Annotated in this window: 180 protein-coding genes, 1 tRNA gene and 14 pseudogenes (2 of these 195 only partly in view); 69 read left to right on the top strand and 126 right to left on the bottom strand. The window is 58.4% G+C overall.

What is annotated here, in order from left to right; translation table 11 throughout:
- Together GPL20_RS12225 and GPL20_RS12220 are read right to left on the bottom strand one after the other, a co-directional pair.
- Positions 1-430: the start of a hypothetical protein gene (locus GPL20_RS12225; protein WP_157329705.1), read on the bottom strand. Its footprint begins 5,417 nt before the window's first position; the window shows 430 of its 5,847 coding nt (coding positions 1-430); the start codon lies at positions 428-430; its stop codon lies beyond the left edge, outside the window.
- A complete protein-coding gene (locus GPL20_RS12220) occupies positions 427-9,498 on the bottom strand; it encodes a hypothetical protein (protein ID WP_157329704.1) in 9,072 nt (3,023 codons plus the stop codon). The genes GPL20_RS12225 and GPL20_RS12220 overlap by 4 nt, the downstream gene beginning before the upstream one ends.
- 1,247 nt (positions 9,499-10,745) lie before the next feature.
- Between GPL20_RS12220 and GPL20_RS12215 the strand changes: the two genes are divergently transcribed.
- The 6 genes from GPL20_RS12215 to GPL20_RS12190 all read left to right on the top strand — a co-directional run bounded on the left by GPL20_RS12215 (position 10,746) and on the right by GPL20_RS12190 (position 26,454).
- On the top strand, positions 10,746-13,598 hold the full coding sequence (locus tag GPL20_RS12215; protein WP_347340029.1) for a TrlF family AAA-like ATPase: 2,853 nt from the start codon (positions 10,746-10,748) through the stop codon (positions 13,596-13,598).
- 876 nt (positions 13,599-14,474) lie between these two features.
- The gene (locus GPL20_RS12210) at positions 14,475-16,304 is read left to right on the top strand and encodes an AAA family ATPase (RefSeq protein WP_254124931.1); all 1,830 of its coding nucleotides are present in this window, start codon (positions 14,475-14,477) and stop codon (positions 16,302-16,304) included.
- Positions 16,301-16,951, top strand: a complete 651-nt coding sequence (locus GPL20_RS12205; protein ID WP_157329702.1) for a 4Fe-4S single cluster domain-containing protein — start codon at positions 16,301-16,303, stop codon at positions 16,949-16,951. The genes GPL20_RS12210 and GPL20_RS12205 overlap by 4 nt, the downstream gene beginning before the upstream one ends.
- Positions 16,952-17,282: 331 nt before the next feature.
- A complete protein-coding gene (locus GPL20_RS12200) occupies positions 17,283-23,234 on the top strand; it encodes an AAA domain-containing protein (RefSeq protein ID WP_254124929.1) in 5,952 nt (1,983 codons plus the stop codon).
- Positions 23,231-24,598 (top strand): hypothetical protein, encoded by a 1,368-nt coding sequence (locus tag GPL20_RS12195; protein ID WP_157329701.1) that lies wholly within the window; start codon positions 23,231-23,233, stop codon positions 24,596-24,598. The genes GPL20_RS12200 and GPL20_RS12195 overlap by 4 nt, the downstream gene beginning before the upstream one ends.
- Before the next feature lie 512 nt (positions 24,599-25,110).
- On the top strand, positions 25,111-26,454 hold the full coding sequence (locus tag GPL20_RS12190) for an IS5 family transposase (protein WP_157329734.1): 1,344 nt from the start codon (positions 25,111-25,113) through the stop codon (positions 26,452-26,454).
- 79 nt (positions 26,455-26,533) lie between these two features.
- Here the strand turns inward: GPL20_RS12190 and GPL20_RS12185 are convergent, their stop codons facing one another.
- Both GPL20_RS12185 and GPL20_RS12180 read right to left on the bottom strand, forming a co-directional pair.
- Entirely contained in the window at positions 26,534-26,788 is a 255-nt protein-coding gene (locus tag GPL20_RS12185; protein WP_146006711.1) for a hypothetical protein, read from the bottom strand.
- 36 nt (positions 26,789-26,824) lie between these two features.
- Positions 26,825-27,625, bottom strand: coding sequence for a hypothetical protein (locus tag GPL20_RS12180; RefSeq protein ID WP_245452515.1), 801 nt, complete (start codon positions 27,623-27,625; stop codon positions 26,825-26,827).
- A gap of 1,725 nt (positions 27,626-29,350) precedes the next feature.
- Here GPL20_RS12180 and GPL20_RS12175 point away from each other — a divergent pair.
- Positions 29,351-29,737, top strand: coding sequence for a hypothetical protein (locus GPL20_RS12175; protein WP_100236347.1), 387 nt, complete (start codon positions 29,351-29,353; stop codon positions 29,735-29,737).
- Positions 29,738-30,130: 393 nt separating this feature from the next.
- Here the strand turns inward: GPL20_RS12175 and GPL20_RS39510 are convergent, their stop codons facing one another.
- Positions 30,131-30,316 carry a hypothetical protein gene (locus GPL20_RS39510; RefSeq protein ID WP_246250397.1) on the bottom strand — a complete coding sequence of 62 codons (186 nt, stop codon included), beginning with the start codon at positions 30,314-30,316 and terminating at the stop codon, positions 30,131-30,133.
- A gap of 494 nt (positions 30,317-30,810) precedes the next feature.
- Here GPL20_RS39510 and GPL20_RS12165 point away from each other — a divergent pair, with 494 nt between their 5' ends.
- Entirely contained in the window at positions 30,811-31,635 is an 825-nt protein-coding gene (locus tag GPL20_RS12165) for a gasdermin (RefSeq protein WP_157329700.1), read from the top strand.
- 889 nt (positions 31,636-32,524) lie between these two features.
- On the opposite strand, the pseudogene rplU reads toward GPL20_RS12165, so the two are convergent.
- The 6 genes and pseudogenes from rplU to GPL20_RS39505 form a co-directional block, all read right to left on the bottom strand.
- Positions 32,525-32,869, bottom strand: a pseudogene (gene rplU, locus GPL20_RS12160) (50S ribosomal protein L21); the annotation flags it as partial.
- Positions 32,870-33,029: 160 nt separating this feature from the next.
- Complete coding sequence (locus tag GPL20_RS12155) at positions 33,030-34,229, bottom strand: hypothetical protein (protein ID WP_100233413.1); 1,200 nt, start codon at positions 34,227-34,229, stop codon at positions 33,030-33,032.
- A gap of 22 nt (positions 34,230-34,251) precedes the next feature.
- Positions 34,252-35,478, bottom strand: a complete 1,227-nt coding sequence (locus tag GPL20_RS12150; RefSeq protein WP_157329699.1) for a hypothetical protein — start codon at positions 35,476-35,478, stop codon at positions 34,252-34,254.
- Between the two features lie 730 nt (positions 35,479-36,208).
- Complete coding sequence (locus tag GPL20_RS12145; RefSeq protein WP_167532990.1) at positions 36,209-36,400, bottom strand: hypothetical protein; 192 nt, start codon at positions 36,398-36,400, stop codon at positions 36,209-36,211.
- Between the two features lie 641 nt (positions 36,401-37,041).
- Entirely contained in the window at positions 37,042-37,638 is a 597-nt protein-coding gene (locus GPL20_RS12140; RefSeq protein WP_309143197.1) for an Lrp/AsnC family transcriptional regulator, read from the bottom strand.
- Positions 37,639-37,990: 352 nt separating this feature from the next.
- Positions 37,991-38,623 (bottom strand): Tm-1-like ATP-binding domain-containing protein, encoded by a 633-nt coding sequence (locus GPL20_RS39505; RefSeq protein ID WP_254124927.1) that lies wholly within the window; start codon positions 38,621-38,623, stop codon positions 37,991-37,993.
- Between the two features lie 571 nt (positions 38,624-39,194).
- Between GPL20_RS39505 and GPL20_RS12130 the strand changes: the two are divergent.
- A pseudogene (locus GPL20_RS12130) lies at positions 39,195-39,607 on the top strand (IS5/IS1182 family transposase); the annotation flags it as partial.
- Positions 39,608-39,815: 208 nt separating this feature from the next.
- Positions 39,816-40,112: an IS110 family transposase gene (locus GPL20_RS39500; RefSeq protein ID WP_373568189.1), complete on the top strand. Its 297-nt coding sequence runs from the start codon at positions 39,816-39,818 to the stop codon at positions 40,110-40,112.
- 529 nt (positions 40,113-40,641) lie between these two features.
- Here GPL20_RS39500 and GPL20_RS12125 read toward each other — a convergent pair.
- A complete protein-coding gene (locus tag GPL20_RS12125; RefSeq protein ID WP_146006620.1) occupies positions 40,642-40,914 on the bottom strand; it encodes a hypothetical protein in 273 nt (90 codons plus the stop codon).
- 163 nt (positions 40,915-41,077) lie between these two features.
- Positions 41,078-41,317, bottom strand: a complete 240-nt coding sequence (locus tag GPL20_RS12120) for a hypothetical protein (RefSeq protein ID WP_246250394.1) — start codon at positions 41,315-41,317, stop codon at positions 41,078-41,080.
- Positions 41,318-41,626: 309 nt separating this feature from the next.
- On the opposite strand from GPL20_RS12120, the gene GPL20_RS12110 reads away from it, so the two are divergent.
- Complete coding sequence (locus tag GPL20_RS12110; protein WP_205751158.1) at positions 41,627-42,061, top strand: hypothetical protein; 435 nt, start codon at positions 41,627-41,629, stop codon at positions 42,059-42,061.
- A 495-nt stretch (positions 42,062-42,556) separates the two neighbouring features.
- On the opposite strand, the gene GPL20_RS12105 is transcribed toward GPL20_RS12110, so the two are convergent.
- The 3 genes from GPL20_RS12105 to GPL20_RS12095 form a co-directional block, all read right to left on the bottom strand.
- Positions 42,557-42,629: transfer RNA gene (locus GPL20_RS12105), tRNA-Ala, on the bottom strand.
- Positions 42,630-43,213: 584 nt separating this feature from the next.
- Entirely contained in the window at positions 43,214-43,474 is a 261-nt protein-coding gene (locus GPL20_RS12100; protein WP_157329697.1) for a hypothetical protein, read from the bottom strand.
- Between the two features lie 332 nt (positions 43,475-43,806).
- Positions 43,807-44,160: a hypothetical protein gene (locus GPL20_RS12095; RefSeq protein WP_157329696.1), complete on the bottom strand. Its 354-nt coding sequence runs from the start codon at positions 44,158-44,160 to the stop codon at positions 43,807-43,809.
- 1,435 nt (positions 44,161-45,595) lie between these two features.
- Here GPL20_RS12095 and GPL20_RS12085 point away from each other — a divergent pair.
- A complete protein-coding gene (locus tag GPL20_RS12085; protein WP_100233406.1) occupies positions 45,596-45,808 on the top strand; it encodes a hypothetical protein in 213 nt (70 codons plus the stop codon).
- A gap of 146 nt (positions 45,809-45,954) precedes the next feature.
- Here GPL20_RS12085 and GPL20_RS12080 read toward each other — a convergent pair.
- Positions 45,955-46,221 (bottom strand): annotated as a pseudogene (locus GPL20_RS12080) (transposase); the annotation flags it as partial.
- Positions 46,222-46,827: 606 nt separating this feature from the next.
- Here GPL20_RS12080 and GPL20_RS12075 point away from each other — a divergent pair.
- Positions 46,828-46,980: a hypothetical protein gene (locus GPL20_RS12075; RefSeq protein ID WP_167532989.1), complete on the top strand. Its 153-nt coding sequence runs from the start codon at positions 46,828-46,830 to the stop codon at positions 46,978-46,980.
- A 352-nt stretch (positions 46,981-47,332) separates the two neighbouring features.
- Here GPL20_RS12075 and GPL20_RS12070 read toward each other — a convergent pair whose 3' ends face one another.
- From GPL20_RS12070 to GPL20_RS12040, 7 genes are all read right to left on the bottom strand, one after another.
- Positions 47,333-47,554, bottom strand: a complete 222-nt coding sequence (locus tag GPL20_RS12070) for a hypothetical protein (RefSeq protein WP_146006616.1) — start codon at positions 47,552-47,554, stop codon at positions 47,333-47,335.
- 264 nt (positions 47,555-47,818) lie between these two features.
- Positions 47,819-48,736: a S1/P1 nuclease gene (locus GPL20_RS12065; protein ID WP_157329695.1), complete on the bottom strand. Its 918-nt coding sequence runs from the start codon at positions 48,734-48,736 to the stop codon at positions 47,819-47,821.
- 825 nt (positions 48,737-49,561) lie between these two features.
- Positions 49,562-50,176, bottom strand: coding sequence for a hypothetical protein (locus tag GPL20_RS12060; protein WP_157329694.1), 615 nt, complete (start codon positions 50,174-50,176; stop codon positions 49,562-49,564).
- A 200-nt stretch (positions 50,177-50,376) separates the two neighbouring features.
- Entirely contained in the window at positions 50,377-51,270 is an 894-nt protein-coding gene (locus GPL20_RS12055; RefSeq protein WP_157329693.1) for an antitoxin, read from the bottom strand.
- Entirely contained in the window at positions 51,270-52,373 is a 1,104-nt protein-coding gene (locus GPL20_RS12050) for a type IV toxin-antitoxin system AbiEi family antitoxin (protein WP_157329692.1), read from the bottom strand. Before GPL20_RS12050 ends, GPL20_RS12055 begins: the two co-directional genes overlap by 1 nt.
- 778 nt (positions 52,374-53,151) lie before the next feature.
- Positions 53,152-53,490 carry an XRE family transcriptional regulator gene (locus GPL20_RS12045; RefSeq protein ID WP_157329691.1) on the bottom strand — a complete coding sequence of 113 codons (339 nt, stop codon included), beginning with the start codon at positions 53,488-53,490 and terminating at the stop codon, positions 53,152-53,154.
- Positions 53,490-53,852 (bottom strand): type II toxin-antitoxin system RelE/ParE family toxin, encoded by a 363-nt coding sequence (locus tag GPL20_RS12040; protein ID WP_157329690.1) that lies wholly within the window; start codon positions 53,850-53,852, stop codon positions 53,490-53,492. Before GPL20_RS12040 ends, GPL20_RS12045 begins: the two co-directional genes overlap by 1 nt.
- A gap of 308 nt (positions 53,853-54,160) precedes the next feature.
- Here GPL20_RS12040 and GPL20_RS12035 point away from each other — a divergent pair, with 308 nt between their 5' ends.
- Positions 54,161-54,574, top strand: a complete 414-nt coding sequence (locus GPL20_RS12035) for a hypothetical protein (protein WP_157329689.1) — start codon at positions 54,161-54,163, stop codon at positions 54,572-54,574.
- A gap of 230 nt (positions 54,575-54,804) precedes the next feature.
- On the opposite strand, the gene GPL20_RS12030 is transcribed toward GPL20_RS12035, so the two are convergent.
- Entirely contained in the window at positions 54,805-55,272 is a 468-nt protein-coding gene (locus tag GPL20_RS12030; protein ID WP_208639219.1) for a tyrosine-type recombinase/integrase, read from the bottom strand.
- 1,005 nt (positions 55,273-56,277) lie between these two features.
- Complete coding sequence (nodU, locus tag GPL20_RS12025) at positions 56,278-57,939, bottom strand: nodulation protein NodU (protein WP_157329688.1); 1,662 nt, start codon at positions 57,937-57,939, stop codon at positions 56,278-56,280.
- A gap of 224 nt (positions 57,940-58,163) precedes the next feature.
- Here nodU and GPL20_RS12020 point away from each other — a divergent pair, with 224 nt between their 5' ends.
- The 7 genes from GPL20_RS12020 (at position 58,164) to GPL20_RS12005 (ending at position 61,225) form a co-directional block, all read left to right on the top strand.
- A complete protein-coding gene (locus GPL20_RS12020; RefSeq protein ID WP_309143198.1) occupies positions 58,164-58,739 on the top strand; it encodes a tyrosine-type recombinase/integrase in 576 nt (191 codons plus the stop codon).
- Positions 58,733-59,116, top strand: a complete 384-nt coding sequence (locus GPL20_RS39495; protein ID WP_246250391.1) for a hypothetical protein — start codon at positions 58,733-58,735, stop codon at positions 59,114-59,116. The genes GPL20_RS12020 and GPL20_RS39495 overlap by 7 nt, the downstream gene beginning before the upstream one ends.
- Positions 59,116-59,412 (top strand): tyrosine-type recombinase/integrase, encoded by a 297-nt coding sequence (locus GPL20_RS39490; RefSeq protein ID WP_246250389.1) that lies wholly within the window; start codon positions 59,116-59,118, stop codon positions 59,410-59,412. The genes GPL20_RS39495 and GPL20_RS39490 overlap by 1 nt, the downstream gene beginning before the upstream one ends.
- Positions 59,413-59,466: 54 nt before the next feature.
- Positions 59,467-59,643: a site-specific integrase gene (locus GPL20_RS39485; RefSeq protein WP_246250386.1), complete on the top strand. Its 177-nt coding sequence runs from the start codon at positions 59,467-59,469 to the stop codon at positions 59,641-59,643.
- Positions 59,640-60,134 carry a site-specific integrase gene (locus tag GPL20_RS40135; protein ID WP_309143196.1) on the top strand — a complete coding sequence of 165 codons (495 nt, stop codon included), beginning with the start codon at positions 59,640-59,642 and terminating at the stop codon, positions 60,132-60,134. The genes GPL20_RS39485 and GPL20_RS40135 overlap by 4 nt, the downstream gene beginning before the upstream one ends.
- Complete coding sequence (locus GPL20_RS40130; protein ID WP_309143195.1) at positions 60,089-60,652, top strand: tyrosine-type recombinase/integrase; 564 nt, start codon at positions 60,089-60,091, stop codon at positions 60,650-60,652. Before GPL20_RS40135 ends, GPL20_RS40130 begins: the two co-directional genes overlap by 46 nt.
- 324 nt (positions 60,653-60,976) lie before the next feature.
- Positions 60,977-61,225: a DUF736 domain-containing protein gene (locus tag GPL20_RS12005; protein WP_157329687.1), complete on the top strand. Its 249-nt coding sequence runs from the start codon at positions 60,977-60,979 to the stop codon at positions 61,223-61,225.
- 190 nt (positions 61,226-61,415) lie between these two features.
- On the opposite strand, the pseudogene GPL20_RS12000 reads toward GPL20_RS12005, so the two are convergent.
- The 6 genes and pseudogenes from GPL20_RS12000 to GPL20_RS40295 form a co-directional block, all read right to left on the bottom strand.
- Positions 61,416-61,571: pseudogene (locus GPL20_RS12000) on the bottom strand (DUF736 family protein); the annotation flags it as partial.
- Positions 61,572-61,752: 181 nt separating this feature from the next.
- Positions 61,753-61,968, bottom strand: coding sequence for a hypothetical protein (locus GPL20_RS11995; RefSeq protein ID WP_157329686.1), 216 nt, complete (start codon positions 61,966-61,968; stop codon positions 61,753-61,755).
- A 487-nt stretch (positions 61,969-62,455) separates the two neighbouring features.
- Entirely contained in the window at positions 62,456-63,463 is a 1,008-nt protein-coding gene (locus GPL20_RS11990) for a PDR/VanB family oxidoreductase (RefSeq protein ID WP_157329685.1), read from the bottom strand.
- A 10-nt stretch (positions 63,464-63,473) separates the two neighbouring features.
- Positions 63,474-64,547, bottom strand: coding sequence for an aromatic ring-hydroxylating dioxygenase subunit alpha (locus tag GPL20_RS11985; protein ID WP_254124925.1), 1,074 nt, complete (start codon positions 64,545-64,547; stop codon positions 63,474-63,476).
- Positions 64,548-64,723: 176 nt separating this feature from the next.
- Positions 64,724-65,134, bottom strand: a pseudogene (locus GPL20_RS11980) (DNA primase); the annotation flags it as partial.
- Positions 65,022-65,573, bottom strand: a complete 552-nt coding sequence (locus GPL20_RS40295; protein ID WP_373568188.1) for a strawberry notch-like NTP hydrolase domain-containing protein — start codon at positions 65,571-65,573, stop codon at positions 65,022-65,024. The gene GPL20_RS40295 and the pseudogene GPL20_RS11980, both read right to left, overlap by 113 nt.
- Positions 65,574-66,693: 1,120 nt before the next feature.
- Between GPL20_RS40295 and GPL20_RS11970 the strand changes: the two genes are divergently transcribed.
- On the top strand, positions 66,694-69,345 hold the full coding sequence (locus GPL20_RS11970) for a PAS domain S-box protein (RefSeq protein WP_157329683.1): 2,652 nt from the start codon (positions 66,694-66,696) through the stop codon (positions 69,343-69,345).
- Between the two features lie 147 nt (positions 69,346-69,492).
- On the opposite strand, the pseudogene GPL20_RS39480 reads toward GPL20_RS11970, so the two are convergent.
- Positions 69,493-69,816: pseudogene (locus GPL20_RS39480) on the bottom strand (Rieske 2Fe-2S domain-containing protein); the annotation flags it as partial.
- Between the two features lie 158 nt (positions 69,817-69,974).
- Here GPL20_RS39480 and GPL20_RS11960 point away from each other — a divergent pair.
- Complete coding sequence (locus tag GPL20_RS11960; RefSeq protein WP_157329681.1) at positions 69,975-70,952, top strand: LysR family transcriptional regulator; 978 nt, start codon at positions 69,975-69,977, stop codon at positions 70,950-70,952.
- A gap of 442 nt (positions 70,953-71,394) precedes the next feature.
- Positions 71,395-71,982 (top strand): Mpo1 family 2-hydroxy fatty acid dioxygenase, encoded by a 588-nt coding sequence (locus GPL20_RS11955; RefSeq protein ID WP_254124923.1) that lies wholly within the window; start codon positions 71,395-71,397, stop codon positions 71,980-71,982.
- Between the two features lie 143 nt (positions 71,983-72,125).
- Here GPL20_RS11955 and GPL20_RS11950 read toward each other — a convergent pair whose 3' ends face one another.
- The 3 genes from GPL20_RS11950 to GPL20_RS11940 form a co-directional block, all read right to left on the bottom strand.
- Positions 72,126-72,392, bottom strand: coding sequence for a hypothetical protein (locus tag GPL20_RS11950; RefSeq protein WP_157329680.1), 267 nt, complete (start codon positions 72,390-72,392; stop codon positions 72,126-72,128).
- A gap of 672 nt (positions 72,393-73,064) precedes the next feature.
- Positions 73,065-74,390: a DUF3422 family protein gene (locus GPL20_RS11945; RefSeq protein ID WP_157329679.1), complete on the bottom strand. Its 1,326-nt coding sequence runs from the start codon at positions 74,388-74,390 to the stop codon at positions 73,065-73,067.
- A gap of 87 nt (positions 74,391-74,477) precedes the next feature.
- Complete coding sequence (locus GPL20_RS11940) at positions 74,478-74,831, bottom strand: hypothetical protein (RefSeq protein WP_157329678.1); 354 nt, start codon at positions 74,829-74,831, stop codon at positions 74,478-74,480.
- Positions 74,832-75,707: 876 nt separating this feature from the next.
- Here GPL20_RS11940 and GPL20_RS11935 point away from each other — a divergent pair.
- The 4 genes from GPL20_RS11935 (at position 75,708) to GPL20_RS11920 (ending at position 79,399) form a co-directional block, all read left to right on the top strand.
- Complete coding sequence (locus tag GPL20_RS11935; protein WP_246250372.1) at positions 75,708-77,288, top strand: amidophosphoribosyltransferase; 1,581 nt, start codon at positions 75,708-75,710, stop codon at positions 77,286-77,288.
- Positions 77,285-77,965: an HAD family hydrolase gene (locus GPL20_RS11930; protein ID WP_157329677.1), complete on the top strand. Its 681-nt coding sequence runs from the start codon at positions 77,285-77,287 to the stop codon at positions 77,963-77,965. The genes GPL20_RS11935 and GPL20_RS11930 overlap by 4 nt, the downstream gene beginning before the upstream one ends.
- Positions 77,966-77,968: 3 nt before the next feature.
- The gene (locus GPL20_RS11925) at positions 77,969-78,871 is read left to right on the top strand and encodes an NAD(P)-dependent oxidoreductase (RefSeq protein WP_157329676.1); all 903 of its coding nucleotides are present in this window, start codon (positions 77,969-77,971) and stop codon (positions 78,869-78,871) included.
- Between the two features lie 93 nt (positions 78,872-78,964).
- A complete protein-coding gene (locus GPL20_RS11920) occupies positions 78,965-79,399 on the top strand; it encodes a hypothetical protein (protein ID WP_157329675.1) in 435 nt (144 codons plus the stop codon).
- A 183-nt stretch (positions 79,400-79,582) separates the two neighbouring features.
- Here the strand turns inward: GPL20_RS11920 and GPL20_RS11915 are convergent, their stop codons facing one another.
- The 4 genes from GPL20_RS11915 to GPL20_RS11900 form a co-directional block, all read right to left on the bottom strand.
- On the bottom strand, positions 79,583-81,049 hold the full coding sequence (locus tag GPL20_RS11915) for an NAD-dependent succinate-semialdehyde dehydrogenase (protein WP_157329674.1): 1,467 nt from the start codon (positions 81,047-81,049) through the stop codon (positions 79,583-79,585).
- Positions 81,050-81,058: 9 nt separating this feature from the next.
- Entirely contained in the window at positions 81,059-81,988 is a 930-nt protein-coding gene (locus tag GPL20_RS11910; protein WP_157329673.1) for a dihydrodipicolinate synthase family protein, read from the bottom strand.
- A 172-nt stretch (positions 81,989-82,160) separates the two neighbouring features.
- Positions 82,161-83,312, bottom strand: coding sequence for a glycoside hydrolase family 88 protein (locus GPL20_RS11905; protein WP_157329672.1), 1,152 nt, complete (start codon positions 83,310-83,312; stop codon positions 82,161-82,163).
- A gap of 248 nt (positions 83,313-83,560) precedes the next feature.
- On the bottom strand, positions 83,561-84,763 hold the full coding sequence (locus tag GPL20_RS11900; RefSeq protein ID WP_100233380.1) for a CaiB/BaiF CoA transferase family protein: 1,203 nt from the start codon (positions 84,761-84,763) through the stop codon (positions 83,561-83,563).
- A 261-nt stretch (positions 84,764-85,024) separates the two neighbouring features.
- Between GPL20_RS11900 and GPL20_RS11895 the strand changes: the two genes are divergently transcribed.
- The gene (locus GPL20_RS11895; RefSeq protein ID WP_157329671.1) at positions 85,025-86,116 is read left to right on the top strand and encodes a LacI family DNA-binding transcriptional regulator; all 1,092 of its coding nucleotides are present in this window, start codon (positions 85,025-85,027) and stop codon (positions 86,114-86,116) included.
- A gap of 163 nt (positions 86,117-86,279) precedes the next feature.
- Here the strand turns inward: GPL20_RS11895 and GPL20_RS11890 are convergent, their stop codons facing one another.
- Both GPL20_RS11890 and GPL20_RS11885 read right to left on the bottom strand, forming a co-directional pair.
- The gene (locus tag GPL20_RS11890; protein WP_157329670.1) at positions 86,280-88,913 is read right to left on the bottom strand and encodes a CehA/McbA family metallohydrolase; all 2,634 of its coding nucleotides are present in this window, start codon (positions 88,911-88,913) and stop codon (positions 86,280-86,282) included.
- 190 nt (positions 88,914-89,103) lie between these two features.
- Positions 89,104-90,429 carry an MFS transporter gene (locus GPL20_RS11885; protein WP_157329669.1) on the bottom strand — a complete coding sequence of 442 codons (1,326 nt, stop codon included), beginning with the start codon at positions 90,427-90,429 and terminating at the stop codon, positions 89,104-89,106.
- Positions 90,430-91,136: 707 nt separating this feature from the next.
- Here GPL20_RS11885 and GPL20_RS11880 point away from each other — a divergent pair.
- Positions 91,137-91,919 carry an enoyl-CoA hydratase-related protein gene (locus tag GPL20_RS11880; RefSeq protein WP_157329668.1) on the top strand — a complete coding sequence of 261 codons (783 nt, stop codon included), beginning with the start codon at positions 91,137-91,139 and terminating at the stop codon, positions 91,917-91,919.
- Between the two features lie 58 nt (positions 91,920-91,977).
- Here GPL20_RS11880 and GPL20_RS11875 read toward each other — a convergent pair whose 3' ends face one another.
- From GPL20_RS11875 to GPL20_RS11820, 12 genes are all read right to left on the bottom strand, one after another.
- On the bottom strand, positions 91,978-93,072 hold the full coding sequence (locus GPL20_RS11875; RefSeq protein ID WP_167532988.1) for an ABC transporter substrate-binding protein: 1,095 nt from the start codon (positions 93,070-93,072) through the stop codon (positions 91,978-91,980).
- A gap of 151 nt (positions 93,073-93,223) precedes the next feature.
- Positions 93,224-94,480 (bottom strand): amidohydrolase family protein, encoded by a 1,257-nt coding sequence (locus tag GPL20_RS11870; protein WP_157329667.1) that lies wholly within the window; start codon positions 94,478-94,480, stop codon positions 93,224-93,226.
- A gap of 77 nt (positions 94,481-94,557) precedes the next feature.
- The gene (locus tag GPL20_RS11865; RefSeq protein ID WP_100233374.1) at positions 94,558-95,253 is read right to left on the bottom strand and encodes an ABC transporter ATP-binding protein; all 696 of its coding nucleotides are present in this window, start codon (positions 95,251-95,253) and stop codon (positions 94,558-94,560) included.
- Positions 95,246-95,980 carry an ABC transporter ATP-binding protein gene (locus GPL20_RS11860; protein WP_100233373.1) on the bottom strand — a complete coding sequence of 245 codons (735 nt, stop codon included), beginning with the start codon at positions 95,978-95,980 and terminating at the stop codon, positions 95,246-95,248. The genes GPL20_RS11865 and GPL20_RS11860 overlap by 8 nt, the downstream gene beginning before the upstream one ends.
- Positions 95,967-96,977 carry a branched-chain amino acid ABC transporter permease gene (locus GPL20_RS11855; RefSeq protein WP_100233372.1) on the bottom strand — a complete coding sequence of 337 codons (1,011 nt, stop codon included), beginning with the start codon at positions 96,975-96,977 and terminating at the stop codon, positions 95,967-95,969. Before GPL20_RS11855 ends, GPL20_RS11860 begins: the two co-directional genes overlap by 14 nt.
- Before the next feature lie 65 nt (positions 96,978-97,042).
- Complete coding sequence (locus GPL20_RS11850; protein ID WP_157329665.1) at positions 97,043-98,263, bottom strand: substrate-binding protein; 1,221 nt, start codon at positions 98,261-98,263, stop codon at positions 97,043-97,045.
- Positions 98,260-99,123, bottom strand: a complete 864-nt coding sequence (locus GPL20_RS11845; protein ID WP_100233370.1) for a branched-chain amino acid ABC transporter permease — start codon at positions 99,121-99,123, stop codon at positions 98,260-98,262. The genes GPL20_RS11850 and GPL20_RS11845 overlap by 4 nt, the downstream gene beginning before the upstream one ends.
- Positions 99,124-100,030: 907 nt before the next feature.
- Positions 100,031-101,800 carry an FAD-dependent oxidoreductase gene (locus tag GPL20_RS11840; RefSeq protein ID WP_157329664.1) on the bottom strand — a complete coding sequence of 590 codons (1,770 nt, stop codon included), beginning with the start codon at positions 101,798-101,800 and terminating at the stop codon, positions 100,031-100,033.
- Entirely contained in the window at positions 101,793-102,656 is an 864-nt protein-coding gene (locus GPL20_RS11835; RefSeq protein ID WP_100233367.1) for a phosphoenolpyruvate hydrolase family protein, read from the bottom strand. The genes GPL20_RS11840 and GPL20_RS11835 overlap by 8 nt, the downstream gene beginning before the upstream one ends.
- Positions 102,649-103,899: a Tm-1-like ATP-binding domain-containing protein gene (locus GPL20_RS11830; RefSeq protein WP_254124921.1), complete on the bottom strand. Its 1,251-nt coding sequence runs from the start codon at positions 103,897-103,899 to the stop codon at positions 102,649-102,651. The genes GPL20_RS11835 and GPL20_RS11830 overlap by 8 nt, the downstream gene beginning before the upstream one ends.
- A 1,198-nt stretch (positions 103,900-105,097) precedes the next feature.
- Positions 105,098-106,441 (bottom strand): type II toxin-antitoxin system HipA family toxin, encoded by a 1,344-nt coding sequence (locus tag GPL20_RS11825; protein WP_157329663.1) that lies wholly within the window; start codon positions 106,439-106,441, stop codon positions 105,098-105,100.
- Entirely contained in the window at positions 106,431-106,772 is a 342-nt protein-coding gene (locus tag GPL20_RS11820) for a helix-turn-helix transcriptional regulator (protein WP_100233366.1), read from the bottom strand. Before GPL20_RS11820 ends, GPL20_RS11825 begins: the two co-directional genes overlap by 11 nt.
- Positions 106,773-107,239: 467 nt before the next feature.
- On the opposite strand from GPL20_RS11820, the pseudogene GPL20_RS11815 reads away from it, so the two are divergent.
- From GPL20_RS11815 to GPL20_RS11805, 3 genes and pseudogenes are all read left to right on the top strand, one after another.
- Positions 107,240-108,549 (top strand): annotated as a pseudogene (locus tag GPL20_RS11815) (DUF2130 domain-containing protein).
- A gap of 191 nt (positions 108,550-108,740) precedes the next feature.
- A complete protein-coding gene (locus GPL20_RS11810; RefSeq protein WP_157329662.1) occupies positions 108,741-109,184 on the top strand; it encodes a hypothetical protein in 444 nt (147 codons plus the stop codon).
- Positions 109,185-109,913: 729 nt separating this feature from the next.
- The gene (locus tag GPL20_RS11805; protein WP_167406915.1) at positions 109,914-110,465 is read left to right on the top strand and encodes a hypothetical protein; all 552 of its coding nucleotides are present in this window, start codon (positions 109,914-109,916) and stop codon (positions 110,463-110,465) included.
- Between the two features lie 4 nt (positions 110,466-110,469).
- Here GPL20_RS11805 and GPL20_RS11800 read toward each other — a convergent pair whose 3' ends face one another.
- The 8 genes from GPL20_RS11800 to GPL20_RS11765 form a co-directional block, all read right to left on the bottom strand.
- Complete coding sequence (locus tag GPL20_RS11800) at positions 110,470-112,149, bottom strand: phosphoenolpyruvate hydrolase family protein (protein WP_246250369.1); 1,680 nt, start codon at positions 112,147-112,149, stop codon at positions 110,470-110,472.
- A 132-nt stretch (positions 112,150-112,281) separates the two neighbouring features.
- A complete protein-coding gene (locus GPL20_RS11795; protein WP_157329661.1) occupies positions 112,282-113,394 on the bottom strand; it encodes an ABC transporter ATP-binding protein in 1,113 nt (370 codons plus the stop codon).
- Positions 113,394-114,221 carry an HAD-IIA family hydrolase gene (locus tag GPL20_RS11790; RefSeq protein WP_157329660.1) on the bottom strand — a complete coding sequence of 276 codons (828 nt, stop codon included), beginning with the start codon at positions 114,219-114,221 and terminating at the stop codon, positions 113,394-113,396. The genes GPL20_RS11795 and GPL20_RS11790 overlap by 1 nt, the downstream gene beginning before the upstream one ends.
- Positions 114,214-114,984 carry an SDR family NAD(P)-dependent oxidoreductase gene (locus tag GPL20_RS11785; protein WP_157329659.1) on the bottom strand — a complete coding sequence of 257 codons (771 nt, stop codon included), beginning with the start codon at positions 114,982-114,984 and terminating at the stop codon, positions 114,214-114,216. The genes GPL20_RS11790 and GPL20_RS11785 overlap by 8 nt, the downstream gene beginning before the upstream one ends.
- Complete coding sequence (locus tag GPL20_RS11780) at positions 114,981-115,904, bottom strand: ribokinase (protein WP_246250423.1); 924 nt, start codon at positions 115,902-115,904, stop codon at positions 114,981-114,983. The genes GPL20_RS11785 and GPL20_RS11780 overlap by 4 nt, the downstream gene beginning before the upstream one ends.
- Before the next feature lie 14 nt (positions 115,905-115,918).
- Positions 115,919-116,722: a carbohydrate ABC transporter permease gene (locus GPL20_RS11775; RefSeq protein ID WP_246250366.1), complete on the bottom strand. Its 804-nt coding sequence runs from the start codon at positions 116,720-116,722 to the stop codon at positions 115,919-115,921.
- Between the two features lie 67 nt (positions 116,723-116,789).
- On the bottom strand, positions 116,790-117,752 hold the full coding sequence (locus tag GPL20_RS11770) for a carbohydrate ABC transporter permease (protein WP_157329657.1): 963 nt from the start codon (positions 117,750-117,752) through the stop codon (positions 116,790-116,792).
- Positions 117,753-117,827: 75 nt separating this feature from the next.
- The gene (locus tag GPL20_RS11765) at positions 117,828-119,213 is read right to left on the bottom strand and encodes an ABC transporter substrate-binding protein (RefSeq protein ID WP_157329656.1); all 1,386 of its coding nucleotides are present in this window, start codon (positions 119,211-119,213) and stop codon (positions 117,828-117,830) included.
- A 2,045-nt stretch (positions 119,214-121,258) separates the two neighbouring features.
- On the opposite strand from GPL20_RS11765, the gene GPL20_RS11760 reads away from it, so the two are divergent.
- The 5 genes from GPL20_RS11760 to GPL20_RS11740 all read left to right on the top strand — a co-directional run bounded on the left by GPL20_RS11760 (position 121,259) and on the right by GPL20_RS11740 (position 127,253).
- Complete coding sequence (locus GPL20_RS11760) at positions 121,259-121,402, top strand: hypothetical protein (protein WP_157329655.1); 144 nt, start codon at positions 121,259-121,261, stop codon at positions 121,400-121,402.
- Positions 121,403-122,886: 1,484 nt separating this feature from the next.
- The gene (locus GPL20_RS11755; RefSeq protein WP_246250364.1) at positions 122,887-123,798 is read left to right on the top strand and encodes a hypothetical protein; all 912 of its coding nucleotides are present in this window, start codon (positions 122,887-122,889) and stop codon (positions 123,796-123,798) included.
- A gap of 909 nt (positions 123,799-124,707) precedes the next feature.
- Entirely contained in the window at positions 124,708-125,151 is a 444-nt protein-coding gene (locus tag GPL20_RS11750; RefSeq protein WP_100233349.1) for an SET domain-containing protein, read from the top strand.
- A gap of 407 nt (positions 125,152-125,558) precedes the next feature.
- Positions 125,559-126,110, top strand: coding sequence for a MarR family transcriptional regulator (locus tag GPL20_RS11745; RefSeq protein WP_100233348.1), 552 nt, complete (start codon positions 125,559-125,561; stop codon positions 126,108-126,110).
- Positions 126,111-126,620: 510 nt separating this feature from the next.
- Positions 126,621-127,253 (top strand): hypothetical protein, encoded by a 633-nt coding sequence (locus GPL20_RS11740; RefSeq protein ID WP_246250361.1) that lies wholly within the window; start codon positions 126,621-126,623, stop codon positions 127,251-127,253.
- Between the two features lie 659 nt (positions 127,254-127,912).
- On the opposite strand, the gene GPL20_RS11735 is transcribed toward GPL20_RS11740, so the two are convergent.
- The 5 genes from GPL20_RS11735 to GPL20_RS11710 form a co-directional block, all read right to left on the bottom strand.
- Entirely contained in the window at positions 127,913-128,179 is a 267-nt protein-coding gene (locus GPL20_RS11735; RefSeq protein ID WP_157329654.1) for a DUF3551 domain-containing protein, read from the bottom strand.
- Positions 128,180-129,200: 1,021 nt separating this feature from the next.
- Positions 129,201-130,472: a HipA domain-containing protein gene (locus tag GPL20_RS11730; protein WP_254124919.1), complete on the bottom strand. Its 1,272-nt coding sequence runs from the start codon at positions 130,470-130,472 to the stop codon at positions 129,201-129,203.
- A 1,756-nt stretch (positions 130,473-132,228) separates the two neighbouring features.
- Positions 132,229-134,352, bottom strand: a complete 2,124-nt coding sequence (locus tag GPL20_RS11720; RefSeq protein ID WP_157329653.1) for a prolyl oligopeptidase family serine peptidase — start codon at positions 134,350-134,352, stop codon at positions 132,229-132,231.
- Between the two features lie 594 nt (positions 134,353-134,946).
- Complete coding sequence (locus GPL20_RS11715) at positions 134,947-135,255, bottom strand: hypothetical protein (protein WP_157329652.1); 309 nt, start codon at positions 135,253-135,255, stop codon at positions 134,947-134,949.
- An 838-nt stretch (positions 135,256-136,093) separates the two neighbouring features.
- Entirely contained in the window at positions 136,094-136,669 is a 576-nt protein-coding gene (locus tag GPL20_RS11710; protein WP_157329651.1) for a hypothetical protein, read from the bottom strand.
- A 1,653-nt stretch (positions 136,670-138,322) separates the two neighbouring features.
- Here GPL20_RS11710 and GPL20_RS11705 point away from each other — a divergent pair.
- The gene (locus GPL20_RS11705) at positions 138,323-139,669 is read left to right on the top strand and encodes a citrate-proton symporter (protein ID WP_157329650.1); all 1,347 of its coding nucleotides are present in this window, start codon (positions 138,323-138,325) and stop codon (positions 139,667-139,669) included.
- A gap of 605 nt (positions 139,670-140,274) precedes the next feature.
- On the opposite strand, the pseudogene GPL20_RS11695 reads toward GPL20_RS11705, so the two are convergent.
- A pseudogene (locus GPL20_RS11695) lies at positions 140,275-141,047 on the bottom strand (IS5 family transposase).
- A gap of 518 nt (positions 141,048-141,565) precedes the next feature.
- On the opposite strand from GPL20_RS11695, the pseudogene GPL20_RS11690 reads away from it, so the two are divergent.
- Positions 141,566-141,721: pseudogene (locus tag GPL20_RS11690) on the top strand (NEL-type E3 ubiquitin ligase domain-containing protein); the annotation flags it as partial.
- Positions 141,722-141,991: 270 nt separating this feature from the next.
- On the opposite strand, the gene GPL20_RS39165 reads toward GPL20_RS11690, so the two are convergent.
- The 10 genes from GPL20_RS39165 to GPL20_RS11640 all read right to left on the bottom strand — a co-directional run bounded on the left by GPL20_RS39165 (position 141,992) and on the right by GPL20_RS11640 (position 155,528).
- A complete protein-coding gene (locus tag GPL20_RS39165; protein WP_205751157.1) occupies positions 141,992-142,435 on the bottom strand; it encodes a hypothetical protein in 444 nt (147 codons plus the stop codon).
- Positions 142,436-143,256: 821 nt separating this feature from the next.
- Complete coding sequence (locus GPL20_RS11680; protein WP_157329649.1) at positions 143,257-143,610, bottom strand: hypothetical protein; 354 nt, start codon at positions 143,608-143,610, stop codon at positions 143,257-143,259.
- Between the two features lie 284 nt (positions 143,611-143,894).
- Positions 143,895-145,136, bottom strand: coding sequence for a cytochrome P450 (locus GPL20_RS11675; RefSeq protein ID WP_157329648.1), 1,242 nt, complete (start codon positions 145,134-145,136; stop codon positions 143,895-143,897).
- Positions 145,137-145,465: 329 nt separating this feature from the next.
- Positions 145,466-146,347: a pantoate--beta-alanine ligase gene (locus GPL20_RS11670; RefSeq protein WP_157329647.1), complete on the bottom strand. Its 882-nt coding sequence runs from the start codon at positions 146,345-146,347 to the stop codon at positions 145,466-145,468.
- Between the two features lie 194 nt (positions 146,348-146,541).
- Positions 146,542-148,023: a pentapeptide repeat-containing protein gene (locus GPL20_RS11665; RefSeq protein WP_157329646.1), complete on the bottom strand. Its 1,482-nt coding sequence runs from the start codon at positions 148,021-148,023 to the stop codon at positions 146,542-146,544.
- A gap of 894 nt (positions 148,024-148,917) precedes the next feature.
- Positions 148,918-150,642, bottom strand: coding sequence for a dipeptide ABC transporter ATP-binding protein (locus GPL20_RS11660; protein WP_157329645.1), 1,725 nt, complete (start codon positions 150,640-150,642; stop codon positions 148,918-148,920).
- Complete coding sequence (locus GPL20_RS11655; RefSeq protein ID WP_157329644.1) at positions 150,643-151,506, bottom strand: ABC transporter permease; 864 nt, start codon at positions 151,504-151,506, stop codon at positions 150,643-150,645. It lies immediately after the preceding gene.
- The gene (locus GPL20_RS11650) at positions 151,503-152,492 is read right to left on the bottom strand and encodes an ABC transporter permease (protein ID WP_157329643.1); all 990 of its coding nucleotides are present in this window, start codon (positions 152,490-152,492) and stop codon (positions 151,503-151,505) included. Before GPL20_RS11650 ends, GPL20_RS11655 begins: the two co-directional genes overlap by 4 nt.
- Complete coding sequence (locus GPL20_RS11645; protein WP_246250358.1) at positions 152,464-154,152, bottom strand: ABC transporter substrate-binding protein; 1,689 nt, start codon at positions 154,150-154,152, stop codon at positions 152,464-152,466. The genes GPL20_RS11650 and GPL20_RS11645 overlap by 29 nt, the downstream gene beginning before the upstream one ends.
- Positions 154,153-154,187: 35 nt before the next feature.
- Positions 154,188-155,528, bottom strand: a complete 1,341-nt coding sequence (locus GPL20_RS11640; RefSeq protein ID WP_157329641.1) for an NtaA/DmoA family FMN-dependent monooxygenase — start codon at positions 155,526-155,528, stop codon at positions 154,188-154,190.
- A 766-nt stretch (positions 155,529-156,294) separates the two neighbouring features.
- On the opposite strand from GPL20_RS11640, the gene GPL20_RS11635 reads away from it, so the two are divergent.
- Positions 156,295-157,089: a hypothetical protein gene (locus GPL20_RS11635; protein WP_157329640.1), complete on the top strand. Its 795-nt coding sequence runs from the start codon at positions 156,295-156,297 to the stop codon at positions 157,087-157,089.
- Between the two features lie 691 nt (positions 157,090-157,780).
- On the opposite strand, the gene GPL20_RS11630 is transcribed toward GPL20_RS11635, so the two are convergent.
- Positions 157,781-158,200, bottom strand: a complete 420-nt coding sequence (locus GPL20_RS11630; RefSeq protein WP_254124917.1) for a VirK family protein — start codon at positions 158,198-158,200, stop codon at positions 157,781-157,783.
- Between the two features lie 1,230 nt (positions 158,201-159,430).
- Between GPL20_RS11630 and GPL20_RS39470 the strand changes: the two genes are divergently transcribed.
- The 4 genes from GPL20_RS39470 (at position 159,431) to GPL20_RS11610 (ending at position 164,744) form a co-directional block, all read left to right on the top strand.
- Positions 159,431-159,898, top strand: a complete 468-nt coding sequence (locus GPL20_RS39470; RefSeq protein WP_246250355.1) for a hypothetical protein — start codon at positions 159,431-159,433, stop codon at positions 159,896-159,898.
- A 2,037-nt stretch (positions 159,899-161,935) separates the two neighbouring features.
- Entirely contained in the window at positions 161,936-162,625 is a 690-nt protein-coding gene (locus GPL20_RS11620; protein ID WP_100233332.1) for a response regulator, read from the top strand.
- A 27-nt stretch (positions 162,626-162,652) separates the two neighbouring features.
- Positions 162,653-164,101: a type II and III secretion system protein family protein gene (locus GPL20_RS11615; protein ID WP_157329639.1), complete on the top strand. Its 1,449-nt coding sequence runs from the start codon at positions 162,653-162,655 to the stop codon at positions 164,099-164,101.
- A gap of 10 nt (positions 164,102-164,111) precedes the next feature.
- On the top strand, positions 164,112-164,744 hold the full coding sequence (locus tag GPL20_RS11610; RefSeq protein ID WP_100233330.1) for a CpaD family pilus assembly lipoprotein: 633 nt from the start codon (positions 164,112-164,114) through the stop codon (positions 164,742-164,744).
- Positions 164,745-164,940: 196 nt separating this feature from the next.
- On the opposite strand, the gene GPL20_RS11605 is transcribed toward GPL20_RS11610, so the two are convergent.
- The 11 genes from GPL20_RS11605 to GPL20_RS38770 form a co-directional block, all read right to left on the bottom strand.
- Positions 164,941-165,978: an EscU/YscU/HrcU family type III secretion system export apparatus switch protein gene (locus GPL20_RS11605; protein WP_157329638.1), complete on the bottom strand. Its 1,038-nt coding sequence runs from the start codon at positions 165,976-165,978 to the stop codon at positions 164,941-164,943.
- Positions 165,975-166,790 (bottom strand): type III secretion system export apparatus subunit SctT, encoded by an 816-nt coding sequence (gene sctT / locus GPL20_RS11600; protein ID WP_157329637.1) that lies wholly within the window; start codon positions 166,788-166,790, stop codon positions 165,975-165,977. The genes GPL20_RS11605 and sctT overlap by 4 nt, the downstream gene beginning before the upstream one ends.
- A 696-nt stretch (positions 166,791-167,486) precedes the next feature.
- Positions 167,487-167,762 carry an EscS/YscS/HrcS family type III secretion system export apparatus protein gene (locus tag GPL20_RS11595; protein ID WP_027563378.1) on the bottom strand — a complete coding sequence of 92 codons (276 nt, stop codon included), beginning with the start codon at positions 167,760-167,762 and terminating at the stop codon, positions 167,487-167,489.
- 1 nt (position 167,763) lies between these two features.
- Positions 167,764-168,429 (bottom strand): type III secretion system export apparatus subunit SctR, encoded by a 666-nt coding sequence (gene sctR, locus GPL20_RS11590; RefSeq protein ID WP_100233327.1) that lies wholly within the window; start codon positions 168,427-168,429, stop codon positions 167,764-167,766.
- A complete protein-coding gene (sctQ, locus tag GPL20_RS11585) occupies positions 168,422-169,477 on the bottom strand; it encodes a type III secretion system cytoplasmic ring protein SctQ (RefSeq protein ID WP_157329636.1) in 1,056 nt (351 codons plus the stop codon). Before sctQ ends, sctR begins: the two co-directional genes overlap by 8 nt.
- 57 nt (positions 169,478-169,534) lie before the next feature.
- Positions 169,535-170,071, bottom strand: a complete 537-nt coding sequence (locus tag GPL20_RS11580) for a hypothetical protein (RefSeq protein WP_100233325.1) — start codon at positions 170,069-170,071, stop codon at positions 169,535-169,537.
- Entirely contained in the window at positions 170,047-171,402 is a 1,356-nt protein-coding gene (gene sctN / locus GPL20_RS11575; protein WP_309143194.1) for a type III secretion system ATPase SctN, read from the bottom strand. Before sctN ends, GPL20_RS11580 begins: the two co-directional genes overlap by 25 nt.
- Positions 171,399-172,022, bottom strand: coding sequence for a type III secretion system stator protein SctL (sctL, locus tag GPL20_RS11570; RefSeq protein WP_157329635.1), 624 nt, complete (start codon positions 172,020-172,022; stop codon positions 171,399-171,401). The genes sctN and sctL overlap by 4 nt, the downstream gene beginning before the upstream one ends.
- Complete coding sequence (locus tag GPL20_RS11565; RefSeq protein ID WP_157329634.1) at positions 172,019-172,639, bottom strand: nodulation protein NolU; 621 nt, start codon at positions 172,637-172,639, stop codon at positions 172,019-172,021. Before GPL20_RS11565 ends, sctL begins: the two co-directional genes overlap by 4 nt.
- Positions 172,640-172,660: 21 nt before the next feature.
- Positions 172,661-173,500, bottom strand: a complete 840-nt coding sequence (gene sctJ / locus GPL20_RS11560; protein WP_254124953.1) for a type III secretion system inner membrane ring lipoprotein SctJ — start codon at positions 173,498-173,500, stop codon at positions 172,661-172,663.
- 32 nt (positions 173,501-173,532) lie between these two features.
- Positions 173,533-174,054, bottom strand: coding sequence for a nodulation protein NolB (locus GPL20_RS38770; RefSeq protein WP_246250353.1), 522 nt, complete (start codon positions 174,052-174,054; stop codon positions 173,533-173,535).
- A 219-nt stretch (positions 174,055-174,273) separates the two neighbouring features.
- On the opposite strand from GPL20_RS38770, the gene GPL20_RS11550 reads away from it, so the two are divergent.
- From GPL20_RS11550 to GPL20_RS40395, 10 genes and pseudogenes are all read left to right on the top strand, one after another.
- Positions 174,274-174,945, top strand: coding sequence for a secretin N-terminal domain-containing protein (locus GPL20_RS11550; RefSeq protein ID WP_157329633.1), 672 nt, complete (start codon positions 174,274-174,276; stop codon positions 174,943-174,945).
- A 1,482-nt stretch (positions 174,946-176,427) separates the two neighbouring features.
- Positions 176,428-178,227 (top strand): HrpF/NolX family T3SS translocon protein, encoded by a 1,800-nt coding sequence (locus tag GPL20_RS11545; protein ID WP_373568186.1) that lies wholly within the window; start codon positions 176,428-176,430, stop codon positions 178,225-178,227.
- A gap of 820 nt (positions 178,228-179,047) precedes the next feature.
- Complete coding sequence (locus GPL20_RS11540) at positions 179,048-179,344, top strand: hypothetical protein (RefSeq protein WP_157329632.1); 297 nt, start codon at positions 179,048-179,050, stop codon at positions 179,342-179,344.
- 71 nt (positions 179,345-179,415) lie between these two features.
- Positions 179,416-179,649 (top strand): nodulation protein NopA, encoded by a 234-nt coding sequence (locus GPL20_RS11535; protein WP_157329631.1) that lies wholly within the window; start codon positions 179,416-179,418, stop codon positions 179,647-179,649.
- A gap of 114 nt (positions 179,650-179,763) precedes the next feature.
- Positions 179,764-180,654: an FHA domain-containing protein gene (locus GPL20_RS11530; protein ID WP_254124915.1), complete on the top strand. Its 891-nt coding sequence runs from the start codon at positions 179,764-179,766 to the stop codon at positions 180,652-180,654.
- Between the two features lie 33 nt (positions 180,655-180,687).
- Positions 180,688-181,227: a hypothetical protein gene (locus GPL20_RS11525; protein ID WP_157329630.1), complete on the top strand. Its 540-nt coding sequence runs from the start codon at positions 180,688-180,690 to the stop codon at positions 181,225-181,227.
- Positions 181,228-181,229: 2 nt separating this feature from the next.
- Complete coding sequence (gene sctY, locus GPL20_RS11520; RefSeq protein WP_157329629.1) at positions 181,230-181,655, top strand: type III secretion apparatus assembly chaperone SctY; 426 nt, start codon at positions 181,230-181,232, stop codon at positions 181,653-181,655.
- 8 nt (positions 181,656-181,663) lie between these two features.
- Positions 181,664-183,781, top strand: coding sequence for a type III secretion system export apparatus subunit SctV (sctV, locus tag GPL20_RS11515; RefSeq protein ID WP_157329628.1), 2,118 nt, complete (start codon positions 181,664-181,666; stop codon positions 183,779-183,781).
- 107 nt (positions 183,782-183,888) lie between these two features.
- Positions 183,889-184,434: a tetratricopeptide repeat protein gene (locus GPL20_RS11510; protein ID WP_157329627.1), complete on the top strand. Its 546-nt coding sequence runs from the start codon at positions 183,889-183,891 to the stop codon at positions 184,432-184,434.
- A 316-nt stretch (positions 184,435-184,750) separates the two neighbouring features.
- Positions 184,751-185,401: pseudogene (locus GPL20_RS40395) on the top strand (effector protein NopP).
- 631 nt (positions 185,402-186,032) lie between these two features.
- On the opposite strand, the gene GPL20_RS39465 reads toward GPL20_RS40395, so the two are convergent.
- Positions 186,033-186,218, bottom strand: a complete 186-nt coding sequence (locus GPL20_RS39465) for a hypothetical protein (protein ID WP_100233314.1) — start codon at positions 186,216-186,218, stop codon at positions 186,033-186,035.
- Positions 186,219-186,939: 721 nt separating this feature from the next.
- On the opposite strand from GPL20_RS39465, the gene GPL20_RS11500 reads away from it, so the two are divergent.
- From GPL20_RS11500 to GPL20_RS11475, 6 genes are all read left to right on the top strand, one after another.
- Positions 186,940-187,689 carry a P-loop NTPase family protein gene (locus GPL20_RS11500; protein WP_092302639.1) on the top strand — a complete coding sequence of 250 codons (750 nt, stop codon included), beginning with the start codon at positions 186,940-186,942 and terminating at the stop codon, positions 187,687-187,689.
- A gap of 57 nt (positions 187,690-187,746) precedes the next feature.
- Complete coding sequence (locus GPL20_RS11495) at positions 187,747-188,466, top strand: hypothetical protein (protein ID WP_157329626.1); 720 nt, start codon at positions 187,747-187,749, stop codon at positions 188,464-188,466.
- Positions 188,467-190,796: 2,330 nt separating this feature from the next.
- Entirely contained in the window at positions 190,797-191,867 is a 1,071-nt protein-coding gene (locus GPL20_RS11490; RefSeq protein WP_157329625.1) for a cytochrome-c peroxidase, read from the top strand.
- A gap of 522 nt (positions 191,868-192,389) precedes the next feature.
- Positions 192,390-192,947, top strand: coding sequence for a hypothetical protein (locus GPL20_RS11485; protein ID WP_167532985.1), 558 nt, complete (start codon positions 192,390-192,392; stop codon positions 192,945-192,947).
- Positions 192,948-192,981: 34 nt separating this feature from the next.
- Complete coding sequence (modC, locus tag GPL20_RS11480) at positions 192,982-194,106, top strand: molybdenum ABC transporter ATP-binding protein (RefSeq protein WP_157329623.1); 1,125 nt, start codon at positions 192,982-192,984, stop codon at positions 194,104-194,106.
- A gap of 54 nt (positions 194,107-194,160) precedes the next feature.
- Positions 194,161-194,838, top strand: a complete 678-nt coding sequence (locus GPL20_RS11475) for a DUF2478 domain-containing protein (protein WP_309143193.1) — start codon at positions 194,161-194,163, stop codon at positions 194,836-194,838.
- 1,773 nt (positions 194,839-196,611) lie between these two features.
- Here GPL20_RS11475 and GPL20_RS39460 read toward each other — a convergent pair.
- The 3 genes from GPL20_RS39460 to GPL20_RS11465 all read right to left on the bottom strand — a co-directional run bounded on the left by GPL20_RS39460 (position 196,612) and on the right by GPL20_RS11465 (position 197,871).
- Positions 196,612-196,977: a hypothetical protein gene (locus GPL20_RS39460; protein WP_246250348.1), complete on the bottom strand. Its 366-nt coding sequence runs from the start codon at positions 196,975-196,977 to the stop codon at positions 196,612-196,614.
- A 40-nt stretch (positions 196,978-197,017) separates the two neighbouring features.
- A complete protein-coding gene (locus GPL20_RS39455; protein ID WP_246250346.1) occupies positions 197,018-197,287 on the bottom strand; it encodes a phage integrase SAM-like domain-containing protein in 270 nt (89 codons plus the stop codon).
- 302 nt (positions 197,288-197,589) lie between these two features.
- Positions 197,590-197,871 (bottom strand): hypothetical protein, encoded by a 282-nt coding sequence (locus GPL20_RS11465; RefSeq protein WP_157329621.1) that lies wholly within the window; start codon positions 197,869-197,871, stop codon positions 197,590-197,592.
- Between the two features lie 930 nt (positions 197,872-198,801).
- On the opposite strand from GPL20_RS11465, the gene GPL20_RS11460 reads away from it, so the two are divergent.
- Positions 198,802-199,356, top strand: coding sequence for a peroxiredoxin (locus GPL20_RS11460; RefSeq protein WP_100233551.1), 555 nt, complete (start codon positions 198,802-198,804; stop codon positions 199,354-199,356).
- Between the two features lie 6 nt (positions 199,357-199,362).
- Positions 199,363-199,911, top strand: coding sequence for an alkylhydroperoxidase, AhpD family (ahpD, locus tag GPL20_RS11455; RefSeq protein WP_157329620.1), 549 nt, complete (start codon positions 199,363-199,365; stop codon positions 199,909-199,911).
- Between the two features lie 247 nt (positions 199,912-200,158).
- Here ahpD and GPL20_RS11450 read toward each other — a convergent pair whose 3' ends face one another.
- The 7 genes from GPL20_RS11450 to nifH form a co-directional block, all read right to left on the bottom strand.
- Positions 200,159-200,455 (bottom strand): ferredoxin family protein, encoded by a 297-nt coding sequence (locus GPL20_RS11450; protein WP_100233553.1) that lies wholly within the window; start codon positions 200,453-200,455, stop codon positions 200,159-200,161.
- Positions 200,456-200,492: 37 nt separating this feature from the next.
- Entirely contained in the window at positions 200,493-201,800 is a 1,308-nt protein-coding gene (locus tag GPL20_RS11445) for an FAD-dependent oxidoreductase (RefSeq protein ID WP_157329619.1), read from the bottom strand.
- 12 nt (positions 201,801-201,812) lie between these two features.
- Entirely contained in the window at positions 201,813-202,922 is a 1,110-nt protein-coding gene (locus GPL20_RS11440) for an electron transfer flavoprotein subunit alpha/FixB family protein (RefSeq protein ID WP_100233554.1), read from the bottom strand.
- A 988-nt stretch (positions 202,923-203,910) separates the two neighbouring features.
- Positions 203,911-204,252, bottom strand: a complete 342-nt coding sequence (nifW, locus tag GPL20_RS11435; protein ID WP_100233555.1) for a nitrogenase stabilizing/protective protein NifW — start codon at positions 204,250-204,252, stop codon at positions 203,911-203,913.
- Between the two features lie 327 nt (positions 204,253-204,579).
- Positions 204,580-205,770, bottom strand: a complete 1,191-nt coding sequence (nifV, locus tag GPL20_RS11430; protein ID WP_373568185.1) for a homocitrate synthase — start codon at positions 205,768-205,770, stop codon at positions 204,580-204,582.
- Between the two features lie 186 nt (positions 205,771-205,956).
- Entirely contained in the window at positions 205,957-206,778 is an 822-nt protein-coding gene (locus tag GPL20_RS11425; RefSeq protein ID WP_157329617.1) for a nitrogen fixation protein NifQ, read from the bottom strand.
- A gap of 148 nt (positions 206,779-206,926) precedes the next feature.
- The gene (gene nifH / locus GPL20_RS11420; protein WP_100233658.1) at positions 206,927-207,811 is read right to left on the bottom strand and encodes a nitrogenase iron protein; all 885 of its coding nucleotides are present in this window, start codon (positions 207,809-207,811) and stop codon (positions 206,927-206,929) included.
- A 554-nt stretch (positions 207,812-208,365) separates the two neighbouring features.
- On the opposite strand from nifH, the gene GPL20_RS11415 reads away from it, so the two are divergent.
- The 5 genes and pseudogenes from GPL20_RS11415 (at position 208,366) to GPL20_RS11395 (ending at position 211,636) form a co-directional block, all read left to right on the top strand.
- Positions 208,366-208,779: an ArsC/Spx/MgsR family protein gene (locus tag GPL20_RS11415; RefSeq protein ID WP_254124913.1), complete on the top strand. Its 414-nt coding sequence runs from the start codon at positions 208,366-208,368 to the stop codon at positions 208,777-208,779.
- A 446-nt stretch (positions 208,780-209,225) separates the two neighbouring features.
- The gene (locus tag GPL20_RS11410) at positions 209,226-209,969 is read left to right on the top strand and encodes an OmpW/AlkL family protein (RefSeq protein WP_167532984.1); all 744 of its coding nucleotides are present in this window, start codon (positions 209,226-209,228) and stop codon (positions 209,967-209,969) included.
- A 373-nt stretch (positions 209,970-210,342) separates the two neighbouring features.
- A pseudogene (locus GPL20_RS40290) lies at positions 210,343-210,450 on the top strand (transposase); the annotation flags it as partial.
- A gap of 168 nt (positions 210,451-210,618) precedes the next feature.
- Complete coding sequence (locus GPL20_RS11400; protein WP_246250411.1) at positions 210,619-211,230, top strand: transposase; 612 nt, start codon at positions 210,619-210,621, stop codon at positions 211,228-211,230.
- A 28-nt stretch (positions 211,231-211,258) separates the two neighbouring features.
- Positions 211,259-211,636 (top strand): transposase, encoded by a 378-nt coding sequence (locus tag GPL20_RS11395; RefSeq protein ID WP_157329614.1) that lies wholly within the window; start codon positions 211,259-211,261, stop codon positions 211,634-211,636.
- Here the strand turns inward: GPL20_RS11395 and GPL20_RS40285 are convergent.
- The 17 genes and pseudogenes from GPL20_RS40285 to GPL20_RS11315 all read right to left on the bottom strand — a co-directional run bounded on the left by GPL20_RS40285 (position 211,606) and on the right by GPL20_RS11315 (position 223,685).
- Positions 211,606-211,881, bottom strand: a complete 276-nt coding sequence (locus GPL20_RS40285) for a hypothetical protein (protein ID WP_373568187.1) — start codon at positions 211,879-211,881, stop codon at positions 211,606-211,608. The two genes, GPL20_RS11395 and GPL20_RS40285, sit on opposite strands and share 31 nt — an antisense overlap.
- Entirely contained in the window at positions 211,766-212,359 is a 594-nt protein-coding gene (locus tag GPL20_RS11390; protein WP_157329613.1) for an IS3 family transposase, read from the bottom strand. The genes GPL20_RS40285 and GPL20_RS11390 overlap by 116 nt, the downstream gene beginning before the upstream one ends.
- Positions 212,356-212,646, bottom strand: a complete 291-nt coding sequence (locus GPL20_RS11385) for a transposase (RefSeq protein WP_157329612.1) — start codon at positions 212,644-212,646, stop codon at positions 212,356-212,358. The genes GPL20_RS11390 and GPL20_RS11385 overlap by 4 nt, the downstream gene beginning before the upstream one ends.
- A gap of 471 nt (positions 212,647-213,117) precedes the next feature.
- Positions 213,118-213,465 carry a (2Fe-2S) ferredoxin domain-containing protein gene (locus tag GPL20_RS11380; RefSeq protein WP_100233561.1) on the bottom strand — a complete coding sequence of 116 codons (348 nt, stop codon included), beginning with the start codon at positions 213,463-213,465 and terminating at the stop codon, positions 213,118-213,120.
- A 1,348-nt stretch (positions 213,466-214,813) separates the two neighbouring features.
- Entirely contained in the window at positions 214,814-215,287 is a 474-nt protein-coding gene (locus GPL20_RS11375; protein WP_157329611.1) for a Rieske (2Fe-2S) protein, read from the bottom strand.
- 565 nt (positions 215,288-215,852) lie between these two features.
- Positions 215,853-217,007 (bottom strand): annotated as a pseudogene (locus tag GPL20_RS11370) (DegT/DnrJ/EryC1/StrS family aminotransferase).
- Positions 217,008-217,048: 41 nt separating this feature from the next.
- Positions 217,049-217,318, bottom strand: coding sequence for a DUF6129 family protein (locus tag GPL20_RS11365; RefSeq protein WP_100233564.1), 270 nt, complete (start codon positions 217,316-217,318; stop codon positions 217,049-217,051).
- A gap of 34 nt (positions 217,319-217,352) precedes the next feature.
- Positions 217,353-217,712 carry a DUF3024 domain-containing protein gene (locus tag GPL20_RS11360; protein WP_157329610.1) on the bottom strand — a complete coding sequence of 120 codons (360 nt, stop codon included), beginning with the start codon at positions 217,710-217,712 and terminating at the stop codon, positions 217,353-217,355.
- A 15-nt stretch (positions 217,713-217,727) separates the two neighbouring features.
- Positions 217,728-217,966, bottom strand: a pseudogene (locus GPL20_RS11355) (nitrogen fixation protein NifZ).
- Positions 217,963-218,277 carry a nitrogen fixation protein NifZ gene (locus tag GPL20_RS11350; RefSeq protein WP_100233566.1) on the bottom strand — a complete coding sequence of 105 codons (315 nt, stop codon included), beginning with the start codon at positions 218,275-218,277 and terminating at the stop codon, positions 217,963-217,965. Before GPL20_RS11350 ends, GPL20_RS11355 begins: the two are co-directional and overlap by 4 nt.
- 357 nt (positions 218,278-218,634) lie before the next feature.
- A complete protein-coding gene (locus GPL20_RS11345) occupies positions 218,635-218,859 on the bottom strand; it encodes a 4Fe-4S binding protein (RefSeq protein ID WP_254124911.1) in 225 nt (74 codons plus the stop codon).
- Between the two features lie 12 nt (positions 218,860-218,871).
- Positions 218,872-220,371, bottom strand: a complete 1,500-nt coding sequence (gene nifB, locus GPL20_RS11340) for a nitrogenase cofactor biosynthesis protein NifB (protein WP_157329720.1) — start codon at positions 220,369-220,371, stop codon at positions 218,872-218,874.
- A 401-nt stretch (positions 220,372-220,772) separates the two neighbouring features.
- Positions 220,773-221,638, bottom strand: a pseudogene (locus GPL20_RS40280) (SIR2 family protein).
- A complete protein-coding gene (nifT, locus tag GPL20_RS11330; RefSeq protein WP_254124909.1) occupies positions 221,635-221,859 on the bottom strand; it encodes a putative nitrogen fixation protein NifT in 225 nt (74 codons plus the stop codon). Before nifT ends, GPL20_RS40280 begins: the two are co-directional and overlap by 4 nt.
- Before the next feature lie 4 nt (positions 221,860-221,863).
- Positions 221,864-223,036 carry a cysteine desulfurase NifS gene (nifS, locus tag GPL20_RS11325; RefSeq protein ID WP_157329609.1) on the bottom strand — a complete coding sequence of 391 codons (1,173 nt, stop codon included), beginning with the start codon at positions 223,034-223,036 and terminating at the stop codon, positions 221,864-221,866.
- A complete protein-coding gene (locus GPL20_RS11320; protein WP_246250339.1) occupies positions 223,033-223,386 on the bottom strand; it encodes a NifU family protein in 354 nt (117 codons plus the stop codon). The genes nifS and GPL20_RS11320 overlap by 4 nt, the downstream gene beginning before the upstream one ends.
- Positions 223,365-223,685, bottom strand: a complete 321-nt coding sequence (locus tag GPL20_RS11315) for a HesB/IscA family protein (RefSeq protein ID WP_254124907.1) — start codon at positions 223,683-223,685, stop codon at positions 223,365-223,367. Before GPL20_RS11315 ends, GPL20_RS11320 begins: the two co-directional genes overlap by 22 nt.
- Positions 223,686-223,957: 272 nt before the next feature.
- On the opposite strand from GPL20_RS11315, the gene GPL20_RS11310 reads away from it, so the two are divergent.
- On the top strand, positions 223,958-224,548 hold the full coding sequence (locus GPL20_RS11310; protein ID WP_157329608.1) for a hypothetical protein: 591 nt from the start codon (positions 223,958-223,960) through the stop codon (positions 224,546-224,548).
- Positions 224,549-224,557: 9 nt separating this feature from the next.
- Here the strand turns inward: GPL20_RS11310 and GPL20_RS11305 are convergent, their stop codons facing one another.
- The 8 genes from GPL20_RS11305 to nifE form a co-directional block, all read right to left on the bottom strand.
- Positions 224,558-224,953, bottom strand: coding sequence for a Rieske (2Fe-2S) protein (locus tag GPL20_RS11305; protein ID WP_157329607.1), 396 nt, complete (start codon positions 224,951-224,953; stop codon positions 224,558-224,560).
- A 484-nt stretch (positions 224,954-225,437) separates the two neighbouring features.
- Entirely contained in the window at positions 225,438-226,172 is a 735-nt protein-coding gene (locus GPL20_RS11300; RefSeq protein ID WP_157329716.1) for a host specificity protein, read from the bottom strand.
- A 1,020-nt stretch (positions 226,173-227,192) separates the two neighbouring features.
- The gene (gene fdxB, locus GPL20_RS11295) at positions 227,193-227,492 is read right to left on the bottom strand and encodes a ferredoxin III, nif-specific (protein WP_157329606.1); all 300 of its coding nucleotides are present in this window, start codon (positions 227,490-227,492) and stop codon (positions 227,193-227,195) included.
- 11 nt (positions 227,493-227,503) lie between these two features.
- Positions 227,504-227,704, bottom strand: coding sequence for a CCE_0567 family metalloprotein (locus GPL20_RS11290; RefSeq protein WP_092218307.1), 201 nt, complete (start codon positions 227,702-227,704; stop codon positions 227,504-227,506).
- The gene (locus tag GPL20_RS11285; protein WP_157329605.1) at positions 227,701-228,177 is read right to left on the bottom strand and encodes a NifX-associated nitrogen fixation protein; all 477 of its coding nucleotides are present in this window, start codon (positions 228,175-228,177) and stop codon (positions 227,701-227,703) included. Before GPL20_RS11285 ends, GPL20_RS11290 begins: the two co-directional genes overlap by 4 nt.
- Positions 228,178-228,183: 6 nt before the next feature.
- On the bottom strand, positions 228,184-228,579 hold the full coding sequence (nifX, locus tag GPL20_RS11280) for a nitrogen fixation protein NifX (RefSeq protein ID WP_157329604.1): 396 nt from the start codon (positions 228,577-228,579) through the stop codon (positions 228,184-228,186).
- A complete protein-coding gene (gene nifN, locus GPL20_RS11275; RefSeq protein ID WP_157329603.1) occupies positions 228,576-229,985 on the bottom strand; it encodes a nitrogenase iron-molybdenum cofactor biosynthesis protein NifN in 1,410 nt (469 codons plus the stop codon). Before nifN ends, nifX begins: the two co-directional genes overlap by 4 nt.
- 9 nt (positions 229,986-229,994) lie before the next feature.
- A protein-coding gene (gene nifE / locus GPL20_RS11270) for a nitrogenase iron-molybdenum cofactor biosynthesis protein NifE (RefSeq protein ID WP_157329602.1) crosses the window boundary here: on the bottom strand, positions 229,995-230,686 show its 3' end. The gene runs 955 nt beyond the window's last position; only the last 692 of its 1,647 coding nucleotides appear in the window; its start codon lies beyond the right edge, outside the window; the stop codon is at positions 229,995-229,997.

Below are 230,686 nucleotides of genomic sequence, written 5' to 3'. Positions count from 1 at the left end.
CGGGGTCACGAAGCGCTGCCTCGAGCGGATCCCTCTGTGCTGGTTTGATAGCGGGATCAAGCGCGATCTTGAGAGCTTCAAAACCCGCGTCGTCGCCCATCACTTTCCGCCAGTAGTCCGTCAGCTTCTGCAAGTCCACGGCAGGGCTAAAACGCCGGAGCTTGTCCTTCGCGAGCTTCCTTATCTTCGTTGGGTTTGAGTTGAATATGGCGTCGGTTCGCCAGCTTTCATTCTGCCCAAGTGGGATAATTTCGAGACCTTTGCCGTCGCTCAATAGCTTTTCGACGGACCTTGGCCAGTCTACGAGGTCGTATTTTTGCGCATTCTTGTCATAGACGGGTACAAACACCACCGTGAAACGTGCTTTCTTGGCGTAGATTCCAGCGGCAACAACTTGCGCAGCAATGTTAACGGGGATTTTTACAGTCATGCGGGGAATCCATCGAGGTCGTCGGAAAAATAGGATTGGTAGGACAGCCAATCCTCCTGCTGCGCTTTGGCCGCGCAGCTCACGACGGCAGCAGGGAGCGCTTTTTCATCACTGATGAGCCGAAGATCCTTGCTGACGAGAGCGGCAACGCTGCGACTGCCGGACATTCCCGGCCCCATGTTCTTCTGCACGCCGACCTGGTAGCGCAGCTTGGCGAAACCAATGGAAAACGAGAAAGTGAAGACTGCGGAGCCCTGCATGCTGCCGCCCTGCCGATGCGATATGCGAACCACCAGTGTCGCACTGATCGCGAAGCAGGCGATGTGGGCCTCACCGCCCGCGTAGAAGAAGCCTTCGATGACGCAGTCGTCATCGCCGTTAGACTTCGACATCTTGCGCAAATAGATCCCGGTCGTGAGGCGGCCTTGTCCGGTCAATGGACCGAATTTGAATCCGCCGCCCCCGCCAAATTCGAACGAGGCCGCAAATCCGATTAGCCTTTGCGCATCCGCATAGAGGGCAAGGAACCCGCCTCCGGTGTATGGCGCGATCGACAAAAGTACTGGCCGGTCCTCGCGTCCGATCGAGGCAACAAAGGTCGCGCGCGCCCCGTTGAATGGTAGGACACAAGCTGCGTTGATCGAAACGTTGATGAACGAAACCGTGCCAATCGAAATGATGCCGAGATCGAGGCTATAGCCTGCCTCGATTCCCGGGACTTCGCTACTGGGCCGCACATACGGTCCGCTGCCGCCGGGATTCATCAGGGTCTGCAGCGGTTTCAGGAATGCCGCGTTCGGACCGAGCTCAAAGTCCTTGTAGACGATGTCGAAATCGGAGCCCTTGCCGCTTTCGTTGACGAACTGCGCGCTGCTGAACATCAACGTCACGACATCGAACAGGTTGATATCGAATGGATCGATCTTGCATGTCGCCCGGAAACGCGGCGGTACGGTTGGCTCAAGCAGATTGTAGACTGCGCCGGCAGACAGCGTGATCTGGCTTCCGGGTCGCGGCAGGAAAATTGGCTTGCTGGACGGGAAGTCCTTGAGCTGCGCCTGCATGTCGTAGTTGAGCAGGATCCTCGCCGGCACCAACTCCTTGAGCTTCTCCTCGATACGGCGCCGAACTCCCTCGAGATCGACGATGCGCTTGAGATCGCCGCTCAGGACGGCGGCAGCCGCATCTGCAAGTTGCTTTACGAGTCGTTGCGTTGAACCGTCGTTGGTACTCCATAACTTGAACAGGTCGGAAAGTGCCTTGAAGACGGCAGCATCGAACTGGCCCGGATCGTTCGCAGCGAATACGGCCGCCAGTGCATCCAGTTCGGTTTTCTCGGCCGTGAGGAAGTCTTCGTCAGGAACCTTCGGAGTCGCCGAACACGAGAGACCAAGCGGCCAGCTCGGGGTTGAGCTGCAGGAAACCAGTAGCAGGGCGCGGACCTTCTCGAACGTGAGCTGGCTGATTTCATCGCCTATCGGCGTTGTGCCGCCCGAGTCCTTGTTGCTCCCCCCCAGGGCTTCCCAAATCCTTTTGCGCGCGTCAACGAGGGCTGTCTGGGCACCGCTCAAGAACTTGAATACCGGGCTCAGGCCCTGGAACGCTATGAGCGTCATCTGCTGGAGGTAGGGCTCGCCAGCAACTAGGAATTTGCCAAGGCCTTTCAGAACGGCCCGCTCTAGCCCCTCGACGATCCTCGACTGGATCGCGTCAATGACGTCAGGAACCTTAAAAACCTCCGCGAGCAGCTCGTCCAGGTACTTTTGCGCGTTGGCGGGCGTTACCGCCTGGGCGACCTTGTTTTCCAGCGTCTTAATGATCCCGATGTTCGCGCCGCCGTCACCATCGAGAATCGCCTTAAGCGCAATGGCATCGCTCTTTGCGCCGTCGATAATTGAGATGATCCCATTGAGTTTCGGGTTTCCTAGTCCGGCCAGGTCATCTCTGACCTTCTTCATCGCGCCGTCTGCGTTGGTGGTCTCGCGCAAAGCGGTTGCGTCGCGAGCCAGTCTGCAGAGGGTGATGACCACCGTGCTCGCTTTCTTGGCCGCGTCGATCACGGCGCTACGCGCGGCGTCAGCGTCGGCGCTGGTGCCAGTAATCTTCGAAAGCAGCGCCTTCAGATCGGTCGCGCGGAAGTGCGGGCTGCTAACTTTCGTAACAAAACCATGAAGGGCGTCGAGAAGCGTGTTACGCATTCGGCCCAAGGCAGCGAAGGCATCCAATCGCAGGTGGTCTGGACTTGCGCTGCAAACATCCGCCTGTAGCTGAAGGAGTTGATCAAGGGCACGCTGCAGCGCGTCGCGCACGTTAACCAGAGTGCCGACATCGTCATCGAGTGCCTTGCCGATCGCCTTTACCTCTTCGGGATCGATACCGACCTTTGCAACCGCGGCAGCCGCCGCGTCGAAGGCCTTGCCCATTTCGGTTCGCGCGGTATTGACATCATTCGGCGAGGGCAGCTTGACCGCGTCGATCGTAGATTTGACGATCAACGCAAGCTTTCCGCACAGCTGGACCACCGCGGCCAGACTGTCGTCCACAATCGGCCGGATCAGATCGAGGGCCGCTGCCGCCGCATCCTTCAAATCGCCGATGAGATTGCGAATACTCGGCTCGGCGTGGCCGGCAAGTTTTTGTGCAGCTGCGAGCAGTGGCCGCAACTGCTCGGTGGCGGCGTCGTATATCAGGCCCTTGATGCGGTCGGCTTCCCGATCGGCCCCATTGCCAACCGCCACCTCCCAATCCTGGTATGCAGCAGTGAGCGCCGCCTGGATTGGGCTGGCTTTTTTGATCTCTTCGATCAGCGCATCGTGGAATGCCTTGCCAAGAACCTTGGCGGCATCCTCAGGACCTTTAGCCAGCAACACACCGAAGAAGTCGGCGTCTGCCGCGGCCTTAACAAGGAGATCCTGGATCTTCTTGTCGACGGCGTCCTGCTGGCCCGGGAAGCTCGCGACGATGGCATGTGTGCCGGGCAGCGCAAACACGAGGTGACGCCACGCCCGGAATGCGGGATCAGCGAAAAGCGCCGCGAGCTTGTTGCGCAATCCGGTCGCGAACTGCTTCATCTCTTCCAGATCGGACGTGACACCCTCAAGCAGCGAGGCGGCCCGCGCGATAACGTCACTGATGAATCTGTTGAACGCCTCCCGCAATGCTTCGTGCACGGGCGCGAGCGGATCGCTTGCAACGCGCTCGATTGCGGCAACAAAACGCCGGCCTGCGCCATAGATGACGGCAAAGGACGCAAGCAGCGTTTCAATGTCTCGCGTTGTTTCGCTCGACGAGATCGCGTCGTCGAGCGCGTTCTTGAGCTCACGATACGATCGACCTACATCTGGATAGAGCCGTTCGATACGCGTGATCGCGTCATTCTCCTCGAAGACGGCGCCGGTATCCTGCTTGATCGCGTCGAAGAATTGTCGGGCGAGGGTCAGAAGCGCTTCTCGCATCGGGACCAACAGCCGGTCGCGCACCTTCGCGACGGCCGCGCCCGCATCGCCCGCCTGCGTCAGATCGGTGAGGAGTGCCGACGTATATTGCGCCACCTCGCGGAATTCGGGTGCGCTGGACAGGCCACCGCCGAGGAACGAGATCGCCTGCTTCAGGTCGAGGATGCCGAGAATAGTGGCGTCCCCGAAAAACGTTTCAGGTTTTGGCTTATCCAGTCCGGTGGACGCCGGCGGCGGATCGGACGCCAGCGTCTTCAAGGCAGCGTGGTAGTTGCTGTTGCCAACCGGCCCGCGCGAGCGCGACATGGCGACGAGCGCTGTGTTGGGGCGCACCGCGCCGCCGGTGCGATCGCCAGCGTCCTTGGGATCGAGCGTGACCGGCTTGCGAAAATCGAGGTATACGTCGGTCTTCGCGACGGGATCCATCGGCCCACCCTTTGGATCCTTCAGCGTCGTCGCGTCGGGAAAGCCGAAGGCGAGGTATTCGGCATCGAAAAACACCGCAATTTCATCTGATGGACGGCCGACGAGTCGATCGACCTGCGCAATGCGCACGAGTCCCTCGGCCATGACAGGATAGAAGGGCGGCTGGTCCACACCTTGCAATAGCGGCCCGAAGTCAAACAAGGTGTTTTGGAACTGAACTCGCCGCTCAGCGTCCGTGATTCTCGGTGGTTTCTCTTCCCTTCCCTCGGCCGCGATCAGCCATTGCCGGGTATCGAAACTCGTGCCGTCCGGCTCGCTCTCGGGAGCATAGCGGTGCTTGCTGCCCCCAAATGGCAGGACGCGGCGCGGATCAGCCTCCTTCCCATGCGAAAGAAGATTGTACTCTTCCGTCAGCACCTTCATGGTGCCGACGTCATTGGCCGCTGTATTGTCTACGAAGATCAGCGGCAGGCGCGTCCGCGCACCCCGGGCATCGATCTGCAGTTCGAAATTGACCTCACCGCCTTCCCGCGCGCGCACCCGCGGCCAAAAGACAAGGCCCGGAAGTAGCGGAGCGCCTCCGCTCTGGCGCAGGAAGATGCGGCCGCTTGCTGCCTCCTCCCACCGCTTCGATGTATCGGAGGGCGCGGCATCGGCGGGATCGAGAACATCAGGCGTGACCCGCGTGAGGATTTCCAGCCGCTCGACCGGCCAGCGCCGCCCCTCGTTCGGTTGGGCCAGCGCCGGGAACGTCTTAATCGGCGCACCGATGCGCAGGAAGAACCGCTGCACCAGGAAGGCGACCGGCCCGGCGGCCAGGCCACCTGGTCCCATCATGAAGCGGCGCTCAGTCAGCTTCACCAGCGACGCGCGGTGCCCGACCGGGAAGAGAAAACCCTTGTAAACGACCTCGACGCGGATGTCGCGACCGAGCCGCGTGCTCTGCTGCCAACGCTCGACCGAGAACGCGTCGAACAGCGGCTTTCCAGGCCCATGCGCCGTCGGCCACTCACTGACCGGTACGATCTTGGCGGATGCCGGGGGCACGAAATTCGTATCAGCGTCGAAGCTGCCACCAAGAGCGGTCAGCGTGAGTTCGCCTACACCGAGCGGTTTCGGGCGATAGATCGCGGAATAATCGTCCGGCGGTTCGGTTTTGAGCGATTCAGTTGCCGCGTAGCGCAGCTTGAAGCCCGGTGGGGGATTGATCTGGCTGCCGTCCGCCAGGGTCCCGTCCTCCTTGCGCCGCCCGCGCACCGGCAGCCCATGCAGCGAGGTCAATGCGACCAATTCGTGCCGGTCTGCGACATCCAGCCCCGTGCGGAAACGCTCAGGATCTTTCGGATCGGGCTTCTGCCCCGGGAAAGCCGACACCGGCTCCGGTTTCGTGTACGGATTCCGCGCCGTGACTTCCCGCGCCATCGCCCACGGAGCCCACGGGCCGTGCGGCGGTCCACCGAGGTCCGGATCGAGTAATGCTTCCGGTCGAAAATCCGGCGACCAGATCGCACGCATGCTCGAGGAGCCCGGCGCTTCATCAAGTTGGGCAAACCACAGGGGGACCGGTGCGCTCTGGCTCCACCGGACATCCTTCGCCGGGGCAAGCTTGGCGATCGGCGGCAAGCCGAGCGGGGTGCGCCATGCGGCATCCTGAGCAGGTGACAGCATCAGCCGGAACGGCATTTCGATCGAGGTTTCATAGAGGCCAGGCGGCCGCACGCTGGCGGCAACCTCCGCCAAGCGCTGCGGTGCGGTCACCGAGCCAAGCCGCGCCAGTGGTGGCGGACAGCTGCTGGCGCCGGTGAGCGAGCGCTGTTCGTCACGACGCACCGCCCAGGCGTCGCCGCGCGAGATTCCCTGATGCAGAAGCCTTGCCGCCTCATCGCGGGTTTCCTGCCGCGCCCAGCGCGGCGGAAACCGACCATTGGCGATATCCTGTTCAACCGCCTCCGCCTGCTTGCCGTTTTCAGCGTTAGGCCTGGAGTTCTGCACCCCGGCGAGCGGCTCAAACACCTTCTCGGCACGCCGAACAACGGCGAGGTCGAACGCTCCCCAATTCGTCAACGCCTCGATCGTGAATGGAAACGCGCCGGCAGGCGCTCCGTCCCGCGCGTCCGGCCGTCCGGATTCGAAGTCGTCGGCTGGAATTCGGAAAACGAGCCGCGAGCCACCGGAGACGCGCGCCTCGGTCGGAATCTCGAAAGGATCAACGACTGCATTGTCCAGATCGTACGCATTCACGGTAGCTGCAATCGCCCGCGCGGTACTGATTGCAAGGGATTCGTTACTCTTTGCGATCACCTCGACCCGAGCGATGGTGCTGCGTTTCCCGTAAAATGGTCCTGGAAGATTCGGAACGGCATCAATCGCGTCTTTTTCTTCTTTCGTAAGACCGATCGGCTTTTTGCGGTCAGCAGGGGAACTGGCATAGAACTTCCTGAATGCATCGTAATCCGTGTCGCGCTGCACCCTCGATCGTTCGCGCTTCTCAAGATAATCCTTCACCTCGTCCTTTTCGGCTGGAGCGGAGCCCACGGGCTCAGGATAGGCTTCGCTGAGGTCCTTGGGGACTTTTGTGGACTCGCGCAGGTCCTGAATGACGGTGGGTGAGAGCTCAACCTCGGGCAGGCCGCGCAATAATCGCGCACGCTGGTCGGGCGTCTTGAGATTCTCATCCTTCCAGTCTTCGACAACTTGCAATCCCCGGGCTACTTTCCGCGCCACCCGTGCTGCTTCAAGATCAAGGTAGTCAGGTCCAACATAGATCCTTTGATCCTTGGGGATGTTGGATTTCCAGCCGGTGATGACATTGTCCGGCTTGTTGGCATCGTCGATTGCCTCCTTGAATGGCTTGTGAAATGCGAAAAATGGGTCGTCGGCCGGCAAACCTGCCGTTTGCCTTTTTTCTATGTCGGCACGGACCTCCTCTCTCTTGTTTTCATCGGCCGAACGCAGGATCTCTGCTTCGGCTGCGGTGACCTCAGTTTTACTTGGAGGCTTTGGAAGATCCGGCTCCGCTGCCAACTGACGCAGGTATGCCTGTTCGACGATATGCTGCGGCGGAAACTCCACGACCAGCAGCGGACGCGGGTCCTGGCGCAGCTCATATCGGGCGGGACTGTTAGCGGCTAGCGGCTTATCGTTGCAGACGAGAGCTACGTCCGCAACCGGCTTCGGCTCGCCCCTCGGCACAAACGCGGCGATCCGCCGGTCCGGGGCCACCCACCATCCGGCCTCGCCGTATTCGAGCAGCAGATCTTGGAAGCGGTATTTCAGCGCCAGCAGGTCGGCAGGCCGACGCACCAGAAGCGATGCTGCACTGAGCGACAGCCGCGCCGGTAACAGCAGCTCGTTCGCAGCTTTTTTTGCGCCGATATGAATGACGGCTTCAGCCTGCGGTGGCTCGGTCGCCGGCGGGAGAACGCCCTTCCATACGTAGCGCCTAGCGAGCTTATCGATGTGGAACAGGCATTCCGTTTCATGAAACGTGAGCTGACTGAACAATCGCGCTGCACGTTCCGCAGGCGATCCCCCGGAGTCATCCAGGCGGGCGGCACGCCGCCGTTCGATCTCCGACAGGCGGGCACTGCTGAGGGGAATCCCGGCCTCCTCCAGCGCAAGCGGCGCGGCAAAATGATTCAAGGTGCGGGTGTTCTTCGGGCCGGTGCCTCCGACCCGGATTGACGGCACGCGCGCGGACACACCCGATCGCGGCGCGATCGGCGGCAATGGCGCAACGGTGAACCGGCCAAAATGCGTTTCGATGCGCATTTTGCGTTTCGTGGGCGTAAGCGATGCAATCAGCCGGAGCTTGCCGTCCTCACCAGGTGCACGCCACAGCAGCCCCTTGAGATCGTCAAACTGGCTCGGCACGGCGGTTTGCTCGCGGCGCAAATCGAGCCGCATCCAGGGCATGCGCAATGCCAAAACGGGCCTCTTATCGCCTTGGTTGCGCCATCCAAGAAACGAAGATTCCTTTCCCTCACCGATTACGAGATTGCCGCGCTCTCCGCCAGAATGGCGACCGAGTGCAAGCGTCCCACTCCAGGCATCCTGAGGATTTGCCTTGGTCTGCATTGCATCGTGCCGGACGAGCGCATACAGCACCCGTGATGCGAGGCGCTGCTCTTCGGCGAGGTCGCGTGGAGGGCCGGCACCCGGCGCCGGTATCGGCGGGGGGACTGCAGCTCGGCTTGCCTCGTCATCGGACAGGCTCGAAAGGGTGCTATCCGGTGCTGGAGGGGCACCGTCGCCAGAAAACAGGGCGCGGACATCTTGCTTCTCATCGTGCTTGGCGTTCTGATTGAGAATGAAAGCCTTCGTCGCTTCGGCTCCCTTGCTGCCGGAAAAAACGGTGAATATGCATTCACGGAATTGAAGCGACACACCCTCGTCCGCCAGAGCACGGAAGCGGCTCTGCCTGGCGGCAGCTGTCTCCGCTTCGTTGGGCCCCAGCTTTTTCCCGGCCCGCAGGATCCAGTAGAATTCACGGTGGAAGGCGAGGCTGCTCTGGCTTGCCTTGCTGCTGTCGAAGGAGTCCCCGAACAGCGTCTGTATCAGGTCTGCAAGTTGCGGCGTGCTGAGATCAGTCCCGATTTCATCGACACTCTGCGGCTCGGCTTTCAGGAAGTCGATCAGGTTTTTCCCGATCTGCAGGGAAATATCTGCGCCGCGACGCAGGATTATGGTCATCGAAGGCGGCTGCGGCCCCAGGTCAGTGGTAGGTTTCCCCGGATCGAACGCCGGATCCCATTTCATTTCGATGCGCAATGCAAATTTATAGTCGCCGGGCAGCGCGCATTGCGCGATGTCGGCGCGCCAACCATCGTGCGTCCGCCTCAGGATGAAGCGGCCCCGTCCGTTTGGCAGATCCGGATCTGTGAAAATGGAAGCTCGCAACGTCCAGGCGTAGCGCTTGCCTGACTCGAACCACGCGATGACGAGGCCGCGGCGCGTGCGATCCTCATATGCGACGTCAAGAAAGTGCTTTCTAACTTCGGCCGCCGCCAGCGGCGTGGCCACGAAGGTGGCACCCCCACCTACGAGAAAGTCACGCCTCGTGACTTTCCCAAGTCCTGCTTTCTGGTGGCTGCCTGAAACGGGCGAATCCGATTCTGATGAACTCCCGCAATCGCAACGGGAGCCGAGCTGTGTGCCGCCTTCTTCCGAATCGCGTTCGTCTACCATCCCGTGCCCCGTTTGCTAATAGCCTCTCCTGCCCCGCCCCGTCCAAGGAAACTAATCCTGCGCCTGACAATAGGATCACCTATGGCCGCCTCGCTCGCACGAGTGCTGGTCGGCATGTAAACGAGATGTCGATAGCCGAAGTTGCAAACGCAACAGAGGCGACTGTGAACCGAAGTTGATGATCCAAATTTCTTGTTGGCTGTTATGCCTTAATCAAACCAGCGGTACGCTTGGTTGCTTCCCCTGTCCTTCTTTATGACAAATTGAAGCGCCTATGAGATGTAAGAGAAAATTATTCAACTGAACTTATTCTGTTCTGTCAATCATGGCCTGCCACAAATTCACGCGTCGATCCCTCTCCAAGCTCCAGCTCTCCCGTTCAGCGCGACGGGTCAATTTGACTCACACGAAGCCCCGAGCCTCTCGCTGTCCGCCCAAACGCAATAGAGTTCGCCTGCCAAGACTGTCGCTTGCCGGTGGGTGAGATGCACCGGAGGGGCCATCGCGGAGCGCCTCCCACACCGTCGCTAGGTGCGCTGCCGCGAGCGCCTGACGCTTCTTGGCTTCGCTAGGCTCTGTGGTGCGAGGGGAGAACCGCACGGCCTGAGCGCCCTCGCTAGGCGTCACGAAAACGAAGCCGTCGCCCCATTGCGAGTTCGGCACCGACTGCTGCGCGCCGGAATCAGCCGGAATACGCTGCACGAAAAAGGAAAGCCAGACCCGTCGCGGCGCATTGGCCGAACAACCCTGAACAGCAATGTTACACCCCATTGCTACACAGTCGGGGGCCAAAGCAACAAGGGCTTATCTATGTGGATTTGTTTGCAATCCAGAAATGTATGGTGTCCAGGAAAGGACTGCCCTTTGGTGCTTCAGATCAAAATTAAGAGCCACGTGACTATCGATAAGGTTCGACCTCGCAGAGCTCGTTTGAATGTCAATCGCAGCCCGCCGGCTGAGCTTTTCAGAACAATCCATTAAATCACGTCGCGTGCAGGTAATGCCATTGGTACGATTCGAACGAGAGTGACGCGCGGCGATTTCAGCCGCGAAATTGAAAGCGCACTTTGTACGATACGGACAGACCTATTACTTTTATGGACTAACGTTTTAGCCAATGCTCCCGCGGGAAAATTGTGTCGGCCCAACTTGGCAGGATGCAGGTTGGTGCAATGGATTAGTTCGCTAGGTATGTTGCATTGACCCACATGCTCGGCAAGTTTGGCCCGCGAAGAAAGACGCAGGAAATGATTTACGACGTGGGGCTACATCTAGGTACGACGTGGCATAAGTGCGATTTCCAATGCCACACGCCACGCGACCGGGCGTGGAGCGGTTCACCCGATCTGCCTGGTGGCGAGGACGCGGCGGAGCTCGCACGACGGGCATGGGCCGAGGAATTTATACGGGCAGCTGAAGCGGCCCGGCTGCAGGCCGTGGCTATCTCTGATCATCACGATATTTGCCTGTCGGCGTATGCGTTGGAGGCAGCAGCACGACTGCAATCTAGTGTTCTTGTCTTCCCGGCTGTGGAGATCACATGCTCCGACAACGCCCAATGCATCGTCATCTTCGATCCAAGCGCAACCGTAGACACACAGAAACTTGCGCTCGGCGCCGCCGGCAACATTCTCATGGCGCCAGCTTCTGATGCGAAAACATGCGACATTCTGCCCGCGCGAGAAACCGTGTCCGGCTTTGTTGAGGCAGTCCAAAGCGAGCAACATTTACGCGATACCAGCGTGATCTTGCCTCATTTCAGTATGGAAGAGGATCATAAGACTCTTAATGAGCAGGGTCACCATCCCCGCTTCGCCAACCTCCCGATTGACGGCGTCTATATCGAGCGCGCCTACAGCTCCTTGGATGTAACAACCGTTGAGAAAATACGCGGCAAAATCCACGATTGGGGGAAGCGACGGCGCGCCATCCTAGCGACGGGCGACAACCGAACGGCCGACTGGAGTCGCCTGGGAGTTAACGATTGCTGGATCAAACTGGGCGAACACTCGATTGAAGCGCTCCGACAAGCATTGCTTGCTGACGAAGCCAGAATCGCTTTTGAACCGCCGACGTGCCCCACGGAATACCTGGTCGAACTTCGAGTGAAGAGCAGTCTCACCGGTCCTGCAGCCGTGACAATCGTCTTCAACGACGGCTTCAATGCCATCATCGGCGGGCGTGGCTCCGGTAAAAGCGCCTTCCTAGAATACCTGCGCTTCGGTTTGGGTCGTACTGACAAGGATTTCAATGCAAAGCTTGATCCCGAGCAAAGCCGCGAAGCCAAGCTCATCAGCGAAACCTTGGCGGGCGACGGTTACGTCGAGGTCGTCCTCGAGCGCGAAGGCGTCAGAGAGACGTGGCGGAGAGTCCTTTCGAATAGTGAGATCATAACGGTTACTGTGGGGGAGCGGACGCTTGAACTGACAACGAGCGCCGCGCGTGAGAGGTTCCGATCAAGAGCATTCAGGCAGAAAGGTCTCTCAAGCACGATGAATGATCCGGCTACTGCGTCGGATCAGATCACAAATATCGCCGCGGCCGAAGAGATAGACCAGCGGCGGAGCATCGACCGGGACATTGAAAACACGCAACGGAGCGTCGGCGCGGCCCTTATTAATCTGGTGGCGCTTTGGAAGTCCCGGGTCGACCTCAGACAGACGACCGAGAAGGTGGAGGATCTCAGGGCACGCATTGCTGCGCTGACTAAACGGCTTGAGGAGGAAGGCCTGTCGGCAGCGGCCTTACGGACGATTGAGGAAAGTCCGAAGTACGGACGTGCAGGCGAGTACATAGCAACAGTGGGCAGCCAGGCAGAGCACGCAAGTGCACAACTCGGCGAGCTTGAGGCAATCGCTGTGACCGCCGAAGCAGCAGCATACGAGGGTGCCGCCGACTTCGAAGAAGTTAGGGAATTGCAACAAGCCGTCGTTGAGGCGAAATCTATGCTGACGTCCTCGCTTTCGTCAGCGCGGGCAGCTCTCGAGCTACTTGCTACCAAACAAAATGATGCCAAAGGCCGCTTCGCTGCTAAGCGAGATGCTTTCATGCTGACGTACACCGCCGCGGTCGAGGAGCAGAGCAAACACAGCAATTTTGTCGATGAGGTCGCTCGCCTAAATACCGAACTCCAAACCGCGGAGGCGTCGCAGGCAAAGGCGAGGAGCGCTGGCCAGACCCATGTCCACGCCGAAAGGAACTACCGGGACGCGCTCGAGAGTTTAGACGGGTTAATCGAACGGCGGCGAGCGATCTTGAAGGCAGCAGCCGACAAGGTTGCGGGAAGATCAAGCAATATGTTGAAAGCCCGACTAAAGAAGGATCGCATGCCGGCGCAATATCGCGCTGCCCTGTACAAGCTCTTTGAGGGTTCAGGCACCCAATCAGTTGAGGAAAGCTGCACGGATTGGATTAGGGCTATCCTCGAGGCAGACGAAAGTAAAGGCTGGGCGAAACTGCGACAGCGGTTCTTGGACCTGTATGAGGCCAAAATCATGGCCGGGTCACCGCCCGAGGCAAGCGATGGATTGCTCTCCTCGCTGCAGGCAATCATTTTCAACGGCGCGCGGCAACTGACGGATCGTCAGCGTAAACGCATCTATCAAAGTCTGGCGGATCCCGTCGTTGCAGGAATAGTGGCCGCGGTGCCGAATGACGCCATCAACATGTCCTATGTTGATGAGGGTAGAGCGATAGATTTCAAAATGGCTTCGCCTGGTCAGCAGGCATCAGCTCTATTGGAGCTATTGCTCAAGCAGTCTGCGGGGACTCTGATTATCGATCAGCCGGAAGACGACCTTGACAACCGCGTGATCATGCGAATCGTTGAGCTGTTACGAACCTCGAAATCGACCCGTCAGCTCATATTCACCACGCACAATGCCAACATCGTCGTCAACGGGGATGCCGATAAGATCGTCGCACTAAAATCTCCTGAACCCTCGTCAATGCCCAACAACAACGCCCCTCGCGTGCAGCTCGATTGCGACGGGGCGATCGAGACGCCTGCGGTCAGCGCGACTATAACATCGATCATGGAGGGCGGACGGGAAGCTTTTGATCTTAGGAGCCGCAAATACCGATTTGATCTGTATTCGTGAAATGTCGAACTCGCCCGTTGCTACAAGCCTAGTTATCGGCAGTTCGCTCCAAGTTCCCTGAACGCGAGGCGCCACAAAGAAGTGCAACCTGACCATGTCCCTCCTGATCAGCAGGCGCCGCTTGCCTGTTGTGACTGCTCATTGCCTGCGAACCAGTAGTCGTGCTCGGCCTCATCGGTTTGCCCCGATGCAGATATAGGTATTGCGTTCCGTTGAACGGGGCAGTCATTTGATCGGAAACGAATGCGTCACGGCTCATGGTGCTGGGCCCTTGCGGTCACGCGAAGTCGGAGCTTTTGGCGCGACGAAGCAGATTCATCCTAGATCCGCCGGCGTCTCCAGGGTGCCGATGCACACGTCCTTGGTCTCGACTGATTTGTGACCGCGCTGAGCTCCCAGAATTCGGCAATACAATTCTCATTCGCGGTCGATTGGGAACTGCCAGCAGGGGCCACGACCGCGCGTTTCGGCAGGACCTGGGACCGAGCACAAATCCCGCAATCGATGAGGAAGGAAAAAATCGGACCAAGAAGCACTTAGTTATCGAAAGGGCCTGCCGATCGCGAAAAGTGGAAGCCCAACAGCTGTTCGATGCGGCTCGGCGGGCGACCGATGGACCCAATCCGCGACCACCAAATCCGCGACCGAAGTTCCCTGGTTGGGAGTGGAGCTTCCACGAAGGCGACCTGCTTCTGAACGCGCGGCGCGCTCGTCACGTCCGCCTGATGCGCCGGATGTCCCATTCGACCTCGATCGAACCGTCCCTCTCGTTCCTTTCGCCTTATCCCATTTCCTATGGATTCTTGGGAAATACCCTCGAAATCGGCGAGTAGGATAGCTTATAGTCGCCTCATACGCGTACAAGGGGGCTTCTCGGTGCAGGACAGTTCGGTGGAAAGAGCCAGATGGCTCCGCGATTTGATGCGCTTTTTGCCTCTGCGCAGCCAATTCGTGCTCTCCGGCAATACGCGGGACCTTCAGATCCACGAGGTCGGTCCGGGTGAGGTGACCGCAGCGCCGTTATCGAGGGTTCTGCCGGACATTTTAAAGGCAGCTGGTTATGGGCGGATCGCATGGTTCGATCTTCTGAACGGATTTCGGGACATTGAGCCGGCCGACGGAAGCTACCTCACTCAACTGGGTCTAGTGCCGACCGCTGGCACAGCAGCGGGCGGAATCGATCTGTTATCGACGACGCTCGAACGGCACGTCATGGCTGAAGGCCAGCCCTCCGCCCTTATCGTCGACTTTGCCTCAAGACTGATCGCTCGAAACGAGGCTTTATCACCTGCCGAGCACCAGCTTTTCGCCCGGGCGCTGATCCTGTCTCATGCGGCGCGGCCGCGTCCGGCGGGCGATAAGCGGCTGCCCTTCTTCAATACGGTCGTTTGGATTGTCGACAAGGAGGGTGACCTGCCCGATTGGTTCCTGATCGGAAACCCGAAGATCAGACACGTGCCCATCGGGCGACCGGATCATCTTTCGAGAAGGAGCATGATCCGCTCCCTTGTCCGAAGTCTGCCCGGCGCACAGAACGCGGACCAATCTGAGCTAGAAAAGTGTACTCAAGGATTCGTGGACGAGACTGAAGGCCTTCTGTTGCTCGACGTCAGCGCGGTCGCGCAACTCGCCCGCAGTGAAGGTGTGCAGGTCGATCGGATCGGGGATGCCGTGCGGCGTTTCAAGGTGGGCGTGACTGAGGATCCCTGGCGCAAGATCAGTCGAGACAAGATCATCTCGGGTGAAGAATTCGTCAGACGCCGCGTCAAGGGACAGTCCCACGCAGTCACGCATATGCTCGATATCGTCAAGCGCGCGGTGACGGGGATCGGACAATCGCCGCGCGGCGGCCGGCCAAGAGGTGTCGTGTTTCTTGCCGGGCCGACCGGTGTTGGCAAGACGGAACTCGCCAAGACCATCACCAGTCTGCTCTTCGGCGATGAATCTGCGTATATCCGCTTCGACATGTCGGAGTTCAGTGCCGAGCATTCGGACCAGCGGCTGATCGGGGCACCGCCCGGCTATATCGGGTATGACGTCGGAGGCGAGCTCACGAATGCGATCCGTGAAAAGCCGTTCAGCGTCGTCCTGTTCGATGAGATCGAGAAGGCGCATCCGAGGATTCTCGACAAATTCCTGCAGGTCCTTGACGACGGCGTCCTCACCTCGGGACGAGGGGATCGCGTCTATTTCTCCGAAGCGTTCATTGTTTTCACCTCGAACTTGGGCATCTACGTACCCGGGCCATCTGGTGAGAGAATTGCCAACGTCACACCCGAAGAGACCTTCGAAGCCGTGCGGAGAAAGGTCCGAAGCGAGATCGAAAAGCACTTCAAACAGGTCCTCAACCGGCCCGAGATATTGAACCGGATCGGAGAGAACGTCATCGTTTTCGACTTCATCCGGACCGAGGTCGCAAACGAGATTTTCGATCAGATGGTCGACAATCTGCTCAAGGACGTCAGCTCGCGGGGTTATGACGTGACGTTGACCGGAGCTGCCCGGGAGGTCCTTCGCGGCCTGTGCCTTTCTGATCTTTCAAACGGCGGCCGCGGCATCCGCAATCAGGTTGAATTTCACCTTATCAACCCACTGTCGCGCAGTCTCTTCGATCGCGGAGCGGAAGCCGGGCACAGATACAGGATTGAAGAGATTCGCCCTGGGCCATCGACCACGATCGATCTCGTGAGCGAGCAGTTCCCATGAAGATGGTCAATCTGTCGCGCATCCATTTTCCGGTCACAACGTTGGGGCCGGGACGAAGGATCGGGATCTGGCTTCAAGGCTGTTCGATCCGCTGTCCAGGATGCATCTCCATGGACACCTGGGCGCACGGACGAGGAACGACGACCGTAGAGGAAGTCGTCGAGGCAGTCTCGCCGTGGCTTTCGACCGCCGACGGGATCACGATTTCGGGTGGCGAGCCCTTCGATCAGCGCGAGGCTTTGTTCGATCTTTTGGCGCGGCTTAGAACTCGAACGAAGGCGGACATCCTGGTCTTTACCGGCTACCCGTTGACTGCGATCTCTGAAGCGCTAGCCACATCGCCATCTCTGATCGACGCGGTCGTTTCCGGACCGTTCGATATCGATGAAAAGCAAACCCTCGCGCTTCGTGGCAGCGACAATCAGGAGCTGCACCTCATCACGGCCCTGGGCCGTGCTCGGTTCGCGAGTTTCGACCGGCCGATCGACGATAAAGACCGCACCTTCGACGTCATGTTCGACGATAATGGCGACGTCTGGCTTGCGGGCATTCCGGCTCGCGGCGACTTCCGCCGCCTGCGAAATATGCTCGAAAGCGGCGGATCGACGCTGAGAATTTCGGAAGATACACGTTTCTCCTCTATTTAGAATTTTGCTGATGATCAGACTTTGTCCGAACTGCAATACCGAACGCCCTGTCAGCGAGATCTTTTGTGAAGGCACGTTGAACGGCCAAACCTGCGGCTGGGACCTGTCGGCGATCGATATAACGCCGGCTGGATCGGCGAGACCAAGGCCAAATCCAGCTGTAATTCCTCTTCCCAGTACCCCGACCTGCCGACACGGTCATCAAGGCTCTCCTGGCGACCTGATCTGCAGCCTATGCGGCGAGCCGATCATCGAAGGGGGCGAGGCGCCCTCACCGACCGAGCCCACTCCGACACCACAGCCCGCGCCGGCCCCCGGCCACGAAACGATCGTGGACGGTTGGCATCTGCAGGATCGAATCGCCTCGTCCAGCGCAGTTCGCGAGCGCTTCGTCGCCACGCGCGCCTCAGACGGACAGCGAGGAATACTCACGCTTTACGCCATAGGCTCGGAACCGGACCAAGCGATCTACGATTTGCTTTTAAAGCTTCCTCGAGATCACGTCCCGGAATTCTTCGCAACCGGTCGCTGGCAAGACCGCGCCTACGAGGTCGCGGAGGAATTCAAGGGGGGCACTCTGGCGGATTTTGCCGTCGATCCAGGTGATCCGGCGTCTCTTGCAACATTGGTCGGCGAGCTCGCCAAGGCCGTTCACGCTCTCACCGAAGCCGGATTGCGACATAGGGATCTGCGGCCGTCCGTGGTCTTCGTGCGGTCAAAAGAGCCACTTGACCTCGTCGTCGGGGGCTTCGGCTCGGCACGGCTCTCCGAATTCGACCTCGATATCGTGTCTCCGCTTGAAACCACTCGCTATATGGCGCCCGAGGCGATCGCCGGCGGCGTCGCGCCGGCTTCCGACTGGTGGAGCATGGGGATGATCTTGTTGGAGAAGATCACCCAAGGCGCCTGCTTCGCAGGCATCAACGAGCAGGCCTTTCTGATCCACATTCTCACCAACGGCGTACACCTCCCCGAAAGTCTGGATGAGCGGATCAACACGTTGCTGCGTGGCCTGTTGGCGCGTGACAGGCGTCAGCGTTGGCAGTGGAAGGAAGTTCAGGCGTGGCTGCGCGGACAAAGCGTATCAGCGCCAGCGCCCGATACCGCGGCCGACACAGAGGGCGGAAGCTCGATTTCGCTGGGCGGCAAAGAATATCGATCTGCAAACATGTTCGCATTGGCAGCGGCGGAAGCTGCGAACTGGGACCAAGCCAAGGCGCTTGTCCTCAGAGGCGCCGTTGCAAGCTGGACTTCGGAGGCCGGCTTCGAAGCGGCTGTTGCGGCAGGTCTTCGGCAAATTCTCCGGACTGAGGACCTTCAGGAGGATTTGAAGCTTTCCATCTCCCTTAAAACCCTCAATCCGTCGATGCCTCTGATCGTCAGAGGCAATATTGTCACACCCGGTTGGCTGCTCGACCACCCGAGCGACGGTTACAGTCTGATCACAGGTCCTGCACCCGACCTGCTGCGGAAGATTGATCCGGACGATTGGCTCTGGCGCCTGAAGGTCCGCTCGGACACGGTTCGTAAACGACTGGATCAACTCGAAATCGCGGTCGATGAGGATGCTCTGCGCGTTCACCTGCTGTCGACCTCTATGGCGCGCCTGGCCGCACTCTGGGAAGAACGGCGAAAATTTTTCCCCGATACCGACCATGCCGGCGTAGCAGCGCTCTCTGAGCGCCGCATTTCGGCGGAAGAAGACCTCGTCATCCTGCTCAGCGCGACCTCGAACCAGTTCCGCTCGGTCGCCGAGGTCATCGAAGAAGCAGAAAAGGAAGCGTCGACGGCCGGGCTCGGCAACTTTTCAACAGAGGAGGCGGCAACGCTCCTCGGCCGCCCACGTCGCGAGATCTACCAGGCGATCGACGAGCGCATTCAAAACTTCGCCAGATGCGGCATCAAGGAGGTCGACGAGTGGGCGGACCAGTTTCGCCTGGACAGACGGATGCCCTTAGGGCGCGCGCTCGCCCTGCTTTGTGTGCCCGCCGAGACGTGGAGAGCGCTTCCGAAGCAAGGCTATGTGTCGACGATCTTGGACTTCTTCGCCAAGCGGATTTCAGGTGGCGTGTTGCGCGGACCGCTGACGCGCATGCTGATTGGCAAATCGGCCAGGATCGACCTCAGCGAGCTCGATACATCCAGAGTGCCGGCAGCTGAGATTCTCGACCAACTGCTTGGTCGTACGAACCGGACCGTGAACGTCGATCCGGCGGCTTTCGCCGATGACGACGGGCTTGAGCGAAGGTTGCGCTCCTTGCACTCCCATGCATTGCTCTACAGGCGCGATACCGGCATCGATGGCCTGTTCATGGGATTTCCGTTCCTGATCATGCGCGATCATCGGCCGAACGCGAGACCCCGGATTGCGCCCGTCCTGCTTTGGCCGGTGCGCGTCAATCCAGAGGTCGGAAACCGCGGTCATGTCTCTTTAGGTTATGGGCGCGAGAGAAATCCCGATACCGAGATCGAGCATGTTCTCGTCAATCCCGCCCTCGAAGGAATGGTCGGCATTCCCGAGGCGAGACGTTGGCAGGAAGCGGCCAATGAGCTCCTGACCCATGCAAGCTTGTCCGTCCAGGCAGTGATGGACGCCTTCAGCCGATTGGCCAAGCCTATCGGCAACGAATTGATTGCGCTTCCCGGAAAGGATGTCGAAGTCGGCGCGCAAGAGCGGCAGTTGGTGCCAGCAGCCGTGCTGTTCCATCTGGCCTTCATGGGCCAGGCGGTGATGAAGGATCTCGAGACCCTCCGGGGCTTGCCGCCGACGGCCACGGCACTCGAGGCCGCCCTGCGGCTGAACGAACAGCAGGCGGCGGCTTCGGCATCCCCTCCGGTAAAAGAGGCCGACCGGTATTTTACTGCAGATAGTGATCCCTCGCAGGAAGCGGCCGTCCTCGAAGCACGTCAGGCTCCGGGACTAGTGATAGAAGGCCCTCCCGGAACCGGCAAGAGCCAGACCATCGTCAACATGGTGGCGGACGCCATCGGCACGGGAAAATCGCTCCTCGTGATCTGCCAGAAACAAGCCGCTCTCGAGGTGGTCCGCAAGCGCCTGGATAAGGAACGCCTGACGGATCGCTTCGTCATGATCATCGATGCCCATCGCGACCGTGAGCCGATCGTCGGCGCAATCCGTTCGCAGGTCCAGGCTTTGCACAACCTGTCTCTCGGAGGGTCTCCAGCCTGGAAGCGAGAGCGCGATCGCCTCGCGGCTCGCATCGAGACGCTCGAGACGGAGCTGGATCGTCGTCAGGTTGCACTTCATTCGCAGGATGATCGAACTGGATTGTCCTATCGAGCGCTGCTCGGCGAACTGCTCGAGATCGAAGAAGGCAGCCCGAAACCCATTGACGCTCCTGAAATCCGCCCGTTGCTGGCAGATCTACATCCCGCGGACGTGGCGAGGATCGAGGAGAATTGCGGCCCGCTCGCGAAATTCTGGCTTCCGTCGAAATTTGAAGACAATCCTCTGTCCGCCCTCAAGCCGTTCAATCCCGATCGAGGAACCGCGGCCGCGCTGGCCTTGCACCTGCAGGCATTTTTGCAAGCCGACGCGCGGCGGGAGCAGACCGACGATGAAACGGCGGATTGTCTAAAAATATCGGATGCGGCGGAATTTCGGTCTTGGCTCGCCGAAGCGGCTGAGCTCCGCTCGATCAGCAATTCGGTCTGCGCAAATCTCGCTCGATTGCGGCCGCTGTTTCGGAACGTTGAGGATGGGACATCGGAAGCTGCGCGCATTCTCGAGGGCCTATCAGCGATGAAAGAAATTTTCTCATCGCTCGACGGCCCATCCTACAAACCGAACTTTTGCTCCAAGCTTATCGCCTTCAATGAGGAAGAGCTCTGCTCTGCCGGGGAACTCGCGGGCCAAGTTCGCTTGCCGGCAAGCGCCCTCCAATGGCTCAACCCGCTCCATTGGCTGCGAACGCGCCGTGTACGCCAGCTCCTTGCGTCATTGGAGCTCCCGCAAGATAACGACGCCATCAGCTCGTTGTATTATGCGGTCGAGCTCGAATTGGCCATACGCCAGCCAAGGCACGAACTCGAGCAATATTTCACGGTCCTGTTCGGCCGTGCGCCCAATCTGGATTTGTCGCCCGGTAAGCTTGCCGATTTCGCCGAGCGCCTCGGCTCATTCCTGAATGGTCTGGCAGTGCACAATTTGCTGATCGACCGGTGCCCGGACCGGCTTGAGCTCGAGAGAGCGCTCTCGGCCGGAACGAGCGAAGAGCTCGGCACGTTCTTTGAGGGGGCTGAACTCGCGCTCAGAAGGCATGACACGCGAGAGGAAAGCCGCGCCGCATTGGACCGGCTCAGGACCTATTTCGACGAACTGTGGCTCGGATCGAGACGCTCGGCGATTGAGAATGGTCGCTCTAATGCGGGCGCCATCGACCAGATCGTGCAAGCTCTGCCGATGCTGAGCAGCTACCAGGAATATCGACTTCGCTCTTCGCGCCTGGACGACAAGGAGCGCGCCATCTTCGCAACACTCAGGTCGAGGGAGTCCGAGCTTTTGGATTTGGCTTTCGAAGACCTCGACAGCTGCATTCGCGCCACTATAGGCCGGGAGGCCCGTTTGGCGTGGAAGGCCGATATGGAGGGTGCAAATCCTGACGTCTTGTTCGACGCCGACCAGTTAGGTGCGAAGGTAAAATCGCTCGCGGAATCCGACGCGCAAATCCGGCAGTACAACCGGGATCTTCTCGTCCAAGGTATCGATGCAGCAAAAGTTCGTCCGACCAGCGAGTGGGACGCGATCACCAGGCTGCGTGGCCCAAGAGCGCTAAGATTGCGCGAATTCATCGATCGCGGTGCTCCGCTCGGCCTTTTCGCGCTCCGTCCGGTCTGGCTCATGACGCCAGATGTCGCGAGCCGCGTGCTGCAACCTCGCGCCGGACTCTTCGATACCGTCATCTTCGACGAGGCTTCGCAGATGCCCGTTGAGTATGCGCTGCCCTCCCTGTTCCGCAGCAGGCTCGTCGTCGTCAGCGGCGACGAAAAGCAGATGCCGCCGACCTCGTTCTTCGCCAGCAAGGTCGAGAACGACGAAGCGGCAATATTCGACGGTGAAGAACCTGAAGAAGGAGCCAGCGAGGAGGAACGCGAAGCCTTCGCGGAGACGTGGAATCGCAGAGAGATCAAGGATTGTCCCGACCTCCTCCAACTCGCCCGCTCCGTACTTCGGACCCGTACTCTGCAAGTGCACTATCGTTCGAAATATCGAGAGCTGATATCATTCTCGAACGCATCGTTCTACGCCAACAGCCTTAGCGTCCCCGTTCGCCATCCCGTAGAGACAATCCGCAGGCTCAAGCCGATCGAAGTCGTGCGCTCGGACGGCACTTACAAGGCCCAGACGAACCAAAAGGAAGCCAGCGATGTCGTACAATACTTATCGGAGCTTTGGGAGGATTCATCGCCGCCGTCGGTCGGTGTCGTCACATTCAACCGCAAGCAGGCCGACGCCATAGAAGATGCTTTGGAAGATCGCGCCGAAAACGATGCAGCGTTCCGAGAGGCATTGATGCGCGAGCGCGAACGTATCGAGCATGGCGAGGACATGGGCTTTTTCGTCAAGAACGTGGAGAACGTGCAAGGCGATGAACGTGACATCATCGTTTTTTCTACGACATTCGGCCGCAACGAACACAGCGTTTTCCGCAAGAGCTTCGGCGCGCTAGGCCACGCCGGCGGCGAGCGCCGCCTGAATGTCGCGGTAACACGTGCGAGAGAAAAGGTGGTCATCGTCACATCCATGCCGATATCAGAGATATCGGACCTGTTGACGAGGCGAAGTGGTCCCAGGGTGCCGCGCGACTATCTGCAAGGCTACCTCGAATATGCCAGGACGGTATCCGATGGTCTTGCAGACTCCGGAAAGACGCTCCTGGACCGGATGGTAACCGAACCACGCCCCCACCACGAAGCTGGACGTCATGAGGACGACGGCTTCACCAGGTCTGTCGAAGCCTTTCTGGAAGCGAATGGCTATAAGCCCAGTCGGGCCCGCGATGGCGGCGCATTCAGCCTTGATTTTGCCGTGACCGATCCCCGGACCGGCCTCTACGCCATAGGCGTGGAATGCGATGCGCCGCGACATCATTTGCTTCAAAGAGCTCGTGCTCGCGAGATCTGGCGTCCTAATGTGTTGGGAAGAGCCGTTCCTTATGTCCATAGAGTTTCCTCGTATGCTTGGACTCATGCTGGAGAAGCCGAACGCCTTCGGCTCAAGAACGCTGTCGAGCACGCGCTCCGTGGGGGAGGATTGCAATGAGCGGACCCAAAGCCTTCAGGATCGTTACCCGAGCCGAGATCATCGCCATCTGCCATCGCAACCTGGCGCGGCTTGACGCCGCGATCGAAAGCTGGACCTCCGCCGGCAAACGCAACGGGACCATTGAGCAGAAGGACGTCGACAAAGTCATAGTCCGGCGAGATGACCTTCGTCGCCTGCTCGAGGCCGATCGTTTCATCGAACTCCAGAAACAGGTTGCCGCCGAGATCGCCTTCCTTCAGGGGGATTCCGAGCGCCGGGTTGAAAGAGCTGCCGAAATGGCGGCCCGTTCGAACCGCGAATTCAGGCGCTCGAAAGCGGCAGCCGAGGCGCTGCTGCAGAGACTGCAAGCTCTGAAAGTCGAAATTCCCGCCGACATTCGAAGCGAGCTCAGTGGCTCGACCGGATCTACCGAGCGCTTGGAAACGGCCATGGCAAAAGCGCTGCTGCTGCTTCCTTTTCAGGCGGCACAGGATAGCGCGACAGACCGCCAACGCGAGCTTGCTACTCGCTTGGGCGCGGGCGAGCGCCCTGACACCCTGCGGGACTGGATTGCCGGGCAAGCTCAGGAGGTGGAGGATCCCGCCTTGGGACGCGTCGATGCTCTTCTCGGCGAGTTGCGTGGGCTTGGCATCGATCCCTCCACATTCTCGGACCGTGTCGCGCACTTGGAAGCAGAGCCTCCGGCTCGAAGATCGCTTATCGCAGATAGCCTTCTGTTGGACTTGGCCGCGGCCGTGAAGGATGGCCGCGCCAACGCCCGACTAGCGGACGAACTTCGGGCGCGACGCGCCGAGCTTTCCGTGATGAAGTCAGCGGAGGCTACCTCGCTGCTGACCGAAATCGAGGAAGCCCTCGCCTCCCCATCGCCCAGCAATGGGCAAGACCTCGTCAAACGCACCGACCTTCTCATCGAGGAAGAATTCAAGGCGATGGCCGCGGCGGAGCGCAGGCGCGCGGTGCTCGAAGGTCTTGCCAGCCTGGGATACGAGGTGTCCGAGGGAATGGCGACGGCCTGGGTCCAGAACGGCCAGATTGTCCTGCGTAACGCGGCCAATCCTGGCTATGGAGTAGAGCTCTTGGGCGCATCGAGATCTGATCTCCTCCAGGTGCGGGTCGTCGGTATCGGCAGCATGGCCGAAGCCCGCGACTCGAACCGTGATCGTGACATGGAAACGATCTGGTGCGGTGAGTTCGACCGCCTGAGAGCGTTGGTCGCTAAAGCAGGTGGGCACTTTGCAATGGAATTCGCAAGGCCGGCCGGCCAATTTCCGCTCAAGATCGTATCAGCTCCGGATGTAAGCCACGGAGCGGAAATTGTTGAAAGTTCATATCGAGCACGATCAATCAACCCGCCCAATTAGCAATTCGCAAGAACCCAACTACGAATCTAACAGAGATTACCTCGCCGATGTCCGTGAAGATCACACAGCCAAAAGTATTTCTTTCGTCAGTCGAGAGCTGTTGCAGCAACTCAGACTGTCTATTTGCCCCGCGCACAAATTTCTGAGCGATGGTTTCGATTACGTCCTATCGATATCGGGGCATAGTGAGATCGAGTACGCTGCGACGAAGAGTTGATTTCAGGACCGAAGGACCAGCATCCGTCCGGAATAAAATGGCAGGATCGCTTCGCTAAAGCCACGATCAATGACTTGCCAAACTGGGCCTTCAGCGCGCGAATATTTCCGGACCATGAGCTCGTTCGTCGTCCGTGAAGAATACCGATCGGTCTGAGAAATAAGCAGAATTGGTCTTGATATAATATTCGATTTTGCAGGAAAGCGAGGTGTCGGACCTCGCTTTCTTGCGTTTTGGGATTTTGCTTTTTGGCGATTCGTGATTCCCTGACGTGGTCGTCGACATTGGGGGTGCGATGAGCAAACCGCGGGATGATCGCCAGAAAGACCTGTTGCTTCCGGCCCTTGATCAAATCATCGACATGGGCCACCCGCTGGTACGGTTGGCGGCGCTGATCGACTGGACGTTTCTGGATGAGCGCTTTAGTTCGGTATGCCAAACAGGGTCGGGGCAGCCCGGCTTGCCGACGCGGCTTGTCGCCGGCCTGTTCATTTTGAAGCACATGCACAACCTGTCGGATGAGGTGCTGTGCGCCCGCTGGATCGAGAATCCCTACTACCAATACTTCTGCGGCGAATTGAGCTTTTGCCACCGTCTGCCGTTCGATCGATCGTCGATGACCCGTTGGCGCCAGCGGCTCGGCGAGGAACAGCTCGTCGCGCTGATCCAGGAAAGTCTGTCGGTGGCACACAAGACTGGCGCGATCGGCCCCAAGGACCTGGAGCGGGTGGTGGTCGATACCACGGTGCAGCCCAAGGCCGTTGCCCATCCGACCGATGCGCGTCTGATGCATCGGGCAATCGTCAAGCTCGTCGGGCTCGCCAAGCGCAACCGTGTGCCGCTGCGCCAGAGCTACCTGCGCCTGGCCAAGCGCGCCGCCATCATGGTTGGCCGCTATAGCCACGCCCACCAGTTCAAACGCGCCCGGCGCCAGCTCAAGTTCCTGCGGACGCGGCTTGGCCGGATCATCCGCGACATCCGCCGCAAGATTGATGGCGATACGGTGCTGGAGGCTCGCTTCGGCCCGCTGCTCGGTTTAGCGCAACAGGTGCGCAGCCAGGATCAGCATCAGCGCGGTCCCAAGGTCTATGCGTTACATGCGCCGGAGGTCGAGTGCATCGGCAAGGGGAAAGCCCGCGCGCCCTACGAATTTGGCTGCAAAGTCAGTATCGCCACCCCCGTGACGTCTCCGAAGGGCGGCCAGTTCGTGCTGCATGCCAAGGCCCTACATGGCAATCCCTTTGATGGGCATACGCTCGGCCCTGTGATCGCCGACCTGGAGAAGCTCACCGGCGTGGAGGCTCGTCGCATCCACGTCGACAAGGGGTATCGTGGTCACAACTACCCGCATCGGTTCAGGGTCTGGATCTCGGGCCAGGTCCGCCGCGTCACGGCTTCAATCCGACGCGAGATGAAGCGTCGTGCGGCTGTCGAGCCCGTCATCGGCCACGTCAAGGCCGAGCACCGCATGGAGCGCAACTATCTCAAAGGCCGCGTCGGCGACCGCATCAACGCCGTCCTCGCCAGCGCCGGCTACAACTTCGGCCTGCTCCTGCGATGGCTCGCAGAGCTTTTGCGTGTCATCATCCGAGCCTTCATCGAGATCGTCCCGGCGTCCTCGGCTCAAGCAATGTTTTGAGCCGCATCAGTTCTTCACAAACGACTCGTTCGGTTTTGAGCTTGACAGCGCCTCCGGCAGTCCGATCACACGGTGAGCCTCAACCGTTGCGGATCTCTGCTGGCACCTCATTGGCGCTTACCTCGTGGCAGTTGCCGTAGGTGCAGTCTGATCGAAGCGAGCATTCCAGCCACGACCCATCAGCTTGCCTTAGCCACTTGAGCGGCGGCTTATTACAACGCGCAACTCGGTCAGCCAGAGCATTCGTTGCCGGATCATCCGACAGAGAGTCCAATACAACTTCCGCGCTGGCTTTTCTTGCTTTGACCGCGCGCTTTTTCGTTTTCTTGCCCATTATAATCCTCCGAGTGAAGGTCTACATCTATAGAGTCTATTGGCCCAGGGCGCTCTTGAAGCCAGTCGTAATGCCGCTGGTCAGCTGAGAAGCAATATGTGTACTTTCGCCGATTGGGATTAGGAAATTTCCGCTCTGCGTTTTATCCAGCGGCGCGAACGTCACCACCAGGTCATGCTTGCGATTGCGCAAAGCCGACAGCAAGTTGCCGCTTTGGTTGAAAGTCGCTCTCACGAGCTTCCATGCAGGAGTAATGCTTCCGCTAGTATCAATTTCGAAAGTTACTTGATGGGAAAGAACATTTTGCTTAGCGACGCTCGCGATTTGCCCTGTCGCGACACCGTTGACCATCGCGTCGAGCCATTCTGCCAATTTCAGGTCGCTCTGAATTAGTAATGAGTCGGTTGGAGCCGTGGTGTCACGCTCACATCTTCCGTTTGGTCCCAGATAGAGTTCGCTCACTTTGTAATAGAAGTTTACTTTATCCACACGGGTCGCATCTGCTGATCCATTAAATGCGCCGCTCAAACTGAAGATCGACGAAGTTGGTGAGGGAGGGAACCAAGCAGCTGTCGGATTAGCCGTCGACTTCTCTTCAAGCTGAATAGTGAGGGCGACCTGAGCGCCCCACTTGCGCAAGAAAAGAGCATCAGACGAACCGGCTCTTGCGTTGAGAACCCGGGTGACGGCATCCTCAAGTTCGCAATGAACGCTTCGAACGATGGCCTGCACCAAAGCATTATTGGAGGCGTATGACCCACCGTTAGGAAAATCCCGGATCTCTGGAACGCGTAACCCGCATCCGGCAAGCACACAACCACCGATAAGTGCGATCAAATTGACTCCCGGCCTCAACATACCAAATCCCCGGGCTTAAAATTCACAGTGTGCAGGTTTCTAAAGGGGCCGAGCGAGCCACTCCGGTCAACCTGACAAAAGCTAGTTGTTATCGAATGCCTTTCCGCCTAAGCGCGCAACTAGCAAAAGTTGAGTTATGGTTTTTTGAACCGGTTGTTGCGCCTCCGCCACAGCATTGCACGTTGCGGGCAAAGCGCGCGCTGAAATATCGACGCAGTTCGGATCGGATCATCTGTCGCGGATTCGTTGGGGCGCAAGGCGCCTTGGCACCAGAAACGCCATCACGGATGCTGGGCGGCGCCGCCGGCACATCGTAGTCAACCATCTAAGATGGTCGTCGACGGGATCGTAGATGAAGCTCTCGTAGTGATAGAGCGCACGGGGGGCGCTGCGTTAGCGCTCAAATTCTTCAGCCGAACGCGATTATTGACGGATTTCACCGGCGCTATCGAGCGAACATCTGACCTGATTGGAAATCTCTCGCCGATCGGCCACTTCACGGCCGATACACAAACGCCACCGCGAGCCCCCCCATAATCGCCTGGTCAGAAAAGAGACCGAGGGTGAAAGGATCCTCGAATCGCTCTTCGTACGAATTTCAAGGGACTAGCGTCGTCAGCGGTCGAGGTTTGATGCTTTAAGCAGCGCGCCACACTTCGCAAGATCTTCGCTACGCCATAGGAAACCATAAGCTTTGAATTGCTTGACGGCAGTCTGCCATTTCGCTCGACGAAACGCTCATGCGTTAAGTCCCATCCTGTAACGCAGGACAAAACCACTGGATCAACGTGAAGAACTGCGGCTGAGCCTCTCACCCGTTTGAACACTCCGGCCTGCATTTCGTCCGGGCCCTCACCCTAGAGAGTTCTAGCGCGTTATCCGAATATCGCCTGCGCAAAGTCATTGTGCGAGAGCAGCGCTCCCAAACCGAAGCAGCACCGTGCCGTCTATCCAGATAAGGATGACGGTGACCTAAACCGAAGTGCCGATCCCCAACCTAGCCAGTCAGGCCGCAGAGAGTGCCCAGATTGAAGAGGAGGTCGATTACGCCACATAGCAAAACAGCGCTGTTAGAAAGCCCCTCCTGGGAGCCTCACGGCTTCATAGCCGAAACGTCGGCTCCCATTGTTGCCCACGCGTAAAAAGCCCTATCGAACGGCCGCGCCTTCAGTCCTGCCTCGTCGCTCGTTATCGATGAGTGCCGTAACGGTTGCCAGTTCTCGAATTGACATAAGTCCCGCCACGGTGTGATGAGCCGGATCCACCCAAATAGCTGCCGCCATGACTGGTAGTGTGATGTCCACCGCCATAGCTGACGCGTCCTCCATGTCCTCCGCGTGCGTTTGCTTGTCCTATCACGCCGAGCAGCAACAGACCGGCCGCTATTGCAATCAACTTCATATTTCGTCCGCCCCTTTCGAATGTGGAAGCGTATCCAAGCGCGGCCGATGCGGGATAACAACCTTTGATATCGCGCAAATATGCAGCTTTACGCCGGTAACAGCGGGGGCAGAGCCGTTTTCCGGCGCAAGTAAGGCGCGCGCCATCGTGCGGGCAACTTCTCGGCCTCCAAATGGAGCAGGTGCACCTCGTTTGAACGCCCAATCCGATCGAGCAGAAATACCGCAGATGAAGGACCTACTACGCTGATTATCATCATGGCTGCGATGGTAACGTAGCTATGCTAGTTGCTCGGGGCCAACATTGTCGTCGCAGGAATTTTCTACCCATTCGACTGCTGCAGCCGATCGGGATCTAATCTTCGTCGTGATCGAGCGTCATCGCGAGCTGTCGGCGCACTACGACGCGGCCTTGTCCGTATCGGCGAAGCTCGATGGGGGAGCCGGGTTTGATGCCGCCGACGAAATCAGCAGTCAAAGGAACGATGCTCTCGCGGAGCATGCGAATGTGCTCATCCGTTCAGCGCCAACTACAATCGCGGGCGTTATTGCTCTGACCCGTTACGTCGGCAGCCTACGAGAGTGGGAGCTTCCCGATGATGATGCGTGGTATGGGGTTTTCTTAGAAATGGTGGCAGACGCGATCGATGGAATCGCCAGGGCGCAGCGTCTTGGGCGAGACGGCGGTTAACATGACGCTCGCTTTCATCTTCCGCGGCATACTTTTCTGGGGAGCCATGGCTGCGCTACTCTATTTCCTATGGAAGGTGCCCTTCTGAAGCCCGACGATGAGGGGCTCGCCCGAGCAAGTGTCGAGGCAATGAGGAGCGGCGGCTTTTCAACCACGGTAATCGCCCGCTCCTAAAACATGACTGCGATATTAGTTTCGGTTGCCCTGCCCGAAACTGATCTGTCCTGAGATCGTCGACCACTAACGCCTTGCGAGCGGCGCGGCAGGCGCGGCTCGATGGACTTCTGCAGGGGGGCATCGCTTGGGCTAGATCTCGATCGACCCGCCGCTGCTTGCCGGCGCGACTGGACAAGCGTCGGCCCTGGGTCGGGGGCCACCATCGCCGGTACGAAGCTAGGTTGATGTTCGGCATCCTTCGGCTCCGGCCGAATCGACCGTCGCCATCGCAGCAGCAATGAGCGCGAAAACGGCATATCGCCGTGCCGTCGCCGCAACCTGGCGCGGCGCCTGCAAGCTCTCCAAGACGATCTTGAGCTTCTCATCCTCGGACCAGCGCCGCCGCCGGCCCGTGTCCTTCACCTCAGCCGTTCGACTTCGGCACTGCGCCTATCACTTTCAACAACACGCCTCATTCGGCAAGGCGGCCTCCACCGGCTTTCAACCTCAAATTTCTCACAATACGAGGATTGGGAAGCCACCTAATTTCGTGGTCTCGCGGCGCACACGCTACCGTCTGATGACGGACCTAGAACTCCCGTAGCAAGAAAATTATATGGACTTTCTCCGCGCCGAATAGGCTTGGCGTGGAAGAAGACCAGCCCGGTAAGGTCGAGAGACGCCTTCTCCTTGCGTTCACCCAATAGTTGCGCGATTATTCCGCGCCATCTGAATGGGAGACTCTATGCGGCGTGTTGATTTTGGTTTCGGCCGCAGTTTCGAGCCTTTCGAGTCATGCTTTTGTCTGGGGCGTTAACGGGCACGATTCAAGAGTCGTGTCTGAGATCAGTCAATCATTGCTGATAGGCGTTTAGGCCGTCCGCGTCCTATGAACCATTGAGAAGAAGAGAGAGACCATGTTCAATTGCAAAAGATCCAATACAGATCCGCTTTTAAATCTGATGCTCACGAAGCACCATTTGCACGTCTTGCAGTGGCCACGCGAAGGCATCTTGCCGGGCGAGTTGATCATTGAAAAGGAAGGCGGCCAGACCGTGCGGGCGCCACTATCGGCGGTTTTTAGAGATCAACTCCACGACCACGTGCGGGAGCGAGACACGCTGTCTGACATAGAGGAAAGGTTTTCGAACAAATTTGACGCCAAGCTGGGGATCAAACTGCTTGACCACGTTGCCACGATGTTCGGTGGAACATCAGGCCGCTTACAGAGCGCCTACGATTCTGCTGCGATGGTAACGGTCCGGATCGGCATGGCGGAATGGCTCGATTGCAACCCCTCGAAACTCTCCGACTTCATTGCAGAGGCCGCCTTGCATCAGAAGCAGGGAGTCTACAGCGAGGGCGACCGTCTCTACGTGATAACCGGCGTTGCCGTTGCAAAGGCGATCGAGGTGATTGCGTACGACAAGACCGGCGCGGAGATGACAGCTGCAGCAGATGCGGCCGCTGCAGGAACTATCGAGGCAAACTTGTCGGCCAAACGCACCGGAAAAGCTGGCGTCACGTACTCGGGACAAAAGCCCATCGTCTTCGCAATCGAGCTGTTTGAATTGGAGCTCAAGGGTGGACGTTGGGGGCTCAAGGGTGTCGACCGCTATGTGGCCGCCAGGGGCGAAGGTGATGAGGAACAAGACCGCTTGCCCCCCTCAGAGGCCGCGTTTATCGGCGATGCTGAGGACGGGCCAGCGTTCATCAATGTTACGGACGCGCCACTGACTTGAGGGACAGCGTTTCCCGTGTGAGACGATGATTGTCGACGAAGAAGTCGACGGTTAGGGCAGCCGCGACTCCTTCGTCCATCTTGCACTCCACCGTTACAGCGCCAAGGTCCCCCTTCTGAGGGCTCGCCTTTTGAAACCGTACGCTTTCAGAATCGACCGATGGCCCGCTTACGATGATCGTGAAGTCTTCCGCCTTCGCCTTCTTCATCCACCGGGGCGTAATTAGCCGTGTCCGCTGGCCATCCAACATAAACGGCAATTCATTACTTAGCCGCGCGTGCACGCGAATCCAGCCATCACGAAGCCGTTCGGCGTCGAGATGCGTGACATAATCGACGCGTCGATCATGCAAGGCTTTTGGCAAGTCTTCTCGCACGCGGGCGAGTAGGTCATGGGGCTCAACCACGTCCTTGTATCGGTCTGGGTAAACGAGCTGACACAGGGTGATTGCAGCCTTGACAGCCTCGCTCGAATCATCAGATACGAGCAAGCTGATTAGTTTCGCGGCGAAGTGTTTGGCCTCTGCAGGAGTCAAATCCTGTTTCTGAAGCTCTTGCATAGCAGCAATCCGGTCTGTTCCGTTCTGGGCACCGAGGCGAGTAGAGAACGCGACTGCTTGGTCGGATGTTAGCGACCAAACCTCTTTTTTTCCTTTCGACGCATCCTCGGCCGGGGAAATAGGCTCCCGCTGCTGTCTAACGGCATCCTGACGGCTTTGTTCTTGCTTAGCTAGGGGCAATTCTTGGCTTTTGGAGGACCCTGCGGGGGTATGACGCGCGCCGGCCGGGCCGTGGGAATTGTCGCCAGGAGCTGAACCCGCGCTTTCGCGCTTGAGCTCATCCCCTTGAAATTCCTTGCGAAATTTCGATCCCTGAAGATCGTTTGTAGCTTTCCTTGGCCGCGGCCGGATTGAGGGCTTGGCGTTGTTGGGCAAAATCTCGGTGATGCGAAGTACGGTGATTTCGTCACGGTAGCCGCGCTTGCGGCGCGAGTTCTTTCGACGGCGCTTCGTGAAAGCGATGACTTTCGGGCCCCGTTTGTGGTCCAGCACTTCGGCAGCAACTGAGGCCCCGGCCACTGTCGGCGTACCTAGCGTCGGAATGTCTCCACCGAGCACCAGCACTTCGGGCAGTTGCACGATCGTGCCAACATCGCCGGGGAGCTTGCTGACCTCGAGCACGTCATCCGGGACGACACGATATTGGTGACCGCCAGTTTTGATGACTGCAAACATCGATCTATTCCTCTATCCCGGTCTTGAATCTTGGGTCCGTGCCGGACTGTAGCGCGATCCTTGGTGGATGACTTTCGCGTGAGCGCCTCACAAGAAGTTGCGAGCCAAGCGCGGTCTCGTTGGTCTGAAGGTTGGACACGTGCAATCCTTTCTCGGTGGATTACGTTACTCGCTCTTCATCCAATACTTGCTTCGGCTTGGGAGGCCAGATGCCCCCCAAGACACGCTTTTTCAAATCAAGTTCGGCCCTCTTCGTTGCCGAAAGCGGAGGCGCCCTCAGCTGGAATTGAGCTTCGCCGTATAGCCCATAGAACAGTGCGGACGGGTTTCGATGCTCTGCCAGCGTAATTCGTCGAGCCTTCAGGAGAGCTTCGGCGGCATACGCACCGTCGCTTGCCATCAGATAAAAGAGATGAGCGAAGTCCGTCATGAACCCATCGCCAAGCGCAGCCTCCGCCGCGATCACCAGTGCCGCACCATTGGCCCAGAGCTTAGCCGCATAGCCGTCCGTGCTGGCCCAATTGGTGGTGCCGGCGCCGCAAGCATTGAGCAGAACGACGGGCTCTGACATGAGCACGGCTTCGTGGAACGCCGGGAACGGAAGCTGAAACTTTTCGGTTACCCGCATATGCGAGGTATGAACTTCATCCCCACCTTCGATGTGGCAATCGAACTGAACAAGCTCTTTGGGCGCTTCCTTGTCGTAAAAGAACCCGTGGAACAACCTCTTGTCTGTGGGTTTTTTTAGCGGGTCCAGCGGAATTTTCGTAATGGAATCGCCGAGTCCGTCAATTGCGAGCTGGGTATCGCGCCGATGAACACTTGCCAGGCCATCGTCTTCAACGAAACCGGCCCTGCGAACCTCGGCATCAAGCTTGAACGGCCGGTATTTCCGGGGCACCTCGCGCAGTATGACGTGATTCCAACCGAGAAAATCCTCGTACGTCGCGTTGTCGGGATCCCCCGACAAACACAGAGCTTCCCACGGTATGCAAGCGCCTTCGCCGCTGACACGGATGGTCGCTCCTACATGCGCTGACAGCATCCGTACGAACTCTTTGCGGTCCCCAGCGTCGGTAATTACCTGATCAAACAGCGCCGCTCCGTTCTTGAGAACCTGGGCCATATATTTGTCGCGATTTGCGAGGGACTCAGAACTGTACTCGACGCTGGAACGGCGGCATTGTTTCGGCAGCTGACGTACCTTGCCGGCAATCCGTTCCAGTGTTTTTGGGGACGAGTCGGAAGTAAAGGGAACGGATGCATGACGGGCGATGCTCAGCACAAATTTGCAGGTGTTGAGAAATTGCGCGTTCGTAATCTGCACTTCTTCCGTCGGGGTAGAGCCCAAGCCATTCATCGTCGACGCCGCTTCTGATTTTTTAATACACAGGAAATGACAATTCAGTCTCCAAGAGCGTACCCCGCTCAGGCAGACAAGAGAGTTTGAGAACAACTCGCCCAGGCTTGGTCGGCACTACGCGAAAGACGACCGGCTCTCCGACATATCCACCGACAACGGGAGTTTCGACGCCTGCATTGGAGGCCGACAGCTGCAACGTGGTCCAGCCGTCGGCACGAGCGACCTTACCAGCGATGCCAAGGGCGGTCGGCAGTTCGCCATCCAGGACCGCCTCGACCTCAACAACCTGACCTGCAACCACCTTCTTGTCCGGCACAGCCACCGAAGGTCGAAGTTGCTCATGCTGGACGCCTCTGAGCAACTTGATGAAGCGCTTTGGCTCGAACGGGATTCGGCCCAGAACGACGCGTCGATCAAGCTGACGATAACCGTCGCGAGCGACCTCCGCGTGGGTCGTGACGGCCAATCCCACCGCATGCTCGGACGAAAAACCTAAGCGGGTGGGAGAGCGGCGATCTTGGATCTTCTTGGCCTTAGCCGGGTCGGGATTGAGCGGCAGTTCCTGCTGTGACTGCCGAGCAGCTAACAATTCGACAAGTCGACGCGCCTGGTGCGCTGATTTGCACGGAGCGCTCAGCCAGGAGCGGCCGAAAGCGATCTGGGAGCGACTGAGGTAGGAAAGAATCTCAAAAGGATCGCCGTCCTCCCCCAACAAGGTATCGGCGATAGCGCGGTAAAAGATGCCTTCAACGCTGCCATCGAGTTGCTTGAAAACTGAAAGGCCTTTGGAGCAAAGAGAAGCAGTCTCTGCTCGGTCGCGTGGATGCGCGACTTGATCAACGACGCGCGTGATCGGCGGAGCCCCAAGATCGGTGCGGGAAGCCGGCGCACCACCCCGGAAACTGAGGAAGAGCATTTCGCGAGCCGCACTTACGGCTTCGCCAGCGAAAATCATGCGCGCCGCACGGTCCACCGACCAGCGCGTTTGTCCACGAGCGCGTGTCGTCGCATAAGCGAATCGCTTTTCGTGAGGCTCATAGAAGAGGATGTCGTCTTCTGGAGGAACAAGGCTTTCGCCTGTTCTGTCAGAAACCCATCGGGCATCCCTCATTAGCAAATCGTCGATGCTGCGAGCCTTGCCGTCGCCCTGAAGCGCAATTATCCAAACACGCGCGGACGGCGTGTGCGGAGCCCTGATCTCAGCTCGTTGCGATCCAATATCGAGACTGACGAGAGCGCTGTTCAAAGCGAATCTGCCGACAATTGCCTCACCATGTGTGGGCAAGTCGGAACACAAATACAAGATATGGTAGCGCGAAACTGGGGAAAACCGTCTCCGACGGCGAGCGACCGCGATCGGCTGGCAACGCGAACCGCGGGCGCGTGACCACCCCCGCAACTCATGCGGCGAGCGCAAGCGCCTCCGCCCGGTGGCACGACCGGACTGCATCGCAGCCATTGAATTCACGTGTCCCCCAAAGGACTTATAAAAATAGCGATCTAATAAGGCGATTCAACCTTTAAGTGCAAGGCGAGTCAAGGCGAATCTAGACATTCAGCACAGTGTTGTTGCGCCCCAGATCCGGAGCTGCGTATCTCGTCATCGTCGCAGCAACTCGGACCAACTGGCGCGTAACTTCGATCTTGACCTGCATTCGCTGCATTCGAACCAGGAATCTGACGATCAAGTCCTCTTTGGCTGCGCATGGACTGCGCTAAAAAGGGCTCGGTGACGAGCTCAATACCCTGCCGCGGCCATCAGCCTTGATAAATAAGGGCATTAGTGCGCAGGAGGCGCCGGTCGAGCTGTTGCGGTACATCCGGATCTGGTGATTTGGCAGTCGGAACGGACGTGGTCTGGCAGGATCCGTCCCAAGTGCCGTCGCCCCGACCTTTTTTCGGACGACGGACGCCATTCGTGACGGACTCGTTCGGCAGCGCAACGAGACGCAGGCCGAGATCATCCTCATGGACCTTCAATATGTGCCGGCGACTTGACGCCGGCCAAGAAGGTCAAGGCCATCGCGATGGTAATAGCGATCGACGAGCTTGCCCGCCGCGCAAGCGTCAACGTCTTCCGCCGTTATGCTTTCATGAAAGCCCTTCACGAGATTGAGGGCGCCGCGTTCGACAAAATGCTCGACCCAACGGATGATAGCCTGCTTCATGATTGTGATCGGGTGACACACCGGCTCGCCTAGGCGCTGAAGCTCGCGATCGCCTACGCGGTCGACCATGCACAAGCCATTGCCGGGAACGGCTGAGTCGCGCGGTCGCGCCGCTCGTCGAGTTCAGATGGGAGCACCGTCCGTCCTCAGCACGATCGCAGACTTGGCACCTTGCATACATGACATAGCCGATGAAGTCCAAGCGTGACTGTCGAGCGTGAAAATCGTAGCGAAACCATGATAGACGCAAGCAGCCGCGACACGGTCCGCGTTCGTGTTCGCCGCTGAAGCCTTGTATGCGCGCATCGCTCCGAACTTCAAGGGAGCCGATGCGGAGCTTTGGCCTTGGAGATCCCTGCAGGACGCCTGTCGGCCGGCCGAATTCCCGCTCGAGTTCACGAATACACACATAACTCTTGGCGTGGTCTTCGCGGGTTCGTGGCCGACGTTTAGCCGAAAGACATCGACCCCGGAAAGGTAGAGAGCAGGTATCTTCTCAGGCTCGGCACATGCCGCACGGATGGTTGCCACGATCTTGGCGTGACGCGAGCGACGCAATGTATCGCCCATCTGAAAGGCCAAAGCCGACCCTTACGATGCGGTCGACGGCAGTTGCGCAAACCAACGTCTTCGTGCGTCGCCTAAAACCATGCGATGGACGCTATTGGCAAAGTGAAGCCTGCTTTGAACCGATCCATGACAACCATTGTTTCAATGCGTTTTATCTCTGAACTTTCGTCTGTAAGACGCCGGGCAAACCGCTCGTAATCTTCCATATCGTTTACGGTAACTAGCAAGACGACGTCGGCCAGACCTGTAACGTAGAATGCGCTCATCACTTCAGACATCTTGCGAATTTGCCGCTTTAGGCGATCAACGGTGTCGGCACGCGTGCGCTCCAAGGAAATGAGAACCACTGCCGTCACATTCTGCCCAATTGCTTTTGGAGAAATGATGGAAACGTCGGCCTCAATGACACCCTTGGCTCGAAGGCGCTTCAGCCGACGTTGAACTCCGGACGCGGATAGACCGACCTTCCTTCCAAGATGTTCACTGCAGAGGCGATTATCTCGTTGGACGAGATCAAGAAGACGAAAATCGATCCTGTCGAGTTTCATCACTGCCTCGCGGCTGGCGGATTGCAATCGCGTCCGACACGCCTGCGCGGCTTGTCCTGGCATTTTCGACTCGTCACCACGCAGCCTAGCTGTTGAACGATCGATTTCTCCTGCTTTCATCTGTCTTGGAACACCTATGTGAGCCCAGCTCTTCGCGATACTCGAAGACAGTTGATGCGGCGATCTTCCCCTCCACCGGGGCTCACCACGCTAGAAGCCGGCCGCCATCTCGAGAATGTGGCCAGTCGGGATCTACCTTCGCTGAGAGCTGCTGATGAGGGCTGTCCCACTCTAGTCCTATCGATGCGCGCCCCCCACCCGCACAGATATTCCCTCGGCACACACGAGTGTGGTAGACGGTCGAGCTCCGGAAGCGCGGCTTTTTGCTCCTGATCAGCGGAAGCACTTATGCGAAAACGATGGCGCGACCGATTGTTGTGCCGGCCGCGGGATAAAATACACGCACGAGAAGTCATGTCGGTGCCGCAAGCATGAAGACCCTAGATTGCGTTGCCTTGTGCATCCAGGACGCTTCCGTAACTGTCGGTCGCCAATCCGGCGGGCGCGCCGAACGTTGCCGGAATGATCGGAAACGCCCCAAATGTCCGTCTATGATTGATCCAAGATTTGGATTTTTTCCACGGTCGGATCGCCGAAGGTTCGATTGAAAGCCGTTTTCCCCACCATTCAAGAGGGGATCCCGTGCTCTGGCAGCGTGCGCATTGTGTTCCTTGATTGTCTTTTTAAGCTCAGCGGAATCTAGTCCCAGCTGCTTTGCGAGCTCCGAAGTCGTTTCACCTGCCTTGATGTAGCCAAGGCGGACAAGTTTGCGATGCTCAACGTCCAGGGCCAAGGCTGATCCCGGGAGGTCACCAGCCTTACTGCGCGTCCTTTCAGCAATCTGCTTCAAGAGTTCGTTGGGCGCCTTCGCATCGGCTTGTTTGTTAGCGCCATCCCTCTTCGTGCCGACGTCAATCAGTATGGTCTTGCGGCCGCACGCCTCGAAGATGTCGGCAAGGTAAAACGCTTCGCGAGCCTTCGTATCCAGCGTGGCCACGATCGCGACCGCGCCCGTAGCCGCGGATCCAATCGCCAGTTCAGACACGTTACCATCCCGGAACGACCTCTGGTCGTCCGTGCAATGGTGAGACACGATCTTCCTCCCGCTCCTAGCAACAGAAGGTCTAGACCTGGTTGTACCCGGGTATAAGATCGGTTAGGGGTGCAAGTGGGTAAGATTGGGTAGAAACGGTAAGAGCGAGAGTTCCCGGCAGACTTGCCACAGACATGTCGGACATAGCTAAGCCGGACAATTGCAAGTCTACGCGCCCTCTTTGCGCAGCCTTCCAGAAGGCCCGTTACTGGTATGGCGACCCTGCCAATCCTCGACTGGAATGACGCCGGCATCACCGGCGTCGCGAATTTCCCGCCGCATCTAATGATCGAGCGTTCAGCCCTTCGACGACTGGCAAGTGACCAAAAAGTGGCTTTGCGGCCGTCGCTCGCTAGTGCACGCTGCTTGCCCTGAGCAGAGGGGGCTTGCTGGCATTGCTATCACCACAGAAGGCGCGTTGCGCTAGGTGGGATTCCATAAACAGGAAATGACACATCAGGCTCGCCTCCAAACCACGCGGTCCAAGATCACCGCGCAACCTCCTTCTTCGCGCCGTCATGGCGCACATACCACGGTGCAGCCGAAGGCGATCACCTTCCCGACCGATGCCAAGCTCTTGCACGCGGCGATCAAGGGGCTCAACCGTCTGGCGAGGAAGCATGGGGTCAAGCTGCGGCAATCCTATCTTCGCATCGCCAAAATCGCGTAATGGCGGGACGCTACGCCCATGCCAAGCAATTCAAGTGGCATCAGTGGCAGTTGCGCATCCTGCGCAGCCGACTGGGCCGGATCATCCGCGATAACCGCCGCAAGATCGAAGGTCAGGCGATGCTTGAGAACACGTTCGCCCTCCCGCTCAGCCGGGCGTCGCAGCTCCGCTCGCAGCAGCAGCGCCAGCGCGGCTTCAAGCTTTATTCCTTCCACGCCCCGGAGGTGGAGTGCATCGGCAAGGGCAAAGCAGACGCGCCTTACGAGTTAATGGCATGGACCACGCCCGCTCATAGGGGCAACGTACAGCTCCGCCAAGAGAGGAGCGCAAACCATGTCCCATACGAACATTGTCACGATCGGTATCGATCTAGGCAAGAATTCCATGTGTGGGGTTCGATGCCACGGGTGCAATCATCCTACGAAAGAAGCGATCGAGAAATCAGCTTGAGCAGTCGCTGGCTAATGTTCCGCCCTGCCTGATCGGAATGGAAGCCTGTGCAGGAGCACACCACCTGGGTCGCAAGCTCGAGAAATTAGGCCATCAAGTACGGCTCTTGCCAGCACAGTATGTGAAGCCATACCTAAGGGCCACAAAAATGACTTCCGTGATGCCGAAGCCATCGCAGAGGCGGCGCAACGCCCGACCATGCGCTTCGTCCCGTTGAAATCGGCCGAGCAACTTGACTTGCAGGCGCTGCACAGGAGTTCGCAGTCGATTGGTGACGCAAAGAACCGCGGTCATCAATCAAATCCGAGGCTTTTTGCTTGAGCGAGGGCTGCCGGACCGGCAAGGAGCGGCAGCGCTCCGATTGGCACTTCCTCAGATTCTCTCAGGCCAAAGGATAACTTATCACCTCGAGTGATCCAGCTCATTTGGCGCAAACCGCTTCATCCCCTTTGTCGATTCCTCTTGCATCGCGGGCGTGGTCCATAGATGGCGTCAAAGCCTCCATCGTCACCAACAACCACCGTTCTCCCGGGGGCCTGGCGCTGCAATATCCAGCTCTCAGGGCACGGGCCCGCGTCGAGAGGCTGCCGGCGCGCGTCTATTCGGGTGGAGAACGCCGGCCTTCTACCGCGCCTTGCGGCGCGACATTCGCTTGATCCGGGCAGCATCGCCGAAATGATCCTGAACGGCGCGCTCGAAACCGGCGGCACCTTCTGCGAAAACTATTGGATCTGGACGCCGAGTAATGCCGTCGCCGCCTGTAACTCGGCAGCTGAAACGCGGCAGTACGCCAGGTCGACGTCGCGCCACCGATATCCCCGGGCATCCTGCTTATCGTGAGCCTCTGACCTCACGGGGCTACGTTTAGCGCCAGAATCGCGATGACCGCGGTCACGACTGTGACTGTCATGGTCACCGTTTCGAAGCCGATCCCCCAGCTTTCGTTTTCACCAAAGGTCCACCACAAAAGAACCAATCCAAATAGGATGCACGCGCCGCCGTTAACGACGACGCGATGAGCTCTGACGTCGACAACGAAAGAACCAAGAATAGCTATTCCCAAAATCAGAAGCGCTGCTCCTGCTGCGCCAGTCAAATAGTTCGAACCAGGTTTTCGAGGCATCGATCGCACTCCCATCTTGGTTGACCGGATTTGCGACAGGTCTGCTTACAACCTTCGAGAGTAATTATACTGCACTAAATGTCAGAGGCTTTTCCAATCAAAGCGGACCGCAGCGGAAGCCGGCGAGGTCGCCTTCTCTGACTATCGCGACAGCTGCAGGTGTTCATGCACCGGGCTGTTCGTTCGCCGAATTCCATGCAGCGCCGCGGCGGCGGACCATCTCACGATGGGACCGCTTAATAAAGGCGCGCTCAACGCAAAAACCTGCGGCCACTGAGGGGGCCAGCGCAAGGCCGCAGGCGACATAGCTGTTCATGAAATCCCACAGAATATTGATGGTGGCGACTACTATAAAAGTGAGTGCCATCACCGTACTGCGACATGCCTTTACCATTTTGACCATTTTGCTCCGCAGGCAAATTGCCCAGGAACTTCCTAGCATTGCAACCATGACGATCAGCGGCGTCGATGGGGCGTCCTGTGCTGTCTTTCTGCACGCCCCAGGAAGCTACGCCGCGCGCGCGTTTTCGTCCTGAGGATGGATCATTTCGCCGAAAAGCACCGCTTTAAGTTTGCTAGGGTCCGGCGGTGTCCCCCTCAACACGGGCACGCATCTTGAGCCCCAGCCGCGCCAGCCCGACGAAATCAGCGGCCAAAGAAACCTGACTCTCACTGAGCAGCAAATGTGCTCATCCGCTCAACGCCAACCACGATGGCCGGCGTCATCGCTCTGACACGATATGTCGCCGGCCTGCGGGAGTGGGAGCTGCCCGATGATGATGCGTGGATCGAGTCTTCTTACGAGGGCTGGCGGACGCGATCGATGAGATCGGCATGGCGAAGCAGCGTCGGCACATTGGAAATTGAAAAAAGGAGCGGCATAAAAATACGATTTTTCATGTTATTTTTGATCGGCACAATTGGCTTGGCTTCCGTCGAAACGGTCTCTGCTCGCTCTTGCACTGAGCAAGGAGCGCTGTGCGTGAATTGGGCAAAAGCAAACGTTCCTGACGCGGCAAGGCAAAGCGCCGCTATGGGGATATGCCGTGAAGAAATTCCTAAATGCAGAGCCCGCTGCAAGGCCGGCAACAAATACTTCGTCGGAATCGGCGGCTTTAATCAATATCCAATTGATACCTGCAATTAGATCAAACCCACAGGCCGCCCTCAGTTTTCGGCCCTAGCCGGCGGTCTCGCCGCCGATCATGGCGTTCCCCTTTCTCTGTCCCTCAGTGTGCTTCGATATACCCAACCTCAAAAAAGCTGGAAATCAGATATGACGACATGTCCAATCTGCGGCACTTAAGCCGCTGAACTTCCCGTCACCGGAGGTTCTGATGGCTTCGACTGCAAGCAGCACGGACAGTTCAAGGCCTCGCGAACCTCGCTAGCTGCCGAGCCGAGCAAGAGCGCTGGACGCGAGAGCCGGGAAAAAGCTCTGAACGAGGCCAAGGACCGTGCGAAGCCAGGCGAGATCCCGCTGATCACCCATTACGATTTCTGATCACAAGCCATGGCGGCGTTTTCAGTCGCTAGGATCTACCAGTTCCCCGCCGAGCAATGTGCAGGTCCAGCGCCGGCCGGGAGGTCGAGCACAAAAGACGCAGGTCGACCGCAAATCAGCAGGTGGTGCTGGTGATGATGGTGGACCCGGAGGGAATTGACCCCCTACCCGCCGCGTGCAAAACGGCGCTCTCCCGGTGAGCTACGGGCCCTTAAACTTCTTGCGAGATTTGTCCTTCCCGGCCGCGCGCCAGTTCGCCATGAACTATGCATTGGCGGTCCGCTTGGCGGTCTCGCAGACCTCACACCAGCATCCAACGGCATTGGCGAATTCTCGATCGGCTCCGGTCGCGACGGGCGACGCGCACTCGCATCAGATCGAGAGCGCGAACGTGTCAACATAAACGGACAATGGGTGTGTTCTCGGGCAATTGAGTGGCGACGATCGATATCGTCTTCGGAACGTTCAGAACAATTCGACCCAGATCTGGCACCGACCCCGTCGCCGATGCTGCGGCCAGGCTTGCCGGTCGCCTGGGTGATTGCCCAGATATTGATAGCGCTTCAGCTTTCGTCGCTGCCCCTAACCTCGCGGCCAGGCGTTTCAACCCCGCCATGATGTTTCTTTCCGAAGCAAGTGGCGGATTAGCATCGCGACGACGAATACCCCCAACGCCGCAGCAACTAAGGGAAAGCGCACCATCGAGGCGGCAAATATTGCCGCCGGCACTGCAGCGATGATAGCGAGTGCGATAAGGCGCGAGGCGCTGCGCACTCGCTGCGGCCGCCAGCACGACTAGGCAAAGCAGCGTCGCAAATTGCGCCGGCGCCCATCGAACTCGCCGAACACGCACGGCTTGCCGTGCCGCCGGGACCATTGTTCGATCAACGCAACAAGTGTCGCCAGCGTCCCCGCCGCCACGGTGATCGAGCCGACCGTGATCACGCCGGTAAGGATATCGTCCGGACCGGTAAGGCGCCCGGCCGCATAACTGCAGAAGGTGATGGCGAGCAGCGCCGCCTCCTTGATCTTACCGCCAAAGCCGTTGACCAGCATGGATGCGCCTGCGGACAGCTGACGACAACCCGCGCGATTCGCCGAGCACGATCAACAGCACCAAGGACCCGGCGAGCAACAGTCCAGTCACCAGCGAACCTGCGCCAAGTAGACGTGCGCCAGGACGGCGAGCGAAAGCACGCCCAGCAGTGCCGCTCGAATTGATATAAACTCCAAAGTCCCCCCCATTTGCTCGCTATTATCCGCGCAGCTACGAATCGTTGCGGCAAACCTCCACCGAAAACTCCGTACGTTTCGGACGAAAACGAAGCTTTTCACGCGGAGAAACGAGCGCGCCGAGCCTGGAGAGAGCGGAATAGCGGCTGTGGTCCTCAAGGCGCGGACCTGAGACCCGCGCCGATTGTCACCAGCTCAGTTGATGCCGACCTACCCTCAGCAGGCGTCACCATCAACTGCCTGAGAAGACCGTCCGCCATTGGCGCTTCAGCGGCGCGCGCTGCCACGCCCCGCATCTGCTCGACGCTGTCTGGCGCCAGGAACATATCCGCCAACTGGCCGGTGCCGCGGCCGACCGACGCGCGCTTGATGCGATCGCGAACACTGGTCAGAGCCGACAGGCCGCCCGACTTCGCCGCAGCAGCGATCTCAGCGCTCACGGGCGGCAAGCTAAGATCATGCGTGATCTGGCGGTTGAACTCCGTCGCGCTACCCTGCGGCTTCCGCATGCCGGTCCCTCGCAGCACTTCAACGAGATCCAGAAGCTCTGACGGCGCGGCCCGCCAGCCTGTTGAAAAATCGAAAATCTGAGAGCCCTGCCGGGATCGCCAGACTTTCCATCAGCAAAACAAGAGCTTGGTGCCGTTGCACCTTCGTTCTGCGCGGCCGCCCGTGTTGCGCGTGCTCCAGCTCGCTCCCAGCAAATTCAACGCGTTACGCGGCATTCCAAACTGCTCCACGCAACACGCCCCTTCGCCTTCTGTTCACGAGATGCAGGGAAGCAACGAGTGCTGTCGATATCGTCGGCTGGACGATGCTGGCAGTCACAGTGGCGGTCACGTGTGCATCGACAACAAGCCTCCCGCATAGCCGCCGTCCACACCCACGATGGGCAGTGGTTCGCACCTGTTCTCGGCCACTAGGATCGATACCGAGCTACTTACGAAGCCGCTTTGATGGCGGCATGCCTCGTCCTGTCCGACGCCACACGCCCACGCATGCTGACGGCCGACCACGCAAGATCACGTTCGGAGAGATGCGGGGAATGGGCTTGCGGCGTCGTGGTCTACTGCCATTGCGGCCACCACGTCGCTTTGGATGCTGATCGCTGACCGGATGACGTTCGGCTGTCTGATGTCGAGCCGCGGTTCGTTTTGCCAAGCCTGCGGTCGCGGCGGCGACGTCCGTCCTGACTTTGATCGCGGCGATGCACGACTAGCAATTGTAGGCCACCGGGCAAGCGATCAACTCAGATCGAGGTCAGAGGTGCACACCGATAATAAACCGGATGGCGAAGAAGGAGCCAACAGCGACAACAGCCGTCGCGCTGATCGCAAACAGGACCCTCCAAGTCTCGTCCAATCGACGCCTCGTACAGAAACGGCGCCCGTGGTGGCCCCAGCATCAGGCCGGGGGGCATGACGATGCTGGGGCCGCCGGACAGGCTCTTGCCTCGTGGGATAGAGGCCGTCACCGGCCAGAGACAAGCACATTTCCGATCTGCCGTTCCTTCTCTTGCCGATTATTCCCGGATGTGTGTCCAAATTCCCACACGCCTCCTGATAAGAGCAGCCGCAGGCGCCGCTCTGGTATGACCCCTGCGGCCCGAGCCGCGACGTTCCGCACGATCGGCGCGGCGCTTAGATCCTAAGCATATCGCGTCGTGGGGGACATACGCGGCCCTCAGAGGTGAACGCCCGCCAGCTCGCCAGCCCCGGCGGGCTTCCCTCACCTCGATGCACGTTAAGCCTGCGGAACATTGTGAAGTAGATCATATTGCCAGCGCGAAAGGCTGCGGTACGCTCCGTCTCACCGGGGCTGGCTCCATATTTCACTTAGACCTTTTCACCCGGTCTATTTTGACCATCGCGCTGGCCGCAGCAGTCCCCTGCTGCGGCCTTCGTACTGACGGGGGCGCCCCCGATTCCCTTCGGAGAGACCTTTATGACCAAGGAGAATTGCCTGATTGTTCGTGCTGCCGGGAAACAGCTTGACCTGTTGCGGGGCGAAGCTTCCCGTATCGCAAAAGCTGCTAACGTTGGCTGGTGGACCGACCGCGCGGAGATCGGTACTAGGTTCTGTTTTGAAGATCCTAAATCAAAAGAGTCTTTCGCACTCACTTGCGACAGCCTCGGCATCACCTGCCAGGAGGGCTAGTCGCTTGAAAAACCCGCCGACCGGGGAGCCGGCGGGTTCTCAATGCCCATGCGTTCTCGTGGTACTCGTCACCAGTCCGCGATAGATCCATCCTATCGCTGGGGTTACCTGTTTAGCCGCCGCTTAGCCCCTAGAGCGGTTCTCGATCAGGTTGGTTCGTATCCAGCGGCTCCGAAGTAGTTGGCGCATTCATGCGGCGTGAAGCGGTCGAGGCAGCGCCCGATTGCGCTCCATAAACCTTCGACGGTTCGCTCTGCGGCGGTGCGCAGCAGAGCTTTGAGTTTGGAGAACGGATTGAGATCGGGGCTGTAGGGCGGGAAATAAAGGAGCTTTGCGCCGGTAGCCTCGATCGCTGCGCGGACGCCTGCACCCTTGTGGCTGCCGAGATTATCCATGACGACAACGTCATCCGGCCAACATGCGTTGCCTTTACGCTTTAGGGCCAAACGTACTGGTTCCGGGAGAATCCCCTTCGAAGCCGTCGAGGCTGGCGGCGCCGCGTCAAACGCGGCGATAGAGCAGAAAGACGGCCGATAACTACCGATCAAAGACGGTTCTCGCCTTCGCTGTAGTGCTAATCAGTGCAATCCAGCATACCGGGCCCGCCAAGGTTGTAAGTCGCGGTCGTGTGCCAAGTACCCGAGTTACGCGATCGATCCATTTGCGGCTTTGTTGGGCAAGAAGGTCGAGAAGTTGATGCGAACGATTCTTGTACTTCTCAGTATTTGGCTGTTGATCAACATCCTCGTTGCAGTACTCACGATTCCGCCGCGCAAGCCGCGCAAATCGAGCCGTCAGAACGGCCCCAAGGGTAGGCTTTCACCCGCACTAGTTGATGAGAACAGCGGACCACCAAGCGAAGATCATGATAGCTTGAAAGTTCGCCATCACAGGAACTAGGAGCCCAGCTTTATCGGGTTGAGCTACGCCAAAAAGCCTATCGTGCCATGAATCTGCGCAAGGATGGATAGCAAGTGAGTACTCGACAATTTTCTAATGGGAAAGCCACGATCCAGGTTTTGGCCCATGCCAGCAGCATGAGGCCGAAGGTGGTTGACCACTTTGCCCTGATCAGCATCGAAGGCGACGAAAAGGCCGCCCGGGAGCTTTTCGACGAGGTCGCGTCGAAATTCCAAAACCGCCCTTACAGCGACTGGCTCGATCGCGCCTAATCGGTCCGACCGGCGTCTTTTCTGTGCATTGCCTCACGGCAACCTCAGCATAGGCCTTCATGCTTTCGGCCAATGAGCCGCTATTTTTGACGCTCTCAATACATTGCTGTTTGCACTCTCAGTTTCGCGTCGAAGGCCTTCATTTCCGAGTCGGACATCTGCCGACCGCTCTGTTCAACGCCAAGTCCAACGACAAGAGCGACGAGCAGCGCGCCAATTGAGGTTACCATAACGGATAGCCGCGGCTGACGCCCGTGACCTTTCAGAGGCGGACACTCGCTGGTCAATGCTCCCGCGGAGGTTTTCGGCCTAGAGGCAAATCATATCGCCGAAAAACTCCGTTTGAGGTTTGCTAGGGTCCGGCGGTGTCCGCCTCAACACGGGCACGCATCTTAAGCCCCAGCCGCGCCAGCCCGGCTGGGGCTTCTTGGTGAAGCGGGACAGCGAGGTGGTAGACCATCAAGCCAAGATTGATAGGTGGCGGAAAGAGGCGGCCAAATGCGGCAAGCTCGGGAAAACAGCGCCCGACATAGCCAAGCGCGACATATTGGATGAGCGGATAGATGAAATCCACGGGATCGCTCTCTCACCTTTACATCAGTCCTAATCGCCTACGAAGTCGTGTGATATTAAGGTGGAAAAGTCCTCGTCCCGGAGAGGCAAGAGCGTAACCGCTCGAATTGTAATGTCGCGCAATGAGGCAAATGCTATTCACCGGCCCCTCGATTGCAGTTCCGGCGGCGCAGGCGGTCACCCGGAGCGGCCCGCGCCAATGAGCTGAATGCAAACGGCAGCATCGCAATCATAACCGTCGCTGCCGGGCGGCGCATCGCGCTCACTATTGCAGTGCGTTGTTCAGGAGCTTCGCGAGGCGTGCTCCCGCGATGGCCGCCCGTTCATTCGCAACTGCCTTCGCCTTTCGCTTGTACGTGTCGGTGATGGTGAACGGCCCACCGCCCACGCCGATTGGCGGCTTATAAACGTCGCTCTTGGCCAGCTCGAAGCTCTCCACGATCCAGGCATGGACGTCCTCGTTGGCGGCGCTCCCAGCAGGCGCATCATCGACCTTTCTTGCTGCGTTGATCGCCGCGCGCGTGCTCGTTCCCGTTCCAAAAAGATTGTCCCAGAAGGCGTGCAGCTCGTTCCTGCACGGCCTTTCACACAATTTCACGTCGTTGCCGCCACGATCGCCATCTGGCAAATCCTGGGTAAAACGCGAGGTTGCGTGTAGGGGCTGGTGGACGTCGCCGACCAAGTGAAGCAGCCAGACGAGATCATACGATCTCACGTCATCAGAAGCTTCCGAGGCGAGCGCATTACGGAAGGTAATAATCTGAGTCTCAGCGTTAGGCTCGGGCCCGTCATGCGTCTGGGTCCCATCCGGCGAGAACGGAATATCCTTGTAATGCCAGTAGCGATGCATCAGTTTGTCGCGGTAGCCTATGTTGCGCGCAGAATCGGGACCTGACGGCTTTTCGCCGTCATCCGTGTAGTCGTCCTTTTTCTTGATGTCATCCGCCCATCCCGCGGCACGGGTAAAGGCGGCCTTGCTTTTCTCGCGGCTCGAGAAACCCTCAACCCAGTGATCATAATCCGGGTTCAGTCTTAGCAGCTGACTGACCCTAGCCTTGGCTCTAGGCGTCAGCTGATCCCAGGCGATAGCCGCTATCTCCATATGGCCCCTGAGATTCCAGGCGGAGGCGTCGCCGGCAGAAAGCAGACAAAATGCGAACGGGAGTATCGCTTTGGCCTTCATCGCACTCTCCAAAAAAGTGTTCGGTTTTGCAAAATCGGTAACAATCGGTGGCTGGACACTAAGCACACGCACTTCCGGCCTCGTGGCCGAATACGCATGTACGAGCCTGGCGCCTTGAGATAGCGCCATCCAGCCAAAGGTTGTATAAGACGCTCTATTCGCCCAGCACCGAAAACACTACAACCACAGATTATTTGGTATGAGACCGCTGTGCCCCCCTTCGACATCGATTGCCATGAGCAACTTTCTGGCAGCCACCTCCTGGGTCTGTATACATCATGATGATGGAAGAGAGTGGTGACGTGATGGTCGTTGTTGACGTGGGGTCGTCATGCCGCTCGGGTAGAGTAGAACAACGATACCGCGGATTTTTTGCTTTCTATGCGCGTGAGCGACGAAAAAGTGCGCGCAGTTATAGATCTGCGTTGCTAAACTCCGGCATCACGGTCCTTCGTCATCTGCAGCAACCTCAAACTCGAGAGCGACTAGACGCGGAGAATGCCATTCGGCAGGATCTCGTGTCTATGGGATCAATCGTCTGACAAATCCTTGTAAATGCTCACAAGCGATGACGGTTAGATTTATGGAGCCTCAAAACCGGCGGACAGCGTCAGCACTTTCAACAATCGAACGGCGCGCTCTTGGAGCGCGCCACTATTGGTCAACCGGGAATTGTTTTGCACGCGTTTCGTCCAACGCTCGTTCCATTGGATAGCCCGTATCGTGACTTCAATTTTATTCGCGATTGCGAGTGCATCTTCCAAGTAGCGAATAATCTCACCTCTTTTCTCCGCTTCGTTCTTCCCGAATGAGGAGGGATTCGGCTCAGCTGGAATTTTGGGCAGCGCGGTCTCGAAAGATGAATTGATCTCTTATGCCTTGCGCGTCCGGATGGTTGGTCGAAATAAATTTCGTGCCATGCGGATCGAACCTGAAACGATTTTGAAGATCCCCATTTCTGCGCCGTATCTCAAGCTCGTCCCCGACCATCGACCAGGTCCACTCGTTCTGATTCCTGCCCTCTCCAATTTGACCATTTGAGTTGAACGAAATCAGCTTCCGGCCCGTGAGTACGGTCGGGTTGAAGTTCAATATCCATCCGTCCTGGAGAAGAATCGCAGGAGCGGTCGCTGGCAGGTATTGGGTAATTGTGGGCCCAGGTATTTTGTCATCGCCGGCAGTTCCAAGTGGGGGCATGCCTGAGTTCGCACGCAGCCAACGACGGGCGGCGAATTCAAGGCCAATCCAGATTGCGAATGCAGCCACACTTAGGATGAGCCAAAAAGCGAGCGTACTGCCAAGCGCGCCCATGGTTAGGTCGGCCAGCCATTTTTCCGGGTAGAAGCCAAGCCGATATGAAATCTCGAATGCGGTGCGCGCAATGAGGGTGCTGACGAAAGCGAGCACGATCCCGATGAGTGTTCTGACCGGCAATCCCATTCCATAAGGATTGCCACAAGCTTCCGAGTTCCGGAAGGCTACCCCGAGAATAAAGCGAGAATACTTCTCTGCGGAAACCTGCTAAGTAGTGGAGCGGGCGAAGCGCCCTGAACAGAAAGCAACAATACTTAAAAAACTGCGCCAATCAACAAACGCGCGATTGTTGTACGCTTTGTTATCCGTTTGTTGGACGTCGCAAGTTAGCCCACGGCTTCGACGAAGCGCGTCACGACATCACTTGCAACGCGCTGGCGTAGTGTCCGTTGCTCGCGCGCTTCCGCGTCGTCGCCTTCGATTTCAAACTGAGCCACGGCGACGGAGCCGTCCTTGCGATAGCCTTCCGTTTTGTCGTCCGTCACGAAATGCTTGCGCAGGATCGCCAAGACTTCCTTGATCACGTCCGCATGCTTGCCGGCCATCGCCGCCTTGAATTTCTCAGCCGCTTTTTCAATGCCGCCCTCGGTGTTTTCCAGGCAATAGACGATGTCATGAGCGTCCTTGCGTTCGTGCCGATCATCCAGTGCGTAAGCCTTGAGGCAGGTGAAGCTCACGATATCCGCGTGGCGGACTTCCTCGGTGGCCACGCCTTTGCCGCCAAGCAGGTCCGCGGCGATCTCCTTGACTTCGTAATGATCAAACACGAGCGATGCGTGCGGAACGTTCAACGCGGAGATATTCCCTCCCTCCGCGGGCAACGGAGCGACTTTTCCGCCGCCACGTTTGGGATCGTCGGCAAGGAATTCCAGAATGATTGAGCCGCCGGATTCGGTCTTGGCTTGCCAGCGCCAGGATAGCGGCTGTCCCTTGTCGTTCGTGGCGCGCGTGAACCCCATCCGCTTGAGATTTTCTTCGAGGGTTCGATAGGCCTCCGTGTCGGCGAGCACCTGCTGCTCGACGACGACATCGACATCGCCCGTGCCGGCATGCTGTTTACCTGGCGGCGGCTTCGTGACGAGGTAGCGTGGCGTGAGTCCGCCGACGAGATAAACGGATTTCTTCCACGGTCCGAGATTCCGGATCAGGGTAACGAGCAGCCGCTCGCAGTTTTCCGTGACTTGTTTTTCATATCCGGCAGCGGTTTCGGGCTTGGCCATTAGAAACCTATTCTTTCCTTGCGAAGATGTTCAGCCGCCTCCTGAGCCCGCCCTCCCGCGATCAACAGATCAAGATAGACTTGGACCGGGCTGGCAAGCCAGGCCGCACCATGACGCTCCTTAAACAGGAAGGGCCCTTCCTCGGCGAGGGTCTCGATCATAGTGAAATTTGCGCCTTCGGAAACCTCCCGGGCTCCGAGCTTACTTAAAGCATTTCCCGCGCTGCGGGTAGATGCCCCGCGGCAAGATACGCGGGACAGAGAGGAAAGGAAGGGCGCGTAGCGTTGGGCGGCTGATTCTTGAGTGAGCACATATTCGACGCCAGCCTCCGCGAAAGCCGTATCCATCCGGCCGATAAACGTATCCTCGTTCGTCGCGTTAGGCACATAATAGCGGCGCGTTTTCGGCTTGGTGCCGGCGAGGACCTGCTTTTTCCATTCGTCCAGTAGCGCTCGCGGCGCGGTAAGTTGGCGCTCCTTGGAAGGGCCTTGGCCGCGCGCGGCGAGCCACTCGAACCGTTCGAGCATGATCAACGTTTCCGAGGCCGTGGCAGGCGATACGCGGGCCGCCTCCGAGAGCGCTTTCACGCTAAACCAGTGCTGAGGGTCATGCAGGAGGACGCGGAGGACTTGCGAGCGTTTGCCTTTGAAAACGGTGGTCACCGACCGGGCCAAGTTCCTCGGCACGGGTTTATCGATCAGGACATAGGCTCCGGGCGCGGGAATAAAGAGACTTCCGCCCATGTCGAAATAACCGACATTTTCCCGTCGCAGAAATTCCTTCGAGCCGGGGGATATGGATTCAGCGGCAAGAAGGGGAATGACGCGGTCGCCGCCGCCAAATTGGCTTGCGTATTCCCGTAGCTGCCAAAGCGCTTCGCGCGCGTCCCGCGGGAAGAGGGATTTCTTGGCCTCGACGAGCAGCGTGAGGTTTTGATTGGAGATGCTGAGAGCGATTTCGGCGTCTATCCGCGATCGGGCGTTGGAGAAAGACCGCTGGCCGCTCTGTAGGTGAGCGTCGGCAGCCGGAAGCTCCTGAAGTGTCTTCAAAAGCTTGTCGACTACCGTCTTCTCCGTCGCCTGCCAATCGACCACGAAAGTCATCCTTTTGCTGCGCAGTAAATATATCAGAAAGACTGAATATTTGCTAGCAGGCCATTATTTACTGCTCATCAAAGATGGCGAACGGAGAAATTATCACAATTTCAGTGACTTAGAAGCGATGCGGGGAAGGAACTGGTTTCTGCTATCCACCCGTCGGCTCGATCGCTTTCCCTTGAAAGCGGGTTTGCGCAGCAGACCCGATGGATGCCCTCTTGAGCGGGGTGTGGCTGTCAAGGCCGGGAAGCACGGGAGTGGTGCAGGCAGCCGCGAAGCTGCAACCCGGTCCGGTGCTTTCCGCTCGCCCTGGCCTTGACAGCCGAGGGGTTGCAGGCCCTCGATCAAATCCCACTTCCCGAAAATTCATCGGGCATGCGCGACGGGATCGTACCCCGACGGGACGCGACGCCGCTTCGCGGCTCGATACGGTCAAACAATACCGTAACGATACTTTGAATCGCCGCGGCGCAACGGAACTTGCGAAACGGCTAGAAGCCTATTGGCACGACAAGGGGTATCCAGAAGTGCGGTTTTGGCCGGAGCCGATCGATGAACGTTTGAGAAAATCGGCACGCACGAGATTTACCGCGTGAGATGCAACCTCGTGGACGCGCTGCCGCCGTCGCATCCGGTCAACATGAAATAGTGGGACGCCCTTTTCGAGGGGGCTAAGGCACCGGCCGGGGAGACCCGCAGCTAACGCGGGCTCATCGCAGAGGGACAGAAGCGCACTTCACCCTTGCCGATCGCTCACGAACGCCCGGCCGGACCATTGCTCAATTTACGATTCTTGCGCGCGTCTCTCATCCAACTCGCCGAAATTGACGATGTTGACGCTTCCTTCCGGAAAACGCGCCGTGATTTCTAGCGAGCCGCCTAACGCCTCGATGTAACGTCGCAAGTTGCTGACATACATATCCGCACGACGCTCCAGTTTGGCGACGGCCGGTTGCCCGACCCGTAACTCGCGCGCCAACTCTTCCTGCGAACGCTCGCGCGCCTGCCGTAGTTCGTGCAGCGCCATTTCCTTCTTGAGAACGTCCGCACGCGCAACAACGCGCGCCTTGCGCTCTTGCGAAAAGCCCTTGGTCAGTCCCTTGAATGAACGATGTCCAGCCATCAGATCAACCCCTCCTTCTTGAGCTCTTCGAGATGCACGTCATAAAGCTTGTCAGCGACAGGCACCATTTCCTCGTAAAACCTGTCCTTGCCCGTCTTGTCTCCACCAATCAGCAAGATCGCTGAGCGGCGCGGATCGAAAGCATAGAAAATCCGGATCGGCTTTCCTCCGCTCTGAACCCGTAACTCGCGCATGTGACCATGCTTTGAGCCTTCGATACCGGACGAATAGGGAAACGGCAGGTTCGGGCCGCGCTCTTCGAGGAGAGACACCGACGCGGTGACGTCTTCCTGTTCGGCCTCGCCGAGGCCATTCCAGAACTCTTCCTCGAATTCGTCCGTGTATTCGACGTTCCATGTCATTGACAATATATTCCATAGAGGGAATAAAGTCAATAATTATTCCATGGATGGCATACAGTCAACGGCGAATAAACCGACGTGAAATCAATCAATTAGTCAACAATTAGAGGATTCATCCGCTGCGATGATTGGCCTATTTCCTGCCATTTGGCGCGCCGAAGACATTTGAGACGAACGTATTTTCGAATGGCGATAGGAACTGAAGATTCCGGCGAACTAGCAAGGCAGTTGCGCGCGGCCGTCGATCAGGCAGTGATGAACATTCCAGGTGCCAGCCGCCTTGGTGATGGCGATTTTAATCGCGTGTTGTGCCGCGTGTCGGATTCCTCCATGAGCCTGCAGGACCGCATACGCGTGAGCAAACCGTTGCCACCGAAATCGCCGTTGCCAATAGAGACCAGCCGCGCAATCAGTTTGATGCTCATCCCAACAAACAGGACGCATCCACAACACAGGCGAGCTCAGGCGAGCTGGGCGGCTTAGGGAATTATGCGAACCGGATCGGCATCGGTAGGCCGCGCAACGCCGACGATGGGGATTCCGGAATTACGAATTCCGGCTCTTATGCCCGCAATCTGCCCGCCGACGCGGCTTTCCTGAAATCGGTCGGCTTGACCGACGGCACGGGCAGAGCGCTTGCCGCGATGGGCTTCACCTCGCCCGAGCAGGTGCGGCAATCTTTAGCATCCGACGGCGCGCGATGGCGACGTCCGCGTGATTGAGAGGTTCTGACTGACTAAAACAAGCGGTACCAAGCCGCGAAAGACGCAGCCATGACTACCGAGCGGAACGACGTCGTCGACGCCATCATAAGGGCCGAGCGGGCTTTGCTCCTCCTTGCGTATATCATCGAGCGCGATGGCGACGATTTCCTTCCGCTGTATGAGAAGCTCGAACATCATCTGACCGAGCTTCGCGGCACGAAAGAGCGCGCCCGCCGGCTCCTCTCGTCTTATAGTCGTTCTGGGCAAGCAAATGAGATGCGCTCCAAGAATTTGAGTTTGAGTGCCAGTGCCGGACCCTTGCCGTATTTGGGTTTGCCGGACCGGTGACCCATCAAACTGTCAATCAAGCTGTCCGGTGCTTCCGCGGCCACCAGACGGTCCTTGAAGCTGTGGCGCAATGAATAGACCGTATGGTCAGCGGTTGGACGCAGAGCGTTCTCTCTAAGGTACTTGTTGATGGTGCCGGACATGCCGGAGGATTTATCGCGATAGCGCGCAAAGCCTTGAGGTCGAAGTTTCATGGCCTCAAGAGCAACCCCGACGAGCGGCATTTCCCGTTTCGAGTCCTCGGTCTTCAGCATCCGCCCATCGGGTAGGATCTCCACATGCGGAATGTCGCAATCCAGATGAATTGCGCGCTCCTGGAGATTAACGATCTCGGACGGGCGCAGACCTGTTTCGATCATGATGTACAAGACGTAACGGGCGTCTTCGTTCAGGCCGTCGAGCGCTCCTCCTAAGAATTGGGATTGAATGAAGGCGTTCTCATAGGGAATGCGCGACTTGTCAGTCTCTCCGCGTAGCCGAAGGTCCTTGAAAATATCGGGGTAGTTGTAGCGCCATCCGCGCGGCGCGGCAATTTGTAGATATCGTCGGTGACAAGCCGGTAGAGGATGTGAACGAGGAGGATGGCCTGCAATACGTCGACTGGTGGCGAACGCGCGTTGTTAGTGGCGAGACGGATGCAAAGACCGCGAACCGTGATATCGGTCAACTCAGCCGGAGCCTTCGGCATAGCGCAGCGCCAGATCCCGGCATGGGTGACAGGTGAAGGCGAACTCGGAGGGCGTTTTCGACCAGAAGGATACCCGACCCCTCCTGATCGATCAGCCAGAAGAGAACCTTGACAACGAATCCATCTATAGCCTCTTGGGGAGCTATTTTCGAAAAAGCCAAGCTCCCGCGGCAAATCCTTCTCATCACACACAACCGAATCTAGTCGTCAACACGGACGCCGAGCAAGCCATGGTCGCTCGATGCGTAAAAGACAACGGCGGTTTACCGTCCTTCTCTTACGCAGCCGGCGCTTTGGAGGATTGCGCAGATACGCAAAGTACTCGGCAGCAGGTGTGTCGGATACTTGAGGGCGGCGCAGCAGCATTTCAAAAGAGCGAGAGGCGATACTCGCTGGATAACTGATCCTCGTTCGCCGCCCGAATCCTTCCGCGAGGAGGGCGAAAGGGGACCCCGACCACCCTGCTGCAACAAGCCGCTCCCTCTCATCCAGCGACCACCGCGCCGCCCCTCAGCGATGTGATCATCTCGACCCCCGAAATCGTCCTGGCGCTTCTCCTAGGATTAGCGCTAGGGCTTGCAGCGGTCGCGTTCGTCAAACTAGGTGGCCTTTGCGGAAGTATACGATCTTCGGCGTACGGTCTCGCTTCCCCATGCTTAGAGAGAAAGATGCCGTTGGCCAGCGCTCAGTCGCCGCCCTCGCGTTTCGTCCACAGCATGCCATCGCACCACACGTGGTCAACGCGGTCCCACTGGCAGGCAGATGCCGCAGTTGGGAAAAACCCGCGACCATTGTGATTGGCGCTGGTATTGCACAGTAGCGGAATGCCGGTCAGGCCTTCATATTCGACGAGAAGTTCGGCGATTTTGTGTTGAGAGGTCCTGCAAATAGTCTGCAATCGCGCAGATCCGTCCAGATGCACAACAGCGGGGATCTTATCCCGCCATTCTGCTCGTGTTAGGTGCTCGAAAAGCATGTAAGGGTCTGGCGTTCCAGGACTAAAAATATCCGGCGCACGATCTTCCAGGCATATTGGCGCTACAGGCCGGAAGTGCTCGCGAAGTTTGATGTCGTTGAGATGGTCCTTCATTCGCGGCGATGTCGCCGCGGCGAGTATGCTCCTGCTACCCAAAGCCCGAGGTCCAAGCTCCGCGCGGCCGGCAAGGAAAATGACGGGCTTGTTGCTGGCAAGAATTGTTGCAAGTTCACGCATGCTACATGGTGAGCCGCCCCATCCGGGCGGCACGTCGCCCCGGTCCACGGCTGGACCACTATAGACGGACCATTCCAATGGTACAAAGCCTTGGTCCGCCGCTAATGCCGAGCAAGCGGCACCTATTGCGGAGCCACTGTCATTCGGAAAGGGGGGCACCCAGATAGCATCGAACAAGCCGGCAGCTCGTAATGCACTATTCCATTTTATGTTCAGACCGCAGCCGCCGGTTATGCACAGATTGCGCGCGGGAAGGCTCGAATGCCTCTGTATAGCACTCGCGAGCTTGCTAACGAGCAGTCGCTCTTGGAAGCAATGAAAGGATGCAAGCACATTTGCGGGGGGGTTGGCCTTTAACCGTAGCGCGCAGGCATCGAAGAACGCATGGACAGGCTCAAGCGCGGCGTCCTCGCTGCAACGACCGACTGGCTCCGTAAACGTGCTAAAGTGCTTTTCGTAGAGCCCCTGAAACACCTCGACGATGCTTTCATCGACTGAACCGAGCGCGATGTAGGCCATCAACTTGCCCGCAACACCGAGGTCCCACTTGGTCCGGTTCGCCTGCTTGTATGGTCCGAAGTGATAGCCTGCGGCAGCATAAGCATGCCCTATCAGCGGGAAGAGACACTCGAGGAACCTGGCTGCGCGGCGTTCCACATGGTAGAGACGCGGAAAGGAGGCGCCGTCCCAAACCAGACAGAACGCGGGCTGCCCGGCCTTGGCAAACGGACTAGTACAAAAAGCGGAAGCCACATGGGCTGTAACATGCGGATAGCTTTGATAAGGGAAAGCGCTCCCGTTTAGCATCAGCCCAGAGCCGTCGTGCGCTATGAGGAGGCTTTCGGCCTTGCCCTCAACATACGGCGCCCCTTTAAGGGTAATGGGTGCAGTCCCACTGAGAACCTGAAATTGTGACTCAACCTCGCCCCACCATCCGTCGATGACGAACCGATCAACGTCACGCGGATCTAAACCGTGCTCTGCCAAAGCGACAACAACTGCATCGAGATTGTCGATTTTTCGATATCTCGGATTATTGTCTCGCTTTTCCTGCTCGACACAGAAGACAAGCCGTCCGTCCTCGATAAGGGCGACTGCTCCGTCATGGGTCAGTTTGATACCGCAGATGCGCATACTGTCTTCGAACCTAATGCCGGTGATCCACACGATTTGAGGGCGCCGTAACTGTTGCTCATGTCGCGAGACTCAGATGGGCTCCCATCTGTCACGATGCACGCTCTGGGCCAGTTCCAGTGAGTTGAATAGCTGGCGATTGTCTGATCAACGTCGGGATTGGAAGCGGCTTGTCCTATTCGTGACAACGGACGCGTTCGGTTTCGGACGAAGCTGGATGGCGGCTGGCATCGATCCCGCGCTTCCTGCCTGATGCCGATATCGCGCGGATCAGCGGTGCGTGCAATGAGGAGCGGCGCCTGCGCGACCGAGCCATCATCCTGCTGTTGGTCCGGCTCGGGCTTCGGGCGAGCGAGGTGGCGCGGCTCAGCTTCGACGATATCGACTGGCGGCAGGGCAGCATCCGCCTGTGCGGCAAAGGCCGGCGCGAGGAACTGCTGCCGCTCACCCAGGAGATCGGCGACGCGCTGCTCGCCTACATCGAACGCGGACGGCCGGCACTGGCCACACCATCTGTGTTCATCACCGAATATGCACCGTTGCGGCCAATCGACCGCATCGCGGTCAAATGTATGGTCAAGCGCGCGCTCAAGCGTGCGGGCGTCGAGAGCCGTTACAAGGGTGCGCATATCCAGCGCCACTCGGCGGCCACGGCGATGCTCCGCCACGGCGTCAGCCTGCCGGGCGTAAGCACGGTGCTGCGCCATCGATCGCAAGCGATGACGGCGCATTACGCCAAGTTCGATACCGCGCTGCTGGCGGCCATCGCGCAGCCCTGGCCGGGGAGGTCGCCATGCTGATCGATGATGTTGATCGCTACATCGAGCTGCGCCGCTCGCTCGGCTTCAAGCTCGCAAAGACGGCCCGACACCTCACCGCGTTCGCGCGCTATGCGGTCGACCAGGGCGATACCCATGTTCGCCGCGAGACCGCGATCGCCTGGGCGGCGGCCGTCTCGTCGACGCCGCGCAGTCACCGGCGGCGGCTTCAGGAGATCGCGCTCTTTGCACGCTTCCTCTACGCGGAGGATCACGAGCATGAAGTACCGCATCATCCCCGCAGCCCTGCAACACGTCCTGCGCCCTATATCTGCATGCCAGAGGAACTGGCTCGCATGCTCGACGCTGCGGGCAATCTACGGCGCTGCCCAGCCCGCTCAGGCGCCACATCTATGTGATGCTGATCGGGCTGCTGGCGTCGACGGGTCTGCGGATCTCCGAGGCTCTGAACCTGAGGTTGGACGATCTGCTGCCCGACGGCGTGCTGCACATCCGCCTGACTAAGTTCAACAAGAGCAGGCTCGTGCCAATGCACCGCACCGTGGTCGAGGCGCTGCATGCCTATCTTGCGATACGGCGGCGGTTCGCCGGGATGGATGACAATGTGTTCCTGTGCGTGGATGCCAAGCCGATGTCGCTTCGGACCGCCGAGAGCAACTTCAATGTGATCCTGCGCAAGGCTGAAGCCGGTTAGAATCGGTCGCGACGTCCGCGTATCCATGATCGGCGCCACACCTTCGCGACGCCCGTGCTGGAGCAATGCGCGACGCGTCGTGATAACGTTGCGCGCGACTTCGTCGCTCTCGCCACATATCTCGGCCATGCAGACATCCGGCATACCCACTGGTATCTGGAAGCCACCCCGGACCTCATGGCCGATATAGCGGGTGCTGCCGAGGCGCTGATCGCCGGGGAGGTCGCATGACGCCGATCGCCCCGCTCATCACCAGCTTCATGCGCGAGCACATGCCGCAGCAGCGCGGCTACAGTCCGCACTCCTGCGACACCTGTGCGTACAGCTTCCAGCTGTTGTTCGCCTTCGCCTTCGCCGCGCAGCGCCTGCACACGCGCCCCTCTCTGCTCAAGCTCGAGCAGATTGATGCAGACATGGTGGTCGCGTTCTTGCATCAGATCGAACATGACCGCGGCAATAGTCCGGCGACTCGCAACCTGCGGCTCGCCGCAATCAAGTCGTTCATGCGCTACGTCGAGCTGCGGCATCCCAGCGCCTTGGAGCAGGTCGCCCAGATCAATGCGATCCCAGGCGAGCGTCATGACCAGAAGCTCATCCGCCACCTGACCATGGACATATCCGCGCCGTGCTCAATGTTACCGACGCGACGACACGCCTCGGACTACGGGATCGGGCGATGTTGCATCTGTGCTTCGCCGGCGGCCTGCGCGTCTCCGAGTTGATCGGCCTCACCCTGGAGAACGTCACGCTGCAACCGAGGCCAAGCATCCTGGTGTTCGGCAAGGGCCGGCGCGAACGCAGCCTTCCGCTCTGGAAGGAAACCGCGCGTGACCTGCGCGCTTGGCTATCAGTACGAGGAAAGCCGCCAGCGACAGAGCTGTTCGTCAACGCCCAAGGGATGGCGATGACCCGCGCCGGCTTTGAGTATATCCTCGAAAAGCACGCAAAGGCCGCCGCGGCGCGATGCCCGACCCTGAGCGGCCGCACGCTATCGCCACACCTTCTGCGGGACAGTTGTGCGGTTCTGATGTTGCAGGCCACACGCGACATCCGCAAGGTCGCGCTCTGGCTTGGCCACGCCGATATCCGCACGACCGAAGTGTACCTGCGGATGGATCCGTCCGAAAAACTTGAAGCCGTCGAAGCGCTGCTGCCGCCGGCGCTTCGACGCGGTCGGTTCAAGGCGCCCGACGCATTGATTGCGTCGCTGATGGCCGATGTGCGCACGGCGCCGACGTGATCGTGAGCGGGCCGGGTGGTCATCATAGCAGCGCTGCCCGACTGGAGCCGGGTGGTTCTCCGGGCGTGCCGCGATGTCCTGCGACCGACGGGCCTTGCTGGGCGGATCTGCCCGAGATGCGGTCTGCGACCCGGCCTGTTCCCCGCAACAGCGTGTCGGCGATCTTCTTCCCCGCGGCTGCGCCGCTCCTCGCGCAGCAACAAGATCGCCGCACGCCGTCCTCCGCATGCGCTGCGGCCTGACGGTGCGGGTCGGCCGTCCCGGGGCTATCGATCGCCACAAGGCCGCGAGTCGCGGACTTGAACACAGCACAGGAGATCCATCATGTCCCAGATCGGTTCGTTCACCCGCAGCAACGATGGCACCTACACCGGCACCATCAAGACGTTCGCGATCGATGCCAAGGCGCGCATCGTCCCCAGCGATCCCGCCTCCACCAGCGATAAGGCGCCAGACCTGCGCGTGATCGTCTCAGGCGACGAGATCGGTGCCGCCTGGCGCCGGACCTCGAAGGACAACCGCTCCTACCACTCGGTCAAGCTCGACGATCCGTCCTTCACGGCGCCCATCTAAGCCAACCTCTTCGAAGGCGACGATGGCGAGTGTGCGCTGATCTGGTCGCGCTGACCGACACTGCGGCGTCTCGCAACATCGCGAGGCGCCGCAGACACCGGCCCGTCATTATGCGGAGCGACACAGCGGCAAAAGCGCTGGAAAACCGGGGTTGCCAGCCAACGACTCCGCATAATCCCGCCTACGCATAATCCGCCCGGCCCACATAGACGCGGTGGCTGGGAGCGTTCTCGTTTGAGCGGTTGGCCTCGGCGACGATGCGGACGCCCCTGGCCTGCAAGCTCAGCGTGACGATCTCGCCCTGGAAATCCGAGCCGACCTTCCTGAAAGAACCGATGCTAGCCATGTGACTTCTCCTTGAGTTGTTTCGAGCCCCGCGACTACCGCGGCCTCAATGGCGATCTAAAGGCCGAAGACGATCGGCGACGCACCCGCTTCTTCCCGCGGGCCGAAGCGTATGCGGAGGACGCCGGCGGGAAGACTTTCTTGTCTCGCGAGGAATGGGCGCAGCCCAGGGGAAGAAAGTCTCAATCGACGGCGTTGCGGCTCAGGCGATCGAGGCGCAGCCGGTCTTCGGCCAGATCAAGCCAACGAAGCGAGTTGCGTCCGAGCGCTGAACACAGACTTAAGCGGGAAAAGACGTGGCAGACCTCGCTTTCCAGCACAAGAAGGCGACCGGTTTCGAAGTAGAGAAAGAAAGAAAGAAAGAGCATGCGGGAAAAGGCGACATTGCCGTTGGGCAACAACCACAACCGACAGCGTCGAACGCTCATGAAGGGCCGAACGACGCCGGCCCGGTATGACCTAGCGCTGCAAGGCTGCCGCATTTTAAGAGCAGACTCGATGAAGCGCTTTTCCGCCCTTGAGAAACCGAATAGGCACCCGTAAGCGATGAGCAAAGAACTATTGCTCGCGTATCGAGGCCATCAGAACCGGTCGATGCAGATTTGCCCGCCTCGCTCGTTCACTCAAATTGCGGCGGGCCGTACCTCGTTCGGCGTGAGGACGCGACCGACCGGCCGATCGTCATTCAATCGCGATCGGTCTTGGCGATCTGGTGCCGAGCTCGCGGGTTACCGTCGAAGCGGGGAAGGGCATGGTCGCGATCCGTCATTGGGATGTCCACGCTCAATAAGGACAGTTATCCGAAAAGGCAGTCGCGGACGATCTTGCGCCGCGGAGCGATGGTGGAGCGAAGCTTACTCCTCGGTCTCATGCGACCGTGAAGCTCTACACCACCGGGACGTCCTGCGAATGACGCGGGGTCCGCGTTTGATCGGGTGTGTCGATGGTTAGGCTACCGCTCGCAGCGCGCGACACGCAGGTACATAGCTTGCCGTTCGTCGCCCGCTCTTCACCGCTGAAGAAGACGTCACGATGATCGACCTCAGCCGACGCCTCCAGGATCGGCAACACGCAAAGACCGCATTCTCCGCGCCGGCAACCAAAGATCATGTCGACGCCGGCATCTTCAAGCGCCTCTAGCAGGGAACGATGGGCAGGGACGTCAATTTCCAGGCCCAATCGGGGAATCCTGATCCTGAACGGCGCGTCCGCGAACTTACCGGCATTGCCAAACGTCTCGTAGCGGAGCTGTGCCGCAGGCCTGCCCGCTTCGCGCCACACGCGCTTGGCCGCCTCCAACATGCCGAATGGCCCACACACATAGAGCTCGCCGCGCGGATCGAGCCGGGCGATCTCGCCGGCGATATCGATGCGCTGTCCCTCTTCATTGACGAAGAACTGAAGTCGTTCGCCGATATAGCGGGCAAGCTCGTCCGCGAGTGCCAGATCGCTGCGGCTACGCGCAGCATAGAGCAGGCGAAAATTCGCGTCCGTTTGCTTCAGCGCCAGCGCCATTGTGTAGATCGGCGTGATGCCGATGCCGCCGGCCAGCAGCAAATAGTCCGGCCGGCCGTAGCTCAGTTCGAAGCTATTTCGCGGCTCGAAAATTGTGAGCGGTTCGCCCGCCTTGAGGCGCCACATGCCGACCGACCCGCCCCGGCCGGAAGCGACCCGCTTGACGGCGATGCGATAGAGCCCGTCCCCGCCAGGTCCCACCAACGAATAGCTACGAAGCTGGGGCCGCCCGTCGATCGGCACGAGAACGTCGATGTGACTGCCAGGCGTTACCTTAGCTGACGGGTAGTCCGGCTCGATCTCGAAGAGGCGGACGTCAGGAGTAAGATCACGCGTGGCGCGAAGACGTGCAGCAATTGGTTCCATCGGCTTGGCCATGACTTTTTGCTCACTCGGCCGCAAGGTTTGCGATCACGCGGTCCTGCTCGTCGGCCACCATCTGGTCGATCAGCCGCCGTGCCCAGAGTGCGCCCGCATCGATGTTGAGATCGTAGAAGGGCGAACGCGGGTTCTTGTCAATGGCCGCCTGTTGCGCTTCCAAGATCCTGTGATCCTGATCGTAAACGCCTGCCCCGCCGTTGACATGGGCGAGCTGGAGCTCTCTCGTCAGTTGCGGATCATCTTTTCGATAATTTCGGACAAAGTTCCAGAAATAGTGGCAGGTCGTCTCAGTTTCGGGCGTGATCGCCGCCAAGAACGCGCCGCTGACGCCCTGCGAGCGATCGCCTTGGGGCGCGCCCGTATTTGTCAGCGCCACACCGACGTCGCCAACGACGACCGACGGAGCCTGGAACGTCACGATCTGCCAGCGATCGACGCGGCCTGGCCGTGCAAGCTGACGGCCCCAGAACGGGGGCGGCTCGATGTCGATCATCCAGCGCATCATCGTCGCCGCGTTGTCCGTGTGGGTCACATCGAAGGGCGCAGCCGTGATTGCCTCGTCCCCGATGCTGCCGGCGTGCACGTAGGTCTCGTGCGTGAGGTCCATGAGGTTGTCGACCACCAGGCGATAGTCGCATTTCAACTGATAGAACGTGCCACCCTCCCCGACCCAGTGTGTGCCGTCGTTCCAGTGAAAATCCGGAATTTTGGCGGGGTCCGCCTGCGCAGGATCGCCGGGCCAGAGCCAGACGAGGCGATGCCGCTCAGCGACCGGATAGGCACGCACGCAGGCCGACGGATTGATCGTCTTCTGTGCAGGCATGTAGGAGCAGCGGCCGGCCGAATTGAAAACCAGCCCGTGATAGCCGCACATAACGTCATCGCCCTTGAGATGCCCCAGCGACAACGGCAGCAGCCGGTGCCAACACGCATCCTCAAGCGCCGCGATGGCGCCGTCCGTGCGGCGATAGAGCACGATGTTCTTGCCGCAGATGGTGCGGGCGGAAAGCTCGCGGGCGATCTCGTGGGACCATGCAGCCGCGTACCAGGCATTGAGCGGAAAGGGTTTTGGTGCGTTCACGGTGCAGCTATCTCCATGATTTAGTCGATGGTCGCGGGCTTGCCGTCTTAACTCCCATTTTCGAGCAGATTGCGTTGGCAATAGCCATCGGACAATCGGACAGAGTTGATATCCCTTATCTACACTTTCGATATCGCGGCTTGGGCCACGCGAGGAGGATGTTTAAGGAGATGGCAAAGGGTTCCAGTGACCGGCTGCGACATGGCGAAGAGGCGCGCGGCCGCCTGGGGCGAACGAGCCAGCGGCTTATTGTGCGTAACCTTGGGCGATGGGGCAGGATCCGATCGAGGCAAGTTGAGAAATCGCAGCGCCTCGTCTGCGACGTCGCGGAAATGGAGAAGCCCGCAGCTTTCGCGGATGACGTCGAGCAGGTGGCCATGTTGACCCGTTGCGGCGTCCATCCACTTGCCGGCTTGCCCCTTAGGCGAGGCTATCAGTCGGACGAACATGGAGCGCCCTCGGGTATTGCGGGCATCACCGACCATCCAGTAGCTGCCTTGGCGCCGGCCCTTCGAGAGATAGTAGCGGCACACCGCCTCGGCTTCGTGCGCAAGACGATGTGCCAGATCGTGCGGGTGGCGTCCCATCATTCGGCCCCCGCTCGGTCCCCCAGTCGAACAGATAGTGCTCCAGCACTTTAGTGCGGATCCCAGCTCCGATCCTATTTGCGCGGATGAACACGTGCAGCTTCCAGGAGATTATCTCGCAAAAGAGGCCGTAAACCTTGAGACGGCTCCGCATCGTGACATTGAACCCGGAGAGTTCAATTCGATGGACATCCATCACATGTACGCAATGGCACTGGAGGCCTTCTGCGACCTTGAAAACGCTCCGCCAGTCATTGATTGCCGCAGACGCGACGTCGGCCGTCATTGCCGACACATCGGACTCGTCGAAAGCAGCCACTCCGTCGACGTCAGGGTCTAGCCATTCCACAATGTGCCTGATGCGCGAAAGCCTCTTGCATCGTCGATCGGCGCGTAGCGCGGCGTGGGTTGTAAAAAGGACGACTTCAGTGAGCCGGATCCGGATTGGCGAGCCTAGGCGGGACCGTGGGAAATGCCTGATGAGCAGCCGCTCTATATTCAGTCTGAACTCGTCACGCTACGCATCTTCGGTCGATTTGCCCGACTTGTTAGTCCAGACGCTGGACCGCTGTCCGACTGCCCAATTGTCGATCAAGATGCAGCCAACGCAGTGCTGCGTCGACAACTGCTCAAGGGACTGACTATCTTCGCAGCTGTGTGTATGGATCGTGAGAGCCACGTAGCTTTTCGAAAGCATCGGCAACATGGAAATCGGCGATCCTCAGTTGCCCGGGTTAACCGATCCATATTTGCGAAGGGACTGGACGGCTGCCGCCTCGCAGGCCTCCTTGGCCGTTTTCCAAACCCAAAAGCCGGTCGCGGCCATGAGATTGAAACCAGGTCCTATGGCGCATCCCAACATCGCGTCGTAGCGACCGCGGAGGCGTATAGTGTGTAGTGCCGTGCGGCGCCGGTGACTCCATGAAGTACGGCATGCATCTCCGAAGCGCAGGTGACTTTCGTGCTTGCGGCGCCGCAGTCATACTCTTATCGACGCGGCTGGCGCTCGCTGCCAGCGCAGTGGAAGCCATCGTGCAAGCGGTACGACAGAGACCTCTTATCGTGTTTCGATAACGCTGCTGCATCGCTAAAGACGGCGGGCGCTTCTAGTGAGCCGAAACAGCGAATACCAAGAAAATCGTTACGAACTTCGGTCCGATCGATTTCAAGATAATCGATCCGCATGCACCGCAAACCGCTGCCAGCCCCTTCCGGAGATCATGCCGTTGAACACCTGCATAGCCACGCCCGGCATCCAGCACGAGTACCAACTTCGGAGTGAGCGATGAAATTGTGATTGACCGGACGGCAACCCAAGGCTGCGGCACGCTATTCAAGGAGGATGGCTAAGCATGAGACGAAGGTAACTTCCTGTGGGAGCGTTGGATATCTAAGGTTTAAAAGGCATATACGAAGGTTTGTAATGCCTTGTTACGACTGTGCTTATTTCAGCGGCCGACGTAGAAAGCGCTTAGGAACACCTGTCAGGGTCGGATAAATTACTGTATTTTTTGTCTGATCATTAATCTATCCCGCCAGAAGGCCGGACGGCTACAGACATGTTTAACCAGCTTACCACGTTGGAACGTTCAGGAACGCAGTTTATCTTGGGTAGCATTACTCAAGCGGCGGTGACGCTGGCTTCTTTGTATATTCACAGCCCTTTCGCGGCCACGGCATTCGCTTATCTGGTGGTGATCTTGCTGTTTGCGCTGATGGGCAGCTTCATCGCATCGCTGGTCCTTTCTATCCTCTCCGTCGCTACCTTAGCCTACGTGTTCACGCCGCCCACGTTCAGTCCTCGGATCGACGATCCCCAGGACCTTTTGGTGGTTGTCGCTTTCCTTACTGCGTCAATCGTCGGAACGCACCTGATAGGAAAAATTCGTCACAAAGGGGAATTTGCGCGTGAGACCGCAGCCAAGCTACGGCACAGTGCGGCCGATCTGCATACTCGCGAGAAACTGTGGCGGGCGATCTTTGAGCATAACCCGGCCATGTACTTCATGGTTGATGAAGCCGGGACGGTCCTGAACGTCAATACTTTCGGAGCGACTCAACTCGGTTATACGCCAGTCGAACTAATCGGCCTATCCGTACTGCAGGTCTTTCCGAAAAACGATCATGAGCTCGTTAGCAAATGCATTGGGAGTTGTCTTACAGATATCGGCCAGGCGCGCACCTGGGACATCCAAAAAATCAGAAAGGATGGCTCGGTGCTGTGGGTACGCGAAAACGCCAAAGCCATGCTGTGGGCCGAAGACAAGCCCATCGTCCTCATTGCCTGCGAAGATATCACTGAGCAAAAGCGGACAGAACTTGCGCTGCAGCGAAGCGAAGCCCATTTGGCACAGGCGCAGGAATTGAGTCACACCGGCAGCTTCGGCTGGAACGCCGCCGGCGAGGTCTTTTGGTCGAAGGAGAATTTCCGGCTTTTCGGATACGATCCAGACGTCAAACCGACACCGCAACACGTCCTTGACCGCACCCACCCAGAGGATAAGGCTTCCGTCCAGGAGACGTTGGATCGAGCATCGCGAGGCGAGGACTTCGAGCACGAATACCGACTGCTGATGCCCGACGGATCAATAAAGCACATTCACGCACTAGCACGGGCCACGAGAACAGCATCTGGCGATGTCGAGTTTGTCGGGGCGGCGATCGACATCACAGCAGCGAAGCAGACGGAACGGCGACTACGCCGTAGCGAGGCCTATCTCGCCGACGCGCAGCAGCTCAGTCGCACAGGCACTTGGGCCTGGGACTGCCAGCGTCGCTGTTTTGCATATCGCTCCGTCGAAGTCAGTCGTTTGTTTGGCTTCGATCCGGAAGAGCCCGTGACGCTTGAGGCCATCCGTTCCCGTATTCATCCAGATGATTTGCCGCTGCAGCAGGAAGTGCAACGTCGGGCTATTGAACAGAAATCAGGGAACTTCGAATATGATTTTCGGATCTGTCTTCCCGATGGCGCGATACGGCACATACATGCCATTGCGCACGCCGTGTTGGGAAGCGATGGCTCGACCGTCGAGCTCATCGGAACGCATATCGATATCACTGAGCAACACGCAGCCAGGGAAAGGTTAGAAAACACCCTTGCTGCGCTACGTGAGAGCGAGCAACGTTTCCGTGACTACGCGGAAACTGCTTCCGATTGGCTATGGGAGACCGGGCCAGACCACCGGCTCACCTTATCGGAGCACACGAGCGCTACGGGCCTCTTGGCCACAGGGGCCATTGGCCTGCCTCGCTGGGAAATTGCGTGCGACGTTGAAGAAGAACCGGAGAAGTGGCGGCAGCATCGGGCGAGACTCAACGCACATCTCCCATTTCGCGATCTGATCTATCGCACCATCAGCGCGACTGGGACGGCAATTTACTTCCGGACCAGTGGCAAGCCTTTTTTTGATGAAAGTGGCAACTTTCGCGGCTACCGTGGCGTCGCCACCGACATCACGGCAAAAATTCGCGCAGATCAGGCAGAACAAGAGCTGCGGAAGGCACAGGCAGATCTTGCGCATGTTACGCGCGTGACCACGCTGGGGGAACTAACAGCCTCAATCGCCCACGAGGTAAACCAGCCGCTTGCGGCCATTATCAGCAACGCCGATGCGTGCCTCGGCTGGATAGGCCGCGAAACTCCGGATGTTGCCGGCGCGCGCCGATCAGTAGAGTGGATCATCGAGGATGCGATGCGGGCAAATGAGGTCATCCGCAGGGTCCGCACGCTTGCGAAGAAAGGTGATATCGAGAGGGTAGCGCTCGACATCAATGAGGTCGTGAACGAGGCCATCGCGTTGGTGACACGTGAGCTGGTTAATCACCAAGTGACCCTGCGAACTGAGCTGGCGCCAACACTTCCCACGATCCTCGGTGACCGGGTTCAGCTGCAACAGGTGATCATCAATCTGGTGATGAACGGAATCGAGGCGATGCAAGCAGTTGACGACCGTACGCGCGAACTGGTGGTTCAATCATCAAAGGACAATAACGGCCGCGTGCAGCTCTCTGTGAGTGATTGCGGGGGCGGAATCGCTGAGGATGATAGGGTCCGCATCTTAGATCCGTTTTTCACCACCAAATCAACTGGCCTTGGAATGGGTCTGTCGATCTGTCGTTCGATCATAGAAGCTCATGGAGGCCGCCTATCGATCGTCCGCAAGCAAGAGCCGGGCGCGACCTTTCGATTTGCCTTGCCGGTCGCGCCCTGATTGGGAGCTTTGAGTATCGGCGCGATCGCAAAAAGCTGATGGCCCGACAGGTTTATGTCTTTATGCTTCAAGCGAACGCATCGATGCATCGAAGCGAATCTTTTGCAGTGGGAGGTTCAGATGCCGTCCAATTCGGATCGGCCCATAATGCCGCTCAGCGACCGGATAGGCACGCACGCAGGCCGACGGATTGATCGTCTTCTGTGCAGGCATGTAGGAGCAGCGGCCCGCCGAATTGAAGACCAGCCCGTGATAGCCGCACATAACGTCATCGCCCTTGAGATGCCCCAGCGACAACGGCAGCAGCCGGTGCCAACACGCATCCTCCAGCGCTGCGATGGCGCCGTCCGTGCGGCGATAGAGCACGATGTTCTTGCCGCAGATGGTGCGGGCGGAAAGCTCGCGGGCGATCTCGTGGGACCATGCAGCCGCGTACCAGGCATTGAGCGGAAAGGGTTTTGGTGCGTTCACGGTGCAGCTATCTCCATGATTTAGTCGATGGTCGCGGGCTTGCCGTCTTAACTCCCATTTTCGAGCAGATTGCGTTGGCAATAGCCATCGGACAATCGGACAGAGTTGATATCCCTTATCTACTCTTTCGATATGGCGGCTTGGGCCACGCGAGGAGGATGTTTAAGGAGATGGCGAAAGATTGGGATCCACTCGCGATTGATTTTGCCGCGATCCGTACCTTGCGCTTGGTGTCGGAACTGGGTTCGTTTTCGAAAGCCGCCGAAGTGCTCGGTACGAACCAATCGACGATCAGCTACACGATGGACCGGCTACGCGCGGCGTTCCACGACAAGCTGTTCGTGCGCCAGCGCGGCGGTATCGCGCCAACGCCCCGCTGCGTCGAGATCGTCGAGTGTGCCAGCCGCCTGCTTGAGGGCTTTGAGGGCCTCATGCAGCCGACGGATTTTGATCCCGCCAGAGCGTCCGGGCGGGTCACGATCGCCTGCAACTATTACGAACGCTCGATGATTCTGCCGCGTACAATCGCCGAGATTAGGCGCCTAGCGCCGCGCCTGGTGCTGGAGATCAAGGCGGCACGCGCCAAAGGCATCGCATATCTCAAACGCGGCGAAGCCGATCTTCTCCTCGGCCCCTACGACGTGCAGGAGGACAGCCTCTATCATCGCAATCTGCTGGATGACCACTACGTGTGCGTCATGCACCGCGGCCATCCGCTCGCCGGCAGAAGGCTGCGCGTCGACGACTATGTCAAGGCGAGCCATGCCGTCGTCACCTATGGCGGCACCTGGCGCTCAGGCTACCTCAGAGAGCTCGATGAACGCGGTCTGTCGCTCAACCGGGTAGTCACGGTACCGAGCATCTCAGATCTCACCCACATTCTCCCCGGCACGGATCTGATCTCGACGGTGCCAAGCCGCATCGCTTCGAACATCGCCAAATCCGTCATAGCAACGTCATGTCCTTTCCCCGAACCGTTTCAGATCGGGATGACCTGGACGTCCCGGACGCATCATTCCGCCGCCCACCGGTGGCTGCGGCAACTCATGGTCCGAATTGCCGGCGCTCTGCCGTACAAGGCGGCTCTCGCCGCGCCGTCTGGGCGCACCCGCGGCGGTGCCAATTCCAGAGCTTGAATTGGCTGCCTGCCGGCACGTCGGTCTCTCCGCTCCTTTCGAATTTGACGACCCCTCCTCTATTCTCACTAAGCCGCCGACTCGCCGACGGCCCTGCACGACTAAGTCGGTTTCCGGCAGTCCGATCAGATGAGGCGGCTTCGTTAAGTTCCAATCGGACGAGCTCTGGCCGTCCTGCAACGCGGATCGGAACGAGAAAACCGAGGTTGCCGGTGCCATGCTGTCGGCTTCAAAGAGAGTTGCTTCCGCGCGGATCGAGCGCGCGCACCAAGCTTACTGCTCGGTCTTGCCCGGCGACGACGAAACGAACCTGTGGCCTTCGCCGTCTTCGTCATCGAACATATTCGAAAGAGCAAGTTACACGAATCTATCAAGTATGATGTTTTTGGTAGATTTGACATGAGGCTTTCCTGCGCGTAAGCACCGAAGATGTTTTTTGACAGTGGGCCAGCAGATGGGTTTGGCAGACGATGAATCGTGCCGTGGCCGCGGACACAGCCAGCAAGGCGAGTGCGGCTTGAACTCCTCTTTCCATCGGCTGCTCGCGGATTACGTGGAGTATCATCGCGCCCCCTGGAATTGCGCGATGCACGTCTTCGGCATCCTGTTCTTGTTTCTGGCTGTCAGTCTTCCGCTCAGCCGTTGGGTCATCACACTATTCGGGATCCACATCAGCGTGGCGGCCATCGCGCTCGCGCCTGTGCTGATCCTTTGGTTCGTGCTCGACTTCGAGCTTGGCGCCGCGATCCTTGGCGCTGTGATCGCATTGCTTGGAGCTGCGGCCGTGATCCTCAAGCATGTGACGACCGTCGGGATGTGGTCGCTTACTGCCGCCCTGATTGTGCTCGGCGTTGCGTCGCTGATCATTGGGCACTCGGTGTTCGAGCGCCGGCGGCCGGCAATGGTCGACAATCCTAGCCATCTATTGGTCGGACCCATGTTTGTCATGGCGAAGTTGGTTGTCGCGCTCGGCTTTCGGCACGATCTCGGCGTCATCGTCGGGAAGCGTCGCCAGGCGCCTTTCCGGTGAACATATTTTCTCGCTACCGTCGCTTCGCGAGGGTCAATTTGAATGTTTTGGATTTTTGTGCGCAGCTCGATGAAGGTGGGGATGCCGGCCTCTAGACTTCCCGACGGACGCCTGCGTAACTCGTTGAATCTATTTTGATGAGTTCAGCCAAGCAGGGCTCCAACCACGACTCGACCTGATCTATCCATGACGCAAGAGGTCGGCATAAAGTCGGCGATGCGTGCGATACCCCCCTCATCGATCTGGGCATAGATTTCGATGTCGTCGAGCCGGTGCGCCACCAGGAAGGCGGTTCGCACCTCGAGGCCGACCGCGAGCGTCTGGCGATATGATGGTCTGGCCGGTGAGTGAGCTTGCGCTTTGATCTTGGGTATCGTGGTATATTCAAGACACATCGTGGCGCGCAGCATTAAGCTTCGAAGTGATCATCGTCCATGGCAGCAGCATCCTCATCGCGCCAGCGATCGATCCCGGTCAGGGCGAGGACCGCGCATGGTCGAGCGGAGCGATGGCACGAGCCAACTGGAGCCTTGTTGGCCTTCGCCCCATTGATTTTCGCGTTGAAGATCTTCAGGGTGCCGGCAGCTGCTTAAGGATCAACTTACACAGCATGGTTCCGATCGAACGAGCTGACCAAAATCAGGAGAACAGGCCGACCGGAATAAGTCGCGCGCACTTCGGCTCCTGCGGCCACTTTTCCTTCCACAGCACGAGTTCGTTGTTACGATGGACGCCAAGATGCTCCCCCGGAAGACACATTCGTCTCCCATCGCGGAGGCAAAATAGCGAAGTCGGTGTCGCTATTCGCTGCAACATAATTCTCCCATCTCACTTTTCTGCCTGTCGGCTCAGAACAATGTCGCCCCGCCCGAGTAGATCGGCCGGGGCAACGAGGAAGGTGAGGGCTTCAGCCTGATCTGGTCCCGTCCCAGCCGTCGCAACGGCGACTGACCCGATCCACTCGCCCGGCTCGTCCGGGCGGGGCATTACCTTGCGCAGGAGCCGGTCGCGATCTTGCGGCAGCGTCGCACTCCGACTATGCGAGCTTCGCAGGACGGACGCACCGATTCCCTCAAGGAGTTTTAGTCGAAAGTAACAGAGGGCGCGTCATCATGCTTGAGGTGTCGCTTTCGGACATTGTAACTCACCAGCCAGATCACGCCGACCGCGATCGGCACGAAGGCTGCGGTCAAGAACGAGGGCTCTACTCGCAGTCCGACATCATGCGCGCCCTTGGCAAGATAACTAAACAGGCTGACCACATAATATCCGATCGCCCCAACCGACAATCCTTCGACCGTGCACTGCAGCCGAAGTTGCTGTCTCGCGCGCTCGTTGATTGCCTGCAACAGGTCACGATTCTGTCGTTCGATTTCGACGTCGACCCGGGTTCGCAACAAATCGGCGGTTCGCGCGAGCTTGACCGACAAAGTTGCCTGGCGATCCTCCACAGTTGCGCAGGTTCGCATCGCCGGCGCCATCCGGCGTGCCAGAAACGACGACCAGGTTGGATAGCCCGAGACATCGTTGCCTTCGATGATGGATAGTCGCGATTGGACCAGCTCGTTATAGGCCCTGCTGGCGCCGAATCGAAACAGGCTGCCAGTCGCCCCTCTTTCGAAGGAGGCGGCCAGAGCCGTCAGCTCGGCAAGCAGATGGTTGTTGAACTGCAGCCCCTCACCGGTTTGCATTTTCTCGAGCGCCTCTACAAGACGGCGGTCGATGCGATCAACAGATGGTGCAAGCTCAAGGGCCGCCGACAGGCCAAGCAGCGCCAATGGACGGTAGGTCTCGATTTCCAGAAGCCGTTGCACCAGCGCTCCGAGATCGTGCGACGTCAACCCGAGGTCGCAGACGAGGATTTTCGTGAAGCCTTTTTCGTCTACGCGGAAGTCTGAAGCGGCAACTGCTGCGCCGCTCTTTGTGGCGACCATGGCCAGGCTGTTCTTGTCAAAAATCTGTTCGGCCCTCCTGGTCGGCGAGGCGTCCCGCTCCACTTCTAGCCTGATCGCGACCAGCAACTGTCCGGTCTGACGTAACGCGCGGATCAGCGATCGGACGGTGCCATCAACTTTGTTAAAATGGTCTGCGGCAGAACAATTTGCGTTAGTCCAGATCCACGTGAAGGTTGTAAATTCCGAATGCTGCTCCCAGCGTAGCGTAGCGGGCCCGATGACAATCTGATGAAGTTTCGCCGATTGCTCAGGCGGCGTAAGATTGCGCTCCAGGCAAAAATCGATAAAACGGCAGCGATCGCTTGTGGCCGCCTCGCCCTGTGCAAGAAACGCGAAGTGGATCACGCTGAAGGGCGAAACAAGGCGCGTGAAGGGGCGCGCGTGCACTTCGCCGAGCACAGCGTCGCGTTGCGGATGTGGCGTGAAGGTTCGCAGATCCAGTTCATCGATCATGTATTGACGCCTCCCTTCAGAGTGAGCAGGCAACCGTCAGCCTTGACGCGGGAGGCAATGGCGGTGCTGGGAAACGGTTGCGCGCGGCTAGCTTGCTGATCGAGTCATGTCGATGATCACTACCGAGGCCGCCCTGAACTCGGGAAAGAGGTCTTGCGGGAGGAAGGTCAGGCCAGGCAGATTGAGATGGTGCCGCCTCATCCAGCTTTCGAATGACGCCAGGCGCTCTTCTGAAAGCAGTTGTCCGGTGGGATGACCGATGCCGCGCGAGGCCGTGGCAAGCAGGAACGTCTTCCGTTCTCCCAGCGTGGTGCAGATAAACGACTTCCGGTGCGGCAACCGCATTGTCGATTGACGGATCGAGGCCCAAACTCGGCTCCCATGTTTTGCCGGCGCCAGACCTCCTGGCGCCGAGAGCCGGTGCAGGATTTGGGCCAGCACTATAGAAGGGGCACTCTCGCGTCTTTTTTGCGCAATGTGGCTTTCGAAGACAGGCGGAGGCGGTTCAGACATGAGGGCGCTTGTATTCTCACAGAATGCGCACGTGGCACAGGCCACAGTGAAGGGGTTGTTTTCGGCAAGGTGATCGCTCACCCGGACGCTGCCATTGTTTGAGCGGCCACGCTCTGGTTGGATTTGTCGATGCAGAGCCATGCGAGTGACCCCGCGCGCCCACCGGGCAAGGCTCGGCGATGGCTGATAACGTCACGTCGCGTGAGGTTGACTGGATCAAGCATAGAGCCTCTCCTGCAGCGCAAGCGTTGCGGCTCGACCGGTTGTCGCAGCGAGGCAGACCCTATTCCGTTCATGCCGTGTTCGGACCAGCGTGCGCACAGCGGCATCAAATGTGACTTGGCCAAAGAACGCAGGTTAGCTTGAGTCCATTCGTTGCTCTGACCCGCACACGGACGGGCGCACTTCGTCTGTCCAGACCCGGCGGGCCGGTCTCGGCAACCGCGCAATGCACTCGCGCTGCATCATCTGCCGATTCTTGCTCGCAAAATTCGAAAATACCAGGTCGCCCCTATCTGGCCTGCTTAGAGCCCGTAAAGACCCGCTTTGGTGGCTTGCCGTGGCGCTTTTCCCTCACTGTCGTCGCATCTTGAACACCGTGTGAGGGCCTGAACGACGCACAAGACGCACTGAGTGGCTAGAATGCCTCGTCTTCCAATTCTCCTCGCTCCAGAAATGCCAGCCCGTATACTCAGAGTACTGGTACGACGCTTGCTAAGGATGAACCGAAGTTTCGCCTTCATAGGCAGATTTGCCATGCGAGGCGGCCCGCCAGATCGGCTCCTTAACAAGTAGGTGACTTATATGTCCGGTGTCGCCGGTGTATTTCTCTGCGCTTCAAGCGAACCATCGCCGCGCGTTGTTGATCAGCTAAAGAAAATGATTCCGACACTTGCACTCCGTGGGCAAGCAGGTGTCGTGGTCTCCGCCTTCATGCAAGAGCGTGGGATCCGATGCGGAAGGGCGTTTCAATCGAACGACAATTCAGTGCGCATTGACTGCATCGAACAGGAGCCGCGCCTTCGGCCTCATGTCGCAATCGCCCAGATCCGTAGCAGATCCTGTGGAACTGGGGGTGACGGCGATGTGCAGTCAATTCCTAGCCGCCATTTTGCAATTTCTCTGGATGGCGCCTTGGTGAACGCCCGTGAACTCAGGAGCGAATTACGCGCTCAGGGCCAACTGATAGCTCCCAACACAGACACCGAGCTCTTGCTGAGGTGGATTGAACGATCTTGCGAACAAGAATATTGGCGTCACGGCTTGCCCGCAGACTACGAAGCTATCTTTCGCGAGCTTGATGATCGTATCGATGGTGCCATTACCGCGCTTTTGCTAGATAAGAACGGAGATCTTGTTGCATACCGCAATCGAAGCGGCTTGCGACCATTGGAGACTATGCGGACAAACGATGGATTGTTGCTCTTTGCTTCTGAAACTTGTGCCTTCGCTGGCTTGGAAGGTAAGATCCAGCAGCTCTCGGCTGGGAGCATACAGCGCGTGGATGCTAAGACGGGCGGCAGCGTTGACCACCCCCTGAACAGCCGAGGATGTAAGGCCAAACTCTGCGCCTACGAGACTCTCTATTTGGGAAGTCCGAACACGTCGGTCGAAGGCCATTCACATCGCCAGACTCGTTACAACATCGGGCTCGCCTTGGGGAGAATTGTTGCGGAGCGAGTTCAAGCAGAGCCATTCTTGATGCCGCCAATCGTGTCCTCCATGCCAAATACTGGGGGGCCGTACGCCGACGGTCTGTTTGACTCTCTCGCCGAACAGGGCGTTCTCGCCGAGCGCCGTGACGCAGTGGCAACGCAATTTCCTGAGCGAACGCTCCTGGGCAAACCCAGGGCCCGGCAATCTCGCATTGCTCAGAAGTATCGAGTGTCGGAACCTGCCGTCGCTAAGCGGACGATAATAGTTGTCGACGAGGCCCTCATTCGAGGCGATACCAGCCAAGCCGTCACAACGATGCTCCTTGCCGCTGGAGCCAAGGCCGTACATTGGGCGATTGGTTCGCCGCCTATAGTTGCTCCAAACTACTACGGCATGGGTATTGATACGCTAGATGAGCTCGCATTCTGGCAGGCATTGAAGCGGTTGCCGCCCGAACTGCGCGCCCAGTGCCTTAGCTTTCACAGGATGGACCCGCCAGCCCTCAGACTCATTGAAAGCAACATTGCGACGGCGATCCAAGCAGCAACAATAACTTATCTGCCTTTCCGCGCCCTAGTATCCATATTGGCCAACAGGCTAGAGGGCATCGATTTGTCCCCCTTCACGTTGGAGATGCCCACCCCCGCTGGACGGCAGCGCGCGGCCAGAAACTTGGCAGCGTTGCTGGCGGCTTTTCCCGTCAATCCCCGTCTGAGGTCAGGATCATGAAGCCCGCGCTCGTATTTGACTGGAACGGAACACTGCTCGATGACACGTACGCGCTGCTCGAAACGACCAATGTCATTTTGGACCGCTTTGGTCGTCCGAGCATCGATATAAAGACCTTTCGAGATCATTGTGATGTTCCCCTCTCTCGTCTCTACCTTAGCCTTGGAATGTCGCGCGAAGAGATTGGGGCAGTGGAGCGTGACGATGGCGCACTGTTTCACGACTTATACGAGCCTCTTGCGGACAAGGCCGATCTACGTGAGGGGGCGCGCAGAGTGCTCGAGATAGCGCGACGACAATCCGCTCTACTCATCATCCTCAGCAACCACATAGTCGCGCCTCTACAGTCCCAGCTGAGGAGGCTTGGAGTAGATCACTACATCACCGATGTGCTCGCTTTTGAAAGCCGCGCCACGCAATACAAATCGATGAGCAAAGGAGAGCGACTTCGGCTTTATATGCAAAGCTACGACCTGAAGCCCGCATCAACCTTCATCATCGGCGATATGCCCGTGGAGACTGATATTGCACGTAATCTCGGTCTGACAAGCATATCCATTACCGGAGGATTTGTTTCGACCTCGCGCCTGCAAGCCGCGCGTCCAGATTACACGATCAACAACCATCACGAGCTGCTGCCCATCCTGCAAAGCCGTGGCTACTTTTCGGAATGCTAAGTCATGAGCAAGGGACCATCAGCAAGCGCGGCTCCCAGACTGATCAAGCAGAGCGTAGGGCTTATCGGAGCGGGGCGCATGGGAACAGGTATAGGCATCAGCCTGCTGCGTCAGCAACGCGAACTCCACATCAAAGTCAACAAGAACCGCTTCGGTGCTGATCGCCTGACAGGTGCAGGGGCCCGCGAGCATACGTCGATCGCTGAGTTGGCGCAGCATGTAAGTGTGGTGGTGTTGTCCTTACCGTCCAGCCGCGAAGTTGAGACGGTGTGCCTCGATCACGACGGACTGTTTGATCACATGTGCCGAGGAGGTTTGATAATTGATTGTACGACCTCGTACCCCGCATCGACCATTGCGTTGGCGAAAACGGCCCAAAGACGAGGTCTAAGTTTTATTGATGCTCCAGTAACACGAAGCCCCGAGCAAGCAGAGCTCGGCCTTCTCAATGCGATGGTTGGATCGGATGCAACACTCTTTCCAGTCGCCGAACGCATTCTTGCTGCGTTTTGCGAGACGATTATGCATGTTGGAGATGTCGGACACGGCCACAAGCTCAAGCTTGTTTACAACAGCATGACTATGGGCATAGCTGCGGTCGCCGCCGAGGTCTGCCAATTCGCGGATGGTCTTCAGATAGATCTTGTAACGCTACGCTCTTTGGTCAGTCGGGGCTCTACGAACAGTGGAATATTCCAAGCCTTCGCCGCCTTTTTGCTGGGAGAGAAACCAGATGCACTGGCAATCTCGATTGCAAATGCTGCAAAGGACATCGAATGTGCTGTGCGCCTAGCGCGCGAGAGTGCCGTTTCCGTGCCGGTCCTGGATGCTGCCGCCCATGAATTCAAGCTCTCGGTTGTCGCAGGCAAAGGTGAACTGACCCTACCACATTTGGCCCGGCCATAAACGCTTCGTATGACTCCATGCGGGCCATTTTTTTCCACCACCCCGTGGTGTCCCCTGGAATCCCTCGGCATCGAGACCGATGATCACGGCGAGATGGTCCGCATCTTCAAAGAAGACAGCGGCGTTTCTTATAACGATGGGATGGAGTTCGATCCAAACAGCGTCAAGGTCAATCGCATTCGCGAGAAATCCGAGTATGGCGGCCTGCGGATCAGCGCCGACGCATTGGTCGATACCGCTAAGGCCCGTATCGTTATCGATATGGCCTTTGGTGATGCGGTCGAACCGGGTATACTGGAAATGGACCTGTCGGTTCTCCACGATCTTCCTGCTCCGCATCTGTGCGCTTATGCGCGCGAGATGGGTCCTCGCCGGGATCTTCCAGGCGTGGTCATGCTGGGCCGCGCCAATATTCGTGGTGCTCGCGGGCTATCATTGGCGCGGAGGTTTGAGGGCTTTGGCACACACAGCTGTTATCCGTCCGCGCTCATTTGCCGGCCAAAGTATCTTACTTCTGCTCCCGCCTGAATGAACAATAAGGTGTCAGTCCAGCAAAGAAAAAGAACCGCTGCCGGGTTGCACCGACAGCGGCTGAAGTCTGGGGAGAAGGCAGACGTACCGGTCTGCCAGCGGAGAAGAGCGGCGCGCTTGAGGCGATCCGGCCGCACTAACGAAGTCGTTCTGCTCCGGTTTGGAATTTGGATTCCGAGTCTAGCTCGCTTGGCTCACAAATTTGGTGTTCAGATAGCTCTCGATTGCCTCGAGGCCACCTTCCGAACCGAAGCCGGATTCCTTCGTTCCTCCGAAGGGCACTTCGGGAAGCCCAAGCCCATGATGATTGATCGACACCATGCCGCATTGAAGATCGGCCCCGATCGCGGCCATCGTTGCGGCGGATCGCGTGTAGGCGTAGGCGGCGAGCCCGTAAGGCAGTCGATTGGCCTCCGTGACGACCTCGTCATAGGTTTCGAACCGCGCAATCGGGGCGACGGGGCCGAACGGCTCTTCATTCATGATGCGAGCTTGAGGTGGAACATCGGTCAGGACGGTCGGCTCAAAGAAGTATCCCGCATCGCCGATACGCTTGCCGCCGGTGCACAACTGGGCGCCGCAATCGAGAGCGTCCGCGACAAAGCTCTCCATTGCGTCGACCCGCCGCGAATTGGCGAGCGGCCCCATCCGGCTGTCTCTTTCAAGGCCATTGCCAACCTTGATCGCGCTGGCCTCGGCAACGAACCTCTTGACGAAATCTTCATAGATACTCTCATGCACCAGAAACCGCGTCGGCGAGACGCAGACTTGGCCCGCATTGCGGAACTTGTTCGCCGATAAGATTCTTGCGGCTTTCTCGATGTCGGCATCCGGGAAAACGATGGCAGGCGCATGCCCGCCGAGCTCCATGGTGGCGCGCTTCATATGGGCGCCGGCAAGGGCTGCGAGATGCTTTCCGACCACGGTCGAACCGGTGAAGGAGACTTTCCGGACGATAGGATGGCGTATGAGATAATCTGAGACTTCGGATGGCACCCCGAAGACGAGATTGATCACACCCGCCGGCAAGCCCGCATCCACGAAACTACGCACCAGCTCCATGCAGCTCGCTGGCGTTTCTTCAGGTCCCTTGACGATGATGGAGCAGCCCGCTGCAAGGCTGGCGGAGATCTTCCGTACGGCCTGGTTGATCGGAAAATTCCACGGCGTAAATGCCGCAACCGGCCCGACCGGCTCCTTGGTCACGAGCTGGGCGATATTGGCAAAGCGCGCCGGCACGATCCGCCCATAAGCGCGCCGCCCTTCCTCGGCCAGCCAGTCGATGATATCGGCAGCAAGGAGCGCTTCAGCACTCGACTCGCTGAGCGGCTTACCCTGTTCGAGCGTCATGATCGATGCGATGTCGGTTGCGCGCGAGCGTATGAGATCGGCGGCCTTGCGCATCGTCCTGTATCGGTCAAAGGCCGGAACCTTTCGCCAAATCTCGAAGCCCTCCTTAGCGGCCATGATCGCACGATCGAGATCGCCGTGTGACGCATAAGGAGTTTCGCCAATTGGCTGTCCGGTCGCGGGGTTGAGGATCTTTTCGGAGCGATCTGCCTCCCCTTCTGTCCATTCGCCGGCAATGAACATCCTAATCATGGGGTAAACAGGTTCTGACTGGGTCGCTTGCTCCTTGCGCTTCATGCCCTCACCTCAATGTGCCCAGCGAAGAGCCAGCGGATTGAGCTCACGCGCAAGCTCGATCAGTCCGGCTCTCGTCGCGGGATGGATCTGCTCGAGCGGATGCCGCACGGTTTCGCATTTGATCACGCCACCTTCAGCCATCACGCTCTTGGCCGCGCGCAGACCGCACTGGCGGTTTTCGAAATTGATGAGCGGCAGCACCCTTGCATACGCAAGGGCGGCTTCCTGCCTGCAGCCCGCTTTATGATGATCGAGCACTGGGCGGAGCAGATCGGGCAATAGCGCGCTTGACATTGTTCCGATCGCACCGGCATCGAGGTCTGCCATCATGGTGATGGCTTCCTCCCCGTCAAAAGGACCAATGATGACCTCACCGCCGAGCTCGATCAGACTGCGCAGCTTGGCAGCCGCAAACGGCACCTCGATCTTGAAATATCTGGCGAGCGGCACCTCGCAAGCGAGCCGGACGAGAAACGGGACCGTCAATGTCACGCCGGAGAGCGGCGCGTCCTGGACCATGATTGGAATCCCGCCTGCGTCTGCGACTCGGCCGAAATGGTCGATCATAGCGCCTTCATCCGCCTTGAGGCTTGCACCATGATAAGGCGGCATCAGCATGAGGAGGCTTGCCCCACGTTCAGCCGCATAGCGGGCGCGTTGCACTGCAATCTGGGTGCTGAAATGGCTGCAGGTCACCATGACTGGCTTGCGGCCCGCGACATGGGAAAGACAGAGTTCGACCAGAATGTCACGTTCCTGATCGGACAGCAGGAACTGCTCGGAATAGTTCGCCAGAATGCAGATCCCGTCCACACCTTGATCAATCATGCAATCGAGAACGCGTCGCTGCCCTTCGAGATCGAGATCTCCAGAGTCCGTAAACGGCGTCGGAGCGACCGGGAACAAGCCGCGATAGATGGGAGTTTTCGCATTTCTCATGTAGAGGTTTCCAGAGAGGAGGCAGTCAGTTGCTGTCGAACTCGATCAGCCCATCGCGAACATCCAAGGAGGAGCCGATGCCGTCGCACTTTTTGGACAGATTGACTGGCCTGGCGTCACAAACAGATTGGTTTGAGGCTTGCTCGCGTTGGAAGCCTTTAGCGCCTCCTCATTAGATCCAGCCAGGCGGCACCAGATCCGTCAGGATGGCAAGGCATTCAAACAGGAAGTAGCTTCCGAAGATCAGCTCGACGTTCTGGGCCGCATCGATATCGCGCACGATCGCCTTTCGGGTGAAGCAGCCGCCGGTGAGCATTCCAGGCGGGCGCGGATCATCGGGAGCAGTCGGTGTCAGAAATTTCGAGATCAGCTGAGTAACTGTGCGCTCTGCAAATGCCCGATATTTGGCGCCGCGCTCAGGACCAAGTGCGGATGCGAGGCGCAGCGCTGCGGCAGCAGCGATAGCAGTGGCCGCAGTATCCCTGCTGGTGTTGGGGATCGCCGGATCGTCGAAATCCCAGAAGGCAATGAGATCCGCAGGGACATGGTCGATCCACCAGTCGAGAAGGCGTACGGCATAGTCGCGCCACAGCGGTTCCTCCGGACGGACCATGGCGGCGTGAGCGGTGTAGAGCATCGCCCATCCCTGCGCCCGGCCCCAGGTGCTGATATCGCTATATCCCTTGTGCGTGTGCGTTCTGAGCACCTGGCCGGTGCGTGGATCAAGGGTGGAAGACTGGATGACTGAATTGTCCTGCCGTACGTGGATCTCGAGGACACGCCGCATATGTGCATTGGCGACCTCCTCCATCCGAGCATCGGAAAGCTCCTCCGCGGCCCAATAGAGCAGGCCTGTCGCCTGGAGCGAGTCGATGCTGCTCTCGGCGGCTCCGACTGCGTTCGCCTCCTCGGCATCGCTGCCCAACGGTATCAGTCCGAGGTGCGGATCGAACATATCACGAAGCGACCTAGCAGCTGTCAGAGCCACCGCGCGCGCGTTTTCTTCCTTGAACAGGATGCTGGCCAGGGCCCCAGCATGATAGAAGCCGAAACCCTTGAAGGCCGTCAGGCGCTCGGCACGCGGCAACATTCGGTCTAGCGTAGCACGCGCGTCTTCGATTGGGAACTGCCTGGGATCAGCGAGATGCGCGAGCCAAAGCTCACCGACAAATGCCCCGCCGGTCCAATCACCATCGGGCGTAAACGTCCATTTTCCGTCGGCAGCACTGGCCCAATGCGGCAAGCCCGAGCGTGCAGCGTCCCTGGTCTCGGCAATGCGCTTCAGCATACGCTCGCGCGCGGGCAGATATTGGTTTTCCGACATGGCTTCTGGTCCAACATAAAACTCGCCGCGCGGCTTTGGCCTGGCGGCAACTTGAAGTTCTCTACGAACAGTCCTGGGCTGGCGTGAACGGTCAGTGTTCACGAGACTTCCAAGCCTGCTTGGTTGCATCGCTGCCGAGGAGCACGTCTCATCAGCAGCACCGAAAGGAGAGCCGCGCGCAAGTTTATGCCGATCACCATGCCCCTCCTGACGTAAGCGTGTTACTTTCGAAAGGTCTCTTTGTTCGTTTATTGATGCGAGACCGCAGCGCCGATGGCGCCAATATCGTAAAGATGCTTCAATTTCCTGGCGTCATAGCCCAGCTCCTTCAGAATCTCTTCCGTTTGAGCACCGAGCTTTTGCGGCGGCAAACGCACGTCCGGCTGCTCGCCGTCGTAGCGGACGGGATGGCTGACAAGGGTGATGGGAGTTCCGGTCGCGCCGGTCACGACCTGGAAATTTTTGTTGTGCGCGATCTGCGGATCCGCAACGACGTCGGCATAATCGTTCACCGCAGCGTGCCAAATTCCACGCGCCTCGAACAGGACGATGCATTCCGTGGTTGAGCGTTTAGCGACGTTGGCGGCAATCATGGCTGAGGCCTCGTCCCGCCGGCGATACGCCTCCTCGTCAGGAATTCGCTGATCGGCCGGAAGGCCAAGCGCGTCTGAGAGCGCCTCCAGCGATCCCAAAGAGATCGCAATGTGTCCATCGCGCGTCGCATAGATGCCGTAAGGCGCGCCGTAGTACCAGCCGGCCACGGGGCCCGGCTGACGGACGTCGTCAGGCCTTTGGCCGTTCAGGTAGCAGGTAAAAGATTCCATCTGCAGGTCGAGCGCAGCCGACAGCAGGCTAACATCGACGCGGCAGCCCTGCCCCGTCCGCGCCTTCCTCACCAGGGCAGCCAGGATCCCCGCCGCAAACAAGGCGGCGCCGTGATGATCGATGGCGGAAACGCCGACAGCCCGCGGCCCCTGCTCGCGGCTTCCTGTGATCATCGCAAGTCCTGATAACGCCTGGATCAAGAGATCCTGGCCTGGGCGATCGACGTAGGGCCCGTCAGGACCGTAGCCGGAGGCAGCGGCATAGATGATCTGCGGATTGATCTTCCTTGCATCATCGTACCCGAGACCAAGCTTGTCGAGCACACCCGGGCGGAAGTTCTCTGCGATCACATCCGATTGCGCGATCAGTTGCTTGGCGATGGCCACGGCTTCGGGTTTTTTCAGATCGAGCGTGAGGCTGCGCTTGTTGCGGTTTCCCGTCAGAAGCAACATCGACTGGCCATCAACCCGCTTGTCCGCCCCTCCCCATTTCCTCTGAAAGGCCCCTCCGGGCGGTTCCACGGCGATCACGTCCGCACCGAGGTCGGCAAGAAACTGCACGCCGACCGGACCCATCAGAAAGTGATTGAGGCTGAGGACACGAATGCCCTTCAAGAGATCGACCATACATTCCTGCTTTCGGTTTACCTGAGATCGAGCTGCTTTGCTCTCGATTTCTGAAATCGATTTCAGAGTTAGGCTGACTAAGAACCAGAGTCAAGCGAATCAACCCCTTTCGAATGAGATTCGCTTCGTCCCGCTCCATCTGCGCATGAGAGGGCGAGAAATAGCCCCGATGGCCCGTATACAGGGCTTGAGAAGGTGGCGCTCGTGATGGTTTAACCCTTTTGAGGGGAGACCCTCTCCTTCTCCTGGTAGCTAACGCAAATGGACAAGAAACCTGTAATCGCGCCAAAAGGCCGCCAGCAGCCGCGCGTGAAGATCGAGGACGTTGCCCGGAAGGCGAATGTATCGCCTGCGACGGTGTCGCGCGTGCTTAATCATCCCGATATCGTCCGGCCGGAGCTTCGCGACAGGGTCATGCGGCATATCAATGACCTGGCCTACACGCGCGATAGCGCAGCCAGAGCATTGAAATCGGGACGTATGCGGACCGTCGGCGTCATCGTTCCGACGCTGGCGCTCGGTATCTTTGCAGAAGGCGTGGAAGCGCTCCAGAACCGCCTTAGCGAAAGCGGCTACACGCTGTTCATTGCGAATTCGCAATATGACCAGCGGCGTGAATTTCAGGAACTGCAAAGTCTCATTGAACGCGGCATCGATGGAATCGTGCTGGTCGGAGCTTCCCACGGACGGGAGCTGAGGAGCCTGATCGAACAGGCAGGCGTACCCGTCATCACCACCTACGTTGCCAAGGCCGGCGGCGGTATCCCCGCGATCGGGATCGACAATGAAAGCGCCACCCGCGAGATGACGGAGTATCTGCTAAGGCTTGGACACGTCCGTTTTGGCGCGATTGCCAACGTTGTTGCTGCGTCAAATGACCGATCCCGCGCCAGGCTCGAGGGAATTCAGCGCGCGCTCTCGGACGCCGGTCTCCCGCTCAAGCCAACCCAGACCGTCAAGGCCGATTATTCGCTGGCTCAGGGCCGTAGTGCCCTTCGTCAACTCCTCACCGATCATCCGGACACGACCGCAGTAATCTGCACCACCGACACGCTTGCCATCGGTGCAATGGCAGAGGCTCGCAAAATGGGGCTGGCCGTACCGGCCACGCTTTCCATCACAGGATTTGACGACGTCGAGCTGGCGGCGCAAATGGACCCGCCGCTCACGACAGTCAGTGTTCCGGCAGCAGAAATCGGCCGGGGAGCCGCCGATTATCTCATCAATGCCATTGCCGGAAGTCCTGTCCCGAGAAGCGTCGTGTTGCCCTACCGGCTGGTCATGCGGTCATCGAGCGCCCCGCCGCGGCCCAACTTCCGTCCCGCCCGCCGCGGGCGCAGTCGAGATCATTGATCGGGCCGCGCTTCCCGAAACTATTTCAGGACCCGTATCCTGGCCTTCCCATCCGAGGACCCGGTGACGCAAGCTGCTCGTCCCATTTCACTAATCAAACGTAAGTGGAGTTGGCTGACCATACGACCCGCCGCCTTCCGATCATCAGTGCACAAGAGGCTTCTCAATGCTCGCGTTCAACGTGGACGGAGTGAACGGGCGCGTGGTGGTGGCTGGCGCCCAGTTCGTGCAGTCTATGATGCAGGCGATGATGCGCAAGTTCCAGGGCAGCTCGCAGCCGCGAGTGTCGGGCTTCGTCGGACTTGGGGGCGAGCGTGTCCATATAGGCGATCGATCCCTCGATTTGTGCAAGAACCGACACTGCATCCGCGGTGGCAAAGATGGGCATACCGCCTACTTTGACATATACCGCACTGGTGTGCGCCGCAATGTCGGCCTCGCGGCCGGCGACACTGCCCCGAACGCGCAGTGCGATCCAACATGACTCGCTGATGGACAGGGAGAGCTGCCCCTTGCACGACAAGCCCCCGCATCGAACCTCCTCGAGGACCGTGCCGTTACATATGAGTTCCACCCGCGCCGGCGGAACGCTGACCGATTCGATCCGCCAGTCGATCGTGAGGGTGCCGCCTGAACGGGGAAGGGCGACCGTGCCTCCAGGGCGACGTCCTTCAACGGTCATCTCAACCAGAGGTCCGACCGTGATGAACGTGTCCCCGCTGCGTACGGCATCCATCCAGTTGCGATACGTGAAGTCGCGTTCGCCCAGCCGCACATAGGTCCGCGAGCCCCCGAGGAGGGCGGCCGCGTCCATCTTGTCGGAGCCGGCTACCAGCGGCAGATGGTATCCAATATTGAGGTAGCGATACCAGTCGGCAAGACCAAATGCGCTGATCTGCGCCGTCCGCGGGTTGAACGACATCATTTCGATGGCGTCGACAAGGCCGAGCACAATGTCGGCCGCACGTTCCGCCTGCGGGTTCGGCGCATGCGGCATTACGACCAGTCCCCCTTGCTGACGGCAGCGCTCCGCCCAGTCGGCCATGGTCGCTTCCAGAACATGGCCGATCGCAGCTTCGTTGGATCCGCCGCAAGAGAGCGGATTGATCATCTCACCTTCGTAACCGAGCAGCGATATGTGCCCCAGAACCTGCATCCGGTTCTCCGTGCCGACCCGAACCAGGAATTCTCCGTCCCCGCCGAAATCCTTTGCCCCGATCGTCGTGCGTCCGTCGAAATCGGCGACGTTGGTGAATAGCTCGCCCCACTGTGCAGCGAGCAAGTTGACGACGTTGACACCCTCCGCTTTGCCCTCAAGCAGCGCCGTCTGCGGGCTCAGGAAATGGACGTGCGTATCAGAGCTGACCCACCCCTGTTCGCGCCAGCGCAGTACACGATCTAGCTCAAAGGTGAGATTGTCCGTCGTTGCTGTGATTTCGACGATGGTGCGCAGCGGGCGCACCTCAAAACCCCTGCAGATCTCTACGAACACGGGCCCGAGCGGCAAGTCCGCCTCGCAACTGCCGTCCACGTAGGCGTACTGGTTCAGCCCATTGGCAAATTCGCCCGAGAAGTCCTCGAACCTGCCGATATTGACCTTGCGGTGATGTCCCTTGGGTGGCAGATACTCTCCGTGCGCACCGTGGACATGCAGCCGCGCGGCAACGCGCACGCCGCTGCCCTTCTCCACGATGCGAATCTTGACCGGCCTTGTGGCCGGTTCGACTGTCGCCACGGTGAGCGAGGCGCCGCCTGCGTTACCGCCACCTTCCAACGATCGAAGATCGAACATGTGCAAGCGGCCATCCTCGGAGCGCAGATAGAGCCTTGCGTCCGGATGCGCGGAGTACTCGACGATGACTTCGCTGGCGGAGCGCACGGGCTGCACATCAACTTTGGCGCCCAGCCAATCCGCCCTGGAGTACTCGAGCACTGCGCGGGCCGAGATGACCGTGCCGAGGTCCATGCCGATCTGCTCGCCTCGATCGTCGACATCGAGCTCGCCAAGCTTGTTGAGATGAACCCCGGGCGGCAGCCTCACCTTCAGCTTGCAACGGCCCTGGAGGCGCAGCGGGTGCTGGGTGAGCGTTGTCGTGGTCACCGCGAACACGAGCGAGATTTCCTCTTCCGCGCGCAAGGTTAGCGCCGAAAGCTCCTTGTCCGGATACGGATTCGGGAGCGCGTAAAGCCACAGGTTCTCACCCTGTCGATCCATGCGTCCCGATTGGGTGCGGGCCTCGCCCTGAAAGAAGCTCGCCCCCGGCGCTCTGCCGAGTACAAAGTCTTCGCCGGTGCTTGCATGCACGATGGGCGCGCGTAGCGGCAGGGCGGCGAACGCACTCGCACTCCAGGAGATGTGGTTCTGCTGGATCGCGAAGCGGCGCAGCAGCGGCACTTCGGTCTCGGTCCCGTCGGCGTAGCGGAGCCCGTATGTCGCGACCCGGTCGCCAAGTAGATTGCCTTCCACAGGCAGCGTAGCCGGGCCGATCTCTCCAAAACCCTCGGGGCTTGTACTGGGGCGGTCTGCCGCCACTTGCACGAACAGCACATAGCTCGCCATTACCCGCGGCAACGCAATTGCGGCAGGAGGGGCCCCGGGGCGCAGCTCCAGCACATCCGGCCCCGTTTCGCTGGCGAAGAGAAAGGGCATGCCACGATGGGTCTGGAGCCCGCGAAGCGAATCGATCCAGCCAGTGTCACCCGGGCGAGCGCCGAACCCTTCGGCATTTGCGCGGCTGGCGTTGAAATGTCGCTTCAAGTCCACAGGCGTGAAGTGCGGCGATGAAGGTGTTTTCATGCTTCGGACTCCAGTTTCAGCAACTCAGTGCCGTGTAAGCAGTCTTTGTGTTGTGAATGACTGCTCTCGCAAGGACGCTTGCGCCGACCCCATGCTCAAAGGGATACGCGCGAGCGCTCTTATGTTTTGCACCTGACGTGGACACTTTGCGTCTGCCGCGGGTACGGCGAAGCGCAGGAGCAGAGCGTGTTCATTCACCGATGTAGAGGCGCCCGCGCTTCTTGGCGATCTGGTAGACCAGCACGCTGAGGAGCGCGATCAACGATCCGTAGACGGGAAACATCCAGGCGATGTGCTCGCGTTGCAACCAGACCAGCAGATAGGGTGACGTCCCGCCAAACAAAGAGACGCCGAGCGCATAGCCGAGAGCCACTCCGGTGGTCCGCACGGCGCGCGGCATCAGCGTGGTGGCGATGAAGTTATAGAGGGCCATGTTGAAGCCGACGATCGCGCCGCCGAACACCGTGACAAAGAAGAACGTGACGATGCCTTTTTCCGAATAGAGCAGTGTCAGGAAAAAGCATGGGATGAGCAAAAGGCGCAGCAGCGTGAACGCACGCGAGGGTCGCACCTTGTCCGCGAAAGCGCCGATAAGAGGCGCCGTTGACATCCAGATCAGGACCATCAGCGTCATGATCCCGTACACATACGTGCTGTTCTCCTTGAAGACTGTGTTTGCCATGTTCGGCAGACCGGTGTTCCAGGCATAGTTGGCGATCTGCACCGACCCGATCACCAGGATGACGGCGAGCAGCGAAAGGCGGACGCTCCATAGCGCTTTCCACACCCCGCCAGTCGTTTCCTGAATGCGCGAAGACTCGTCTTGACGATGCATGGCTCGATTGATCAAGGTTTCCGGCACCGTCGTGCGCAGATAGATGATCAAAAGGCCGAGCACGCCACCGACCGCAAAGGGTATGCGCCAGGCCCACTCGCGCATGGCTTCAGGTGCGACGGAGGCGCTCACCAGGAAGGCAACCAGGCTGGATCCAAGGTTTCCTAACTGGATGAACGTGCCACCAATCAGACCGAGGTAGTGTCCCTCCTTTCCAGGTGGCGCCAATTCAATTGCAATGGCGTTGGCGACACCAGCCTCAGCGCCTGTGGCAAGCCCCTGAATTAGACGCATGATCAGCAGCGCTATGGCCGCCGTGACGCCGAGGTCCTTGTAGGTGGGCAGCAAGGATATCAAAAGCGAGCAAACCGCCATGGCCGTGACCGAGATCAGCATCACGCGCTTGTGGCTGATGCGATCTGCGACCGGCCCCAGCAAAACCGCGCCGAGCGGTCGTGCGCAAAAGCCCGCCCCATACACGGCCAGCCCCGCCAGCAGCGAGGTGGTGGGATCATCGGAAGGGAAGAAGTGCGGCGAGAGAAACGCTGCCATTACGCCGTAGACATTCCAGTCGTACCACTCCAGCGCCACCCCTCCTCCAAGGCCGGCGGTCATCCGCTTGTTGGCAGTTTGCTTGTCAAGCTGGATGGGTCCAGCGCTGGGCTGAGCAATGATGTTCATGGGTCCTCGGGCTTTGTTGATGACGTTAATGATGTTGCGGGTTGCGCGAGAACGAGCAGCCGCTCGTCGGCTCAACTGCGCCCGCCGCGATGGGGGGTCTACGAGAGCGGCGGCCTTGAGCAGGCCGGACCCGCGGAAGCCAGGCGCAAAAGGTGCCCGGGATGCCGACGGAAAGCCCGCCTGGCTTCATGTATTTGCGGGCCTCGCCTCACGAGTGGCCGTTGCACGACAATCGCGCAGGACGCCTCCATCGTTGCTTCCGACTTGCGCAGCGGCTCGCATAAAGCGCGCGCGACATTCCGTGCCATTCCCATGGCTAACCCTCCTCCTGTTGCTCTAAGCGCGCTTCTGAAGAAGCTGATGTTCTTGTTGGACAGCGCGGCGTCGAAAGACCGCCGCAGCGTCAATGAGATCCTTCAGATGCGACCCACCGGCCGCACGCTTCCGGTTTCCCGCATTCATCGGGCATTTTGACACTCATCTTTGAAATCGATTTCATTATCAATAAGAATTCGGAACCGCGGAGTCAAGCCGCTTTTCAAGGCTGAGGGCCGCCTTATGGGGCCACCTTCAGCCCGCCTACAGCTTGTGGCGCCAGCGCCGCGGGCGGCTGATACCGTGAAAACAGCCCTCAAAGAGCGTTGTTGCTAAGAAATCGATTTCAGTTTAAGGGCCTGACTCTCATATTCCTTCAAGAGAGCCGCTCCATGACCAATACGTCCGATCTCATCCTGTCGACATCTGTCGCGCCCCACGTGCGCCTTTTGACGCTGAACAGGAAATCGAAACGAAACGCCTTAAGCAACGACATGATCGTGGATCTAGGCGCCGCCTTGCGCGATGCCGCAATCGACGAAGATGTCCGCTGTGTCGTGCTTTGTGGCAGCGATGCGTTCTTCTCTGCCGGCGCGGACATCAAGGAGATGCGAGAGCGCGGCTTTGAGGCAATCGACAATTCCGCGCGACGTTCTGCCTGGAGGGATGTCGCCAATTTCCCCAAGCCTCTCATTGCCGCAGTCGAGGGCATTTGCTTCGGCGGCGGCCACGAATTGGCACTGCTCGCGGATATCGTGATAGCAGGCGAAGGGGCGGTATTTGGGCAGCCTGAGATCAACATCGGGATATTGCCGGGCGACGGCGCTACGCAAAGGCTGACACGCGTGGCTGGCAAGTCGCTGGCCATGCTGATGATCCTGAGCGGCCAATCCATCACGGCGCGGATCGCGATGCAGGCCGGCCTTGTGGCGGAAGTTGTCGAAGGCGGCAGGGCGCAGATTCGTGCGCTCGAACTAGCCGATCTGATTGCGCAAAAGCCTCCCCGTTCGGCTGAACTTGCCAAAGCCGCCGTTCTCGCCGCGTTTCAGACCACGCTGGACGCCGGGCTCGAGTTTGAGCGCCAAGCGATCCGGTTTGCCTTCAGCACAGCTGACCAACAGGAAGGCATGAACGCCTTCTTCGAGAAGAGGCCGCCGAACTATCGCGGGAACTAGGTATCGCGATCTGCCCGCATGCGGCGCCAGCGAAGCCGGCCCGTGCAACATGGGGCATTCAACACTCCTTCGGGTCGACCAGGCCGGCGCTACGGGCGACGATCTCGTATTGGCCGGCCCTTGCCACACCAACATACATGTTCATCCTGCAGTGGCGCCTGCCCGGCACCATCTCCGCCGGCCCGCCAGGCCCTTGCGCAAGCTTTGCGTGGTCGAGCGCGGCGGCGACCGCGTCGCGGTCAATTGTACCGGCTTCCTTGACTGCGGCTTCCCACAGCTTCAACCCTCGATAAGTGCCGGTCGCGGCGCTGCCTGCTGAGAACCGGAACTTGCCAGGAAACTGCTTTTCGTAAGTCGACTGAATTTTGGCGCTCACCGGATCTTCCACGGCGAACGCCCTGTAATAATCCAGGCTGCTGGCGAGGCCTTCGATCTCGTGAGCCTGATTCATTTCGAGCGTGTTCTCGTCGTAGTAGACGCAGCCCAGCTGCCCCCCATTCCTCGAAAAGCCCGCTTCATAAAGCTGTTTGAAGAAGGAGCCTACGCCCGGGGGGATGACGCTGTTGAATACCACGTCTACTTTGTTGGACGTGATGCGGCTCACGGTCGATGAAAAATCGATCTGGTCGAGGGGATAGTACTCCTCGAACACCACCTCCCCGCCGCTACTCTCGATCACCTTGCGCGCATAGGCGTTGATTGTTTGTGGCCAGACGTAGTTGGAGCCAGGCAACGCGAAGCGTGTGCCACGAGAGATGATGATGTCCTTGATGGCGTTGCGCATCGAGCTCGCAATGCCACCGAGCACCAGGTCGACCTTGTCTCGCTGGATCAGCTTGCGGACATTGCCAACAGCTACGGACTCGTTGGACGCAGTGTCCTCGATCAGGAGCTCGATGGGGCGCCCCAGCAGACCACCAGTCTCGTTGATCTCATTGACCACCATGCGAGCGACATTGGCGTCGGTATTCCCGGCAAAGCCGAGTGCCCCCGTAAGGTCGGTGGCAATGCCTATCCTGATCGGGCCTTCGGCGGCGTTGGCCCAGTCAGGACGGATCACCCAGCTGCCCGGGCCGGCCGCAATGACCGCAGAGGCAAAGGCGAAATTGCGGAGAAAGCGGCGGCGGCTGAGTTGTCGGTGATCATTCAACATCGAACTGACCTCCTCTTAGCTCATGGCCTTAAATCCACGTGCCCTGCTCTTTCCGGCGGACCGCGGCAGCCTGAAAGCTATCCCTCGTTTTGGGTTTCAATCACCCTCTTCAGCTCATGTTTTGGGTAAAATCGCGTAACGAAGGCAGCATTCAGGACAGTCTGAAAAACTCCTTCGCGTTCTCGCCAAGGATTCTGATTGCCAAGCGCTCTGCGTCTCGCGACCGAAAGTAACCGTTCGCGACTTTTTCGTTCAGAACCTCGCCGATCAACCGGCGCGCGCCCTGTATTGCGGCAAACGTCTCCTCAACGTGAAGACAATCTCCTCCAATCATCATTCGCGATTCATCTGGCAAGACTTCAATGGCTTCGTGGAGGGCGAGCTTGAAATGGGAAGGGCTCAACAGAAAAGACCAGCACAAATCAAGCCAGACATTTCGGTACACAAAGGCCATTCCCAACAGGTCCCGGCTCCATGGATAGGCCAAATGCATCAGCAGAAAGCGGGTCCGAGGATGACGCTCAATCAACCCGGTCATGCGTAGGGGGTGGGAGCCGCTTATGATTGCCGTTCCAAGATGAGTTTGGACTGGCAGGTCGGCCTCGCCTGCGAGTTGGCAAAACAAGTCGACGACAAAGTCGCAGAACGCCTTGCGCGCCGCAGGGGATGGAGATCTTTGTCCCCAAGCCTGCCGAGCCAGTTCCTCATCCGGTTCGTCAAAGCTTAGATTCCGGTCATAGGCGAGTGCGTTTTTGAGCGCAACGTGATTGCGCCGGGCGCAGCCGGCTACGAGCTCACGGATTGCGCCGCAATAATCATCGAAGGTTTTCACCTCTAGGCCGAGGCGCCGCAGCAACGTATGCCCACAATTTCCATTATGGTCGCAAGATTCGGGATGCCAGCCGAGGGCGAATGCGTTAATGCGCAGGACCGCATCGTAACTTTGCCCAAGGACCGGCCGCGGATCCATCAACGGATCGAGAAACGGGTCCGTTACGATCCTTCCGATGGCGGCCCGCCCAATCACTTCACTTGGCCATGTCGCCTCCTTGTGGCGCAAGCGCACTAACGCGTCTACCGCCTCCCAGTTGTCGCGCGTGATTCCAGTGTCGGCGACGCCGTAAAGCTCGGCGACTCCGCGGACGAGGTTACGGACGAATGCGTTCGATCCGCTCCTCTCGAGGAACGGAGCAAGGGCCTCCCAGTTGGTCGGCTCGGTAGGGCTAGATATCACTTCGATCGTCGCCTTGGGCTCGGATGGCAGCACGTGGCTCGTCCAAGCCGCATAGCTCTGTTGGAGCAGTTTCAACAGATTTACGTCCGGGCTGTGTGCGACCTCGGGCATGTGATGTTCATGGACATCGACGACTTGGCACGCATTGACAAAATCGCTGATGGTTTCGGACATGGACCCTCTCTGCTCAGCCATCTCAAGGAACTCGAATGCGCCACCTTCCACCAGGGAGTGGCCGCCGGCGAACGCCTCTACGGCGCCAGATACGTCAACAGCCGCGGGTCGTTGCGCAGCTGTTGCGCCGGGCCCGAAAGCGCGACACGGCCGCGATCGAGCACATAGGCCTGCTCCGCTACACGCATTGCGAGGTCGAGATGTTGCTCGACGATGATGATGGCGATCTCTCCGGCTAGCTCGACCAAGCGCTCGGTGATCTCCTCGATGACGCCGATCCAGACCCCCTCGGTCGGCTCATCCAGCAGGAGGAGTTTCGGGTTTCCGAGGATCGCGCGCCCGATTGCGAGCATCTTGCGCTCGCCACCGGACAGCGTTCCGGCCGGCTGATCGAGGCGCTGGCCGAGTTTCGGAAACATCCTCATCACCCGGTCCACTGCCGATCCATCGCGGTGCAAAAGCGATCCGACGGCGAGATTGTCACGCACGGAGAGGCGCGCGAACACTGAATGCTCTTGCGGCACGTATCCAATGCCGGCCCGCACCCGCACTTCGGTCCGCCGGCCATCGATGTCTTGGCCGTTGAACTGCAGGCAGCCCTTCCATGCCGGCAGTTCGCCCACAATCGCTTTCATGAGCGTGCTCTTTCCGGCGCCGTTGCGGCCGAGGACGGCCACCCCGCCACGCGGCGGGATGGCCATATTGACTCCGAACAAGACTTGGCTACGTCCATAGCCGGCATCGAGATGATTGATATTGAGGAATTCAGGCACGGCGCAAATAAATCTCCTGGACGCTTCTGTTGGCTTGGATCTCGGCAACCGTTCCTGACGCCAGCACCTTGCCCTGATCGAGCACGGTCAGGCGGTCACAGATGTCGCGGATGAAATCCAGGTCGTGCTCCACGATGACGATCGAGCAATGCTGTTTGACCGGCTGCAGCAATTCGCCGGTGACGCGGCGCTCCTCCAGGCTCATGCCGCCGGTGGGCTCGTCCAACAGCAGCAGGCGCGGTCGGCATGCGAGCGCCATCGCGATCTCCAACCATTGCTGCTGCCCGTGAGATAGGGTCGCCGCAGCATCAAAGGCCCGATCGGCGAGCCGGAACTGGAGGAGCAGCGTCATGACCTCCTCGTGCAGTCGTCCACGAGTGCGCGAGAACGCCAGGTCCAGCAGTGACGACTGGGCCTGCAGCGCGAGCAGAATGTTGTCGTAAAGCGTGAGGGGCGGTAGCACGGCGGTGATCTGGAATTTCAGGCTCATGCCGGCCCGCGCACGCTCTGGCGGCGTAAACGAGGTGACGTCAGTGTTGATGAACGTCACCTTGCCTCGGGTCGGCACGAGCGCACCTGCAAGACACTTCATCAGCGTGCTCTTGCCCGAGCCGTTCGGCCCGATGAGGCCATGAAACTCTCTCTCGCCGACGGTGAGCGCCGCTCCATCCAGAGCGGTGAGCTTGCCAAAGACCTTGGAGATGCCGGCGGCTTCAAGGAGCGGCATTGCGCTTCTCCTTGAGGCTCGGGCCGAAATGACCTACACGATCCCGCTCGCCCAACACGAGGCTGATCAAGCCGAGGGGCCGGAACAGAATGACGAGCAACAGCAGAACGCCCAGAATGATCGGCCAAATATCGCGATAGTTGTCGGACAGCCAGAAGCTGAGTCCCTCGACAATCGCCGTGCCGATGACCGCACCGATCAATGTCCCGGAGCCGCCGAACAAGACGTAGAGCACGACCTGAGTCGACATGACCACGCCCAGCATGTTCGTCCAGACGAACCCCTCGTGAAACGCATAAAGGCTACCGGCAGTACCTGCAATCGCGCCGCTGATTGCGAATATGATCGCCTTCAAATGTTGCACTTTGTACCCGAAGAAGGCGATCCGCTGTTCGTTCTCTCGCAATCCCGCCAGCGCGAGGCCGAACTGGGATCGCAACAGAAAGCGCGACAGAAGGTAGATTAAAACTAGAATGGCGAGCACCAGGTAGTAGAAACCAGGGCCCTCGCTCAGTTCGTGCGAGCCAATTGTCATCGGTTGGATCGACGGGATACCGTTCTGACCGCCAAGATAATGTGAACCTCTCGCCAGGCGGTCAGCTGCGTAAGCTCCGGTCATAGTGCCAAGCGAAACGAAGACCACACTGGAGGGGTGACGGCCGAGCAGGAGGAAGCCCGCCAGCAACAATGCGGCCACAAAGCCTATCAGGGTTCCGGCCGGAAGAACGGCAAAGATCGATCCAACCCCGAAATCGCGAGAAAGCAGCGCCACACCGTAGCCGGCCATGCCGAAGAACAGCGACTGACCCAAGCTCAAGATACCCGCATAGCCCCACACCAGATCGAACGATAACGCGAAGAGGCACAGAATGAGCACTCGTGTCGCATAGACAGTGATGTAATCCCGCAAGACGAGAGGTGCGATGGAAGCGGCAATCAGCAATGCTAGTTCGAGAATCGGAAGCACCTTCTTTCGCCCTGCGAAGGCAGATGCCATGAGGGGCGAACGAGCAGCTTCAATGACGCGTGGCGGGGGCTGTATGCCAGTGCCGGTCGATGACATCAGCACTCCTTCGGATCGACCAGGCCGGCGCTGCGCGCGACGATCTCGTACTGGCCGCCCTTCGCCACTCCAATGTACATCTTCATCCTGCAGTGGCGCTTGCCGGGCGCCATCTCGGCAGGCCCGCCCGGCCCTTCCGCAATTTTCGCGTGGTCGAGGGCGGCGGCTACCGCGTCGCGGTCAATTGTACCGGCCTCCTTCACTGCAGCTTCCCACAGCTTCAGTCCTCGATAGGTGCCGGTAGCGGCGCTGCCTGCTGAGAACCGGAACTTGGCAGGGAACTGTTTGTCGTAAGCCGATTGAATCCTGGCGCTCACTGGATCCTCCGCCGCGAGCACCTTGTAGTAGTCGAGGCTGCTCGCAAGCCCTTCAATCTCATGGGCCTGGTTCATTTCCAGAAAGTTTTCGTCGTAATAGACGCAGCCCAGCCGCCCGCCGTTTTTGGAGAATCCGGCTTGGTAGAGCTGTTTGAAGAACGGGCTAACGCCGGGCGGGACAATGGCGTTGAAAACCACGTCTACTTTGTTGGATATGATGCGGTTAACCGTAGAGGAAAAGTCGATCTGATCGAGCGGGTAGTATTCTTCAAAGACGACTTCGCCACCACTGCTCTGGATCACCTTGCGCGCATAGGCGTTAATTGTTTGCGGCCAAACATAATTGGAGCCAGGTAGGGCAAAGCGTTTGCCACCATTTTCGATCAACCAGGGAATGAACTGGTCGCAATTTTGAGCCGGTACCGGCCCGGTGCAGAACAGAGAGGGCGTGCACTCTTTGCCTTCGTAACCTTCCGGATAGATATAGAGCGTTTTGCCGCGAGAGATAATGACGTCCTTGATCGCATTGCGCATCGAACTCGAGATACCGCCGATCACCAAGTCGACCTTGTCTCGCTGAATCAGCTTGCGCACATTTCCCACGGCGACGGATTCGTCGGAGGCAGTATCCTCAATCAGGAGTTCGATCGGGCGTCCCAACAGGCCGCCGGAGTCGTTGATCTCCTTGACCAGCATGCGAGCGACATTGGCGTCGGTGTTGCCGGCAAAGCCGAGTGACCCCGTAAGATCGGTCGCAATGCCGAGCCTAATCGGACCTTCCGCAGCATTTGCCCAGTCCGGGCGAATCACCCAGCTCCCCGGGCCCGCGGCGATGGCCGCGGAAGCGAAGGCAAAATTGCCGAGAAAGCGGCGGCGACTCAGTTGACGGTTGGCGTTGATCATCGGTTGACCCCTCTTCCCGAAATTAAGCCTTGCGGCCGGAACTTGATGAAAATGATGGCGAGCACGAACACCAGAACGTCGGCGATGACCGGCGACATCAGCCAAGGCAACCAGGCACTGAACGTGCCGATGACGCTGGCGCCCGCGACCGGGCCCGCGAAGGACCCGACGCCGCCGACCATCACGGCAACAAAACCCTGGATGAGAAATCGGATGCCGAGATCGGCGAACAGCGAAAAGACCGGCACGATCAGCGCGCCGGCAAGGCCCGCGAGCGCCGCGCCAAACGCAAAGGTGACGCTGTAGATCATGCCCGTGGAGATGCCCGAGGCACGCGCTAGCTGTGGGTTCTCCAGCGAGGCGCGGACTCGTAGGCCGAACGAGGTATGGGCAAGCAGTGCATGGCTCGCGGCCATCACCAGCAAAGTGATTATGACGATGACGCTCCGCCAGGCGGCGAAATGCAGGCCACCGATCATGATAGAGCCACTGATTGGCTCCGGCACGGAGAGATAGAGTCCGCCGGTCAGGCCGCGCACGGCTTCACGAATGATCAGCCCGAGCGCATAGGTGCCAAGCATGGCGACGATTGGAGCGGCGTAGAACCGTCGCACCACGACTTTCTCCAGAACGAAACCAAGCGCGCCGACCGCGACGGGCGCGACAAGCATGCCGAGCGGGACCGGCAAACCGAGGCTGTGCACGAGATAAGTGACGTAGGCGCCCAGCAGGACGAACTCGCCCTGGGCGAAGTTGAAGATACCCATCATGCTGGCAATGATTCCGAGGCCGAGCACGACCAGGACAACGATCGCGCCGAAGCTCAAGATTTCGAACATGGCGATAAGTAGCGTATCCATGCCGCTGCCTCAGATTCCTTGAGATTGCGAGCACATCTTCTTCACCCCGATCGTTTGAAGGGGTGAGCTACTCGTTGAAAACGAAGGGCTGCTGGCACGAGAGCGCTCCTAGAAGGTCATCCCGGCAATGGGAGTTGCAGGCGATGGTGGGCTTCTTGGGCGGCCCGCCTATCGGCGCTTCATTCACGACATGCTGCGCGAGATTGCCTAGAGAAACGTAGGGAGATCTGAGTAATGTTGGGTAATGTTCGCCGGACAACCGACATTGCGCCCGCGTAAAGAGAGCCGCCGGCGGGCCGCGAACGTTCTCACCAGGCCAACTTCAATTCAGCCAAAACGATAGAAGAGCTACCCGCATGTCCTAACCGAGTCGCAGGGGGCGCAAACGCGTTCCGCGGCGAACGATGTCGAACCATTGGAAGAAATCAGGTGAAATGACGCACCACTTGACTATGCCGCAGGCTGTTTGTTCAGTACTGAAAAGCTCATTGCGGCCGAAGCCTGCCTTGCCAACCAGCGGAAATGTAGATTCAATTCGCCCCGCAAACGTGTTTTACAAGGTTTGAAGCAACTTGTCGGACGCCGGAGGCGTGTCATTATACTCTTCTAGCCGCCTGACGACGGCGCATGACAACCCGCTTCGGTCGGCGAACTCCTTCACCGACCAGTTCAGCATCACCGGGGCCTCGCAACTGCCTCCCGGTGAGCGTTCATACGGGCCGACGGTTGCGACGATCTTGGCGTGGCGTGAGCGGCGCATCGTGCCCCTCCAGTTCATGAGATCATAGTTGCATGAAGCCCGGCAGGGCTCATAACGTGTTTATAGCGGTGCTGGTTGGCCATGCGCACTCTCGCTTTACTCTGGTCCGTCGTCGCGGGGGAGCAGGAGAGAACATTCGACTTACGCTCATGATGCCGCCGCGGGCTGCTCCTGTCGCGCCGACCGCACGATGCTGTGGACCGCGCGGTAGGCGAACACGATCGCCGGGCCGATTGTAATGCCTGCCCCAGGATAGATTCCACGCATCGGCGAGGTCATGTCATTGCCGCAGGCATAAAGACCTGCGATCGGCGCCCCATTTCCATTCAGGACCTGTCCCTCTGCATCTGTTGAGAGGCCGGTCGCCGTCCCAAGGGTTGCCGGGACAATTGGGAGTGCGATGAATGGGCCGCTCTTGATAGGCCCAAGGTTCGGGTTTTTCTTTCCGACCGCCGGATCTCCCAGCGTGCGGTTGAAAGCCGATTCACCCCGGTTGAAGAGCGGATCGCATCCTTCAGCTGCGTGGGCATTGTGTTCTTCAACGGTCTTTTGGAGCTCGTTGGGGTCGAGCCCCAATTCCGCTGCAAGCTCCGCAATAGTCCGGCCGATCTCGATGTAGCCCAACCGGGCATACTTGTTGATACTCAATGTCCATGGCCAGGGGAGCAGATGTCCCATGCCCCTGAGGCGAACGAATTCCTTGTCGCAGATGAAATAGAACCGCTTGTCCGCCGGATAACCGTTGTTGAACATGGCAAGGCAGATATCATGATACGAATTGGATTCATTGACGAAGCGCTTGGCATTTGGCCCCACCGCGATGACGCCTGGGCGGCCACGATCGAGCCAGCCGTACGGGACCACTTGCAAGGAGCGGCCGTTCCTGAGGATCGAGACGGGCGTCCAGAAGCCGCTCGATGCAACGTCATTATCGATCGCAGCTCCGAGCTTGCCTGCGAGCGCAATACCATCGCCGGTGACATCGCTGTGGGCGAGCGTATCATTGTGTTGGTGGGCTCCGCTGAGCTGGGCGCGTAATTTCCCGTTCCGCGCAAAGCCACCGGTTGCCAGGATCACTCCGTGCGAGGCGCGGACGCGGAGATCTCTGCCATCCCGCTTGAGGAGTGCGCCAGTAACTCTCCCTCCCTCCCTCGTCAGATCTACCGCCGGGCAGCGTGGCCGGATTTCAACGCCATATCTACGAAGGCTTACCAATAACCGCGCAATCAGCGCATTCCCGCCACTGAGTTCAGTGCCCCTCCTGTAGCGCAGCCGGTCGCCTGCGTAGCGGCTGACCCGGCGCAGGACGTGTTTGAGCGAGGCAGCCGACTGGAAGGGGTTGAGGAAACTTCTGACCTCGCCGGACGAAATCATCATGCCGCCGAGCACGACGCGAATCGGATCACCTATCAGGTCGAAATCCTTGCCGAGAAGCCGTCCGTCGTAAGGAGCTGGGCTCAGCGCCCGCCCCTTGTCGACCCCGCCGATTTGGCTGGAATGATAATCTGGAGCGGAGGCCAGCGTGAACTTCACTTCGCTCCCATTCTCCAAGCTGGCGAGCGCCGTTGGGCCGTCTTCAAGATAAGCGTCCACGAACTCGGGGCGATAGTAATTGCAAAGTTCGTGTTGCAGATAGGTCTTCGCTTTCGCAATCGAATCATCGATTTTCGCGGCTCGGGCCTGTATTGAGCATGGAACCCAGATCATGCCGTTCGACAGGGCGGTCGTGCCACCGAGCCGGTCAGACTTCTCGCACACCGTCACGCGAAGCCCGGCCTTTGCCGCATAGAGCGCTGCGGACAGTCCGGCCGCGCCGCTACCGATCACTAGCACGTCCGTCTCCAAATCGTGCGTTGGCTTGCTTGCTTTGGAGAAGGAAGCGGCATTGGGTTTCAATTCGGCGACTGGGCTATTCATTCGTGCCTCGGTGCAGATTCTGCAGTGGATGCTGACGCTCTCGCGTGAGCGGAACGGCTTTGAATTCTTCGGCAGCAGCCTTCACCGCCCGCTCGATCGGGATCCGTTCGATGGAGGAGGCGCCAACGAATCCGACACATCCGGTCGATCGGTAGACTTCCGAGGTATCCTGGGGTTCAGCGATTGCCCCCCCATGGCAGAGAAGGGTGACGTCCGGGCGGACGGCTTGAGCTGCAGCATTGATGTCGTTGATGCGCCTGATGGCCTCTTCAATCGACTGTCCCTCCTCATGCCCCACAAGGCCGCCGCGCGTTGCGCCGACATGTGGGACGATGCAGTCGGCTCCCGCCGTTGCCATCGCTTTGGCGTCGTGCGGGCTTGCGACGTAGGCGAGCGAGAAGATGTTCTTCTTGCGAGCGGCCGCGATCATCTCAACTTCACGCTCAAAGCCGAGCCCGACGCGGCCTCGACGCTCACGCCATTTCTCACCCATCGTTGAAATGGTCGGGTAGTTGATCACGCCGGAGAAGCCGGCAGCCCAGAACTTGTCCAGAAGATCATCGAGGTCGAGCCGGAGGGGATCCCACGCCTCGACACCGCCTATAACAGGAACGGAGGAGACGACATTGCGGATATCCGCCGCCAGCTCAAGCGTCCGCGCATTGGAATCGCCGATCCGGCTCGTCGGCAGCCCCATCAACCGCGATAACCCAGTACTGTAGACCACGAGCATGTCAGCCCCGCCCAGAGCTGCGCATTTTGCGACGAGCCCGCAACTGCTCGCCGCGGCAAGCACTGCCTTTCCCGCCTCAACTTGAGCTGTGATCTTTGCGAGTATTTCGGGCCGATCAAACATCCGCACGCGAGGACCCTCCTGGTGTCAGTCGTTCAACGATCCACGATGCGGCCGCGTCCGCAAATTCCGGATCGTTGATGTGACAATCCAGCTCGCGAGCGATGATCGAGGGCGGGAGGCTTTGCCTGACAGCGTCAAACCAGGCTCTATCGGCTTCGGGATTTCGAAAGATTCCACCGTCCCGGTCATAGTCAGACACCCCCTTTGCCGGCCACAACACGAGGGCGGGCGCCTTTGCTTGCGAGAGGCGCTCTGCTGTGAGCTTGCCTATGCGCTCGTTCTCCGAGGCGGTCGTGCGCATGAGCGTCGTGAAGGGGGTATGCGAATAGAACTGGCGCCCCTTGAACTCGGCAGGCACGCTCGAGGGAGGGCCAAAGTTCACCATGTCGACAGCTCCCGGCGCGATAAGCTGAGGAATCATGCGGTGAGAAGCTGCTTTGAGCCGATCCGGACCTGCACCGGCCGTGCCGCCGACCAGCTCGTCAGCGAGCTCGGTTGTGGTCAAATCGATCACCGCATCGAACTCACCGGCGGACACGAGCTGCTCCATCTTGCGGCCCCCAGCGCCATTGGCCGGAAAGACAATCGCGTCGACGCCTGCCTCTGCCAGCCGCGCTACACAGCGATTTGCCGCCGGCGTCGTGACCCCAAAGGCAGTGATCGCAACAGTCTTTCTCTTCCGCCGCTCTCGAGCAGGCACATAGCGCATCGCCGCAATGGCGCGCCCTGCATTGTCCAGAACGCGTTCGGTGAACGCGTTGATTCCGAACAGATCGATCAGGGTCGGATAGAGGATGATGTCATGGTGGAGGGCGAGTTCGGCCAGGAGGGCTGGTCTCGCGCTGCTCACCAGCAGCTTTGGGAATCCATACGGCAAATCCGATACAACTTCACCGAAGACTGCGCTACCTTTGCCGCCCGCCACTCCGACGGCGGCGTCGATCGCACCGGATCGCAGGAGCTCCTTGACTTCTTCACGCGCGCCCGCGGCTATTTCTCGTAAGAGCTCAGCGGGTGCAGCCACCCGTTCATCGCTGCTATCCGCCTCGCTTCTGCACCTTCTGTTTGATGTGCCTACATCAATCGTAAGAGTCTTGCGGCCCCACTGTTCGATGACGCGCGCGAGATAAGCGCTTTCGCGGCCCTTTGTGTCCAAGGTTGCGATAATCGCGACCTTGCCCGTAAGATCGGAGGCGTGACCATCCCGGACCGACCTCACGTCGCCCTCGCAATGGTGAGACACGATCTTCCTCCTAGACGTTTCTGGACATTTGGAGGTCTAGATCGAAGTAAAATGGCTCATAAGCCCGGATACGAGCGCAACTGGGTAAAGTTGGGTAGGTGCCAAGCAGCCATATGAGCAGCGGCCGCTTCGCGGAGAACTCGAAATCCCAAACAATTAGATTCTGAGACTGTCAGGGCTCGTCCAACGCGATCCAATGTAACCCATTGAAACGGTCCCTTAATTGACGCCGCCTCCAGGCTCGTCTTAAACAGAACAGGAACGATCAAGCCAATCTTGGTGCAAAAATTTCCCGCGGGAGACCGCGCGCCGAACCCCGGAGCCGGAATCCCATGTCCCGCTTCACCGCACGATTGTCGCCCCAAGGGACTGAACGCTTCGAGGTCAAGGCCGACGTGCAAGGGGCTAGCGATCCGAGTAACGGCTTCGGCAGGAAGAGCAGGCCGCGCGCAACCGCTTCGAGGAAGTGAAGGCCCGTGCCGATGCTACGGCAGCGGGCCACTTGACGGCAGCTTTGCCGGAGTTTTTCGCGCTAGGAAACGGCACGGCTCGTGGACTATTGCTGGAAAGGATGATCGGTTGCAGCGGCTGTCCTCCGATATGCTTCTTCAGTCGAAGGACAGCAGTCCCAGCTTTGATGCTTCAGGGTCGCCTTAGACCAACTGGGCGCTGCCCTGTCCGCTTCATAGCTGGGAGTGCTCGTGCTTCGTTTCCGCGGGCTAGCAAATAAGTTGAATACCGCCTGCTCGGTTATTACCCGCGAAGCAGGAACGCGTACTCAAAGGCATCGAAAGGTCTTGCGTCGCGTCTGACTGGAAAGCCGACGCAGCCTGCGTCTTCCCTCGTCCGTCGCGTTTTGGTTGATTCGAGGCTTTCGAATAGGCGTGTGGCTATCTCGTATGGCAATGGAAAGGCAGCGATCTGAACGACGCGCATCTCGGCAGCGTGGCTGCCTATGCCGATGTCACCTAAACCTATGAGGCGTTTCGAGCTAGAAGCAAGCTACCGATCCTGGCGCAGTTGGTCCGACGCGTCGAAAAAGCTGGCCGCTATTCAGATATCATCAGGCATCTGCGGCGTTCCTCCGGCCACGCTCAGGACTAGCGACCTAGATGTCTCGTCCACTGTCGGTTGGCGCCTTCTGGCGGCCGCCTGATGAGCGCGCGATCATCGCGCTTCGGCAGATTTCCCGTTCGCTTTAACGCGGACGGGTCGTTGGCAGCTCTTCGGCGTCGTCGGTTGCGATCGTCGGATCCGCCAAATCGTAACCGAAGCCTTCGTAAACGAACGCGCTACGGATCAATTCGCAGTCACGCTCGCTGACGCCAACCTGTCGGCAGACCCTATACCAGGACTCCCCAATGATCGCTTTCATGCCGTCGACGATTGCCGTTGCCTCTTCTTTTGATAAGAGGAAACGTTCACTCTGCGAGAGCAAATTGAGCCGGTTGGCGTAACGCCCCCAGTTGCCGAACGCCATCGCCAGGTCCCGGCGCTCCAAGGCAATCATCGGGTTCGGGGTGAGGTCGTATGCCGGTGACAGAGACCACGCTTGGTCCTTTGCCAAGATGGCATGGTTACGTGGATGATCGTCGGTATTGGAGATGAGAGCGTTGAAGCACACCCGCCGAAACAGCTCTGGCAGATCTTTCGACTGACTTCCGGATGCGGCTCGCCGAATTTCGTCAGCCAGCAGGAGATATGACCATTTTTGACGCTTATCGACAGTATCAGGCGTGTCATCGGCATCGAGCAGCGTCAAGGCGCTCACCATCCTGCTGCGGTGGTAACCCTTCTCCGTCTTATTCCGATCGAACCGTTGAATCAGGACGACATCTTTATCGCCGATCGTGGTCATCTGGCTCTCTGCGCACGAGATCCCGCACCCGCGAGCAAGGGTCAGCATGGCGTGCTCGACCCGAGGGTTATTCCATCGATCGTCGCGGTGGGGGAATTTCGCGAGCCAAAGCGCACCCTCGTCCTCGACAGTGGCCTTCGGCCGCGCGCCCCCCATCGAAGTGCCCGCGCGCATCAACGCCTCTGCCTGTTCAGCGTCAGCACCTGCTGGTGCTGCTGCTGCTGGATCCTTCTCGGCGGCAACGATCTGGTCGGCTACTTCGATTAAACGCGCCAAGTCCAGCGTCTTGTTGAACGTACGAACAGGTGCCGGCGGTTGCACGTTGAGACCAAAGCCCAAGGCGCCGGCGCGATCGTCGGGTGAATTGAGCAGATATTGAATTTCGCTCGGCGACGGATTGCCCAGACGAGTTTCCATCAGCTTGCGTCCCCAGGCGTCCGGAGAGCTGTCGCGCAACGCGCCAAAATTGCCCCGCAGCTTCGTTGTTCTGAATGGCGGAACTTGAATCTTGAGCTCGACCGGATCGAACTCGACGCGATCCTTTCGCTCGAGGTAGCTGCGGCCATAGACGAATTGTCCAACGGCGGCACCTTGGCGTGTCGTGTCGAGCTGATACCGCCCGGCCGTAACCGGTTCTGTCTGGCCTGGCAGCGTGATATAGACGAAACATTCCTCAGAAGGCATTGCTTGGTCCCCCCCCCTGTCGCGCACGCTCGCGCTCATCGAGGCCGCTTAGAGCGAGCCCCTCCTCATCGTTCTTCGGGTTGGCAACGTCGGCAAGAGACGGGAGAAGATTCATTGCCCACAGCATGCCGAGATACACCCCGGCACTGGTGCTCAATTTCCCGTTCTCAGCATCGGCGATGACGTGCCGATCTACGCCCAGCTTAGTTGCCAGCTCTGTATGGCTCAGGTTGCGGCGCAGGCGCGCGGTCCGGAGGTTGTTGCCCAAGCGCTTGATCGCCTCCTGAACGGCAGAGGGTGGTGCGCTGATAAACTTACTGCGAGGAGGCATGGCGTCTTAAGGCTCCCTTAAAAGGCTTATTGGCGCCTTATGGCACCGAGGGGGTATAGCACCGCTCGCTGGGCGATGTCAACTACTTGGCGCCTTAAGCTACCGCAAAGCCACATATTGGCGCCTTAACACGCCAGTAATTCCATAGAGGCTGAGAATTTACCGTGTGCACTTGTGCCTCAACATGGGCCCGCTGATCCCGATCCCGACATGCATCAGATGGGAAACAAATTGACGGCGGCCTCGCGAGTACATAACAGGAACATCGAAGACTGCCCTTTCAATCTCGCTCAATGCGGCAAAGCCAGTTCTTTGCCAAAGAGCGGGCGATTTCTGCCCGGCTCAAAAGTGCGGATTGCGTGGAAAAGGGCGGCGACCGGCGAACAGCATGTAGACATCGCCGCCGCAGACGGCCCAATCGCACTTGGATCGATTTTCAATCCAGACCGGTCGGAATGGGGAAGTTCATGAACTTTAAAGCAATCGCAGCCGGCGCTTCAACTGAACCGACCCTGCAATGCCCCAACTGCAATCACGAGATCCACCTGACGGAATCATTGGCTGCTCCGCTGCTCGCGGAAACGCGTCAGCGCTTTCAGGAACAGCTGGCGAGCAAGGACGCCGAGTTGGCTCGAAAAGTCGAGGCGCTGCGGCTGGAACGCGAGCAACTTACGAGGGAACGCGAGCAACTTGAAGATCGGGTCGCACAACGATTGGCGATAGAGAGGGCGCAACTTGCCGCTAGCGAGGGAAGGAAGGCGCGCGAGGCGGCTGCCGCTGAGCTACAAGCGAAGGAAGCGGAGGCTGCAGAGCTAAGGGCCAGCTTGGCCAACAACAACCTCAAGCTGGCCGAGGCCCAGAAGCAACAAGCCGAGTTGATGCGACAGCAACGAGCGCTCGAAGAGGAAAAGCGGGAGCTCGACTTAACCATAGAAAAACGCGTGCACGCATCCATCGGGGAAATCCAGACTAAGGCAAGGCAGGATGCCGACGAAGCCGCGCGCTTGCGCGTTGCGGAAAAGGACCAAACAATCGAATCCATGGCCCGCACGATCGAAGAGTTGAAGCGCAAGGCCGAGCAAGGTTCGCAACAGTCGCAAGGTGAGGTTCTCGAACTTGAGCTGGAGGAGTTGCTCCGGGGAAGGTTTCCCACAGATCTGATTGAGCCTGTCGGCAAGGGTGAGCTCGGTGCCGACGTGATGCAGCAGGTGAACGGCTCGATCAGTCAGCCCGCCGGCATCATCCTATGGGAGTCGAAGCGGACTAAGGCCTGGAGCGACGGCTGGCTTGCAAAACTTCGCGATGATCAACGCCGCTGTGGCGCGGACGTGGCGCTTATCGTCTCACTGGCTCTACCGAAGCATGTAGAGCATTTCGATCTCATCGACGGCATCTGGGTTGCTCATCCGCGATGTGCGCTCCCGGTTGCAGTGGCTCTCCGCCAGGGACTTATCGACGTCAACAGTTCGCGCATGGTTCAACAGGGACAGCAGACCAAGATGGAGCAGGTCTACCAATACCTGACCGGCACAAAATTCCGCCAGCGGGTGGATGCCGTGGTCGAGAAGTTTAACGATATGCGCGAGGATTTGGATAAGGAGCGCAAATTCTTGGGAAGGCAGTGGGCCAAGCGCGAAACGCAAATATTGGCCGTGATCGAATCGACCGTCGGCATGGTTGGTGACAAGCGATTGCCGGCAAGGCGATGCCGGAGATTCCCAGTCTAGAGGTCCCAATGTTGGAAGCCGCAGGCGAACCTGACTGGAAAGTAGGATAAGCATATCTATCCCCGCCATTCGCCTTAGTCGAACGGAGAGTTGGGCGTGCCCCAAAACAACCGCATGAACAGGTACCACATTGCTTTAACACCCGAAGAACAAGAGCTTTGATTGATCTTCGGATGACTTGCCCGTTGCGATCGATCCACACGCAGTCTACCGAAGCAATCGCGTACCGATTTTGGCGCTGATGAAATCTCTCATCGATCGTGGGGCGATACCTCAGCATCGCGTCAGTTTTTTCACGGATCCCAAGTACAAGCCAGGTCGCCTGAAGGGGTCTCGGCAAAGCCTCTTCGAAAGAAACGGCACCAGAGGTGAAGAGATCTTCGAGCACCCTCGCTTCAAGCCGTATCTTAGACATCTTCTGCACGGATGCGAATTACCGACCGGGGCAATTTCCGAATTCGAACGGGAAGTCGACAACCCCGAGTGGGTCAGCGGGAGCGATGGGATCGATCTTGCGAAGAAGGCGATCGCAATTTGCCGACGGCACCGCATTCCCGAGCACGAAGCCGTCGAACAATTTTTCAAGCTCACGCTGGATATGGGAATAAGTTTCTCTCAGGCGAACACGATACTTGTCGGTTGCGCAAGGATTCGATTGCACGGCGAAGGTCGGTTAACCCATTGAACTTACACACATGGTAGGCTCATTGGGGGATATTAGCGTCCGAGGTCCTTAGCCAGCCAAGAGCGTGCCGGGGCCTGCCGCATCATCGAAAGAATCGCTCGCGATGGAGCGACCTGACGGGGCCCTCTGCGTTTCGATGAAGGCGCCCGATGAGGTACAGCAGTTCCGAAACAAAGTCATTGAGCGCCACCGTGTGGATTGGAAGCCGCCTCCCATGAACCGACCGGGGCAAGCGTGGCTGGCGGATATTTGATGAATGTAGGCTCCGGCATGGTCGCGAGCCGTCCAATTCCGCGACACCAGTTTTCTCGCGCGGCGAGGCGCGGTCCGAGTCAAAAAGATGCCGCTGCCGGAGTTTCCAGCAGCGGCGCCAGTCAGGGAGGAAGCAGACGAGCCGGTCTGCTAGCGGATCCGTAGGGCGCAGATAGCTCGCCCGAATTTCTTACCCGAGACGCTTCACGGCCGTCTTTCACCGCGAGCCGAGCTCGCTCAGTACCCTGCAGCAAATCGCATCCGGCACTCAGGACGGCGCGGAGAGCCCAGTTAAGCAGCCAGGAGGAACGGCGCCGACCATTCATTCCGATAACGATCGACGTCGTGGTCTAGACCTGGATGAAGCGGCGTGTAAGATCGGCGGAAGCATCAATTGGGTAGGGTTGGGTAGAAACCGTGAGAGCCAATGTTTTAGGTCGCCTTGCCGCAAGTCTCTCCTCGTCTCGCGGTGATCAGATGACGATCTATGCGCCGTCACTGCGGACCCTTCCACAGAACGCCATGCTAGTCATGGCCACGCTTCCCGTCATCGACTGGAACGACTGTCTCCTGCGGGACCTGCAAGCGGGACTCAAAGTGCCCCCTTCCTGCTATGCAGCGATCGTCATGATCGACCCGTTTGCATGCTGGGAAGATCTTGGTGATTTGTTGAAAGATGCAAGGATGACCGGAGTGACGAACTTTCCGCCGGCCTCCATGATTGAACGGACACCGGCAGGAGTGCCGCTAGATCGCGGTCAGGAACTTGAATTTCGCCGTATGGAGTGGTTTGCAAGCCGAGGGTTCAAAGTCCTGTTTGTCGCGGCGGACGAGGCAAAGATGACAGCAGCGGAGCAACGGCTAGGTTCGCAGCTGGATGGGTCCGTCTATCTGCGACCCGAGGCACTTGCACTGCCGATTGGATCGGACATCGGGCTCGTAAGCCTTGGCTCTCATGGATCGTCGTCGGTACCGAAGTTCTCCCTGGAGCAGGCCGCCACGGCCAAGCAGCCGCTCCGACGGGCATGAGGCCTTATTCGAGGATCCGCAGTTTCTTGATTTTGTTGTAGAGGGTTTTGCGCGAAAGCCCGAGAGAGCGAGCAGTCTTGCCGCGGTGAAGCCGGTTTCTCTTCAGGCCCTCGATAATCCAGTCTCGCTCCGACAGCGTGGCCGCGGGCCGTGCGCCTGAAGGTGGCTCCAACAACGGCTTTAGCACCATTCCCGTGATGTGACTTGATGGCAGGGTCACGAGCTGGTTCACGATCTGCCGCAACTCGCGCAAATTGCCTGGCCAATCGTGCCCGGCGAGCGCAAGGAATGCAGAGTTTTCTATCGTGAGCGTCTGGGCGCTGGAATCTCCTTTGGCTTCGACGGTGAAGTGTTGAACGAGTTGCGGCAGATCTTCAAGCCTGTCGGGTAGCGAAGGTAATTGGACATCCAGCCCGGTAAAAAGGTCGAGAAGCCGCGCGCCCAGAACCGTTTCAAGCCCAGCGCCTCGGGCCACCGTCGCGGTCGCAATGATCCGGGCGTGGGAACGCATGACAGTGCCCCCGTTCAGAGGGGTAAACCCGCCTGTCTCCAGGTAATCGGCGAGGCGTTCCTGGCCTTCGCGCGAAAGCTGGTCAACATGCAGCAGCAAGACGGCGCCGTCGCTCGACGCCTCCAGGAGCGACAATTGGCGTCTGCCACTCTCAAGGCGCTCGGCGCCGAAAAACGGGCCGAGTGTATCCATCGCCGGACCTGGTCGGCAATGAAACAGCGTTGCCTTGGCGTGCCTGCGGTCGCTGAACGCGTGAATGAGGTTTGCTATTCTACGCTTGCCGGAGCCGACCTCTCCCCAGATGAGGACTGGGCTTGGGGTTGCGGCAAGGCGTTTGGTCATCTCCAGGACGCGCTTCATTGCCGAGGACTGCGCGATCACGCCGTGCCTGAAGCCACTCAACTGCAGCTTCCTTTCGAGCAGATCCACCTTCTCGCGCAACAGGTGGATGGTCTTGAAGCCCGACGTCACCTCGAGGACCGACATCTCCAGAGGCACGCGGTCTAGCGAAGAGCCTCCGATGAACCCCTGGATTCCGGTTTCGCGGCAGATGTCCAAGAGCTCGTCTGGCTTTGTGATCGGGCCGCCCCCAAGCAAGCAGATGGTGCTCTTGTTGACGGATTGAGCTACGCGCGCAACGGCATTCGTACGCGCTGCAAGTTCAGACATGCTGATCGACGGATCGGGTCCGCTTTCAACCGCGCGATTTAGATTGAAGTTGATGCAAATGGCCTCGGCGCCGGCTTCGACCATTCGACGCGCTTCAGATTGACTGCGCGTATAGGCAATCGTCATCAGGCCGCGTTTTGCAGCCTTCACAAGGAGCTCGATCTCTCGGGAATAGCCAAGGCCCGACTTCTCCAGCAACGACCTGCGGTCATCATCGATGTGTATGACCGAAGGAAAGTTGGTCACGCCAGCAAATCCCCATTTGATGATCCGGTCGAGCCATCGATCCAGATCAAGCTCGGGGTCGAATGTACAGGTGCCGAAGAAGACCGGCAGCTTCGTATTTGGCAGGATCTCGGTCCGTCCGAACCCCGCTACGAACTCGTTACTATTGCGGATTGGAAGAATGGAGGCGGGCGAGGCCCCGCCCATGGCACGAAAACGGCCAGCATTGAGTGCGAGCACAAAATCGGCGCCCGCCCGCTCCGCGGCCCTGGCCGTCATGCCCGATCCGATGCCGGCACCAAGGACAAACGAGCGGGAATTCCGGAAGAACTGCCTGATTCCTGCTCCCTTCACCTCAGTGGTCCGCGTGTCGATCCTGAGCCGGCATCATCGCACGGCTCGACGTCAAGACTAGCTCCAAGTCGCAGGTGCTTGCAACCGCCGTACCGCCTTTCCGTTGCTCATGAACAAGTGGCAATCGGCTGGAGCGGCGGTCAGGCCGAGCTTTTCGGCGCTTTTGCGCGAGCCGGATTTTGGGGCCCTGGCGACGACCGTTTCGTCTCCAACGTTACCGTAGATGTACGTGACGCTACCGAGATGCTCAACGAAATCCACGTCGAGTCCAATGGAGATCTCCTGCTGGTTGGGTGCCGGCGAGGAGAAGTCATCCGGGCGGATTCCGACAGTGACCGGCTTACCAACTAGCATTTGGTCCGGCTGGACCAGAACGGAGATCGTAGAACCTGCCTCCAGTCGGACGTCAAGGCCATGCTCGTGAGCTGCCTCGACCTTGCCGCCCAGGAAGTTCATCTTCGGCGAGCCGATGAATCCTGCCACAAAACGTGAGGCGGGATTGTGATATAGATCGTGGGGGCTGCCGACCTGTTCGATGTTGCCGTCCTTGAGGACGACAATCTTGTCGGCCATGGTCATCGCCTCGACCTGATCATGCGTCACATAGATCATGGTATTTCCGAGCTGCTTGTGGAGCTTGGCGATTTGGACCCGCATTTGCACGCGCAACTCGGTGTCCAGGTTGGACAGGGGCTCATCGAACAAGAACACTTTTGGCTCGCGCATGATGGCGCGCCCGATTGCGACGCGCTGGCGTTGCCCGCCTGAAAGTTGTCGAGGCTTGCGATCCAATAGATGGTCGATCTGCAATAGTGACGCTGTTTTGGCTATCTTGGCGACGATCTCAGCTTTCGAGGCTTTGGCCATGCGCAGGGGAAAGGCCAGGTTCTCTCTCACCGTCATATGCGGATAGAGAGCGTAACTCTGAAAGACCATGCCGAGGTTGCGATCGGCCGCATCGATGTCGTTGACGAGCTCATTGTCGATGAGGAGCCGCCCACCGCTGATGGGCTCGAGCCCGCCAATCATGCGCAGAAGGGTGGATTTGCCTGACCCGGACGGACCAACGAAGACGACAAATTCGCCGTGATCGATGGTTAGGTCGATATTACGCAGGATCTCGATAGTCCCGTAGACCTTCCTGAGGCCCTCCAGGCGAACGTTGGCCATTATGCCCTCCTCTGTCGCACCTCGGCCGCGCGAGCAGCACTTACCTCAATTTCGCGCAAGCTCGATACGATGAAGTCGGGGGCCATCAAGAGTGGATCCTGACGCATCGGCACGCCGGTTGTGACAAGCACCGTGGCAAGACCCGCCCTCTTTCCGGCTTGAATATCCGTAGGAACTTGGTCTCCGATCATAATGGTCGAAGCGCGGTTCGTGCCGAGGCGTGAGAGCGCTGTCTCGATCATCGACACTTGCGGCTTTCCGGCGATCGAAGGCTGCACTTGCGTGGCGGCAGCCACAGCTGCAATCGTCGCGCCAGCCCCAGGTTCAAACCCGCTGACCGTCGGCAGCAGAAGATCGGGATTGGTTCCGATGAAGACAGCGCCATTGAGGATCGCCTCAACGGCAATTCGCATCTTCTCGTGCGTGATATCCCGGTCAAGCCCCATCACAACGGCTTCGGGCGTTCGGTCAGTGACCTCCAGCCCAACATCGCGCATGGCCTTGACAAGCGAGGGAGCCCCGATGACATAGATTCGCGTCAAGTGCGGATAATTCGCTCGAATGAGTTCTGCGGCGGTGATGGCGCTTGTAACGACCTCTGACGGTGCGATGGAAAGACCAAATCCTCTCAGCTTGCGGACGACGTCCTCCGGGGTATGCGTGGAATTGTTCGTCACAAAACAGAACGGCAGGCCGGCTTTCTGCCATCGCGTAAATGCTTCTATGGCATCCGCCATTGCGGTGCTGCCACGATAGACGACGCCATCCAGATCGGAGATAATCCCTTCTATCGGCGGCCAGTTGACGTTGGAGCCGGTGCTAACCATTCATCAGCATCCCGCCGTTCACATGGACAATCTGTCCGGTCATGTAGGAAGCAGCGGGGCTCGCCAGGAACACCGCGAGCCCTGCGATATCTTCAGGCAATCCGACCCGGCCCAGCGGAATTCGGCCACTGTGGCGCGCTTCGGTCTCCTCCCGCGGACGCCCGTGCATGGGTGTATCGATAATCCCGGGTGCGATCGCGTTGACGTTGATCTTGAGCGGAGCACATTCATAAGCGAGCAGCTTTGTCACGTCGTGCACGATGGCCTTTGACAAGCAATAATCAGCGCCGCCCGCCTGGTAGTTGAAAACCGCGCCTTGAGATGACAACGAGGACCCGACATTGACGATGCGGCCGCCTTTGCTCTTCATGAAGCGCTCGATCGTTTGCTTGGCACAGCGAAGCACCGCGACGGAGTTGATCCGTATGGTTTTCTCGATTCTATCGGCATCGCCGGTTAGAAGCGGCTGAGCCGATTTAATTCCGGCGTTGTTGATCAGGACATCGAGCCTGCCGAAGCGCTTGGCGATCTCATCAAGCACCCTACCGACATCGTCTTCTCGAGACACGTCCATGCTCATGGGCAGGATGCCATTGCCGTGCGGCAAGCGCGTCAGAATGTCCCGGAGATTTTCCACATTTAGGTCGGTTGCCAGGACGTTCGCACCGCCTTGACGAAAAGCATTGGCAATGGCTGAGCCAATCCCCCCACCCGCACCGGTCACGAGCACGGTCCTGTCTGCAACTGAGAACTTTTCGGTCATTCCAACTCCAAGATCGTTTGAGAATTCAGAAATTCGTCGACGGCCCAACCGCTGGGCATCGAGCTTTGGGCGCCGCGTCGCGTCACACATAACGCGGCAACCGCGAGCGCCTTTTTGATCGCTTCTCTTATCGGCAACCGGTGGGCAAGAGAGGCTGCGAAGGCTCCATTAAAGGCATCGCCCGCCGCGGTCGTATCAACGACCTTCACTGGAAATGCCCGTAGCGCAAAAGACGCGCTGGCATCAGCGTAGTAGGCCCCCTGCGCACCAAGCGTGATCAGGGCGGCTCTTGGTCCGAGATCGAGAAGCTTTCCGGCCGCATGAGCGGCGCTGTCGAAGTCGTGCACCTCGACACCGGTGAGCTCGAACGCTTCCGTCTGGTTTGGAGTGACGAAATCAACACTCCTCCACGCCGCCGCGGACAGGCCCGCCCTCACGGGGGCCGGATTGAAAATGAGATCGAATCCTTTGACGCTCTTCATTGCAAAGAGATGATTGAGCGCGACGACCGGCATGCCCATCTCGGCGACGACGATTGCGTCCCGCTCAATGAATTCGGCCGCCTTTTCGACCATGCTTGGTGTGACATTTGCATTGGCGCCCGGGTCTATGACGATCATGTTGGAGCCGTCGTCACCGACAAGGACGAGAGCAGAACCCGATATCTCCCCTGGGCACACCGCTATGGCATCGAGACGGACGCCTGCCTCACGCAGCGCTTGCAGCAATGATCGACCAGCGTCGTCATCGCCAAGTCGGGTGTAGAAGCTCGGCCGAAGGCCCAATCGAGCGGCGGCGACCGCCTGATTGGCGCCCTTGCCTCCCGCATTCCGCTTCAAGCTTCCCATCAAGCTTTCACCCGGCGTTGGAATCCGCTCGACGTTGAAGCAGAGGTCGAGATTTGTCGTGCCGAAGAACATCAATGGTCTGGGGCTCATTTCACGGCCCCGAAGGTAAGACCACGTTCGAGATGACGCTGGCCAAGGATGATCAGGACGACCGGCACAATCATGGTCACCACCAGACCCGCAGCCATCACCGGATAGAACTGAACGCCCGGATTGAGCAGCTTGAGCAGGGCGACGGTGACTGGTGCTTTCGTCGAACTGAGGATCAGGCCGAGCGCGAAGTTGTGCCACGCGAGCAGGAAGATAAGCAAAGAAGCGCCTATCAAGCCGGGCTTTAGAAGCGGAAGAACGATGTGCCAGACAACCCGGATTGGCTTTGCGCCATCCATGGCGGCCGCCTCCTCAATGTCCTTTGGGATGTCCTCGATATATGAACGGCTCAACCAAATGATCATTGGCAGCGTGACGACTTGATAGACCCAGATCATACCGAAATAGGTGTCGTAAAGGCCGACTGTCTGAAACACGCTGAACAGCGGTATGACGACAAGGAGAGCTGGCGCGAAGCGGAAGCCCAGAATGAAGAATGCGATGTCCTCCTTCATAGGGATATCACGCCTCGCCAGGACGTAGCCTGCCGGTACCCCGGCAACGAGCGATACGAGCACCGCACCAAGCGAGATCACGACGCTATTGGTGACCGGGGTCAGGAAATCAACCTTGATGGTGCCGTAGCTTGTTGCCCCGGCCTGGGCGGCATCGAACAAAACGCGGAAGTTTTCAAATTTGGAGTGAAGATAAAGCGCGGCGGCCAGGTCATGACCTCGGCCTGCTGCTTCAGCGACATCATCACGATCCAGACCAACGGAAATGTCAGGATCAGCGTACAAGCAACAACCAGCAGATTAAGGAACAAGCTTGCAGGCGTTGAGCGATTGAAACGCATGTCAGCCTCCTCTAGCTTACGCGGTGCCGGACCAACCGCCACAATCTCACCATGACAAAGGTCCCGAGAAGCACAACCATCCAATTGACAACCATGAGCGCGGCACCACGCCCGAAGGCGAGATTTTGAAAGGCCGTGATGTAGGCGCGAACCGAGAGCACGGAAGTACTGTCGCCCGGCCCCCCCTGGGTTGTTCCGAAGATGATATCAAACTGATTGAGCGATTCGATCAGCCGAAATACCGCGGCGATCAGGATGTACGGTGCAATGAGCGGAAGCTCGATATGGAGGAACGTTGCCCAACCCCGCGCGCCATTGACCCGCGCGGCTTCTCTGACCTCATCGTTGATGCCCTGCAAGCCGGCGAAGATGATTAGCGCAAAAAATGGTGTGTAAGTCCATATGTCGATGAGAACCAGCGAGCACATCGCCGTGCTGGCATCCGAAATCCATGCGAACCGACCGATCCCAATGAGCGAAAGCAAATAGTTCAGGATCCCATTCTGCGGATCCATCATTGTGGTCCACATCAAGGCGACGCTCATTGGCGGCAGAACCAGGGGAAGGAGAATGACGGGCCGCATCAGCCGGGTAAGGAACACCCCACTTGCGAACAATTTGGCGAGCGCAAGGCCAAAGAGCGCTTCGGCGAGCACGGCGGAGCAGGCATACGCCATAGTTGCCCGCACGCTATTCCAGAAATCTTGGGTCTTGATTACCATTTCATAGTTGGTGAATCCAATGAAGCGAACCACGGGACGGCCAAACTTGAGATCGGTCAGCGATTGAAAGACCCCATAGAAAAACAGAAAAAGAAATCCAAGCAGGATGATGATTGCGGGGGCAATCGCAGCGAGGCTCCACCAGTCAAGAGCATTCTGCTCGGCCTTTTGCGCCTGCTCGTTTTTGGACGAGGCCAGCTGGTCTGCCGATGATTGTAGCGTCCCGATTGCGTCGATGCCTTGAAGGTCCATCGTCCATCGCTCACTTCTCAAAAGATACTCGGGCGTGGTGGGGGCGGCAAACCCTTATGCCGCCCCCCGACCGCCTTACATTGAGGAGCGAATCTCGGAGGCGAGGTCGGTCAACGTCGCCTTCACGTCTGCGCCGTTGACCATTTTCTGCATGGCGACTGCCCAGGCGTTCATTGCCTCGGCAAATCCTGCGCGCGGCGTAAAGGCCAATGCAGCCCTGTCCTGCACGATTTTGAAGGTATCCACGAAGTTCGTGAATTCCGGTTTAGCCGCGTAGTCGAGCCAAACCTTGTCGCTCCAGGTGGAGGCGCGCGGAGAGTTGACGAGCTTCCCGGCGACGGCACCGTTGAGCTCGACCTGCTTTGACGTTGCCCACTGGATGAACAGCCAGGCTGCTCCCTTTTTCTGAGAGGCCGCATTCATGGCGAGCGACCAGATCCAGATGTTCGATTCGAAATTCTTGCCGTTTGGAGCGCGCAGAGGGGGAGCGAATGCAATCTTGCCCGAAGCGGGCTTGCCGGCGACATCGTTCCAGAACCCGAACATGTTGGAATCGATCGCCATCGCTGTGCGACCCGAATTGATGCCATCGACCACCTGATACCAGTTGTCGTTGGCAAAGGATGGAGCCGCGCACTTCTTGATCATCTCCACATAATCCTTGTGGAAGGCGACCGACTCAGGCGAATCGAGACCAGTTTCTAATTTGCCGTCCTTAACCACGAAGTCGTGCACACCGTAAGACTTTGCAATCGAGATTGCGGCCGTGTGGATGCTGCTCCAAAAGCGGACTCCCCGCACGCCCAGAGGTGTGATCGCCGGATCCGCAGATTTCAGCTTCTCGCAAGCCGCGGACATCTGCGGCGGGGTTGTCGGAACCTTGATACCATGCTTGTCCAGAATGTCCTTGCGGTAGAATAATTGGATGTTTTCGAACCCGTGCGGGATAGCCCACACCTGACCCCGGCCCGCTTCGATTTGCCCGCCATTGACTTGCCACGTCAGCGCGTCACGCAACGCGGGGAAGAAGTCCTTGTAATCATAGCTTGCCGAGGTGAGCTTGGAGTCGTTCAGATAGCGATCGAGCGGCTCGAGTAGTTGACCGGGCGCGAGATCCCAAGCCGGCTGAATCCCCGTGCCGACTACGTCCCACGAGGGCGACTTCGTGCTCAGCTGGATTGTCAGCTTATTCCAGTAGGCGTCGTCCGGATAAAGCTCGGGCGTCACTTTGATGCCTGTCAACTTCTCGAACTCAGGCAGCTGTGCTGCAACGGCGTCAGCATATGGATGGATGTCGTAAGCCCACACGAGCGAAGAGCCCTCGAACTGGCGCCAGTTGATATCCTCCGCTTTGGCCTGGACGAAAGATGCGGCCGCACCGGCCAAGAGCGTTGAGCAAATCAGAGCGGTTTTGACGAAATGAGCCGAATGGCCGCGCAAAGCGCCTGGCGTCCTTGGCATTAGTCCCTCCTCTGGGCTCTTTGACCCGCAATTCACGTGCCCCTTCTCTTCCAGGGCCGCGAGTGTTGGAAACGCTAACCGCCATTTTCCGCCCATATGCACCCATTCAGATCGAAGTTGGGTAACATTGGGTAAGTCAAGAAAAGCAGCATCACATGAGCGCCGTAGCGGGAGATAATCAATGCCGGCGCATGTTCAGGCCCCGCGAAGCCACCGTCCAAAGGAGTATCGATCCTGGCCAAGTGCTCGCGCTTTTGCATCAGTAACTGGTTCAAATGCTCTATTGATCCCGCCGCTCATCATAGACGCGTCTTGAGTGGTAGCCTCAATAGAGACGACAACTCGCTGCAGAATAACGACAGATGGTCGCAACCTTTCGCAATCTCCCATCGCACCGACGATCTGGTCGCTCGATTGGCCGAACGGCGGTGCGATAAGCGCTGCGCCGGCAGCGTGGGGAAGTGTCTGATCTGCTTTCCTCGAAGCAACAGCTCAGCAGGACGGTGTGCAGATGGATTTTGCAAGCGTTCCAGCAGTCGCGCGGCGCAGGACGTCCTTTTCGAGCACCCCCGCCTTCAGCCATTTGTCAATCATCAGGTTTTCTGCCCAATCAGCGACAGCCCCTTCTTCGCATTTCTAACGGGGCGCGCGCACGCCCTGCACATTCATGCTGCGCTGCATGCGGCGTTCCGATGGGACAAGGTGCGCGTTTCACCAAGGATGACTTGTATGACAACACAGGATCAAGAGGTTTCTCACCCTAACCAGCCATCTCTCTGTTAGCATCCTTGCGTGCTGCCAAGCAGCTAAATGACCATGCCGCACGCGTGAACATCACACCGTTTACCGCCCAGGAATCAAGGAATGACCGCACGGTGCGATGCGCTCGAAGGGCGCTTCGGAAAAGAAATGCACAACGAATATGGCTGGGCCTCGGTAGCTCTCAAAAATCCCAAGCCCAACTTCGCGCAGATTCAAAAAGCCGCATCCCTTGACCATTGGCGGCCACGGTAGCATCGCAAAAGACAACTATGCGCCTGGGGCGGCGCGGCGCCGCGCAATACGAGCATGGCTGGCGCGCGCAACCATCTGGATAGCGATATGGATGGCCGCGTTCTCCATGCTCGAGATTGGATGAGCGTTGTTTTCACTATAAACGGCCAAGTCCACCTCGACGCCAAACCCAGGGACAGCAACCGTCTGACGCAACTTTCTGATGCCACTCACAGTTCGAGAGCAGATGAAGCACTCGCCGTCATATAAAATTCGGAATGGGATTCGTTGCTCGCGCATCATCACCGGCCTTGATGACTCATGGGAACTTTGGACGCCCGCGCTGCGTTCGCGCCTCGATATCATCGCTACACGCCGCGCGAAAACATCATTGCTCTCACGATATTAGCGCGATTCGCGCGCTATGATCGTTTAGTCAGCAGCTTCAGATTGCAGGATTTCAGCAGATTAGCCTGTAGTTTTGTCCAATTCCGTCCCGTCCGGAGGCTTTGTCGTGCAGTTAAAGCCGGCGAAGGACCTCCTCTCGCGAACTGGCGCACCGCTGAGTGCCGTCTAGCCGCGCGCGAGATCGCGCGCAACTACAAGCTGATCTAGCAGAAATACGCACGATCATGCCCCTCAAACGCCGCAGAACGTCCTGGTTGCAATGTTAGCATCCTTCGCCGATCGGCTGGGGGAACAAGCATGCTTAAAGCATTTCGCAATACTGTCATGGCACTCACTTTTGTCACCGTCGCCGGCAGTAACATAATTTGGAGTTTGCTGGATGACTACGTCGCCTGCGGCCTAGCGGTAGCCGCTTCAGTTACCGCCGGCTTTTGCGCCGAGCGCGCCTTCGTCAAACGGTCCCATCGCGAAATGATCCGTCAACACGGCGCAGACTGGCAGCCTGGTAGCGAGCGCATAGAGTCTGGCGGACCAACTAGGACGGCGAAGGCAGAGAAATGACAATCGACCGGAACATCGAGAGCGGCACGAAGCGGGGGGCGCCCAAGCTGGAGGTGCTCGATTGCCAAACCCCGTCGCGATAGTTGCTAGCCCATGCATCGGCGATCGAGGCATTGCGCGCCTGGTACGCCATGCAGTCAACCGTCAATACCGTCGCGCTCTACGACGCCGCAGCAGCGCTGTTCGGCTCGGATTTCGACCGGGCCGAATACCACGAAGTCGAGTGAATATATCTGATCTCGACGCGCTTGCAGTTGGGAAGGCGCCGGCCGAAGTCCAGATTATCTTACGCCGACGGAACGGGTGAAAGCTTCTAATTCGATTCCTTCCGTTACGTCGCGAGGCGGCCACCATAATCCCTGCCTCGCAATAGAAGAGGCAGGCGATCAGCCTGAGAATATTAATCACACCCTTAAGGGGGGTCGCTCGATCGAGACAACACTCTGTCTGCTCGACCGGCGGTTCAAAGATTCACGAGATCGTAGAGATCGCGCGGGCGCGTTCGCTCGGCCAAAGCGTTGAGGTTTACGCGAACGCCTCAAGTAGTCGTAGGCCAGGACCTTGACGCCGTCTTCAAGCATATCGGAATAAGGGTGAAAGATATCGACGGGCACCGGCCGCAAGAGGATGCGTTCGTCAGCCGTCAAACCAAGTTTGTTTCGCGTAAGTGGAGGGGTCGTGAAACGGGCCCCTTGTAGCTGATCTTGCTTTCATGAGAGCTTGCGGCGGAAGAGTTCGAATTCTTGCTGATCCACCGGGACCACAATGCCGCTTTCATCATAGACGCAGGCGCCACCTCGGCGAAACCCGCTTTAAGAATGCTTCGCCGAGGTGCGCTTCATTGCGCAACCTAAAATCCAGATCCTCGGAAAAGCATAGGTTCCGACTAAGCATGTTTTCAGACAGGTACCGCCCTTGAAGAACTAGCCTTCGGCGAGTTCCTCATGCACGCGGACGCCGGCGATAAATCAGCCGAGAACGCAGTCTTTTCGACAACATGCGGAACGGGCGAGGTCTGTCCTGCGACAGCAAGAATTGCGCGCTTGCCGATCAATGTCTGCCTCCGCGAACCCAGGTCGACGGAATGAAGAGCCGCCATCTTGAGACGAGGCGTGAAATCCAGCGTGGGATCAAGCTTCGCATTTCCTGCCGTGCGCCGTGTGCGGCACAGTTCGGCAAATGATACGCCGTCCGAACGTCGCTACGCAAGAAAGCCAAGTTGCTTGAACACGTCGCCGTTGCCGAGCCGCTCACCATGTTCATGAGCGTTTGATCATTGCGATCGATCCGCTTGAGATAGGTACTCACGCGGATCAGACACCCGCTGAAAGCCGCCGCCCAGTGCGACATATCGATGAGCGATCCGAAGACCCCTTATGCCTTTGACTCAATGGACTTTTCGCGAGCATGTCCAGCGAGTCTTGTGGTCGTCCGATTTGAACAGATGGCCGTACCGGTCCTAGACCTAAAGACTGCTATGGCCGGCAAAGGTCTGAACTGTTTTTAGTTCAGGCCGGCCTTGATCCAGCAGGATACCGCGAAATGCCGCAAGGCGGGCCACTTAAAGCGTAATCCGGCATCTTGCGCGTTTTTCGACCGAAGTGTGGTGATCGGGCAGGCCTATTTTGCTCACCGAATTCTCTGAGTGCGTCAGCTTGTCGACAGCTGGTCCTAATAGAGCGAGAGCGACACACTCGAACCGGGGGCGGACATGGACCCATTTAACACCATCAACCCATTCGCCCCAGAGTTCTCTGCTTACAGCGCCGCGGTGCCGCAGGGGCAACAGCAGCAAGCGGATTTTGAGCCGTACTTGGATCAAGTGCCGCAAGTTGGCACCTCTGCGATCGCAGAGGATCCTGTTTCTGCTGATCCCTACTATCCTCATCTGTCGGAAGAAGGCCTTAGACTCGCCGAGACCTTCGGACTTGAGTACCAGAGGGCCGACGGTTCTCATCCCGAACATGCAGTCACCGGACGCGAGGACGCCGCTACCCTGATGGGTGAGGACTACACCGGCCAGTTGAGGCCTGCGAAGAGGCAGAGGACACTAAGCCAGACGCAACCCGATGCCATTGAGCACCAGCACAGCGAGCCTAGCAATTCAGCCGCTCGCGAGCTGATTGAAGAGGCCGGCACACCGTTTCGGGTCAGCGGTCCGTTGACCATTCCTGAGGAAGACTGCGTTCAGGATCTGCTGCGGGCGATGCTGGAAAATGCCAACTCATCGTCGTCTCTCGAGCCAACCGAGCGTCATGACCGCGCCGTGGATTCAGGAGCGGCCGTTCGTTCCTTTAACTCGTGGCAGGACGACCAGCGCACGTCAGGCGCGCATGAGGGTAGCAGCGTCCCGCCGAGCCAGGACACCCCACCCGCTCCTTTCATAGTTCATAACGACCGCTTCAGCTTCACGGCGCTGTTCGTGCCCGCGGCGGCGATGAGGGGCGGTTCTCCTCTCAATCTGTCAGGCGCACCCATTCATTTCGGATCTCCACTAGATAGCGTTTCGCAGCCGAGCGCACAGGGGGCGAATCGGCCCTCGCCAGCACTGCTTGCACAGATGATGGAGCAAGCCGCTCCGGCGTCCGTCAGAGCTGAGACGACGCCGCCCGCGGCCCGCTAGATCTACGCCGCATCATTCGCCGTTCCTGAGGGCTTTTCGCACGGCACACAACCCGCCCCGATCACGATGATCTCGAGGCTCGGCCGCTGGGGCCTCTTGCCGGACGCAGCGCAGCCGATGAAGCAATACGACATTCGCGGCGAGCGTTACACGGCCCTCTTGGGGCCGAGAGGACCGAACGACGTTCGGCTCATCCACCATCCACAGATGTAGACACCAGCGATAGCCGCTACGTCAGGGGCCGCTCCAGACAGCTCAGGTAGCGGACATGGTGATGGACCATAGCTTGCTTAAGCGACTCTTGCGAGCTCAGTGGGGCTCAGGGCGGTGCGGATAAGCACTGCCGGCCCCAACGAACTTGCGGGCGCCAACGCTTAGCGGCTCCTTGTTGAGCCGAACAGCCATGGCCCCTTCCTGTTTGTGAACAGCGTGATCACGTTGCGGCTGGTTGCGGCGAGTTGATAGTACAGAAAAATCGGAGGTGACTGCCGACCCCTCAGGGGCGGCTCGTCATTCTGCCGATGTCTCCACTTCCTTTCTGGCAAGGCATAGGAACGAATGGGCATTGACGCATTAGGCCCCTGCTCTTGAAGGTCTTGATGAAGGCCTTGTCGGCGGCTTGCAGGGTCGCGAGAAAGTCCGGCGTGCCGCCGCGCTGAGAGTCCCCAGGTCACGATCACTCGCCTCCTTGATCGGCGCGGATCTTTGCCCGGAATCCCACCGACCTGCAGCCCCTTCCAGCATCACCACGATGGCGGTGCCGCGGAGGGCGATCCGGACCAAGCAGCCGAAACGAATCCCTAGGAACTCGGAAGGCGCGGATAGACGATCCTACCAATTCGTGCAGGAGATTTCGCAGCTCACGTCAGTTAGCTTGCTCGGTGTTAGTGACTTTGGGAGATTTCTTCGATGTTGATTGTTGAAACTGTTTTGAAGCCAGACCAGTTTGGCGGTATTGGACTTTTCTCTGCGACTCGTTTGCCTAAAGGCGCGCTACTTTGGATTCACAACCCGATCGTTGACATTGCGGTGACGCGCGAACAATACGAAGCTCTAGCTCCGACATTTCAAGCTCTACTTGATAAGCATGCCTATCCGAGAGACCACAAGGTTAATGACGGCGTCGTAGAGTATAATGCTGACAACGCTCGCTTCATGAATCACAGCAGTCATCCAAACACATATCAAGACGATCATTGCAGAATTTTCACAGCCCGTGACGTACAACCTGGTGAAGAACTGACTTGCGATTACTTGTCTTTCGATCCAGGGTGTGACTTATCGTGGAATAAGGAGCTATTGCCGATCTCCAGCTCCTGCTTTCCAAGCCTGGAGCCGGCTCCGACAGGTTGATCCTGCGCCGTACGCGTTGTTCTAGTGATTGCGTGAGCAGTTCTCGACAACCTAAAAATTCTCGCCATCCAATCGCGCGGCGGAGCAGTGTCGCTTTTGGAGCGGACTCGCGACGTTCAGGACGTCAGACGCTGCAATCGCGCGCAAAAGCAGGTCATGAAGCCCGGATTCTGCATATGAGAGTTGTATTTTGAGTGAATTCACCAGGGTGAGTGTGTGAAGCTGCTTTGCACCTAGGCAGCTTCGGCACCGGACGTGTCTGCAAAGAGGGTTGGCACAGAAGCGAGTTGGTGGGATTGCTTATTGACCCGAGATTCTACGCTTCGAAGTAGGGGCATATGTAGTCCCCCGCCAACTGCGCTCTGCTCGCCCGGAATAGTTTTAGGATGGAGGCTCCCTGAAATCTGATGCCGTCTAAGCTGCCAGGATTGAAAAGACGGCTCGGAAAGAGCCCTGTCGCGAGTCAGGATGTGCTCAGGCGATTCACGTGGGAGATCAGAGCCATTAATGTGTGTCTGGACGACCTTCGTTCTTTCCAAGCGCATGCGCTGGGCATTGCTGCACCACAAATGATGATCTTGATGGCGTTGATCGACTTGGAAAAGGACGGCGGAGTTCCGGTCAACGTGGTTGCAAAGTTGATGAAGGTTGAGTCCGCCTTCATTACGAGGCATTCGAAAGAGCTTGAGGATAAGCGATTTGTGCGACGGAAGCGCTGCGCGAACGATGCACGAATCGTCAACCTGTCGCTAACCGATAGCGCTCGCAGACAACTTGCGAGCATCGCGGCGCAGCAGGAAGAACTCGATGAGTTTGTTGCTGGTTATCTCGATATTACGGACTTTGCAAAGCTGGCTAGTTGCCTTAGCGGAGTCAGGCAGCGGCTGGAAAAGGCTCGCCTGCACGCCGCGTTAAAGATGCAAGAACCTTCAAGAGAGCAGCAGCTGCGGGACGCCTAGCCGGTCAACAACTTGAGCCCACGAACCGACTCGCCGCCAACGAGCACCCAAATCCTGGATTGGGAGCTTGGATTTAACATGCAGCTCTGCAACACAGCTCGGGCCGGTGCCCAGTGATCAAATTCGGTGCTCCAAGCTATGGCTGTGCGCATGCTGAAGGAGCCATGCGCCGACAGAAGCTCCAACGCAGCGATTACGTCTACTCTAGCAATGGTTTCTGCATCTTCTTCCGTCAGACGATGATAAGCGATAACTCTGCGGCATTTGGAGGCGCGGTGTTCTACGAGCGCGGCCCAGAGCGCTATCGGCTATCCTCGACAGCTCGTCGCGTCGTTCTCGGTTGAGTAAAGAATGATTTCACCGTCTAATGTGAGGACAACTGACCGAGATGCGTTCATTTTGCACGAGGTAGGACCCTACACCGTTGCTTGATACTTCTCTTCTGTTAAGAACGCATTATTTTGTAGCCAACCACGACGTGCCATCGAATTGCGGCGGGCACCATCGTCGATGTCTTACAGCAGAGAAGCAGGGAATCCTGGACTACTGCCCCTGCCGGCAGTCGGCTGGTTGAGAGCGGTGCGCTACGTGATCAAGCGCGCCAGAGCGGAGGCGCATCCTGTGTTCTCGCGTTTTCATAGCAATTGTCACATGACTCCTATTGAAGCAATCAAACGTTGGTTCGTGTCCCTGGACGAGGAACTTCAATCAGACATCGCGTATATGTTCGTATCTCTTACGCTGGGAGACTGCCAGTTTTCGCCTGCTGCAGCCGTTCGAAGACTGCTGCAATGGTTCGACCTGCGCAGCGCAGGCACGGAATATGAGGATGCGCTAGCCGCGGTCGTGTTTCGCGCCTCGTTCGAATACATGTTTGCCGACCGCTTTACAGCCGCCGGGTGGACCTTTCCCGAACAATTGTTCAAAGACGTGATCCGCGAGGCTGCTGAAGGGAAAGAGGCAAGCAAGTTCGCAACGAGTGCATTTCGGTTGCTGCGTAACCTTCCGGACCGAAAAACGAAATGGAGAGAGGCAGGTGAGAATTGGAACGCCTTGGTCAACTCGGTACTCAACGACGATGCGCTGAAGCAATGGACCCACGAGCAATTCCTGGCGAGCGACTTCGGGCCGGCGCAAGACTGAAAATACCCGGTAATATTGCGAGAGCGCCGATTCGGAATGAAATTGCGTGAGACCAGGCAGCGCGACGATTAGAACGGCAACTTCCAAAGAGAGTAGAAAAGGCACCCGAGAGCGCCCCAAAAGAGCACCGCCGCGACAGGGAAATATCGTGGTCTAACCAATGGCCGGTTTCCCTTAGGAGGATGTTTGGCGATGTAGCATTGCAACAAGCAGGATAGCGGCGCTTGTAAAGGCTTCGGGGCCGTATTTCTGCTCGGAATTGGCCTTAGTGGCCGAGTGCATCAATACTCGGGCAGCCAATCAGAGCAGTGGGGCCGCCCTGGCTCACCGCACAGGGCGACCCGTCGCCAATCTGCTGCGGCCGCCGGGCCAAATCGAGAGCCGCAGCCGGCCCACTAATGTTAGGACAGATCGCCCGATAATTTTCGGCTTCTTGGAGGGCTGTCTTGATGAATGTCGGCTCAGGCACTGCCTCGAACGGCTGTTATACTCCTCATTTGTCTGTGGCGGAGAAGCACAGGGCTTTAGATATCCGCGGGCCTGGCCGGCATCGGAGAAAAGGCGAGCGCAGAAAAGGTGAGGCGAACGAACGCAACAGGAGCCTGCCCGGGCAAATGTTTCAAATCCGCCGCTTGGCTTACCAGCAATTCCGCTTCACATCAGCGCGATTGTCTTCGTTGCTGCCCGAAAGCATAGGTCGGATTGATGCTGCAATAGGCGTATGTACCTGATGCAGTAGCCATGCACTGGTCGTAGGTCGAGAACTGGCAATTGCCCGGATATCCCCAACTGCGTCCTTGCAGACAATAGACGTCCTGGCGTACCGGTGGCGCGTACGAATGAGCCCGCGAACCAGCCGTCGAACGCGATCCTGAGCCGACGAGGATGGAAAGTGCGAGCACTCCGATAAGGAGAAGGTAGCGCATGAGACCTCTTGCCTCCATTAAGTTCACCAGACGATACAGGATCTGAATTGCACCCTTTGATCTTAGTCAATGGCAGATTGCCGGGGTCGCTCCGCAGGCTAGCGCCGGAAAGAGGATTCAGGGTGACTGGTGCCTGCGGCGCGACCAAAGTTGAGCGGGACCGTGGGTACACGAAGGCGCAAGCAATAAGACGGCCGAACGGTACGGCCCCGCGGTCAGGGGGGTCCTCGAACGTCGTCAAACCTTGGCGCAGCTTTCCTGCTACTTTCCCCCCGGCAGCAAGCCTCTTATAGGCGCGCTTCGGCATGTTTCTGCGGACCCGCTAGCAGGCAAAATGTACGACCGTTACATTCGTTTAGCTCCGCGTGACGAACACCGTGCGCGGCCAACATCATGGACGTTCTGGGAGGCCTGCGTGATACTGAAGGGGTGCCGCTATCGAGGCATTGTAAAGCGCTTCGCGACCGATTTGTTTCAGTCGATCGGGCCTCGTCTCACCTATGCTGGCACCTCCAGAATTTTCGACGTGACATCAACGCGATCGCCCGTCTCGTGCCGGGAGAGGCTCACGCAGATCTCACCGAGGACCAACCGTGATAGCGCAGTTGTAGCGGCGTTCAACATTTGGAGATCCCACAGTGCCGGCGGGCGAGGCAGTGTAGGTGCCCAGCAACTTCATAGCGATCAAGCAGAACTCCCGCGAACTAGTCTGCCCTCGCCCAATCCTAGTGAAGTCAAGCTGTAATCCTCAACCCAGGCGATCGCAAGGCAACCCGGAGCAGAGCGCCGCGATGATGGAGGAAGAAGCTGCCTCATCTTGTTGATGCGGATGTGCTCATCGCTACGCTGACTAAGCCGTTGCTGCGCCGCCTCATGCTCGTCCGAGTTACGGTTTGCATGCACTCAGCTGGCGATCAACACGGTATGGGCTGTCCGATGGGCGACGCGATCGGATTTGACAGGCTCGATATGCCGAACTCATCGAGCGCATTACAGCAAGATCTTTGGTCTCTGGTGATACTTACAAACATAATCCGCCCCCCCTGAACCACTGAAGATTCGTCTCGCGCGCAAATTTTTCCCACTGACGCAAGCCAATTTGATCGAGCTTGTATTCACCCCCGACTTTCATGGCGAGTTTGATCTTGCGCTGATCGACGTGGTCATAAGGAAGAATGCTGGCGATGTCGTAAAGGGGGGCGAGACGCACGAGAGGACCGCTGGCCCGAAGCAATGAATAGTGCTTGGCGTGAGCATCAGAGCCTCCAATGAGCCAGTTGAAGACCAAAGCGCTGACGAACGTCTCAAGGTCGGCCTCGCGGTCTGTCGAGTAGGTACGCAAGAGCTCGACCACATCGGCAGGCGTTGGTCCGCCCACGTTTTGGTATTTCTTGGTCGGCGGGATGCCCATGGCCTGACAGATATCTTCCTGATGAACGCGGATGATGTCGTTCCCGCTGACCTGCCGATCGTAACGTTCAACCACGATCGCGATTTCCTGTTCGAAGCGCATCACCTTGGTTTCAGCGGCTGGCAGCCCGAGTTCGCGTGCGAGCTGCAGGCAGTTATGCTCATTGTCGGCGTGACCATCGAAATCGCCCGTCAGTGGTTTCAAAATGTGGGTGGTCGGTATACGCCCGGACGGAATGCCCCATTTGTTGTCTTTGAGGACAAGCGCGGTTTTCGGCTGGCCGCCTGCAAGACAGAATTGACCCGTGTCGCGGGGCAGACGCCAGGCAGCGTGATCCTCTCGCAAGACTCGAAGCCGGTTTGCAATTTCCGGCTTATCCAGCCATTCGATCTTGTCGTCTTTGCCTGTTTTCAGAGCCTGCAATCGGTCAGGCGTGACGAATTGGATGGCCCCGGCGCAATTCTCGCCGACGTTAGAGATGAGGGCAAACACGTTGCGCCGATACCTGAAATTTCTTGGCCCAGCGCTTGAGCACCTGCTCGTTGTCAGGATGCAGCTCCACAAGAAGGCCTGAACAGTGGCTGGACCGTGCTCCTCGGCGGCAAGCGGCATGGAAAGCGACAGGGGACAGGCCCCCTCCGCGTTGCGCCATGCATTCTCATAGACGAAGGTCAGCCGGCCGCGCGCGTCACTGCGGACGCGACCGACTTCGGTGCCATCCAAGAGTGCAATGAGCTCGGCCATCATGTCTTGCCTTTTCTTGGCCTTGGTGACGATGGCGTTGATATCAACTGCGGAGGTAGACCCGCGGCTGGTAGGCGCTCCACTGTTGGCGTCCACCGGGATGCCGAGAACGTCGAGAGCACGAAGAAGAAGGGCCACCTCTGCGCGGGATGACCGTGCTCGACGTCGATCACCCATTGACGGCTAACGCAATCCGGCTTGGCCAGTGTCGACTGGTCTAACTTGAGGCGTTTGCGTCTATCGCGAATGACGGCGCCACGTCGGGGCGGGTCTGAGAAGATGATGACGTTGCGAGCCATGCTGCCCCTCCCCGCTCGATGCGTGGCTGCAACCCATGCTTCGGTGATTCACCTCTACCGGCCAGGTAGAGCCCACAACCCTGGCCCGTGGATAAGGCGCACAACTACTCCGATATTTAAAGTCGACCTTACTCGCGATGCCGGTTCTCAGGGAGAACAAGGCGCCGCGGCTCAGGTCGCGGCGGAATTTTTAGTGAAACCGATACAGGAAGTCCGCCGCCCGCTACGGTGCTATGGATGGCGCGCGTGCGGACGGCTTTGCTCTACCGAGCTACACCCCAAGTGGAGACACGACCTATCGCCTCCGTCAGTCCTATTGCATCGACGTGGCAAGACACTGAGAGTCGGTGCAGACCGTCAAGATAATGCGACCAACTCTTCCATGGCATAGCCTTCATCGCCGAAGCGCTTGCGGCCAAACTCGCGATTCAGGTGGCTCTCCTGGCATGTAGGGTCCAATGCCATTTATTGCGCACGTCGCGGCAGAAATGGAATACGTGGCCCTCACCTTTTCAGGTGGTGTACCGACCTTCGCCAGAGTACCTGCGAAGCTTGTGGAGATGGCCACCACGATCGGTCGGAGCGAGATGTAAAACAGTGCGGGCGCGGCTCGGTGCTAACCGGACCCGGGGGCTGAAACCAGGCCAACTAGTCCGTACCACATCCGCACTGCCGTTGAGACTAGCGGAAAGATGACTCGGCGCTGATCGATCTGGAGCAATAGCGCTGTCCCTGCCATATCCCGTTAACCCCAAAGGACTCTGTATCTGTGATAGCTTACCGCAAGCTGACAGGCCTTTGCGCAGTCGGTCAATAGTACGTGTGGGCTATCAATACCCGCTCAATCTGCCATGGAAATTCCTGCAATCACTCAAACATCGTCACGACTGCAGGATCAGCCGGACGGTTCAGGCTGCTGATCGGTGACACATTGTCGGTTGCGGACCGTACCATCGTAGATACTCCACAGTTAGCGGGCAGGTCTCGCTGTGGCGTCAAAATTGCGAATTCGGTGCTTTGAGCCGCCCATACCTCCGCCGTGCATATTGTACTGCCATGTTCTTCGCACTCCGCGTATCGGTCGATTGCCGGAATGCATTCGTGGAATTGCAGTGAGCCTTCAACCGGGGAATCCTGCGGATTGACGAAAAAGCGAGCAAGATGAGGATTGCACACTTTTGGCTCGCTGATACGAGAGAAATACAGCATCGCACGACTGAGCGACATAACGCCGGTCAGCACTAGACGGAAATCAGCGACTTGGTGCCTATCGAGGGGACTTGACGAGAACGGCGCTATCGCTATCCGCGTCCGCACCGCCAATGAAGTTAGCCACGGGATCGAGAGGCTGGCGCGCCGGTATGCCGCGAGGGCTGGTCACACGAAATGCCTCGTGGGTATTAACGTAACGAGAAATCGGCCTTGAGTCACCTACCCGGACTGATAGGCGAGACTAAGGGGTGGCTGATCGCTCGGATTCACCTCCAGGGAGATACTAAGTCTGCTGAGAATGAGCAAAGACGGGCTTGCTGGCGCCGCCGCCGATAACGTCGTCCGCCAAGCGTCATCATTGAAGTAGATCGCAGTCCTCGACATCACTCATCGACGAGCCGCTGGGATGCATAAGTATATTCCAAAGAGATTCGGCGTGCCTGTTCAATGAGGTTGGCGGCGGCGCTATGGCTCCCGTCGATATTCTCATAGTAGAGGTACGGTTGGCCCAACGCAGCGAGCCTCGCCGCTGCCTTGCGGCCATGCGCTGGATGCACGCGGTCGTCCTTGGTGGACGTGAGAATAAAGGGGGACGGGTAGGTCGTGCCTGGCACCAACCTCTGATAGGGCGAGTAGGCCTCGAGCCATTTGCGCTGTTCGGGAATGGTGGGATCGCCATATTCGCCGATCCAGGAGGCTCCGGCGCCCAGCTCGGTGAACCGAACCATGTCGAACAGCGGAACCTGTAAGATGGCCGCGTTGAAGAGCTCGGGTCGTTGGGTGATTGCTGTCCCTACCAGGAGGCCTCCTTGGCTACCGCCGACTACGCCCAGCCGGCGGGGAGAAGTGATTTTGCGCCGGATCAAGTCCTCCGCGACGGCGATAAAATCATCCCATGTGCGCTGCTTGGTTGCTCCTTGGGCAGTCTGGTGCCATTGGGGCCCGAACTCACCCCCGCCACGCAGGTTCGCAACAACATACGCGTTGCCCTGCTCGAGCCAGAGTCGTCCAGTGAGGCCCAGGTAAGAGGGGATGAGCGGAGTCTGAAACCCACCGTAGCCATAGAGAAGCGTTGGAGTTGATCCGTCAAACCTTGCGCTCTTGGGGCGTAGCAGAAAGTAAGGAATGCGGGTGCCATCGCGCGAGATTGCCTCAAACTGTTCGACGACAAGTCTCGAGGCGTCGAACCTAGGAGGTGTCGCCTTCAGCGTCTCAAGGCGTTCGGTTGCAGCGTCGAAGTACCAGAGCATCGTCGGGCTAAGAAAGCTGGAGACGGTGAACATCGCCTCGTCCGTTTCATGCGATGCCGCAGCCAGACCGACACTCGCATTCTCTGGAAGCGGGATCGGCGTGGCCTGCCAGGCGCCCTGATGGTACTTGTAGACGAACGCCCTACTCTGAACATTGTCGAGAATCGTTAGGATTAACAAGTTTCTTGTGGCGGTGAATCCGCTCAGTGCTTGTCGAGGCCCAGGCTTGAAAACGAGCGTGGGTCTGGCGCGCAGCGGATCCTGCTTCCATTCGGCCAGGTCATACGAGATGATCGAGCCGGCTGAGAAGGAGGTGTCGCCGGACGGTGGCGTCCAGTCTTCGTTTAGCGTCACCAGCAGGCGACCACTCGCGATACCCCCGATGGTCGCCTTCTTTGGCAGATTGAGCTTAGTCGGCTTGAACCCAAAGAGAACATACTCGTGCTCGAACGCACTGATGCTGCGGACGGCGCCGGTCGCATGGACCGTGCCCTCACTATCGCGCAGCACGAATGGTGTGGCCCCGACATCGGTCGGCTCGCCCCGGAAGACCTCGTGCGATTCCACGAGCGACTGAGCGCGCTTGAGCTCCTTCACAACGAAAGGGTAACCGGCTTGCGTGATGGTCCCTTCGCCCCAATCTCGTGCAATGAGGACCGTGTCGCTGTCTACCCAAGTGACCTCCTGTTTTCCCTCGGGAAGTGCGAAGCCGTTCGTGACGAAGGTTTTGGCGACTGCGTCGAACTCCCGGACGAACACAGCGTCCTTTCCGCCCTCGGACAGGTTGAGCAAGCATAGGCGCTCTTCGGGCGGGAGGCAGCTCACCCCTTTAAGAACCCAGTTCTTCTTGTCCGCGTCAGCGAGAGCATCCACGTCGAGGATGGTCTCCCATTGAGGGCTCTGGGTGCGATAGCTTTCAAGCGTCGTACGCCGCAAGACTCCGCGCACCTGGTTCTCGTCCTGCCAGAAATTATCGAGACCGCGCCGTCCCAATGAGACGTACGGAATCCGGTCCTTGGCCTGAAGAATGTAGAGCGCATCGCCGTAGAAGCGCTGGTAACGTGGATCGGATTGGAGCGCACTGAATGTCTTGTCGTTCTGGGTGTGAGCCCAAGCCAATGCGCGCGACCCTTCGATCTCCTCAAGCCAAAGAAAAGGATCCTCGGCTCCGGTCGCAGGCCCTAGCGTCTGGGACAGTCCCGCGGCCATCAAACAGCTCATGGATAGCGACGCTGCGAGAAAAAGCGAATTCTTCATGGGAGTAGTCCTAAAGTTGGCCAGCCGGACTTGAGCGTCTTGCTAGGTGAGTGGAAGCATCGGAGGATGCATACTCGGCTTCAAAGCGCGGGCATGCGGGAATTGCGTCCGCTGGCTTTCGGTGGAGCAAGCAGCGTGCCGCTTGAAAATTGGAGGTTCTCCAGTCGTTCCAACCATGTAAGTGTCGACTTTTGGACGTCCGTCTCAAACCTGACAATCGGTTCTTACTAAGGGCGGCATGTTGCGCAGCGGCCGCCTTGCTCATCGCCGCAGTAGGTAAATCCTCGATGATCGCTTGCGCCACCGCTCGGCCACTCACAACTCGGCGCTGCGGGCAGCATCGTCCGCCGAAAGTTTCGACTTTAGGTGTGAAGTGCGAGCACAAGTCCGATCTTCGCGGCCTGCTGATCGCGTTGGCTGGCACCATCGGCGCCCACGCAGGCCGCCGGTACTCGACGTCATTTGCGGCCTGTTGGCCGGGAGAGACTCGAGGCGATTGGCGTTCAGCAACGCGTTTGTCCGCCAGCCAAACGCGTAACCTGCGGTAGGTTCGGTGGGCCGAGCCTGTATGGAAGGCGCTAGACGCCACGATTGCTATATTCCGCAGCGGGATCTCTTCTGAGCAACCGTGACCGCGGCGAGCCCCAACATCACGTCGCCGGTGAACCCGAAATGGAGACGATAGAGCCACCAGATTGCGCAGCACCGGTCGAGATCGTACATGGCGAGCGCGCGCCTTCTTGCTACAGCCATCCGCGCCATCGGCTTCATGCCTAGTATTATCTGGAAACCTCGAGGTCTCGGGGCCAGCACTCTCCATTTGAACACTTTTTGTTCGGTGATGGCTCGCTGTCCGCCGCGTGCAGCTGCAATAGATGGGGAGGTGAGATTGATGTTCGTCATGGCGCCTTCTTCCGCGGTTCGAAGCTGTTTGCGCACGCCTATGTACATGCGGCTTTGCTGTGATCCTACGGAGGAGGCAGTGCTTGCAAAACGCCCAGATCTGGTAGCGCCAATTGACAGGATCGCGATCCAATAAGCTCGCCCAATCTCACTGCTACGCAAAGCGACTGAGCCACTTGCGACGATCATTGCAGATATGTAACCTTTGCTTCCACCTCCCTGAGAATACCTCCGCGCGCACAAGGCTATGTTAGGCTCGCACCGGCACCGCCTACGCCGCTCCCGCGTATACCTTGCACGGCTACCGGTTTCGCCGCCCAATTTGCGCGAACCCAGCCGACATCGAGCGCTGGTCGGCGGCCGAGTAGCCCTTCCTGAGCGCTGGCAAGTCTCCGCCTCGCTGAGCAACACCGGACAGCTCGGCCCGCCGCAAGCACACCATCGTGCAGCGCTTGTTGGGATCGCTCAGACGCAAAGCCGCGCACGGCTAGAGGTACGGCGCTGGCCGCGTGTAATGGGCCCAGTCCTCCGCTCCTGCGTGCCACGGTGCAACCTCGGACTGGTCGACGGCAGTAGCTACATCACTCAAGGGAAAGTAACATCCTCAGGTTAGGCAATACGGGTTATATTGCAGCCCGAATGACACGTAGGCACCACCCAGACGAAATGGCCAGAATGGCCGTGAATCTCGTGGGCTGCCGGTGGGTCCGATGATGCGAACCCACTGGCGGCGCGAGCAATCCACTTGCTGAGCGGTGAATTGTCTATCCGGGTAAGGACAACCGAAGTGACCGCGGGGCTCCAGTCCGGCGCGATCGCTTCACCGTCGGGTTGCGTCTCATACCCGCGTAAGCTTAACGAACCCTCCTTCGGCTAATTCGGCTTTGTAGGCCCGTCCGTTAAGCTGGATTGTTGTCGGGTTACTTTCGGTCGGCATGAAACCTTCTTCGCGCAGCTTGTCCATCAGGGCAGGTGTGGCCCATTGCTGTGGTAGCGGCGTTCCGAAGCGCCGGCGCTCCGTCCAGAAAGCTCCGAATTCCGGTAGCCCCGCCCGGCCGGCCGCAACCACTTGGTCCTCCGCAGGGTTATGAAAAAGAAGAACGCGATTGGACCCATCCAAACCGGCCGTGTAGCGGTGACCTCGGATTTCATAGGTCATCGTCGGCTGGTCCGAGTCCGGCAAGAGACCTTGGTGGAACAGCCTCTCGACCATGAACTCAGGGGCGATTTGCGAACCGTGTGAGAATCTCGGGGGAGCGGCGAATGAGACATCTACCGCTTCCTCTGGTGCGGCAGATGATGATGGTCCCGCTTCATTCATGATCTGACTGAACAAATCATGATCTTCTTGTGTCCAGACGTGGGCCGTTGGTGATTCTGGTGAACGGGCATTGTCGATTCGGTTCGGATCCATAAAGCTCTCCTTTCTATTATGAGAACAAAGGCCTCTTGAAGATCTCCCCATGGAGTGAGCTGAAGTTCGTCACGAATTTAGACATTGGCGGCTTCGTCATCGAGAGGCCAAGCTTGAGTGTTAAAGAGGCTGGCTTTCGAGAAGCTGACAAAGGTCGAAGAAGGGAGACAAACCCGCGACCACATCTGCCACGCCTGATGCGATCATCTGCGAGCCAAATCTCGTTCCGCCTGACCTCCCAATCGGCACGCAGGTCTGCGTCGTGCATTGCATTCACCTGGCGGTGAAGCTGGTTAGGAGGTCCAGGCGATGCGGACCGCGGCCAGATCCAGCCTTGCATCGAACGCGTGCATTTCGATCTCTGCTCTCGACCAGTCGTTCTGGCTTACACTTCGAGCCTATGCACTGGCCGCTAACCGTAGCCGCACCAGCGCGAAAACGGACGAGAGCGCGACCTACGTGAGGGTCCGGCAACCGCGGAGCGAACTGCTCACCTGATTGGATGAAGAACGAAATTGCTCAGACGCAAAGCAGCCGAGACGATCATTCAGGTGCGGTCGTGCCGGTGGTCCCGGGACTGCGGATGGCACCGCGTGTAATGGGAGTTCGCGACGTCCCCAGTGCCTCTGATCCTGCGCGCCATCATGGAACTTCGGACCGACAGCCGGAGCTACATCGGTCGAGCGGATGCTACATCCTCGGGTGAGCCAATACGAAGGGCCCAATTTGTCCTCGCTGCTATTGACTTTCAGCGGCGAGTTCGACACCGCGCGCACGAATTACGACGATTTTCCTTATTCAGGGAGACGAGTGAATTCTCTTTCCAACGGTCCGTGGGGATGAAACGTAGGCCGTATTCGTGCTCGCCCCTCCGGGCACACGAACGGTAGCCCCCGCGTTGTGTGGCGTCACTGATTTGCGTTAACAGCTCCTCAAGTGGTTGACCAAGATGTACGCCCCTGAAACTTTGTCAGCGCTCACGGAACGACTTGACATCGGCATCGTCGGCGTCGGGGCCCCGCGCCTTGTCCCCGTCCCCAGGACGCCCTCGCGCCGGAGATAGCTGAGATGCACGGCGGGCGGCTCCGAACGCACGGATGACGGACGGTCTGGGTCTTGATTGTCTCCAGATGCGGCGGCCCCTGAGCAGACGGTCGCCCGCTCGCTGGCGACCCGGCCGTGGCCGCAGGTGGAGCACCGATAAGTGGTGATCAGGCGCGAGAAAACGCCGCAGGCGCGCTAAGCGGCGGCAAGCGCCTTGGCGATGAAGGGCCTAGCCCATTAACTCCTTAGGGAGCGGACGCAACCTGGCCGAGGCGGAATGGCTCGAGTCGTCGTCAGTCGTGTGCGACGCCCGTCAATTTTGTCGCACACTCGCCGCAGCAGCGCAAAAGTCTGCAGCCACCGGACGAATGCAGCAGGTTCGTGAATTGTCTTTGCCGCCCATGCCAGCGATCAGATCAAGGGCTAAATGGTGGCGGAGAGGCAGGCATTTTTATTGCAGACGTTACGGTGAGCTTCGTCGTGACACGCCTCAGCAACATATTGCTTGGCGAAATGGCCGTGTGAGACGGGAGCGGGCAGAGCAATGCAACAGTGCGACCTACCTGGCCAAATATTTGGGCAGAGATCGCGCTTCAGATTAGGTTGAGGATGTCGAGGCAATCTACTCGAGAGGGGCTGGAGCCGGTCCTCGATCCCGCAGACGAACGCTTGACGAGTCGCGCCGTGTTGGGCGGAACCATCGGCAATGTTCTCGAATTCTACGACTTCGGGACCTACAGCTTTTTCGCGATACAGATCGGCCAAGCGTTCTTCCCGGCAACCGACTCGTTCGCTAGCCTCATGCTGTCACTCGCAACCTTCGGCGCAGGTTTTGTGACCAGACCAATCGGGGCCATCGTACTCGGCTCGTATTCGGATCGGGCCGGCCGGCGGCCCGCGATGACCGCCAGCTTTGCCATGATGAGTGCCGCGGTCCTATTGTTAGCTATCACGCCATCGTATGAGACAATAGGACTTGCCGCTCCGTCACTGGTCGTCTTCGCACGCTTGCTGCAAGGCTTTGCTCTCGGAGGTGAAGTGGGGCCGACGACCGCCTACTTGATGGAAGCAGCTCCCGCTGACGCGCGTGGTCTTGCTGTCTCCTTTCAGCCCGCGAGCCAACAGATAGCTGCGACGGCCGGAGCGTTGGTTGGAGAAATACTCTCGCTCAGCATGACAAGCGAAGCGCTCAATGCGTACGGATGGCGGATCGCGCTGTTGCTCGGCGCCGCTACGTTGCCGTTTGGACTTTGGTTGCGAAGCGTCTTACCCGAAACGTTGCACCGGCCCGAGACGCACGTCCTGGTCACCCAGCCTGGAGGGCAAGCGCATTCCAATCGCCGCATCATGAGCTTGGGATTTGTCATTTTGACCAGCTGCACGATCACTACTTATGTAACGGGATATATGACCACCTACGCCTTGAACACCCTCCACGTTTCCGCGCCGCTCGCCTTTGGTACCACGCTCATCAGCAATGCGGTCGGGATTGTTGCAGCACTGCTGGGCGGCCTGCTCGCCGACCGCGCAGGCCGTCGTCGCATCATGATATGGCCGCAGATCACTGCATTGCTGATGACCTATCCGGTGTTCTTGTGGATTGCAGAGAGCCGCAGTGCCTTCGCACTTCTAGGAGGTCTCGGCGCCCTCACCCTGATCGGAACGATTCCGTATAGCGCCTTCTACGTGAGCATGGCCGAAGGGCTGCCGAGGAACATTCGTGGTGGCGCCTTCGCGACGATCTACCCTTTTGCGATAGCGATTTTCGGAGGCACAGCTCAACCAATCGTCACCTGGCTGATCCACCTTACCGGGAGTGCACTCGTGCCCGCCTGGTACATGCTTTTCGCTAGCGCGGCCGGGCTCTTTGCCATGCTCATGATGCCGGAGACGGCACCACTCAATTTCACACCCAACCATAAACGAAACGTCGTCACGCCACGACGGCTACCCTAGGCATAGCGGGAACAATGGACATCCATGGCGTCCGAAATGCGAACCATTGAATGGAAGGGCGCTATGGGCGTGGCATGGAAAGCAATAGAAATTCGACCAGTTTTAGTCGAGCTGGGGCTCGCATCGGAACAGATCGTGGGGGGTCTAAAACGACTTTTCCCGTTTACGCCACGTTCGCCGATGCGGCGGTTGCCCATTGGGCAGTAGTCACCGATGGGCTGAAAGACCAATCACTTTGATCATCTTAAGAGAATTAAGACGGCGCCGCTTGCACCATCTGCCATTGTAACCGTACGGCACGAGGACGCGGCCGCTGTCGGAGCAAGCGGCCGCACGAGGCTCAATCCTCGTTTCTCTGCTTGACTTGTTTTCAGTCCTCAGTGTCGCACGCACGAGGGATCGGTCAAACAAAAGAACAGGTCGCAGTTCCAAGGGGTCGTCCGCGCACTGAGGATATGATGTATCCGCTACCTCCACCCTGCCGGCAACCGGTTGCGCGACAACTTTGGCAGAAAAAGGAGGCACCACCGCCGTCGCAAGCGCGAAGGCGCTCGCCGTCACTAACACAGACTTTTTCATTCGAGAAATCGCTTCCCTAGAGGCTGTTAGGAACCAGCAGCGAGTTTAGCGACGTTTTTGTCGAAAGCGATGAGGTGGAGATTGGCGAGGGTCTGAGCGCATCGCTCGTAGTCTTTGACAAGTCTTCGGAAGCGTGTGGCCCACGCGAAGGATCGTTCGACGACCCATCGCCTTGGGAGTAGCACGAAGCCTCGTTTGGCCTCCGACAGCTTTATGACCTCGACGGCAATGCCGTGTTCTGCAGCCGCCATTGCAGGCTTGTCGCCTGTGTAGCCCTGGTCAACGAAGGCGACTTCGACGCTCTGACCAGTCTCTGCCTGAATCGTCTTGGCGATCCGGCCAATCTCGGCGCGATCGTCGGTGTTGGCGGGCGTGACATGCAGCGCCAGAAGATGGCCGAGCGTATCGACGGCCAGATGCAACTTCGAACCTTTTTTGCGCTTGGCTCCGTCGTAGGCGCCGCGGGCGCCACTCTCGGGCGTCGAGCGTAGAGTTCGACTGTCGATGATGGCGGCGGTCGGCCGCGCGGGTCGGCCAGCCGCAAGGCGCAGGATGACGCGCAGATCCTCGGCCAGGGCCTCAAAACAACCCGCGCGCAACCACCGCTGCGCCTGTTGATAGACGATCTCCCACGGCGGCAAATCGTTCGGCATCCAGCGCCAGGGCGCGCCGGTCTTCACGATATAGCGCAGGCCGTTGAACACCTCGCGAACTCCGGCAAAAGTGTCAGATACGGCGCAACAAGCGCCCATTCGTCATCGGAAACGTCAGAAGGATAAGGCTCGCGGGGAATCGACATCCCGCAAACCTCAACATCTATGGTTAATGAGTTCCTAACAGCCTCTAGCTTAGCCTGAACCGTCCTCGACGGTCTATATGACGATCCTGTAAGCGGTAAAATTGATTTTCTTGATCAGATCTATCTACGGAATGGATAAGCTCGGACATGACCGTATGGCTCAATCTTCACCCGCTCGGAACCTGCAAATCTGCTTCATGATCGAACGCTCGACGAGCCTCGGAGCCGTCGATGTATGTGCCGGAGCGCTCGAGAGCAGCCTCTTTTTGGATTTAACTTGTAGTGTCTGAGCGAGGCCGCAGTCGGTTGCATGGTCGCGAACATGCGCTCCCCGAACGCAGTTGCGTTACACTTTGACCTTCCATCACCGCGACGGCGGAGCCAATCTCTGCGGCATGCTAGCAGCCAGCGTGGCTGCATTCGTGACAAGAGCTTGCCACCGCCGAATATGGTTGTTGAACGTAGCCTTTCCCGATCTCAAATTAGCCAGCCGAAGAGTTAAGACGGGATAGTCAACGTGGCAAGGCTTCGCCGACGAGCCCGGTGCGCAAGACTATGCTCGTTTCCTCGACCGGCTTGCCGGCACGGTGGGTTACCGCAATGAGGAATTTCGGCAGGCCATGGGCGAGGATCTGCGGCAGGCCGCCGCGAGGCCTCGACTATTTCCGCGCTTTCAATGAGTTTGCCGGTCCCTGCAGCTCGGACAACATCCCGTTGAGCCGCGTTAACTTGTCGTGCACGGAACTTGCGAAGGGGTGAGCAGGCCACGTCGGCGACGCTCCTGCAACGCAGTTACACAGGCCTCAATTTCTCCGGCTTGCGTCTGCAAGCGCGTAATTACGCAATCCAAGAGGTGTTCGGCGTCCTCGGGCTTCATCTGGCGCGTTTGCGAGACGCTCCTTTGCTGGGACGGCAGATCGAACTGCAGCAGCTTGTCCAATCGCTCAAGTTGGCAAGCTGGCAGCAGCCGCACAGACAGACTGCACCCGCTCGAAGCGCAACACCTTCTTTCCCCACCACTCCATGCAGGCTGCATAGTAGTTCGCCACGCTTTTAAACGCGTCGCTCACCTGGTCGGGCGTACCGATGGATGTGATCCCCTCGAGAACCAATGTTGCTTTCTTTCTATCCTTCTCCAGCTTGTAGACAAGCTGGGTGGCCACTGAGTTACATTCATCGGCCGCGTCCAGCGTGTCATCGCGGAGCCGGCGAGCCGGATCGTCGGGCAGAATGCGACGTGCCAAAGTGGCAGGCAGATCCGCGTAGTACTCCAGAACTGTTGAGCCTGCTTTGATGACCTGATCGATCAGCTCTTGCGCCTCTTCCAAGTTCTGGGCGTGCGTGGCCGCTCGGCGGCTGGTTTCAAGCTCCACAAGCAGGCTGGTCATTTTTCGCCTTGCTGCCTTGATCTCGTCCCGCGTTGGCGCCGCCCCATCCGACGTTGGGTTGCCAAGCGCCGCGGTTCTGTCTTGAGGCCCAGAGCGCATCCGCTCCATCACGGCATCGAAGGATTGATTGAGTCCTCCCGGGAAAAGGCCTGGGCTCCAGGCTCGAACGGCTTACGTCCCCGGTGCTGTCGCCTCCTGCGGCCCACCCCTCCGATGTGCCAGCTCGGCCAATCCCTGTCATGCTTCGTCTCCGATAAAAGTCGCAAATGTGCAGCCCGTCTGGATAGAGCGCGTGACTGACGACTAGCTGACCAAAAGCGTTCTTGCGGGTGCACAAGAAAGCCGATGTCGCCTGGAGTTCCATTTCAATCGGAGCTCCAATGTTTCTGAAGAGAGCGATGCCAGGGACGCCTCGGCTATATCCAGCTGAGACGAGATCGCGGCGGACGTGCGCTGGGCAGGATGCCGTCGGTACGAGTCCCGCCCGCTTTGTCGATGGTTCGATCCCGGCCAATTGGGACAAGTTATCCCGAAGCGTTTAGGCAACCTGGGGGAAGTTCGCAGCTTGCAAGCAAAATATGGTCAAACGGCAATGAGCATATATCGATTGGCAGACCTAAGATCGCCGTCTGGTCGTGCTAAGGGTAAGAGGACTTTGCCGGAGAGCGTACCGGCGGTCTTTTTACCGATGACGATGAGTGCAAGAGGCCGATCAGCAACGATATTTTTTCCGTTCGAAGGCAGATTCGCCCTTCCGCAGCTTCGGTTCTCGCTGCATTTCGCAGAAGCCCGGCGCCCATTTAAGCTCCGTCAGATCACCTTCATAGAAATAGGGCAGCGAGCGCACCAAACGCACCGAGAACCAGCCCAATCAGCGAACCGGCGGTTGGTACGTCTCTAAAGAGCAGAACCGTGAGTATCGGCTCGATGACCAGGATGGCCCCCAGCGATATCGCGAAAATGATCCAGATATTCTTCAGATGCATGTAACCCAGCGCGTATCCAAAAACGAGGAGGATGCCACCCAAGCTCACCAGGACAAACATCGGCCAAAGCATCGCCAGATCGCCACCGGCCTTTCCGAATTGCCTTGAGGCAATCAACTCGGCGACTATCGAAAGAGCTTCTCCAAGGAAAATCGCTGCCACAGCTACAATTCTCAACATCAAGGTCATTGGCCTCTATGGTTTCGGCTATTCGAGGTGGCCCGGAGACCTGCATCGGAGTAGCCGTTGAGGTTCAATTTTCGGCATGCCAAGCGTTTGCGACTCGAGACGCGCGCCTCACTTGTCGCTTCTCGCAGGTCCTTCTAAGCGTCTGCCGGGCCGGTAGTTAGCTTCCGATATACAGCATTGTTTCTCGTCGATCACCCCGTCTGGCATTGCTTGCAGAAACCAAAGATGGTTCAGGACAAGCCCGCCCCGCCGCCTGCCCTCTGCGTGAGCAGAGCAATTTGAGCCTAGGCTGCAATCCGCACGGGGAGAGCGGAATAGCCGTGCACGAAGTTAGAGGCAATCCGCTCGGGTTCGCCGACGACCTCGAACCACAATCCCGCAGATAAAATCTCTTCCCAGAGAACTCTCAACTGCAGCTCCGCAAGATGTCGACCAAGACAGCGATGGATGCCGAATCCAAACGAGAGATGTTGCCTCACATTTTTGCGATCGATCACGAAACTGTTGGCGTTCTCAATGATCTCTTCGTCCCTGTTACCGGAGATGTACCACATGACGACCTTGTCGCCTTTCCTGATCTGTTTTCCACCTACGATGCTGTCGATCGCGGCGGTACGGCGCATATGTGCGATTGGCGTCTGGTACCGAATAATCTCGGACACGGCGCTTGAGATAAGCTCGGGATTGTCAATTAGTTTTCGCAGTTCGGCGGGGTACTGATTCATAAACAGCAGGCCGCCGGTAATTGAATTGCGCGTGGTGTCATTGCCCCCAACGATCAGCAGAATCAGATTTCCGAGAAACTCACTCGGCTCCATCTGGCGTGTGGAAGGCGAATGCGCCATCAGGGAAATCAAATCGAGGCGCGGCTCGGCTTTGATGCGCTCGTTCCAAAGCCAGGTGAAATAGTCCAGGCACTCGGACAAAATGGTGCTTCGCTTGTCCCAACTGTCGATTGCATGGCCTGTTCTCGGAGCTGTAACAGCGATGTCTGACCAATAGGTCAGCAGTCGCCGATCCTCAAATGGAAAGTCGAACAGCGTGGCGAGCATTTGCGTCGTCAACTCTATGGACACCATGTCCACCCAGTTGAAGGCCTCATTGCGCGGCAAGCCGGCGAGAATCGCCCTGACCCGAGACCGGATCAAGCTTTCGAGCTTCGTCAAGCTTTCCGGTCCGACGATCGGGCTCACGGTATTGCGCTGCTCGGCGTGCTTTGGAGGCCCCATCTTGATGAAACTCGGGGTCCAGTGCTCGCCAGGCACGTCGACAATAGTGACACCTTGCTCTGACGAGAACGCTTTGTGGTTTGTGTCTACGGCTACGATATCCCGGTATTTCGTTACGGACCAATATGGACCATCAGCGCTGTCTTGACAGTAGTGAACGGGATCTTCCTTTCGCAACCGCTCGAAGCAGGTCCATATGCTGTCGTCTTGAAAGCGCTTGCCCTCGCTTACATCCAGCTTGCTCAACGGGATAACACACGAAGCCTCAGCCCCATAATCTTCCGATCGCCTTGTCATGATCATCTCTGCAGATTCCGCTCTCGAGAGTTTGCGGTGTGGCGCGATTCATCGCTTCGAGCTGCCGCAGCGCTTAGCTGCGACGGGCCGCTCGACCAGGCTACCTCACAGTGCAGCTAGCCTCGCCCTACCACGTCGGGCAGTAAGGATCGTATTGACTTTCCAAGTCGATCTACTCAATGGATCAGTGAGCGCTCTCAGCGCTGGTTAGAGATCGCTATGCGCTGGAGGCAACATCAAGCCTAGTACACCTTCATAAGGCGACCCTCGCCTTGGGATACGGCCGGAGCGGATAGCTTTCTCAAGGTCATGGATGAATAATCGTCTGGCTAGGACTGTTCAGGCAGATCGATCCAGATATCCGAAGGACCCTTCATGAGAGTATCCTGATCTGGAACGTAGATATTATCGAAGATCCTGAGACGATGAGCCGTTGCCGCTCCAAAGATTATGAAAGGGATCTTGACTTGCTCCAGGTCTTCGAAGTTGTCGGCGCCGACGATTCGAACAAAATCGAGCTTAAAGTGTCGGAACTTGATCTGAGATGTAGCCGACGCGACCAGATCCTTGACGCTAGATACCCCGTGGGCGATCTCTTTCCTCGAATGGTTGAGTGCTGTGAAGAGACTCGACAGCTCATCAAGCTCGGAACGGCCAAATCGCCTCAAACGCGACGAAATAGGCACTCCGTTCTTGTATCTCACGGTCGGCACAAACCTTATCTCGCAATCCAGAAGGAGGTCTGCGACGGCGCGCTTCACCAGGATCGCCTGACCGATATCTTTTAAGCCGAAGTAGCTGCGAGTTGGCCTTGCATAGCAGATCCAGCGGACTGCCCCGGTAACGGCTTCCTTCAAATACGCATCACGCCCCCCTAAACGCAAATGACAGTCGCCTTGCGATATAAAGGTTCGATAGCCAGGCGGGAACATTTCGGCGTCGTTGGAGGAAATCACGGCAGTTGCTCCCGAACGCAACGCAAGTCCAATATCCTCGTCCAAATTGAAATCGTAGCTCCCACCTGGTCTAAGCTGGATCTTGTTCGGGTAGACTGTGACGATCGCGACGTCATTCTCCGATGCCGCCCTTCTGATCAGTTCTGCATGCCCAAGATGCAGGGCGCCGAGAGTATGTACCGTCCCGATTGTCTGCCCTGTTCTCGCTACCTCCCGGATGAACGCTTTACCTGCGGAAAGACATGCCAGATGCATTTTCCTACTCCAGTCTCTTTGAACGCCCAAAGAGCGATCTGATTGGTCCGATCGCGCAGAAAGTCTGCCCTGCCTCTCCTGTCCGCCGGCAATGCCAATACCCCCATAGCGCTTTAGCGCTCGCTCACAGCCCGGACGACCGCCCAAAGCTGTCCTAAGCTCACCGACACTGCATTCCGCAGTCTCCAAAGCCGTCAGGTGGACCCTTCTCGACCCCGTCTGATCAACGATGAGAATTCAGTTAGGTAGCTTGATGGCTCGCGTGGCTGATCCCCCTTCAAAGCGGCCTGTAGGCCCGGACATCGGTCTGCAAAGAACGGTGGCTCGAATGTGGTTATCTTAGCGCCCGAAAAGTCGACCTTTACCAAGCTGGCCTGGAACGGCGACATCCCACTCAGGTTCGCCTCGCGCAAGGACGATTGGTTCATGCGAACGTACGCGGTCCGCGTTGCCTCCAGATTGGTTCTCGTCATTCCTGCGGCCAGATATGCCTGAACGAGATTCGATCCTTCGAGATTTGCCTCATCCAGTGCCATTGATTGCGGGGGATCACCGGTGATCATCGACCTATAGAGATAAGCATTGGATAGGTCTGCGCGTTCGAGATCGCAGTCGCGCACAAAGGCACAGCGGCCACGAAAGCTCGATAATTTGGCGGCTCGCATTGTGCTCTCTGTTATCGAAATGCATTCGCCTGATGCCAGAGACAGGTCCGCTCCGTCGAGCTGGCAGGAATGAATGGATGCACCGTTGAGCACGGCACCGACGAGGTTTGCGTTGGACAAGCTTACGGACACAAGCCGCGCCTGGCTTAAGTCTGCCTGCTCAAGCTCTGCATTTGGAAGATTTGACAGGTGAATATCAGCAAATGGTGCGCTCATGGCTCTCGCTGCAATGCGGCCGCTTACCTTTGAGAGTCTCAGATACGGAAGATGAGCGCCTTCCAGGACAAGACCATCGACCGAGGTGGGACGCACGATCGATAAACAGTCCCCCTTTGACTGGACGAACGAGCAAGACGTCAGATGCGCTTTCGTGATCGTGAGTTGGCTCAGCTTGGCAAAGCGGAAGGAAGCGGATGGAAGGAAACATTCATTGATGGTCGAGCCCTGTAGCTCCGCGCCATCAAATACAGCATCACTCGCGTCGCATTGATAAGCGAGAAGCCCGCTGAGCATGGCGTTGTCAAAGCGTGTCCTTTTCATGCTGCAACCGTGAAATAGACTGCCGGTTGCATCAACTACATTGCGCAGACTGGCATCATCGAAGTTGCAGACCTGCGCAGCGAGCGCGTGCATATATGCAAAATCGAGCTTGGCCCCGCGGAAACTTGCCCTCTCTAGCCCCGGACAGATAAGATTCGCCCCAGAAAGGTCTGCTCGGTCCAATTTGGCTCCGTAGAGCTGCGCACGATTGAGGGTACAGCGTCGCAACGGGAATTCTGACAGGTCGAGACCATTAAAGTCCTCGGAGGATAGCTGCAAGCCAATCCCAGTCCTTCTGATCGCCTCTTCGGTTCGCCACCCGACGGCGGCCACCGCGCGCAGCCGATCGGCAGCTCGGCTCCAGTACCGAACAAAGTCGCCATCTGATGAAAGGTTGTTTTTCGGATCTGACCAGTGCTCTGCCCCTTCATTCGCGGTGCACGCGCTATCAGCGCCGATAGTTTGCGACATGACCACGATTCCGTATTGCCCGGATTACGGGGGGCCTGTTATTGACCTCTTTTTGCTGCGCCTTGGAGGTACGCTATGCGACCTGTGGCAAACTCGTCGGCGAAATGGCGACACGATGCGTCGATGAGGTGCCTATTGTGTCGGTGACCTCCGCAGCCGGCACGCTTGAGCACGTCAGCCGAATTCTAGTCATGCGCCCCCACTGCGGCTCGCTGAGACTGTTCACCGAGCCCGGCGACGCTGACCACGCAACGGTCGTTTGACAGTGCCGATATGTCCAGAAGCCGCGGTTTGGCTCGTCGGCTCTTATAGGCAAATCCAAATCGCTCTCCATCAAACCGAATGCGAAAACTTCAAGGTCTTGCTCCTTTTTCAGAATGGACCCACGGCTTCCGGGCGGATAAGTGATCGTTCACAGGGCTGAAGTCAGCCCCTACTCGGCGTTACCTCATTTCCGATAGCAATGACCGTGCCAGCCGCATCAGTCGCAATTAAGGGCTGAATAGGCGTCATGAAATCGATAGTGATGCCGACTGTCTTGAACCTGACAAACACGCTCTCGTTGTCACGGACCGCACCATGATCGACAACGCTATCGTGAAAGCGAAGATTGCGAGCTCGTTTGCACGAGCACAAGAGCCGCCCGTCCTAGCGGGCATGCAATCGATAACTTGCAATCCGACATTTGCGGATCGCCGCCTCACGGTTAGCGAGTGTTCGAACTCGGCTAACTCTGCTCCGCGCGCCGACCAGTCCATCTAGCGGGAACCCGTGCCACAGACTGACGGTCGCGCGATGAACGAGCGCTAATCGTGACCAACTCGGTGCGCAAAGGCGAATGCCCCGCGATTGGAGATAGACAATTTTATCATAAAGGATCGAATTCGAAGGCGTTCATGCGATGCCTTCTTCGAGGATCGTAGCTGAATGACCTATCCGCCGGTCCCGCACAAGACGCGGCATGGCGGCGATAAGGCTCTTGGTATATTCAGACTGTGGATTACGAAATATCTCGTCAGTGGCGCCATTATCGACGATTCTCCCCCGGCGCATAACTATGACGCGATCGCTGATGTGACGAACAACACTGAGATCATGCGAGATGAAGAGATAACTTACGCCGAGGTGGTCCTTCAGATAGCCGAGCAGGTCCAAGACCTGGGCCTGAACCGAGACGTCGAGCGCCGAAACCGGCTCATCGCAGACGATTACGGCAGGATTTGGTGCGATCGCGCGTGCGATCGCAACGCGCTGGCGCTGACCGCCCGAGAGCTCGAGCGGTCGTCGGTCCAGCAAGGCCTTGGATAGCCCGACCAGATCGAGCAGCTCGATAACACGCTCCTGCCGCTTGCGCCGTGTCTCAACGTCGCTCGAAAGGCTGTCGGATATGATGCGTCCGACCGTCCAACGTGGATCAAACGAGCCAAGAGGATCCTGGTAAATGATCGATAGCGACCGCCGCCGAGCCCGCCGTTCGCGCTCGGCGAGCGTGGTCCAAGGCCGGCCTGCAAACTGAACGGCTCCCTCGTCAGGCTCGTCGAGCGCCAGGAGCATGCGCGCCATCGTTGACTTTCCGGATCCGGACTCACCCACGATGCCCAAAGTCTCGCCGGATCGCAATTCGAAGGAGACGCCGTCCACAGCCGCCCGTAAAGTGCCATCCGGGCCCTTGAAGCGCTTCACCAGACTTGTCGCTTCGAGCAGGATGGGACGCGATTTCGGCAGCGATTGTAGGGGTAGCTGCATTTGCTGCTTAGGCGAACGCACAATAGTTGATGGTGAGAGGCGAGAGCCGCGCGGCCGGCCTGATGGCACGGCGTCCAGCAGCTGACGAGTATAGGGGTGTCGCGGATCTCTGAATATCTGGGCAGCGGTGCCGCGTTCGACGACCTCGCCTCCTCGCATGACGAGGATCTCATCCGCCACGTGGGAGACCACTGCCAGATCGTGACTGATCAGGATCAGAGCCTTGCCCCTCGTTTTGGTCTCCTCGAGCAGTGCCAGCACATGAGCTTGCGCCGTCACGTCGAGCGCGGTCGTCGGTTCGTCTGCGATCAGGATGCGCGGATCGAGTGCAAGTGCCGAAGCGATGAGAGCCCGTTGACGCTGGCCGCCGGATAATTGATGCGGCAGCTGCTCGGCCTTGGTCTCGGGCTCAGGGACACCGACGAGCTTAAGGAGAGCAATGACGCGCTGCGCGAACTCCTCGCGTGATGATACCGCACCGTGGAGGATCAAGCCTTCACCAACCTCTTTGCCGATCCGGCGAAGCGGGTCAAGCGAGACGAGTGCATCCTGTAATACAAAGCCAATCTCGGTGCCGCGGATGCGGCGCCAGGCACGATCGCTAAGGCCGATTAGGTCCGTCCCGCCGAAGCTTAGCTGGCGTGCATGAACATTGGCGTAGCGACCAGCAAGGCCTATGAGAGACCGCGCAGTCACGCTCTTGCCCGAGCCGGATTCACCGACAATCGCAAGACACTGTCCCGGTCGGAGAGAGAAGGATATGCTTCGCACGACCGTGTTCTCGGCGATGCCGCGCCCGAAGGAAACACGCAGCGAATCGACCGTGAGGAGGTCTGGCTGCTGCGGGACAGGCTGGGGGCGACCCTGCGACATTCACCTTTTTCCTTCCAAACGGTCCTGTAGATGGCGCCCCATGATGGTGAGGCTGAGGGCAAACGCCGTAACTGCTAAACCGGGTATGATCTCCAGCCACCAGGCATAGATTACATAATTGCGCCCGGCATTGAGCAGCGCGCCCCATTCAGGCGCCGGGGGAGCGACGCCGAGTCCTAGAAATGCAAGACCGGAGGCCCATATAATCGCCTGACCTACGCCGATCGTCATCATTGCCGTCAGCGGGTTCATGGCGTTGGGAAGAATATGCCTCCAGACAATACGGGGAAATGGATGGCCCAGCACGTTAGCGGCCTCCACATAGCCTGCCCCTTTGATGGAAAGCATCTGGCCCCTGATCATGCGCGCATAGCCTGGCGCTGTTCCGATTCCGACAGCTACGACTTCGGTCAATACCGACGGCCCAAAAACTGTCACGAACACAAGGGCGAGCAAGAGCGTGGGAATTGCGAAGAGCACGTCAATAATTCTGCTGAGAATGCTGTCTAATAAACCGCCAGAAAGTGCAGCGGCGCCGCCGATGGTCATTGCAACGGACATGCTCAGCGCCGTCGCGCCAAGTCCGATAGCCAAGGATTGGCCTGCGCCCTCGACCACGCGAGAGTAAAGATCTCGACCCAATTGATCAGTCCCAAACCAGTGAGCGATCGACGGAGACTGCAATGCCGATGTCAGATCAATAGCAAGCGGATCGTGCGTCTGCAGCACCTTTGGCGCCATGGCTGCGAGGACAAAGACGCCGACGATGATAAGACAGACCGCAATTCGAAAGGGGACATGGCGCAGGATCGCTAGGACTTCTCTGAGCAGCCGAGATATGGCGACTTCGGCGAACATGCTCATGTCAACTTGATCCTCGGATCGACCACCCGGTAAGTCAGATCGACAATCAAACTGACAAGAACGAACAGGCCTGCAGAGATCAAAACAGCTCCCGAGACAATCGGAACGTCTCGCGAGGACGTTGCAGCAACAAGGACTCCACCTAGGCCTTGACGGGCGAAAACCACCTCGATCAAAATCGCGCCCGAAAGCAGTTTGCCGAGCGCCCAACCTGATAAAGTTATGCCAGGCAGTGCTGCATGGCGGAGAACATGGCGAAGCCTAACGCCGAAATCACTCATACCCCGCGCCCTTGCGGACGTAACGAACGGCTGCTCGAGCACGCGCGTGAATTCGTTCTGAACGACTTGTCCGAAAAAGCCCGACAGTTCAAGAGCCAACGCAAGCGTCGGCAGAACGAGCCCAATCGGCGAATTTCCCCCGATCACCGGAAAAATGCCTAGCTTTACCGCAAAGAGCACAAGCAGAATTGTGGCCAGCCAGTAAGGCGGCACCGTTGCCAAAAAGACTTGTGCGTCATTGAGCAGCTTCGACCATATGTTGTCTCTGCCAGCGATGAACAAGGTTGTCAGAATTGCAATAAGCCATGCGATCAGCAGCGCAGCGATGGCCAGAACAATCGTGGGGGCAATCTGTTCCGCAATAATCGCTGCGACAGGCCGATGTTGCTGGTACGACTCGCCAAGATCTCCATGAAGGATCTGCAACATGTATTTGCCGTATTGAACCGCGAGCGGTTGATCAAAACCATATTTCGCATTGATCGCTGCAAGCTCCGCCGACGACGCCGGCCCGACGTTGCCACTCGTCACATTGATGATGATCTGGGCGCGGTCGCCAGGAAGCATACATTGAATCAAGAACGCAAGGGTTGCGGCAGCCCACACCACGACCACGCCGGAGAATATCCGGCGCGCGAACCAAACGATGGGATGCTGGACTACTATCCTCACGGCGTCACTTCCCATCATCGAAATGAGCGTCATAGAAAACGGGTTCGCCAACCGAGCCGCGGTCCAGCCAAACGTCTTTGAGGTTCGGCTTGGTCGCCAACGTTACGTCCAGCACCGTGAGGCCAATCACAGGAGCCTCATCCACGATCTTCCGTTCCGCCTGCTGATAGAGGGCGGTACGTTGCACCCCATTGAGTTCCTGCTCCGCCTTTTGAATGACGTCCCAAAGCGTCAGATCTTGATAGCGTGAGGGATTGAAGCGATTGGTCTCGCCGTTCTGATCGGGCTTCCACGAGATCCGGAATATCTCAGCGCCGGGGGCAACCCAATAGAGGAGAACGACCTCATAATCATCGGGTCCGAGGTTTTTTCCGGCGAAGAAATCAGCCGGATTGGTGGGTTGAAGACGTACGTCAAAACCGGCCTCCCTTGCCTGCTGCTGGATAACTTGCAAGGCTTGCTCGCCATCCGGCTTCAGAAAAGCGTTCGAATAGGAAATGCGCACGATGAGCGGATTGCCGTTCTTGACACGAACGCCGTTACGATTACGCTCAGTCCAACCCGCCTGATCCAGCAGCTGATTGGCCTTCCGAACATCGTATCCATAGGAGTGGCCGAGCTCAGGCAGGTATTCCGGCGAGCTCTGACTTAGCGCCCCGTTGCCCTCAAACGGCAAAGAGCCAAGGAAGGATGTGTCGACCGCGGCCCTTCGGTCAGTAGAATAGGCAAAGGCCTTGCGGACGAGCACGTCGTCAAATGGGGGTCGGGCCGTATACAAGGCCAAGCGCAGGGGGGTGCCGCCGGTAAGGTGCCGCAATACTGGAAAGCGGGAGTTGGCGTCCTTCCATGCGACAGCTGGGATGTCGTATATGGCATCGGTCTCGCCCGTGATCAGCGAGCCGTATCGGACAGTCTGATCTGGCAGAAACTTCCAGGTGATCCCGTCAACGTAAGCCGGCCCTTGATGTTTTGCGGTGGCCGGGGCCGAATTGTAGTCGGGATTGCGGCGGAAGGTGACCTCTCGTCCATGGCGCCATTTGTCGACAATGAATGGACCTGAGCCGACTGGGTTCTCGCAGTTCACCGCAAGTCCGCGTTTGAGCGCGGATGGTGAGAGAATGCCCTGCGAGGATTGAGCAAACACGTTCAGCAAGGGTTGAAATGGTACCTTCAAGGTTACCTGTAACCGCAGAGGAGCGATTGCACTTGCCGATTCGAAGCTATCGCTAAGATACGGAGCAGCAGTCGGATTACGCAGATCAGGGTCGTTGCTGAGCCACCCGTTGATATTGTCCGCGATGGCCTGCGCATCCAGAGAAGTGCCATCCGTGAACTTCACATTCGGCTTTATCTCGAATGTGTATATCTTCTTGTCATCGGAAATTGTCCATGACTCGGCCAGCCATGGCACAATCTTGCCATCCTCGCTGCGGGCGACCAGATTATCGCTGTACTGGCGTTGCAGATACCATTGCTGCACCCATCCTCCGAAGAGGCACGCCGGCTCTTGAAAATGCCCGTAACGAATAACGCCCCCTCGCTTTACGCTCCCGGCTACCCCTTCTTGAGCATGAATGCTTGACGGCAGTTGCGAAAGGCCCACGAGCACGAGAAGGGTCGCCTTCACGGTTCTTGCTGGATAGTTCGACTTTCCAGTGAAGCGCCTCGTTGGCCGGGCATTCGATGAACGCATATCCAGTCTCCAAATCATTTGATGTTGAGGAAGCGTCATAGCGGTGAGGTGGCTGTGGCTCGTGCCGGCTCGAAAGGAATGGAAAGCCCCAAATGCTCTCGCAGCGTCTGCCCCCCATATTCTTTGCGAAAGAGCCCGCGCTTCTGCAGGATGGGCACCACATTGTCGACAAACGCTGAAGTGCCATCTTTCAGCACGTCAGGAATGATGTTGAAACCATCAACCGCGCCAGCGCGGAACCATGCCTCAATCGAGTCCGCGATCTGCTCGGGTGCACCCACGAGCAACCGGTGGCCAAACGCTTGAACGCTGCTGATGATTTCGCGAACCGTCCGACCTTGACGCGCCAGAGCCTCAATCGTGCGATGGTGACCGACAGAAAACGGAACATCATCTGCAGTAGGCAAAACCTCCTCCGGGATTGGCTTTTCCAGGCTGAGCTTCTCGACCGCCACGCCCATGCTTCGTGCGAGAGCGATGATGGCGCGCTCCAGGTCGAGCAGTCCGTCAAGGCTTTCCTTGCGACGAGCCGCTTCTTCCTCGGTGCCCCCGATACAGGTGACAAGGCCTGGCAGAATGAGCGGAGCCGCAGGGCGGCCGAATTGCCGAGAGAGCGCGCGCAAGCGCTCTGCCTCCTGTAGAGCCGTTGACAAGTCCCCTGCTGCCGCAAACACGACATCTGCACTGCGGGCGCCAAGCCGTAGTCCGGGATCCGAACCGCCCGCCTGAACGATGACTGGGTGGCCTTGGGGCGAAGCGGGGTGCGTAAGCGGGCCTCGGATGCCGAAACTATTGGTAGCGGGATCGAGCAGACGGAACTGACTCTGATCTGCGTAAACACCCGCTGCCTGATCGGCGATGACCATCTCGCCGCTCCAGCTCAGCCAGAGAGCACGGACCGTTTCAACGAAGTCCTCCGCACGCCTGTAGCGATCCGCTCGACCGACCTCGCGACCGCCGAAGTTTGCAACGGTCGCCGGACTCGACGTCGTGACCGCGTTCCACGCAACGCGGCCGCGGCTGATGACATCGAGGGATTGGAAGCGCCGGGCAAGATTGTATGGCTCGTTGTAGGTAGTCGACGCGGTCGCAATCAGGCCAATTCGCTCCGTTTCACGTGCAATCACAGCGAGAACCAGCGTCGGTTCGAGCCCATTAAGCGGCGGCTGGCGCGTAATGTCGGACCTTATCGCGGGGGTGTCGGCGAGGAATACAGCATCCAGCAAACCATGCTCCGCAATCTTCGCAGCGCGGACGTAGTGCTCGATGTCGAAAAAGGCGCTTGGATTTGTGCCCGGCCAGCGCCACGCGGCAGAATGACCACCGGCACCATGAAGATTTAAGCCAAGATGAAGCATGGAGTTACCCGAAGACATCACAGGCCCTCATGCGGCGGCCTCTGAGCCGTTTGGCGGACCTTCTGGACAAGTTGATCTCGGCAGCGAGCCTGCCTTTTCGCGCAAGCTCACCCTGAATGTGCCTCCGCATCCGATTTGTGGGATAGACAACAAACAGTTGGCTGATGCTAGAGCAATGTCACCAAAGAAGCTTTGGCTACGTCCTGTCATGTTGTCCAAGCGGGAGCCGCCGAGAAGAGCTTCGGCGACGCTGGCCCCCGATTGACGCCGACGTGCGTACAGCCCACTTCCAGCGCCCAGTTGATTCCACACGAGTACACTCACATCGGCTCTCCAGAATTCATCAAGTAGCCAGCTCCTTTTCAGGAAGGTGTTTTGGATGCCCATTCGCCGATCGAAACATTTGGACTCCCGACCGGGCAAGAAAGGCTCAAGCTAGAAGGATCTGTAGAGGTCGAGAGCATGCAAACGCAATAGTTGAGTATTTCAATCTACTATCGTCCGTTGGCATCCTCTTCTATTGCGATGCCTAATGGCTTCTGATCGGGCTCACCGAAGCACGCGCTGCCTGATTGCAGCGGCTTCAACTGGGCAGCGGCGGCTCGAAGCGAATGACATGAATTGATGCGTTCGAGAAACACAGAGAGATTTGGCGCGACATTGTTGATCACCCGCTTGCTGCCCCGTTGCAAAGCGACATCCCATCAATAAGGCCGCGCCAAGCCAACCATCCAATAATGCGATGAAATATTCCAGATTCTCGATGCCTTGTTAAAGGCAACGCTTGGAAGCTGAACTCTCTTCTGCACTACCCGAGAGCTTTGATGCCTCTTTCGCCGTTCCCGAGGATTTCTCCCATGGCACCCAGGCCGCGCTGAATATGATGCGCTCCAGGCTCAGCCGCTGGGGTCTGTTGCCGGATGCAGCACAGCGGGTAAAGACCTACGACATTCACGGTGAACGCTATACGGCCGTGCTAGGACCGCGTGGGCGCAATGATGTTCAACTCATACATCTGCGGTCTCCTGCTATCGCCGATACGTTTGATGTTTCGTTCGCCGTGCCCATGGATTTTTATCATGGCACCCAGCTGCCCCCCGAAATGTTGCTTTCCACGTTGGGCAAGTGGGACTTCTTGCCTAATGGAGAACATCCGGTCATGAACTATGAGATTGGCGGGGATCGCTACACGGCCGTGTTGGGACCGAGAGGATCCGACGACGTCCAACTCATTCATCACCCGAGGCTCGCTTTGCCGGGTGAAGCTGCGCTTGTAACGCCGACGGCTCCCCCGCATGCCTACGGCGGCCTTGCACCTGGCTTTAATCCGCTCTCCTCGTTCGTGCGAAAGGACGCTCCTTTGGCGCTGGTGCCAAACATTCCACTGCCGTCTGCCGCACCGGGATCGGGCCATCAGCCGTCCCCGCAAGTGCCTGAACTCGGAGAGTTGTTGGGCGACGACTGGAGGCACGGCCCCCAAGAGGCTTCGCCTGTCGTGATCGATATGCTTCAAAACCTGGGCTTTCTGCCGAGCCAAGAGGTCCCAATGACCCGTTTTCTGATCCATAGTCAGCCCTAACGGCCGAAAGCCTACCCGGAGGCCGGGTCCTTCTCTTCCATCGGCCGCAATTTGGCTGAACGAGGTGCTCGTCGGCACCTCGGACAGCTGCTCAAGCTCGCGAAACCACGTCGATCGTTTGCTTTCAGAGAGTTTAGAACTGAGTCCGACCGACAATTTTAGCGGCGAGCAAACCCCCGGCCGCCAGTCCCAGCATGATCTTAAGCGGGATGGTTCAATCCGATATGGCCGCATTCGGCAGCACGGAGGTTTCAGGTGAAAGGATCCGAAAAGACGCGGGATGCAAGACACGAGTGCATCCTGGTGGCCGAGGGACGAGCGTCATCAACACGGGCTCGTGGCTTGACGGGATGGAAGTAATGTCATCACAAGCGCGGACGGCGTGCGGACATATCTTGGCGAGCCAATCTGGAGCGTTCAACTGAGAGGCCTTGCTCCAACCCATACACGATAGCCTGATCCGCCGATCTTCCAATCACTGAGATCGAATCGAGATCGACGGCCCTCGTAAGTTGCCTTGATCGAACTGCAGCAAGTTCGTGCAACTCGATGCCTCTTCCGACGAAAAGACGGCCAGAAACACTCTGGCCGTTCCTGGCGATCGAAACGATCCGTGTGATGGCTTGCGAAGGTGTCCACACGATTAAAGTATCAAGCCTTCGAAGCGCATTCCCCTGTCCTGTGCTCTTCGTTACCAGATGAACTTTGCGCCATCCGGCAGTTCGCAGATGAATTCGCCCTGGTACACGAGTTCGGTGGTCCCGACGACCAGCTTCGAGGCTCGCACCGTCAGCTTGCCTTCGCGGCTGAGGCTATGGCGGATGTACTCGGTCACGGCATGTCCGGAGCTGTCGACCGTTTGGTGCGCATTGGCGAAGCTGATGCCGTTCTGGGCGGTCACCCTGAAGGCATTGATGACCAGACCGGCCTGCGTCGCCGACGCAGGCTTGCCAGCCTCCGCGGTGGTACAGCGGCTCATGTCCAGTATGAGCTTCACATTCTTCCCGGCCTGCAGGGCATTGAGCACCTCGGTGTATTTCGGCGAGGGCTCATCGGCTCTCGCCAGCGCGCTCACGCTTGCGGCCGAAAGCAAGGACAACAGGATCGTCACTCCTATGCCAGTACACTTCATATGCTCTTCTCCCTCGATAAGTACCACAGATCTCATTTTTCAAGACGTCGTGCTCGCAAACCGTTTGGCTGATTTCAGACATCAAGCGCGCTCGCGCCTGCGACAAAAACATCCTGTCGCAACCAGGCGCAAGTAGTTGTGATGGCTATTCTGACATCACGACCTCGTATGTCAGGTTTGCGGAAGTGGCTTAGCCTCGCGCGACGTCGACTAGAACGATCTGATCGAGCGTCTGCCGCTTGGAAACCACAAAACGGCAACCGATCTCACTCCTCCATCGCAGGTCCAACGACCGAGAGCATGCAGTTCTCACATTTGCTGCATAAGCAGACGATCTCCGAAAGAACACTCCGACCAGCCGCATGCGCCAGCTTGTCCATCTTGATATGTGCTAGGACTGTCTGCCCTGGACGACGGGTCCGCAATGAAGTGGTGGAGCGAACCTGACGCGGCGGTCGGATCAAGCTCCGTCAAGGCGCCCGATCTCGGCCTAGTCGAAACAGCAATACCAGAAGACACAAGGCGGCACCGACAATTGATCCGTTGCTTTGGGCGGCTTCCGCCAGCTGACCGCTCGCTTCACTGACTGACCCTATTCGGCATCCCTCAAAAGGCTAAACCTAAATGGCTTCCTTCCTGGTCCGTCAGCTTCTCGAAAGAAGCACCTGCAACAATCTACGCCGACAGCCGGCACTCGAAGGGAGAGAGAGAAATGAGTGTTGATCCGCGGAATGCCGCAGACACTCCCTTTGAGGTTCACGACGCGCTGCAGCACTCGCACAGTGTCGACTGGCAATCGGACGAGCTTAACGCACAGACCGGCGCACCGGCACACAGTTCAGAAGATCAAGAAAGCTTTGAGCAGCAGCTGAATGACTTGGATCTAAACGACTCATGTTCGGTCTACCCGACCTCGGATTCAGTCTCCTTAGAGGCAAATCACGCGGTTTCCACGTCGTCGTCTGCGCCAAACGAGGTGATCCGGAAATTAGTCGCTATCCAGTCTCATCATTGTCAGCGCACGCACTCAGGTTGCCGCAACACTGACAGGCGCCACTCTTGAAGCGCTTCGGAAAGAGATCGACCTTGCCGAGAAACAAACAGCACATTGATCATCGGCGACCGCAGCTCCTGTCGATCGGGACCGCCTATTCGACGAGGTGGCGGGGTCGTCATATGTCACACTGCGGCGTTTTCAGAATGAGGGCAATGATTGCAAGCCACGCATGGAAGAAAACACGAGCGCAATACCGCATGTCCGCACCACGGCTCGGGATCATTCTTCCGTTGGAGATCCTCTGGAGCGGTATCCTATGGACCGAGCTGGCATATGCGCGCCAAGACAACAGCATTCCCCTTCGTATCGTTGTCGAGGATCCGGCAAAACTCGCCGTTTCTCGCGATCCTTGGGCGAGAGCGATCGCCAACAATGCGGACGCGCTGCACACCTACACGGTACCGAAGCCAACTGTCTGGACCACCGACGGCGTGCTGAGTAGCATTGGGCTTGGAATGAATGCCGAAGATCAGGACAACATCGATGAGGACGTCGATTTGATGTGCTCACTGGGCAGAACGCCAGCCCGAGGAACCGATCGCCTGTTCCTGGGCGGCAATTTGGAAAGCTACCGGACCGCTAGCGAAGCAAATCCCTATAACCGCGAGAGCAATGAGTAGATCGTCTGTCGACTGCGCCATTTGGCAGGTTCGTTGGCGTTCAAGCAGGAAGAACTGGAAAACAGCGCACCAGCTCCGCCTCACGCATAACAGCTTGAGCATAATGGCGGGGTGACGGATGACCCGATCAATGCGCCGATCGAGCGGTACAGCGGTTGAGAGCTGCGCCGGAAGATACAGCACCGACGGACGCGGGGACGCCGGACCATCCTCTCTCCCCTGCGCGCTTGTTGGAGCATCCTGGCGCCTTGGCTGCGTTGTGACATCGCCCGGCATCAATTTGTTAGCTGCCACCACGGTTGGCCGGCGAGGTAAGCCGCTGAACGCTGCCCCGCCTTAGCTAGCCCGGCCTGACATTAACCGCGCGGCCAACCAACAGGTATTTCGGCGGCGATCCTATCAGGTATTCACTGGTCCGCAGCAAGCGGCGCTGTTGCAGTACGGCCGATCCGCCACCTGGATGTGTTCCATCAAAACAATCGATTTTGCCGAGCACGCCTAAGAGCCCCATAGTCGATCGCAATGTATGGAGGCCGCATTTGACGTCTGGCAATCGATTCTCTCCTCAGTCCCTTGCCGAACAACTTGGCTCGCGCGATCGGCCGTCTGCATCTCGGACGTTAGCTCCTATCGTCACATGGACGCATCCCGCGCCTCGCCACGGTCTTCCCGCTAAATTGCCACGTATGAGGCGGATCGGATCGCCCGATCCTAGGGTCATGGCTCACCCAAAGCTTAGTAAGAACGACTGCCTCTTCGCGCACTTCAAAGGGTTTCTGGCGCTACGCTCAATTGGACGGACAAATGTTCACGACGTTGGACAGAGCGAGACCGACTGCCACGCGCAGGTCAACGGCATGGCCGAACTGTGTCGCCGTTGCCTCACAACGATTTTGAATTTGAGGGCACCGCTACAAGGAGCCTTTAAAGGCACTTGAATCTCCCGCAGCGTCAGATTGTAGGATTTCCGACAGTCTCGCGACAGAATCCGCTCGCGTGAACTGTTCCTGACAGGTAGCAACAATTGCGAACGTCTCAAAACCTCCATGCTCAGCCGATCCGCCTCGCCACACTACTCGACTGCTCCCCTTCAGAGCTTACGTCGCTTATCTGCTCTGTGAGCGCAGGACGCAGCGTCCTTCTCGCAGCCAGACCAGGATCCAGCGCGCGAGAACAACGCGGGCAATCGCTATTTCACCTATGCCGAGCACAGGCCGAGTCCAAGCTTGAGATTAGATCATTCCTGCGCCGTTCACTCTGTCTGACGAAACGGAGGCGGCGCAACCAGCTGAGACAATGCCAGACAGCAACGCCGGGCTCAATCTGCCCTTCGTTCGCACCATTCGCTCGACCGCGGCGGAGAACGTCTCCGGAGCGACCGAACTTCGGGACAGTTGACGCCGTGCTTGGCTATCACCGGCTAGCGAGAGGATGTCTATCCCGCAGATGGGCGTGTTGATCGTTTCGTCGCATGTTGGCCTTTTCCAGCCATTGGCCGATGCATAGTGCGTGCCTTCAAACGCGGAAAAATTGCGTTGTCGTGACTTGACGACACTACGGGCTCAACAGCCTTGCAGGACTGACCGCGGTCAAGGCGAACTTGGGGAGTTTCCAATGTCGGTTTCGCAAGTCTGTTCGGCGGCAAATACAGCCGCTCTCGCCTGCGCTTTCGTTTCGTTCGGGCGGTTTGGCGCGATCGCTACTGCAGGCGCTCGTGTAGTGCGTGCAGGCGCGGCTATGCTCGGCCTACAGATGCATCAGCGCGCGGCCAGGACTCTTGGCTTCGTGAGAGCTTGCAGAGCTCTGGCCGGCGTAAGGGAAATTTTGAAACGCGCCCGCCCGCACAGGCGATCCGCCGCCGGCCGCCGCCTATCCGATGACGATGGACGCGCAGACATGGGTCGCCCGCCAGCAACGTCTTGCGTGTCGTTTACGATTTTTCGAATTCACGCCAAAGCGGCAGCCTCTGGGTTCCGCCGAATCTCATGGTCAGCGTGACACGCTCAAGTCCTGCCGAGGACGGACGAGAGGAGATGAATGCGAATTCTCTTGGTTGATCATCATGCGGACTTTGCCCGCGACGTGAAGGAAGCGCTCTTAAATTGTGGCTTCGCCGTCGACGTGACCCGCACGCTGGATGAGGCGGCGGCCGCGCTCGATTGCGCGAACTACCACATGGTCCTGCTCGAATCGGCTTTGCCCGATGGAGACGGATTGGACTGGCTGAAGCAGTTGCGGCGCGAGGGACGATCAATGCCGGCTATGATGATGAGCGGTCTCAATGATCTTAGCCGGCGGATTGCGATCTTCAATGCGGGCGCGGATGATTTTCTGCCCAAGCCCGTGTCTATCGACGAACTCATTGCCCGCATGCGAGCCATTTTGCGACGGTCAACGCAAATGATGGCGCCGGTTGTGACATTCGGGAATCTGCATTTCGATCCGATCGCAAGACAAGTCTCGATCGGTGGTCGAATACTGAGAATTGCGCGCCGCGAAGTGTGCATTCTTGAACATCTGCTCAACCGCGCGGGCCGTACCGTGCCGCGCGCATCGCTCGAAGATAGCTTGTATGCATTTGACGATGAGGTCTCGACCAACGCGCTGGAAGTCGGAATTTATCGCTTACGCACGCACTTGAGCCAAGCGGGCGCAACGCTGAGGATCAAGACCGCGCGTGGTGTCGGTTACACCCTCGAACTCATCGGCGCAGCATCGGCTGCCTAGCCGATCGAACTTGAAAGCAGCACTCCCTTGAACGTGGCTAACAATGACGCCGGCGAGCCGCCGATGATCGCCATCGGCTCGCACTATGCCGTTTTTCCCCGCCTCAGGTACGTCCTGTGCGCACTCGCTCTGCTATTTCCGCTTGCTGTCACAGCTCAGACAAGGCGCGATAGCAAAGGGGAACCGCCACGTGCGGCGCCTGGCAGCACCACGGGCACGATCAACCTTACCTCCTCACAGGGCAAGACAGTTCATCTGACCGGGCCGGCTGCGAGCATTTTTATAGCCGACCCGGCGATTGCGGATTATCAGGCGCCATCGAACACCACGATTTTCGTGTTTGGCAAAAAGGCCGGACGGACGAGCCTGTTTGCCCTGAACGACAACGGAGAGGCTCTCGCCGAGCTACGTGTTGTCGTCACCCAACCGATCGAGGATCTGCGTGCTGCGCTTAAGGCCGAGGTCGGCGACTATCCAATTCAGGTCAGTTATACCCCGCGCGGCGCGATCCTTAGCGGTACGGCGCCTAATGCCGACGTCGTCGAGACCGCCAGGAAGGTCACTGAGCAGTTTCTTGGCGCGGGCGCGCTGGTTGTCAACAAGATCCAGGTCGCCGGCTCATTGCAGGTGAATCTCAGCGTACGGGTGGCAGAAGTCTCCCGCAGCGCCGTCAAGGATCTCAACATCAACTTCACGGCCTCGAGCCCAAACGGCGCTTTCCTTGTGACCGGCAAAGGGGGTGGGTCCGGCGCGGCCGGCGGCGGCGGCACGATCGGGATTGGGTTTAGCGCCGGCAATACCAACCTGAGCGCTGTTCTCGACGCTCTCGCGAGCGAGCACCTCGCCTCAATCCTGGCTGAGCCGAATCTAACGGCCATGTCCGGCGAAGCCGCAAGCTTCCTCGCCGGCGGCGAATTCCCCATTCCGGTGATGCAGGACAACCGGCAGGTTTCCGTCCAATTTCGCCAGTTCGGCGTGAGCCTCGAGTTCGTTCCGACGGTTCTCAACAATAATCAAATCAATGTCCGTGTGAAGCCCGAAGTCAGCGAATTGTCGAGCGAAGGCGAAGTCAAAATCAATGGCATGGCGGTCCCTGCCCTCTCGACTCGGCGGGCGAGCACGGTGGTCGAGCTCGCCAGCGGTCAGAGCTTTGCAATCGGCGGCCTCATCAGGCGCAACTTCAACACTGATATCGGCGAGTTTCCCTGGCTCGGCGATGTGCCGATCCTGGGCGCGCTTTTTCGCTCCTCATCGTTTCAAAAACGTGAAACCGAGTTGGTCATTATTGTCACGCCCTACATCGTGCGGCCCGTACCGAATCCGAACCGGATGAGTGCGCCGAGCGACCGCATCTCACCGCCCTCAGACGCGGGGCGGATTTTGACGAACACGGTTGCAGGGCCGCCGCGAGAGCGCAATGCGCCCCGCGCCAGCGCACCAGGATTGACCGGCAGCGCCGGCTTTATTATCGAATAAGGATCGCCAAATGACTTTGGGACATCTGTGCTACCCGATCGTTATTGGAGCAACATTGGGGGGCTGCGCAAATACTGCCTCGATCCAGCCCGCGCCGGCTGACCAAGAGATCCAGGTCGAGCAGAAGAGTAGCGTGCTGTTCCTGCAGAGCCTTCGTGGCCCCGAACGGCATCGGCTGCGAAGCTTTATTGCAGCGACGAGTCGCGGCCGGCGGGATGCCCTCCATGTGGGTGTCATCGGCCCACCCAGACTCATTGCACAGGTGGCCCACGAGGCTCGCGCCATGGGCGTTGCCACCTACAACATCCGCCTGTCCGCTTCTCGTGTGGATTTGCCGGCTCGTTCCGGGGTGAGGATCGAAGCGATCACTTTCGAAGCCCATCCTCGGGTCTGCCCCTCGCTCTCCATTGTCGGTCCTACAGTGAACGACAATTCGTTCAATCCAACCCTTGGCTGCTCAGTCCGGAATAACCTTGCGGTCATGGTCAATGAACCTGGCGACTTATTAGGCAATGGCGCTGTCATGCCGACCAGTGGTGATCGTGCAGTGCTTCCCATCACCGCACGTGGGGCCACGTCGGCGGGCAACAGGAGCAATTTGGAGGATGAAACGCATAACAGGGTTGCGCCAGAAACCCAATAAGCGGCTCGTAAGACCCCAGCAGCATGAACGTCGGTTGATCATTCTTGTCCATATCAGTCTTGGAATCGGCCGACCAGCCTCCTGGAATCCAATCTTTGCTCGATCCTTTCCTTGGGATCGTGCAGCTTGCAGATCAGGTTTTGGGACAGTTGGGTCGTTGACCAGAGATTTGAGCGCATCGCTGTTTTGTACGACGCTAAACTAGGCCGGCGGCAAAGACTGCCTTTGCAACCCTCTCGAAACACTCCATCGGAACGGCCTTGCCCATCGCAGCTTTTCGGATCAGCTGACGCGCCAACACATGATCCTCGACAATGCTCAGACCTTGGGCACGCGCCTGCGCCAGTAACTGTGAAGCCGTTTCGCCCTCGCCGCGGCACACCAGTACCGGGACGCCGGTCTCGCCCCGAACGTAGCGCAGCCCAATCAATGTCGCTCGCCCCGTCAGTATCACTGTCGCCCGATGGATGCCGAGCGGAGACTCGTTCGCCGACTCCCGGCGGAGCCTGCGGTGTTCACCCTTGATCTGCGGATTACCATCCTGTTCCTTGGACTCGCGCTTGGCTTCGCTCTGTGTCATGCGCATGTCGCGCAAGAACAACCAACGCTGAATGAGCAGATCGGCCAAGCCGCCAATCAGAAGAGCGCCGGCAGCAATCGCGATCAGCACTTTGAGCTCTTTAAAGACAAGACCAAAGCAGCTCAAATCGCACACGGGCAAGTATACCAGTGCCCTCCAACTTGCGAGCACAGTGAAAACGAACGTAGCGCCAAGAAACAAAACTTTGACGATCGACTTTCCAAGCTCGACAACCGACCGCTGGGAGACAATGCGCTTCAGCCCTTTGACGGGGTCCAATTTTTCAAAGCTGGGTTTAAGCGGCTCAACCGAAATCGTCAGCCCGCCGCCGGCCAAGACACCGGCCAGAATCGCCGCGACAACCGCCGCACCTACGATGGGAGCCGCGGCTGTTATAGAAAGGTCCATCAATCCGACCAACGCCTGCCGGGCCGCACTGTTGAACGGCTGTTCCTGCAGCTTGTCGGTGAGCCGCACGGCTTCGCGCCATCCGTCTTCGATCGGGCCCGCCCTGAAGCACAGGCAGCCGAAACCAGCGCAAAGGCTTGCCGCGGTCACAAAGTCGGCGCTCCGCGGGCTCTGCCCTTTCTTACGCGCGTCCCTCAGCTTCTTGTGACTTGGTGGAAGTTTTTTTTCTTCGCTCGTGTCGTTCATTTCAAGAACTTCTCGAGCCACTCCAGCACGCCGTTGAACCGAATGATCTCTGCTCCCATATATTCGATCAGGAAGACGGCGTAGCTGACCATAATGATGCCAAAGGCGGCATTCTTGATGGTCGGAGAGAGATCGTTCAGCTTGATTTGCGGCGCAAAGCGTCCGAGCAGCATGAGGGATACGTCGATCAGAAGCAGCAGAGCCAGCACGGGGCCGGCAACCACGAGGGTCGTATGCATGATATGGTCGAGAAGCCCGATAAACTCCATTGCCCCGTGGTGAGTCAGGGGCGGTAGCAGCCGATACACGGGCCAGATCAGATAACTTCCATAGAGGCATCTGACCATGGTCTGCAGACCTCCTGATACAACGAAGATCGTAACCGCGGCAGTCCCGAGAAAGAGCCCCATCGGGGCGGTTTGACTGCGTGTGGCAGGATCGTCCACCTGGCTGGAGATGCCGCGCTGGGTGTCAATGATGTCACCAATGGCCTGGATGCTCCAAAGTGGTATACTAAGCAGAAAACCGAACAGCAGGCCGATAAATATCTCCTTCAAACCGAGGAGCGAGACCGCAACCATACGGGTGCCCGGATCTAGTGTCTGCAAGCCGTTCCTGATCTGCATCAAGCAAGGCAATCCAATCACAACCGTCACGCTTGCGCGGATAATCCCGCCAATGTGCGGTCGCGTAAATACCGGAAGAACCAGCATAATGCCGAGGGCCCGGGCCGCGCCAAGTCCGGCCGCAACGACGAACTCGACAGCAGTCTGAATCAGATTTTGCGTCTCGCTGGGTGACAAGGCATCCATTTGAGCTCAGTTCGTCGTTCCTTCAGCCAATGCAACCGTCGCACTCACGTCGCCATGATGTGAGACGTCAAGAACTCTGCAGATCTCGCGTCCCGCGCGGTTGCAGAGCGACAGGCCTCCCACAAGGCAGACGACTTCGGCTTCAACCATCCATATGACTACAGCCATCCGGCGCAGAAGTATGACCATTCGATGAGAGCACCGGCGAAATCGCGCGCGGCCTACAAGCCACGCTTCTTCTGCTCTCACCGGCCGCAGCGCGGTTTGGAGACCTGGGGGCCTCAAAGGTTTCATCAATTTCGCAGTCTATGGAGATCGGTCACGAGCGGTACCTTCATTCGCAGGCTCATTCACCAGAATGCCAGAATCGCGGGGCAGCTTGCAATCAAAGCGGTTGCCGGTTCACTTGCGTCGACAATTCGCCAGGCTGTGCATCGAGGACCAGTTCTCAGCAGGTAATTCCATCACATCGTAAGCAAACCTGAATCGAACGGATAGAAATTCCAAATGGGGTCATTCGTCTCCGAATACGTCAGGCTCATAGAGCCGAACAGGACAGTTCGGATGTCTATCCGTCTCATAATAGTGAGGCGAGCTTTCGATAAGATGACGAACTCGCTCTTTTGTGGTTCGCAATGAAGGCTAACCAACGCGACGCTATAGCTGAAACTTAGACAGGCCTGCGTTCTGCGTGCACTAATACCTCGCTGTGAGCGCAGGGAACTCAGTGAAGATACGCTGGGCTTGCTCGATCAGCGGCGCGCTCAGCACCGGAGCAAACAGAACGAGCACGGCGACGACGACGAGGAGCTTCACGGTAAGCGGCAAGGTTTGATCCTGGAGCTGGGTTGCTGCCTGCACGATGCCAATACCCAATCCGGCCACGAGGGCTGCCAGGAGCGGCGGTAGAACCCAGATCATGAACAGGACCAATGATCGGCTCAGGTGGGTGAGGATGCTGGCCTCGTCCATCTTACCCCCCCGGCGATGCGTAGCTTAAGACCAATCCGTGCATGAGCCGCGACCAGCCGTCGATTGTGACGAACAGAAAGAGCTTGAAAGGAACGGATATCATTGTTGGTGATACCATTGACATGCCCATGGCCATCAGAATTGTCGTCACAATCAGGTCGATCGTGATGAACGGAAGATAGAGAAGGAAACCGATTTCAAACGCACGCTTAAGCTCCGAGATTAAAAAGGACGGCACGAGGATCGCAAAATCATCGGCTGTTGCGTTGGCGCGCATCTCCTCCGACCAGATATGTTCCGTCGACGAGAGGAAGAACGTGCGCTGCTCCTCAGTGGTGAACTTTTTGAGATGGGCGCGCAGCGGCTCGCTACCTTCCTTGGCGGCGGTCAACCAGTCATCGGCGGTTTGGTAACGAAGTTGCGTATCGGTCACGCGGTTGTAGGTTTGCTCGAATACTGGGGCGCCTATGAACACGGTAAGGATCAATGCAGCACCATACAGAACGATGTTCGGTGGTATGGATTGAGTGCCGAGCGCGTTGCGGATCAGGAAGAGAACGACGGAAACCTTGATGAACGCCGTTGTTGTGACAACTGCGAACGCCAGCAGGCCGAGACCGGCGGTCGCCGCAACAAGCGCAAGGATGCTCGGTTGAATGTCACCCATTGACCGCCAACTTGCTAAGTAACCGGATGCCCAACGCTTCACCGACACGTATGATGTCGCCGCGGCCGATTAATTGACCATTGGCGACAATGTCGACCGGACCGTCTAGCTGCCGGCCAAGCTCGAACACGTGCCCCTCGTTGATGCTTCTCAACGTACCCAGCGGGATGGGCCAGCGGCCGCATTCGAACACAAGCGTGATCTCAACGCTGTCGATGTCGGCTTCCAAGGGCGGGATTGCTTGCTCCGCTTGGGATCGTATCGTCATATTTGCATACCTTAGAGGATGGGACTGCAGGCGGAATGGTCCCCGAAGGATAAGTCTGTCGCCCGCGACCTGCGCTGGCGCCCACAACTTGTCCGCAGCGAGTATGAGCTGGCCATAGGCAAATGGAATGACGTCGGGCAGCAGTGCGTCGCCGGGCTGTGCTTGACGAAGAAGCCTGACGGGCGCCCGCAGCGAGCCGATCTCTCTCGCAATCACGACCGGCAATTCCGAAGAAATCTTGCCTAGGTCTCGCGGTAATTGGCCGATCAACTCGCCTAACAGACGAAACGCAGACGGAACCAGACCGTCAAGTGGCGCGAACAAGAACAGGCGGGCCTTGGCCGCCAGCGGCCCGAAAGTAACGTCGAACTCCAAATAGGGGTCTTTGGCCGTTGCGTCTTCGACGCGGATCAGCTGCAAATTCCGCGCGAGCACGATCTCTAATGCAGCGAGCCAAGGTTCCAGTGCAAGTTCGAGAAGGAGCGAGCGGGTTGGGTCGGAAGGTAAAGTAAGGCCATACTGGACCGTTGAAATCAGTGCCTCGACGAGAAGGCGGGGCAAGGACAACACAGCGGTCTCGCCTTCGGCGCAAAATACGCAGTCGAGCACCGATGTGGCGTATGGCTCGGCCTGCCAAACAAGCCGGCTCATACGGATCGATAGCGGCTTATCGCCGATGCGGCTCTGCGGAAACGTGCGCGGTGCGGCGGTCTCGTTGAGCCAGGAGACCACTTCATGCGACAGCTTTACCGCTGGCTGAAATAGTGCGGGGTCACCCATGGCATTTATCGAGAGGTTCCGCGGGCGCAGCTCGCGACGTGATAAGAGAACCAGCCATTAGTTCGAGCCATCGACCGTCTGGCTGCGCGAACCACCCCGATATCGGAGCAAAACCTCATCGTCGGCATCGATTTCGGCTGCAAACTCCGAACGGACAGCGGTAGTGCGCTGGACATCGCCCTGAATCTCCTGCCATTTCTGGCTCGCCGCCGAACGCTTGGCCCATATGGTCCGCGCCTCATTCACCGCCCGCTGGGCCTGCTCATGCGCGATGCGCGCCTGCTCACGCGCCTGGCGTGCCGATTCGATCTCTGCTGCCAGCCGCCCAAGGACGAGTTGACAGCGACGATCGAGCTCGGTCACGGACATCATCTCGAGCGACGCCAGCTCCTGATAAAGTTCAGCTTCGGCCTTGGCGCGACGATTCTCCGCGCCTTTAAGATTCTCAGACGCTCGCTGCAGCGCTGCGACCGCAATTTGGCGCCTGGCTTCCATGTTCGACAATTCACGAAGCGCGCTTCGCTCTCTCATGTCCTTTACCAGCCGCAATTTCGACGCTTGCACCAGATTCAGGCCGTCAGACGCGACATCCATGAAACGGTCTCCTCAAAGCTAGACGGCTCGTCCTGTCCCTGGCGCAAGAATGCGCGCAGTTCCTCGATTGACTCGATTGCCCGATCAGTCAGTGGATCGTTGCCCGGCTTGTATTCACCGACCTTGATCAGGAACTCAGCCTCATTGTAGCGCGAGAGCAGATCGCGAAAAACGGAAGCCGCCTTGCGATGTGGACCAGAGGCGACCGCATCCATGACACGACTTCGGCTCGACAGCACGTCGATGGCGGGAAAATGCTCTCGCGAGGCCAGCGCGCGCGAAAGAATGATATGACCATCGAGAATGCCGCGCGACTCTTCGGCGATCGGATCGCCCGTGCCGTCACCTTCGACAAGCACGGTATAGAATGCCGTGATCGAGCCCCGCTCGCCCATACCCGCACGCTCCAACAGACCAGGCAGCAGCGCAAAGACGGAAGGAGGAAAGCCGCGCCGGGTAGGAGGTTCTCCTGCGGCAAGGCCGATTTCGCGCATCGCACGGCTAAAGCGCGTCAGCGAATCCATCATCAGAACGACCTGCAGCCCTTGATCACGAAAATACTCGGCGAGTGCGGTCGCCATATGAGCGCATTGCGCCCGCTCCATTGCCGATCGATCGGATGTCTCAACGACAACGATCGTGCGAGCGAGGGCATCTCCAATATGACGTTCGATGAATTCACGCACCTCGCGACCACGCTCTCCTATGAGCGCAACCACGGTGACATCTGCGGCCGCGCCTTTTACAATTTGCGCCATCAGCGTCGACTTACCGCAACCGGCATCTCCATAGATTCCGATCCGCTGACCTTCGCCACACGTCAGAAGTCCATCCAGCACGCGAACGCCGAGCGGGAACGGTTGCTCGATGTCACGCCGCCTCATCGGGTTGGGCGCCTTGCCGCGGAGCGGACACGTGTGGACCGTCTTTATCGGCCCCTTGCCATCGAGTGGACGGCCGAAGCTATCGATCACGCGGCCGAGCAGGTCGGGCCCGACTGACACCTCCTGCATGCGCCCGGTCGGGAGCACTTCCGCGCGGTGGGACAAGCCTACCATATCGCCAATGGGCGTCAGCAACACCCCGTCCGGCAGCAAACCGATGACTTCCGCCTCAAGTGACCATCCGGAAGCGTGATCCTGCAATAGGCAAAGTTCTCCAACACGGGCCCCTGGCAACACGGCATGGAGCAAGGTGCCGATCGCACGCGTGATCCGCCCCCGCACGGCACGCGTATCGACATCCTTTGCTGCGAGTCTTAGAGATGCTATCGCCGCATGCACATCTCCTTCTCCGGCCGATTGATCATGGCCTGATCGTTGCGTCGTCACGGAGCGCTTTCCTGAGAAGATGGGTTAAGGCTGAGACGCAATGTGCGGAGCTGCGCGGCAAGTCCTAAATCGACACTGCCGAACTCACTCCACAGAACGCACTGGTCAGGCCCCACGGCCGGGTCCGGATCAATTCTGACTTTCGGCCGACTATCCGTTCCATCGAACGCCACGAATTCATGCCTTAGTGCATCAGCATTCACAGGAGACACGTGAAGGCATACTTCTGCGCTGCCATATCTTTGCTCGATGGCGTGACGAACGGTCCTTACCAACATCTCACCCGGATCAAAGGAGCCCAACAAATCGGTCAATATCTCAATCACGAGCTGTGGCAACTCCCGTTGCAGAACGGCTTTTCGCCGGGCCACATCGGAAGCAGCTCGGGCGACCAGCTGTGCCATTTCGTCCGAGCCCGACCTAAGACCTTCGCAATGGCCGCGCTCCCGCTCCTGCTGATAGGCTTTTCTTGCCCAACTGCGAACCTGCCGCAGATACCGCTCGGCTAGCGCGCGCGTCTGCACCGCATTGTACCAGATACCGAGTTCCGCGGCTGGTATGAGCGGACCAAGCGGCCGTATCCGCGGGCTAGCTTGCAAGACTGTTTCGTTGGCCGTCATACCGCTGGCTCCTCCGTGGCCAAGTGCGCCACCACCAAAGACAGTAACTGACCCGCTGAATTGTGGTGTTCGGCTGCTGGGGATTCGGCGGTGGTCCCCACAGGTAAGCGAAAAAGAACGCGCAAACGGTCAAGCTCTGTTGCGTCCTTGAGCCAAGCACCAAGGCAGGCACATCCGTCATGTTCAATCTGGTTCGCGAGCTTCTGCGGATCGTCAATCGATGTGGTTGCGACGGCGCTGGATAAGTGTCGGATTGCGAAAGCATGAGCTTCGGCACCAATATATTCGATCAGAATCGCTACATCGTGCTTTGACACAAGCTTGAGCACCGAACGCGCATGCCAGATACTGCCGGCGAGCAGGACCGCCCGACGCGGATCATGCCCGAGCAGAACGTCCTTACCCCAGTCGGTTCCGTTCGAGACCAGCTCACTGCCCATTAGCAATTCGACCAGTCTTTGCTGCAGTCTCGGAGACTTCTGCAACTGCAGCACTGTGGCGGCCGACAGGAGCCCATCAAGATGGCCGGCAAACCGGCCGGGATGAATCAAAGCGGCAAGCTCGCGCACGCGATCGGGATGCGGGTTGAGTGAATGATTTGGGTCAGTGGATGCCATCGATACGGACCTGCTTGCCGCCTATTTCGGATCGGAGGACAGCTTTTTGCCGGCGGACTGGACCGCTGGCTTGCTGGCACCTCTGCCGAGATTTGTCACTTTGCGCCAGGATTGACGAAGCTGTCGCCCACGTGTGCTCAGCAGTACGTAAGATAGAATGCCCAACGCGGCGAGCACACCTCCTGCACCGATCGCAATGTGAGTTGCGACGAATTTGGTTGGTTCTGCGGGCGCTGCCGCTGGCACAACGGAGGCCTCATGCTGACCTCGCTCAACCGGCACGAACACGACCGTCACCTTGTCGTACGATAGACCTTCGATGCTATTGGCGACGAGCATCTTGATCTGCGGCAGCAAGGCTGAGAGCTTCGCGTTGGAGGCGTGTCGAATGAAAACGGACGCCGAGGACGGGGTTGCATCCTGTCGCAAAAGATCATTCTTCGGCAGAACGACATGAACACGGGCGGAGAGAACCCCATCGATATCGTTGATCGTGCGCGACAATTCTTCACTGAGAGCGTAGACGTAGCGGGCTCGCTCCTCAACCGGGGACGCAACGAGGCCCGCCCCCTTGAACACCTCACCGAGGCTCTTGAAGGATTGGCGCGGCAAGCCATGGTCATTCAGCACCTCGATTGAGTAGGCGAGCTGCCTTTCTTCCACCTGAATTGTGCTGGTCCCATCCTTACCGACGACACGGATGGCATCGACGCCCTTGCTCAGGAGCAGCCCAAGCATCTCGTTGGCTTCACGCTCCTGAACTTTGGTATACAGATCAGCTTTGCAACCGGCGAGGGTCAGCGAAAGCAGCAACAGGACGAGAGCATCAAGCCGCTTTCTTGCGGGCCGGCCATTACCGATCTTGTCTTTCGTTAAGACAGCCAACGGCCCACTCAGCCCGCCGATAGAAGCTTATTCAGGGATGAACTGACAGCACCTGTCCCCTTGGAGATGAGCGAAACCTGGATGACGCCGTTGTAAACATCCCGCAGATTCGTCAGCGCCGAGTCGAAATGATCCGCACCCTCCGGTTTGCCCACTGGATGTACCTCCACTTGCTGCACACGTAAGACCGGTTGCGCGGCCGGCCCAAGCTGCAGATTCTTGGTAGGATCAGGCTCGCCGACGAGCGCCGGAGAAACTGCACCCGACGGAAATGGTTTGCCCTGGTGAATAGCAGAAATGCTCTGAAGGACGCGATCGCCTAGCGGGCTCGCCGGCGCCAGTGCGCGCTGCACTTCCGGCAGCGATGGAGCTGGCGCGTGCTCGGTCACAGAAGAGGCGACACCTTGGTTGGAGGCCGCCTGCGCAAGACTCTCGCCAAACTGAGCGTGTGCCGGCGAACAGCCGTTGGAGGCACACTCGACGGAGTTGGCAGAGATCGACGTAACGCCAAACAGCATGGAGGAAATCATTTCTGTCACGTGGTGAGATGAGCCGTTCGTTCACACGAAGGGCCGCACCTTGGAGAAGCAAGCTGACCAAAAACTGACGAGCATCTGTCATCTAATGATCACGGGTAGCTTCCAATCTGGGACGAAGCATCGGCTTCCACATTTTGGGACGAATTCCGGTGCTTGTTCTCAAGTGCAAAAATAGCTGGAATACTCATCCCATCCACAAGGCTGCGCATCTTGACGAAAGTTCTCTACGCTGGTGTTTTCATTTGCTTTGGCGTCGTCGAGGCGCTCGGCGCTCCCCTGGCGCTGCCATCGACGCCTTATAGTTACACAGTTCTGGATCAGGACCTCGGGGCCGCACTGCAGGAATTCGGCAACAACCTAAAGATCAGGGTCAATGTCAGCACCGGGGTGAAGGGGCGGATTCGCGGGCGAATGCCGGATCTCCCACCGCGAGAGTTCCTCGAACGGTTGATTAATCTCTACAATCTTCAATGGTACTACGATGGGCTGGTGCTCTACGTATCCGACGCGCATGAGGCGCAAAGCCGCCTTTTGGTCTTGAGTCCAATCAGCTTTGATGCGTTCAAGGCGGCACTCGATGCGCTCAACATCTCCGACGAGCGTTACATCGTGAGACCCGTACCGGGAGATGGCCTCGTCTTCGCCTCCGGTCCACCCCGCTTTGTCGCGCTTGTGGAGCAAACAGTAAAAGGACTTGCGGCGGAGGCACAGGCACGGCGAAGCCCGAGCGGTACCGAAAAGCCGCCGCACGAGTCGGTTTTGATGCTGTTTCGGGGATCCTCCAGCGTGGTCATTCGAGAAGGACGACCGAACGATGCTCCTTCGCCGGAGGCACCACATCAAGATGGCGTGGTTCACACACCTGATGCAGGTAAGAAATGACCTGATGGCAATGGATGGCCTGGAAGAGATGCAATGCGTCTGCTTATGCCCTCTGTCAGCTTTTCGAAAGCTACTGCTGCATTTTCAGAGCGCGGATGTGTAGATGGCCGATGCCGCAGGTGGCGCAATAAACGTCCAAACCGGAGCCACTACGCGAACCAGAATTCTAGCCAGCAGCATCGGTGAGCGTGCTTTGCCACTTTAGCGCCTCATGCGAGCTTTTGAACAACTGCATGAAGTCCGTCATGCAAATGAGCTTCGTCGCATAAGAATGAAAGGCACTCCGTTGTCCAAAAGGAGGAACAGGATGGACTTCGACGCGCTAAGCCGGGCGGACAACAGCCCAGCGTCCCACTCGTCCTCATCGCCCGCCGGTCCAAGGGAGATTGAGCGTGAACTAATGGCATTGCATGAAATACCCGAATACAGCCAGGGCCTAATTGGGCAGGAACTCGGAGGCAGCATCGCGTGTCGAGCCATCATTGAGCGGCGGCGAGCGGTCCAATTCCCAACAGCCGATCGCTCAACACCGCGCGGACGCCTCCGATCTCGGAGTTTGGCAAGATCTTGAGCCTTGGTTCATGCGGGCCGGCTCACCTCACGCTGGACCGTCTCAAGCCGGGCCCACATTGCACGCAGGGGTTGCTCCGGCGGAAATTGGAGATTTCGCCATGGCGAACGGTCGTCGCGCCAAGGACGACTGGGTCTTCACTGGCCAAACAGCTACGCCCGCTCAGATCGAAATGCTAAGAAGCTGCGATCTCAAACCTACCAGGGGTGTCCGGACAACAACGTTCACCATCCTGGGTGTGCCTCACACGGCGGAATGGCGAGAAGAAGGTGTTATTCGTCTCAAACCGTCGCTGGACCCTTGCCTTTGACCCGTAGGTTCGAGCGAACACTCGCCAATCGGCTAAGCATGATGACATGAAGAATGCGGAGTGCAGCTGAGCTTCGATCCGCTCGGGGCAATAGGGTCCGCACAATACCGTCGGACTCTTTCGAGCATCTAAGCAAGCGCCAACACTCTCGTTGGGCGCAGGCGCGAGGTCGCTACGCGTGGGTGATTTCACCATAGGATGCTGCAGAGACCTGCGACGTTGTTTCACGAATCAGCGCACGTGACCATCTGCAGAGCGGCAGACACGGCCTCGCTAATCGACCTAGTTGGCCCGGAGGCGAGCGATCGAGCATAACAAGCAAGCCGATTCCGATATCGAGAACCCATCACCGCCTCGCACACCATCCATTGCGCGTCTCGTTGTGAAACCTCTGGGCGCCGTCAGCTTTTGGAAAGCTAATCGAACCTACCATGTGGCGTGAATATCTAGACGGCGATGTGCCTATAGATTGTAGCGGAACCGAGCGCTGGGGGCGCACTGAGCAATCGGAAGCGAGTGTTTCTTGCTCGTTGTTCGTCGCGATTCTCGGGCTGCGCCACATGACCGGCTTGTGGTGCGATCTCAAATCAGAGGACGTATAATGTCAGTCAACAACCTATCGCTAACCGCCAGCTCGAGTTTGTCCGGTCTGGCCCCCGGACCCTCATCGGCGCGGGATCTTTCAAACTTCGAGGCGATGCTGGCTAGTTTCTCGTTGAAAGACAATGCCGATGACCGTTCCACTCCACAGGATCCGCCGGCTGCAGACTCGGTCAAGCAGCTGACGGAGGAACTCACGCAGGAGGTGCGGAACATCCTTCCGCCGGAGATCAAGGCCGCACTGGACGCATGTCAGCAGGCCCCAGAAACATCCTCCGCGGAGTCCTCCTCCGCTGCGAGCGCGCCGAAGATTGCAGAGGCACCCGTACAAAGCTCCAGGATCACGTGGAACAGCGGCACACTGACTGATGCCGAGCTGGAGATTGTGTCGGTGCTGAACCGACACAAAGACAAATGCCCGCTGGATTGGAAATCTCTTGGAGATTTGGCCAACGATCCCTCCACACCGCCGGATCTAAAGGCGGCGATCGAGGCGTTGCAACAGGACCCAGAGCTCTTCTATGCGATAGGCTCGCAAGGTGACGGCCGCTGCGGCGGGAAGATCAAAGCAGGTGATCTCTCCGGCTTCTCCGATCACCACCCTCAGGTTGCTGCTTTCCAGGAGCAGCGGGCAGAGAGCTATACGCAAAACTACATCCCTTCCGACGGCACCCGGAATGGCGAGCCATCGGTTATGACCCAGACCAATGCATTGCGCGAGCTCTATCGCTATGCCGACAACCTGCCTAAGAACCTGAGCCTTGCGGATTTCAAGCGGATCGTCGACGGCGAAGCTAAAACCGGCAAATGCCCGCCACAGGTCCTCGCGGCCGCTCAATACTTCCTCGACCACCCGGATGAATGGAAGCAGTTGTACGGTGGCTCGATAGACAAGGTCCACAAAGAGGACTTCCTGCAGGTTGCTTCATCATCGATCAATCTCACGCAAGCCGAGCTCGATACGCTCAATACGATCAGCAAGAACAAAAACGCTTTCTTCGGAAAGGGTGACCTGACCCGGGAAAAGCTGGCGAGCATGGTCGATGATAAGAGCCTCGCGCCTGAGGTGCGAAAGGCGGCCTCCCAGCTGCTCTCCGATCCTGTCTTGTTCGGGTTGATGAACAACGCGATTACGGGCTACAAAACCCACCACAAGTTCTTCGACTTCGGTGGTGGCCATACGGTCGATTCCGGCAACATCAGCAACAGCGACTTCAACCAGTTCTTCAACAACATGTCGGGTGCGAACCGCACCGTTCACCAAGTGAAGACGCATGCCGTCCGAACGCCTGCCGAGCAGGACGCTGTCGCGGACATGACGATGGGCATGGCAGACCAGCCCGACATCAAGTCTCCCAAAAAGAACGGTGGCGCCTTCATGCACGCACTTAATGACGTGCTCAAAGTTGGCTCTAAGGTATTCGACTGGGCCGCGACGGCAGTCGGTGTACTTGGCTTCATTCCAGGCTTGGGTGAATTGGCCGATCTGGCGTCAATGGTGCTCGAAGCCGAGGCGCAAGCTGCAAATCTTCTTCACACTGCCATCAGTGGCGGCAACATAAAGCAAGCGCTGGAAGAAGCCGGGCTGAGCCTTGCGGCACAGGCGGTGGGCTGCATCGCCGGACCTGAGGTCAAATTAGCAATGCGAGAAGGCTTGGTGAAGCAGGCAATTCAAGAAGCCGCGACGGCCGGCATCAACCTGCCTGTTTCGATGGCCCAGTCCTACGCGGAGGATTATCTGAATAACCTAAAGGCTCGCATCGAATCCGAGCGCTTACAAGCTGCAGGCGCTAACGCCTAGGCGGAGCGACGCTATCTTCTCAGGATCACGCTGGAAACGGTAATGAGCTTGCGCGGCCTCCGCGCGGTTGGGCCTCTCTGCCGAGCAGTAGGTCGCGCAAGCTCTACCAGCATACTTGAGACCGCCCCCGAATCCGAGGAACTTATTTCGGCTCTTCACTGCGTACAAGCTATGCTGGCCGCACTCGAGACCGCGATGCATTAACACTACGCGCCAGTCGGCCGCAGCCGCGGAGCCTGCCGATTGCGCAAGGATCGAGAGCACATTGGTCCAGAGCGGTAGAAATCCGAAGGGCTCTTTCTCGACTGGCGGGCTTCTGCTCGGTCTCCCTGAAAGTAGGTCGCGATTGACGGATCTGCTATGGGCGAGCCAGGACCGAGGGAGCGCTCTTGGCCGCTGAATCGGCCGTCACTCTGGCTTTCCGCCTCGCTCCGACCAGGTCAAGCTCCATGCCGCTTCGCCTGACTGCAAGCAAATTGTCGAAAGAGCTCGGAGGCATCGCAAGGGACGTGAGCCCGAGATTACAGCATGTCGGCCTAAAACGTTTTTGTTAGTGGCGGCTTTGGTATTCCGCTATTGAAGCTTTCGAAACGATGAGCAACGTGCTTCTTCACAAACGATTGTTTGTCTTAACCATCTGATCTCCAGCTTTCGCGGGCAACTTGTTCAAATACGGTCGGCTGGTGAAGACGTATAATGACGATCGACCATCGGCTCATTGCATTTCTACGACTCGTCAGCTTGTCGAAAGCTAATACTTGCATAGTGCAGAGCGGAAACTGCCTCCATTGGCACGATCGAATTGACATAGGAGAACCCGATGCGCGTTACGAGCTCTAACGCCGCTGGGCACGTTGATGCTGACCTCCATGCGGCTGGCGGCAAAAGCGGCGGCAAAAAAGGATCTCAGAAGCCTGGCGAGCGCGACGATCATGCCCGATCGCCTGATGCAAACATTCCCGTAAACGGCGGCGCGTCCACTCCGGGTGGCAACTCGCACGAAGCCGCTATGCAGCAAGCGTTCAGCGCCGCTTTGGGAGCCGCTGCTCTCCAAGTTGCGAATAGTGCAATGAGCCATTTCGACGATGTCATGGCCGAGACAGAGGAGGATTCCTGACGTCGCATGTTGCGACGTTAGGAAATAGGAGCCGCACGTCGCGGCGAAATTCGAGCACAGAGGAGAATAGTATGGCTAAAAATGTTGGTGCGTCTCATACCTCGACTGCAGGTGGAGCAGCCGGCACCGCTACTGCTGCAGCCGCTTCCACCGCTGCTGAAGCTGCTGGAGAGGCGGCATTCCAACGGCAAATCGCCGCCCTGACTTTGACCAGCACAAAGGCTGCTGAGAGGGATGTGGAACTTCGCGTCGTCTCGACCGAGCTCTCGACCGTCAAGAAAGCGGCCGATGAGCGGGTGCAGTAAGGGATGAGATGGGGCGACGTCGCCGCCCCACTTTCACCGGCTGCTTAGTCTGTGAAGTCGCACGGGCCGTACGGTTTTGCCGTACGGTTCCTTTCGCTGTTCAGGAAACCGACCGTGAATGAACCAAATTGCCCGCATTTCGAAGTGTTGTCGGGGTGTTACTCCGGGCTGACAAGTAAAGTGGGGGTCGGATCGTGTCTGATTGGCAGCAGCCTCGATGCTGATTTGATCTTCGTCGAACAAGGCCTCGAACCGCACCATCTTCGTGTCATCCCCCATTCCAATTCAATCGAGATCGAGGCCCTTGCGAGGGACGTTAGGATCGAGGGGCACGAGACTGTTTTACCAAACGAATCCATTGTTGTCCCTCTTCCTGTCGTTTTGCATGCCGGGGCGATGTCCATTCGCTGGACGATCGAGGACTACAAACAAGCTGGCTCCATCGACCGCCGGCATATATCGCTCGTCTTTCTTGCTTTGGTCCTGATCGGCTCTGCCGCGGTTGGTGCAGTCTCACCCAGTTTTGTCCAGACCGACACCACCGTGGCGTCAAGTCCGTCGTCCCCTGCTCCGGACATTGCGCCCAAGCTGGCGCTCAGCGCTCCTGATGCTCTGGCCACCGATGCAGCTGCCGAACGGTTGCAAGAGGAAGTTGACAGAGCGGGCCTTGTCGGCATCAAGGTCGGCTCTGGGGCGGGCGTTGTCACCGCCGATGGCACCGTTACGCCCGCTTCGCTCGCCACATGGCGAGACGTCCAGCAGCGGTTTGATCACAATAGCAATGGCGCTTATACGCTCGTCAATGCTGTGGCTATCAAGGATGAGAAGACGCCTCCCGCAATTGGGGTCCAAGCTGTTTGGCGCGGGAGCGACCCTTATATTGTCATTGCTGGTCAAAAGTATTTCGTCGGCGCGCTCTTAAGCAATGGATGGACCGTCTACGGGATCGAGGAAGGGCGTGTTCTGCTGAGCCGGGATGGCCGGCTTGCCACTCTACCCTATTAACGTTTTAGGCCGCAGGTAAGGAAGCAAAGTGCCATGACTAGGCTGCCCCCCAATCCCGTCGAGCCCGGCACCTCTTTTCAGCGGCCAAACGTTGATCATCATGCATCTGCCAACACGCCGGTCAATTCTCGAGCCAAGTCCATCGGGATTGACCGGACGCGTGGCAATGATCCTAAGAGCCACACCTCACTTTCTCGTCATAGTGACGTGCTGGATCGGTTGGTGGACGTCACGATCGAGAGCGCGCTCGAACTCAGTTCGATCGATGCAGTTTCGCGCATCAATCTAGACGAGGCGCGCGCCCCGCCAGGTCAGATCGAGCCAAGCTCGGAACTCTCTTGGCTTAATGAGCCCAATCTTGCGCACAGCCTGCTCTCCTTCGTGACGCCGCGCTTACGTCATTCGCATGTTCTGCGTCCAGAGCAACACAGCCTTCTCCTGGAGCGCTTGGCTGATACGCTATCAGCGGCGCCAGAGGATTTGGTGCCACGTGAAGGGGCCGCCCTTCTGCAACTCGAGCTGCAACGTCTAATCCTGCTCCGGCAGAGTCACAATGGCTTGATCAAAGGCTAGCAATGGTCGTGCCAGACAAAGTGCAACACTTCACATCTACACAGCCGCCGATCGTTTCCGAAGCCGGCGCTATCGAGCTGATCTCCGGGCCGGAGCGAGATTTGCTCTGCGTGCTTTCTTATGTCTACCTTGCGTGCGGACAGAGCGCCAAGAGCCTGGCTCTGTTGCGGCTGGTCGCTCACGAACAGTCTCAAGACATCGGCCTGCTCCGCATACTGGCCTACGCTCTCATCTCGGAGCGTCGCGGTGACGAAGCACTGTCGGTATTGGACAGGCTTGACAAACTGGATGACGAGCCGTCTTCGTGTCCGCCCTTGATGCTGATGCGCAGCCACGCCCTGCGCCACGCTGGCCGCATGACCGAAGCGCAAGCCGTCTTCAAACGCTATGTTTTGTTGCGGGGCAGCACAGCTGCAATCAAACAATAAGGCTTCTCATGGCCAACCTTCTACGAAATCTCATCACGCGCGCGCCGGCTCACCCGGATTTGATGGTCGCGCTGATGCTTCTTCTTGCGATCGGAATGATGATTATGCCGATCCCGATCGTCATGATCGATATGCTGATCGGTTTCAATCTGGGGTTTGCCATATTGCTGTTGATGGTAGCCCTGTATCTCAACACGCCGCTCGACTTTTCGTCCCTGCCGGGCGTCATCCTGATCTCCACCGTCTTTCGTCTCGCTCTTACCGTTGCAACGACGCGACTGATCCTCGCCGAGGGCGATGCCGGCAGCATCATTCATACGTTCGGCGAATTTGTCATATCCGGCAACATCGCCGTGGGCATTGTCATATTCCTGATTGTGACCATGGTGCAGTTCATGGTTCTCGCCAAGGGCGCCGAACGGGTGGCGGAGGTATCTGCGCGCTTCACGCTCGATGCGCTGCCGGGCAAGCAGATGGCGATCGACGCGGAGCTGCGCAACGGCCATATCGATCAGCACGAAGCCCGCAGCAGGCGCGGCGCGCTGGAGCGAGAAAGCCAACTGCACGGCGCGATGGACGGTGCTATGAAATTCGTGAAGGGCGATGCCATAGCCGGACTAATAGTCATCTGCATCAACATGCTGGGTGGCATCACGATCGGATCGCTCTCCAAGGGCATGTCCCTCGAGGAGGCGATGCATCATTATACCACCCTGACGATCGGTGATGCGCTCATTTCGCAGATTCCGGCCCTGCTGCTGTCAATTACAGCCGCAACCATTGTCACTCGTGTCAACGGTCCTTCCAGACTCAATCTCGGCGCCGATATCGTCAACCAACTTACGGCCAGCACACAAGCGTTACGCTTGGCCTCCTGTGTCTTGCTTGTGATGGGGTTCGTTCCCGGCTTCCCTTTGCCGCCCTTTGTCATACTGGCCGCGCTGTTCTCCGCTGCCAGCTTTCTCAAGGTTGGCGTGCAAGAGGGCAAGACCGCTCTCAAGGCCGGCGCCGGTCCCACCGGTTCGGCTCCCGCTTCCGCACAAGGTCAGAAGCAAACCGTGCCCGCGGAGGCACTTCCGATTACGCTGTTGCTAGCGCCGAGCCTGATGCAGGCAATCGACGTAGGGGAACTCGAGCAGTGCGTCGCACGGGTTTCGGCACTGGTTTCAGCTGATCTTGGCATCACAATTCCACGCATTCCCGCCCAACGCGCACAGCACCTCGCCCCATCGCAATTCCGGGTGGATGTCGAAGGAGTGCCGGTGGAAGAGGGCGCCATTGACCCGACACAACTCTTACTTAACGACGACGTGGCGAATATTGAACTAAGCGGGATCCCCTTTGGGCAGGACCCAGACACGAATCGGATCTGGATCGAACAAGGCCATGCGCCCGCTCTCAAAGCTGCCGGAATAGGGCACCACCGTCCGAGCGAAATCATCGCCTTGCGCGTCCAGTCGACGTTGACACGCTATGCACAGCGCCTGGTGGGCATTCAGGAAACGCGTCAGCTGCTTAGCCGGATGGAGCAGGAATATGCCGATCTGGTGAAGGAGGTGCTGCGCACGACACCGATCCCTCGCATCGCGGATGTGCTACGTCGCTTGCTGGACGAGGGCATCCCGATCCGGAACACCCGTTTGGTTCTGGAGGCGCTTGCAGAGTGGAGCGAACGGGAGAAAAGTGTCGTACTGCTCACCGAATATGTGCGCTCCGTTCTGAAGCGGCAGATCTGTCACCGCTATGCCAACGCCCATCGTGTTGTGGCGGCCTTTATCGTCGAGCGTGAGACCGAGGATATCGTGCGAGGTGCGGTGCGCGAGACCGCTGTCGGTCCCTACCTCGTTTTGGAGGATCGGCAAAGCGAGATGCTACTTGCACAATTTCGCCAGATCCATTCGAGCATCGCACGTAGTCAGAACCAGCCAGTTATCCTGGGCTCGATGGATATCCGGCGCTTCGTCCGCGGCTTTCTCACCCGCAATGGAATAGACCTACCTGTTCTCTCCTATCAGGATCTCGCCTCGGATTTCACCGTCCAGCCGATTGGCTCCGTCAAACTTGCGCCTGGCAAGGACAAGACTCCTACAGGCGGGCATCGTGACCTCCTCCCTGCGGCCGGCTGACGATCACAGGTTTGGGGGTCGTGAGGTCGCTTATGAATTCATGTAAGGTTAACGTTCTGCGGCGCCGGCGGAACTTACGTCGCCATTCGTGCTCGGCCTTTCCCCCCATGCTTGCCATCGTGCTGCTCGCAGGTTGCGCTAACTCGCACAAGTCGGGTCTTTCAGAGCAACCGACGTCCACGGCAGAGCTGGTCGGAGCCAAGGAGGTCGATCCTGGTATGCGCGAGCGCATCGCCCACGCCCTCGGTCGGGATACTGACGAGAAGGCTTTCCGCGATGCGCTGAAGCAACGACCGGACAATGTTGATGCCGCGATTCCGCTTGCGCGGGCTTTGCTGGCACGCAAATGCCCGAATGATGCGCTTGAGGTGCTCGACGGGATCTTATTGGCAGCCCCTGGCGACCTGCGCGCATTGAATGCCAAAGCAGTTGTTCTCGATCACGAGGGCCGACATCGGGAGGCCCAAGAGCTCTACCGCCAGGCTCTCGCAGCGGAACCCGCAAACCCGATGCTGCGGAATAACTTCAAACTGTCCCTCGCCATTGAAGCTAAGACGGAGACCGGCGGCGCCAACCCACCACCGCAGGCAGACGGCTGGCACTTCTCGGCGCTATCTCGAACGAGCCAATGTGGGAGCGGATCGGAATGGTAACGCCTTGATGCTTAGATGTCAGATTCCGACAGCTAGGCTTACCATCAACGCGGAACACTCAATCGGGGGCGGCCTCCCCGACCTCGTCGATACAAATGGGAGGGTTCATGTTTCAGCGCACCAGCAATTTATCCGATATCAAATGCGCTTCCGAGGCCGATGAAATGAGAACGCGCGCGACTAATGACCGGCACTACGCGTATCGCCCAAAGATTCGCTGGATATACTCTCATTCCTGAATTCGGCGCCATCGAGTTTCTCCTCTGATTCATTTTCGACTGCAGTCCGGCCATACGCGCCGGTCAACGAGCCACCGGTGGTTGAGATCTCAAGATCTTCATTCGGGAACAAGCTGGGAGAGTTTTATGGCGGAGAGAGCATATTGCTGCGAATCAGCAGCGATACTCTAGCTCGGGTGTCTCGAAAGGCTCAACGCACAGGGGACATTGCGTTTTGCTTCGGCACGAAGTCTGGGTCGGAGGAAGCGCGATATTTCACCTATCAGCTCGGGAACGAGAGCTCCTGAGAACGGAAGCCGTAGGTCGCCCGAGGCGAGCTGTTCAGGCGCAAAAATGATTGGCACGAAACATTTCCTGCGTGAGATGAACTCACCTCAATAATAGATTTCCGGGCTACTCATCCGCTTGTCGATAACGCGGGCGATATCTTGCTTGAACATCAGCTCCGGATCGACGGCACGAACCGCTCGTCCTCTCTCACTCTTTCAATCCGTGAGCGAAGCCCGCGCAGCAGCGTTTGGCTTGTTGAGTTAAGTGACCCGATGATGGTGCTTGATCCCACCAAGAACGATGGCAAATGGAAACACAAAGGATGCAAATGGCAACGAGCGGGCAAACCGCCTTTGTCTCTTGCCGCAACTGAACACAATGGCGGCAATGCCAGGTGTACCGAGAGTGCGGCAAAGCCCTCGAACGATCCGTATGGTGATGAATATGACTTTATGTAGAGCGCATAGGCTCTCCACGAAGATAACCGGAGTCATTGGCCAGATCGACTTTGGGGAGGTCAGCCTCGCATCTCATGCTCTTCGCCATATAATTCTTGATCAATGATTTCTGCATCCGAAGGGGACGGCGGAGTTGCGCTTTTGATAAGCCGGAGTTTCCGTTTTCCTTGCGCGGCGCAACATCGGATCTTCCGGCTGTCTAGCGCGCGCGGACATTCATCAGGCGATCATTGCACACATCTGAGCTCCCCGCGGCTAGCAGATTTACTCGGCATGCCCCTCTTAGGGTCGGCTTTAGGGCTTAATGTTTGCACGGCACCGCGACGAACGGTGCCCAACCAAGGAGTCCTGCTTGCTGAATGCGAACGCATCATCCCTCCGGGCAACGTAGCGGCGCGCTTGGCACAGCGTCGACGAGGGCGAAAGCAATCCACAGAGCTGAGCTATCCGGTGGTTCGACGAGGTCCCGGGATATGCTGGCGGAGATGATGAAGCTGTTCGAGCGTTCTATTCGAAGCTCCGCCTATTAATTCTCAGCGCGGCGCTTGCGCGACTGGATCGTTTGGCCAGCATTGCCTTTCATGATCCGACCTATTGGCCCGATGGTGGATACTTTCATCGTCGAGCGTAATCAAGCAGGACGTGCAGCAGAACAACTGAAGTATCTCTCGATCTCTGCGATCGCGCGTTCCTCCCACTCTGCAGCTTGCGCTAGCAATGAGTCCCGTTGGATTGGCCGAAATGCGGCGGACTGACGGCACAACGAAGCTATCGCGCGATAGCGGCGCACGTTTTCCATAACGGCCGGTCCGCTCATATGTGGATCTCCTCCCCTGCTATCCCGGGCAAGAACTTACTCAAAAACCGTTTTCGATCCCTTAGCGGTTGGAGTGGAAGCCGTGAATGGTTGGCAGAACCTTGCCGGCATGACGGAGGCCGATAATGAATGTATTCCACAAGGAGCCACATCCACATAAAACCTGGCTCTGCAGTGCTCCATCAGGGCGCCTCTGCACCCCGTTGGAGCTAGCGCGAGCGAGGCACGTTTCGGCCTGCAATAATCGGGATCACTGTGAACTGGCCTGCCTTTGGAATCCTCACTAACCAATTTGAGCAATCCGTTTATTGGTGATTTGAAAGACAGAGAGCCGGTGCTTTGTCGCCATCCTTTTGCCTCCATAAAGAGCAAACGGCACACAACTGTGGACTTTCTCAGTCTCATCGGAGCTAGATGGCGGCGTCGATAGATAACCTATGGCAATCGCAACGATCATCACAGGCAGAACGTTGATTCTTGGCCAGCCGCTTACAAACCTCACGTAGATCACCACTACAAGTGATTTACTCCCCATTTTCGACCTGCATCGTCGTTGCAATCTAAGGACGTCACTCGCTTGATGTTGACAATGTTCATCGGTTGCAGAGCTCTCGCATCCGAAGGTTCATTGGCCCTTCTTTCTGCCATGTTCGCACCCAAAGCAGAGACGCGCCGGTTGCGCAGTTCGCGACGGCTATAGCGAGTGTCTCAGGAGATTTACATGGTGAAGCCAGTTGTAATTGTGGTAGGTGCGGACAAGGGAGGAGTCGGCAAAACGACCGTATCACGAACGCTACTGGACTACTTCAGCGTCAACAACGTGCAAACACGCGCATTCGACACGGAGTCGCCGCGGGGAACGCTGAAGCGCTTTTATCCCGAGATCACCGAGATCGTTGACATGACGACGACAGCGGACCAGATGAAGATCTTCGACACCCTGAACTCAGGGCTGTCCGTCACTGTCATTGATGCTCGCGCAGGCTTACTTTCTTCTGCGCTGGCTTCCTTGCGCGACATCGGATTTCTGGACTCGGCGCGGTCTGGCCAAATAACATTCGCCGTGTTCCATATCTTGGGATCATCCATCGCTTCGCTGGACGAGATCGCGGAGACCGCGACCTTCATGAGCGGCGCAAAGTACTACCTAGTCAAGAACTTCATCAACGACACTCAATTCTTCCAGTGGGATCAAGCGACCTATAATTCCTATTTTCATCGCATCAAACATGCGACTGAGTTGGTCATACCGAAGCTTAACGAGATGGCTTATGAGCAGGTGGAAGTCGCATCAGTCCCATTCATAGACTTCGTCGCAAACAAGGGGCGGAACGATGAACCCGCGAACAACTCCTTCGTGCTGCGCGGTTATGTCCGGCACTGGCTGGCAAATGTCTGGAGCGAATTTGATCGCATCAACTTGACGGAATTGGCCGGCGCCAAGTCCGCCACCCGAGCCGGCGAGAAGTAGCCGCATATTCGCCGAGTCGGTCGGGCCCACGTACGAAACGAAATTGATCTGCTGGCTATGTTAGCAACTCCCATCTACATCATTTGCTCTCCTAGCCCGCAGGTCGGTAAAACTCTCATCGCTCGGGCCATGAGCGAGTTCTTGCTGCTGAAAAACGGCACAGCGCTGTCGTTTGACGTCAACTTGAAAGAGCCGTCGTTGCTCGACTACCTCCCCAACATCACGGAGACTGCGGATGTGATCGACACTTATGGCAAGATGCAGCTGATGGACCCTCTTATTATCCACGACCGGGTAGCCAAGGTGATCGATCTCGGCTTTCACGCCTTCGACGAATTCTTCAGGATGTGCGAAGAGATCGGGTTCATGAAGGAGACGGCGCGCTGCTATGTCGCCCCCATCATCCTCTTCGTCGCGGGCGCTGACCGCATCTCCTTTCGAGGTTATGAAATGCTGCGGCGCCGAATTCCGCCGGCGTCGCTGGTCACCGTCCACAATGAATTCGTGCTGCGTGGCGAGTTGCCTGAAGCGATGGATGGCGAGCGGGTGCTTCGGATTCCCGCGCTTCCAATGTTCCTCAAGAGATATATCGACCGGGTTAGCTTTTCCTTCACTGGATATCTGCGCAACGAGAAGGACTGGTCAACCGAGCTGCATCAATGGATCCGACGGAACTACAGCATGTTTCGCGATCTGGATTCGAGTGTGATGCTGCGAAAGGCCTATCGATCTCGTGGCACGGACATTGACAGCCTACGTTACACAAGGGCTACTTGAGATTCCGATCTGATCGCCATCTATTCGTCCGGCCTATGAGTAATCGATGGCGCTCTCAACGGGACGCGAACGCATGAATTGCGGTATACGAATCTTCAGTGGACTGGGCGTCTTTGCTCGCCGAAAGAACAGGCGGGGAAGTCGCATGTTCTCGGATGCAATTATTCGGCAGCAATGCGGAGCCAACGACTGGCCGCTCGATGACTATCGCTATGCTTGATACTCCAGGGACGAAGCATCTGTGATGACTTCAATTGATGCTGCACTAAGTGAGATCAGATCGCTGCGGAGCGAAATCTGGCGGTGCCGTCGACTCCTTAAACGGGACCTACCTGCCGCGGAGCGCACGGCCGTTGAGAATCGTCTGGTTGAACAACTTTCTGCCTTTGAACGGCTCCTGTCGACGGCGTTTCCTTTGACCCTTGAGCCCGAAACGGTATTCGGCCAGGAGCATCACGATCGGGCAAACTGATTCCCCTGAAGCGCCCATCGACAACGTCGTAACGGCAGTTCCTTCGGGAAGTCGATCGGCGGATAACAAAAGAGGTTTCCTGGCTCTATCTGTATCTTGAGCCCGGGAGCCGAAACCAGGCTATCCTCCAGCTGAGAAACCTGAAGAAGACCACGACGGAACACCCTCCAACGCTAAGGTTCCAGCGATCTTTTGCCAGTTGTAGCCGACTTAGCCACCTGCCCGGAAAATACTTGATTGCCGACCACAACGCCATAGATTGATGGGCTGCACGATTCCTGCAGATGTCGGCCGTAGCCACCGCAGTTACCCAGATTGTCCTTCCGACCAGCTATGGGACCAAGCCGATGGCAATCTCAAGGCGGGCCCAAAGTCGGCGGATGGCTGCAGCGCTGAAGAGCGCAACTGCTTCAGTGCGAAATTGTCAGAGCGCATTGCAATCTCGTAGTACGCGTGGGCGCACATCGATCGCTGATCGGGGCCAATCGATCCACGGAGCTCGGCCCCCGGATAGATGAACTGCGGCCCGGCAGGCTGATGCTTCAGCCCGATCGACTTTCGGCCACGCTGGCCAAACTCTGGCCCGCAGGTCTGAACACCTCACTGTCGCTCAATTTCTGCGACTGCCACTCGGACGCCTTCACTCTCGATGGAGGACGACCGGAAGCCTATTGAGACGCCGTCTTGGTCCTTCGTTTCTCTCCGCCGCAATTGGCATCATGCGGCGGCATTCGCTGCGTAAATTCTTGAAATTGTCCCTAAGGCAAAAGATGGCTACCTCCACATCGCTAAGCCCTCTAAAGCGGTCACAGAAGCGCATCAGGTCTAGTCTGCATGACATTAAGACTTGCTCGGTCCCACGATCTCGCGCACGAGCTTGTTCTGTGCACCACGTAGCTGCGATCGCGATCACGATCGCAGCGAGGGCGGATGCACAGCAATGCGCATTGCAAATCCAGCTCATTCGTCGCTCTTGATTCACCAAACCTGTCTTAAGCCGCATATCCTTCACTGTTATTCCTTGCCCCGCGAGCGTAATCTGTTTGCCGGATTGGGCGCCTCGGCAGCCATGATCGCGCCTGTTGCGGGGCAGCCGCAATGATTACGGCCTCCGAATCATCGTCCCACCACGCGCAACACGCTTATTGCGAAGACGGAGGTACGACAAAGATCGGCCGTTTAGCGCATGTGTGGCGATGCTGTCTCCTCCGTGGCGTTCTGCTTCGCAATGCCTACAACCTGACGCCACGGTCGATTCAAGCACTTTGAGCGTCCGGCACGTGTGAATACGTGCTGAGAAGGGCATACCCACATTGGTGGCAGTAGGACGACTTCTGACAACTACACGCCTGACCGACTGCCCCGCGGCTAGGAACGTCACTGATGTTGGTGGCGATCAGCTTAGTGTGGGGGTTGAAGGCTCAAAGCGCACGCATCGAGGCGAGCAGCGAGAAGCTGCGCCGGCGCAGCTCGCTTTGTTCGCGGTCTCAGCCAGCTGACCTGCAGAGTCAAAGAGTGCCGTACGAGTGAGTTTCCGAGAAGCACGGAGGCTCGGACCGACAGGCCAGGATTTCTGTGGCTGGATGATGATTCGTCGCACCTTACCGTCGATTCGACATCCTCGAGCCGCTCGCTGCAATTCACAGTGCGCAATTGCTTGGAACCAGCTCAGCAGGCTTCGACCTTGAGCCCCTGGCACACCGGTTGCTTTAGCACCGGCGGAGCGTCGGCCTGGGTGCAGCCTAGCCCAGCATACGGAAGACACCATTCGTTGACTGCTGCGCGTCGTTCTGCGGGCGGACGCGGACGGAGCGCTATGTTTGCGATTCCACGATCTAGGAGAAAAGCGAGACATCACATGAGGAAAATAGCGGTACGCGAGCTTTCCAGGGCCGGTAGGTTAAGTGTTGTGGCCTCAGCCATTCTGGTTTCCTCCGCCGCAGGCGCCAATGAGGATTTGATGCGCGTCGCCAAGCGGATTTTCGAGCCAATTCCCTCAGCCGCTCCAGCGGTGAGGGACAATCCTATCACCCATGAAAAGGTCACACTTGGCAAATCCTTGTTTTTCGATTCGAGGCTATCGGCGAGCGGCGTTATTAGCTGCAATACGTGTCATAACCTCGGGACGGGCGGGGTAGATGCCGGCCCGAGGTCGATTGGTCATCGTTGGCAGCTGGGGTCACGTCGTGCGCCAACGGTCTATAACGCAGTCTTCAACGTGGCGCAGTTCTGGGATGGGCGAGCGGCGGATCTTAAGGCGCAAGCCGCAGGCCCTGTCCAGGCCAGCGTCGAAATGAATGCGACGCCCGATCACGTGCTCAAAACATTGAATTCAATGACCGATTATGTCGTTATGTTCAGTAAGGCTTTTCCAAACGAAGTGGCGCCCGTTACGTTTGAAAATTTCGCCAAGGCCATCGAGGCTTTCGAGGCAACCTTGATTACTCCCGCCGCCCCCTTCGATCAGTACCTCGAGGGCGATGAATATGCTCTCAGCGATCAGCAGAAAACCGGGCTAAAGCTATTCATCGAAAAGGGATGTTCCTCTTGCCACAACGGAATTAACGTCGGTGGACAGGATTATTTTCGCTTCGGCATCGTTAAGAGGCCAGCCGAAGGCCTGCTTCCAAAGGAGGACAAGGGTCGTTTTGCCGTCACTAAGGATCTCGGCGACGAGTATGTTTTCCGCTCGGCGCCGTTGCGCAACGTCGCATTGCGCCCCCCCTACTTTCATTCTGGTCAGGTTTGGAGTCTTAAGCAAGCGGTCGGCGTCATGAGTGAGGTTCAGCTTGGAGCAAAGCTCAGCGATGAAGAAACTGACGAGATTGTCGCCTTCCTGAATTCGCTCACCGGGCAGCTGCCGAAGATCGAGTACCCGATACTGCCCACGCGCACCATTGCAACGCCAAAGCCCTCCTTAGACAAATAGGTCTTCACGATAGCGACCCCCTAGGCGGTCCAAGCCGGAGCATTCAATAGGCTCAAGTTGCGGGCCTCGAGCCCGAACCCGTCGCCGACACCAGAGTGCCTTAGGGACCGGTCAAATCATCCGTCTTGGGCAGCTCAATCCTGCGTCGACTCGCGAGGCAACGAAGGCCCGCGCGCCCTGAAATACGTCGGCAACCCGTGCTGCTAGGAAGACGTCCTGCCGTAGCTCGCGGGCACCGCATATCATCTAACATCAGTCCTTTTTCCAAGCGGCCGGCCGCCGACTTCTCCTCCGCACAGATCGGAACGGCGCCAGATCGGGTGGCATGCACTTGTCCTTCATTGACGAGTTTTACGGCCGCATGTTCGCCAAAGCACCATCCCCAATCCAAAAGGCGATGGATCATCCTCACCTTCCATGCGGTAGCTCCTACATTGTGCGCATGGTGACGCGAGCGTCCACAGTCCTACAATAAGAGGTGGCGATTTAAGATGTCGGGTGGAGACGGATACAAACCCTCCCTTGCCGCAAGACGCGCAGATATTTTTTGAAACGGCACGCGGATTGCTGGGTATGGATCAACCATTCCCCGCCAAGGAAGGGGCGCGGGGAGCCGGAGTTTCAATGAGATTTATCCGATTCATCCTGATCGATCTGGCTTTGATGCTGCTCGCACCCGAGAATGCAGAAGCCATGACTGTGGCTTCCGGCGCAAACGTCAAATCGTCTAGCAAAGCCGTGGGATCCTTGATGCGGACTTTCGGCTCAGTATTCAGCTCTGGGCTGAGCCGACATCTTTACCGCCAAACCTCTCAAGTGTCGCGATTTGGACCTTCAACAGAAGGCGCCGGGCAGGCGAAGCAGGCTGAATACTCCGCGCTAAGGGACAGGCGCTTTGCCTCTCATTGGCAAGCGCGCTGGGAAGCGTCCGACTGTCACGATCCTCACGGCGCGGAGATGCTCAAGAAGCGTCTGATCTTAACACAGATCTGCAGTCCGCCGCCGCAGCTTGTGCCCTCAGGCGAGCAGAGATGCCGTGAGCGGCACAGGCTGGATTATCTGCAGCGATTGTGCTCGTGACCTGCACAGGAATATACAGCACAGGCGTAGGTTCATGCGAGAAGCAAAAACGGGCTATATTGAGGTTGCCTTCAACGACTCTCTCGGAAACATTTCGCTTGATGCGCAATTCAGCCTACCAGCCAAAGGCGTCACAGCGATTTTTGGTCCGCCCGGGTGCGGCAAGACCACACTCGCGCGCTGCATCGCTGGCGTGCAGCGTCTGCCCAGCGGATTTTGTGCGGTCGATGGAGAGATTTGGCAGAACGAGACGACGTTTCGACCGCCTCATCTGCGTCCCCTCGCATATGTATTCCGACCACCAATTCCTCTTTCGCATTGGTCTGTACGGCGTACCCTCCTATACAAGGCGTCAAAATCGACACCAACACTAATCGATTTTGATGGAGTGGTCGAATTGCTCGCCTTGTCGCCGCTGCTCGAGCGTTCGCCATCACATCTTTCCGCGGCCGAGCGACAGCGCCTTGCCCTTGGCAGCGCGCTGTTGGGCCAGCCTCAGCTACTTTTGCTGGACGATCCACTCATTGTGCTCGACCGCTCCGCCAAATGCGAGATCCTGCCATTTCTCGAGCGCATGCGGGAAAAGCTCCCATTGCCGATGATCTACATCACCCATGATATCGCTGATATCGAGCGTTTTGCCGATCATCTTGTCATGATGAAAGATGGCGTCGTGACTGCGGCCGGGCCGCTCAATGTCGTTCAGAGCGATCCGGCGCTAGCTGGGCGCGGCGAAGCGGCAGTCTGTCTTGATACCTTGGTCGGCGGCTATGACGGACGCTATGGGCTGATCATGCTCCGCCTCAACGGGGCGCGCCTTCTGATACCTGGAGTGCCGCTTAGACCGGGCGCGCAGCTGCGGCTGCGCATCGCAGCCGGCGATGTCAGCATCGCGTGCGAGCCCCCACGGGCAAGCTCTATCCTCAATGTATTTCCGGCACGCATCAAAGCCTCTCTGCCGTTCGATGAGGCGGAGGTCACCTTGGTCCTGGCTCTTGAAACTGGCCGTTCTGGCGTGCCGCTTTTGGCGCGCATTACGCGCCGCTCCTTTGATGCGCTACGGCTCAGCAATGGAGCGAACGTTTTTGCGGAGGTCGCGCGCGCCGTTCCGCTCGCGGCTGCCGAGCGGTGCTTGCAACGCCTGCCACGATCCGCATGAGAGCGTTCGACAGATATGCCCCGATACGAGAAACACATCAACAGGAACCCGGCCGTGATCGATAATCTGGATGAGATAGATCCGAATAGTGTGGGCGCTATTCTCTACCGTCCAAAAGACGATGTGGATGGGCTACTCGCTGATTTTGCGCAGGATATCGCGCAGCAAGGCGTACGCATCGGCGGCATCGTGCAGCGACACGCGAGGTCCGAAAATGGCACGCACGTCATGCTCGCGATCGACGTCGCGACAGGACAAGAGATCTCGATTTCCCAGCCACTCCGCAGCGGAGCGACGTCCTGTAATCTCGATACAAATGGGCTCGCCGAGGCCGCAGCCGTCGTTTCCAAGGCACTTCGCAACAAGATCGATCTTCTCGTGGTCAACAAATTCGCCAGACAAGAAGCCGCTGGCCGGGGCCTGCGCACCGAATTCGTTGACGCGATCACCCGAGGCGTACCAGTCCTGACAGCCGTTCCAAAAAAATGCCTTGCCGACTGGCGAACCTTCACCGCGGGGGTTGGCACGCTGCTGCCTTGTGATCGTGAATCCTTGGAGCAGTGGTGGTGCGAGATCTCAACGCGCCGGGGGCGCCGCGGGGCCTTCAGCCCCAGCTGCGGCTATTTGGGGACGATGATACCGGATCGCTTGATGACGACAGTGAGACTGTCGACCACGTCGTCTCCGAAATCGCCCATCGGGCTCTTTCGCCACCTCCGAAAACAGCCCTAGCTCTTGCGTCCGCTCTCACGCTCTGCGCCACCGCGATGCTTTGCGAACTGCAGATTGCGGACCTCCTATGGCGAGAGTTCGACCAGCTGCTTGTTCCGCCGATATCAACCCCTCAGTCGGTTCTGCAGTGCCTGCTAGTCGACGACGAGATTGCTTAGGTTCAGGTCTGGCTGACGTCTTCCCGCTAACCGCCTCGCCAGCGCCCGCGTACCGTCGAGCACAAAGACACCGCAATCGTAGCCGTTCCTCTGCTGGCGTATGAGGGCTTTTTGCAGGTTGTCTCAGGCTCCCACCCGCGCTGCGAGCATTGCTGCGGGTCTGTCATTGCGTCCCCGGGCGGAGTCGTAGTGGTCGGCGAACGGATTATTGTGATCGCGGCGGTCCACCAGCAGCAACGACCAATGGGACCCGCGGTCATCGAGGTCCATGGTGCTGGCGTCATTCACCGCCCGAACAGAAAGTCGGCCGTGTCGTTACCATTGGGATCATCGACAATCTGATGGAATGCGGATAGCGCGTCGGCGTTGCTACCCTGGCCCACCCGAAAGGCCATGAGATGATCTACAAACCGGGTCCGAGCGGCAAGATTTGATTGCTCGCCCACAACTCCTGCGCCAGGAGTTAGTAGTCCCCCTGGATATGCTCGTCGCCCAGCCAGTCCCTGGCTCCGAGCACCCGCCCGCTGCGGTCGCCGGCAGAGGCACTCGCAGCCGAACCGCCGACCCTGGCCTTAGGAGCCGAAGATGGGCCAGCATGATGGATCAGCTGAGCGTCCCGGCGTCCTCGCGGACCCAACGTGATAGAGTAGGTCCCCGTTGATGGAGACCGGCTGGGGAGCCATTCGCGAACTCGGCAACGGCATTTTATTGTCCAGTACATCGAACAGGAAATCCGGCACCGGCTGTGAGCCATGCTGCCAATCCTCGCCGACGAGATGTCCGATATCCTCCAGCTCTTGAGGTACGCCTGATGGCCCGATGAAGAACGGAGGTGTCCCGGCAGGGCTCTGCACCGGCCCTGACTGGGCATCGTCACGCATGTCCTGCGGTGTGGACGGCAGGTCAACCAAAGAACCGAGACCCCGATAGATGTCTGAGGACCGAGCCGGCTCACCCTTCGGCGTTGGAAAGTCGAAATAGGTCGGCACTTGTGGGGACCAAGTTGAGCTCGCGGCTCCTGCCTGCTGGCCTGCCCAAACGGGCCTACCATCGGCGGCCACTCACTTTCGGACGGCGGCGTCGGCAAATCTCGCATCCAGGTCGGGATGGAGGTTGAGTCCGAGCCTGCTCTTTGCTGAGGAGAGGGTACACCCAGCGCTCTGTTTGCCTCGACGACTTGCGCATACTGCCTGAGCTTCTTGAGAGTCACGCCAGATTTCCCTTTGGCTTCGACGTAAGCCCTGTAGTCTGCATCCAGCGAGCGTTGCTGCTCATTGTTGCCGTTGATTCGGCTCGCGATGCTCTCCCTACCCTCTGCGCGGAGCCAGCCACTGAACTTGCGCTGCGCCGAGGCAGTATCCTGAATGGTTTTTAACCCGGGTCGAGCTTGCTTAGCTCTTCGTCGGCGAGGCCCTCAATGAGGCGGGCGTCGTCGTCGTAAGGGCGAAATCCTTGTTGGGGCTCGAGACCTAGGTATTCTCTAAATGGATCGAGTGGGGCCGTCCGCTTTGTGGCTTTACTGAACGCCGCATAATCTGCGTTCAATGACGATTGCTGCGCAGGATTGCCGCCGATTCGGTCCATGATGCTCGGCCTGCCCTCCCTTTGAAGCCAGTCACTGAAAGAGCGTAGGCGGGAAACCATCGTCGAAACGGCGGCTTTCCTTCTTGGTCGCGTCAGATCCAAGGTTGGACAGAGCGTCGGTCAAAAAGTCATCGATCGTGGAGATGTCCTCCGGATGAGCCGACAATGTTTCGCGTCCCATTAGGCGGGCCCCAGCACCGACAGCTTGGAGCCCGTCAGCCCCGATCCTGCGCAGATGAGACAGCGCCGCACTGAGGCGGTCTCGATCATCGCCGCCAGCTTCAACGTACTCGTCGATGTCGGCGGCGAGCGACCTTGGTTCATTGAACGCCCGAAGAGCCAATGGCCCTTTATTCTGTGGTCGGAGCCAACGAGCAAACGTGTTGAGCGCCTGCACGTTGCGCTCATCTGGGGATGCATCGGTTACTCTCGCGTATTCACAAAAGCTGGGGGCGGAATGGGATTTCCAGCCTGGAAATTCCGGAGTGTTGCCAATGCTCCCCCACATAGTTCCTGCTATTGGCGCTCGCCACCTTCATAAATTCATCCTTATAGGCGGCCAGCCGATCAGCGTTGCCAAGCAGGTCCTTTAGCGTGATGCCTTTGGGTCGGAGGAACTCGCTGAACATTCGAAGTGCCGTCACGTAGTTCTCAATGGTCTTGGTCTTACGGTGCGCGCTACCCAATGCTGTCTTGAACTCTTGCAATCAGCTCCAGGTCCTCTTCGGACGGTCGACTGCGCTTTGCGAAATCAATGCGGAGCTCTGAATAGATGGCGTCGCCGCCCGACGACTTCTCACGGCGACTTCCTCCAAAGACCTTGCCGAGCCCTGATTTGACCCGCGAGAACAGTCCACGGGACTTGCTCTCCCTGGCCCGCGCCTCCGGTTGTGCCTCCGACGGCGCTGTGTAGCGCATGCTCCTGAATGGCCTGCCCCGCAAGTCAGATTGGTAATCGCTTGCGCCCGAGCCGAGATAAGCGTGCGCAACATCGACGCTGTAACGCGTACTACTGGAGGAATTGTCGCAGGTTGGACCTGGGCGGCATCCGCATCGAACCACCAATGTCCGTACGCTGGATATTTTCAGGCGACCGGGCGGCTGGAGCCTCGGGGGAACTCGCCGGAGGCGAACTCTCCTCAGCAGAGCGGAGTTGCAGCTCACCCAACTGCTGCTCGAAGCCATCTTGATCTGCAGGCTCGGCATCGGCCCCTTGCCGCGCACGCTGCAGCTCTTGTTGCCCGGCGTACCAACGCATCCAATAGTTCGGATCGTTATAACCCGGTTCCATACCACTCTCCCTAGATGACACAATTCTTCGTAGCCGCCGCCCCAGAGCTCACACTCCGGTGCACCGACCACAGAGACTCCAGCTCAAGAAAGCCGGCCGATCAGATCGATGCCTGAACAAAAGAGACCCCCATCGCACGCCGCTCCGAGCTCGTGCATTTCTCACACCTGACCAATCTTGCCTGCTGCAGCAGAGCACCCGCTCCTGAGTGGCCTCGATAAAAACAGAAAACAGTCCAAGAGAAACGAAAGCCAACTTGCCTCATCGGAAGAGCAATGGCGTTCGCGTACTACTCCCGGGCAAGGTCGCATACGGCACATTGGAATCGAAATTGGGCTGATCCATTGCCGTTGGAAGACCTAGCGGGATTTGATGCCTGCAACTGACAGTTCTGATTCGCATTCACTTCTTCACGCGAATGTCCTCACATCCGCGACAAACCGGGGCGGTCCTGCACAGCCACATACCCAATGCACCTAAGATCTTGAGACCTTGAGGTCTCTCCTTGTGATCATGAAGCTTCAGAGTGATCGCCGCGCGCAGCTATTCACGCCGCGATACAGCCGCTCTTGTTTACGTCAGATGCTACGAACCTCGCGCTTCGTCAGATTCAATATTTGCATTAGATCTCGGCAGGCCGACCGCCACTTGGCACACTGATGGCGAGATGAGGTAGTGCTCTCGAGGGACGCAGAACGGGCTTTGACCAGACGCTTGCAGGCGAACATCTTAGGCGATTGCGCAAAGCAAGACTGTTTTCATGAGCTTTGGCAAGGAAGCGCTTGGCTACGGATTTTCGCCGATCGACGCTCCAAGCACCCGAGCTTGCCTGCATCAAAGCCGCAAGACTCCGCTGCTGAGAACGGATGGCATATAGCTTGCTTCAACAGTGAACTCAGCTTCTACAAAAAGCAAACTTGTGAGGACAGCATGCTCGGAATTGGAAGTCAGTTGCCGCCATTCGAAATCACAGGCGTGAAGCCCGGTTTTCAAGCGCACGAAGAAGGAGGACAGAGTGCATTCGAGACGCTGACCGAAGCGAGCTTTCCAGAAAAATGGAAGATCATCTTCTTCTATCCCAAGGATTTTACCTTCGTCTGCCCGACAGAGATCGCTGAGTTTGCCCGCCTTTCCAAGGAATTCGCCGACCGCGATGCGGTTGTACTGGGTGGTTCGACTGACAATGAGTTCTGCAAGCTCGCTTGGCGCCGCTCACATGTCGATCTGCACAAACTGCCAATCTGGCAGTTTGCCGACACAAAGGGAACGCTCGTCGATGCTCTTGGCGTGCGTTCACCCGAAGGGGTTGCCTATCGTTACACCTTTGTTGTTGACCCCCAAAATACGATCCAGCACGTCTATGCGACCAATCTCAGTGTCGGCCGCAGTCCTAAGGACACTCTCCGCGTTCTGGACGCGCTGCAAACCGACGAGCTCTGTCCTTGCAACCGCGAAATCGGCGGCGAAACCTTGAAAGTTGCTTGAGGCAGCATGTCGTCGATCGAACAACTAAGCGACACGATTCCCGATTTCGCGAAGGATGTCAGGCTTAACTTGACCTCCTTGGTGGCCGATGAGACGCTTTCGTCGCAACGAAAATACGGGCTGCTGCTGGCGAGCGCAATTGCCACCCGCAATGCAGCCCTGATTGCCGCGATGGAATCGGCTGCGTCCACTGTGATGACATCTGTGGCGATCGCCGCAGCGAAAGCCGCAGCCAGCTTGATGGCGATGAACAACGTTTATTACCGCTTCGCTCACCTTGTTTCCAACCCCGAATACAAAGCGATGCCGCCACGACTGCGTATGAACGTGATCGGCAATCCCGGCGTGGACAAGTCCGATTTCGAGCTGTGGTCGCTTGCGGTCTCCGCCATAAACGGCTGCGGTGCCTGCATCGATGCCCATGAAAGGACACTGAGAGACGCGGGCGTCAATTCCGACGCGATCCAGACCGCCGTGCGCTTTGCCGCGATCATGCAGTCAGTGGCGATCGCAATCGAGGCCGCTGGGCCCAACCCCTCTCAGGCGAGCGGCTGACCCTCTCATGCGAGGGGCTGATCCTTCCTCTGCCATCCGATCGACTGCATTGTGGCGCCACTCAGTAACGCCACAACCAGTCCTTCGCGGCTCCCGCACAAGCGACCCATCTGCACGCCATGGTTTGTGCAGCGTCCCCACGAAGAGTGTCTTGCTCGAATTCCAGCCGCCGCGCAAGTGACGCGGAATGCGCCACTGATGCGGTGAGACCCTATCGCCTAACTCGCACCACGGCCCTGTTTCACCATCACCCAAACTTGAATTGTACCCCGTATCCGCCGCGCGGATGGCTCCATTCGATGTCGCCGGTGGGCTCGGCGATGACGCGGCAGGTACCGCACTCGATGCAGCCGTCAACTGTTATCTCGACTTGGCCATCGTCGTTGAGCTCGTAGCATCGCGCGGGGCAGGCTTTCAAAAGTGCAAGTAGCTGCGGCGATGGTGTCGTGTGCGCACGGACCTTGACGTGAGGGTGACCGATATCGACAAGATAGCGGTTGTAATACAGCTTGTCTTCGACGCGCACTAGAGATTCGACATTCATGCTTTGACCTTCCATCGTTGGGCTCACACTGTCGCGGTCAGCGCCAGGCCCGGGCAAAACGACAAGCATCGCCGAACAGACCTGTCCACGACCGCGCCCTGACAAAGGATTTCAGGGTCGCCTTCTCCTTCTCAGCCTTGGGCGTACCATCGACGCGCACAAAGTTTTGCATCGCCTTGGAGATTAGCTGCGGATAGGTGAGAAAGAAGTTTTGTGACTGGGTATGCATTAGGGGCGGTAAATCCTTGTACTTCTTCAGATCTTTGATGACGAAGGAATCGTCTAGCATCTTCTTGTAGATCGATAGATTTGCTGCACTCACCGGCTCGCCGCGCGATTTCACGAGACCTATCGCTTCGGCGGCGATGCGGCCGGAAGTCATCGCGAGATTGGAACCCTCACGATGAACGGCATTGTTGAGTTGGGCCGCATCGCCCACTACGACCCAGCCTTCCCCATAAAGCTGCGGGATCGACTTGTACCCGCCTTCAGGGATGAGGTGGGCCGAATACTCCTTGACTTCGGACCCTGCTATCAGGGGCGCCACGGAGGGGTGCCGCTTGAATTGATCGAGCAGGCCGTAGGGCGTCTGGCTCGTGCGCTGGAAGTCGGCGACGAGACAACCGATGCCGAGCGAAATGCACTCTTTGTTGGCATAGATGAAACCCATTCCGGTCATGCCGCGGGAAATGGTACCGGCCGCCTCGATCACGACGCCTTCATCGCCCCTAAGATTGAAGCGCGCCTCGATAGTCTCGCGGGGCAAGAAGTGCATCTCTTTCACCGCGAGCGCAACGTTGTCGGGTCTCGGTCGCGCGCGTAGGCCCGCGCGCGTCCCGAGTAGGCCATTGACCCCCTCGGCCAGCACGACGACATCGGCATGTATTTCGCCGTCTCGACGATCTGTACGAACACCGACGATCCTTTCACGCTCGCCCCGTACGAGCTCGGTGACGGTCGTCTCGCACAGCAAGGTCACGCCAGCCTCCCGCACCTTGGAAGAGAACCATTTGTCAAACTGGGCGCGTATAATCGTGTACCGGTTCGGCCGTTCCTCGTTGAAGTCGTCTGAACGGTAATGCATGCCAACATGGGAGCGATCGTCCATCATCCAGAACCGCTGCTCAATCAGGTGACGTTCGAGCGGCGCCTCCTCTCGAAACTCGGGGACCAGCTTTTCCATCATGTCGGCATAGAGGATGGCGCCCTGCACATTCTTCGATCCGGGATATTCGCCGCGCTCGAGCTGCAGCACCTTCATGCCGCGTTTGGCCATGGTCAATGCCGCCGCGTTGCCGGCCATACCGGCTCCGACCACGATCGCATCGAATCTCTCTTCAATCATTATCATCTCCTTCTAGACAGCGATCCGGGCGCGCGAATTCGGCAAAAGCCGAGCGCGAAATGCGGCCGTCAGCGCCGGTAGCAATTGAATGGCGTCACTGACGATCGCGAGATGGGCGAAGTCAAAGATCGGAGCGTTCTTATCAGTATTGACGGCGACGATCAGATCCGCACCCTCCACGCCAACCCGGTGCTGGATCGCGCCGGAAATGCCGGCGGCAATATAGAGCTTCGGCCGGATGGTTTTGCCCGTCTGGCCGATTTGCCGGTCAGACGTAACCCACCCTTTTTGCACGAGAGGACGCGAGCAGCCATATTCAGCGCCAAGCAGAGTTGCGAGCTCGCGCACCAACCGAAAGTTCTCAGGCGATCCCAGTCCCAGGCCGCCCGCAACCACGACATCGGCATAGGCCAGATTGGAGGTCTCTGCATCGCGGTCGGGTAGGAACGACAATACCTTCGTGACAATGTCATCTTCCACAAGACCGAGCGGATGGACGATGATACGAGCGGCATCGCGTACGACGCGCTCAGGCATCGGCATGACCCGCGGTCGGACGGTTGCCATCTGTGGACGATAATTCAAGGTATAGATCGTGCAGAGCAGCGAGCCGCCAAAGGTCGGACGCGTCGCCGCCAGCGAACCATCGGCGTCGACGTCCAGCGCGGTGCAGTCGGCTGTGAGCCCCGTCGACAGAGTCGTCGCCACGGAACCTGCGAGATCGCGACCGAGCGTCGTCGCCCCCAACAGTAGGATCTCGGGCTTGTAGGTGTTGACGAGTTCGGTTAGCGCTTTGGTGTAGGATTCATTGCGGTAATCCGACAAAACATTGTCGCTCACGAGATAGGCCATATCGGCGCCATAGCAAAATGCGTCAAGCGCGGCGTTACGTGTGTGCTGCCCCTCCGGACCGATAACGACAGCAGCAAGATTCACCTTTAGCCTGTCGGCCAGCCTGCGGCCCGCCCCCATGAGCTCCCAGGAGACCGGATGCACCCGGCCGCGCTCCAGCTCAACGAAGACCCAGACGTGCTTGTAGGCCTTAAAGTGCTCCGGCAGTTCTTTTTTGGCCCCTGCGCGACCGGCCGCCGCCGGCATGGCCGTTCTGGTGACATTGCTCATAATCTAAATTCCCCTCAAAGATAGGCGCGCCCGCGCCACAGGTTTGCTTTTTGGCTTCGATAACTGAAGATCACTTTCGGTCAGCGAAGGGCCGGCTGCTCTGCCCCTGCTTGATCCGACCGGGCGCACAACAAGAGGCGTCGTCGCGATAGACGTACCGGTCCGGCCGGATTTGGAGCGGTCTTCCACACTGGACGCTTGCGCGCCAGGTTCGACGAGCGCCACCGCAGCGGCCAGGGCGCCGCGGTGGTTGTGACCGGTCGCTTCCATGCCTGAGTTGGCGACTCCGTTCGCTGCGCAATACCTGCGCCTCACTTTCGGCCCACCAGCTCCACATTGACTGTGACGACGAGCGCGATCCTGGCAACGCACCTGTCACGCGATCCATGCCGAGCCTCCAGCGCCGACAGCCCGTATGGGCCCGCGTTGGCCCTCTTCCTGACGCATGTTGCTATCCGCCATGAGATGGATACAAATCTGAGCGGAATCCGGGGCCGACTTGATCCGGACGACGCTGGGCATACCCTCTCCGAGTGTAGCGCGAACGGGCAACTTATCCATTGACCACCATCTCACCGTCCATACGGAGCTTTGATCGTGTCAAAGACCGTTTCGAACGGACCTGGCGCGATCGTAGGCCACGAGATGATGGCGCAGGGCTCGGCAGGCACTAAAAGCAGCATCATAAGTCTTCCTTCAATCTCATCTCGGACGACTACCATCTGTCGGCATCGATGACGGATAGGCAGGACAACAGCAAGTGTCGTACCAGTTGCAAAAAACAGTGAAAGTCAGTCGAAAGTAATGGTTTGGCAGACACCTGAAATATCCGCTGGTAACGTGGACACGACCAGTCCAGACATGGGTCGGGAATACGACAGCCGCCGCTCGGGTGATAGCTGCAGAGAGTTGACCCGGATAAAGACGAAGGCCGCACATCGGGTTGCCACGGTGCCCCGTCGGGCACACCTAGCAGTGGAACGCTAGATCACTTCAGCTCGCTCAATGGGACAAAGGCCGCCGCCTTCTTAGGGTCTGCGGCCGCCTCCTTCAAAACCTTGAACACTCGCTGGTCGATCGGTGACGATGCCACGAAATCGGCATAGGCCCGCTCCAGCATCGCCTTGCACCGAGCTCTGATTTCCGGCTCTGCGGCACCTGCAAATTGCTCTTTTGCAAAGTATTGTCCCATGCGCTTTAAGATGTGAAGGCGCGCGACATTCACGATCTTAGGATCGTAATCGACGCCAAGTAGCGAAAAAAAATCCTCCGCCGATGAGGCCTTGCTGAGCCGATCGAGGATACCGATTGCCGGGGATGAGTTGATCATGGAAAATTCTCCTTCGGATTTGAAATGGGGTGGCGCCTGTTGACTGCTGGCGGGATCAATGGCCAAACCACGATCGAGGCTGACGCTAGTCAGGACGGTCGCCGGACCGGAACTCAGCGCGAGAACACGCCGATTGGCAGTGCGGGGCGGCTCGCCATTGGGTAGGAGATCGCAGCGTGTATGGCGGAACGGGAAGTAAGATATGGAGGTGAGATCGCGCCAGGGGAGCTGACGTGCGAAAGCAGGACGCCGTTCGGGCCCATCAGCGATATCGGACGCCATCCTTGCGGCGCGTCTGTTTACGCAAACGCTGCTGGACACGGCTTTTCACGCGGGGTGGGTTGCCAGGCATCCGCACACGTCGCGCCAGATCGCCGCCACGGTTTCGCGTTCGACCGGCCGCTTGTACTCAATGGCATATTTGCGGACTTGCGACAGAATCTGTGTGGCTTCATCGGCGCTGGCGACGAGCTGCAGTTCATCGAGTAACGCGGTGATCGCCCCAAGTCCGGAATGCTTGCCGATCACAACGCGGTTGCTGCGACCAAACAAAACAGGATCAAGCGATTGATAGGTGCGTTGATCCTTCAAAAGGCCATCGACATGAATGCCGGATTCGTGCGTAAATACATGCTCTCCGACGATGGCCTTGTTCACAGGAATTGCACGTGCGGCCGCGCCTGCTACCACCGCGGCGACGTTCCCGAGCTCCGGAAGTATGATGCCAGTCTCGCGCCCGTAGAGCTGCTTGAGTGCGACCGCGATTTCCTCGAGCGGGGCATTTCCGGCCCGCTCGCCCAACCCGATGACGGTCACTGAGGCGTGGCTCACGCCGGCCTTGATAGCGGAGAGCGTGTTGGCGGTTGCGAGTCCGAGATCATCGTGACCGTGAAATTCAAGTTCGAGATCGGTGGTCGCACGCAAATTCCTGACCAGCACGTAGGTTGCGTCGGGATCGAGCACACTGAGCGTATCTGCAATACGAAAGCGACGCGCGCCCGCGGCTTTTGCAGTTGCCATCAGTCTGATGAGAAAATCGATGTCGGCGCGGGAGGAGTCCTCACCACCGACGGCGACCTCAAGTCCGCGCGCACAGGCATAGCCTACCAAACGTTTCATCCGTTCCAGCGCCAGGTCGCGATGACCACCTAGCTTGGCCGCGATCTGGACATCGGAGGTCGGGATCGACATATTGATCATGGACACCTTTGCTTCGATCGCCGCGTCGACATCCGATTCTCGCATCCGGCACCAGCCTATGGTGGTCAGCGGAAGATCTGCTTCGACAATGGCGCGAATAGCGGCGATCTCCTCGTTGCCCATCGCCGGCGTTCCGGCCTCGATCTCCGTGACTCCGGCCCGCGCCAGCGCCTGCGCGATCGCTAGCTTTTCCTCTGTGGTGAACGCAACGCCAGGTGCCTGCTCACCGTCGCGTAATGTCGTGTCGTTGAGCACGGTGGGCTTGGCGCGCACCTGGTCGGACCAAGACGATTTTGCGGCGGTGCTAGCGGCAATCACGCGAGAGCTCCTCATTGTTTGACCTACCTAAGCTTCAGCAAATGGATTGTCGTAAATGCGACAGGCCTATGAAGCGGACGCCTTGCCTACTGCCCCGCCGAGTTCGAACTTTAATGCAGTTGCGGCCTGCCAGGATGTGAGAAATGTTGCGGAGCACTTGAGCCCGCCGCCGCCTTGGACACATGGTCACTCGCTCGAAACGGCGTCAGCCGCGCCCTCAACTTCCGCGCGGCTTACCGAATCCTGCGAGGCTTTCCCCAATGATGGTGCGATCGCGGACCCTTGTGGCGGTTCAGAAGGCCAGCCGCCGGCAACGACCGGCCGAGCCGCCTGCAACAGACAATCGCGCCGGCGCTCAGCCATCCGGCTCTCACCGCTTTCTTCGCCGAAGCAGATGTTGAAGTCGTCACATTGGTTGCACACGGGTGTCGTGCACATCGAGAGGCCTTCATTTTCACAAAGCATGCGGTAGAAGAAGCGCTTCCAGCGCATATTGTTGACATTGCGCGCGGCGAGCGGCGCGAAATGGCGGCTCAGCAGCCGGGAGAGTTCGCCGCGATTGCGCAAGCCGAGAGCTTCCCAAAGATGGCCTGGCTCAATGGCGCGCCGCGCTATCATCGCAGCCAGCCAGTGGCCGATATCCCGTTCCGTCGAGCGTTGCTTGAGCAAGAGATCGCGCAGCATTGCGATCTCTTCGTCCCCTTCGCACTTAAAAACCGAGAGCTGCTCCGCCAGCTTGATCTCAAGCGAGGGAAAGCACTGCTCCAGCAAGGTCGCCAGTTCAAGGCCGGACAGGCCGGCCTTCTCGGGAAGGGAGCCACCATCCATTGTGGCAGCCGCCAAGATAGACGCCAGGACATGGCGATCGAAATTGCTGTCAATGGCAATATCGGCATCTGCAGGAGGCACACCGGTGAGCAGACGGTAGGTTGCAATTCCCATGTGTATCTGGCTGTTGGCATCAACTGCACAAGCAGCCATGAACGGAAGGTATTGCGCTTCGAACATATTTTGAAGGTTCCACAGCAGTCAGGTTTTCCCTGCCGCATCCTGGTTTTGGTCAAGATCGATCGTCAGAATGCCGGCCTCCCGGGAGGCGTCGGTGAGGGAGACCGGCATTCGTCGCGCACCTTCGCAAGGCCGCGACTCGCGGCCTTTACGAGGCCGCGAGTTCGGCGGCGGTCTTGCCGATGATGGATTCGTCCACGGGCTTCATAATGCCATGCTCCATCAGCATGTCCTCGAGCTCGTCCATGGAGATTGGAGTCGGGATGATGCCTTTGCCGCCATTTTTGTGAACCTTGGTCGCAAGATTGCGATAGTGATCGGCCTGCTTGGACTCGGGTGCATATTCGAGCACCGTCATGCGGCGCAACTCGGCATGCTGCACCACGTTGTCGCGCGGCACGAAGTAGATCAGCTGAGTACCTAGCTTCTTGGCCAACGCTTCCGCCAGTTCCAACTCCTTGTCCGTCTGCCGCTCATTGCAGATCAGACCGCCCAGCCGCACGCCGCCAGAGTTTGCGTATTTCAGGATTCCCTTGGAAATGTTGTTCGCGGCATACATCGCCATCATTTCACCGGACATCACGATATAGATTTCCTGCGCCTTGTTCTCGCGGATCGGCATCGCAAAACCACCGCAAACGACGTCGCCGAGCACGTCGTATGAGACATAGTCAATGTTTTCGTAGGCGCCGTTCTCCTCCAGGAAATTGATCGAGGTAATGACGCCGCGGCCGGCGCAGCCGACACCCGGCTCAGGACCACCGGACTCCACGCAGCGAATGTCCCTGTAGCCGACCTTCATTACGTCCTCGAGCTCGAGGTCCTCCACGCTGCCGGCGTTCGCTGCAAGGCTCAAAATCGTGTCTTGCGCCTTAGCGTGCAGAATCAGGCGGGTCGAGTCCGCTTTCGGGTCGCACCCAACAATCAGGATTTTTTGACCCATCTCGGCCAGCGCCGCCAGCGTGTTCTGCGAAGTGGTCGACTTGCCGATGCCGCCCTTCCCGTAGAACGCGATTTGTCTCAGTGAAGACATGTTGTTCTCCATCAACCGATTTGCCAAAAGTTGCGCTTCTTGCGCGCGAGCTTGTTTCTTTCTCAGAAACGGGGGCACACGGGTTCAAGGGAAGGAGCGCATCGCTCGTCTTACGCGTCGGCGTGCACTCAGCCCTCAGTCAGTGTTGCTGCCGCCTATTAGCAACCGCCGTGCCAACGCTTGACCGCGCTCCTTAAGCTTCTGATTACGTTTCTGAAAACCAACTAGCCGGTGAGTAAGGCCCTGGCTGTTTTAGATCTAACAGGATTTGCGCGGCTGTCAGAAAACTAACAACGACCACAACGATCAACGCGGAAAGCCGATTTGCGCGACCTGTTCCGATGCCCTCACGTGTGGAACGGAACTTGCTCCGATTCGACGACAGTGAATATGCCGGTTGGCCCGCAATCTGGCGCACCAGCGGCGAGGTTGCATACATGGTACGGCGCTTGGTGCGCGGACTTTGGAGGTGATCCGGCAAGAAATTGAAGAGGCTCCCGAAGCAGCCGCGCCGTGCTCAATCGTTCAGCTCAGCGCGCCTACAGAGGTATATCGTGGCGACAATCATCCTCTATCAGAAACCCGGCTGCGCCGCTAACGCGCGTCAGATTCAAGCGCTGAAATCCGCCGGCCACGACGTGATCGCTCAAGACATCTTGAAGGAGCCATGGGATGCGGAGGAATTACGTAGCTTCTTCGGCAATATGCCCGTCGGCTCCTGGTTCAACCGAGCTGCGGCACGTATCAAGTCAGGCGAAATCAATCCCGATACTATCGGCGCGGCAAGCGCACTCGCATTGATGGTGGGCGATCCGCTCCTGATACGACGACCGCTGATCGACGTAGACGGGGCACGATGTGCCGGGCTCGATCATGAGCCCGTGCTGTCGCTGCTTGGCCGCAAGACGCAAGATGATCTCGAGGGGTGTTTGCACGAAGCAAACCCCAGGCGTTGTGCGCAGGCCTGAGGAAACGAAGGAGCGGCCCCCAGTCGATCAATAAAGTAAGGATGACGTTTCCCACTCCGGCTTCCTTCACGGGCAATAAGCGACGGGACCTTCGCTAAGACGGCCCGCGCGAGTGGCTGCCCGTAAGTGGCATCGTCTATATTGCGCTCGATCGCCGCGCTTCTCACTCTTGTGAGAGGCGGTGACAGGTGCAGCCTTTGTCGCGCATAATGTCCGCGGCCTGGATTGGATCAGAGCAACAATCCGAGATGCGGCTTCTTGAACAGACCCGCCTCTCTTGAATTGAATAAGGATCAGAACAGATCTCGACCCTGCGCGGCAGTGATCATTATGCAACTTAGCGGCATAATTGCGCTCTGCTCGCTTCCATTTTGATCAGCATCAAATCCTCCGCCCTTCCCGGTGTGTGACAGAGATATCGTGCGGCTCTTCGCACGGATTCTGGAATGGAGAATTCGATGAGAACAAGGACAGTTCTGACGAGGGCGTCACTCCTCGCGCTAGCAACCTCGTTGGTCAGCATCCCGGTACAGGCTGCAGATCTGGGCCAGGCGCCGATCTACTATAAAGCGCCCCCGATCGAACCCTTCAATCCATGGATGATCCGCCTGCGCGTACTTGGCGTTTTGCCGGACACCGAAGGCAGCTCAGTCAGCGTCGCCGGGGTGCCCTCGCTGTCCTCACCAAGTTCTGGGCTTTCGATCAGCGATCAAGTCATACCCGAGCTCGACATCACCTATTTCTTCACGAGAAACGTTGCCGCCGAACTCATTCTCGGCGTAACTAGCCATCACATCAGCGGCAATGGCGCGCTCACTGGCCTCGATATCGGCAAAGCCTGGCTGTTGCCGCCAACACTGACCCTGCAATATCACTTCACCGATTTCGGCGCGCTCAAGCCCTATATCGGCGCGGGCATCAACTACACCGCATTCTTCAACCAATCGGCTGCCAATACGTCGCTCGCTGGCCTTGCCGTTACGGATTTGCGCATCAGCAACCAATTCGGCGCGGCGGTCCAATTTGGCTTCGATTACATGCTTGATCGGCACTGGGGCCTCAACTTTGACGTGAAGAAGCTATGGCTGCGGCCGGAGTACTCCGCGACCGTAAACAATGCGCTTGCCGTCACCGGTCGCGCCAACATCGACCCGTGGCTCGTCAGCGGCGGCGTCACTTACAAGTTCTGACGCTAGAACAGGATCAGAAAGGGGTGAAATGGATCCGCGGAGCGGGACCGCTTGAACAGGTTTGTTAGTTGGAAACTGACCGCTCCTGATCCGTTTCTATCACGCTGCGAGAAACCCTGTCTGCTGCTGTTGCTGTGGGCATGTGGTCAACGCGTCAGAGACTGGGCAAGAATCCTGGGTGCGCGATGGTGTACGGTTCTTCGCATGATGATTCGTGCATTCAAACGCGGTTCATGCCGCGAGCAGACCAGCCTCCTGCCACCGCGTGTCGAGGACTACGTCGACGCGGCCATCCGGTGCGGGCAATCGACGCCTACGTTGCGAACCTTGATCTGGTTGCACTGGTTTTCGACACCAGAACGGAGCGGGACAGCCGCCATATGATCCGGCAGATCTGCTGAAGCTCTATCTCTACGGCTATATCAATCAGATCCGCCCCTCGCGTCGCCTCGAGCGAGAGGCAGGCGCAATTTGGAACTAATCTGGCTATTGCGCGGGCTCGTTCCGGGCTATCGAACCATAGCCAATTTCCATAAGGAGAACGGGTCGGCGTTGAAGGCCGCGAACAGAGACTCCGTCTTTCTGGCGCGCTCGCTCGATCTTCTGGGTGGTGAACTCGTGGCCATCGATAGCGCCTTCTTTCGTGGCGATGCGAGCGGGCATCACCACGCAGAGGAAGCTGGCGGAGCGCCTCAGGGCGCTCGAATGCGACATAGAAGCCTATGCAAACGCACTAGAGGCGAACGATGCGGCTGAAGCCGCGCAGATGCCCTCGTCGATCGATTGCAAAGACATACGAGACCTACCGACACCCGAAAAGCTGGCGGCACTGATGGAGAGACGAACCCGCACTAAGGCGGATCTCGATCGCCTGGAAGGGAACGGCGAGCTACAGTTGTCGCGGACAGACGCTGACGCTCGCCTCCTGACGAAGGGAGGCCACACAGTCGCCGGATATAATGTACAGCTCGCTGTCGACGAAAAACACAAGCTGATCGTCGCGAGCGAGGTGGTCAATGACGGCAATGATAGTGGCCAATTATATGCGATGGCGGCGGCGGCCAAGGCGGCACTTGGGGTCACGACACTGACGGCAATGGCTGATGCAGGATACTACAACGGTGAGACGTTGAGGGCCTGCGAAGCGGATGCGGTCACGGCCTATGTCCCGCCAGCGGAACGGAATCAGCGCCTCGCTGCACAGGGACGTTTTGGTCGTGGTGATTTCCACTATGACGCCGATACCGATGTCTACCACTGACCGGCAGGAGAACGGCTCAAGCCGATGAATGGTCGCAAACGGGATGCTGCCGGCAAATTACAGATCCGTTATGCGGCCCGCGTTGCTGCTTGTGGCTCCTGCTCTTTGCGCGGCCTGCCTGACGGAAAAGGCGAAGCTGCGGATCGTTTACCGCTGGGAGCATGAGGACGTTGTCGAACGACATCTGGCCCGGATGCGCGATGCCGGTGCAATGATGCGACGCCGTTCCGCCGTGGTCGAGCACCCCTTCGGTACACTTAAGTGCCGCGCTGGATACCGACATTTCTTGCTGCGTGGCTTTGACAAGGTGCGTGGAGAGTGCAGCCTGATGGTGCTGAGCTATAACTTCACCCGGGTTCTAAGCATATTCGGCATTCAGGGGTTCATCGCGAGCCTGGCCAAGTAGTCGCGAGGGCCGGCGTGATTCCATATCAACAGAACGCGGCTGATATAGCTCGTAGAAGCAGAGGCTGCCCGGCAAGCTGCCCCGACTTTGATCCTGTCAGGCTTTGCGAGACGTTCTTGCCCAGTCTCGTCAGCGTTGTCCATCATGTCCACAGCCTTCGAAGCCTGCATCCGTTCGCGCCAGACCGCCATCGGCGCGCGATAGCCGAGTGCCTGATGAAGGCGACGACCGTTGTAGAAGGCGATCCAGTTTGCGATTCCTGCCTTGGCCTCGCGACCGTCGGCATAGCCCTTCAACGAGATAAAGAAAGCCACGGCCGGTGGGCAAATACGTGATGTCGGCCGCCCACACCTGGTTCGGCCGGTCGATCGTCATGTTGCGCAGCAGATAGGGATAGATCTTGTGGCCCGGCGCCGGCTTCGTCGTGTTCGGCTTCGGTCCCAGCGCCGCGATGCCCATCTTGCGCATCAAGCGCTGCACGCGCTTGCGATTGTCCTGAAGCCCCTCAGTCTTCAGCATCGCGGTCATTCGCCGCGACCCCAGGAACGGCCAGGCGGTGAACAGCTCGTCGACCCGCCGCATCAGAGCAAGGTCGTTGTCGTTGGCCGGTCGCGGCGGCCGGTAGACGCCAGAGCGCGCGATGCCAAGCAACATGCATTGCCGGCGGATCGACCGCGCCTTATCGGCGCGATCGAGCATTGCTCGACGGTCCGGCGTGCTCATCTTCCGGACCTCCGCACTAAAAAATCGTGCTCGACTGTCAGTTGTCCTATCTTGGCGTGCAGCTTCTCGATCTCACGTTCGCGAGCGTCCTCGCGCTCCCGCCCGACACCCGCGTCAAAGGCCCGGGCCGCCTTTTCCAGCACTTGCTTCTTCCAGGCATAGATCTGGTTCGGGTGAACCTCGTAGCGCTGGGCCAAATCGGCCACCGTCGCCTGCTCCCGCACCGCCTCCAGCGCGATCTTTGCCTTCAGTGCCGCGTCGATCTTGCGTCTCGTCTTCTTCGTCATTGCTCACTCCGTCTATCAGACGGAGCGGCCTTTTTCCAACTAAGCCTCTGGTCCCAAATCGGGGTCCATTTCAGGGGATCCGTTTGATCAAACCGGACGCGGCGAGCTCATCGAGCGCGTCCCTAACCTCACCGCGGTGCAAACAGAGCGAGATGACGCGTCAAGTACGCGTTATCTCACGAGACGCGGGGAGCCCAGCACTGCTCTCGCTGTGAACTCCGGGTCGCGCGGCAAGCGGTGACGGTACACAAACAGATCGACCCAGCACGCGCGTTGCAAAGGCCGCCATTTGCCGCTTGGGCCGGAGAAGAAAGGCGGCACGCCGCGAAAACGTCAATGACTTGCTGTTCTCAAATCCGGGGCGTGATGGCTACGCTCTATCTCAGACGATCTGACCTCCGAGCGGCCAGCTCATCGCCGCGCTAGCCGTCGATGCTTGCTAGCCTTGGCAAGTGGCCGCTAATCGAGCCGTTAGGTTCGCTTTAACACCATGACAAGGCGGTCGACACGTTTGCCTTGCGCGAGGTGGGAGTTTACGATTTCGTCGACATCCTCAGGCGTGGACGCGCGATACCACACTCCATCGGGATAGACGACCATCAAGGGACCAGAGTTACAAAAGCCAAGGCAGCCCGCCATCGTGAAGCCAATATCGTTGAGGCCTTGCGCTTCGATCGCCTTGGCCATTCGATCCCATAGGGGTTGTGCGCCGGAGGCGCCACAGCTGCCGTGCGGATGAGTTGGCGGACGCTGCGTGTTGCAGGCAAAGACATGATGTCTATAAAGTTGAGGAAGCTCGAATTCGGTTTCTGAGTTCATGCGCCTATCCTGTGATCGATGGGCTTCATCTGAGAAGAGACAAGATGCGAGCACATCGCCCCCAACAATCTCTTACGACTAAACGCCGCATCGACCAATTAATGCTAATGATTCCTACACGCGCTCGCCAAAGCAGGCAAAATGAGCGGGTGCCATAGTGATGGTCGTCGCCGACGATCAGCGATAGATATCTTGGCGTCCAGACCAGCCTCCTTGATCAACTCCAACCTCTTCAGCCATCATCACGATCTTTCTGCTCCCGCTTGCTCACCATCCAACTTCTCCAAAGCAAGTTGCACACCAGATGCGTAACGTTCGCCTCCGCAACGATCCCTTGCTTTGCGCGACTCACGATTGTTGCGAAGGTTACGACAATGTTGTTCGCCTCTGTTTCGGCCACGACAAACCTCGCTTAGCGTTTGACCTCCCGTTCAACCTTCTGCATCGTACGCAGAACAACCGAGACGCTCGGTTATTTGGTCCAGCTCTTGCGCTATCGTATCTTGGAATGAGCAGCGATCTTCATGACCCTCGAGCCGCCTAGCGAGGAGCTCGAAGATCGTGCGGCGGATCGAGCGCCGTGTTCTGCCATGGGTGAGCGGCTGGCCACATTGACCGGCGCGAGCCTACAGCATCTTTTTCGCCCTGAAGCTGGACGCTGCGCTCCGCCGCTGCCCATCCATCGTTTGCTCAACAGATAGCGCCCGTCGCGAGAGCCCAAAGAGGCAGGGATGAACGCCGAGCCACCTTTGAGGCTGCAGACCAAGCCGGTCGCATCCCCATCGGCAGCAACGTTAAAACATAATACAGCGGTCCCAAATTGGGATCACGCTTCACACGATACACGTCAAGACGCGCGCTTTCAGCCGGAAATGCGGAACAACGAGCACGCTCTAACCGGCCCTTACTGACGATGGTGGCGCCATTCGCTAAGAGCGTCGCACAAGCCGAGGTTTGGCATGGCAGTTGCAGCGCCGGCAATAACGCCAGCTGCACCGGCCGGCCTTCTGACACAGGATCGTCATTCCTCATCCCCAAACGATCCTGTCAGTCTGGGTCCCGCCATTCTCCACGCCCAGACGATGCCCTCGGCGAACTTCCAGCCGCCGGGGGCATTTCCCCTCAAACATATCCACGGCGGTAGGAGGCATGTCCCGCTGCCGGCTCGATTTGACGAGCCGGCGCAAGAGCAGCTTGTTGGTGCTGCGCAGGTCGTGGAGTGCAAGGCCGCAATCCGACGAGGTGCCCGTCATCAAAAGCTGTGGCACGCATCTACCAACGCTCACGCGTACAACGGCGAGGGCAAAGCGCCCTAAGGCAGCTTGAGCACAATAAAGCGATAGGCCCGTTAGTCCGGATGGATCGTGACATCCATGGTTTCGTCGCTGTCCCCGAAGGGGTCGCCAAACCGGTCGTCCTCGAGCAGCTTGACGCCGCACAGGCAGACGTCACCTTCGATTACGGCGAGCGCTACCGGCTCAAGCGATTGGCCATCGCAGGGGCCGTCGATGCACATCCCTGTGTCGACCTCGAATCTTGCACCGTGCCGGCCGCATCTAAGAAAGGAGCGGTCTGCCGAGAAAAACGTACCGGAGCCGATATTCAGCCAGACGTTCTCATGCGGACAACGATTCACGTAACCAAAATAGTCATTGCCGAAGGTGCGCACCACAATAATCGGAAGCGGCCGGCTCTCGCCCTTATCGTCAATCCGCGACAGGCTAAAGCTCATGGCCCCACTCCCCTCGATGGCATCGGCCGGACAGACGACAAAAACCTCGATGTGACCGCTCATCAGGTTGCCGATTACAGGTTCGCTCATCCCGGCCTCGCAGTTTCCTGCTTGAAGGCTTCGATCGCAGTCCGGCTCAGCTGAAAAATCCCACGGCCACGAGCGAGCGCCCGATAAGCCGAGCTGGCACGGGCGTTGAGGACGTCAAACCACTGGTTCGGCGTGAGCTTCGCCGGACGCTCGCTGATTTGGATCACCCTTCCGTTCGGAGCGAAGCGGACGTGGATGATGACTTGTTGCGAGTTCATACCATAACCTGCTTTGATAACTCTAAAGATCCTGAACGGACACCGAGAATCTCGACTGTGATGTGCTTAGTTTTGGGCACCTCGGCGCGTAGGCTCTCACGCCAGCCTTGGACGCGCCGCCTTCTCTGCTATCGAGAAGGGCTTCTTCGCGCTCGCTTGGAGCATTTCTCTTGCTGCTCTAAGACAAGTGCATACCTCCAGCGGCATCCGGCACGCTCCCGCCATGCTATCCGACAACGCTGCCACAAAGGACGTATCCTCGGTCCGTTGCTCATCTCTCGCGATGAGAAATACCACGCTCACCGCCATTCAACCCTCGTTCTTCCGTGTCGTGGATGACGATCATCTTAGTAAATCGCGGCACCCGCTCCCACGTTTATCGACGCATCTTTCATGGTCTCCACGATAAACTCGATCTGCTTGTTCGTGAGATGGGTGTGAAACGGAAGGGCAAGAGCGCGATCTGCGATTCTTTCCGCAACCAGGAAATCGCCACGCCGATAGCCGAAGTCAAAGTAGTGTTGTTGCAAGTGTAGCGGTTGGCTATAGGCGGTGGATTCAACCTGCGCGCCGCGCAGATCATCGATAATGGCGTCGCGCCCCGATCGCGTGAAGCGCGTCCCAGATGAACGAGATAAAGCAACCAGTTTACCTCGACCACATCGGGGCCAACATAAGGCGGCTTGATGCCCTCAAATGATTGCATATGCGCGTTATAAAGCTGCTCGACGAACCGACGCCGCTCCAGGATTTCATCGAGACGCTTGAGCTGCGCTAGGCCCAAGGTAGCCGTGAGATCGCTCATGCCGGCCTGATAAGGCGCCGTGCTACCGACAACAACGGAAGAGCGCTCGTCCAGGCGATGGGCGCGATGCCGACGCAAGCCGAGCGCGATGTCGATATCGTCGGTCACAACCATTCCGCCTTCACCACAGGTTAGGGCCAGCGGCTGAGCAAAGTCGAACACCGCGATGTCGCCAAACCGGCCGACGAGCTCACCCTTGTAGCTCGATCCGATCGCCTCGGTGGAATCCTCCAAAAGCATCAGCTGATGGCGCTGGGCGACCGCGCGCAGCTCCGACCACGGCGCTGGATGACCGTTGGGATTGCCGGCGACAATCGCCCGCGTTTTGGCCGTGATGCGCTCTTCGGCGCTCGCTGGGACTAATGCTCCCGACCAATAGTCAATTTCTGCAAATACCGCTCGTGCGCCTGCGAGACTGATGGCATGCGCGGTCTCACGAAAGGAGTAGGGCGAGGCGATAACCTCGTGCCCGGGACCAATGCCGAACGCCCTCAGCGCAAGGAGGAGCCCTATGGTACCACTCGAGACCGCAACAGCATATTTGCGACCAAGATAGGCGGCGAAAGCGTGCTCAAACGCCGCAGTAATCTGCCCGTTGGAGATCTGCGGCGAACACAGCAGCGTTTCCACGGCAGAGAGCTCGGCAAAGGTGATATCGGGGATCGGACAGTGGAATGAATGATGCATTCTCCTCCACAGTGTGCGCGCCATCAAGCCGATACTCTGCCAGTTCAGTGCTCACCGCCCAACATTCCTTTTGGCCAACACTATGCCGGTCGCCCGCGTCGGATCGGCTGTAATCTGCACGCAGTGATCCGATCCATCGATCAGATGAAGGTCGAAACGCGGAAACTGCCGGAACGGCTGGTCCGCCACATCCGACGCATCACAGCGCACCCAAGCAAGCTGCGGAAAGCGGCGCTGCAGCTCGACAAACGAACCCTTCTCGGCGCCATCGGCTGCAAGCAGCCGCTCGATTTCGATCAATTCCTCCGCGGTGAGCGCCATCGTGGCTCCTCTGTGGCTCGTGAAAGGCGGGGCATCATTGCCAAAACAGACGCTCCGGATCCGCATTCAATTCGTCGATTGCAGAAGTCAACCGATGGTAAAGGCTGTAAAATTCCCAGATTCCGCGCGCGTGGTTCTTGCGAAACAGCTTCCAGATCCCGGTCACGGCATCATAATGAATCAGCGCGACATCGATGAGTGCGCCATCCTCGTCGATGTTGCGCGAGCAACAGGGGCTCTCGACGAGGTAACCGCCCCTCACCGGCGTCACGTTCGGCGAGACGTAGAGATAGCGCTTGCGCGAGCTCAAGCCGCGCTCGATCCGTTTACGATCGAGCTCGTTGGGGTGAGGCACCAGCCCGGCCTTTACCTTTCTCATCAGCGCAGCATTCATGGCGAAAGCCTCCATTCAAAGCACTGTGATTTCTTCTTCAAGGCAGCCGATGAGCAGCTGCTCACCAAAATCGACAATGTAGATCGGCACGTTCGCTTCGGTATGGATCGCGACGTTGATGATCTCACCGGCGCTCCGGCGGCAAGCAAGACTCCTTCGGGCTCCCTATCGGGAAATGAGTGGTCATTGATGAGGTCGACTGCGGTCTTGACCCGCTGGCCACGTCGATATTTCGGAAAGCCGGCCGGCGTCATAACTCCTCCGGCAATGGCAGATCATCGATCTCCTCGCAGGCGTCCACCGACTCCAGTTCCTTGCGCTTCATGCCAACGCGGTAGCCGCTTTCCAGATACTCGACGCCGTAGATGTAGAATTGCTGCAGGAACGTGCCGATCGATACGACGTAACCCACCTCTCCCTTCTTGACTAAAACGTCGCCAATCTCCTTGCCGCGATAGGTGCCATCATTGCGGATGGTGCGATTGGCTCGCACTTTTTGGCCAAAGCTGTAGACAGGCGGCTGATTGAGCTCGACGACGTCGCTGTCGCGAACGATGCTGTTCATGTATCGCCTCTCATGCATCGCTCCTTTAGGGGTGCGGGGAGCCGCTTCGGCCCCCGCAGGCGAGATTCTGCATTCACTTCATCCTCGCGCGGCATCGTCAGTCACATCCACGATAGCAGCGCTGCCGAGAAGGCCACTCTCGGCATCGCGAAGCGCCTTTGGACCACCGCGCGGAATGGAATGCCCGCCAAGCCCGTGCTGCCGACCAGATACAGCACGATCGCAGGGCAATCCGGCGCAGTCCTCGTCCGTCATAGAGGACCGAACGTCGGCGCCTGCGCCGCCGCCAGAGCGCAGCACGAAGGTTATGACGCTTTCGTAACCAGCTGCTGGCATGCCACTCATGGGCCTCACGCTTTAGGCTTGCGCCTGGTAGCGAGGCAAGGATGTGTCAACCACGCAGGTATTGTCGACCGGACAGGCGGCGACACATTGCGGCTCGTCGAAATGGCCAACACATTCAGTGCATTTCGCCGCTTCAATGACAAAGCTCCCCCTCTTCTCCGAGATGGCATCGTTCGGACATAAGGGTTCGCAGGCTGAGCAGCTCGTACACTGCGAGGCGATGATCTTGAATGGCACATATTCCCCCTTTTACGCTGCAGAGATCCGAGATCCCTGCCGGATCGCGGCGTCGCCGCGCTGCTCGTGCTGGATCTCCCCGCGTTTCACCTTGTCCAGATAGGATTTGAACCAAGCGATCGCCGACTTCTCAATGAACTCATGGGCGTATTGATCGACCGGCTCGATCCCCGCCTTGATCAGATTGCTTTTCGGGCAGCCGCCGATCTTTGACACGAAGACCGCATGGCAGTCATGGATGCCACCCATGATGGCGTAAAGCCTGTCCTCCTCGCCATAACCGCCTTGGCAGTAAACATCCACGCGGCGGTGGCCGACGAATTTGGCGCCGGATGTAGAAAGTTCGTAGACCTGGAATTCCTTTGCATGCCCAAAGTGCTCGTTGATCAACCCTGAGCCCTTGGTTGCGACGGCCACTAGAAGAGTGATCGCGCTCATCTCTCCGGCAAATTCCGTAAGCTCCTTTTGGGCGGCCGCGACTTTGGCGGCGCGCTCATCCTCTACCCCGTCCTGATAACCCTTGCGCATCTTTAAGTCATATTGGACGTCCATTTTCATGAGCTGATCGGTGGTAAACTCCGCGCTGCGGTCCTCCCCGAGTAAACCTACCGCATCGGCGCGGCACTGGCGGCAATGCCGCATCATTTTTATCTCCCCTTCACAAGCATCTTGCAGCGCCTTCAATTCCCACGCAGTTGGTCCGCGCTGACCGTTGAGGCCAAATACCGTGCCGTGTTCAGGCGCTGAGATCAGTGGCATGATATTATGAAGGAAGGCACCGCGCGACTTCACCGCCTTGTTGACCTCGACCAAGTGGTCGTCGTTGATGTTTGGAATCATCACCGAGTTGACCTTGCACAGGATACCCCGTTCGCTAAGCATCTCGAGGCCTTGCAGCTGGCGATCGGTGAGTATCCTTGCCGCGTCGATGCCGGTGTAGCGCTTGTGGTTGAAGAAGATCCACGGATAGATCTTGGCGCCGATTTCGGGATCGACCATGTTGATGGTGATGGTGACGTGGTCAATTTTGGACCCGGCGATGGTATCAATATGGTCCGGCAGAGCCAGTCCGTTGGTTGACAAACACAGCTTGATATCCGGAGCCGCCTTGGCGACCAGCTCGAAGGTCTTGAACGTCTTTGCTGGATTGGCCAGAGGGTCGCCGGGACCAGCGATGCCAAGGACCGTCAACTGCGGAATAGTGGTCGCGACCGCGAGCACTTTTCTTACCGCCTGCTCGGGCGTGAGCTTCTCGCTCACCACACCCGGACGCGATTCATTGGCGCAGTCGTATTTTCGGTTGCAGTAGTTGCACTGGATGTTGCAGGCAGGCGCGACCGCGACATGCATGCGGGCGTAATGATGATGCGCTTCTTCGCTATAGCAGGGATGGTTCTTGACCTTTTCCCAGATTTCGATCGGTAGATCGCCTTGCCCCGCCTGCGAGCCGCAGCTCGCCTGCCCGGTGTTGGCCGAAGCGCGGCAGCCCTTATACTCCGCGGCGGGCTTCATCTTGCCGCCATCCACTGCCGCTTTGACATATTTTCCGCGTCCGACGACCGCATTCATTTTCATTTTCCCTGCAGGCATCATCGGCCTCCCAGGACCGTCCGTGAGCGAGCCTCAAGAAACTGGGGAGCAACTTGCATGCCATGGCGGCGACGATGGAATTGCAGCCATACGCCAACGAGTTAGCGGAAACCATGGGCGCTGGCGCATGTAAGAACATGCAATGATGCACTTGTTGTCAGTGCGACAGATACGTCGTCATTCTAACACAGCGCGCCGTGGCCTGCGCATTCATTCTCGCGCTGAGCTCACCCTAACCCGGCTCCATCTGAACGGATCTTTTCGCGTTGCGGCTCTCGCAAATAAGTCGATACGAGCTGGGGGATTCGGGCTTCACAAGGACGCTAATGGGTGATCAGTATCTCAACCGCGCAAGGGAGCCCAATCGCAAGCGGTGTAAGGCCCTGCTCGAGTAGAAAGTGGAGCTCGTTGCGAGAGAGCGCGTCCGCATCAACGATCGCATAGTGGGTGTCGGCCGACTTCGCTTGATGGTCTTCCGGGCATAGCCACGCAAGAGCTGGTCGTTGAAGCGACAGCAGATGAAGAGAAAGGTCTGTCCGGTTCGCCTTTCCTTGATGATGTCCGCAATTTGGTGCCTGAATGCAGATTCCGGTCGACGCCTCGACATAGCCAGCGTCGGAGATAAGGTAGTTGTTGGCCGGCTGCACGCTGCCGTGCGGCTGGTACAACACCGTCACCCAGCTGCCGGTGACGGCACTGTCGACCTCTTGGCCAAGTGACTCGTAAAAACGATACCAACGATCCTCGCCAATGCCGATGCGGGTGATACCTGCACTTCGCCCCATCGCGATTACCCACTGCCTCGCGCATGGCGGCATCATACCACGCGTCGACTATGACGGGCAGGGATAGGGACGCAAGATGATGGCGCAACCGCGTCGGCTCGACTGGCTCAGCGAAGGCCTGCGTCACCAATGCCGTCACGGCGGACGAGTGTTTGCTGATCTCGATATGCTGCGCCGAGGCCCACCCACGCATTGCCCTAGCTCGCCGCGGCAGCGCAACCTTGCTCGCGAAGAAGCTGGCCAACGCCTCTGGCGTGGTCGGCATATCGGATCTGCACAATTTCGGCGATGCCAGGACCGAGATAGGGAATGACGCTCGCGGCCCTCAGGCCGGCAGCGATGTCCACGAGCGTCGCCTTTGCATCGGCAGCATCGACAAAGTCGATCTGTGGGGGCGCCTTCACGGATCGTCCCCGTTCTCGCCCCGTTTTTTAGCGTTGATTGTGATCGGTAACCGTGTGCCGCTCGGCATCTCAGGTAAATCGAGCACCCAGCCATTAGCTACTTTGATCCAGCCGCCCCATAGCGTCTCGTACTCGGATTCAACGATTGGCTCTTCGAGATCCTTTTTTGGCACGTAGATCGACAGGCCCGCGTCCGGAGACCGGCGGATCATGATTTTCACGAGTCTACTCCTTGACTGCGACGGCGGAGGTGGCGCGCAGGCGAGCCACGATGTCGGACACTGCGCACACGACCTCATCGACCTCCGCGACGGAGGTTTCACGCGACAGAGAAAAGCGCACCGCGCCACGCATCCGCCACGCCGGCACCTGCATGGCACGCAGAACATGCGATGGCTGCATTGAGCCGGCGTTGCAGGCTGATCCGAGCGACACGGCAATGCCCGCCTTATTGAGATGGTGGGCGATGGCTTCGCCTTCGAGACGATCGAAAGCAATATTGGCCGTGTTCCCTAATCGATTGCTGAGATCGCCGAGCGCGACGCACTCGCCAATTTGCAAAATTCCATGCTCAAGGCGGTCGCGCAACGTGCCAATGCGCACGCGCTCCGATTCGAGCCGCTCCGCCGCAAGCTCGGCGGCCTTTCCCAGACCGACAATGCCGGGAATATTCTCAGTCCCGCCGCGACGCCCTCGTTCCTGTGATCCGCCGCAGATCAGCGGCCGGAATTTTGTCCCTGTGCGCAAATATAGCGCGCCGATCCCCTTGGGGCCGTGCAGTTTGTGCCCGGATAGCGAGAGCATGTCGATGGCACTGTCCTTTAGGTTCACGCGCACCTTACCGATGGCCTGGACCGCATCAGTGTGAAACAGCGCGCCCGCCTCACGGGTCAACCCGGCGAGAAACCGCACGGGAAACATCGTTCCGGTCTCGTTGTTGGCCCACATAACCGAGGCAATCGCTGTGCGTGGCCCGAGTGCGCCGCGAAACGCCTCGATATCGAGCCGGCCGCGCGCATCTACGGGTACGATGTGTGTCTTGACTCCTCTTGTCGTCAATTGCTCGGTTAGCGCAAGAACAGCGGAGTGCTCAACTGAGGTGGTGACGATCTCGTCCCGGTCGTCCTGTGTCGCAAGCGCTGAGAGGACCGCGGCATTATTGGCCTCGGTCCCTCCCGAGGTAAAAACGATTTCATGATCGTATGCGTTCCCTAGCAGGCCCCGCAAGCTCCGCCGGGCCTGCCTCACAGCGACTGCGACCTCGCTGCCAAAGGCATGCGTGGACGAGGCATTGCCGAATTGCTCGGTGAAGAACGGCAACATGGCTTGCAAGACAGATGGGTCGGTCCGCGTCGTTGCATTGTTATCGAGGTAAATCGGCACTCTATTTTCGTTCAATCTACTACCTCGCCTGCAGCAGCGACGGGGATCAGGCCAACTAATTCGCCGAGTTTACTCACCAGCCGCGCCTGAACGCTTTTCAGCGTCAGGCTCGAAAGCTTACACAACGTGCAGGCACCGGTCAGCCTGACCATGGCTCTGCTGCCATCGATCCCGATCAGGTGACAGTCGCCACCGACGCGTTGCAGATTGGGGCGGATCTCTTCGGCTGCGCTGCGAAGGCGACGCTCTCGATTTGTCGCAGTGGACGACGATTGCCTCAGTTTTCCCGGTTCGGCCGGTATGCTTCGATGTTTTCTCCTCAGCAGCTGGACGATTTGTTTCATCAGCTGAACGATTTTCCGCATGAGCAGTTCGCGGTGGCATTCGGGTTGTGAAAAGTAAAGCCAGAACTCTCCATTGCGATCACGAAATCAATGGTCGTGCCGATCAAATGCTCACAGCTCTTGTTATCGACGAACACCTTCAGCCCGTCGCACTCGATCACGGTGTCGCCAGGTTTCGGTTCTTCGACCAGACCCATCTTATATTTGAATCCATTGCAGCCGCCTGCTTCGATCATGACGCGCAGACCGCCGGTCGGGTGCGTCGACGATGAAATCGCGCTCTTGATTGCATTCACTGCGCTATCCGTCAGGTTAATCACGGCTTTCCCTCATCAGCTTGGATCTAGCTGCTGAGGGCAAGTCACGTGCCAGCGCGCAGACGCTTGATGACGCTCCCTTTTTCGGATCGCGCCTGTTGGCTTTGGAACGGATGTCGCGTTCCCGACAAGGCTCCTTGACGCGAGCGCAGCCACTGACGCGTTTTCGTTCTAAGCTACGGCGAAGGCCCCTACTCATGCAACGGCAAGCAATTTGCATCGCATCTAGCACCGGCCAAGCCGTCGGTGAAGAGCTTAGATCGAGGAAGAGTTTAATGACTGCAATCGAGAACACCGCACTCGGCAGACTTGAGAAGGAGGGCCGCTTGCTCAATGCCGTACTCAAAGGCGGGACTACCAAGCCGGGCCGGTTCGGCTTTCGCGGCGACGTGGCGCTAAAATTCCAGACTCAGGTCGCGGACGAAAAACGGCCGCCCGACTATTCGATTGAGCAGGTGTTGACGATCGCGCAGGACGGCGAATGCACTATTCCGGTGCTGGCCGGCTACCTGCATTCCTTCGCGTATCTCGCTGACGTCACGACCGTCCTTGATGGCGCCTTGAGCCCAACCGGCATCTACTTCATTTTCTGCAACAACATTGATTTACTGGCGAAGTACCGAGTGAGGTTCGGTGACATTAGCTTCCACGTCCTACCGTGCGATGAATCCACGGTTTGGAAGGAGATGATGGACCTGGTCGGGCTCAACAAGGACGAAATCAAGAAGCTCGATCCGGGCGGCAAGCTTGATTACCTCCTCGATGCCGCAAAGGATCTCGACCTGTCTTATGAGGAGATCTCGTACGAGGACGGACTAAAGAGGATGGAGCCCGTGAAAAACCGCAACGAGAACCGGCCGGTCTGAGCGCGGTCTTCAGTTGTTGGCCGATGCATCGTCTTCGACAAGATGCACACCAACGACGCAGATATCATCATCCAGAACTGCCAACGCGATCGGCGTGAGGGCTCCGCCTTGACATGGACCTTCGACGCACCGGCCGGTGCCGAGTTCGAAGGTCGAACCATGCTTGCCGCACATCAGCCGGATGCCGTATGGATCGAGGAATTCGTTCCGCTCCCAGTCCAAATTGACGCCGCTGTGCGGGCATTTGTTAGCGTAGCCAAGCACCTTTTTGCCCCAGCGCACAACAATGATGGACCACGGCTGGTGATTGCCGTCATCATCGACGATCATAAGGTGGAATCCCATGGCCTGGCGGCTCGGAATGTCCTTAAAGTTGCAGATCGCGTAGATGGGATTTGGCTTCATTTATCACCCATTCATTGCAAGATGCTTTTCATTGTCGCTGTGCAATCAACGTGCAAGAATCGTACAAGTGCCGGGCTGATAGTGTCTGTGGCAATCCAACGCGCGAGCCCCCATTGCTGACTCACCCAATTACCCGACGCATAATTCAGAAGCAGTTCGACAAGGGACTTGCGGCCGTTTCCATGAAGGTCGTGCAGCTGCAGCTTTCGGGTCCAAGCCCTCTGCACCATTGGCCGGATAGCTGCCTGCGGTGGCCGGTCGTTGCTGCTCGTTGATGGCCACTCCGCAGGGAGCCCCCATTACGCCCCCTCAGATCGCATCCCACCGTAACTTCGTAAGCGCCTTCGGAGAAAGGTTGAACGGACGTTTGAGCCGGCGGAGGCGACGCAGCGAGCGTGCGCCCCCTTTGGAGCAAGACCGTTGAGCCGGGATAGAACGGTCAAATGTCCGTCATTTCAGGCCCGTTGCTGCTATTGCAGCGAATTTACTCCATGTGCATCTCCGTAAGAGCGCGCTCCAAGTAAAATGAAGGGTCATCGTCCGACGAGTCCGTTTGGTAGCTTCTCTGAGGACCGACACCACTGCCGCCATCTTCGGAAAGATACTTCGTAGGCTTGCCTACGCGCTGCCACTCGTCGTTCTCGTTCTTCGCCCATACATCGGGGCGCTGGTGAGGATCAAGCACCCAGTGGTTACGACCCACGTGAACAAAACCCATGTCCTCTAGACGAGGTTCCATGCCCGCTAGGGCCGGCCGCGACAAGATCAGCGGATGGTCCCCGTCCTCTCGCAGTTGATGTTCTAGCAAGATATCGCCAGCGTTCTCGACAAGCGGATGAGTCACCCTAAGATCTACGACGGATGTGATATCGTTGCGCCCAAACTGCTGCTGAAAATGGTCTCCTTTAATCAGAGCCGGGCCTCCTGCTCTTAGAAGCCCGACAATTTCGTGGCCCAACTGGTAGCTGTAAAATCGTGCTGGCTTATTTGGATCGTCGTAGGTGTTGGCGTAACTTCCAGCAACCGTCGCTGCGCGCTCAGCCTTCTGGGAGACGAAGTCCGAGTACTCTTCTGGGTTCGCGGCGATGTACCTGATATCATTTCGCAAGAATCTCTCAACGCCCCGCAAGAAGGACTTTCGGTCGATCTCTCTAATGGGTGGTTCGGAAACGAGAGAGTATGACGCCGCTGGTTCGGATGACGACCCACCTCGCTCCATTCCTGCAACTGTTTCCGCAAACCGGGGATTATCTCCCCCTTCTGACGAATCGTCAGTTTGGTTACCGGTTGTGAACTGGCTGGATGAGCCTACGCTTCTGCCATACATGAGAGCGCTCTCCTATCGGCAAAGTTGCACGCAATTGAGCTCGTGCCGTGCAAGCTCTGCTGGTCAGGATAGAATTCCTAACTGACCACAACCTGACCAAAGTACTCTGCGCACATCGGCGCGACTACCCGACGCACTGTGAGTTACAGATAGTCGCTGCGACAAGCCGCGATCTGTGGGTGGAATCGCACGCAAGATCGTCGGCTGCCGGTCCGTCAAAGAGACCGACGACTAATGATAATGACTGCCCGGTTCCTATCAGCAGATGGGCACCCGGCCCGACGAGGTACCCGCGCAACGACAATTAGAGACCTGCGTGCGAAGTGATCCGTGTTGATTTGCGATGTGCTCTCGATGTCTGCGTGCTCTATCGCAACGCCTGCGTACTGGGCAGCGAAATGTCGTCCGCCACCGGGCGTGCGCAAAAAGACCAACTAATGTGTTCCCGGCACATCACGTTCTCAATAGAATCGACCATCTAGGCAGCATCATTGTCCACGATCGGCGGCGCGGCGGACAAGTAAGCTTCTGCTGATCGCAAGCAGACATTCACAGCATTCCCTCGGACCAAATCGGCCGACGCAGTGGCTACCTGCTTTGCACTATGCTCTTCGGACTCCATCGTGACATGCACTTCGATCTACTTAGCGCTGCGGGAGGCGCGGTTCGCCTTCTAACGAAAGGGCGGACCTTGGAGACGAGTGATTTGTGAGCAACGGCTACTGTACCGACATACCATAGCCGCGCACAACCATCACCAGGCAATGCTTACCCTTCAGCTCGCTCGATCTTGCTATTCGATGTTTAATCGAGATCCTTCTGGCGCGCCGTCCTCATCACGAGTTCACCTGATCAAAATTCCACCTTTCCTCACCAATATCTCGCCTGCCGCAACACGACGAGTGTGTTAGCTCACGCCGCTTCAGGTACGGCTGAAGTGTGAGTCTGGCAGTTGGCCGGGCAAACCCTGGCGCATGCACCGCAGCCAATGCAGGCGCCTTGATCATTCAGAACCATAATCTTCTTTTCGATCTCATCGTCCTCGTCGTCATCGAGCTCGACAAGTTCGCCCTCCTGGCTGCTTCCTTTCAACGTCATGACATCTCGACCGCACACCTTGAAACAGCGGCCACAGCCGATGCACTTCTTTGGATCGATCGAGGTCAGGTATTGTGGCGTCCAGTCGCGTCCGTCTCGTGTTTGAAACGACATGCATTGCCCCTTTAAGTCTTTTCAAGCGCCTTCAAGTCGAGGCCCTTGCGCTCAAGTTCGGCATAGGCATCGTACGCCTTCTGCGCCACCAACATGATCGAAGTCCAGTTGATGGGCAATTCTTCGGAAAGGTCGTGCAGATCCATCTTCGCCTGTATTGCCTTGGCGGATACTTTCCTTAGTTCGGCCTTTAGTGTTTCACGATCGCTCATGAGTATCCCCAATAGTTCGCCACCTGAGGAAATTTCCGAATTAGGTCAATTCCTTCGCTGACATATTTGTCGCCCTCCTGCGCGAGCTTTACGAAACTATCAAATCCAAAGCGATGCACATCGCGCAGCTGCTTGTTCACGGCGATCAGCCGGCCTGAGATAAGCACCATGCGGCCGAAGCCTTCATGATGCAGATCCAGAATCGGCTGGATCATCCCGCCGGTCTCCCTCTCGATCGAGAGCGCGACCGCATCGAAGAACAGCTTAAGCCGCCACAGTGTATGGGGATCGGGATCACCGATAATCGGCAATGCGCGCCTTTTCTGCTTGTCCAAGATATAGGGTTCGAGCAGGTCAAGATCACTCTTTGCCTCCCAGGCTCCGTTGGTATCCTGAGCACGCCAAATCTTGATCAACTCCTTGAGGAATGGCGCGTCGACGGCGCTGCCCTGCTGCTTTATTTTGGCGGTCATATCACCTCATTCGTCGAACTTGAACGTACGCCGTCGGTCCTTTGCCATGGCCTTGCGTAGCCAGGGGGGTGGCGTGCCGTTCAATACGCGCTCGAGTTTTTCGAGCAACACCAGAATGCTTTCTGGTTTGTTCACCTTGATAGGATGAACCTTGTTGGCCACCACTCGCGCAGCCCCGGCACCGCCGATGGCGGCGACGTAAAGAATCGCGCAATCCTTGATCGCCTCGATCTTTGGCGCCAACTTATCGTCGTTGCCGTCTTCCTTAAGGTCGCCCTGAAACTCAATCGCTTTGAGAAACACGTGCCCGCCAGGCGCGACGTCGTAGATTGCGATATTCTTTGCCCAACCAAAATGGGCATCGACCCGACTCATGTCCTGAGTGGCAAACGCGACCTTCATGCAACCGACCTCCCAGCCGCGCCGGTGGAGCTGCGATACCCCGAGCATCGTGGCAGACCGGCCGCAGTCCGCCATCTATCGGGTGTAGGCTGATCGTTTTCCTCGCGGTGCGCGATCACGAGGTTGGCGATTTCAAAGATCAGATTGCGGGTACCACGATAGCCCACGGATAGTTGGTGTCCCGCCCCAAGTCGATCGAACATCGGAAAACCCGTGCGATAGAACGGCAATTTCAGCCGAGCCGCCGCTTGTCTGCCATGCGAATGCGTGATCAGCAGGTCGCAATGGTGTGTTTTGGCAAGCCCTTCCAGATCCTCGAGATCGCCAATGAGTACCTCCTTGGCCTTGATCCGCTCGATCACCTCCGACTGAGTGGTCGTCACGGCCGCCGTCACCTGCGCGCCCATGTCGTGCAGCATGCCGGACACATCGAACAGAAGGTCTGGCTCAGCGCCGATAGCAACTTTGCGACCGCCAATATGGAAGTGCGCGTCCAGCATTGCATCGGCGAGCTGACCGCGCTGCCGCCGATATTTCAAGGGTATGGGGCGGCCGCTGATCTCGCTCAAGAACGTCATGAATTCGTCGTTTGGACAGAGACCACACAGCCGCTCGAAGATACGAAAAGGCACGCCGGTCTTGACCTGCATGACCTCTGCCGCACGCTGCATCTGCGCCCCGATTGCAATCGTCCATCCGGCGCGGCCCATGCTCTCAATTTCGTCGACGCCGATGCCGCCGATGGTCGTTGGCGTAAACTCATCGGGGATATGTCCATCGAGCGATCCTGCTACGTCAGGGAGGAAGGACGGGCACAACCCGAAATCTTCCAGTATGACACGGAGTTCATCAATATCGCCGGGCGTGAGGTGACATCCCGGCAGAACATTCACTTTCAATGGGTCAGGCAGTCCATTGGCGCCGGGCTCTTCCACCAGCACCTCTACAATGCGTGCCACAGCCTTCCCCCAGCCGTCCTGGAACGCGCCCTTGAAATCAGGCGTCGAGACATACACCAGTGGCAACTTTGCGAGTTGGGGATGCTTGCAACGGATTAGCGTGAGGTAGGCATCCACATCGTCGCCGTTGGTCTCGGTGACACCGGTCGAGCAGATTCCGATGATTTTTGGCTTGGTACGGTTGTAGATGTTCAGTATCGCCTGCTCGAGATTCTCATAACCGCCGAGTACGGTCGCGACCTCGCTCATCGCGGTGGTCTGCAGCGGTACTGCCTCTTTGAAATGCCGGACGAAAAGCGTGAGCCCGAAGGATGTGCATCCCTGGGAGCCGTGCAGAAGCGGCATCGCCCCGCGCAGCCCCATGAAGGCGAATGCGCCGCCGATCGGCTGACTCATCTTCAACGGGTTGACAGCGCAGGCTTTCGTCGGCGCCGTGACGATGGCCATGACGCCTCCCTATTCTGCGGCCTGTCGCATGACAGATGGGTCGGACACCAAGATACCTTCGATGCGTCTCCGGCAGCAGCCTCCGACCGCATTGGTATGCTCTCTCACAGCTGCGACGCTGCTCAGGCCGTGCGCGTAGATTGCATCCTCAATCGTGCCTAAATCGACCGCGTTGCACACGCAGATCTTCCTCGCGCGGCGCGCGGTTTCGGCGAGTGCCGGATCGCACGCGATCGCGGCCACCGGCGATGGCATCTGCTCCATCGCCTTGGCCAATGCCTCCCATGGGGCCGGTCGACGTAGCTGCTCCCACATCGGACTGGAGAGCGACTTATCGATCTCCTCCACCAGCTTGACCATTCCGACATAGCCCATATAGGCGTGGCAACGCTCCTGGTTGATATCGAGCCAGGGCATCGCCGCTTTCAGCGCGACGAACTGCGACTTGCCGCCCGACAGCATGATGTCCGCTTTTGCGTCCTTCAACATCTTATACATTTCGCGCGGAGTCATGTCCTCAATCATGTAGGCATCCCGCCCCATGAGCTCCTTGATGCGCTCCTTGTCATTCCTGGTTGATTTCTTGACGCTGGTCCCGACTAGCTCAAGCCCAGCTTCCTGGAGTGCCGCAACGATCGACCATGACTTGACGCCGCCGGTAATCAACAACGCCCTCTTGCCTTCAAATCGTGGCTTGTACG

The organism is Bradyrhizobium cajani (assembly GCF_009759665.1).
Lineage (GTDB): Bacteria > Pseudomonadota > Alphaproteobacteria > Rhizobiales > Xanthobacteraceae > Bradyrhizobium > Bradyrhizobium cajani.
This window is presented reverse-complemented; position numbering and strand designations above follow the sequence as displayed.

Bases quoted from the DNA above. Each gene is read 5' to 3' on its own strand.
- GPL20_RS12220 (WP_157329704.1), bottom strand. From the start codon at position 9,498: ATGGTAGACGAACGCGATTCGGAAGAAGGCGGCACACAGCTCGGCTCC.
- GPL20_RS12215 (WP_347340029.1), top strand. From the start codon at position 10,746: ATGATTTACGACGTGGGGCTACATCTAGGTACGACGTGGCATAAGTGC.
- GPL20_RS12205 (WP_157329702.1), top strand. From the start codon at position 16,301: ATGAAGATGGTCAATCTGTCGCGCATCCATTTTCCGGTCACAACGTTG.
- GPL20_RS12195 (WP_157329701.1), top strand. From the start codon at position 23,231: ATGAGCGGACCCAAAGCCTTCAGGATCGTTACCCGAGCCGAGATCATC.
- GPL20_RS12190 (WP_157329734.1), top strand. From the start codon at position 25,111: ATGAGCAAACCGCGGGATGATCGCCAGAAAGACCTGTTGCTTCCGGCC.
- GPL20_RS12185 (WP_146006711.1), bottom strand. From the start codon at position 26,788: ATGGGCAAGAAAACGAAAAAGCGCGCGGTCAAAGCAAGAAAAGCCAGC.
- GPL20_RS12165 (WP_157329700.1), top strand. From the start codon at position 30,811: ATGTTCAATTGCAAAAGATCCAATACAGATCCGCTTTTAAATCTGATG.
- GPL20_RS12155 (WP_100233413.1), bottom strand. From the start codon at position 34,229: ATGAATGGCTTGGGCTCTACCCCGACGGAAGAAGTGCAGATTACGAAC.
- GPL20_RS12145 (WP_167532990.1), bottom strand. From the start codon at position 36,400: ATGAAGCAGGCTATCATCCGTTGGGTCGAGCATTTTGTCGAACGCGGC.
- GPL20_RS12140 (WP_309143197.1), bottom strand. From the start codon at position 37,638: ATGAAAGCAGGAGAAATCGATCGTTCAACAGCTAGGCTGCGTGGTGAC.
- GPL20_RS12125 (WP_146006620.1), bottom strand. From the start codon at position 40,914: ATGCCTCGAAAACCTGGTTCGAACTATTTGACTGGCGCAGCAGGAGCA.
- GPL20_RS12120 (WP_246250394.1), bottom strand. From the start codon at position 41,317: ATGGTCAAAATGGTAAAGGCATGTCGCAGTACGGTGATGGCACTCACT.
- GPL20_RS12110 (WP_205751158.1), top strand. From the start codon at position 41,627: ATGGCCGGCGTCATCGCTCTGACACGATATGTCGCCGGCCTGCGGGAG.
- GPL20_RS12100 (WP_157329697.1), bottom strand. From the start codon at position 43,474: ATGCTGGTCAACGGCTTTGGCGGTAAGATCAAGGAGGCGGCGCTGCTC.
- GPL20_RS12095 (WP_157329696.1), bottom strand. From the start codon at position 44,160: ATGCGGAAGCCGCAGGGTAGCGCGACGGAGTTCAACCGCCAGATCACG.
- GPL20_RS12085 (WP_100233406.1), top strand. From the start codon at position 45,596: ATGACCAAGGAGAATTGCCTGATTGTTCGTGCTGCCGGGAAACAGCTT.
- GPL20_RS12065 (WP_157329695.1), bottom strand. From the start codon at position 48,736: ATGAAGGCCAAAGCGATACTCCCGTTCGCATTTTGTCTGCTTTCTGCC.
- GPL20_RS12060 (WP_157329694.1), bottom strand. From the start codon at position 50,176: ATGGGATTGCCGGTCAGAACACTCATCGGGATCGTGCTCGCTTTCGTC.
- GPL20_RS12055 (WP_157329693.1), bottom strand. From the start codon at position 51,270: ATGGCCAAGCCCGAAACCGCTGCCGGATATGAAAAACAAGTCACGGAA.
- GPL20_RS12050 (WP_157329692.1), bottom strand. From the start codon at position 52,373: ATGACTTTCGTGGTCGATTGGCAGGCGACGGAGAAGACGGTAGTCGAC.
- GPL20_RS12045 (WP_157329691.1), bottom strand. From the start codon at position 53,490: ATGGCTGGACATCGTTCATTCAAGGGACTGACCAAGGGCTTTTCGCAA.
- GPL20_RS12040 (WP_157329690.1), bottom strand. From the start codon at position 53,852: ATGACATGGAACGTCGAATACACGGACGAATTCGAGGAAGAGTTCTGG.
- nodU (WP_157329688.1), bottom strand. From the start codon at position 57,939: ATGCGCATCTGCGGTATCAAACTGACCCATGACGGAGCAGTCGCCCTT.
- GPL20_RS39495 (WP_246250391.1), top strand. From the start codon at position 58,733: ATGCTGATCGATGATGTTGATCGCTACATCGAGCTGCGCCGCTCGCTC.
- GPL20_RS39490 (WP_246250389.1), top strand. From the start codon at position 59,116: ATGCTGATCGGGCTGCTGGCGTCGACGGGTCTGCGGATCTCCGAGGCT.
- GPL20_RS40135 (WP_309143196.1), top strand. From the start codon at position 59,640: ATGACGCCGATCGCCCCGCTCATCACCAGCTTCATGCGCGAGCACATG.
- GPL20_RS40130 (WP_309143195.1), top strand. From the start codon at position 60,089: ATGTTGCATCTGTGCTTCGCCGGCGGCCTGCGCGTCTCCGAGTTGATC.
- GPL20_RS12005 (WP_157329687.1), top strand. From the start codon at position 60,977: ATGTCCCAGATCGGTTCGTTCACCCGCAGCAACGATGGCACCTACACC.
- GPL20_RS11990 (WP_157329685.1), bottom strand. From the start codon at position 63,463: ATGGCCAAGCCGATGGAACCAATTGCTGCACGTCTTCGCGCCACGCGT.
- GPL20_RS11970 (WP_157329683.1), top strand. From the start codon at position 66,694: ATGTTTAACCAGCTTACCACGTTGGAACGTTCAGGAACGCAGTTTATC.
- GPL20_RS11960 (WP_157329681.1), top strand. From the start codon at position 69,975: ATGTTTAAGGAGATGGCGAAAGATTGGGATCCACTCGCGATTGATTTT.
- GPL20_RS11950 (WP_157329680.1), bottom strand. From the start codon at position 72,392: ATGCTGCGCGCCACGATGTGTCTTGAATATACCACGATACCCAAGATC.
- GPL20_RS11945 (WP_157329679.1), bottom strand. From the start codon at position 74,390: ATGATCGATGAACTGGATCTGCGAACCTTCACGCCACATCCGCAACGC.
- GPL20_RS11935 (WP_246250372.1), top strand. From the start codon at position 75,708: ATGTCCGGTGTCGCCGGTGTATTTCTCTGCGCTTCAAGCGAACCATCG.
- GPL20_RS11930 (WP_157329677.1), top strand. From the start codon at position 77,285: ATGAAGCCCGCGCTCGTATTTGACTGGAACGGAACACTGCTCGATGAC.
- GPL20_RS11925 (WP_157329676.1), top strand. From the start codon at position 77,969: ATGAGCAAGGGACCATCAGCAAGCGCGGCTCCCAGACTGATCAAGCAG.
- GPL20_RS11920 (WP_157329675.1), top strand. From the start codon at position 78,965: ATGGTCCGCATCTTCAAAGAAGACAGCGGCGTTTCTTATAACGATGGG.
- GPL20_RS11915 (WP_157329674.1), bottom strand. From the start codon at position 81,049: ATGAAGCGCAAGGAGCAAGCGACCCAGTCAGAACCTGTTTACCCCATG.
- GPL20_RS11910 (WP_157329673.1), bottom strand. From the start codon at position 81,988: ATGAGAAATGCGAAAACTCCCATCTATCGCGGCTTGTTCCCGGTCGCT.
- GPL20_RS11905 (WP_157329672.1), bottom strand. From the start codon at position 83,312: ATGTCGGAAAACCAATATCTGCCCGCGCGCGAGCGTATGCTGAAGCGC.
- GPL20_RS11900 (WP_100233380.1), bottom strand. From the start codon at position 84,763: ATGGTCGATCTCTTGAAGGGCATTCGTGTCCTCAGCCTCAATCACTTT.
- GPL20_RS11895 (WP_157329671.1), top strand. From the start codon at position 85,025: ATGGACAAGAAACCTGTAATCGCGCCAAAAGGCCGCCAGCAGCCGCGC.
- GPL20_RS11890 (WP_157329670.1), bottom strand. From the start codon at position 88,913: ATGAAAACACCTTCATCGCCGCACTTCACGCCTGTGGACTTGAAGCGA.
- GPL20_RS11885 (WP_157329669.1), bottom strand. From the start codon at position 90,429: ATGAACATCATTGCTCAGCCCAGCGCTGGACCCATCCAGCTTGACAAG.
- GPL20_RS11880 (WP_157329668.1), top strand. From the start codon at position 91,137: ATGACCAATACGTCCGATCTCATCCTGTCGACATCTGTCGCGCCCCAC.
- GPL20_RS11875 (WP_167532988.1), bottom strand. From the start codon at position 93,072: ATGTTGAATGATCACCGACAACTCAGCCGCCGCCGCTTTCTCCGCAAT.
- GPL20_RS11870 (WP_157329667.1), bottom strand. From the start codon at position 94,480: ATGTCCGAAACCATCAGCGATTTTGTCAATGCGTGCCAAGTCGTCGAT.
- GPL20_RS11860 (WP_100233373.1), bottom strand. From the start codon at position 95,980: ATGCCGCTCCTTGAAGCCGCCGGCATCTCCAAGGTCTTTGGCAAGCTC.
- GPL20_RS11855 (WP_100233372.1), bottom strand. From the start codon at position 96,977: ATGGCATCTGCCTTCGCAGGGCGAAAGAAGGTGCTTCCGATTCTCGAA.
- GPL20_RS11850 (WP_157329665.1), bottom strand. From the start codon at position 98,263: ATGATCAACGCCAACCGTCAACTGAGTCGCCGCCGCTTTCTCGGCAAT.
- GPL20_RS11845 (WP_100233370.1), bottom strand. From the start codon at position 99,123: ATGGATACGCTACTTATCGCCATGTTCGAAATCTTGAGCTTCGGCGCG.
- GPL20_RS11840 (WP_157329664.1), bottom strand. From the start codon at position 101,800: ATGAATAGCCCAGTCGCCGAATTGAAACCCAATGCCGCTTCCTTCTCC.
- GPL20_RS11835 (WP_100233367.1), bottom strand. From the start codon at position 102,656: ATGTTTGATCGGCCCGAAATACTCGCAAAGATCACAGCTCAAGTTGAG.
- GPL20_RS11825 (WP_157329663.1), bottom strand. From the start codon at position 106,441: ATGCCTTCTGAGGAATGTTTCGTCTATATCACGCTGCCAGGCCAGACA.
- GPL20_RS11820 (WP_100233366.1), bottom strand. From the start codon at position 106,772: ATGCCTCCTCGCAGTAAGTTTATCAGCGCACCACCCTCTGCCGTTCAG.
- GPL20_RS11810 (WP_157329662.1), top strand. From the start codon at position 108,741: ATGAAATCTCTCATCGATCGTGGGGCGATACCTCAGCATCGCGTCAGT.
- GPL20_RS11805 (WP_167406915.1), top strand. From the start codon at position 109,914: ATGACGATCTATGCGCCGTCACTGCGGACCCTTCCACAGAACGCCATG.
- GPL20_RS11800 (WP_246250369.1), bottom strand. From the start codon at position 112,149: ATGACGGCCAGGGCCGCGGAGCGGGCGGGCGCCGATTTTGTGCTCGCA.
- GPL20_RS11795 (WP_157329661.1), bottom strand. From the start codon at position 113,394: ATGGCCAACGTTCGCCTGGAGGGCCTCAGGAAGGTCTACGGGACTATC.
- GPL20_RS11790 (WP_157329660.1), bottom strand. From the start codon at position 114,221: ATGGTTAGCACCGGCTCCAACGTCAACTGGCCGCCGATAGAAGGGATT.
- GPL20_RS11785 (WP_157329659.1), bottom strand. From the start codon at position 114,984: ATGACCGAAAAGTTCTCAGTTGCAGACAGGACCGTGCTCGTGACCGGT.
- GPL20_RS11780 (WP_246250423.1), bottom strand. From the start codon at position 115,904: ATGTTCTTCGGCACGACAAATCTCGACCTCTGCTTCAACGTCGAGCGG.
- GPL20_RS11770 (WP_157329657.1), bottom strand. From the start codon at position 117,752: ATGGACCTTCAAGGCATCGACGCAATCGGGACGCTACAATCATCGGCA.
- GPL20_RS11765 (WP_157329656.1), bottom strand. From the start codon at position 119,213: ATGCCAAGGACGCCAGGCGCTTTGCGCGGCCATTCGGCTCATTTCGTC.
- GPL20_RS11755 (WP_246250364.1), top strand. From the start codon at position 122,887: ATGGACCCATTTAACACCATCAACCCATTCGCCCCAGAGTTCTCTGCT.
- GPL20_RS11750 (WP_100233349.1), top strand. From the start codon at position 124,708: ATGTTGATTGTTGAAACTGTTTTGAAGCCAGACCAGTTTGGCGGTATT.
- GPL20_RS11745 (WP_100233348.1), top strand. From the start codon at position 125,559: ATGCCGTCTAAGCTGCCAGGATTGAAAAGACGGCTCGGAAAGAGCCCT.
- GPL20_RS11740 (WP_246250361.1), top strand. From the start codon at position 126,621: ATGTCTTACAGCAGAGAAGCAGGGAATCCTGGACTACTGCCCCTGCCG.
- GPL20_RS11735 (WP_157329654.1), bottom strand. From the start codon at position 128,179: ATGCGCTACCTTCTCCTTATCGGAGTGCTCGCACTTTCCATCCTCGTC.
- GPL20_RS11720 (WP_157329653.1), bottom strand. From the start codon at position 134,352: ATGAAGAATTCGCTTTTTCTCGCAGCGTCGCTATCCATGAGCTGTTTG.
- GPL20_RS11715 (WP_157329652.1), bottom strand. From the start codon at position 135,255: ATGACGAACATCAATCTCACCTCCCCATCTATTGCAGCTGCACGCGGC.
- GPL20_RS11710 (WP_157329651.1), bottom strand. From the start codon at position 136,669: ATGGATCCGAACCGAATCGACAATGCCCGTTCACCAGAATCACCAACG.
- GPL20_RS11705 (WP_157329650.1), top strand. From the start codon at position 138,323: ATGTCGAGGCAATCTACTCGAGAGGGGCTGGAGCCGGTCCTCGATCCC.
- GPL20_RS39165 (WP_205751157.1), bottom strand. From the start codon at position 142,435: ATGACCAGCCTGCTTGTGGAGCTTGAAACCAGCCGCCGAGCGGCCACG.
- GPL20_RS11680 (WP_157329649.1), bottom strand. From the start codon at position 143,610: ATGACCTTGATGTTGAGAATTGTAGCTGTGGCAGCGATTTTCCTTGGA.
- GPL20_RS11675 (WP_157329648.1), bottom strand. From the start codon at position 145,136: ATGACAAGGCGATCGGAAGATTATGGGGCTGAGGCTTCGTGTGTTATC.
- GPL20_RS11670 (WP_157329647.1), bottom strand. From the start codon at position 146,347: ATGCATCTGGCATGTCTTTCCGCAGGTAAAGCGTTCATCCGGGAGGTA.
- GPL20_RS11665 (WP_157329646.1), bottom strand. From the start codon at position 148,023: ATGTCGCAAACTATCGGCGCTGATAGCGCGTGCACCGCGAATGAAGGG.
- GPL20_RS11660 (WP_157329645.1), bottom strand. From the start codon at position 150,642: ATGTCGCAGGGTCGCCCCCAGCCTGTCCCGCAGCAGCCAGACCTCCTC.
- GPL20_RS11655 (WP_157329644.1), bottom strand. From the start codon at position 151,506: ATGAGCATGTTCGCCGAAGTCGCCATATCTCGGCTGCTCAGAGAAGTC.
- GPL20_RS11650 (WP_157329643.1), bottom strand. From the start codon at position 152,492: ATGACGCTCATTTCGATGATGGGAAGTGACGCCGTGAGGATAGTAGTC.
- GPL20_RS11645 (WP_246250358.1), bottom strand. From the start codon at position 154,152: ATGCGTTCATCGAATGCCCGGCCAACGAGGCGCTTCACTGGAAAGTCG.
- GPL20_RS11640 (WP_157329641.1), bottom strand. From the start codon at position 155,528: ATGTCTTCGGGTAACTCCATGCTTCATCTTGGCTTAAATCTTCATGGT.
- GPL20_RS39470 (WP_246250355.1), top strand. From the start codon at position 159,431: ATGATTGCAAGCCACGCATGGAAGAAAACACGAGCGCAATACCGCATG.
- GPL20_RS11620 (WP_100233332.1), top strand. From the start codon at position 161,936: ATGCGAATTCTCTTGGTTGATCATCATGCGGACTTTGCCCGCGACGTG.
- GPL20_RS11610 (WP_100233330.1), top strand. From the start codon at position 164,112: ATGACTTTGGGACATCTGTGCTACCCGATCGTTATTGGAGCAACATTG.
- GPL20_RS11605 (WP_157329638.1), bottom strand. From the start codon at position 165,978: ATGAACGACACGAGCGAAGAAAAAAAACTTCCACCAAGTCACAAGAAG.
- sctT (WP_157329637.1), bottom strand. From the start codon at position 166,790: ATGGATGCCTTGTCACCCAGCGAGACGCAAAATCTGATTCAGACTGCT.
- GPL20_RS11595 (WP_027563378.1), bottom strand. From the start codon at position 167,762: ATGGACGAGGCCAGCATCCTCACCCACCTGAGCCGATCATTGGTCCTG.
- sctR (WP_100233327.1), bottom strand. From the start codon at position 168,429: ATGGGTGACATTCAACCGAGCATCCTTGCGCTTGTTGCGGCGACCGCC.
- sctQ (WP_157329636.1), bottom strand. From the start codon at position 169,477: ATGGGTGACCCCGCACTATTTCAGCCAGCGGTAAAGCTGTCGCATGAA.
- GPL20_RS11580 (WP_100233325.1), bottom strand. From the start codon at position 170,071: ATGGATGTCGCGTCTGACGGCCTGAATCTGGTGCAAGCGTCGAAATTG.
- sctL (WP_157329635.1), bottom strand. From the start codon at position 172,022: ATGACGGCCAACGAAACAGTCTTGCAAGCTAGCCCGCGGATACGGCCG.
- GPL20_RS11565 (WP_157329634.1), bottom strand. From the start codon at position 172,639: ATGGCATCCACTGACCCAAATCATTCACTCAACCCGCATCCCGATCGC.
- GPL20_RS38770 (WP_246250353.1), bottom strand. From the start codon at position 174,054: ATGATTTCCTCCATGCTGTTTGGCGTTACGTCGATCTCTGCCAACTCC.
- GPL20_RS11545 (WP_373568186.1), top strand. From the start codon at position 176,428: ATGTCAGTCAACAACCTATCGCTAACCGCCAGCTCGAGTTTGTCCGGT.
- GPL20_RS11540 (WP_157329632.1), top strand. From the start codon at position 179,048: ATGCGCGTTACGAGCTCTAACGCCGCTGGGCACGTTGATGCTGACCTC.
- GPL20_RS11535 (WP_157329631.1), top strand. From the start codon at position 179,416: ATGGCTAAAAATGTTGGTGCGTCTCATACCTCGACTGCAGGTGGAGCA.
- GPL20_RS11525 (WP_157329630.1), top strand. From the start codon at position 180,688: ATGACTAGGCTGCCCCCCAATCCCGTCGAGCCCGGCACCTCTTTTCAG.
- sctY (WP_157329629.1), top strand. From the start codon at position 181,230: ATGGTCGTGCCAGACAAAGTGCAACACTTCACATCTACACAGCCGCCG.
- sctV (WP_157329628.1), top strand. From the start codon at position 181,664: ATGGCCAACCTTCTACGAAATCTCATCACGCGCGCGCCGGCTCACCCG.
- GPL20_RS11510 (WP_157329627.1), top strand. From the start codon at position 183,889: ATGCTTGCCATCGTGCTGCTCGCAGGTTGCGCTAACTCGCACAAGTCG.
- GPL20_RS39465 (WP_100233314.1), bottom strand. From the start codon at position 186,218: ATGAGCGGACCGGCCGTTATGGAAAACGTGCGCCGCTATCGCGCGATA.
- GPL20_RS11500 (WP_092302639.1), top strand. From the start codon at position 186,940: ATGGTGAAGCCAGTTGTAATTGTGGTAGGTGCGGACAAGGGAGGAGTC.
- GPL20_RS11495 (WP_157329626.1), top strand. From the start codon at position 187,747: ATGTTAGCAACTCCCATCTACATCATTTGCTCTCCTAGCCCGCAGGTC.
- GPL20_RS11490 (WP_157329625.1), top strand. From the start codon at position 190,797: ATGAGGAAAATAGCGGTACGCGAGCTTTCCAGGGCCGGTAGGTTAAGT.
- modC (WP_157329623.1), top strand. From the start codon at position 192,982: ATGCGAGAAGCAAAAACGGGCTATATTGAGGTTGCCTTCAACGACTCT.
- GPL20_RS11465 (WP_157329621.1), bottom strand. From the start codon at position 197,871: ATGGAACCGGGTTATAACGATCCGAACTATTGGATGCGTTGGTACGCC.
- GPL20_RS11460 (WP_100233551.1), top strand. From the start codon at position 198,802: ATGCTCGGAATTGGAAGTCAGTTGCCGCCATTCGAAATCACAGGCGTG.
- ahpD (WP_157329620.1), top strand. From the start codon at position 199,363: ATGTCGTCGATCGAACAACTAAGCGACACGATTCCCGATTTCGCGAAG.
- GPL20_RS11450 (WP_100233553.1), bottom strand. From the start codon at position 200,455: ATGAATGTCGAATCTCTAGTGCGCGTCGAAGACAAGCTGTATTACAAC.
- GPL20_RS11445 (WP_157329619.1), bottom strand. From the start codon at position 201,800: ATGATTGAAGAGAGATTCGATGCGATCGTGGTCGGAGCCGGTATGGCC.
- GPL20_RS11440 (WP_100233554.1), bottom strand. From the start codon at position 202,922: ATGAGCAATGTCACCAGAACGGCCATGCCGGCGGCGGCCGGTCGCGCA.
- nifW (WP_100233555.1), bottom strand. From the start codon at position 204,252: ATGATCAACTCATCCCCGGCAATCGGTATCCTCGATCGGCTCAGCAAG.
- GPL20_RS11425 (WP_157329617.1), bottom strand. From the start codon at position 206,778: ATGTTCGAAGCGCAATACCTTCCGTTCATGGCTGCTTGTGCAGTTGAT.
- nifH (WP_100233658.1), bottom strand. From the start codon at position 207,811: ATGTCTTCACTGAGACAAATCGCGTTCTACGGGAAGGGCGGCATCGGC.
- GPL20_RS11410 (WP_167532984.1), top strand. From the start codon at position 209,226: ATGGAGAATTCGATGAGAACAAGGACAGTTCTGACGAGGGCGTCACTC.
- GPL20_RS11400 (WP_246250411.1), top strand. From the start codon at position 210,619: ATGCGAGCGGGCATCACCACGCAGAGGAAGCTGGCGGAGCGCCTCAGG.
- GPL20_RS11395 (WP_157329614.1), top strand. From the start codon at position 211,259: ATGGTCGCAAACGGGATGCTGCCGGCAAATTACAGATCCGTTATGCGG.
- GPL20_RS11390 (WP_157329613.1), bottom strand. From the start codon at position 212,359: ATGAGCACGCCGGACCGTCGAGCAATGCTCGATCGCGCCGATAAGGCG.
- GPL20_RS11385 (WP_157329612.1), bottom strand. From the start codon at position 212,646: ATGACGAAGAAGACGAGACGCAAGATCGACGCGGCACTGAAGGCAAAG.
- GPL20_RS11380 (WP_100233561.1), bottom strand. From the start codon at position 213,465: ATGAACTCAGAAACCGAATTCGAGCTTCCTCAACTTTATAGACATCAT.
- GPL20_RS11375 (WP_157329611.1), bottom strand. From the start codon at position 215,287: ATGAGCGAACCTGTAATCGGCAACCTGATGAGCGGTCACATCGAGGTT.
- GPL20_RS11365 (WP_100233564.1), bottom strand. From the start codon at position 217,318: ATGGCGCTCACCGCGGAGGAATTGATCGAAATCGAGCGGCTGCTTGCA.
- GPL20_RS11360 (WP_157329610.1), bottom strand. From the start codon at position 217,712: ATGAATGCTGCGCTGATGAGAAAGGTAAAGGCCGGGCTGGTGCCTCAC.
- GPL20_RS11350 (WP_100233566.1), bottom strand. From the start codon at position 218,277: ATGAACAGCATCGTTCGCGACAGCGACGTCGTCGAGCTCAATCAGCCG.
- nifB (WP_157329720.1), bottom strand. From the start codon at position 220,371: ATGAAGCCCGCCGCGGAGTATAAGGGCTGCCGCGCTTCGGCCAACACC.
- GPL20_RS11320 (WP_246250339.1), bottom strand. From the start codon at position 223,386: ATGCGGAAAATCGTTCAGCTGATGAAACAAATCGTCCAGCTGCTGAGG.
- GPL20_RS11310 (WP_157329608.1), top strand. From the start codon at position 223,958: ATGACTGCAATCGAGAACACCGCACTCGGCAGACTTGAGAAGGAGGGC.
- GPL20_RS11305 (WP_157329607.1), bottom strand. From the start codon at position 224,953: ATGAAGCCAAATCCCATCTACGCGATCTGCAACTTTAAGGACATTCCG.
- GPL20_RS11300 (WP_157329716.1), bottom strand. From the start codon at position 226,172: ATGGAGCGAGGTGGGTCGTCATCCGAACCAGCGGCGTCATACTCTCTC.
- fdxB (WP_157329606.1), bottom strand. From the start codon at position 227,492: ATGTCGTTTCAAACACGAGACGGACGCGACTGGACGCCACAATACCTG.
- GPL20_RS11290 (WP_092218307.1), bottom strand. From the start codon at position 227,704: ATGAGCGATCGTGAAACACTAAAGGCCGAACTAAGGAAAGTATCCGCC.
- GPL20_RS11285 (WP_157329605.1), bottom strand. From the start codon at position 228,177: ATGACCGCCAAAATAAAGCAGCAGGGCAGCGCCGTCGACGCGCCATTC.
- nifX (WP_157329604.1), bottom strand. From the start codon at position 228,579: ATGAAGGTCGCGTTTGCCACTCAGGACATGAGTCGGGTCGATGCCCAT.
- nifN (WP_157329603.1), bottom strand. From the start codon at position 229,985: ATGGCCATCGTCACGGCGCCGACGAAAGCCTGCGCTGTCAACCCGTTG.